At 59.6% G+C, this 230,686-nt stretch carries 184 protein-coding genes, 2 tRNA genes, 5 pseudogenes and 1 riboswitch (2 of these 192 running past the window's edge); of the genes and pseudogenes, 84 read left to right on the top strand and 107 right to left on the bottom strand.

Going from position 1 to position 230,686, the window contains the following annotated elements; translation table 11 throughout:
• The 3 genes in view from ACA069_RS02860 to ACA069_RS02850 are tightly spaced (at most 35 nt apart) and all read left to right on the top strand, a layout consistent with a single transcriptional unit that may run on beyond the window.
• Window positions 1-286 carry the final stretch of a hypothetical protein gene (locus ACA069_RS02860; protein ID WP_497616228.1) on the top strand. 1,970 nt of this gene lie to the left of the window's left edge, so 286 of the gene's 2,256 nt are visible here — the last part of the coding sequence; the start codon falls outside the window, past its left edge; its stop codon occupies window positions 284-286.
• 35 nt (window positions 287-321) lie between these two features.
• Window positions 322-2,916: a hypothetical protein gene (locus ACA069_RS02855; RefSeq protein WP_497616226.1), complete on the top strand. Its 2,595-nt coding sequence runs from the start codon at window positions 322-324 to the stop codon at window positions 2,914-2,916.
• A gap of 17 nt (window positions 2,917-2,933) precedes the next feature.
• Complete coding sequence (locus tag ACA069_RS02850; protein WP_497616224.1) at window positions 2,934-7,403, top strand: NEL-type E3 ubiquitin ligase domain-containing protein; 4,470 nt, start codon at window positions 2,934-2,936, stop codon at window positions 7,401-7,403.
• A gap of 34 nt (window positions 7,404-7,437) precedes the next feature.
• Here ACA069_RS02850 and dnaB read toward each other — a convergent pair whose 3' ends face one another.
• From dnaB to rnr, 7 genes are all read right to left on the bottom strand, one after another.
• Window positions 7,438-8,835: a replicative DNA helicase gene (dnaB, locus tag ACA069_RS02845; RefSeq protein ID WP_187677870.1), complete on the bottom strand. Its 1,398-nt coding sequence runs from the start codon at window positions 8,833-8,835 to the stop codon at window positions 7,438-7,440.
• A 121-nt stretch (window positions 8,836-8,956) separates the two neighbouring features.
• Entirely contained in the window at window positions 8,957-9,403 is a 447-nt protein-coding gene (gene rplI, locus ACA069_RS02840) for a 50S ribosomal protein L9 (RefSeq protein WP_187677871.1), read from the bottom strand.
• A gap of 19 nt (window positions 9,404-9,422) precedes the next feature.
• Complete coding sequence (locus tag ACA069_RS02835) at window positions 9,423-10,316, bottom strand: hypothetical protein (RefSeq protein WP_187677872.1); 894 nt, start codon at window positions 10,314-10,316, stop codon at window positions 9,423-9,425.
• Between the two features lie 36 nt (window positions 10,317-10,352).
• Window positions 10,353-10,583, bottom strand: coding sequence for a 30S ribosomal protein S18 (gene rpsR / locus ACA069_RS02830; protein ID WP_002551829.1), 231 nt, complete (start codon window positions 10,581-10,583; stop codon window positions 10,353-10,355).
• Window positions 10,584-10,611: 28 nt separating this feature from the next.
• Window positions 10,612-11,034: a 30S ribosomal protein S6 gene (rpsF, locus tag ACA069_RS02825; RefSeq protein WP_095187325.1), complete on the bottom strand. Its 423-nt coding sequence runs from the start codon at window positions 11,032-11,034 to the stop codon at window positions 10,612-10,614.
• A 307-nt stretch (window positions 11,035-11,341) separates the two neighbouring features.
• On the bottom strand, window positions 11,342-12,109 hold the full coding sequence (rlmB, locus tag ACA069_RS02820; protein ID WP_042557396.1) for a 23S rRNA (guanosine(2251)-2'-O)-methyltransferase RlmB: 768 nt from the start codon (window positions 12,107-12,109) through the stop codon (window positions 11,342-11,344).
• Complete coding sequence (gene rnr, locus ACA069_RS02815) at window positions 12,106-14,736, bottom strand: ribonuclease R (protein WP_497616220.1); 2,631 nt, start codon at window positions 14,734-14,736, stop codon at window positions 12,106-12,108. Before rnr ends, rlmB begins: the two co-directional genes overlap by 4 nt.
• A 225-nt stretch (window positions 14,737-14,961) precedes the next feature.
• On the opposite strand from rnr, the gene ACA069_RS02810 reads away from it, so the two are divergent.
• From ACA069_RS02810 to ACA069_RS02795, 4 genes are all read left to right on the top strand, one after another.
• Window positions 14,962-15,048 (top strand) — tRNA-Leu (locus ACA069_RS02810).
• 181 nt (window positions 15,049-15,229) lie between these two features.
• Window positions 15,230-15,316 (top strand) — tRNA-Leu (locus tag ACA069_RS02805).
• Between the two features lie 194 nt (window positions 15,317-15,510).
• Entirely contained in the window at window positions 15,511-16,521 is a 1,011-nt protein-coding gene (locus tag ACA069_RS02800; RefSeq protein ID WP_401272077.1) for an iron ABC transporter substrate-binding protein, read from the top strand.
• Window positions 16,521-18,086 (top strand): ABC transporter permease, encoded by a 1,566-nt coding sequence (locus ACA069_RS02795; RefSeq protein ID WP_497616218.1) that lies wholly within the window; start codon window positions 16,521-16,523, stop codon window positions 18,084-18,086. The genes ACA069_RS02800 and ACA069_RS02795 overlap by 1 nt, the downstream gene beginning before the upstream one ends.
• 88 nt (window positions 18,087-18,174) lie before the next feature.
• Here ACA069_RS02795 and ACA069_RS02790 read toward each other — a convergent pair whose 3' ends face one another.
• From ACA069_RS02790 to ACA069_RS02735, 12 genes are all read right to left on the bottom strand, one after another.
• A complete protein-coding gene (locus tag ACA069_RS02790; protein ID WP_497616216.1) occupies window positions 18,175-20,109 on the bottom strand; it encodes a methyl-accepting chemotaxis protein in 1,935 nt (644 codons plus the stop codon).
• A 139-nt stretch (window positions 20,110-20,248) separates the two neighbouring features.
• A complete protein-coding gene (locus ACA069_RS02785; RefSeq protein WP_489880351.1) occupies window positions 20,249-21,538 on the bottom strand; it encodes an adenylosuccinate synthase in 1,290 nt (429 codons plus the stop codon).
• Window positions 21,539-21,592: 54 nt separating this feature from the next.
• Complete coding sequence (locus tag ACA069_RS02780) at window positions 21,593-22,780, bottom strand: ATP phosphoribosyltransferase regulatory subunit (RefSeq protein WP_187677878.1); 1,188 nt, start codon at window positions 22,778-22,780, stop codon at window positions 21,593-21,595.
• Window positions 22,781-23,094: 314 nt separating this feature from the next.
• On the bottom strand, window positions 23,095-23,964 hold the full coding sequence (gene hflC / locus ACA069_RS02775; protein WP_123448397.1) for a protease modulator HflC: 870 nt from the start codon (window positions 23,962-23,964) through the stop codon (window positions 23,095-23,097).
• Window positions 23,964-25,136: an FtsH protease activity modulator HflK gene (gene hflK / locus ACA069_RS02770; protein ID WP_187677879.1), complete on the bottom strand. Its 1,173-nt coding sequence runs from the start codon at window positions 25,134-25,136 to the stop codon at window positions 23,964-23,966. Before hflK ends, hflC begins: the two co-directional genes overlap by 1 nt.
• Window positions 25,137-25,232: 96 nt before the next feature.
• Entirely contained in the window at window positions 25,233-26,534 is a 1,302-nt protein-coding gene (gene hflX / locus ACA069_RS02765; protein WP_095187332.1) for a ribosome rescue GTPase HflX, read from the bottom strand.
• Window positions 26,535-26,546: 12 nt separating this feature from the next.
• Window positions 26,547-26,813 carry an RNA chaperone Hfq gene (gene hfq, locus ACA069_RS02760; protein ID WP_095109354.1) on the bottom strand — a complete coding sequence of 89 codons (267 nt, stop codon included), beginning with the start codon at window positions 26,811-26,813 and terminating at the stop codon, window positions 26,547-26,549.
• 95 nt (window positions 26,814-26,908) lie between these two features.
• Window positions 26,909-27,880, bottom strand: coding sequence for a tRNA (adenosine(37)-N6)-dimethylallyltransferase MiaA (gene miaA / locus ACA069_RS02755; RefSeq protein ID WP_187677880.1), 972 nt, complete (start codon window positions 27,878-27,880; stop codon window positions 26,909-26,911).
• Window positions 27,880-29,781: a DNA mismatch repair endonuclease MutL gene (mutL, locus tag ACA069_RS02750; RefSeq protein WP_187677953.1), complete on the bottom strand. Its 1,902-nt coding sequence runs from the start codon at window positions 29,779-29,781 to the stop codon at window positions 27,880-27,882. Before mutL ends, miaA begins: the two co-directional genes overlap by 1 nt.
• A 5-nt stretch (window positions 29,782-29,786) precedes the next feature.
• Window positions 29,787-31,160, bottom strand: coding sequence for an N-acetylmuramoyl-L-alanine amidase (locus ACA069_RS02745; RefSeq protein ID WP_401271274.1), 1,374 nt, complete (start codon window positions 31,158-31,160; stop codon window positions 29,787-29,789).
• A 57-nt stretch (window positions 31,161-31,217) separates the two neighbouring features.
• Entirely contained in the window at window positions 31,218-31,688 is a 471-nt protein-coding gene (tsaE, locus tag ACA069_RS02740) for a tRNA (adenosine(37)-N6)-threonylcarbamoyltransferase complex ATPase subunit type 1 TsaE (protein WP_016985707.1), read from the bottom strand.
• Complete coding sequence (locus ACA069_RS02735) at window positions 31,676-33,175, bottom strand: NAD(P)H-hydrate dehydratase (RefSeq protein WP_497616214.1); 1,500 nt, start codon at window positions 33,173-33,175, stop codon at window positions 31,676-31,678. Before ACA069_RS02735 ends, tsaE begins: the two co-directional genes overlap by 13 nt.
• 63 nt (window positions 33,176-33,238) lie before the next feature.
• On the opposite strand from ACA069_RS02735, the gene queG reads away from it, so the two are divergent.
• Complete coding sequence (gene queG, locus ACA069_RS02730) at window positions 33,239-34,339, top strand: tRNA epoxyqueuosine(34) reductase QueG (RefSeq protein WP_489880354.1); 1,101 nt, start codon at window positions 33,239-33,241, stop codon at window positions 34,337-34,339.
• A 60-nt stretch (window positions 34,340-34,399) separates the two neighbouring features.
• On the opposite strand, the gene ACA069_RS02725 is transcribed toward queG, so the two are convergent.
• The 6 genes from ACA069_RS02725 to orn form a co-directional block, all read right to left on the bottom strand.
• Window positions 34,400-39,010: an RHS repeat domain-containing protein gene (locus tag ACA069_RS02725; protein WP_497616213.1), complete on the bottom strand. Its 4,611-nt coding sequence runs from the start codon at window positions 39,008-39,010 to the stop codon at window positions 34,400-34,402.
• 190 nt (window positions 39,011-39,200) lie between these two features.
• Window positions 39,201-40,187, bottom strand: coding sequence for a hypothetical protein (locus tag ACA069_RS02720; RefSeq protein WP_401271262.1), 987 nt, complete (start codon window positions 40,185-40,187; stop codon window positions 39,201-39,203).
• Window positions 40,188-40,543: 356 nt separating this feature from the next.
• Window positions 40,544-43,075 (bottom strand): leucine-rich repeat domain-containing protein, encoded by a 2,532-nt coding sequence (locus ACA069_RS02715; protein ID WP_497616212.1) that lies wholly within the window; start codon window positions 43,073-43,075, stop codon window positions 40,544-40,546.
• A gap of 195 nt (window positions 43,076-43,270) precedes the next feature.
• Entirely contained in the window at window positions 43,271-44,299 is a 1,029-nt protein-coding gene (locus ACA069_RS02710) for a hypothetical protein (RefSeq protein WP_497616211.1), read from the bottom strand.
• A 181-nt stretch (window positions 44,300-44,480) separates the two neighbouring features.
• Window positions 44,481-45,092 (bottom strand): trimeric intracellular cation channel family protein, encoded by a 612-nt coding sequence (locus ACA069_RS02705; RefSeq protein WP_137217697.1) that lies wholly within the window; start codon window positions 45,090-45,092, stop codon window positions 44,481-44,483.
• A gap of 96 nt (window positions 45,093-45,188) precedes the next feature.
• On the bottom strand, window positions 45,189-45,731 hold the full coding sequence (gene orn / locus ACA069_RS02700) for an oligoribonuclease (protein ID WP_187677884.1): 543 nt from the start codon (window positions 45,729-45,731) through the stop codon (window positions 45,189-45,191).
• A 107-nt stretch (window positions 45,732-45,838) separates the two neighbouring features.
• Here orn and rsgA point away from each other — a divergent pair, with 107 nt between their 5' ends.
• Window positions 45,839-46,870, top strand: a complete 1,032-nt coding sequence (gene rsgA / locus ACA069_RS02695) for a small ribosomal subunit biogenesis GTPase RsgA (RefSeq protein WP_187677885.1) — start codon at window positions 45,839-45,841, stop codon at window positions 46,868-46,870.
• Between the two features lie 65 nt (window positions 46,871-46,935).
• Here rsgA and ACA069_RS02690 read toward each other — a convergent pair whose 3' ends face one another.
• The 3 genes from ACA069_RS02690 to motA form a co-directional block, all read right to left on the bottom strand.
• Window positions 46,936-48,069 (bottom strand): sterol desaturase family protein, encoded by a 1,134-nt coding sequence (locus ACA069_RS02690; RefSeq protein ID WP_187677893.1) that lies wholly within the window; start codon window positions 48,067-48,069, stop codon window positions 46,936-46,938.
• A gap of 90 nt (window positions 48,070-48,159) precedes the next feature.
• The gene (gene motB, locus ACA069_RS02685; protein ID WP_401271254.1) at window positions 48,160-49,227 is read right to left on the bottom strand and encodes a flagellar motor protein MotB; all 1,068 of its coding nucleotides are present in this window, start codon (window positions 49,225-49,227) and stop codon (window positions 48,160-48,162) included.
• Window positions 49,228-49,230: 3 nt separating this feature from the next.
• The gene (gene motA / locus ACA069_RS02680) at window positions 49,231-50,082 is read right to left on the bottom strand and encodes a flagellar motor stator protein MotA (protein ID WP_497616209.1); all 852 of its coding nucleotides are present in this window, start codon (window positions 50,080-50,082) and stop codon (window positions 49,231-49,233) included.
• Between the two features lie 166 nt (window positions 50,083-50,248).
• Between motA and ACA069_RS02675 the strand changes: the two genes are divergently transcribed.
• The 4 genes from ACA069_RS02675 to ACA069_RS02660 all read left to right on the top strand — a co-directional run bounded on the left by ACA069_RS02675 (window position 50,249) and on the right by ACA069_RS02660 (window position 55,344).
• Complete coding sequence (locus tag ACA069_RS02675) at window positions 50,249-51,787, top strand: HDOD domain-containing protein (RefSeq protein WP_497616207.1); 1,539 nt, start codon at window positions 50,249-50,251, stop codon at window positions 51,785-51,787.
• Window positions 51,788-51,829: 42 nt separating this feature from the next.
• Window positions 51,830-52,645, top strand: a complete 816-nt coding sequence (gene rhdA / locus ACA069_RS02670; protein WP_497616206.1) for a thiosulfate sulfurtransferase — start codon at window positions 51,830-51,832, stop codon at window positions 52,643-52,645.
• Window positions 52,646-52,663: 18 nt separating this feature from the next.
• Window positions 52,664-53,524: an archaetidylserine decarboxylase gene (gene asd / locus ACA069_RS02665; RefSeq protein WP_401271247.1), complete on the top strand. Its 861-nt coding sequence runs from the start codon at window positions 52,664-52,666 to the stop codon at window positions 53,522-53,524.
• A 65-nt stretch (window positions 53,525-53,589) separates the two neighbouring features.
• A complete protein-coding gene (locus tag ACA069_RS02660; protein ID WP_497616203.1) occupies window positions 53,590-55,344 on the top strand; it encodes a cyclic-di-GMP receptor FimW-related protein in 1,755 nt (584 codons plus the stop codon).
• Window positions 55,345-55,448: 104 nt separating this feature from the next.
• On the opposite strand, the gene serB is transcribed toward ACA069_RS02660, so the two are convergent.
• The gene (serB, locus tag ACA069_RS02655) at window positions 55,449-56,663 is read right to left on the bottom strand and encodes a phosphoserine phosphatase SerB (protein ID WP_007967407.1); all 1,215 of its coding nucleotides are present in this window, start codon (window positions 56,661-56,663) and stop codon (window positions 55,449-55,451) included.
• Window positions 56,664-56,797: 134 nt separating this feature from the next.
• On the opposite strand from serB, the gene ACA069_RS02650 reads away from it, so the two are divergent.
• On the top strand, window positions 56,798-58,303 hold the full coding sequence (locus ACA069_RS02650; RefSeq protein ID WP_497616202.1) for an AhpA/YtjB family protein: 1,506 nt from the start codon (window positions 56,798-56,800) through the stop codon (window positions 58,301-58,303).
• Window positions 58,304-58,554: 251 nt separating this feature from the next.
• On the opposite strand, the gene ACA069_RS02645 is transcribed toward ACA069_RS02650, so the two are convergent.
• The 9 genes from ACA069_RS02645 to ACA069_RS02605 all read right to left on the bottom strand — a co-directional run bounded on the left by ACA069_RS02645 (window position 58,555) and on the right by ACA069_RS02605 (window position 68,119).
• Complete coding sequence (locus tag ACA069_RS02645; RefSeq protein ID WP_187677901.1) at window positions 58,555-59,265, bottom strand: PqiC family protein; 711 nt, start codon at window positions 59,263-59,265, stop codon at window positions 58,555-58,557.
• Window positions 59,266-59,451: 186 nt separating this feature from the next.
• The gene (gene parC / locus ACA069_RS02640) at window positions 59,452-61,716 is read right to left on the bottom strand and encodes a DNA topoisomerase IV subunit A (protein WP_187677902.1); all 2,265 of its coding nucleotides are present in this window, start codon (window positions 61,714-61,716) and stop codon (window positions 59,452-59,454) included.
• A gap of 7 nt (window positions 61,717-61,723) precedes the next feature.
• The gene (locus ACA069_RS02635; RefSeq protein ID WP_103304644.1) at window positions 61,724-62,248 is read right to left on the bottom strand and encodes a retropepsin-like aspartic protease family protein; all 525 of its coding nucleotides are present in this window, start codon (window positions 62,246-62,248) and stop codon (window positions 61,724-61,726) included.
• Window positions 62,245-63,234 (bottom strand): esterase-like activity of phytase family protein, encoded by a 990-nt coding sequence (locus ACA069_RS02630; RefSeq protein WP_497616201.1) that lies wholly within the window; start codon window positions 63,232-63,234, stop codon window positions 62,245-62,247. Before ACA069_RS02630 ends, ACA069_RS02635 begins: the two co-directional genes overlap by 4 nt.
• Window positions 63,234-65,141 carry a DNA topoisomerase IV subunit B gene (parE, locus tag ACA069_RS02625; protein ID WP_034151667.1) on the bottom strand — a complete coding sequence of 636 codons (1,908 nt, stop codon included), beginning with the start codon at window positions 65,139-65,141 and terminating at the stop codon, window positions 63,234-63,236. The genes ACA069_RS02630 and parE overlap by 1 nt, the downstream gene beginning before the upstream one ends.
• A 41-nt stretch (window positions 65,142-65,182) precedes the next feature.
• Window positions 65,183-65,791 (bottom strand): YqiA/YcfP family alpha/beta fold hydrolase, encoded by a 609-nt coding sequence (locus tag ACA069_RS02620; protein ID WP_489880364.1) that lies wholly within the window; start codon window positions 65,789-65,791, stop codon window positions 65,183-65,185.
• A gap of 352 nt (window positions 65,792-66,143) precedes the next feature.
• Complete coding sequence (cpdA, locus tag ACA069_RS02615; RefSeq protein ID WP_497616200.1) at window positions 66,144-66,959, bottom strand: 3',5'-cyclic-AMP phosphodiesterase; 816 nt, start codon at window positions 66,957-66,959, stop codon at window positions 66,144-66,146.
• Window positions 66,960-67,058: 99 nt separating this feature from the next.
• The gene (locus tag ACA069_RS02610; RefSeq protein WP_187677907.1) at window positions 67,059-67,511 is read right to left on the bottom strand and encodes a DUF1249 domain-containing protein; all 453 of its coding nucleotides are present in this window, start codon (window positions 67,509-67,511) and stop codon (window positions 67,059-67,061) included.
• Window positions 67,502-68,119: an NUDIX domain-containing protein gene (locus tag ACA069_RS02605; RefSeq protein ID WP_187677908.1), complete on the bottom strand. Its 618-nt coding sequence runs from the start codon at window positions 68,117-68,119 to the stop codon at window positions 67,502-67,504. Before ACA069_RS02605 ends, ACA069_RS02610 begins: the two co-directional genes overlap by 10 nt.
• 227 nt (window positions 68,120-68,346) lie before the next feature.
• Here ACA069_RS02605 and ACA069_RS02600 point away from each other — a divergent pair, with 227 nt between their 5' ends.
• Window positions 68,347-69,093, top strand: coding sequence for an RsiV family protein (locus ACA069_RS02600; RefSeq protein ID WP_401271993.1), 747 nt, complete (start codon window positions 68,347-68,349; stop codon window positions 69,091-69,093).
• On the opposite strand, the gene cytX is transcribed toward ACA069_RS02600, so the two are convergent.
• Together cytX and thiC are read right to left on the bottom strand one after the other, a co-directional pair.
• Complete coding sequence (gene cytX / locus ACA069_RS02595; protein WP_497616199.1) at window positions 69,062-70,354, bottom strand: putative hydroxymethylpyrimidine transporter CytX; 1,293 nt, start codon at window positions 70,352-70,354, stop codon at window positions 69,062-69,064. The genes ACA069_RS02600 and cytX overlap by 32 nt on opposite strands.
• A gap of 199 nt (window positions 70,355-70,553) precedes the next feature.
• Window positions 70,554-72,443, bottom strand: coding sequence for a phosphomethylpyrimidine synthase ThiC (thiC, locus tag ACA069_RS02590; RefSeq protein WP_187677911.1), 1,890 nt, complete (start codon window positions 72,441-72,443; stop codon window positions 70,554-70,556).
• 146 nt (window positions 72,444-72,589) lie between these two features.
• Window positions 72,590-72,695, bottom strand: a riboswitch (TPP riboswitch).
• Between the two features lie 206 nt (window positions 72,696-72,901).
• On the opposite strand from thiC, the gene ACA069_RS02585 reads away from it, so the two are divergent.
• Complete coding sequence (locus tag ACA069_RS02585; RefSeq protein ID WP_187677912.1) at window positions 72,902-74,335, top strand: TolC family outer membrane protein; 1,434 nt, start codon at window positions 72,902-72,904, stop codon at window positions 74,333-74,335.
• A gap of 96 nt (window positions 74,336-74,431) precedes the next feature.
• Here ACA069_RS02585 and ACA069_RS02580 read toward each other — a convergent pair whose 3' ends face one another.
• The 3 genes from ACA069_RS02580 to ACA069_RS02570 all read right to left on the bottom strand — a co-directional run bounded on the left by ACA069_RS02580 (window position 74,432) and on the right by ACA069_RS02570 (window position 79,502).
• Window positions 74,432-77,185 carry an RHS repeat domain-containing protein gene (locus ACA069_RS02580; RefSeq protein ID WP_497616198.1) on the bottom strand — a complete coding sequence of 918 codons (2,754 nt, stop codon included), beginning with the start codon at window positions 77,183-77,185 and terminating at the stop codon, window positions 74,432-74,434.
• A 134-nt stretch (window positions 77,186-77,319) separates the two neighbouring features.
• Window positions 77,320-78,594 carry a lipid IV(A) 3-deoxy-D-manno-octulosonic acid transferase gene (gene waaA, locus ACA069_RS02575; protein ID WP_489880369.1) on the bottom strand — a complete coding sequence of 425 codons (1,275 nt, stop codon included), beginning with the start codon at window positions 78,592-78,594 and terminating at the stop codon, window positions 77,320-77,322.
• Between the two features lie 11 nt (window positions 78,595-78,605).
• Complete coding sequence (locus tag ACA069_RS02570) at window positions 78,606-79,502, bottom strand: LysR family transcriptional regulator (RefSeq protein ID WP_187677914.1); 897 nt, start codon at window positions 79,500-79,502, stop codon at window positions 78,606-78,608.
• A gap of 109 nt (window positions 79,503-79,611) precedes the next feature.
• Between ACA069_RS02570 and ACA069_RS02565 the strand changes: the two genes are divergently transcribed.
• The 4 genes from ACA069_RS02565 to ACA069_RS02550 all read left to right on the top strand — a co-directional run bounded on the left by ACA069_RS02565 (window position 79,612) and on the right by ACA069_RS02550 (window position 83,040).
• Window positions 79,612-79,944, top strand: a complete 333-nt coding sequence (locus ACA069_RS02565) for a DMT family transporter (protein ID WP_187677915.1) — start codon at window positions 79,612-79,614, stop codon at window positions 79,942-79,944.
• 114 nt (window positions 79,945-80,058) lie between these two features.
• On the top strand, window positions 80,059-81,234 hold the full coding sequence (locus ACA069_RS02560) for an NAD(P)/FAD-dependent oxidoreductase (RefSeq protein WP_497616197.1): 1,176 nt from the start codon (window positions 80,059-80,061) through the stop codon (window positions 81,232-81,234).
• Complete coding sequence (locus ACA069_RS02555) at window positions 81,231-82,043, top strand: aldo/keto reductase (protein WP_497616195.1); 813 nt, start codon at window positions 81,231-81,233, stop codon at window positions 82,041-82,043. The genes ACA069_RS02560 and ACA069_RS02555 overlap by 4 nt, the downstream gene beginning before the upstream one ends.
• A gap of 31 nt (window positions 82,044-82,074) precedes the next feature.
• On the top strand, window positions 82,075-83,040 hold the full coding sequence (locus tag ACA069_RS02550; protein WP_497616194.1) for a metal ABC transporter ATPase: 966 nt from the start codon (window positions 82,075-82,077) through the stop codon (window positions 83,038-83,040).
• 4 nt (window positions 83,041-83,044) lie between these two features.
• Here the strand turns inward: ACA069_RS02550 and ACA069_RS02545 are convergent, their stop codons facing one another.
• The 7 genes from ACA069_RS02545 to msbA all read right to left on the bottom strand — a co-directional run bounded on the left by ACA069_RS02545 (window position 83,045) and on the right by msbA (window position 91,253).
• Complete coding sequence (locus ACA069_RS02545) at window positions 83,045-83,845, bottom strand: hypothetical protein (RefSeq protein ID WP_187677919.1); 801 nt, start codon at window positions 83,843-83,845, stop codon at window positions 83,045-83,047.
• 14 nt (window positions 83,846-83,859) lie between these two features.
• A complete protein-coding gene (locus ACA069_RS02540) occupies window positions 83,860-84,546 on the bottom strand; it encodes a hypothetical protein (protein ID WP_497616193.1) in 687 nt (228 codons plus the stop codon).
• On the bottom strand, window positions 84,547-85,521 hold the full coding sequence (locus tag ACA069_RS02535; RefSeq protein WP_489880375.1) for a glycosyltransferase family protein: 975 nt from the start codon (window positions 85,519-85,521) through the stop codon (window positions 84,547-84,549). It abuts the gene before it with no gap.
• A gap of 130 nt (window positions 85,522-85,651) precedes the next feature.
• Window positions 85,652-87,073 (bottom strand): bifunctional D-glycero-beta-D-manno-heptose-7-phosphate kinase/D-glycero-beta-D-manno-heptose 1-phosphate adenylyltransferase HldE, encoded by a 1,422-nt coding sequence (hldE, locus tag ACA069_RS02530; RefSeq protein WP_497616192.1) that lies wholly within the window; start codon window positions 87,071-87,073, stop codon window positions 85,652-85,654.
• A gap of 64 nt (window positions 87,074-87,137) precedes the next feature.
• Entirely contained in the window at window positions 87,138-88,538 is a 1,401-nt protein-coding gene (locus ACA069_RS02525; RefSeq protein ID WP_497616191.1) for a PIG-L deacetylase family protein, read from the bottom strand.
• Window positions 88,539-88,542: 4 nt separating this feature from the next.
• A complete protein-coding gene (locus tag ACA069_RS02520) occupies window positions 88,543-89,439 on the bottom strand; it encodes a GNAT family N-acetyltransferase (RefSeq protein WP_489880378.1) in 897 nt (298 codons plus the stop codon).
• Complete coding sequence (msbA, locus tag ACA069_RS02515; protein WP_489880379.1) at window positions 89,433-91,253, bottom strand: lipid A export permease/ATP-binding protein MsbA; 1,821 nt, start codon at window positions 91,251-91,253, stop codon at window positions 89,433-89,435. Before msbA ends, ACA069_RS02520 begins: the two co-directional genes overlap by 7 nt.
• Window positions 91,254-91,378: 125 nt before the next feature.
• Between msbA and ACA069_RS02510 the strand changes: the two genes are divergently transcribed.
• A complete protein-coding gene (locus ACA069_RS02510; protein ID WP_489880380.1) occupies window positions 91,379-92,032 on the top strand; it encodes a BUD32 family EKC/KEOPS complex subunit in 654 nt (217 codons plus the stop codon).
• 3 nt (window positions 92,033-92,035) lie between these two features.
• On the opposite strand, the gene ACA069_RS02505 is transcribed toward ACA069_RS02510, so the two are convergent.
• From ACA069_RS02505 to glnE, 12 genes are all read right to left on the bottom strand, one after another.
• Window positions 92,036-93,496, bottom strand: a complete 1,461-nt coding sequence (locus ACA069_RS02505) for a hypothetical protein (RefSeq protein WP_497616190.1) — start codon at window positions 93,494-93,496, stop codon at window positions 92,036-92,038.
• 54 nt (window positions 93,497-93,550) lie between these two features.
• Window positions 93,551-94,459: a glycosyltransferase family 2 protein gene (locus tag ACA069_RS02500; RefSeq protein ID WP_497616188.1), complete on the bottom strand. Its 909-nt coding sequence runs from the start codon at window positions 94,457-94,459 to the stop codon at window positions 93,551-93,553.
• Window positions 94,452-96,206 carry a carbamoyltransferase family protein gene (locus ACA069_RS02495; RefSeq protein ID WP_187677929.1) on the bottom strand — a complete coding sequence of 585 codons (1,755 nt, stop codon included), beginning with the start codon at window positions 96,204-96,206 and terminating at the stop codon, window positions 94,452-94,454. Before ACA069_RS02495 ends, ACA069_RS02500 begins: the two co-directional genes overlap by 8 nt.
• Before the next feature lie 172 nt (window positions 96,207-96,378).
• Entirely contained in the window at window positions 96,379-96,714 is a 336-nt protein-coding gene (locus ACA069_RS02490; protein ID WP_497616186.1) for a YceK/YidQ family lipoprotein, read from the bottom strand.
• 143 nt (window positions 96,715-96,857) lie between these two features.
• Complete coding sequence (locus tag ACA069_RS02485; protein WP_497616184.1) at window positions 96,858-98,309, bottom strand: lipopolysaccharide kinase InaA family protein; 1,452 nt, start codon at window positions 98,307-98,309, stop codon at window positions 96,858-96,860.
• Complete coding sequence (locus ACA069_RS02480) at window positions 98,309-99,061, bottom strand: lipopolysaccharide kinase InaA family protein (RefSeq protein ID WP_497616182.1); 753 nt, start codon at window positions 99,059-99,061, stop codon at window positions 98,309-98,311. Before ACA069_RS02480 ends, ACA069_RS02485 begins: the two co-directional genes overlap by 1 nt.
• Window positions 99,058-99,792 (bottom strand): lipopolysaccharide kinase InaA family protein, encoded by a 735-nt coding sequence (locus ACA069_RS02475; RefSeq protein ID WP_497616180.1) that lies wholly within the window; start codon window positions 99,790-99,792, stop codon window positions 99,058-99,060. The genes ACA069_RS02480 and ACA069_RS02475 overlap by 4 nt, the downstream gene beginning before the upstream one ends.
• A complete protein-coding gene (gene rfaP / locus ACA069_RS02470) occupies window positions 99,792-100,598 on the bottom strand; it encodes a lipopolysaccharide core heptose(I) kinase RfaP (protein ID WP_497616179.1) in 807 nt (268 codons plus the stop codon). Before rfaP ends, ACA069_RS02475 begins: the two co-directional genes overlap by 1 nt.
• Window positions 100,599-101,720: a glycosyltransferase family 4 protein gene (locus ACA069_RS02465; RefSeq protein WP_497616176.1), complete on the bottom strand. Its 1,122-nt coding sequence runs from the start codon at window positions 101,718-101,720 to the stop codon at window positions 100,599-100,601. It lies immediately after the preceding gene.
• Window positions 101,720-102,781, bottom strand: a complete 1,062-nt coding sequence (waaC, locus tag ACA069_RS02460) for a lipopolysaccharide heptosyltransferase I (protein WP_187677936.1) — start codon at window positions 102,779-102,781, stop codon at window positions 101,720-101,722. The genes ACA069_RS02465 and waaC overlap by 1 nt, the downstream gene beginning before the upstream one ends.
• A gap of 1 nt (window position 102,782) precedes the next feature.
• A complete protein-coding gene (gene waaF / locus ACA069_RS02455) occupies window positions 102,783-103,817 on the bottom strand; it encodes a lipopolysaccharide heptosyltransferase II (protein ID WP_401271130.1) in 1,035 nt (344 codons plus the stop codon).
• Between the two features lie 171 nt (window positions 103,818-103,988).
• Entirely contained in the window at window positions 103,989-106,928 is a 2,940-nt protein-coding gene (gene glnE / locus ACA069_RS02450) for a bifunctional [glutamate--ammonia ligase]-adenylyl-L-tyrosine phosphorylase/[glutamate--ammonia-ligase] adenylyltransferase (RefSeq protein ID WP_497616175.1), read from the bottom strand.
• 384 nt (window positions 106,929-107,312) lie between these two features.
• Between glnE and aceE the strand changes: the two genes are divergently transcribed.
• The 5 genes from aceE to msrA all read left to right on the top strand — a co-directional run bounded on the left by aceE (window position 107,313) and on the right by msrA (window position 117,334).
• Window positions 107,313-109,958, top strand: coding sequence for a pyruvate dehydrogenase (acetyl-transferring), homodimeric type (gene aceE, locus ACA069_RS02445; RefSeq protein WP_497616173.1), 2,646 nt, complete (start codon window positions 107,313-107,315; stop codon window positions 109,956-109,958).
• Window positions 109,959-109,969: 11 nt separating this feature from the next.
• Window positions 109,970-111,931, top strand: a complete 1,962-nt coding sequence (aceF, locus tag ACA069_RS02440) for a dihydrolipoyllysine-residue acetyltransferase (RefSeq protein ID WP_497616171.1) — start codon at window positions 109,970-109,972, stop codon at window positions 111,929-111,931.
• A 280-nt stretch (window positions 111,932-112,211) separates the two neighbouring features.
• Window positions 112,212-113,609 (top strand): alkaline phosphatase D family protein, encoded by a 1,398-nt coding sequence (locus ACA069_RS02435; RefSeq protein ID WP_497616169.1) that lies wholly within the window; start codon window positions 112,212-112,214, stop codon window positions 113,607-113,609.
• A gap of 253 nt (window positions 113,610-113,862) precedes the next feature.
• A complete protein-coding gene (locus tag ACA069_RS02430; protein ID WP_187677942.1) occupies window positions 113,863-116,559 on the top strand; it encodes a sensor domain-containing phosphodiesterase in 2,697 nt (898 codons plus the stop codon).
• A gap of 109 nt (window positions 116,560-116,668) precedes the next feature.
• Entirely contained in the window at window positions 116,669-117,334 is a 666-nt protein-coding gene (msrA, locus tag ACA069_RS02425) for a peptide-methionine (S)-S-oxide reductase MsrA (protein ID WP_497616168.1), read from the top strand.
• A 51-nt stretch (window positions 117,335-117,385) separates the two neighbouring features.
• On the opposite strand, the gene ACA069_RS02420 is transcribed toward msrA, so the two are convergent.
• Together ACA069_RS02420 and ACA069_RS02415 are read right to left on the bottom strand one after the other, a co-directional pair.
• Window positions 117,386-118,225: a 23S rRNA (adenine(2030)-N(6))-methyltransferase RlmJ gene (locus tag ACA069_RS02420; protein WP_150593982.1), complete on the bottom strand. Its 840-nt coding sequence runs from the start codon at window positions 118,223-118,225 to the stop codon at window positions 117,386-117,388.
• 187 nt (window positions 118,226-118,412) lie between these two features.
• Window positions 118,413-118,637, bottom strand: a pseudogene (locus ACA069_RS02415) (hypothetical protein); the annotation flags it as partial.
• Between the two features lie 128 nt (window positions 118,638-118,765).
• On the opposite strand from ACA069_RS02415, the gene ACA069_RS02410 reads away from it, so the two are divergent.
• Genes ACA069_RS02410 through ACA069_RS02400 form a run of 3 tightly spaced genes read left to right on the top strand, consistent with a single transcriptional unit; the run spans window position 118,766 to window position 120,335 of the window.
• Window positions 118,766-119,350 (top strand): PAAR domain-containing protein, encoded by a 585-nt coding sequence (locus ACA069_RS02410; RefSeq protein ID WP_095138066.1) that lies wholly within the window; start codon window positions 118,766-118,768, stop codon window positions 119,348-119,350.
• Complete coding sequence (locus ACA069_RS02405; protein WP_497616165.1) at window positions 119,350-119,922, top strand: type VI secretion system amidase effector protein Tae4; 573 nt, start codon at window positions 119,350-119,352, stop codon at window positions 119,920-119,922. Before ACA069_RS02410 ends, ACA069_RS02405 begins: the two co-directional genes overlap by 1 nt.
• Window positions 119,919-120,335, top strand: coding sequence for a T6SS amidase immunity protein Tai4 family protein (locus tag ACA069_RS02400; protein WP_095138064.1), 417 nt, complete (start codon window positions 119,919-119,921; stop codon window positions 120,333-120,335). The genes ACA069_RS02405 and ACA069_RS02400 overlap by 4 nt, the downstream gene beginning before the upstream one ends.
• Window positions 120,336-120,450: 115 nt before the next feature.
• On the opposite strand, the gene ACA069_RS02395 is transcribed toward ACA069_RS02400, so the two are convergent.
• The 4 genes from ACA069_RS02395 to putP all read right to left on the bottom strand — a co-directional run bounded on the left by ACA069_RS02395 (window position 120,451) and on the right by putP (window position 125,655).
• Window positions 120,451-120,771, bottom strand: coding sequence for a hypothetical protein (locus ACA069_RS02395; protein WP_497616163.1), 321 nt, complete (start codon window positions 120,769-120,771; stop codon window positions 120,451-120,453).
• Between the two features lie 332 nt (window positions 120,772-121,103).
• The gene (locus tag ACA069_RS02390) at window positions 121,104-121,808 is read right to left on the bottom strand and encodes a DUF4123 domain-containing protein (RefSeq protein WP_497616162.1); all 705 of its coding nucleotides are present in this window, start codon (window positions 121,806-121,808) and stop codon (window positions 121,104-121,106) included.
• The gene (locus ACA069_RS02385) at window positions 121,798-123,813 is read right to left on the bottom strand and encodes a type VI secretion system Vgr family protein (protein WP_497616161.1); all 2,016 of its coding nucleotides are present in this window, start codon (window positions 123,811-123,813) and stop codon (window positions 121,798-121,800) included. The genes ACA069_RS02390 and ACA069_RS02385 overlap by 11 nt, the downstream gene beginning before the upstream one ends.
• Window positions 123,814-124,170: 357 nt before the next feature.
• Window positions 124,171-125,655 (bottom strand): sodium/proline symporter PutP, encoded by a 1,485-nt coding sequence (gene putP / locus ACA069_RS02380; protein ID WP_187679643.1) that lies wholly within the window; start codon window positions 125,653-125,655, stop codon window positions 124,171-124,173.
• Between the two features lie 456 nt (window positions 125,656-126,111).
• On the opposite strand from putP, the gene putA reads away from it, so the two are divergent.
• Together putA and ACA069_RS02370 are read left to right on the top strand one after the other, a co-directional pair.
• Window positions 126,112-130,065 carry a trifunctional transcriptional regulator/proline dehydrogenase/L-glutamate gamma-semialdehyde dehydrogenase gene (gene putA, locus ACA069_RS02375; RefSeq protein ID WP_497616160.1) on the top strand — a complete coding sequence of 1,318 codons (3,954 nt, stop codon included), beginning with the start codon at window positions 126,112-126,114 and terminating at the stop codon, window positions 130,063-130,065.
• A gap of 212 nt (window positions 130,066-130,277) precedes the next feature.
• Window positions 130,278-132,080, top strand: coding sequence for an acyl-CoA dehydrogenase (locus ACA069_RS02370; protein WP_497616158.1), 1,803 nt, complete (start codon window positions 130,278-130,280; stop codon window positions 132,078-132,080).
• A 127-nt stretch (window positions 132,081-132,207) separates the two neighbouring features.
• On the opposite strand, the gene ACA069_RS02365 is transcribed toward ACA069_RS02370, so the two are convergent.
• The 4 genes and pseudogenes from ACA069_RS02365 to ACA069_RS02350 all read right to left on the bottom strand — a co-directional run bounded on the left by ACA069_RS02365 (window position 132,208) and on the right by ACA069_RS02350 (window position 134,789).
• Window positions 132,208-132,939, bottom strand: a complete 732-nt coding sequence (locus ACA069_RS02365) for a methyl-accepting chemotaxis protein (protein WP_404943128.1) — start codon at window positions 132,937-132,939, stop codon at window positions 132,208-132,210.
• Window positions 132,940-133,074: 135 nt separating this feature from the next.
• Window positions 133,075-134,115 (bottom strand): annotated as a pseudogene (locus ACA069_RS02360) (cache domain-containing protein); the annotation flags it as partial.
• Between the two features lie 144 nt (window positions 134,116-134,259).
• The gene (locus ACA069_RS02355) at window positions 134,260-134,562 is read right to left on the bottom strand and encodes a cell division protein ZapA (RefSeq protein WP_016987569.1); all 303 of its coding nucleotides are present in this window, start codon (window positions 134,560-134,562) and stop codon (window positions 134,260-134,262) included.
• Complete coding sequence (locus ACA069_RS02350; protein WP_016987570.1) at window positions 134,559-134,789, bottom strand: hypothetical protein; 231 nt, start codon at window positions 134,787-134,789, stop codon at window positions 134,559-134,561. Before ACA069_RS02350 ends, ACA069_RS02355 begins: the two co-directional genes overlap by 4 nt.
• 171 nt (window positions 134,790-134,960) lie before the next feature.
• Between ACA069_RS02350 and ACA069_RS02345 the strand changes: the two are divergent.
• The 5 genes and pseudogenes from ACA069_RS02345 to selO form a co-directional block, all read left to right on the top strand.
• Window positions 134,961-135,788, top strand: a pseudogene (locus tag ACA069_RS02345) (MCP four helix bundle domain-containing protein); the annotation flags it as partial.
• Between the two features lie 30 nt (window positions 135,789-135,818).
• Window positions 135,819-136,689 (top strand): annotated as a pseudogene (locus ACA069_RS02340) (methyl-accepting chemotaxis protein).
• 325 nt (window positions 136,690-137,014) lie between these two features.
• Window positions 137,015-138,757 carry a potassium/proton antiporter gene (locus ACA069_RS02335; RefSeq protein WP_187679638.1) on the top strand — a complete coding sequence of 581 codons (1,743 nt, stop codon included), beginning with the start codon at window positions 137,015-137,017 and terminating at the stop codon, window positions 138,755-138,757.
• A 34-nt stretch (window positions 138,758-138,791) separates the two neighbouring features.
• Entirely contained in the window at window positions 138,792-142,145 is a 3,354-nt protein-coding gene (gene mscK, locus ACA069_RS02330; protein ID WP_489880397.1) for a mechanosensitive channel MscK, read from the top strand.
• 48 nt (window positions 142,146-142,193) lie between these two features.
• The gene (selO, locus tag ACA069_RS02325; protein ID WP_497616157.1) at window positions 142,194-143,657 is read left to right on the top strand and encodes a protein adenylyltransferase SelO; all 1,464 of its coding nucleotides are present in this window, start codon (window positions 142,194-142,196) and stop codon (window positions 143,655-143,657) included.
• A gap of 7 nt (window positions 143,658-143,664) precedes the next feature.
• Here the strand turns inward: selO and ACA069_RS02320 are convergent, their stop codons facing one another.
• On the bottom strand, window positions 143,665-144,066 hold the full coding sequence (locus ACA069_RS02320; RefSeq protein WP_489880399.1) for a helix-turn-helix domain-containing protein: 402 nt from the start codon (window positions 144,064-144,066) through the stop codon (window positions 143,665-143,667).
• Window positions 144,063-144,359, bottom strand: a complete 297-nt coding sequence (locus ACA069_RS02315; RefSeq protein WP_489880400.1) for a type II toxin-antitoxin system HigB family toxin — start codon at window positions 144,357-144,359, stop codon at window positions 144,063-144,065. The genes ACA069_RS02320 and ACA069_RS02315 overlap by 4 nt, the downstream gene beginning before the upstream one ends.
• Window positions 144,360-144,554: 195 nt before the next feature.
• Between ACA069_RS02315 and trxC the strand changes: the two genes are divergently transcribed.
• Entirely contained in the window at window positions 144,555-144,989 is a 435-nt protein-coding gene (gene trxC / locus ACA069_RS02310) for a thioredoxin TrxC (RefSeq protein ID WP_401269141.1), read from the top strand.
• Window positions 144,990-145,040: 51 nt separating this feature from the next.
• On the opposite strand, the gene ACA069_RS02305 is transcribed toward trxC, so the two are convergent.
• A complete protein-coding gene (locus ACA069_RS02305) occupies window positions 145,041-145,811 on the bottom strand; it encodes a ParA family protein (protein ID WP_102355587.1) in 771 nt (256 codons plus the stop codon).
• A gap of 356 nt (window positions 145,812-146,167) precedes the next feature.
• Here ACA069_RS02305 and ACA069_RS02300 point away from each other — a divergent pair, with 356 nt between their 5' ends.
• The 24 genes from ACA069_RS02300 to ACA069_RS02185 all read left to right on the top strand — a co-directional run bounded on the left by ACA069_RS02300 (window position 146,168) and on the right by ACA069_RS02185 (window position 167,067).
• The gene (locus tag ACA069_RS02300) at window positions 146,168-146,893 is read left to right on the top strand and encodes a beta-ketoacyl synthase chain length factor (protein WP_401269139.1); all 726 of its coding nucleotides are present in this window, start codon (window positions 146,168-146,170) and stop codon (window positions 146,891-146,893) included.
• On the top strand, window positions 146,869-147,678 hold the full coding sequence (locus tag ACA069_RS02295) for a lysophospholipid acyltransferase family protein (RefSeq protein WP_497616154.1): 810 nt from the start codon (window positions 146,869-146,871) through the stop codon (window positions 147,676-147,678). The genes ACA069_RS02300 and ACA069_RS02295 overlap by 25 nt, the downstream gene beginning before the upstream one ends.
• The gene (locus ACA069_RS02290; RefSeq protein WP_201235862.1) at window positions 147,659-147,919 is read left to right on the top strand and encodes a phosphopantetheine-binding protein; all 261 of its coding nucleotides are present in this window, start codon (window positions 147,659-147,661) and stop codon (window positions 147,917-147,919) included. Before ACA069_RS02295 ends, ACA069_RS02290 begins: the two co-directional genes overlap by 20 nt.
• Before the next feature lie 9 nt (window positions 147,920-147,928).
• On the top strand, window positions 147,929-148,183 hold the full coding sequence (locus tag ACA069_RS02285) for an acyl carrier protein (RefSeq protein ID WP_401269136.1): 255 nt from the start codon (window positions 147,929-147,931) through the stop codon (window positions 148,181-148,183).
• Window positions 148,180-148,725: a COG4648 family protein gene (locus ACA069_RS02280; protein ID WP_187679628.1), complete on the top strand. Its 546-nt coding sequence runs from the start codon at window positions 148,180-148,182 to the stop codon at window positions 148,723-148,725. The genes ACA069_RS02285 and ACA069_RS02280 overlap by 4 nt, the downstream gene beginning before the upstream one ends.
• On the top strand, window positions 148,722-150,401 hold the full coding sequence (locus tag ACA069_RS02275; RefSeq protein WP_497616151.1) for an ApeI family dehydratase: 1,680 nt from the start codon (window positions 148,722-148,724) through the stop codon (window positions 150,399-150,401). The genes ACA069_RS02280 and ACA069_RS02275 overlap by 4 nt, the downstream gene beginning before the upstream one ends.
• A complete protein-coding gene (locus ACA069_RS02270) occupies window positions 150,394-151,128 on the top strand; it encodes a glycosyltransferase family 2 protein (RefSeq protein WP_497616149.1) in 735 nt (244 codons plus the stop codon). Before ACA069_RS02275 ends, ACA069_RS02270 begins: the two co-directional genes overlap by 8 nt.
• A complete protein-coding gene (locus tag ACA069_RS02265) occupies window positions 151,125-152,072 on the top strand; it encodes a lysophospholipid acyltransferase family protein (protein ID WP_497616147.1) in 948 nt (315 codons plus the stop codon). The genes ACA069_RS02270 and ACA069_RS02265 overlap by 4 nt, the downstream gene beginning before the upstream one ends.
• Window positions 152,053-153,597: an HAL/PAL/TAL family ammonia-lyase gene (locus ACA069_RS02260; RefSeq protein WP_497616145.1), complete on the top strand. Its 1,545-nt coding sequence runs from the start codon at window positions 152,053-152,055 to the stop codon at window positions 153,595-153,597. The genes ACA069_RS02265 and ACA069_RS02260 overlap by 20 nt, the downstream gene beginning before the upstream one ends.
• The gene (locus tag ACA069_RS02255) at window positions 153,590-154,015 is read left to right on the top strand and encodes an acyl-CoA thioesterase (protein ID WP_095187415.1); all 426 of its coding nucleotides are present in this window, start codon (window positions 153,590-153,592) and stop codon (window positions 154,013-154,015) included. The genes ACA069_RS02260 and ACA069_RS02255 overlap by 8 nt, the downstream gene beginning before the upstream one ends.
• Window positions 154,012-154,614, top strand: coding sequence for an outer membrane lipoprotein carrier protein LolA (locus ACA069_RS02250; protein WP_497616144.1), 603 nt, complete (start codon window positions 154,012-154,014; stop codon window positions 154,612-154,614). The genes ACA069_RS02255 and ACA069_RS02250 overlap by 4 nt, the downstream gene beginning before the upstream one ends.
• On the top strand, window positions 154,598-156,937 hold the full coding sequence (locus ACA069_RS02245) for an MMPL family transporter (RefSeq protein WP_497616143.1): 2,340 nt from the start codon (window positions 154,598-154,600) through the stop codon (window positions 156,935-156,937). Before ACA069_RS02250 ends, ACA069_RS02245 begins: the two co-directional genes overlap by 17 nt.
• Window positions 156,934-158,097 (top strand): cation:proton antiporter, encoded by a 1,164-nt coding sequence (locus ACA069_RS02240; RefSeq protein ID WP_489880409.1) that lies wholly within the window; start codon window positions 156,934-156,936, stop codon window positions 158,095-158,097. The genes ACA069_RS02245 and ACA069_RS02240 overlap by 4 nt, the downstream gene beginning before the upstream one ends.
• Window positions 158,084-159,331 (top strand): NAD(P)/FAD-dependent oxidoreductase, encoded by a 1,248-nt coding sequence (locus ACA069_RS02235; RefSeq protein ID WP_497616142.1) that lies wholly within the window; start codon window positions 158,084-158,086, stop codon window positions 159,329-159,331. Before ACA069_RS02240 ends, ACA069_RS02235 begins: the two co-directional genes overlap by 14 nt.
• Complete coding sequence (locus tag ACA069_RS02230; protein WP_497616141.1) at window positions 159,328-160,053, top strand: class I SAM-dependent methyltransferase; 726 nt, start codon at window positions 159,328-159,330, stop codon at window positions 160,051-160,053. The genes ACA069_RS02235 and ACA069_RS02230 overlap by 4 nt, the downstream gene beginning before the upstream one ends.
• Window positions 160,053-160,643: a hypothetical protein gene (locus ACA069_RS02225; protein WP_497616140.1), complete on the top strand. Its 591-nt coding sequence runs from the start codon at window positions 160,053-160,055 to the stop codon at window positions 160,641-160,643. The genes ACA069_RS02230 and ACA069_RS02225 overlap by 1 nt, the downstream gene beginning before the upstream one ends.
• Window positions 160,640-161,836 (top strand): beta-ketoacyl-[acyl-carrier-protein] synthase family protein, encoded by a 1,197-nt coding sequence (locus tag ACA069_RS02220; protein WP_497616139.1) that lies wholly within the window; start codon window positions 160,640-160,642, stop codon window positions 161,834-161,836. The genes ACA069_RS02225 and ACA069_RS02220 overlap by 4 nt, the downstream gene beginning before the upstream one ends.
• Window positions 161,833-162,297 (top strand): hotdog family protein, encoded by a 465-nt coding sequence (locus ACA069_RS02215; RefSeq protein WP_497616138.1) that lies wholly within the window; start codon window positions 161,833-161,835, stop codon window positions 162,295-162,297. The genes ACA069_RS02220 and ACA069_RS02215 overlap by 4 nt, the downstream gene beginning before the upstream one ends.
• On the top strand, window positions 162,290-163,018 hold the full coding sequence (gene fabG / locus ACA069_RS02210) for a 3-oxoacyl-ACP reductase FabG (RefSeq protein WP_497616137.1): 729 nt from the start codon (window positions 162,290-162,292) through the stop codon (window positions 163,016-163,018). Before ACA069_RS02215 ends, fabG begins: the two co-directional genes overlap by 8 nt.
• Window positions 163,018-164,244 carry a beta-ketoacyl-ACP synthase gene (locus tag ACA069_RS02205; RefSeq protein WP_497616135.1) on the top strand — a complete coding sequence of 409 codons (1,227 nt, stop codon included), beginning with the start codon at window positions 163,018-163,020 and terminating at the stop codon, window positions 164,242-164,244. The genes fabG and ACA069_RS02205 overlap by 1 nt, the downstream gene beginning before the upstream one ends.
• A 25-nt stretch (window positions 164,245-164,269) precedes the next feature.
• Window positions 164,270-165,073, top strand: a complete 804-nt coding sequence (locus tag ACA069_RS02200) for a hypothetical protein (protein ID WP_497616133.1) — start codon at window positions 164,270-164,272, stop codon at window positions 165,071-165,073.
• A gap of 191 nt (window positions 165,074-165,264) precedes the next feature.
• Window positions 165,265-165,417 carry a hypothetical protein gene (locus ACA069_RS02195; protein WP_401269095.1) on the top strand — a complete coding sequence of 51 codons (153 nt, stop codon included), beginning with the start codon at window positions 165,265-165,267 and terminating at the stop codon, window positions 165,415-165,417.
• A 518-nt stretch (window positions 165,418-165,935) separates the two neighbouring features.
• Window positions 165,936-166,313, top strand: coding sequence for a hypothetical protein (locus ACA069_RS02190; RefSeq protein WP_497616132.1), 378 nt, complete (start codon window positions 165,936-165,938; stop codon window positions 166,311-166,313).
• Between the two features lie 316 nt (window positions 166,314-166,629).
• The gene (locus tag ACA069_RS02185) at window positions 166,630-167,067 is read left to right on the top strand and encodes an excinuclease (RefSeq protein ID WP_401269091.1); all 438 of its coding nucleotides are present in this window, start codon (window positions 166,630-166,632) and stop codon (window positions 167,065-167,067) included.
• A 36-nt stretch (window positions 167,068-167,103) separates the two neighbouring features.
• Here the strand turns inward: ACA069_RS02185 and ACA069_RS02180 are convergent, their stop codons facing one another.
• Window positions 167,104-168,000, bottom strand: a complete 897-nt coding sequence (locus ACA069_RS02180; protein ID WP_187679612.1) for a LysR family transcriptional regulator — start codon at window positions 167,998-168,000, stop codon at window positions 167,104-167,106.
• Window positions 168,001-168,119: 119 nt separating this feature from the next.
• Here ACA069_RS02180 and ACA069_RS02175 point away from each other — a divergent pair, with 119 nt between their 5' ends.
• A complete protein-coding gene (locus ACA069_RS02175; RefSeq protein WP_497616129.1) occupies window positions 168,120-169,394 on the top strand; it encodes an MFS transporter in 1,275 nt (424 codons plus the stop codon).
• 79 nt (window positions 169,395-169,473) lie between these two features.
• Here ACA069_RS02175 and hemE read toward each other — a convergent pair whose 3' ends face one another.
• From hemE to ACA069_RS02120, 11 genes are all read right to left on the bottom strand, one after another.
• Window positions 169,474-170,541, bottom strand: coding sequence for a uroporphyrinogen decarboxylase (gene hemE / locus ACA069_RS02170; RefSeq protein WP_110719510.1), 1,068 nt, complete (start codon window positions 170,539-170,541; stop codon window positions 169,474-169,476).
• A 253-nt stretch (window positions 170,542-170,794) separates the two neighbouring features.
• Window positions 170,795-172,213 (bottom strand): FAD-dependent oxidoreductase, encoded by a 1,419-nt coding sequence (locus tag ACA069_RS02165; protein WP_007909438.1) that lies wholly within the window; start codon window positions 172,211-172,213, stop codon window positions 170,795-170,797.
• A 33-nt stretch (window positions 172,214-172,246) separates the two neighbouring features.
• A complete protein-coding gene (gene gltB, locus ACA069_RS02160; RefSeq protein ID WP_489880424.1) occupies window positions 172,247-176,692 on the bottom strand; it encodes a glutamate synthase large subunit in 4,446 nt (1,481 codons plus the stop codon).
• Window positions 176,693-177,042: 350 nt separating this feature from the next.
• Window positions 177,043-178,635 (bottom strand): AAA family ATPase, encoded by a 1,593-nt coding sequence (locus ACA069_RS02155; RefSeq protein ID WP_497616128.1) that lies wholly within the window; start codon window positions 178,633-178,635, stop codon window positions 177,043-177,045.
• A gap of 10 nt (window positions 178,636-178,645) precedes the next feature.
• Window positions 178,646-179,746, bottom strand: coding sequence for a 3-dehydroquinate synthase (aroB, locus tag ACA069_RS02150; protein ID WP_497616127.1), 1,101 nt, complete (start codon window positions 179,744-179,746; stop codon window positions 178,646-178,648).
• A gap of 152 nt (window positions 179,747-179,898) precedes the next feature.
• Window positions 179,899-180,417, bottom strand: a complete 519-nt coding sequence (gene aroK, locus ACA069_RS02145; RefSeq protein WP_187679606.1) for a shikimate kinase AroK — start codon at window positions 180,415-180,417, stop codon at window positions 179,899-179,901.
• 4 nt (window positions 180,418-180,421) lie between these two features.
• Complete coding sequence (locus ACA069_RS02140) at window positions 180,422-182,509, bottom strand: type IV pilus secretin PilQ (protein ID WP_497616125.1); 2,088 nt, start codon at window positions 182,507-182,509, stop codon at window positions 180,422-180,424.
• Window positions 182,510-182,522: 13 nt separating this feature from the next.
• A complete protein-coding gene (locus ACA069_RS02135; RefSeq protein WP_489880427.1) occupies window positions 182,523-183,050 on the bottom strand; it encodes a pilus assembly protein PilP in 528 nt (175 codons plus the stop codon).
• The gene (gene pilO / locus ACA069_RS02130) at window positions 183,047-183,670 is read right to left on the bottom strand and encodes a type 4a pilus biogenesis protein PilO (RefSeq protein WP_497616122.1); all 624 of its coding nucleotides are present in this window, start codon (window positions 183,668-183,670) and stop codon (window positions 183,047-183,049) included. Before pilO ends, ACA069_RS02135 begins: the two co-directional genes overlap by 4 nt.
• Window positions 183,667-184,233 (bottom strand): PilN domain-containing protein, encoded by a 567-nt coding sequence (locus ACA069_RS02125; protein WP_497616121.1) that lies wholly within the window; start codon window positions 184,231-184,233, stop codon window positions 183,667-183,669. The genes pilO and ACA069_RS02125 overlap by 4 nt, the downstream gene beginning before the upstream one ends.
• A complete protein-coding gene (locus ACA069_RS02120) occupies window positions 184,233-185,297 on the bottom strand; it encodes a pilus assembly protein PilM (RefSeq protein WP_401271775.1) in 1,065 nt (354 codons plus the stop codon). The genes ACA069_RS02125 and ACA069_RS02120 overlap by 1 nt, the downstream gene beginning before the upstream one ends.
• 220 nt (window positions 185,298-185,517) lie before the next feature.
• Between ACA069_RS02120 and ACA069_RS02115 the strand changes: the two genes are divergently transcribed.
• Window positions 185,518-187,962 (top strand): penicillin-binding protein 1A, encoded by a 2,445-nt coding sequence (locus tag ACA069_RS02115; protein ID WP_489880433.1) that lies wholly within the window; start codon window positions 185,518-185,520, stop codon window positions 187,960-187,962.
• Between the two features lie 240 nt (window positions 187,963-188,202).
• Here the strand turns inward: ACA069_RS02115 and ACA069_RS02110 are convergent, their stop codons facing one another.
• The 3 genes from ACA069_RS02110 to rpmE form a co-directional block, all read right to left on the bottom strand.
• Window positions 188,203-189,471: a malic enzyme-like NAD(P)-binding protein gene (locus tag ACA069_RS02110; protein WP_489880429.1), complete on the bottom strand. Its 1,269-nt coding sequence runs from the start codon at window positions 189,469-189,471 to the stop codon at window positions 188,203-188,205.
• A 183-nt stretch (window positions 189,472-189,654) separates the two neighbouring features.
• Window positions 189,655-190,455 (bottom strand): thermonuclease family protein, encoded by an 801-nt coding sequence (locus ACA069_RS02105; RefSeq protein WP_401271771.1) that lies wholly within the window; start codon window positions 190,453-190,455, stop codon window positions 189,655-189,657.
• Window positions 190,456-190,469: 14 nt separating this feature from the next.
• On the bottom strand, window positions 190,470-190,697 hold the full coding sequence (gene rpmE / locus ACA069_RS02100; protein WP_123530569.1) for a 50S ribosomal protein L31: 228 nt from the start codon (window positions 190,695-190,697) through the stop codon (window positions 190,470-190,472).
• A 167-nt stretch (window positions 190,698-190,864) separates the two neighbouring features.
• Here rpmE and ACA069_RS02095 point away from each other — a divergent pair, with 167 nt between their 5' ends.
• The 10 genes from ACA069_RS02095 (at window position 190,865) to ACA069_RS02050 (ending at window position 203,895) form a co-directional block, all read left to right on the top strand.
• Window positions 190,865-193,084 carry a primosomal protein N' gene (locus tag ACA069_RS02095; RefSeq protein WP_497616118.1) on the top strand — a complete coding sequence of 740 codons (2,220 nt, stop codon included), beginning with the start codon at window positions 190,865-190,867 and terminating at the stop codon, window positions 193,082-193,084.
• A gap of 213 nt (window positions 193,085-193,297) precedes the next feature.
• On the top strand, window positions 193,298-195,034 hold the full coding sequence (gene argS / locus ACA069_RS02090; protein ID WP_497616117.1) for an arginine--tRNA ligase: 1,737 nt from the start codon (window positions 193,298-193,300) through the stop codon (window positions 195,032-195,034).
• Window position 195,035: 1 nt separating this feature from the next.
• Window positions 195,036-195,746 carry an SPOR domain-containing protein gene (locus ACA069_RS02085; RefSeq protein WP_187679594.1) on the top strand — a complete coding sequence of 237 codons (711 nt, stop codon included), beginning with the start codon at window positions 195,036-195,038 and terminating at the stop codon, window positions 195,744-195,746.
• A gap of 289 nt (window positions 195,747-196,035) precedes the next feature.
• Window positions 196,036-196,566, top strand: coding sequence for an ATP-dependent protease subunit HslV (gene hslV, locus ACA069_RS02080; protein WP_016984593.1), 531 nt, complete (start codon window positions 196,036-196,038; stop codon window positions 196,564-196,566).
• Window positions 196,567-196,620: 54 nt separating this feature from the next.
• Window positions 196,621-197,958 carry an ATP-dependent protease ATPase subunit HslU gene (gene hslU / locus ACA069_RS02075; protein ID WP_401271765.1) on the top strand — a complete coding sequence of 446 codons (1,338 nt, stop codon included), beginning with the start codon at window positions 196,621-196,623 and terminating at the stop codon, window positions 197,956-197,958.
• Window positions 197,959-198,163: 205 nt separating this feature from the next.
• Window positions 198,164-198,544, top strand: coding sequence for a gamma-butyrobetaine hydroxylase family protein (locus ACA069_RS02070; RefSeq protein ID WP_401271763.1), 381 nt, complete (start codon window positions 198,164-198,166; stop codon window positions 198,542-198,544).
• Window positions 198,545-198,802: 258 nt separating this feature from the next.
• Window positions 198,803-200,482: a class II poly(R)-hydroxyalkanoic acid synthase gene (phaC, locus tag ACA069_RS02065; protein WP_187679591.1), complete on the top strand. Its 1,680-nt coding sequence runs from the start codon at window positions 198,803-198,805 to the stop codon at window positions 200,480-200,482.
• Between the two features lie 86 nt (window positions 200,483-200,568).
• The gene (gene phaZ / locus ACA069_RS02060; RefSeq protein ID WP_187679590.1) at window positions 200,569-201,423 is read left to right on the top strand and encodes a poly(3-hydroxyalkanoate) depolymerase; all 855 of its coding nucleotides are present in this window, start codon (window positions 200,569-200,571) and stop codon (window positions 201,421-201,423) included.
• Window positions 201,424-201,561: 138 nt separating this feature from the next.
• Complete coding sequence (gene phaC / locus ACA069_RS02055) at window positions 201,562-203,244, top strand: class II poly(R)-hydroxyalkanoic acid synthase (RefSeq protein WP_497616114.1); 1,683 nt, start codon at window positions 201,562-201,564, stop codon at window positions 203,242-203,244.
• Between the two features lie 30 nt (window positions 203,245-203,274).
• Entirely contained in the window at window positions 203,275-203,895 is a 621-nt protein-coding gene (locus ACA069_RS02050) for a TetR/AcrR family transcriptional regulator (RefSeq protein ID WP_187679588.1), read from the top strand.
• A 257-nt stretch (window positions 203,896-204,152) separates the two neighbouring features.
• Here ACA069_RS02050 and ACA069_RS02045 read toward each other — a convergent pair whose 3' ends face one another.
• The 3 genes from ACA069_RS02045 to ACA069_RS02035 form a co-directional block, all read right to left on the bottom strand.
• A complete protein-coding gene (locus ACA069_RS02045; RefSeq protein ID WP_497616112.1) occupies window positions 204,153-205,067 on the bottom strand; it encodes a phasin family protein in 915 nt (304 codons plus the stop codon).
• Window positions 205,068-205,077: 10 nt separating this feature from the next.
• Window positions 205,078-205,500, bottom strand: a complete 423-nt coding sequence (locus ACA069_RS02040) for a phasin family protein (RefSeq protein ID WP_187679586.1) — start codon at window positions 205,498-205,500, stop codon at window positions 205,078-205,080.
• A 241-nt stretch (window positions 205,501-205,741) separates the two neighbouring features.
• On the bottom strand, window positions 205,742-206,017 hold the full coding sequence (locus tag ACA069_RS02035; RefSeq protein ID WP_187679585.1) for a polyhydroxyalkanoic acid system family protein: 276 nt from the start codon (window positions 206,015-206,017) through the stop codon (window positions 205,742-205,744).
• Window positions 206,018-206,171: 154 nt separating this feature from the next.
• On the opposite strand from ACA069_RS02035, the gene ubiE reads away from it, so the two are divergent.
• From ubiE to ACA069_RS01980, 11 genes and pseudogenes are all read left to right on the top strand, one after another.
• Window positions 206,172-206,942, top strand: coding sequence for a bifunctional demethylmenaquinone methyltransferase/2-methoxy-6-polyprenyl-1,4-benzoquinol methylase UbiE (ubiE, locus tag ACA069_RS02030; RefSeq protein ID WP_187679584.1), 771 nt, complete (start codon window positions 206,172-206,174; stop codon window positions 206,940-206,942).
• Entirely contained in the window at window positions 206,942-207,565 is a 624-nt protein-coding gene (locus ACA069_RS02025) for a ubiquinone biosynthesis accessory factor UbiJ (protein ID WP_187679583.1), read from the top strand. Before ubiE ends, ACA069_RS02025 begins: the two co-directional genes overlap by 1 nt.
• Window positions 207,562-209,166, top strand: a complete 1,605-nt coding sequence (gene ubiB, locus ACA069_RS02020) for a ubiquinone biosynthesis regulatory protein kinase UbiB (RefSeq protein ID WP_497616108.1) — start codon at window positions 207,562-207,564, stop codon at window positions 209,164-209,166. Before ACA069_RS02025 ends, ubiB begins: the two co-directional genes overlap by 4 nt.
• 81 nt (window positions 209,167-209,247) lie before the next feature.
• Window positions 209,248-209,649: a phosphoribosyl-AMP cyclohydrolase gene (hisI, locus tag ACA069_RS02015; protein WP_007909357.1), complete on the top strand. Its 402-nt coding sequence runs from the start codon at window positions 209,248-209,250 to the stop codon at window positions 209,647-209,649.
• Window positions 209,642-209,974: a phosphoribosyl-ATP diphosphatase gene (locus tag ACA069_RS02010; protein WP_007909355.1), complete on the top strand. Its 333-nt coding sequence runs from the start codon at window positions 209,642-209,644 to the stop codon at window positions 209,972-209,974. The genes hisI and ACA069_RS02010 overlap by 8 nt, the downstream gene beginning before the upstream one ends.
• A gap of 25 nt (window positions 209,975-209,999) precedes the next feature.
• Entirely contained in the window at window positions 210,000-210,281 is a 282-nt protein-coding gene (locus ACA069_RS02005) for a twin-arginine translocase TatA/TatE family subunit (RefSeq protein WP_003220847.1), read from the top strand.
• Window positions 210,282-210,291: 10 nt separating this feature from the next.
• On the top strand, window positions 210,292-210,729 hold the full coding sequence (gene tatB, locus ACA069_RS02000) for a Sec-independent protein translocase protein TatB (RefSeq protein ID WP_401270423.1): 438 nt from the start codon (window positions 210,292-210,294) through the stop codon (window positions 210,727-210,729).
• A complete protein-coding gene (tatC, locus tag ACA069_RS01995) occupies window positions 210,726-211,517 on the top strand; it encodes a twin-arginine translocase subunit TatC (protein WP_497616105.1) in 792 nt (263 codons plus the stop codon). The genes tatB and tatC overlap by 4 nt, the downstream gene beginning before the upstream one ends.
• Window positions 211,514-212,221 (top strand): 16S rRNA (uracil(1498)-N(3))-methyltransferase, encoded by a 708-nt coding sequence (locus ACA069_RS01990; protein ID WP_497616103.1) that lies wholly within the window; start codon window positions 211,514-211,516, stop codon window positions 212,219-212,221. The genes tatC and ACA069_RS01990 overlap by 4 nt, the downstream gene beginning before the upstream one ends.
• Before the next feature lie 84 nt (window positions 212,222-212,305).
• Window positions 212,306-213,367, top strand: a pseudogene (locus tag ACA069_RS01985) (methyl-accepting chemotaxis protein); the annotation flags it as partial.
• The gene (locus ACA069_RS01980) at window positions 213,350-214,222 is read left to right on the top strand and encodes a methyl-accepting chemotaxis protein (protein WP_410458010.1); all 873 of its coding nucleotides are present in this window, start codon (window positions 213,350-213,352) and stop codon (window positions 214,220-214,222) included. The pseudogene ACA069_RS01985 and the gene ACA069_RS01980, both read left to right, overlap by 18 nt.
• Before the next feature lie 44 nt (window positions 214,223-214,266).
• On the opposite strand, the gene ACA069_RS01975 is transcribed toward ACA069_RS01980, so the two are convergent.
• From ACA069_RS01975 to ACA069_RS01910, 14 genes are all read right to left on the bottom strand, one after another.
• Window positions 214,267-215,001: an amino acid ABC transporter ATP-binding protein gene (locus ACA069_RS01975; RefSeq protein ID WP_489879718.1), complete on the bottom strand. Its 735-nt coding sequence runs from the start codon at window positions 214,999-215,001 to the stop codon at window positions 214,267-214,269.
• Window positions 214,994-215,953, bottom strand: coding sequence for an amino acid ABC transporter permease (locus ACA069_RS01970; RefSeq protein ID WP_497616101.1), 960 nt, complete (start codon window positions 215,951-215,953; stop codon window positions 214,994-214,996). Before ACA069_RS01970 ends, ACA069_RS01975 begins: the two co-directional genes overlap by 8 nt.
• Before the next feature lie 130 nt (window positions 215,954-216,083).
• Window positions 216,084-216,881 carry a transporter substrate-binding domain-containing protein gene (locus ACA069_RS01965; protein ID WP_187678844.1) on the bottom strand — a complete coding sequence of 266 codons (798 nt, stop codon included), beginning with the start codon at window positions 216,879-216,881 and terminating at the stop codon, window positions 216,084-216,086.
• Between the two features lie 190 nt (window positions 216,882-217,071).
• Complete coding sequence (gene mdoH / locus ACA069_RS01960; protein WP_497616099.1) at window positions 217,072-219,642, bottom strand: glucans biosynthesis glucosyltransferase MdoH; 2,571 nt, start codon at window positions 219,640-219,642, stop codon at window positions 217,072-217,074.
• Window positions 219,635-221,419 (bottom strand): glucan biosynthesis protein G, encoded by a 1,785-nt coding sequence (locus ACA069_RS01955; protein WP_497616097.1) that lies wholly within the window; start codon window positions 221,417-221,419, stop codon window positions 219,635-219,637. Before ACA069_RS01955 ends, mdoH begins: the two co-directional genes overlap by 8 nt.
• A gap of 351 nt (window positions 221,420-221,770) precedes the next feature.
• A complete protein-coding gene (gene dtd / locus ACA069_RS01950; protein ID WP_497616095.1) occupies window positions 221,771-222,208 on the bottom strand; it encodes a D-aminoacyl-tRNA deacylase in 438 nt (145 codons plus the stop codon).
• Window positions 222,205-223,176, bottom strand: coding sequence for a prolyl aminopeptidase (pip, locus tag ACA069_RS01945; RefSeq protein WP_187678848.1), 972 nt, complete (start codon window positions 223,174-223,176; stop codon window positions 222,205-222,207). The genes dtd and pip overlap by 4 nt, the downstream gene beginning before the upstream one ends.
• Window positions 223,177-223,286: 110 nt before the next feature.
• Complete coding sequence (hutG, locus tag ACA069_RS01940; protein WP_497616094.1) at window positions 223,287-224,090, bottom strand: N-formylglutamate deformylase; 804 nt, start codon at window positions 224,088-224,090, stop codon at window positions 223,287-223,289.
• A 10-nt stretch (window positions 224,091-224,100) separates the two neighbouring features.
• The gene (gene hutI / locus ACA069_RS01935; RefSeq protein WP_497616093.1) at window positions 224,101-225,306 is read right to left on the bottom strand and encodes an imidazolonepropionase; all 1,206 of its coding nucleotides are present in this window, start codon (window positions 225,304-225,306) and stop codon (window positions 224,101-224,103) included.
• A 102-nt stretch (window positions 225,307-225,408) separates the two neighbouring features.
• Window positions 225,409-226,941 (bottom strand): histidine ammonia-lyase, encoded by a 1,533-nt coding sequence (gene hutH, locus ACA069_RS01930; RefSeq protein ID WP_497616092.1) that lies wholly within the window; start codon window positions 226,939-226,941, stop codon window positions 225,409-225,411.
• A gap of 117 nt (window positions 226,942-227,058) precedes the next feature.
• Entirely contained in the window at window positions 227,059-228,582 is a 1,524-nt protein-coding gene (hutH, locus tag ACA069_RS01925; RefSeq protein WP_497616091.1) for a histidine ammonia-lyase, read from the bottom strand.
• Window positions 228,583-228,653: 71 nt separating this feature from the next.
• Window positions 228,654-229,484, bottom strand: coding sequence for a quaternary amine ABC transporter ATP-binding protein (locus tag ACA069_RS01920; protein WP_187678853.1), 831 nt, complete (start codon window positions 229,482-229,484; stop codon window positions 228,654-228,656).
• On the bottom strand, window positions 229,481-230,332 hold the full coding sequence (locus tag ACA069_RS01915) for an ABC transporter permease (RefSeq protein WP_042557230.1): 852 nt from the start codon (window positions 230,330-230,332) through the stop codon (window positions 229,481-229,483). Before ACA069_RS01915 ends, ACA069_RS01920 begins: the two co-directional genes overlap by 4 nt.
• 70 nt (window positions 230,333-230,402) lie before the next feature.
• Window positions 230,403-230,686, bottom strand: partial view of an ABC transporter substrate-binding protein gene (locus ACA069_RS01910; RefSeq protein ID WP_187678854.1) — the 3' end only. 685 nt of this gene lie beyond the right edge of the window; only the last 284 of its 969 coding nucleotides appear in the window; its start codon lies beyond the right edge, outside the window — the gene reads right to left on this strand; it ends in the stop codon at window positions 230,403-230,405.

Below are 230,686 nucleotides of genomic sequence, written 5' to 3'. Positions count from 1 at the left end.
GCTGGAACGGGGCAAGGGCCAGGACAAATATTTTCTCGATGTCTATTCGCTGAACGACAAACACACCACCGTGCCTCTGTGGCATGTCCATTTCAAATACGAAAAAAAGGACAGCGCCGCGCTGAACTTCATGGTCAAGGGCGGCCACCTCAAGACCCTTGAGCAAAGCCGGCTGGGCATAACTGCCCAGCGTCGGGACGCGCAGGCCGGACGGGAACATGTCCCCATCTGGCGAGCAACCATTGACGGCAAAACCGCGCAGAAAATATTCGAGCTGGTCGCTTAAGCCAGACAACCCGTTTTTCAAGGATGAAAAAACCCATGGCAGTCAAATTACCGCCCCGGATCAACGCTTCGGTCGATGTTCACATGCCCACCAGGCGACCGAAGAACGAGGACCCTTCCGACACGCTGCACCGTATCAGCACAGATCCGTCGACACACCTTCTAGCAGGGCAGGAGAACAAACCGGTGGGCGTCGAACTTGATGCGATCCTGCCAGCACCCGCTGTAACGGTCAAAATGCACCCCGTCAGTGTTGATCCCCCGGTGTCAGCACAGCCCCTGCTGGAGCATTACTGGATCAGTTCCAATGCGGCGTTACCGAATGCCGACACCGAGGGTTTCAGAATTCATAAGGGGCGACGGTATGTCGACTTGCCCGACGACCACATCACATTGGTCGCGATGGATCCGGACACTGGACTTTACCGGGCAAGACTGGCGAGTGAATTACTTCCCTCCGGACCGGCCTTGTTACGCGACATCGACAGCGGCCTATGGCATCCCCTCAATGATGTCGCCTCCAGCCCACTCCCGTTGACCAACGCAAGCCTGCAAGCCTTTCGCACGGGGCTGGATTTCAGCACTGTCGAACCCGGCAGCGACGGCTTGTTTCGCCACGACGGCAAGCTCTACGTGGTCATCCACGAACACGCCTATCAGGTGATGAGCGATCTTGACGCGTCTACGCCAACGCACAAAGTATGGCGCATCGTTAACCCCAAGGATCCCGTCGCCACCGACGGCGCGAATATCTATCGCGCCAGTCGCAGCGGCGAGACCCGGGCCATCACACGAAACGAGGAGAACACCTGGGTTTCCATTCTCACGGGACTGAGGGGTGGCATGCGTCGCCATGACTCAGCGCAAGCCAACATAGCCCTCTTGATGCAGCGTTATGAACCTTTCCAGAATGCTCACACCGCCCTGATCGAATCAGCCACGCAGTACGACACCCTGTGGAGTCAGGCCAGAGAACAGGCCGATGGCGCCGGCAGGACAGCGGCACTGGTGGCCGTTGAAGTCCATCTGCTCAAGCACATCAGAAAGCAAACAGCCTTTGTGCAGTCGCTCGTCGACAACAGAGACTGGCTGACCACCCTCAAGGCAGGCGGGCTATTCAAGGGGGAACTGCATACCTTCCGGATTGAACGAGTGGAATACCTCAACAGGCTCATGGCCGTCATGGACCTCCGGGCCAGGCCTGCGGTGACGGACGTGAGCGCCGAGAGCTGCAAGAAATGCATCACCCACCTGAACAAGAAGCTGAAGATCCTCGAGGAGCGCCAGGTGGTCATGGAGCAAATCAGAAAAACGTCCCCCGCAGCGATCCCGCAACTCACTGAACTGAGCCAGAAGGTAGCTTCAGCGGATCGCATCAACTTCAACAAACTGGCCCTTTATGTCCACCTGTTTGCGGACACGCCCGAACATGCGCCAGACGCGACCATGCCCTCGCTATCGGCCATCGACCTGATCACCGGCGACCTGAGAAACGTCCCGGAACGAGAGCAGCCCATGGCACTGCTGTTGGCCCTTGATCAGCTCAGGGGAGACCGAACCCGCTTTGAAACGCTGCTGGCCGAGCAAAGCCCCAGAGCCGAATACCTCGAGGAGATCATTGCCCTGATCGATCCCATCGAGAAGAAAATCGACAGCAAACTGACCGAAATCCTCGACGTATCCGAGCGCCGAACCGATCTGCCGAGCCTTGATCAGGACATCGATTTCGACTTCATCCCGTCACAGCCCATCAACGCCGAGACGACCCGTCCCGCGCCCGCCAAAAAAATGTTTCGAACCCGTCAGCACGGCACCTACAGAGTACTGGTCGGTGAAACCGAAGCCGGGGCGGACGGGAGCATTACCATCAAGGTTCCCGACCCATTGCGCCCCGACTCGCCGCCCAGACGCTACAAAAAATTAGACGATGAATGGCTACCTGTACTTCCTCCGATTACCAGAACACCGCGCCCACAACTTATCAGCGAGGCAAACCGGTTACTGGCCAAGGTCGAAGAGCACAGTGCCTACGCGAAGATGCAGGAAGCAAAAAAAATCAACCCGACAAAAATTGTCGAAGATCTGGGCAGGGAAACCCATTTGCTTAACGAACAGGCAAGACAACTGGAAAACCACGAAACAGATGTCGAGGACCGCCTGATCATCAATCTGGCCAGGCGATTGCGAGCCGCAGCTGATTCCATGACGACCCAAGGCCAGAAGATCCTGGTGCGGATGTACAAAAACAAAGACGTGCTGGACATCATGCGCCTGAATTACCTGTTGGATCGGGACGAGCTCAATGTCAATAAAACGGTTAATCGCAAGCAGTTGGGCAAAGGCAAGGACAAGTCATTTCTTGACGTGTATTCGATCAGTGATCGCGCCGACGATGCACCGCTTTGGGAAGCCCACTTTCACTATGAAAGACAAGACAGCCATCCCCTGAACTTCTCGATCAAGGGTGGTCATCTCAAAACGCTTGAACAGAGCAGACGGGGCGCAGAGTCTCAGCGGCGCGATGAACAGGCTGGTTTGCCCCATACCGCGATCTGGCGCGAAACCTTCGACGGCAAGACCGCGAATAAGATATTCGCACTGGCGCAGACCCCTTCTGTGCGAGCCGAGTAAATACCTGCGCCCAAGCCATGGGCCTGGCGGCCATACGACGACAAACCGGCAATGACGCCGAACGCTTTGCAGTGCCCGTCGCGGGCACTGACGGGCAACCTTTCAAGGATGAAAAAATGTCACCAAGACTGCCTCTCAAAGGCACCGTAGAAATCCATACACGACCTACGCAACAAGGGCCGGAAACCGTAAGGCACGAAACGCCACAGCGTGTCGATTTCGGCCCGACGACCGCCCCGGGAGTACTTGGCCCGGAGGGGTTTGGCAGGGTCGCGGGTAACGCCGACCCGGATGCAATCACGCCGTTACCGGCGATAACGATTCATGAGTTACCTGCCACAGTGGCCGTGTTTAATCGTGAACAGCGCCCCTTGGCGCATTACTGGATCACCGTACCGCCTGATCTGCCGGCTCCCAACGCCGATGGGTTCCGGGTGCGCGGGCGGCGGCGTTACGTAGATGTTCCCGATGGCGGTACCGTGCTGGTCGGGGTCGATCCGGATACCGGACAGTATCGGGCCAGGTTATCGACCGAGCGGGATGCCCTCGGCCCGGTGCTGCTGCGCGACACAGAAAGCGGGCTCTGGCGTCCACAGGAAAGCCTCCCCCCCACCTCTACGACGACCGACCCCGGCAATGGTGGATTACTCCGGCCCGATGGTGGGCAAGTGCGCCCTGCTCATCGACGATTGCGCGAGCAGATTGCCGCCATCGTCAATCGACTGCGCAGTCCGCAAACCCGCGCGAAGAGGCTGTTCCGGTCCATGTCTGAGGAACAGATCGCCGCATACCTTCGTTCACTGGGCAGCGACGTCGAAGGCGGGTTGCGCCGCCGCGAAGCCGAATACCAAACCCTCAAGCAGCAATTGACGCTCTGGAGCAATGCGTCGTCTTCGACGCCCGGAACAGCAAAAGGCTGGGCAGAACAGATCGCCAACGAAATAAAGCGCTGCTATCGCCAGGAGACCGGCCCATCGCTGAAACTCGAAGCCGGCAGCGGCACCCTGCCGGCACTGAAAGCAGACTTCAGCCATGTCCGGGAGCTGTCTCTGGAATCCGTTACCTGGTCGCCCGAAGCCGATACGTTCCTCAGCAGTTTTTCACACCTGGAACAGTTGACCGTCACCCGCTCCACGCTGGATAAACTGCCAGCCTCCGTCGCGCGGATGCATGACCTGACCCGTCTGGATCTGAGTGCAAACCGGATTCGGCTGGACACACCAGCAGCGGTGATACTCGGTACTCTCGGCAAACTCGAAAACCTCAACCTCTCAGACAATCCACTGAACATGTCCCCCGACTTCAGTACGATGACCGGGTTGAAAGTGCTGAACCTGAGCAATGCGCATCTGGGTCATTGGCCAACTGGCTTGCAAAACCAGACCGGCCTGCAAATCGTCGATTTGCGTAATAACAGCCTGCAAGAAGTACCACGGACGCTACTCAATCCTCCCGCCGAGCAGCTTGAGGCCAGCGTCAGAACCAACGGTGTCACCCTCATCGAAGGCAATGCCTTTGCTCCCGGCTATTGGAAAACCCTGGAATTGTATTGGCGCCGCCTGGCTGCGGATCATCCAGAGTTGTCCAGCTCGGCCCACACGCAAGGACTGAGACTGAACGTAGATATTCCAGAGCTGGCCAAGGTGCAGCGAATGTACCCGGACAAGGACGCACAAGCGGTCAGGGATTTCGTGTTGCAACTGGGTGATGCAGAGCTGGCCCGACGCCTGCGGGATTTCGACTCGCTTGAAGCACAGCTGGAAGATTATGTGGCCGGCAAGCAATACGATGCTTCCGTTGATGCCGCCACCGTCAGGCTCTGGGCTCCGCAACGTGTCGCCAGAATAATCAAAACCTGCTGGCTTCAGGAATCGGGAGAGATATTAAGGCTACCGACCGGAAGTGGGCCGCTACCCGCCCTGACGGCGGATTTCAGCCATGTGCGCCTGCTTGAACTCCAGGCAATCAATTGGTCGGATGCTGGCGACACATTCCTCAGCAACTTTACCCACCTGGAAAGTCTATCCATCAATCATTCCAGCCTTCGCAAATTGCCGGCCTGCGTCGGTGATATGGACAAACTGATCAGACTGGACCTGAGTTCGAACAGCCTTGAACTGGATGAGCAAAGTGCGGCAAGACTGAGCGGGTTGAGCCGGCTGAAGTTCGTCAATCTGTCAGAAAACCCACTGAAAACAGTGCCCGACTTCAGTGCCATGTCCGAGCTGACAAACCTGGACTTAAACAGCACTGGGATTGATCAGTGGCCGACCGGACTGGTGGGTAAAGCGGCCTTGACGGGGCTCGACTTGCGTAACAACCAATTGACTGAAGTACCGCAGGCAATCATCAACCCCGAGCCCGAGCAACTGGCCTCGATCGCCAGAATCAACGGCGCCACTTTATTGGAGGGCAACGATTTTCCTTCCGACTATTGGAGAACGTTCGATGGCTACTGGCGGCGCCTGCACGCAGCGCATCCTGAACTGATGACCCCGGAACATCCCGCTGCATTTGATAGCGAAAACTCAAGAGCACAGCGATACCGGCGTCTTTATCCGAGCAAAGATATCAAGGTGTGCAGGGAGTACCTCTGGAACCTTGAGCAAGGCACTGCTGGCACAAGGCTCGCCAGCCTTGAACTGGAATTCAACACGTTGAAAACCCAACTGGAGGCCTGGACTTTTTCTGGAGGCGGCAACCGTCAGGGTTATATTCGCGCGAATCAGTTGCAGATCAACGCTGCCGACCGTTTCGACCGTGCCACGGCAAGCAACCGGATCATCAGTTGCTGGAGGCATGAAACACCGCAAAAACTGGCCAATGACAGGACCCCCATCGGCCTGGAGTTGGACCTCAGCGGCCTGAAACTGCCAAGCCTGCCGGACATCGACGTGGATTTCAGTCACGTCGGCTCATTGAAACTGAGCAATATGGATCTGAGCACTTCACCGGAGGGGTTTCTGACCCGATTCCGCCACGTACGCTGGCTGGATACTTCGCACAATCAATTGCGCGAGCTACCACCCGCCATTGGCGAAATGAACGGTCTGACCCGACTGTTTCTGCAGAAAAACCAGATCTCCCTGACAGCCGAAACCGCCCGCGTTCTATCAGAGCGCACCACATTGCGGGCACTGTGGCTGCATGAGAATCCGCAACTGGGTATCACACCGGATTTCAGCCAGATAATCGACATGCGCTCGGTCAATCTGGCCAACACGGGTATCGACACTTTCCCGACCGGTATTGCCGATCAGCCACTGCTGGACACCCTGGATCTGAGCAACAACCGGATCGAGGAAATCCCCGATGCGGTCATTGCGCCAACGACTGAACGACTTGCGCACACGGTTCGCGTCAACAACGTGACCAACATCACCAACAATCCGCTCTCCCCGGCCACCCGCACCCGACTGTCCCTTTACAACGACCGCCTGATAGAAGCCGAAACACCGCTGACCGGCCAGTACAACCTGGTCGACACCGCGCGCGATCACGCGCCTGTCATCATCCGACCTGCGGCGTATGACCCGATGGCACGCTGGACAGCCGGAATGACAAGCGCTCAGGTATCGACCAGAACAGCGCAATGGCAAACACTGCGTGATCAGCAAGGCTCGGAGGGTCTGTTCAATACCCTTAACCTCTTGTTGCCGGATGCCGCTGGTGGCAACGAAACCCAGCGACGGGTCTGGAAGGTGATCGACAGCATTACCGAAAACAGCCCTGAGTCCGAACGCCTGCGCAGGGAACTGTTTGATCGGGCCGGCGAAGCAACCTGCTGCGATCGCGCAGCCTTCACATTCGCCAATCTGGAGGTCAGGACAATGATGCACAACGCTCGCGCCCAGGCTCGCAGCCAGGCAGAAGGCCCGCAGTTGTCGGCGCTGTCCAGAGGATTGTTCCGCTTGCACGAGGTAGACAAAATTGCTTCGGCGGACATTGCGCAGCGTGAGGCAAGAATCATCGGATCCAGAGGGCCTCAGCGACCAGAAGACCTTCCGGCTCCCGCGCCTCATGTGCAGGAGGAAGTCGAGATCAGACTTTTCTATCGCCACCGCCTCAAAGATCGGCTGCAACTGCCGGGCCAGCCCGATCGAATGGTGTTTGATCTCCTGATCAGCGTGTCACAGGCGCAACTGGACGCCGCTTACAAAAAAGTCATCGCTCTGGATAACTCCCCTGAAGAATTTCAGGCGCTGGTGTCGAGGGAGTTCTGGCAGGAATTCGTCACTCACAAGTACCGAACACAGTTCGAATCCCAGCGCCAGCCGTTTCAGGATCGACAGGCCACACTCGACGATACGCACACCGCCGGGACGCTTTCGTTTGACGATTACGACGCGCAGTCCAAAGCATTGCAAGCATCGCTTGCGATCGAAGAAGCCGTATTGATCGAAACCTTGACCCGGCAAGAACTGGCCGAGCACTCAACCCGCCGAACAGCCGAGGAGGTAGCGGGCCAGCGCGAACAACACGATTGAAGAGGAGAGCTGGCCGAATGATTTCGGCCAATTCTTACTCGTCGTCGTCGAAGTTATAGCTGCCCGGGGCGAGGTTCTCGAAACGGGTGTACTTGCCGATGAACGCCAGGCGGATAAAGCCGATCGGGCCGTTCCGCTGTTTGCCGATGATGATTTCGGCAATGCCTTTGTGCTCGGTTTCCGGGTGATACACCTCGTCCCGGTACACGAACATGATGACGTCGGCGTCCTGCTCGATGGCTCCGGATTCCCGGAGGTCGGAGTTGATTGGTCGTTTGTTCGGTCGTTGCTCCAGGGAGCGGTTGAGCTGGGACAGCGCCACCACCGGGCAGTTGAATTCCTTGGCCAGGGCTTTCAAGGAACGCGAGATTTCGGAGATCTCATTCGTCCGGTTGTCGCCGCCCGATCCTGGTATCTGCATCAATTGCAGGTAGTCGATCATGATCAGGCCGATGTCACCGTGTTCCCGCGCCAGACGCCGGGTACGCGCACGCATTTCCGACGGGCTGATGCCGGCGGTATCGTCGATGAACAGTTTGCGATCGTTGAGCAGGTTGACCGCTGAGGTCAGGCGAGGCCAGTCATCATCTTCCAATTGGCCAGAACGCACCTTGGTCTGGTCGATGCGGCCCAACGAGGAAAGCATACGCATGACCAGCGACTCACCTGGCATCTCGAGGGAATACACCAGCACCGCTTTGTCGCTGCGCAGTACGGCGTTCTCCACCAGGTTCATGGCGAAGGTGGTTTTACCCATCGATGGACGGCCAGCGACGATGATCAGGTCGGCCGGTTGCAGCCCGCTGGTTTTCTCGTCGAGGTCGGTGTAACCGGTGGACAGGCCGGTAATGGCGTTGTCGGTGTTGAACAAGGTGTCGATGCGGTCGATGGCCTTGGTCAGCAGATCGTTCACACCTACCGGGCCGCCGGTTTTCGGGCGGGCCTCGGCAATCGCGAAGATCTGGCGCTCGGCTTCGTCGAGGATTTCCTCGGCGGTACGCCCTTCCGGGTTGAAAGCGCTGTCGGCGATCTCACTACTGATACCGATCAGTTGGCGCAACGTCGCTCGCTGGCGGACGATCTGCGCATAGGCCTTGATGTTGGCGACGGACGGCGTGTTTTTCGCCAGTTCGCCGAGGTAACCGAGGCCACCGACTTGCGAAGTCTGACCTTCCTTGTCCAATTGCTCGGCAAGGGTCACAACGTCGATCGGGGAGTTCTGATCGGCCAGTTTGGCGATCGCACGGAAGATCAGGCGGTGGTCATGACGATAGAAGTCGCCGTCGGAGACTTGATCGAGCACGCGTTCCCAGGCGTTGTTGTCCAGCATCAGACCACCGAGTACAGCCTGTTCGGCTTCGATGGAATGCGGCGGCACCTTCAGGGCGGCGGTTTGCAGATCATATTGCTCGGGTGCGGAGATTTCGTTCATGGCCACTTGGAGTCAGGGTTGAAAACGGGAGTACCAGAAAGACAAAGGGCACGACCTGTGAACAGGATCGTGCCCGATGTTAACCGTCTGACGGACAAGCCGCCAGCCGATCAGGTGTTGCTTAAGCTGCTACCACGACAACGCGTACGGTGGCTTCAACTTCGGCGTGCAGGTGCACGGCTACGTCGAATTCGCCTACGTTGCGGATGGTGCCGTTCGGCAGACGAACTTCGCTCTTCTGCACTTCAACGCCGGAGGCGGTCAGTGCGTCAGCGATGTCGTGAGTACCGATCGAACCGAACAGCTTGCCTTCGTCGCCAGCGGTGGCAGTGATGGTCACTTCCAGCTCGGCCAGTTGGGCAGCACGGCTTTCAGCCGATGCTTTACGGTCTTCAGCAGCTTTTTCCAGCTCAGCACGACGCTCTTCGAACGCAGCCAGGTTGGCCGGGGTCGCAGCGGTAGCTTTGCCGTAAGGCAGCAGATAGTTACGACCGTAACCGGCCTTAACGTTCACTTTGTCACCCAGGTTGCCCAGATTGGTGACTTTTTCCAGAAGGATCAGTTGCATGTGAAAATCCTCTTAACTTTTAACCTTCACCGTTCGCGCTATCGATGTCTTTCGACACGTGACGACCGCGAAAATCAATCAGGCTGTCGACAATGGCCAAAACCACGAGCAACGGATAGATCAGCTGCATGAACAGCAACAGCGTTACGTACAACCCCACCAGCCAGAAACCGGCCAGTCGCTTCTGCCCGACCAGCCCATGAATCAGGGCCAGTCCGGCGAACACCAGCGGTACACTGCACAACGGCGTCAACATGGCCATCTGTGCACCGAGATTCGGGCCCAGAAGCATCAACGCCAGCAGTAACATCGCCGGCCCCAGCGGGATCCGGATGGCGCGAAACTCGCGACCAAAACCACCCGGGTTGTACAACAACGCCTGCCAATGACGCCCGACAATCAGGCTCAGCACGCTGACGATCTGCAACAGAGCCGCAATCAGTCCGGTCAGGACTGGTGCAATCAGGGACGCGAAACGCGCTTGCTCATCGACCGACAATTGCTTGTAGGTCTCACCGAGAAGCGCCGGCATGACCTTTATCAAGGCCTGCGCGAGCATCTCGATCTGGGCCGCAAACGCTGCCCCGAGCACCACTGAAAACACCACTCCAACCACTACGCTGACCAGCAGCGTGCGAACCCAGGATTCACTTGCGCGCAAAACCAACGCAAGCCCCGAAGATCCCAGTAGCACCAGAAGTGCCCGTGGATCATCGGCATACAGCCACCAGATCAATGCCGGCAGCAACCCCAGGGACAGAACGCCAAGGGCGTCCGTCAATCCGCGCCGCAGAAGCACAAGGCTCCCGGCGGCAGCACCCAACCAATACAACAACGGCAATGTTGCACATCCGGCCACCACGAGAGTGGCCTGCATACGGCCTCGCATGATGAACTCAGCTAAGGCACGCATGCATTCAATCCTTTGCTACTTGTCGACTGCCCGGTCTCAGCGGCCGTGGCTGTCGGTGTAGGCCAGCAGGGCCAGGAAGCGGGCGCGCTTGATAGCGGTGGCCAGCTGACGCTGATAACGAGCTTTGGTACCGGTGATGCGGCTTGGAACGATTTTGCCGGTCTCGGATACGTAGGCTTTCAGAGTGTTGAGATCTTTGTAATCGATCTCCTTCACGTCTTCAGCGGTGAAGCGGCAGAATTTACGACGACGGAAGAAACGTGCCATTTGATAGGCTCCTTAAAAGGTCCGTGGATTACTCGTCAGCGTTATCGCTGTTGTCGCTGTCATCACTATCAGCGCCTTCAGCGCCTTCGTGCTCAGGACGGTCGCGACGCTCACGGCGCTCACTGCGGTTTTCTTCAGCCTTGAGCATCTCGGATTGGCCGGTAACGGCTTCTTCGCGACGGATGACCAGGTTACGGATCACTGCATCGTTGTAGCGGAAGTTGTCTTCCAGCTCGGCCAGAGCCTTGCCAGTGCACTCAACGTTCAGCATCACGTAGTGAGCCTTGTGAACATTGTTGATTGCGTAGGCCAGTTGACGACGGCCCCAATCTTCCAGACGGTGGATTTTGCCGCCGTCTTCTTCGATCAGCTTGGTGTAACGCTCAACCATGCCGCCGACTTGCTCGCTTTGATCCGGGTGGACCAAAAAGATGATTTCGTAATGACGCATGAATGCTCCTTACGGGTTGTAGCCTGCCGCTCAAAAACGGTCAGACAAGGAGTGAATGACACTTATGGACTTGCCGGCGCGGGGCACATGCGTGCCTGCCGTCACAGCAAGGGGCGCAATTGTAGAGAAGGGACTGAAGAGGTGCAAGGCAATTGGTGATTATTTGAACAATCACCGATTCATGCCACACCACAAAGCACTGTGGGAGCGAGCCTGCTCGCGAATGCGGTCTGTCAGGCAACATTTACGTCGACTGACACTCCCCTTTCGCGAGCAGGCTCGCTCCCACATTTGTACCGTGTTCGACTCAGGACTTCTTCGCGGAAGCCTTGGCTTTTGCACCGCGCTGACGCTGCGCTTCGAACAGGCACACACCTGTCGCAACGGAGACGTTCAGGCTGCTGACGCTACCGGCCATCGGCAGGTTCACCAGATAGTCGCAGTGCTCGCGGGTCAGGCGACGCATGCCTTTGCCTTCAGCACCCATGATCAGGATGGTCGGGCCGGTCAGGTCCTGGTCATAAATGCTGACCTCGGCCTCACCCGCCGTGCCGACAACCCACAGACCGCGCTGCTGGAGCTTTTCCAGGGTGCGCGCAAGGTTGGTCACTGCCACCAACGGAATCACTTCCGCCGCGCCGCAAGCCACTTTACGGACCACTGGTGTCAGGGTCGCCGACTTGTCTTTCGGCACGATCACCGCCAGCGCACCGGCAGCATCCGCCGAACGCAGGCAAGCGCCGAGGTTGTGCGGATCGGTCACGCCGTCGAGCACCAGCAGCAGCGGCGCGCCGTCGGTACGGTCGAGCAGTTCGTCGAGCATCGCCTCGCCCCAGACCTGGCTCGGACTCACGTCCGCGACCACGCCCTGATGCACGCCCTCAACCCAGGCGTCCATTTCACGACGCTCGGCCTGACCGACCTGAACACGATTCTCGTTGGCCAGTTCGATCAGGGTCTGCACGCGCGGATCGTTTCGGCTTTCGGCCAGCCAGATCTGTTTGACGCGCTTAGGGTGATGACGCAGCAACGCTTCTACCGCGTGAACGCCGTAGATTTTTTCCAACTGACTCATGACTTCGCCTTCGGTTTACGTGCCCCGCCACTTTTGGCTGGAGCAGAACCCGCTTTCGGCGGGCCTTTACGGTGTTTGCTCGGTTTGGCTGGCTTGCCGCCGGTCGCATTCTCAGGCGCCGACCGTCCGGTCTTTCCCCCGGACGCCGCTTTACCACCGTTTTTGGCATCGGAAAGCAGCGCTTTCTTCATTTCACGGCTTTTGCGCAGCTCGGCGTTTTTCGCCACGGCGTCGCTCGGGCGATAGGCTTCGGCAGCCTTCTCTTTGGCCGGACGACGACCGGCGTTTTTTGCCGGAGCCTTTTCTTCCGGAGCCTTGGACGCTGGAGCAGCGGTTTCGGCGCCACGTTTTTTGCGACCGATCGGCGCGCTGATGGTTTTTTCCGCCATCTCGAAGTCGATCTTGCGCTCGTCGAGGTCGACGCGCATGACACGCACTTCAACGGTGTCGCCGAGACGGAAGCTACGACCGGTGCGCTCACCCGCGAGGCGGTGATGCACAGGATCGAAGTGGTAGTAATCGCCCGGCAGCGCGGTTACGTGTACCAGGCCTTCGACGTAGATATCGGTCAGTTCGACGAACAGGCCAAAACCGGTCACGGCAGTGATCACGCCCGGGAACGATTCGCCCACGCGATCCTTCATGAACTCGCACTTGAGCCAGTTCACTACGTCGCGAGTCGCTTCGTCAGCACGGCGCTCGCTCATCGAGCACTGCTCGCCGAGTTGCTCAAGTGCCGCTTCGTCGTACGGATAGATGCGTGCCTTCGGAATGGTCATCGCACCGGCACGGCGAACGTGCGGGGTGTCCTGCTTCGAATGGATCACGCTGCGGATCGCGCGGTGCGTGAGCAGGTCCGGGTAACGACGGATCGGCGAAGTGAAGTGGGTATAGGCTTCGTAATTCAGGCCAAAGTGACCGTCGTTTTCAGCGCTGTACACCGCCTGACTCAACGAACGCAGCATCACGGTCTGGATCAGATGGAAATCCGGACGATCCTTGATGCTCGCCAGCAAAGCCTGATAGTCCTTCGGCGATGGACCATCCTTGCCTTTATGCAGGGACAGGCCTAGCTCGCCGAGGAAGGCGCGCAGTTTTTCCAGACGCTCCGGTGGAGGCCCCGCGTGAACGCGGTAAAGCGCAGGAATTTCGTGCTTTTTCAGGAATTCGGCGGTAGCCACGTTGGCCGCCAGCATGCATTCCTCGATCAGCTTGTGCGCATCGTTACGGATGGTCGGACGGATTTCGGCAATCTTGCGCTCGGTACCGAAGATGATCCGGGTTTCCTGCGTTTCGAAATCGATCGCGCCACGCACGTGACGGGCTGCCAGCAACACCTTGTACAGCGCATAAAGCTGTTTAAGGTGTGGCACGACGTCGGTGTATTCGCCACGCAGTTTGCGCGCTTCGGTCGCTTTCGGCGTTTCCAGCATCGCGCTGACCTTGTTGTAGGTCAGACGAGCGTGGGAGTGGATCACCGCTTCATAGAAGCAGTAGTCGGTCATTTCGCCAGACTTGGAGATGGTCATCTCGCAAACCATGGCCAGACGATCGACCTGCGGATTCAGCGAGCACAGGCCGTTGGACAGCTGCTCAGGCAGCATCGGCACAACGCGCTCGGGGAAGTACACCGAGTTGCCACGCACTTGGGCTTCGTTGTCCAGCGCCGAGCCGATTTTCACGTAACTGGAAACGTCGGCAATCGCCACGTACAACTTCCAGCCGCCGGAGAACAAGCGCAGCTTGCCCGGTTTGGCTTCGCAGTAGACCGCATCGTCGAAGTCCCGGGCATCTTCGCCGTCGATGGTGACGAACGGCAGATGGCGCAGGTCGACGCGCTTCTCTTTGTCTTTATCTTCGACTTCCGGCTTGAGCTTGGCCGCTTCTTTCAGAACGGCTTCAGGCCAGACGTGCGGGATGTCGTAGGTACGCAGCGCGACATCGATTTCCATGCCCGGCGCCATGTAGTTGCCGACCACTTCGACCACATCGCCTTGCGGCTGGAAACGCGGCGTTGGCCAGTGGGTGATTTTCACCTCGACGAACTGACCGACCTGGGCGTTGGCATTGCGGCCCGGAGTGACCAGCACTTCTTGCTGGATCTTCGGATTATCCGCAACGACGAAGCCGATACCGCCTTCTTCAAAGTAGCGACCGACGATGCTTTCGTGAGCGCGGGACACCACTTCAACGATCACGCCTTCGCGGCGACCGCGACGGTCGAGTCCGGAAACACGGGCAAGCGCGCGGTCACCGTCGAACACCAGACGCATTTGCGCCGGGCTCATGAACAGGTCATCGCTGCCGTCGTCCGGCACCAGGAAGCCGAAACCGTCACGGTGACCGCTGATGCGGCCGAGGATCAGGTCGAGCTTATCCACTGGCGCATACGTGCCCCGACGGGTGTATATCAGCTGAGCGTCGCGCTCCATGGCGCGCAGGCGGCGGCGCAGGGCTTCGATCTGGTCTTCTGTGGTCAGACCAAACTCTTCGACCAGTTGCTCGCGGGCAGCAGGCGAACCCCGATCGGCGAGATGCGCCAGGATCAGTTCGCGGCTAGGAATAGGGTTTTCATATTTTTCCGCTTCACGAGCGGCCTCGGGATCGAGGGACTGCCAATCGGCCATTAGAGAGTTTTCACCTTGTCTATATACGGGTTAGTTTGGCATAGGCGTCATCAAACGGGAAATTTCAGACTATAAAGGCCCTTCTAAAGCCCTGTATCGACGCTTTGAAGTCGTTTTAAACACCGCCGGTAAAAAAAATCAAAAAAAATCGAAGCAGGGGTTTACAGTTAAAAAGACGCTCCGTATAGTGCGCGCCATTGACGACGCACAAGCGTTTCCGATACTGCCCAGATGGTGAAATTGGTAGACACGCCAGCTTCAGGTGCTGGTGACCTTACGGTCGTGGAAGTTCGAGTCTTCTTCTGGGCACCAATTTCGAGATTGAGAATAGATCAGTTTCAAGGCTCACACAAAAACCCGCGAAAGCGGGTTTTTTGCATTCTAAGGAACGCATTTGTTAAAACCGATTTATTAAAATTAAATCAGGGGTTTACAGATCAAAAAGCGCTCCGTATAGTGCGCCACATCAACAGCGGCAACGCTAGCGATGATTGCCCAGATGGTGAAATTGGTAGACACGCCAGCTTCAGGTGCTGGTGACCTTACGGTCGTGGAAGTTCGAGTCTTCTTCTGGGCACCAATTCAAATCCAAGGTAGTAACCTTGGATTTCACAAAAACCCGCGAAAGCGGGTTTTTGCGTTTCCGGGGTTTGAAAAACCTCTGCCCCCCTCCTCCCTAGCAAACCCTCCAGATCCCCGCAAGGCGCACTTGAGAAACAATATCGTTTATCATTGTTTCAAGTTTTTGCAATGCGACAGTGAGGAACCCTGCGAATGACGTTTCGAAATACCCTGCGCCGAGGCTTTACCTTCACCCTTCTCGGCCTGGCACTCGCCACTCCCCTCGCCCAGGCTGCCGATGCGGTTTCCCTGACTCTCTACAACGGCCAGCACAAGGAAGTCGGCGATGCGATCGCCAAAGCCTTCGAAGCCAAGACAGGCATTCACGTCAATGTTCGCAAGGGCAGCAGTAACCAGCTCGCCAGCCAGATCATCGAGGAAGGCGACCGCTCCCCCGCCGACGTGATCTACACCGAAGAATCTCCACCACTGAACAATCTCGGCGAGCAAGGCCTGCTGGCCAAGGCCGACGACGCCACTTTGGCTGTACTGCCAGAAAAATATGTCGCCGGCAACGGCACTTGGATCGGCGTCACCGCTCGCGTTCGCGTGGTTGCGTTCAACCCGAAGCTGATCGATGAAAAAGACCTGCCGAAATCGGTGATGGAATTTTCCGACCCGCAATGGCAAGGCAAAGTCGGTTTCGTTCCAACCAGCGGCGCCTTCCAGGAACAGGCCGTGGCCATCATCAAGATGCACGGTCGTGACGCCGCCGAAGAATGGCTGACCGGCCTGCGCGCGTTCGGCAAGACCTACAGCAACAACATGGTCGCACTCAAAGCGGTTGAAAACGGCGAAGTCGCCACCGTGCTGGTGAACAACTACTACTGGTTCGCCCTGCAACGCGAGAAAGGCAAACTGGATTCGAAACTGCACTACTTCACCGGCGGCGACGCTGGTGGCTTGATCACCGTATCCAGTGCGGCCGTGCTGAAATCCAGCAAGCACCCAAAAGAAGCCCAGCAATTCCTCGCCTACATGGCCAGCGAAGAAGGTCAGCGCGTGATCACCCAGACAACCGCCGAATACCCGCTGCACAAAGGTATGGAATCGGATCGCGGCCTCAAGCCGTTCAGCGAGCTGGAAGCGCCGAACGTCACCCCGGCCGATCTGGGCAATGCTGAAGAAGCGCTGGATCTGGAACGCGAAGTTGGCTTGAACTGATGGCCGCATCGTTAACCGCCCCCGCCACGCGCGGGGGTTACGTGCCACAGCGCAAGCGGCCGTCGATCTGGCTGGTGCTGCCGGTATTGCTGTTGGTGGTCATGAGCCTGTTGCCGCTGGCCTATGTCGGGCTGAAGGCCTGGCAGGCCGGCTGGGCCGAGGCGCTGCATTTGTTGTGGCGCCCTTATGTGTTCAGCCTGCTGCGCAATACGCTGGCGCTGATGGTCGGCGTGACCATCACCTGCGGCGTGATTGGTTTGTCGCTGGCCTGGCTGCTAGAGCGCACCAATCTGCCCGGGCGACGTCTATGGGGCGTGATTTTGTGCCTGCCCTTCGCGGTGCCGGCATTTGTCAGCAGCTTCACCTGGGTGTCGCTGAGCGCACAGTTCGAAGGCCTCGGCGGGGCGATTCTGGTGATGAGCCTGTCGAAATACCCGCTGATCTTTCTGCCGGTTGCAGCCACTTTGCGCAACCTCGATCCCTCCCTTGAAGAATCTGCGCGCACCCTCGGCCAGAACCGCTGGGGCGTGTTCTTTCGCGTCACGCTACCGCTACTCTGGCCGTCGCTGCTGGCCGGCTCGCTGCTGATTGCCCTGCATATGCTGGTGGAGTTCGGCGCGCTGTCGATCATCGGCCTGCAAACCTTCACCACTGCGATCTATCAACAGTTCGAACTGGAATTCAGTAACGCGAATGCGGCGATGCTATCTGCGGTGTTGCTGGCGCTGTGCCTGGTTCTGCTGTGGCTGGAACTGCGAGTGCGCGGCAAAGGCCGTCATGTGCGCACCGGGCAAGGTGCGGCGCGTCAGGCTGAACAGGTTCGGCTCGGACCGTGGGCCACTGTCGGTCAGTTGTATTGCCTGATGCTGGCGATCATCGGCAGCGGGATTCCACTGGGCATGCTGGCGTACTGGCTGGCGGTGGGCTCTTCGGCAGCCTTCCCGGTCGCGGCGATTACCGAAGCACTGCTGTCGTCGCTGGCACTCTCGCTGGGTGGCGCCGCGCTGTGCCTACTGCTGGCGATACCGGTCGGCCTGTTGGTCGTGCGTTACAAAGGCCAACTGGCGATCTGGGCCGAGCGCCTGCCGCATCTGCTGCATGCGTTGCCAGGACTGGTGATTGCGTTGACGCTGGTGTATTTCGCCCTGCATTACGTACCAGTGCTGTATCAGACGTCTGCGCTGTTGCTGATCGCTTATGCGTTGCTGTTTCTGCCGCTGGCTCAGGCGCCGATTCGCACCGCACTGAACAAGGCGGCACCGCAGCTGGAAGAGGCGGCACGCACGCTGGGTGCATCGTCGTTCACGGCGTTTTGCCGGGTGACGCTGCCGATCATCTTCCCGGCATTGGGCGCAGCGTTTGCACTGGTGTTCCTGGATGCGATGAAGGAGCTGACGGCGACTTTGCTGCTGAGTCCGACTGGGCTCAACACCTTGGCGACCGAGGTCTGGGCGCATACCGCGAATGTCGAGTTTGCGGCGGCGGCGCCTTATGCGGCGTTGTTGATTCTGGTTTCTGGATTGCCTGTGTATCTGCTGACGACGCGGATGTATTTGAGCCGCTGATAAAGCAAAAGATCGCAGCCTGCGACAGCTCCTACAGAGGAATTTGCGTTTCCCTTTAGGAGCTGCCGCAGGCTGCGATCTTTTAATCTTAGGCCCGGAACTGCCCCAGGCTTGCCTTCAACTGCGCAGCCAGACCATCCAGCACCTTGCCACTGGCCGTGGTTTCCACCACCGCCTGCGCCGCTTTCTCGGCCTGAGCATGTATCGTCTCGACCCGCCCACGCACCGCCTGCGCACCTTGCGCCTGATGCGCCGCCGCCTGAGTCGCCAGGCCAATCGCCGCATGCACCTGCTCAACCGAAGCCTGCACCGACTGCTGCAACCGCGCACTGTCACGCAGCACCAGCAAACCTTCGCTGGCCTGACGCCCGGCCTGACCAATCGCCTCCACCGCCTCACGCGCGCCCTGCTGCAAGGCGACGATATGCGCCTGAATGTCACCGGTCGAGCTTTGCGTCTTGCTCGCCAACGCCCGGACCTCATCCGCCACTACGGCGAACCCACGCCCGGTCTCGCCGGCCCGCGCCGCTTCAATCGCCGCGTTCAATGCCAGCAGGTTGGTCTGCTCAGCAATGCCGTGAATCACCGTCAAAACAACTTCAATCTGTTCACTCTGCTGCGCCAGACGCTCAATAACTTTCGCCCCGGTATCGACCTGCCCGGCCAGCGCCTCGATCAAGCTGCCGACCTTGGCCGATGTGCGAGTGTTCTCATCAGTCGCCTGACGAATATCCACAACCTGCTTCAACGCAGCCTGCATGGCATGGCTTTCCGACTGCGCCTCGTCGGCCATTTGCGACAGTGCCCGCAGACTTTCCGCCACTTCGTCACGCTGCATCCCGGCCGCCGCATCGGCGCCGGCATTGCGCAGGGTCATGGCACCGATTTCCACGCCGGTACGCTGCGCCACATCGCCCGCCTCGCGCACGATCGGCTGCAACTTATCGACAAAGCGATTGACCGCCGAGGCCATGTCGCCGATCTCGTCCTTGCTGTTGATCTGCACCCGCTTGGTCAGGTCGCCTTCGCCCGCCGCCAGATCGTCCATGGCGGCATTGAGCATCTTCAAGCGATTGACCACGCGATGGCCGAGCACCACGGCCAGCAACAGCAGCACGCCGCAGCCGACCAGCGCCAGGCCCATGCCGATCCGCCAGCGCAAAGTCGCTGCGGCATCCTGCACGGTGCTGGCGGTGTTAGCTTTCATCTCGGTGGCGGTGGATTGCGCTGATTGCAATCGCGCGCGCATCGCCGTCGCGCTGTCGGCTGCGGCGCCTTTTAGGCTGTCGCCGACCAATTGATCGCTGCTGGCAATCAGCGCGGTGAAACGCTTGTCGAGGGCGGCCAGATCGGTTTCCACCGAAGCCGTGGAAACCCCCATCAGCACCTTGCCGATTTCCACGCCATTCGGATTGATCGAAGCCTCGAGGTAGTAGACCGACGGATCGTTCTTCGCCGCATCCAGCACTTTATCCAGCGCACGCTCGCCCTGGCCCTTTTCCAGCAAGGCCTTGTTAATCGGGTTTTCGCGGTTGAGGTAGCGGGTCAGGTGCTGGCCGGTGGCGTCGTCGTAGACCACGAACAACACGCTGGGATTGCGCTGGGCGCGACGGGCAAATTCCGACAGGGTTGGCACATCGCCGTCCCACATGGCGCGGGGCGCAACGGAGGCGAGCAACTGGGCCATGTCGTTGGCCGAGTCCTTCAGATCCTTTTCCAATGTCGCGCGCAACTGTGCCTGTTCGTCCTTCAGTCGTGTGGACAAACCGGCCGTCAGGCGCTGACGGGTGCTGGCGGACAAGGCGTCGAGGCTCGACGTGACTTCACGCCCGGCCTGCTCCAGTTCACCGGAGAGCTTCTGGCTATCGGCACCGAGGCGCACCGCCAGATCGGCTTCCAGCGCCGTGACCGTGCTCCGCGTCAGGGCAACGGCCACCAGCACCTGCACCAAAAGGGCGATACCAAGGGTAACGAACACGGGCCGCAACAAACGGCTTTGTAACAGTGAGAGAACGGCTGACACTATGAATCCCTCTACTTCTGACGCCATTAATTTGATGGCACTCTTGTAGACAGATTCACAGCAAAGGTCATGCCGTCCAACAGGCATAAACGACAAAGGCCCCGATTAAGGGGCCTTTGTTTTTTACATCAACGACTTATCAAGCAAACGGGTGACGCAGAACGATGGTTTCGTTGCGATCCGGGCCCGTCGAAATAATGTCGATCGGCGCGCCGATCAACTCTTCAACGCGTTTGATGTAGGCACGAGCGTTAGCTGGCAGCTCTTCCAGGGTCTTGGCGCCCACGGTCGATTCAGTCCAGCCCGGCACTTCTTCGTACACAGGCTGAAGGCCCACGTAGCTGTCGGCGTCGGTCGGCGCAACGGCATTGCCTTGCGCGTCTTTGTAGCCGGTGCAGATGTTGATGGTTTCCAGGCCATCGAGGACGTCCAGCTTGGTCAGGCAGATGCCCGAGATGCTGTTCACGTCGATAGCGCGACGCAGGATAACGGCGTCGAACCAGCCGCAACGACGGGCACGGCCGGTGGTTGCGCCGAACTCGTGACCTTGTTTGGCCAGGTGCGCACCCACTTCGTCGAACAGCTCAGTCGGGAATGGACCCGAGCCCACGCGAGTGGTGTAAGCCTTGGTGATGCCCAGGATGTAGTCCAGGAACATCGGGCCAACACCCGAACCGGTCGCTACGCCACCCGCGGTGGTGTTGGAGCTGGTCACGTACGGGTAGGTACCGTGGTCGATGTCGAGCAACGAACCCTGGGCGCCTTCGAACATGATGTCTTTGCCGGCACGACGCAGGTCGTGCAGCTCGGCCGTCACGTCCAGCATCAGCGGCTTGAGCAGCTCAGCGTACTCTTTGCACTCGGCAAGGGTCTTGTCGTAGTCGATGGCAGGCTCTTTGTAGTAACCCACCAGCATGAAGTTGTGGTAGTCCACCAGTTCACGCAGCTTGTCTTCAAAGCGCGGCATGTTGAGCAGATCGCCAACACGCAAGCCACGACGTGCAACCTTGTCTTCATAAGCCGGGCCAATGCCGCGACCGGTAGTACCGATCTTCAGCTCGCCACGGGCCTTTTCACGGGCCTGGTCCAGCGCCACGTGGAAGGACAGGATCAGCGGGCAGGACGGGCTGATACGCAGACGCTCGCGCACCGGTACGCCTTTCTCTTCCAGCTTGGTGATCTCGCGCAGCAGGGCGTCAGGTGCAACCACCACGCCGTTGCCGATCAGGCACTGCACGCCTTCGCGCAGCACGCCCGACGGAATCAGGTGCAAGACGGTTTTCTCGCCGTCGATCACCAGGGTGTGACCAGCGTTGTGGCCACCTTGGTAGCGCACTACGGCGGCAGCATGTTCGGTCAGCAGATCAACGATCTTGCCTTTGCCCTCATCACCCCACTGGGTGCCCAGGACTACGACATTCTTACCCATAACACTTGTCCTCATTCGCGCAAACTTGGTGCCGGCGATGGCCGGCAGGAAAACTCAAGAAGCCAGTGGCGATACTTGCCAAAGCCCGTTCTGCTGAATCAATTGCCGGTCGCAGTCCGCATCACGGGCGGCGGCCAAAGGTTGTCCAGGCAATGCCTGAACGACACGCTGACCCTCACTGCGCAACTGGCAAACCTGCTGCCAGAGTGCCGCATCCGTACTGTCAGGCATCCAGATACCGCCAGACGGTAACTCGATCTCAGCACGCCCCAGGGTCACCAGGGTTTTCAAATCGGTGGAGAAGCCGGTTGCCGGACGGGCGCGACCGAAGTCGGCGCCGATGTCGTCGTAGCGACCGCCCTGAGCGATGGACTGGCCAACGCCCGGCACGAACACCGCGAACACCACACCGGTGTGGTAGTGGTAACCGCGCAACTCGCCCAGATCAAAATACAGCGGCAGCTCCGGGAAGCGCGCCGACAGACGCTCGGCGATCGCCAGCAAATCTTCCAGTGCTGCCAGCACCGGCGCCGGCGCATCGGCCAGACGCTCGCGGGCAGCAGCCAGCACTTCACGGCCGCCACACAGATCGACCAGCGCGCGCAGCATGCCGGACAGATCGGCCGGCAGGCCTTCGGTCAAGGTAATGACCTCGTCGATGGCCTTGCGTTGCAACGCATCGAACAACTGCTGCTCGACTTCACCGGACAGACCGGCAGCGCGCGCCAGACCACGATAGATGCCGACGTGACCGAGATCCATGTGCACATCCGGCACATCGGCCAGTTGCAGCATGGCCAGCATCAGGCTGATGACTTCGACGTCGCTGCTCGGGCTGGCATCGCCGTACAACTCGGCGCCCAATTGAATCGGGCTGCGCGAGGACGACAGTGCACGCGGTTGGGCGTGCAGTACGCTGCCGGCGTAGCAAAGACGGCTCGGTCCTTCGCGACGCAGGGTGTGCGCATCGATGCGTGCCACTTGCGGCGTGATGTCAGCGCGGAAACCCATCTGCCGGCCCGACTGCGGGTCGATGACCTTGAAGGTACGCAGATCCAGGTCCTGGCCCGCGCCGGTCAGCAGGGATTCCAGGTACTCGATATGGGGGGTCACGACAAACTCGTAACCCCAGCTCTGGAACAGATCCAACACCTGACGACGCGCAACTTCAATGCGCGCCGCTTCCGGTGGCAGTACTTCTTCGATGCCATCTGGCAGCAGCCAGCGGTCTACCGTTGCCATTACGCCATTCCCCTTTGATCCGGGCGGCCAGCACTAGGGCGAGCCTTGAGTGAAGCAGAAAATGACCGGTCCGTTCAAAACGCACGCGCATGAACGACGCAGCGAAAGGCCTGATACCGGCTTCGCCCATCACTTTCCTCGAAAAACTGTTCGGGCTGTTCAACCCGATGTTCTGCAGCAAAAACAGCAATCAAACGTGCAGACGCAAAAAAGCCGGGAATTTCCCGGCTGCCGCATCATACACACGTTTTCCCAAAGGATCACCCCGCCCGAGGTTTTAGCCGCCGGGCGGAACGATTCAGGTCAACGTCGTATCAAGGCTTGGACTTTTCCAGATAGCGGAAGAAGTCGCTGCTTGGGTCGAGGACCAGGACGTCGGATTTGTTCGCGAAGCTTTCACGGTAGGCGCGCAGGCTACGGTAGAAACCGTAGAACTCCTGATCCTGGCCGTAGGCCTTGGAGTAGATCGCAGCGGCCTGGGCGTCACCATCACCGCGAATCTCTTCGGATTCACGATAGGCTTCAGCCAGCAGCACACGGCGTTGGCGATCGGCGTCGGCACGGATGCCTTCTGCCAGCTCGTTACCCTTGGCGCGGTGCTCGCGAGCTTCACGCTCACGCTCGGTGCTCATACGTTCGAACACACTGCGGTTCACTTCTTTCGGCAGATCGATGGTCTTGACCCGGACATCGACAACTTCGATACCCAGCTCCTTTTCCGCCATCTTGTTCAGCGAAGCAGTGATGTCAGCCATCAGCGCATCACGCTCACCAGACACAACTTCGTGCAGGGTGCGCTTACCGAACTGGTCACGCAGACCGGATTCCAGACGACGGGACAGGCGCTCGTCGGCGATTTGCTTGAGGCCGGAAGTTGCGGTGTAGAAGCGCTCGGCATCTTTCACGCGCCACTTGGCGTAGGCATCAACCATCACGGCTTTCTTTTCCAGAGTCAGGAAACGCTGCGTCGGTGCATCCAGCGTCATCAGACGTGCGTCGAATTTACGCACCTGGTTAACGTAAGGCACTTTCACATGCAGACCCGGCTGAACATCCGCCTGCACCACACGACCGAATTGCAGCAACACCGCGCGCTCGGTCTGAGCCACGATGTAGAAGCAGTTCCAGCCAACCAGTACCACGACAACGCCAACGATCAGGGCGATCAGCGATTTATTGCTCATCAGCGGGTCTCCCTTGTACGCGACTGCGGCACGTCAGTGACATGCGGCGTGACATCCGTGTTGCTGGCGGCAGCCGAACCGGTGACCGGTGCATTGCTGCCCGAACTGTTCTGAATCATTTTGTCCAACGGCAAGTAAAGCAGGTTGCTCTGGCCGTCTTTATTACCGGTCACGAGTACCTTGCTGGTATTGCTGAAGACTTCCTGCATGGTGTCCAGATACAGACGCTGGCGGGTGACTTCAGGGGCCTTGCGATACTCGGCGACCAGTTTGGTAAAGCGATCTGCCTCACCCTTGGCGCGCGAAACCGTTTCGTCGCGGTAACCGTTGGCATCTTCAAGGATGCGCTGGGCCTGACCACGGGCTTCCGGCACCACGCCGTTGGCGTAGGTTTCAGCCTGGTTGCGCGAACGCTGCTCGTCTTCACGGGCGCGGATCACGTCATCAAAGGCTTCCTGCACTTCACGCGGTGCCGCTGCGCTCTGTACGTTCACCTGAGTAACGGTGATACCGGTGCGATAGGTATCGAGGAAGCGTTGCAGACGCTCCTTGATTTCGCTGGCCATCAATTCACGACCTTCGGTCAGCACCTGGTCCATGGCGGTCGAACCCACCACGTGGCGCAAGGCGCTGTCGGTCGCATGCTGCAGGCTGATTTCCGGCTGATCGACGTTCAGCACGAAATCCTGCAGGTTGCTGATCTTGTACTGCACGGTCAGCGGCACTTCGACGATGTTCTCGTCTTCGGTCAGCATCTGGCCCTGCTTGGTGTAGGCACGCTCACGCGTGACGTTTTCCATGTACTTTTTATCGATCGGCGGGAAGTAGATGTTCAGGCCGGGGCCGACAGTCTCGTAGTACTTGCCGAAGCGCAGCACTACGGCTTGCTCCTGCTCGTCGACCACATAGACCGCGCTGTACAGCCAGACGGCCGCGAGCACAACGAGGCCGATACCGAGCAGAGCGCCGAAGCCGCCACTACTCCTGCCCGAACCACCGCCGTCATCACCACCGCGTTTCTTACCACCACCGAACAACCCGTTCAGGCTTTCCTGCAGCTTTCGGAAGGCCTCGTCGAGATCCGGTGGCCCCTTGCGGTCGCCGTTATTGCGGCGCTTGCCACCCCAAGGATCCTGATTGTTCGAGTTGCCACCCGGCTCATTCCAAGCCATAGCGCTCTCCATCTGATAAAGCAAAGACGCACCCACGGCGCGCCGACCAATGCTACAGAATGCCTGCCGTTGCGGCACAACCGCTTTGTCAGGCTTTTATTGCAAAGTGTGTTGCTCGATGAATTCCATCGGCTGCAATCCTTCGCGGCTTACCAGTCGATTCAACTCGACCCGGGGCAAACGAACGGCCAGCAAGCTGATGCCTTCTTCGTCGTGTTCTTCTTTCTGCACCGCACCGAGTTCGAAGAACTGCGCACGCAGTCGAGCGAATCGTTGCGGCAAACGCAATGTGCCCACAAACAAATCGCTGCCCAGCAACTCGGCAATGGCTTGCTCAAGCAATTCCAGACCACTGCCATCACGCGCGGACAGCCAGACCCGTTGCGGCTTGCCATCGGCATCGCGCTGGATTTGTGGCTCAACGCCTTCAAGCAAATCGAGTTTGTTGTATACCTCGAGGATCGGCAAGTCCTGGGCTCCAATCTCACCCAGCACCACCATCACCTGCTCGATCTGCAACATGCGATCCGGCTCGGCCGCATCGATCACGTGCAACAGCAGATCGGAGTTGCTCGACTCTTCGAGCGTAGACCGAAATGCTTCGACCAGCTTGTGGGGCAAGTGACGGATGAACCCCACGGTGTCGGCCAAAACAATCGGCCCGAGGTCGTCCAGTTCGAGACGGCGCAGGGTCGGGTCCAGCGTGGCGAACAACTGATCCGCCGCGTACACGTCGGATTTCGTCACGTTATTGAAGAGTGTGGATTTACCGGCGTTGGTATACCCCACCAGAGACACGGTAGGAATATCCGCACGCGAGCGGCCGCGTCGCGACTGTTCGCGCTGGCTGCGCACTTTTTCCAGCCGGCCCTTGATCTGACGCAGGCGAACCCGCAACAGACGACGGTCGGTTTCCAGCTGGGTTTCACCCGGACCACGCATACCGATGCCACCACCTTGACGCTCAAGGTGAGTCCAGCCACGAACCAGACGGGTACTCATGTGGTCAAGCTGGGCCAGTTCGACCTGGAGCTTGCCTTCATGGGTGCGGGCGCGCTGGGCGAAAATATCGAGAATCAGACCGGTGCGGTCGATCACGCGACACTCGAAAACACGTTCGAGGTTACGTTCCTGACTGGGCGTGAGGATGTGATTGAAGATAACCAGATCGGCCTTTTCGGCATGAACCAGGTCGCGTAGTTCCTCGACCTTGCCACTGCCAATCAGGAATTTGGCGGTTGGCCGATGACGCGGCACGTTAAAAAACGCAACGGTCTCGGCGCCCGCCGAATTAGCCAGTTCCTGAAACTCCTGCGGATCTTCGCGCGCCTCAGGGTCCTGTCCATCCAAGTGAACGAGGATGACCCGTTCACCACCACCGTGGCGCTCAAAGAACAAAGGAGACTCCTATCAGGCGTTACCCGGAGCTGGATCTGCGTCGCCCTGTTCATTTTCGGTTGCGCTAGGCAGACGAATTGGACGAACTGGCACGACGGTAGAGATAGCGTGTTTGTAAACCATCTGGCTGACGGTGTTTTTCAGCAGGATCACGAACTGGTCGAAGGACTCGATCGTGCCTTGCAGTTTGATACCGTTGACCAGGTAGATGGAAACCCCAACTTTCTCTTTACGTAAAGTATTCAAGTAAGGGTCTTGTAGCGAATGCCCTTTTGACATGTGCCGCACTCCTTTAAGGATTCAATAATAAAAAATAGGTAATTCAGATGGCTTTGGCCGCCACACCCCCAAGGATAGACGGCAATTGCAAGGACTCAGCTCAATATGGAGATGGTCCCAAGGTATTTCAAGGCGCGTGGCAGATTGTCGCAATCAAGACTGTCCAGCCAGTGTAAATCTTCCCAGCTGCGCAGCCAGGTGAACTGGCGTTTGGCCAATTGGCGCGTGGCGATGATTCCGCGCTCCTGCATTTCGGCCAAGCTCAGTTTGCCATCCAGGTAATCCCAGACTTGGCGGTAACCTACTGCACGTATAGACGGCAACCCGGCATGCAGGTCACTTCTTTTACGCAGGGCTACGACCTCGTCGATGAATCCCTGTTCCAACATATTTGTGAATCTTTGTTTAATACGCTCGTGCAATACCTGACGATTCGCCGGGGCAATGGCCAAGTTCGCGACAGTATAGGGCAATTGTTGCAGTCCCGAAGCGGCTGCTTCAGTACTTTGCGCAGATTGTTGCTGGCGCAGGGCAGTCATGCTCTGACCGCTGACCCGATAAACCTCCAGCGCCCGACTCAGACGCTGTGGATCGTTCGGATGTATCCGCGCCGCTGACTCCGGGTCGATGGCTGCCAATTGCTCGTGCAAGGCTTGCCAGCCAAGGCGTGCAGCCTCTTCTTCGATCTGCGCGCGCACCCCGGGGTCGGCTGCCGGCATGTCTGCCAGGCCATCGACCAAAGCCTTGTAATAGAGCATCGTGCCGCCGACCAGCAGCGGGATTTTTCCGCGCGAAGTGATTTCGGCCATCGCTTGCAGGGCATCACGCCGAAAATCAGCAGCCGAATACGCTTCAGCCGGATCAAGAATGTCGATCAAACGGTGCGGATGCTCAGCCAACAGCTCTTTTGAAGGCTTGGCGGTGCCGATGTCCATGCCGCGATAAACCAGCGCAGAATCGACGCTGATCAACTCGCAAGGCAATACCTTGGACAGCTCGATGGCCAGGTCGGTCTTGCCCGCAGCGGTCGGGCCCATAAGAAAAATCGCTGGAGGAAGCTGGCTCATCAACGACCGCGCAAGAACAGTTTGTCCAGATCGTCCAGGCCCAGTTGGGTCCAGGTCGGTCGGCCATGATTGCATTGACCGCTGCGCTCGGTGTTTTCCATGTCACGCAGCAGGCCGTTCATTTCCGGCAGGGCCAGGCGCCGGTTGGCGCGGATCGCGCCGTGGCAGGCCATGGTGCCCAGCAGTTCGTTGAGGTGCGCCTGAATCCGGTCGCTGGTGCCGTATTCCATCAAATCCGACAGCACATCACCCACCAGACGATTAGCCTCAGCCTGCTTAAGCAAAGCCGGAATCTGTCGAATAGCCAATGTTTCCGGGCCAAGGCGTTGCAACTCGAAGCCAAGACGCTGAAACCACGCCGCATGCTCTTCGGCGCAATCGGCCTCGCGCTGACTCACCGCCAGAGACTCAGGCACCAGCAACGGCTGGCCGCTAAGACCTTCGCTGGCCATGGCAATCTTCAGGCGTTCGTACATGATCCGCTCGTGGGCGGCGTGCATGTCCACCAAAACCAGCCCTTGGGCATTCTCGGACAGAATGTAGATGCCCTTGAGCTGCGCCAGCGCGTACCCGAGTGGTGGAATATCTTCCTGACCGGCCGGCAGCGCATTGGCGTTGGCTTCAGGCAACGGCGCGAAAAACTCGCGATACGCAGCCTGAGCCTCAGCGGCAGGCGGCATCGCCGACTGCGGACGCGGCGTGTATTGATACTGATAAGCGCCACCAGCGCTGGCGCCCGCCGATGTATTGAACGCCGGTTGCGCCTGCGGTTGCTCAAGCAACGCATTGGCCGCCAGACGCATTTCACCCTGCGGGCCGAATTCACCGGCATCAAGGCCGGTTGGCCGGACAACGGCGGTGGTGACTGAACCGGCAAGCTGATCTTCCGGACGCACATCGCCCAGCGCGCGGTGCAGCGTGCCGTAAAGGAAGTCATGCACCATGCGCCCATCGCGAAAGCGCACTTCGTGCTTGGTCGGGTGCACGTTGACGTCCACCGCCGCCGGGTCGACCTCGAAAAACAGCGCAAACGTCGGGTGCCGACCGTTGAACAAGACGTCGCGATAGGCCTGACGCACCGCATGGGCCACGAGCTTGTCGCGCACCGCCCGGCCATTGACAAAGAAGTACTGCAAGTCCGCCTGGCTGCGGTTGAAGGTCGGCAAACCGACCCAGCCCCACAGGTGCAAGCCGTTACGCTCGATCTCGATCGGCAAGGCTTGCTCCAGGAAACCCGAACCACAGATCGCCGCCACACGCCGCGCACGCGCCGCGTCATCGTGGGCTTCGTGCAGGCTGAGAATGGTCTTGCCGTTGTGGCGCAGATGAAACGCCACGTCGAAACGCGCCAGTGCAAGACGCTTGATCACTTCTTGCAGGTGATCGAATTCGGTTTTTTCGGTCTTGAGGAATTTGCGCCGCGCCGGGGTGTTGAAGAACAGGTCGCGGACTTCAACCGAGGTGCCGACCGGGTGCGCGGCCGGTTGCACGCGAGGCGCCATGTCGCGACCTTCGGTTTCGACCTGCCAGGCCTGATCGGCGTCACGGGTGCGTGAGGTCAGGGTCAGGCGCGCGACGGAACTGATCGACGCCAGTGCCTCACCGCGAAAGCCCAGGCTCATCACCTGTTCGAGGTCTTCCAGATTACGAATCTTGCTGGTGGCGTGACGGGCCAGCGCCAGCGGCAGGTCGTCGGCGGAGATGCCGCTGCCGTCGTCGCGGACTCGCAACAGCTTGACGCCGCCCTGCTCGACATCGACATCAATGCGCTTGGCGCCGGAGTCGAGGCTGTTTTCCAGCAGCTCCTTGATCACCGACGCCGGGCGCTCGACCACCTCACCGGCGGCGATCTGGTTCGCCAGCCGGGGGCTGAGCAGTTCGATGCGGGCTGCGTTCAGCACTTCGTTCATTCTTTGGACGCCAGTTCGGTGCCAGGAATGGTCAGGTGTTGGCCGACTTTCAGCTCATCGCTTTTCAGGTTGTTCGCGCTGCGCAATGTGGCCGGCGATACCTGATAGCGCACGCCGATCATTGCCAGCGTTTCACCCGGGCCGACACGGTGGTCACGCGGGCCCTGGGCGATCTTGCCGGAATCACGCAGCCAGGCAATGTAGGTGCCCGGTGGCGGGTTCTGCTGGAAGAACTGGCGCACGCCGCTGCTGATCGAACGTGCCAGCGCTTGCTGGTGGCTCGACGCCGAGAGTTTGTTCGCTTCGTTGGCATTGGAGATGAAGCCGGTTTCAACCAGGATCGACGGAATATCCGGCGACTTCAACACCATGAACCCGGCCTGTTCAACGCGCTGTTTGTGCAGCGGTGTGACGCGACCGATGTTGGTCAGAACTTTCTGACCGACGTTGAGGCTGGAGGTCAGCGAAGCCGTCATCGACAGGTCGAGCAACACGCCGGCGAGCATGCGGTCCTTGTCATCGAGGCTGACGTTGCCGGCACCACCGATCAAGTCGGAACGGTTTTCGCTGTCGGCCAGCCAACGCGCAGTTTCAGATGTGGCGCCGCGATCAGACAGGGCAAACACCGACGCACCAAAGGCCGCCGCAGAAGGCGCGGCGTCGGCGTGGATCGACACGAACAGGTCGGCGCCCTTTTTGCGGGCAATTTCGGTACGCCCGCGCAACGGAATGAAGTAGTCGCCGGTGCGAGTCAATTCGGCGCGGAAGCCTTTCATGCCGTTGACCTGACGTTGCAGTTCGCGAGCGATCTGCAGCACCACGTCTTTTTCACGCTGACCACGCGAACCGGACGCACCCGGGTCTTCGCCACCGTGGCCGGCGTCAATCACCACAATAATGTCGCGCTTGCCGGCCGGGGCCGGCGGCAGCTTGATTGTCGGCTCGGTCGGGGTGACCGGCACGGCCGGTACAGTCGCAACCCGCGGCGTTGGAGCAGGCGGCGGCGCCGCGTCGGCCGCGTTGTCGAACAGATCGACCACCAGACGGTTGCCATACTGTGCGTTAGGCGCCAGCGAGAAGCTTTTCGGGGTGACGGCTTTTTTCAGATCGATGACCACCCGCAGGTCGGTCGGCGTGCGCTGGGCCGAGCGCATCGCGGTGATCGGCGTGTTGGCGGTCTGCACATTCAGCGGCGCGCCAAGGGTGGCGCCGTTGATGTCGATCACCAGCCGATCCGGTGAGGTCAGGGTGAAAACACTGTGTTGCACCGGGCCGCTCAGGTCGAAGACCAGTCGCGTGTTGTCCGGCGCCCGCCACAGGCGCACGCTGTTGACCTTTGAGTCGGCCACAGCGTTGACGGTTACTGCCATCAATATCAGTCCAGCGGCAGCCACCAACGCGCGAAAGCGCATACCTAACCCCATCATCTAATTGGATTCCAACGCCAAAGCGGCACACCAGGCCTCGCCACGCGAGCCCTGGGATAAAATTTTCAGCGAACGCCCGCTGTCTTGCGGGCTAATGGTAATGGTCAGGTCCGGCTTTGGCAAAAAGCCTGCACCTTTATCGGGCCATTCGATCAGGCACAGTGCGTCGTCTTCGAAATAGTCGCGGATGCCGAGAAACTCCAGCTCTTCCGGATCGACCAGGCGATACAGGTCAAAGTGGAAGGCGCGGATATCGCCAATCTCGTAGGGTTCGACCAAGGTGAAGGTCGGACTTTTCACCGCCCCGACGTGCCCCAACCCACGAATGATCCCTCGGGACAGCGTGGTTTTGCCCATCCCCAGGTTGCCCTCGAGGAAAATAAGGCCGTGGCCCTGGGTCACCCGGGCGATCCGTGCGCCAAAGTCGCTCATGGCCTGTTCATCGGCCAGGTACAGGGTTACTTCAGACACGGTGCATGCTCCTCCAACAACTGACGAATGACTGGAATCAAATCACTGGCCGCCAGCCCACGGCCGAATTTCCCTTGTTGCATCCCGGCATTGGCGTGCAGCCAGACCGCCAGACAGGCGGCATCGAAACCGTCCATGCCTTGCGCCAACAGTGCGCCGGTCAAGCCTGCCAGTACATCGCCGAGCCCAGCGGTGGCCATGGCCGGATGGCCCTGGTGACACAACGCCAGACGCCCATCGGGATGCGCGATCAAACTGCCGGCGCCTTTCAGCACCACCACTGCTGTATGTTTTTTGCTCAAAGCCAAAGCGGCCGCCGGGCGATCCGCCTGTACTTCAGCAGTACTGATCCCCAGCAAACGCGCCGCTTCGCCCGGATGCGGAGTGATCACGCAATCCTTGGGCAGGCTGACGAATCCGCTGGCCAGCAGATTCAATGCATCGGCGTCCCACACTTGTGGCAACGGCGCGTTGACGGCGGCAGACAACAGCGCCCGCCCCCAACTCGCCTGTCCAAGCCCCGGCCCGACGAGCAGCAGTGACACTTTTTCGAGCAGACTCATCAATTGATTGGCCGATGAAACCCCTAGCGCCATCACTTCCGGAACCCGCGTCAGCGCCGCCGACACGTGCTCCGGTCGCGTTGCCAGCGAAACCATGCCCGCCCCACTGCGCAGTGCGCTTTCGGTGCTGAGCAGAATCGCCCCGCCGAAACCGTGATCGCCACCGATCAACAACAAATGCCCGAATCGCCCTTTGTGCGCGGCCTGCGCACGTGCGGCCAGACGCGGCAGATTAGCCGCATTGAGGCGTCGAGCGCTGACAGGAATGTCACGATAGATTTCGGTCGTGGCCTGCAAATCATTAAATGCCAGATAGCCGATGTGATCCGCAGCATCGCCGGTGAACAGGCCGATTTTCAGCCCAATGAAGGTGACGGTGAGGTCGGCGCGAACCGCAGCACCGAGCACATGCCCGGTATCAGCGGACAGTCCGGAAGGAATATCCACCGCCGTTACCGGCAAACCGCTGGCATTGATCGTCCTGATGGCACTGGCATATGGCTCGCGAACCTCACCGGTGAGGCCGGTGCCAAGCAAGGCATCGACGATGATGCCGCGTAATGGGCTCAGGGGGTTCCAGCCCTGTACCGCCACGCCTTCGGTCACCGCCTCGGCATGGGCCAATGCTGCGTCGCCCTGCAAGCGCTGCGGATCACCGACAGCCAACACCTGAACTTGCCAGCCTGCGCGTTGAGCGAGAACCGCTACCAGATAACCGTCACCGGCATTGTTGCCATGGCCGGCGAGCACCGTCAGTACGGTCGCTGAAGGCCATTGTCGGACCAGCGCCCGCCAGGTCGCATGTGCGGCGCGCTGCATCAATTCGAAGCCCGGCGTGCCGGCAGCAATCAGCCGTGCGTCGAGTTCGCGCACCTGAGCGGCGCAGTACAGCGCGTCGGGTAATTCATCTTTCGTGTGCGGCATGCGTATTCGGGCTCCGATGTCTGGCAGAATTATACGCACCTCAGCTCCGGTTTCTCTCGCCTCATGTCCGCCATCACTACAGACCTGCCCGCCCTCGCCCAATCAATCAAGGATTGGGGCCGCGAGCTGGGCTTTCAGCAAGTCGGCATCAGTGGCCTGGATCTGGCAGAGCATGAGCAGCACCTGGCGCGCTGGCTCGAAGCTGGCTACCACGGCGAAATGGACTACATGGGTGCCCACGGCAGCAAACGTTCGCATCCGGAAGAGCTGGTGCCCGGTACTTTGCGCGTGGTTTCCCTGCGCATGGACTACCTGCCGGGCGACACCGAGATGGCCAAACGTCTGGCCCAACCGGAAAAAGCGTACGTGTCGCGTTATGCCTTGGGCCGCGATTACCACAAATTGATCCGTAAACGCGTTCAACAATTAGCGGACAAGATTCAAGCCGAGATTGGCCCATTTGGCTTCCGCGCCTTCGTCGACAGCGCTCCGGTGCTGGAAAAAGCCATCGCCGAGCAGGCCGGGCTGGGCTGGATCGGCAAAAACACCCTGGTGTTGAACCGCAAAGCCGGCAGTTACTTCTTTCTGAGCGAACTGTTCGTCGACCTGCCGCTGCCGGTGGATGAACCGCACAGCACCGAACATTGCGGTCGCTGTACGGCGTGCCTGGATATCTGCCCGACCAACGCCTTCGTCGGCCCTTATGTGCTCGACGCCCGGCGCTGCATTTCCTATCTGACCATCGAGCTCAAAAATGCCATCCCTGAAGACCTGCGTCCGCTGATCGGCAATCGAGTCTTCGGCTGCGATGACTGCCAGATAGTCTGCCCGTGGAACCGCTTCGCGCGGCCGTCTGGCGAAACCGACTTCAAGCCACGGCACAACCTCGACAACGCCGAACTGGCCGAGCTGTTTTTGTGGGATGAAGAGAAATTCTTGAGCAGCACCGAAGGTTCACCGTTGCGGCGAGCGGGGTATGAGCGCTGGTTGAGGAATCTGGCGGTGGGGCTGGGCAATGCGCCTTCAACGATCCCGGTGCTGGAAGCGTTGAAGGCGCGACGGGATTATCCGTCAGCGTTGGTTAGAGAGCATGTGGAGTGGGCGCTGGAACAGCACTCCCGACCTGCGCACGCGAAACTGGCCAGCAAAGAGCTCAAATCATGATCTTGCCCTTGAGTACTCTTGGTTCTGGCTTGGTGCTGCCTGGTCGTGTGTTTATACCTGTCACTTGGATTTTTTAAGGTGGCCGCCCAACTGGATGATGTCTGCAATCCTGTCCTTGGAGTTCTCCACCAGATACACGCGATCTCCCCCGCCCAAGTAAAAATGCATTCCCTTCATCGTCGAGCTGGATGAACCGTGCATTGGCTCGTAACGGCCTTCCGCTAGCTGGGCGGCCATGCTCGGAGGTTTTCCCTCTGAAATTTCCTTCATGAAGAACTCAGCTTTTTTCTTCAAGTCTTCTTTACCCGCTACCTCGATGTAGTTCCGACCATTTTTTTCGTAGGTCTTGACGAGTGTCCATTTCGTATCGATCTGCTCCTGAACCGGCGCGCTGGCTTTTTTGGCCGCAGCCTTGGCTCCTCGTCCTTTGGCAAAAGCTTTGCCCGCCCCCCGTCCACTGAGCCCTGGTTGAAAGGCTGAAGCCAGCTTTCTGGCTCCATTCACAGCAGCTTTGGCGCCGGCCGCCAGACCTGTACCGAGCGAAGCCAGGCCAAGACCGACACTGATCCACCCCAATAGCTCTCCTGCAGAAGAATCCGGTGCATAGTGACTGACCAATTCGCTGGCGATTCCCGTCAAACCTGAAGCAACGGTCAGGCCCAACGCCGCCACCGCCCATGGCGTTGTGGCGCCCGCCGAGAGCACGCTGGCAACAATCCCCAGGACACTGAGTCCGACTCCCAGGATCAATTGCCAGGATATATGCCCCGTAGGGTCAACACGATTGACAGGATCGCCCAGGCAATAAGCGTAGGCATTCAATCCGCCCCCACCAAATGGACTCATGCTATCGGGGCTGAGAAAACGCATCAGTGTCGGGCTATAGGCTCGGTAACCGTTGCCCAGCAGATAAAGGCCGGTCGCCCGGTCCAGTTGCTCGCCGTTGAACCCCGCCAGACTGAACAAACCACCCTCGGCAGGACGATGCCCGTAAGGGCTGTAAGCGCAATCGGTCAGCTGCCCCTCACCCAGCTCTGCCAATACACTTTGCTGCTGATCGGTGCCGAACAGTTGCGCGCCGGCGTTCAATCCGAGCTGCTGCTGCCCCACAAGCAATCCACCGTGCCGCACGACGCTGGATGAATCTTTACCACGAACCTCATTGGTGACCCGGCCTTCGTAGTAATAACGCTGCGCCGTTGCCGTATCCGGTTGCGACAGTTCAACCAGGTGATCGAAACCGTCGTAATGGTAGCCGCGGATGACTGAACCTCCTGCGCCAGCCAGTTGCTCGAGACGTCCGAACGCGTCATAGGTCAGGGTTCGCGCCTGATCATCCTTGATCATCCTGCCGTTGGCGTCGTATTCCAGGGTCACTGCCGGTGGATAGTCGACATGGGAATGCTTGACTGCGCTGAGCTGCGCGGGGTCCGGATTTTCATAACTGAAGGTGGTCAGATTCACACCCAGCGGGAACCGGGTTTGTACGGTGAGAAGGTTGTCCAGTGCATCGAATGTAAACGTCTGCTGGACTATCTCTTTGCCGTAAGGATCCAAGGGTTTTTGGGTTCCGGCACAGTCGTACTGGATCAGACGCCCACGCACGTCGTAAACAAATTGTTCATCGCGCAACACTTGTGTGCCGCGCATGGACACTTTGCGCGACAGTTTGCCAGCGAGCGTATAAGTCGACGCCAGCGTCTGGTCGGGCTGGCCCTTGACCTCGAAAGTACGGAGGGTTTCACGACCGATATCATCATAGGCAAACCGAGTGATCATTTGACGCTTGATCGAAGTCTCTTCGGTCTTCGTCCATTCCAGCATCCCTGTTTGGATGTTGTAGTGGAATTCGGTTTTCAGCGAACCCTGCAAAGTCGATAACAAGCGGCCGTGGTCATCGTATTCGGATCTATGCTCGGATCCGAGTACATCGACATAGATGAGCGGTCGCCCCTCTAAAGAATAGGTAAAAGAAGTTGCTTTGCTGACATCGCCGTAGGTAGTCGTTTCGGATTTGATGCGCCCGGAAGGGTAATACGTAAAACGACGCTCTCTGCTGTTTTCGGTGCAGGTCAAGGGATGCCCGTTGACGGGGTCGTAAGTCATGGTCGTGAGCAATGCCCCCACCTTGCGTTCAGTCAGTAAACCGCCCAGAGCTCGTACATAAGTAAATTCGGTTTTCTTGCCATCGGCGCTCTTGTACCACTGCGGCTGACTGAACCCCGCTTCATATCCGGCCTCGGACTTGCGTCCGCCCACGGTACTTTTCGTCAGGCGATTCAAACCGTCATACACCTGCCGGCCCAACACTCTGCCATTAACCCGGATGCAGACCGGCAGCGCTTCATCACTGTGATCGGCGTAGTCGGTTACCACTTCGCTGGTGCCGGGCAGGACACTACGGATCATCCGGTCAAAAACGTCGTACCCATATCGAGTGGTATTGCCGACCGGATCGGTCTGGCTGGTTGTGCGCCCCAATCCGTCATAGGTGTAAACGGTTTTGCCGAGGCTCTTATTCTTCAGATTGAAGCTCTCGACACTCAGTGGTTTACCAAACTCGTTGGCGAGGGTAACTGTCTTGCCCATTCCCTGAAGCCAACTCGTTTGCTGGCGAGCGACCGGATCGGCCTCGCTGTGTTCGATACGCCCATCGGCATGGAGCGTCTTGCTGACCTGCCCCCAGTTATCGAATTCGTAGCGAGTGATGACCGGATAAGGCTTGCCATCGCGCCAATCGGTCAGCGTCACGTTTACCTTGTGACCCGCCGAATCATGAATGGCGGAATAGAGCGTGCGAAACTGAATGAGCCCATCCTCATCCGGATAGTCACAGTCCTGTTCCTGAACGGTAACCACCCGTTCCAGGCCGTCATAGGTCACTCTTTGTTCACAGCCGGCAGGGTCAATGGTCACCATCGTGGCCGGCTGCTGAATGGTGGCTGCGATATAGGCCCACCTGGTAGAGGCTGCGTAAGGAGTACCGCGGGCAACCGTTTTGCACACTGCCCGGCCGATCGCGTCGTATTCATATTCGATCTGCTCGCCATCGACACCGACTTCTGACAACGGTAATCCGCTCAGCGTCGAGAGCACTTTCTCGCTGGTCTGCAACGAGCCATCAAACCCGCGTGTGCTGGACTTCACTCGCAGCCCGACGTCCTCAAGCTCATAGGAAAATTCCGTACAAGTCTTTTTATCGTTACGGGTGATGCTTTGCTCTTTCATGGCCCCGTGCTTGAGCGGGTCCATTGGCGTATTCAGGTAATGCCTTGCGGTTCTCGAGCGCAGGACCTCAACCCCCTCCACGAGCTCGAAATAACGCTCCTCAACCGGTAACACGGATGCCAGTTCCGCACCTTTCAACGCGGGATGCAGCGCATAGTCGTAATACGTGACAGTCGAGTTTCCACCTGCTGCAGCAGCGGTAACAGTCCTCTTTTTCTGGAACCTGATAAAACCCAGCGGATCCTTTGGGCAGTTGTCCCCACCGCTTGCCGGATAAAATTCCGACACGGTCGTCACCCCACTCGGCTCGACATACTTGAGCAAGTTGCCTTCGCCGTCGAACTCAGTGACGGTGGTTTCCTCGCGCGACTTTTGGGTGCCCCGATCGAGATACGTCACCTTCTGAACCTTGGGCATGCGGAACTGAGCCGGCTGTTCATTGAATGGCCTTACGACGGAACAATGATATTCGGTGGTGGTTGTGGTCTGGGCATCGCCGCATGTTGTAACTTCTGCGACCAGCAAATGGAATTTGTTGTAGGTGCGATTAATCCGGGTGTGAACCTTACCGTTGACCACCAATTTCTCGTCCGAGGTATAGACGTAGTGACTGGGCGCCAGGTAAAGAGGATCTCCGTCTTCGTCCTTGGCCGGGATGAGACCCTGCCCGAGAAAGTTATGGTCGGAATACGTGTATATCTTGCAGAGCCTGGCCTGGCGACGCCCCGGGTAAACATCGTGAGCGATGACAAACGGCAGCGTCTGTTCCACGCCGTTTACGAAGCGGTGACCTTGCCGCTTGTAGCGAATGATTTCTACGCCGCGCAAGGGGTTGACGACGCGGCGCAAATAGCTGGCCTCATCAATGACTTCATATTCCAGCTCCCAGCCTTTGCCGAGCGGAAGCTCGATTGCCGTCACCCGACTGTTTTTCAAGATCAACTTGTAGTCGGAACTGGACGGCGTATCGGGATGCCGGGTCAATGTCACTTGACCTGCATTGCGTGTAATTTTCAACAGGCAGCTCTTGGCGTCAGAGACTTCCGTCAACATGGGAAACTGATTGAACAATTTATGCTTCAGCGTGATGCTCACACCGTTCGCCGCGAAAATTGTTTCCGCCACGGCAATCTGAGTGCCCGCCTGAACTTTCAGTAACTCACGGCGCCCATCCTTGTATTGGACCTCATAGCGGCCTGTCCCGATCACCAATACCTTGGCGGTTTGCAGTTTCATTTCCTTGAACTTCAGGCCGGCAGACGTCTCGACAGCCTTGTATCGCTCACCGTTGGACAGCGTCATGACTTTGCTGCGCAAGTTGTAATGCGTCATGGTCAAAGACCACCCAAGGCCGAAACCGGCATCCACCTGATTGAGCGGATTAAACCCCATTGAGAGTGCAAATTCAGGACCATTGAGATCCGCCGAGTACAACTTCCCCAACGAAAAGGCACATGTATATATGCCCGTGCGAGGATCAACGCCTCCGGAAACGAACTCACCGAAGTTGAAAGCATTTGAATGAACAGCGGAAGATGAATTACTTACCATTGAAAAGCGTCCTTTATTTCCAAATTCAGATATTGGCCGATCAGGCTGGCGAGCAAAAAAAACCGCTAACCACATGTCAAAATCAGATAAGTTTTTTCATTGATCGCCTGGATTCATCCAGAATAAACGTGCGCTGTTCTTTATCACCATCGATACAAAGCCTGTGCTCCGAACCGAATTCATCAATCACTGCAAACTCGAATGCGCTTTCATTGGCCGGCGCCACTTGCAGATCAGCGGAAATATACTGCACAAGTGTCAACTGCCCAGGCACTTTATTAATAGGTACGGTTATGTAGCCGAGAGGGCTGCGAAAGGTTGTTTTCAGCCCATAAATCGGCGCCATATACCCATAAAAATTTCTGCGACCATCCCGTGTGCCAGGGATATTTCCGGACACATACACCTGCACCGAATTTTCCGAATCATAAGGGTCAAGTTTTACTTCACTGCTGTACCAGTCGAGGAGGTGAATCTGCCGGCCCTCTGCGTGTAGACCAATATGATAATGCTGGACCCAGTCATACGTGGCTCTCTGCTGTTTCTCATCGTACTTGCTCAACGAGAAACTGCTCAGCGGATACTCTCTCGGTGGAATCGCTTCTAGCGTAACACTGCTGTCAAAGCCAACTCCGTTACTTCGCAATACCTCCTCGGCCATGATGATTTCGGCAGCCACTTCCATGACTCCAGGCCTGGAGGCGGAAACCCAAAACTCAAAAACCTGCACCGGATCAGCATCGTCACTTATCCGATTGTCCTTAACACGCGATATTTCTGTAACCCGCGGCGCCCCACCCGACATTTCGTGGGCATACCGATTTTCATGCACCGATACACCCCAGTCTCCTTCCAGAGGCCGAGCGCCGTTATAGGCAATCAACCGCAGTGACTGCAAGGCGGGATGTCCATACAGTGACGCGCCGTCTCCACTGTTATCGACTCCGTGCAAAAGCACCAACACGCGCACTTGCATTCTACCGTTGGCGTAAAGAACCTTATGTTGACCAGACCTTGCAGAGTCGAGTTTAACCTCGATACGGGACACACTAAGCTGCTCATCAAACATAAAATAACCCCTGACCAATTAATAATTCTCGCCCCTCTCAGGGCACGTCGAAGTATTGACGCACGACTAAAAAAACAATAAAAGTCGGGACATTCGACAAATTATTAAGAGGCAAAGCCGAGGAAATACTTGAACATCAAAACCGACAACCTACACAAATCATCAAACAATCAAAAACTGCTGAATTCATGTTACAAAACGCAAAACCGCTCGCTTTGGGCCTTTGATTCCGGCATCACATGATGCTCCTCCCCTCCTGATCGCCATGGAGCGGAAAGCAGAAGGGGAGCCGCCGCGTTATTTATACTTATCAATTTATGTTAGACAAACAATAAACCCGTTACGTCCATCAACATTCAGTCACTGTCTGAACCTGTGGAGAAACCGCTTTCCGAGGATTCACTCTCGTACTCTACGTCTGAAACTGGCTCATCCATTTGAATTTCTATTTTCCGATCCATGCTGGAATACTCCAGATACTCGGTAATCCGCTGCCTCGACGCGTTACTCAAGGGATTATTCACCAGACCAACGAACAGATCCTGTGTATCCGGGATATCGAACAACTCATCCCCCACATCTTTAATATCATTGTTCTGTAACGCCAACACCTGTAGCTCTTTCAGCATATCTATTCCTGAAGGAACGCTGGACAGATTGGCGTCATAGAGCATCAATTCCGTTAAATCCGGCATGAAGCCTACATGCGGAGAAACTGTCAGAGGATTGTGTGCCAGGTTCAACAATGTAAGGGTTTCCATTCTTGACAGCCCTTCAGCCGTTATCTCAGAAAGTCTGAGCGAGCACTTATCCAGCGTGAGTTGACGCAACTCGCGCATTTGAAAGACCCCTAACGGGAACTCCTCCATTTTTAAACCGGTCACCATCAAATATTGAACATTGGGAAAACTGTCAAGGAACGCGCCTATCCGTGTGCCCGGTTTCTGTGCGGTTAGTATTAACTCTGTCACATACTCGAATCTGGCGGATAGCCTTGGTAACTCACCAGAAAAATCGACGTCGTAAGAAAAATGATAGTCACCGTACCCCCATCTCGAAACCGACTTGCGCTGCCAGATATCTTGCAGCTTTGCGCTGAATTGCTCGCGAGCCTGGCGTCGCTCGGCGGGTGTTGGCGCACTGCCCTGTCCCGACGATTCCGAACGAGATGACGGTTCATCGGCACTCCATATCGCCAATTCATTACGCAACGTCGCGAACTCTTTTTCCAAGCGAGTCATTACACCGGATGGATCACCTTTCAAACGCTCGTTGATAAACGTCGATACCTCCTCACCCGAAAGCTGCGGATAAAGATCACCTACGCGGTCAACAACGGACTTGGCCGATGTCGGGTTGTTATCGGCTCCGCCTCGCAACTGTCCCGCTTGTCTGTATTGAGCGGCGACAGGATCGACAGTAACCGGAAGCGGCACCAACCCCAGCATTTCGCTCACGACCTGGCGCGACGGTAACGGCTGTGCACGAATCAATTGCCGGAGTGCTTGCCCTCCTCCTTCCGATATACCGAGCGTCTGACGCTGTACGGGCAGCAACAGGAACCAGACCGCCGAATAAAGATCGCTCATACCTTTATACGATGAACCTTCGGGGCTGCTGATGACGTAGCCTGCGTCCTGCCGTACCAGTATGTGATGGAACGGAGTCCGAACATCGCCTATAGCGGTCACGACCTCCCCGTCCGCCCCGCCCTGACGAATCTCGATATGAACTTTTGGCGACCACCCTGCAAGGCGCCCGATCATATGCAACGCCAGTCGGTCACTGTCCGGGCTGGAGATCGAATCCAGATATATCCCTTCGCAAGCTCTCGCCAGACGAACATCGCGCAGAGACAGCAGCGCCTCTTCTGCCATTCGCCGTGGCATTCCCGGTTGATTGTGCATATGCAGACGATCAGCGGCGCTTGCATCGCGCCACAACGCCTGGGCCACCATTTTGGGCAGGTCAGGAAAGATCCGCCGCATCTGCAACGTGTATGCATCACAGTCGAGTTCGAACGCGCGCTCATGATTCTGAAAGAGTACGGTGCGAGCCCGTTGAACACGGCGTCCCGCAGGATCGCCTTCGCGCAACTGCAGCAGAGCCTGCAAATCGGGATCGACCTGGGCGCGCACCAACGGGTCGGGATGTTGCAGTTGTGTGATGGACGTCTGGATTTTCTGATCGAGGCTGAAGCGCCTGAGGGCGTCCTGCAGCAAGGCGAGGGATCGCGAGCTAATAGGGGAATCGCTCGCCAGCATTTCATCCATGCCACTCACCGCAAGAATGCGGGTAATCGTTACTTCGGGAAAAACATCCACCGAATGCCCCATGCGGTGAAACAGTTCTGCCGTTCGTCCCCGTAGCGAACTGAATATTGCAAGGTGATCACGTGAATAGTTGCTGTGCAGCGGGAGCCAGAACCCGCTCCCGATGTCCTGCTTCAGTAGCGGGCCAGAAGGCTTCAGCTCTCTGGCCAGCGTGGCGCGAAACAGACCACTCTCGGCGTCCAGAACCACTTGCACGAAATGCTCGTCGGATACGGCCACATACTGACGGTGCTTGAACATCTGGATGCCCTGCGCATCAGCCTCGCCGAGGCTTTTGGGTGTGGGTATCCAGTAATCTTCCAGCGAGGAGGCCGCGGCAAGCATCGCAAGTTTATCGCTCGCGGAAGACATCGGGCTCGCGCTCACACTGACCGGAGGCCTCTCTGCGACCAAATCTGGCCGATAGGAAGAGGGCAACGATTCCAGGCGTTGCAGTGGCAGTAGATGCGGTATTTCTGGAAAAGAGGACAGTGGCCGATGTGAGCCATCCGCGCTGAAATCGGGGGTTTTGTTTGGGGCAGGAACAGGTTTGACCTTTGGCGGCTTGCCAGCCATATATTCTCATCCTTGAGTGTGAGCTGATGCTGGCCCCGCAGCACCCAAGGGCCAGCCAACGTGTTAAACAGGTGTAACGGCAGGAACAGCGATAACATCATCGCTTGATGAAGTTACAGCTTACAGCGCTGTGTTTTACATGAGGATATATATAGCTACCACATTACATTGCGCACACGCAGAGAGACCGCGCATTCAACCTCGCTCCACGGTAAGGGTAAGCCTGGAAAAATCCGTGTGAATAGCCAGCTTATGTTCAGTGCCATATTGATCAATGGCGCGAAAATGAAAAACACCGCCCTGCCTTGAAGCTGGCGAAAGAGTCGAATACTCAGACATCGCTTGCACCACGGTCAGCTCTCCGTCCCGATCATTGACCCTTACCTTGTAATACTTTGAGTCGGATGTTATCGCATCAGCATAATGGCGATAAGCAAGAACGCTGCCGTTGTATGGCAAAGATACGGCGACCTCGCTTTTTTCGGGGCGAATCAAAATACCTTCAAGATAATTGGTTTGTTTTTCTCGGAGCTTGTTGCCTGAGACAAAGTAACCGTCATCTGCAACACCATCGGCAATCCAGTCGACCAGCCTGGTTTGCTGCCCTTGCGGATACAAGCCCAAGTAATGGTTCCAAATGCGATTCCCCGGCTCTTCATTGCCTCGCCTGACCGGGACCCATCGGAATTGCTCAATGGAGTAAGCCAGTGGCTGCTGCGCTTCCAGGGTCACGCTGCTGTCATGAACACTGGAAAGACTGCTCCCGTTGCTGCGAATCGTAATCCCGCCCAGCGTAAGGCGTGCAGCGATCTGAGTAGTTCCTGGGGTGGCCGACGAAACCCAGAAGGAACGCACCTGAGGATGAACGGCATCCTCGTCTAAGTCATCGTCGGAGGCCACCATCGGGGCGAATGACGTTTGCGCCTCAAGCGTAAATCGCCCTTGTTCAGTATTTGCGCTCCAACCATCGCGCAGGCGCTTGCCAGTACCGTAATGAATAAGCTCAATACTGTTCATTACTTCAGACGGCACGTGCACGGCATTACCATTTATATCCGCCCCGGAGACCACCACTTGGACCTTGACCTGCATCCGGCCATTGCCGTATAGCACTTTACTTCGTGAGGTGTCGCCAGCATCAAACTTCACATTGAAACGGGTCACACTATCGAATGTTTGTGAATGATTAGACTGGCCCTGTGCATCGCCCATGTTTTCACTCATGAATCAACTCCTTTGATTTCGTGATAATTCAGAAGACCAGCATTAAACCAAATGCCGAAAAAATAAATAACACGCCAATCAAATCAGCAGCAAAGCGAAAAATGTAAGAAACATGCACATATAAGTCGTTGGCGACACGCAAGCCAACTTCGCACAGCGACCATACTGTGCGAATTAAATTTCAATGCTCGTCGTTATAAACAAACTTGGGCATTTCCCAATGGAAACGGATTGCCAATAAACGTAACAAGAAGCCGCCAAACAGCGTAATCAGAATCGCCTGTTCGCCCGGCACGTTCAGATACAGGCACAGCATGTAGCACCATGCGGCGGCGAACGAAACGCTCGCGTACAGTTCACGACGGAAGATCAGCGGGATGTCGTTGCAGAAGATGTCGCGAAGGATGCCGCCAAACACCCCGGTGATCACGCCACTGACAGACGCCACCAACATGCCGTGGCCCATTTCCAGGGCAGTCATGCAGCCGATCAGGGTAAACGCTACCAGACCTACGGCGTCGAGCACCAGGAACAGCGAGCGCAGATGCCGCATCCAGCGTGCGGTGAATACCGTGAACATCGCCGCGACGGAAGTCAGCACCAGGTATTCCGGGTGTTTGACCCAGGTCAGCGGGTAATGCCCGAGCAGCACGTCACGCACCGAACCGCCGCCCAGTGCCGTGACGCAGGCAATCAGCACCACCCCGAACCAGTCCATGCCGCGCCGGCCTGCGGACAGGGCGCCAGTCATGGCTTCAGCGGTAATGGCGATCAGATAGAGCATCAGCAGCATGGTGGCGATCCTGGCAGGAAGGCGCGCAGTCTAGCCATTTCGGTACGGCACCAAAAGAGGGCGAGAAAACGCGCTACAAAAACCCGCCAAGCGAAATCAGAACTTGATGAAGTGCTTACGGTAGTGCTGCAACTCGGCGATGGACTCGCGAATGTCGTCCAGCGCCAGATGCGTGCTGCCCTTCTTGAAGCTGTCGCGTACGTCCGGTGCCCAGCGTGCGGCCAACTCTTTAAGCGTCGACACATCGAGGTTGCGGTAGTGGAAGTAGCTTTCCAGCGCCTTCATATGGGTATAGAGGAAGCGGCGATCCTGGCAGATGCTGTTGCCACAGATCGGCGACTTGCCCTTCGGCACCCACTTTTCCAGAAACGCGATGGTTTCGGCTTCGGCTTCGGCCATTGTGATGCGGCTGTCGCGCACGCGCTGGGTCAGGCCGGAGTTGCCGTGGGTGCGAGTGTTCCACTCATCCATGCGCGCAAGCACTTCGTCGCTGTGATGAATGGCGATCACCGGGCCTTCGGCCAGGGTATTGAGATCACTGTCGGTGACAATGGTGGCCATTTCGATGATGACGTCGTTATCCGGATCAAGACCGGTCATTTCCAGGTCGATCCAGATCAAGTTCTGCGGGTTTTGCATATTTCGGCTCCTAGGCAATGCTGCGCAGTTTAGCCTAGGCCGGTGGCCGGGCGTGCTAAACTCGCGGCCGTTTTACCTAATCGCTGCATTCTTCAGACGGAACACCCATGGCCAAACGCCAACTCAATCGTCGTCAAAACTGGCGCATCGAAAAGATTCAAGGCGAGCGCGCCGCACGCGCCGCCAAACGCGAGTCCTCTGCTGTCGAAGCATTGGAGGGCGGCGACCTTGGCCCTGAGCAACACGGCCTGGTGATCGCCCACTTCGGTGTGCAGGTCGAGGTCGAGGCCAAGGACGGCGAACTCGCCGGCCAAGTGTTCCGTTGCCACTTGCGCGCCAACCTGCCAGCGCTGGTGACCGGCGACCAGGTGGTCTGGCGTGCCGGCAACCAGGGTATCGGTGTGATCGTCGCGCAATTGCCGCGCACCACCGAACTGTGCCGCCCGGACAGTCGTGGTCAGCTCAAGCCAGTGGCCGCTAACGTCGACATGATCGTCATCGTCTTCGCCCCGCTGCCAGAGCCGCACGCCAACCTGATCGACCGCTACCTCGTAGCCGCCGAACACGCAGGCATCCGTCCGCTGTTGCTGCTGAACAAATTCGATCTGATCGACGAGCAGAACGCCCCGGCACTCAACGCCCTGCTGGCCGTTTACCGCACGCTGGGTTATCCGGTGCTGGAAGTCTCGGCGCACCACGGCAATGGCATGGAACAGCTGCAACAGCAGCTCGACGGACGCATCAGCGTGTTCGTTGGCCAGTCCGGTGTCGGCAAGTCGTCGCTGGTCAACAGCCTGCTGCCTGAGGTGGAAACCCGCGTCGGGCCGTTGTCCGAACTGTCCGGTCAGGGCACGCACACGACGACCACCGCACGGCTGTTCCACTTCCCGGGCGGCGGCGAACTGATCGACTCCCCGGGCATCCGCGAGTTCGGCCTCGGCCACGTCAGCCGCGCCGACGTCGAAGCTGGTTTCATCGAGTTCAATGACCTGCTCGGCACCTGCCGCTTCCGCGACTGCAAGCATGATCGCGAACCGGGTTGCGCACTGCTCAAGGCCCTTGAAGATGGCCGCGTGCAGCAGCAACGAATGAACAGCTACCGCTCGATCATCGCCAGCTTGCCGGAAAACGGTTACTGACCACCCGGCAAACCAAAGACGAAAAAAAGCCCCGACGATTCGGGGCTTTTCATATCCGCCAGGCCTTACTTCGGCTCAGGCTTCTTAAACGCATAAAGATGCTGCTGCACAATCCCGCCCGGCAATTCCTTGCCAAACACGCCATAACGCACCGGCCACTCTTTCGGCGGCAGCTTGAAGGTGCCGAACAGCATGTCCACCAACGGCGTGTGAATCGCGTAGTTCTTGTAGATGTAGTCCTTGTGCCGCGCGTGGTGCCAATGGTGGTAACGCGGCAGGACGATCAGGTAATTCAGCCAGCCGCCATTGATTCGCACGTTGGCGTGAGCCAGTACGGCCTGGACACCGACCAGAATCACATAGGCATTCAACGCCTGCGGCGCGAAGCCCAGCAGCATCAGCGGTACCAGTACGCCGGTGCGGGTCAGCAGGATTTCGATGAAGTGCACGCGCGAACCGGCGAGCCAGTCCATGTGTGTGCTGGAGTGATGCACGGCGTGAAGGCGCCAGAGAAAAGGCACCACGTGGTACAGCCGATGCAGCCAATACTGACCGAGATCCGCCACCAGCACCGCGAGCAGGAACTGCACCACCAGCGGCAGGCTTTGCACGCTGGCCTGAAAGCCCGGCGACACTGCCCAACCGGCGATGTAACTCGACGAGGCGGTGATGAAGATCAGGATGAACTGCACCAGCATGTGGCTGACGAAAAAGTAGGTCAGGTCGGTGCGCCAGTGAGGCCGCAGGATGTTTTGCTCGGGGTCTTTGGAGTAGAGCTTTTCCAGCGGAATAAACACGATGGCCGACACCAGCAGCGCCAGGACAAACCAGTCCAACCCCAGCGAGTATGGGGTCTGCCCGATTTCGCTGACTTGCACATTGGTGCCACCGAGAAATACCGCCAGGCCTGAAGCGACCAGCCCGGTGATCCCCAGACGTTTGCGTTTGTTGAGCAGGATATTCAGGGTGCCGAGGCTGAACGACAGCACCAGCCCGAGCAACAGTGTGGTGCGGGCGAATTGCTCGTCGTAGACCTTGCGCAGTTCAGCGGTGGTCAGCCATTCAGGGAACAGGAAGCAGAACACCGCCAGCAGGCTCAACAGCCCGAGCGTGGCCGAGATATAGCCACTGACCCGCCCTTCACCAAACTTGAAAGGTGCGTTGCCGTGCCGCTGAAAATAGGCTTTGAGTCTTTCCATAACTGATCTTCCGTGATTGCGAAAACTGCGACTGGTCAATGCGACGCAGGCAGATACAAAAAAGCCACGGTAACCGTGGCTTTTTGTAGGTCACTGCTTCGGCGCGGGGGCCGGTGCAGTGGCCGGTGGCGCTGGCGGCGCACTTCCCGGCTGGGCCGGTTTGGGTGCCGCGTCGTCGAACAGGTTCAGGCGCTCGCGCAACTCGTGCGCAGGCACCGGTTGCTGATCTGCCGGCAGCGCGTTCGGATCGACCGGTGTTGCCGGAGCAGCACCGCTCGGTCCTTGCTCAGCCGGTTTCGCCGGATCGGCGCCCTGCGCGCCTTCGATGGCGGCCTGGGCCTTCTTGGTCAGCACCACGATGTCGATGCGACGGTTGACCGGGTTGAACGGGTTTTCCCGGTCGAACAGTGCCGACGAGGCGTAACCCACAACCCGCGCCACTTGCGCATCCGGATAGCTACCGGCAATCAATGCACGGCGGGCGGCGTTGGCACGGTTGGCCGAAAGCTCCCAGTTGCCGTAATCGCCGCTGCCGATATAAGGCTTGGCATCGGTGTGACCGCTGATGCTGATCTTGTTCGGCACCGCTTTGATGGTGTCGGCCATGGCCAGCAGGATGTCTTCGAAGTACGGCTTCAAACGTGCAGAACCCGAGTCGAACATCGGCCGGTTCTCAGCGTCCATGATCTGGATGCGCAAGCCGTTCGGCGTAATCTCGAAGAGGATCTGGTCCTTGAACTTCTGCAGTTGCGGGTTCTCGTCGACCTTGTTCTGCAATTCTTGCAGGAGCAGTTCCAGGCGTTCCTTCTCGACCATCTCGGCCATGCCTTCGACTTGCTCGGCATCGACCGTGACTTTGTCCGGTTGCGGCTGGGATTTCACTTCAGGGTTAAGAGTGTTTTCCGGCGCCAGGGTAGGCGTACCGCCCAGATCGATGATGTACGGCGTGCCGCTTTCGGAGAAGCCGACCGGGTCTTTGAAATAGCCGGCGATGGCGATCTTCTGCTCAGGCGTTGCGGTGGACAGCAGCCACAACACCAGGAAGAACGCCATCATCGCCGTGGCGAAGTCGGCGAAGGCGATTTTCCACGCCCCGCCGTGATGCCCGCCGGCTATGCGCTTGACGCGCTTGATGATAATCGGCTGATTATTTTCCATGACTTAGCGACCGCGAACGGCTTGTTCCAGCTCGGCAAAGCTTGGACGGTGGGCCGGGTACAGAACCTTGCGACCAAACTCCACCGCCAGCGATGGCGGCATGCCGGAAGCCGAAGCCACCAGCGAGGCTTTGATGGCTTCGTAGACGTTCAGCTCTTCTTTGGCATCGTGGGCCAAAGAGGTTGCCAGCGGACCGAAGAAACCATAGGCCGCGAGAATACCGAAGAAGGTACCCACCAGTGCCGCACCTACGTGCAGACCGATGGACTTCTGATCGCCTTCACCCAAGGACGCCATGGTCACCACGATACCCAGTACTGCCGCGACGATACCGAAACCCGGCATGGCGTCGGCAATACCGTTCACCGCGTGGGATGGGTGCTCAAGGTCTTCTTTAAGGCTGTACAGCTCCATGTCGAACAGGCCTTCCAGCTCGTGCGGAGCCATGTTGCCGGAGGACATGATGCGCAGGTAATCACAGATGAACGCGGTCATGCGCTCGTCTTTAAGTACCGCCGGGTACTTGGCGAAGATCGGGCTCGCGGCGGCGTCTTCGATGTCGCCTTCGATGGCCATCATGCCTTCGCGGCGGCTCTTGTTGAGGATCTCGTAGATCAGGCCGAGCACTTCCAGATAAAAAGTGTGGCTGAAACGCGAACCGAACATGCTCAGGGATTTCTTGAGCACGTGCATCGTCATGTAGCCGGGGTTGGCCTGGAGGAATGCACCCAGCGCCGCACCACCGATGATCAACACCTCGAAGGGCTGGACCAGGGCGGCAATCTTGCCGTGGGAGAGCACGTATCCGCCGAGCACGCTCGCGAATACGACGATGATGCCGATAATTTTAGCCATAGGTAGAAAGTACTTATTTAAGTCGGGTTCAAGGTCATATTCGGAAGTTAAAAAATCTCTTCTTCTACTTATCGGCAAAACTGCGCCAGACTATAGCCAGTTCAGGCGAAAAGCCAATTTAGCCCATGCCGGGCGCGTCTACAGTCAGTGAAGATCTCGTCCAGACATGGCTAATGAAACGAACGTCCCACACGCAAAACCGACCACCCTCGACGGCTGGGTCAAGCTGCTCGATAGCGTGCGCCTGCCCGTGCCGCAAGAGGCTCACGACAAGGTTTGCGGGGCGATCCGTGACAATCGCAGCTCGCTGCGCGACATCGCCGACCTGATGCAGGACAGCCCTGCGCTGGCCTTGAGCATCATCCGTGAGGCAAATCGTCACACCCACGGGACCATGGCCACGCCGGCCGAAAATCTTGAAGTTGCGATCAACCGTCTGGGTCTGGCCCGCACCGAAGAACTGCTGGCGCGCCTGCCTGCTCAACCGCAGATGCAAATCCCCAAGGCCTTGCGCCAACTGCAAATGATCAGCCAGCACGCCACGCAACAGGCCAACGGTTTTTTTGCCAGTCGCCTGGCGCGGCTGTGGCAAGACATTCATTGGGGCAGCCTGCTGTTTCTGTCGCCGCTGTGGCCGCTGGCACTGACCTATCCACAATTGCTTGAAGAGTGGGAACTGCGGGTTATCCACAAGGGCGAATCGGCGCGCACCGTCGAGCAGCAATTGTTTGGCGTGCGCCTGCTTAAAATCGCCGAGGCGCTGGTGCAAGCCTGGCACCTGCCGATCTGGGTGCAGCAGGGCTATAAGTTGCTGCTCAGCGAGCAACGCGAATTGGTCAAAGTGTTGCGCATTGCCCGTGACAGCGAACATCCGTTGCGTCAGCAAAATCGTCTCGATGACGACCCAACACTGCGGCGCTGGCTCAATCAACCCGCCAATACCGTACTGCTGGCCAACGGTCTGGCGCTGTCGGCCCAACAGGCATGGGACAGTCCGCACAGTGAGCGCTGGCAGTATCTGACCAGCCTTTATCTACAGATTTCGATGGACGAGGTGCAGCAACAGTTGCACCAGCAAGCCGCCAACAGTGCGCGCCAGCATGCGATGCGTGACTTGTGGCACCCGGCGGTTTCGCTGCTGTGGCCGTGGGGCACCCTTCGCCTGCCGGCCGGGATGTTGCCTGCTGCCGCACCGAATGCCGAAGATCTGACTCAATGGCGCCGGCAGTGCGCCGAATTGCTGGCCGAGCCGAGCCGTTTCACCAATGCCATGAGCCTGACCGTCGCCGCCCGCGACGCGCTGGTCGCCAGTGGCATGCGCCGGGTGATGATTCTGATGGCCGATCGCACGCAATCCAATCTGCGCGTGAATCAAATTTTCGGCCTGCCCAAAGAAGCCTCTGCGCTGAACTTTGTTGTCAGCCAGAGCAAAGTTCTGCAACGGCTGCTCGCACAACAAGCTCAGGTGCGGATCAACCCGGAGAACAACACGCAATTCTCCGCGCTGCTGCCGCCGGGCCTGCGCACGCTGTTCCGTGGCGAGCATCTGTTCCTGCGATCACTGGTCAACAATGGCCGGGTGATCATGATCGTTGTGGCTGATCAGGGCGGCGGGCCATTCGCCGACATCACCGTGCAAGCCTTCGGTAAAACCGCGCAGTGCATCGAAAAAGCCCTGCACAGCTTTAGCAGCCGTGGCCGATGAGGCTGCGCTACAATCCCCCCCTTTGTGCTCTGGAGACCTCACATGTCTGACTTCTCTGGCTTGCCGCTCGTTATCGAACCGAGCGACCTGCTCCCTCGGCTCGAGTCCAGCGAACTGATTCTGGTGGACCTGACCAGCCCCGCCCGCTATGCCGAAGGTCATCTTCCCGGCGCGCGGTTTGTCGACCCCAAACGCACCCAGCTCGGCCAACCGCCGGCACCGGGACTGCTGCCGGCGAAGGCCGATCTGGAAGCGTTGTTCGGTGAACTCGGCCATCGCAAAGACACGGTCTACGTGGTTTACGACGACGAGGGCGGCGGCTGGGCCGGGCGGTTCATCTGGTTGCTCGACGTGATCGGTCACGACAAATATCACTACGTCGACGGCGGTCTACCAGCATGGCTGGCGGATGGCATGCCGATGTCGATCCAGGTGCCACGGGCTGTTGGTGGCCCGGTATCGCTGACCCTGCATGATGAACCGACCGCTACGCGCGAATACCTGCAAAGCCGTCTCGGCGCCGCCGATCTGGCGATCTGGGATGCCCGCGGGCCGCTGGAATATTCCGGCGAGAAAGTGCTGGCGGCCAAGGGCGGCCATATTCCCGGCGCGGTCAATTTCGAATGGACCGCGGGCATGGACAAGGCGCGTAACCTGCGCATCCGCACGGACATGCCACAGATCCTCGAAGACCTGGGGATCACCAAGGACAAAGAAATCATTACCCACTGCCAGACCCATCACCGGTCGGGCTTCACTTATCTGGTGGCCAAATCCCTCGGTTATCCGCGGGTCAAGGGCTACGCCGGTTCCTGGGGCGAATGGGGCAACCACCCTGACACGCCCGTCGAGATTTAAGGTTTTTAAGGACAACCCATGAAAGAGCGTCTGTTTATCCTCAGCCAGTACCTGCTGCCTCACCACCTGCTGTCGCGCCTGGCCGGCTGCATTGCCGAGTGCCGCGTGCGCTGGTTCAAGAATGCCTTCACCACCTGGTTCGCCAAGCGCTATCAAGTCGACATGTCGCAAGCGCTGGTTGAAGACGTGACCGCTTACGAGCACTTCAACGCCTTCTTCACCCGCGCCCTGAAAGATGGCGCGCGCCCGCTGGACGAGACCCCGGGCGCGATCCTCAGCCCGGCCGACGGCGCGGTCAGCCAACTCGGCCCGATCGAACACGGTCGCGTGTTCCAGGCCAAGGGTCACAGCTTCAGCGTGCTGGAACTGCTTGGCGGTGATGCAGCCAATGCTGCGCCGTTCATGGGCGGCGACTTTGCGACTATTTACCTGTCGCCGAAGGACTACCACCGCGTACACATGCCACTGGCCGGCACCCTGCGTGAAATGGTCTACATCCCTGGCCGGATCTTCTCGGTCAACCAGACCACTGCCGAAAACGTCCCGGAGCTGTTCGCCCGCAACGAGCGTGTGGCATGCATCTTCGACACCGAGCGTGGGCCGATGGCCGTTGTTCTCGTGGGCGCAATGATCGTTGCTTCGATCGAAACCGTGTGGGCCGGTCTGGTCACGCCGCCGAAGCGTGAGCTGAAAACCTTCCGCTACGACGAAGCCGCTCGCGCGCCGATCCATCTGGAAAAAGGCGCCGAACTGGGCCGTTTCAAGCTGGGTTCCACCGCGATCGTGCTGTTTGGCCCGGATCAAGTGAAGTGGGCTGAAGAACTGGTGGCGGGTTCGCCAGTGCAGATGGGCCAGGGTCTGGCACTGCCAAAAGCCTGATGTCCGTGCTGCGGGAGCCAGTTCGGCTCCCGCAGATTGCAGCATTTGCTGCTATGGTTTTTGGCATGAGCCAGACCATCGCCCCTCCGCAGCTACGCGCTCCCACTCCAACGCAAACGCGTCTGTCGTTCTGCGAAGCCACCCCGCGTGACCTCAAACGCTGGATCGCCGGCCTGCCCAAGGCGAACATCGGCGAAACCGCCCGCCAGTTGTACCAAGGCCTGGGCGAACTCAACCAGTTGCTCACCCCCAGCGATAATCGCCTGCAACTCTTGGAGCTGATGCGGCCAGAGGTGTATTTCGTCTGCCAGCATCTGGAGCGGCACTTTTTGCATCAGGCGATCATGCTCGACGAGCGTTCGCGCAAGGTCAGCAACCTGTGCCAGGCGCTGCAAAGTCATCTGGCCATCGGCTACAAACAGATCGTGTTGCGTATCGCACCCAAGTACAGCAAGGATCGCGCGGCGCTGGTCAGCCAGGCCCTGCAACGGACGGCACACGCACTCAAGGGCCTGTTGTTGCGCGCCACGCAGTTGTACAGTTCACCGCCGGAACACCTGTGGTTCGAACTGCATCAGCTGTATCGCATCGGCTGTGAATTGCAGCTGCAACAACGTCGGGTACGTGACGATCTCGCCAGCCTGACTACCGAGCTGAGCCTGGAACAGACGTACATCGCCACCCTGTTATTGGGCGGCGCACGTTGCAATCAACTGCGGCAGAACCAGATCGCTCGACTCGCGGAAGTCCTTGAACCGTGGAGTACCTTGCTCAAACTGCATCCCGGCAGTCCGGACGATGGCTTGTTTGCGATCAGCGCCGAAATCGACGCCGGCCCGCGTTATCGCAACATGTTCCGCAGCGAGCAAAAAGCCGGATTGCTCGGATTCGATCCGCAGCCACTGGTCAATGCCATCGAAGCGCATCTGCAGCGTCAGGACACTTCGACGCCGCTGCCTGTCCCGGCGGGGCTCAGCTTCGACACTCTGCAACACTTGCACGCGACCTGGGGTCAGGCCGCCGAACGCAGCTTTCAGCGCACCGTTGGCCAAGGCAGCCTGACCGTGTGCGTGGGCATGAGCGCCCTGCACTTTTACCTCGGCGGCGAACGCAGTTTCAGCGAACTGCTCAAGCACCCCGGCGCGCCCGCGGCGAACTTCAGCAGCGTCGTCGCCAAGGGCGAAAAAGACAGTTGGAGCCAGGCATTCGACGCCGCGCCGCAGAGCAAGGCGGATGAGTTTCTGCCATACGAAGAAATCCAGTACGACCATCTGATCGAAGACGAAAGCAGCACCGACAACACACCGCACTACCCCACTTACGCGCTGCCGGTGATCAATCACAGTCCCGGCGGTTATTGCCTGGGCTGGCCTGCAGAGGTGCCCGCCGAATTACAGGCTGGGGAAATGCTCGGGATTCAGGACAGCGAAAGTCTGGGCTGGAGCATTGCGGTGATTCGCTGGATTCGTCAGGTGCGTGGCGGTGGTACACAGATGGGCATTGAGCTGGTGGCACCGCATGCGCAGCCGTGCGGCCTGCAGCTGGTGCGCTCGCGGGATGATCACAGTCACTATCTGCGCGGATTGCTGTTGCCGCAGATCAGCGCGATCGACTTGCCGGCAACCTTGCTGGCGCCACGATTGCCTTTTCAGGAAGGCAGTAAAGTGCTGATCAATACCCATGGAGACGAGCACCGCGCCGGACTGGATCGGCGGGTGGCGAGTACGCATAGTTTCAATCAGTTTGCCTATCGCTCGCTGGAGGCCGCGCAGAATGGCGGCAGCGAGGAGGATTTTGATTCGTTGTGGAAGTCGCTTTAGACCCAGTTGCGCCCTTCGCGAGCAAGCTCGCTCCCACATTGGAATGCATTTCAAATGTGGGAGCGAGCTTGCTCGCGAAGAGGCCAGATCAGCTTATCGAGATCTTAGAGCTGCCCGTCGCGATCGCGGAAACCCAGCAGATACAGCACGCCATCCAGACCCAAAGTCGAGATCGCCTGCTTCGCCGACTGCTTGACCAATGGCTTGGCGCGGAACGCCACACCCAAACCGGCAATCGCCAGCATCGGCAGGTCATTCGCACCGTCGCCGACCGCGATGGTCTGCTCCAGACGCAAACCTTCCTTGTGTGCCAACTCTTTCAACAGGTCAGCCTTGCGCTGCGCATCGACGATCGGCTCGATCGCCACGCCGGTGCACTTGCCGTCGACGACTTCAAGCTCGTTGGCGAACACGTAGTCAATGCCGAGTTTGGCCTGCAATTGCTTGGCGAAATAGGTGAAGCCGCCGGACAGGATCGCGGTCTTGTAGCCCAGACGCTTGAGTTCGGCGAACAGGGTTTCTGCACCCTCCGTCAGGCGCAGCGAAGCGCCTATCGAGTCCAGCACGCTGACGTCCAGGCCTTTAAGCAACGCCAGGCGCTCTTTGAAGCTGGCGCGAAAATCCAGTTCGCCGGCCATCGCCCGCTCGGTGATCGCCGACACTTGCTCGCCAACACCGGCAGCCTTCGCCAGTTCGTCGATGACTTCGGCTTCGATCAGCGTGGAGTCCATGTCAAACACCGCCAGACGACGGTTGCGGCGGAAAAGTGAATCTTCCTGGAACGCGATGTCGACGTTCAGCTCCTGCGCCACGCTCAGGAATTCTGCACGCAGCGCCTGCGGATCAGCCGCTTCGCCACGCACGGAGAACTCGATACAGCCCTTGCCCTTGTCCGCCGGGGTGTCCAGCGGCATACGACCCGACAGACGGTCGATATGGTCGATGTTCAGACCATATTTGGCAGTAATCGAACTGACAGCCTGCAATTGCCCGGCGGTCACTTTGCGAGTCAACAGGGTGACGATATGGCGCTTCTTGCCCTGATTGCCCACCCATTGCTGGTAATCCTCTTCGGAGACCGGGGTGAAGCGCACCTGTTGGTCGAGCTCGTAGCCCTTGAACAGGATGTCCTTGAGCACGGCTTTGCCTTGCTCGGAATCGGGAATTTCAACAAGGATGCCGAACGACAGGGTGTCGTGGATCACCGCTTGCCCGATGTCGAGAATGTTCACACCACCTTGTGCCAGAACGCCGGTAATGGCCGCAGTCAGACCCGGACGGTCGACTCCCGTGATGTTAATCAGGACGATTTCGCGCAACGCGCACCCCCGCAACTGGAAAAAAACCGCATTCTACCCACTTTCAGTGACCATCGGGCACCGCGAGCGCTTTGCCGGTCTAGGGCCTGTCGCTATACTGCGCGTCAACTTCACGGACAAAAGAGCCGAGCTCAGTGAACCGGCCCACGCCAGTTAAAACCGATAACTTCTTCCTGCTGATCTTCCGTGCACTGCGCCACCGCCGTGTACCGATTGCATTGCGCATTGCCAGCCATAACGTGATCCTCGTCGCTCTGGCGCTGGTGATTTATGCCTGCGTGATGGGCTTGCAGTTCAAGCAGGCCATGCACGAGCAGGCCGATGCGCTGGGCGAAAGCCTGACCACGCAAACGGCCACTTCCGCCACGGAGCTGTTGGTGTCCAACGACATCCTCAGCCTCAACGTGCTGCTCAATAACCTGACCAAGAACAAACTGGTGGCCCACGCGGCAATCTATAGCGTGGATAACCGCATCCTCGCCGAATCCGGTCAGCGCCCCAAGCACAGCCTGTTGGGCGAAGCCGAGGGCATGTACGAGAGCAAGATCACTTTCCAGGACGTGACCGCCGGGCAACTGCGTATCAGTCTGGACATGGATCAGTTCCAGCAGCCGATGACCATCAGCCTGCAAAGCATGGGCATTTTGAGTGCGATTCTGTTGGCGCTGTCGCTGGCCTTGAGCTTGCGCATGGGCCGCTACCTGTCGACCCCGCTGCTGCAATTGCGTGTATGGCTGCGCCGGATTGACGAGCACACGCCGGGCATGGAGCGTCAGGACGAAATCGGCGATCTCGCCCGTCAGTTGCACGCCAACTATGCGCCGGAGCCCGCGCCTGAGCCGGAACCCGAGTTCGAAGACGAGGAAGACGAGACCGAGTTCGAGGTGCGCAATCTGCGTGACCCGAGCTTTGACGAAACCCGTCCGATGGCCGCGCAGAAGCCTGCACCACGCCACTTGGTCAGCACCGTCGAAGACGATGATGACGATGACGCGTTCGCCGATCTGCGCGACGAGTCCTTGAACGGTGCCGCACAACCGCAGATTCGCAAAGCCACCCCGAGCGTGCCGCAACACACGGCGGTGCTGGCGGTTCAACTGGGTTCTCAGGAGCAACTGCGTCGTCTGCCACGTGCGCGTCTGGAAGAATTGCAGGAGCGCTATCGCGACTGCCTCGATCAGGCCGCCTCGCTGTATCAGGGCGAAATCGAAACCCTGAACGATGGCAGCACGCTGATGCTGTTCCACACCGAAGACAGTGGCGACGACTACCTGACCAACGCGATTTGCTGCGGCGAGTTGTTGCGGGCGCTGGGCCATCAGTTGCAGATCGAAGTCGCCGACAGCGGCATCACCCTGCAATTGCAGCTGGGCCTGACCCTTGGCGATGAGTTGTTCGGTCTGAGCCAGATTGATCTGCTGCTGACCGATTCGGCCCAGGATGCACTGGCCCTGTCGCAGCACAGTCGCAACCTGCTGCTGGTGGAGCGCAAGATCAGCGATGATGCGCTGATCCGTCAGCGTGCGCGTATCCGGCCGATTGCCAGCCCTGAGGGGGCGTGCTGCGTGGAGCGGTTGATGGAGCCTTATCCGTCGATGCTGGAACGGCAACTGGCGCGGATGCATGAGCGTCGGGCGTAAGCCTTAGCCCAGATGCACAGAAGCCCGCAGACAAGCGATTGTCTGCGGGCTTTTTTGTTGCCTGTACCGGCCCTTTGGCGAGCAAGCTCGCTCCCACAGTGGACGGTGGCTGCCACAGATCTTGTGAACACCTGCAATACCTGTGGTAGCGAGCTTGCTCGCGAAGAGGCCCGCACTGACGGTAAGGATTTCCAGCCCCCAGACACAACAAAGCCCGCACAAGGCGGGCTCTGTCCTGACTCAAACCAGACTCAGAAGCGGAACACTTCCATATCAGTCCGAATCGGTGATGCCATCGGAATCTTCGGCTGCTTCTCGGCTTCCGCCGCCGGCGCTGCCGGTTTCGGCGCTGCTTTGCGCGGAGCTTCAGCCACTGGTGGCTGATTAGCCAACGGCTTGAGCGCCACCGACAGCTGCTCGGACAGACGCTGCAACAGAATCCCCTGCGCCTGCACCTGCGAAGCCGTACTGCCGGCGTGCAGCTCTTGCAGGTGGATAATGCGGTTATCGCGCACCTGGCCACGACGGTCGATCAGGCGCCATTGCGCATCGAGAATCGCCGGTTGCTTCTCGCCGGAGTCCAGACGCGTGATGGTCATCAATACCTGCACGTCCGGGGTGAAGCCCTGAGTGGCCGGTGCCAGCACGACACGCTGGCTATCCAGATGACCGGCAACCTGACGCAGCAACAACTGATCGATATCCGACGAAAGGCTGCCAGCCCAACGACCATCGGTCGCCGCCTGCAGGCTGCCATCCGGTTGACGTTGCAGCAGAGTTTCACGTTGCAGGTAATCGGCCAGCACAACCGGGCCCAACAAAACCGCCATGCCCGCGCTTTGCGCTGGCTGAACCGGACTTCCGCTGTCCAGTTGATACAGCGACACCGGCTGGTGAACGCTGCAACCCGCCAGGCCCAAAACGCCGGCGAGCAGGAAAATAAGGGGGCGCAGAGCAGTCATCATCCCGTCCAGGTGGCCGCCACAAGGCTGACCACAGTGAAAATACTCAATAAATATGAAGAACGCTCAGCCACGCCGGCGCTTGAAAGGCCATATCATCCGTGAATATGCGTTCCGACTCCAGCGCCAAAGCGTCGATCTACGCGTTAAATCGTAGATCGAGCGCTCTAGGGGGCGTGTTATCACCTAATTGAGGTTTTCGACGAGCAGCGCATCCACTCGCTGGAAGCCCCTTGGCAGTTTATTGCCGCGACGTCCACGCTCACCTTTGTAGTGTTCGAGGTCGTCGGCTTTCAGCGACAGAGTCCGTTTTCCGGCCTGCAACACCAAGGTCGCGCCTTCCGGAAGCACAGCGATGTCCGTGACATATTCTTCGCGACTGGCCACACGTTCACCGGAAATACCGATGATCTTGTTGCCTTTGCCCTTACCTAATTGTGGCAGATCGCTGATTTTGAAGATCAGCAGGCGACCTTCGGTCGTGACCGAGGCCAGCCAGTTCTGCTCACGATCGGCCACCGGACGCGGCGCGATCACCTTGGCGTTGTTTGGCAGGCTCAACAGGGCTTTACCGGCCTTGTTCTTGGCTTGCAGGTCCTCACCCTTGACCACGAAACCGTAACCGGCGTCAGAGGCGATCACGTAAAGCGCGTCGTCTTCCGGCATCAGCACGCATTCGAACGATGCGCCCGGTGGCGGCGTCAGACGGCCAGTCAACGGCTCACCTTGGCCACGGGCCGATGGCAAGGTGTGCGCGGCCACCGAATAGCTGCGACCGGTGGAGTCGATAAACACCGCAAACTGGTTCGAGCGCCCCGCTGCAGAGGTCTTGAAACCGTCGCCGGCCTTGTACGACAGGCCGGTGGCGTCGATATCGTGGCCCTTGGCCGAACGGATCCAGCCTTTTTCCGACAGTACGACAGTCACTTTCTCGTTTGGCAGCAGATCGTGCTCGGTCAACGCTTTGGCTTCGGCGCGCTCGACGATTGGCGAGCGACGGTCGTCGCCATAGGTTTCGGCGTCCTTGATCAACTCGGTGCGCACCAGTTTCTTCAGCTTGGCTTCGCTGCCCAGCAGGGCTTGCAGCTTGGCTTGTTCCTTGAGCAGTTCGTCCTGCTCGTCGCGCAGCTTCATTTCTTCCAGTCGCGCCAATTGACGCAGACGGGTGTCGAGAATGTAGTCGGCCTGGATCTCGCTGAGAGCGAAACGCTCGATCAGTTTGGCTTTCGGGTGTTCCTCGGTACGGATGATGTGGATCACTTCATCCAGGTTGAGGTAGGCGATCAACAAACCGTCCAACAGGTGCAGGCGACGCTCGACCTTGTCGAGGCGGAATTGCAGGCGGCGACGCACGGTCAGCACCCGGAATTCCAGCCATTCGACGAGCAACGCGCGCAGGTTTTTCAACTGCGGTTTGCCGTCCAGCCCGATGATGTTGACGTTGACCCGGTAGGTCGACTCCAGCTCGGTACTGGCGAACAGGTGCTGCATCAGCGCTTCGTGATCGACGCGGCTGTTGACCGGGATGATAACGATGCGGCACGGGTTTTCGTGGTCGGATTCGTCACGCAGGTCAGCGATCTGCGGGGCTTTCGACGGTTTTGCCTGCATCAGCGCGGCAATCTGCTCCAGCACTTTGGCTCCGGAGACCTGATGCGGCAGCGCGGTGACGATGATGTCGCCGTCCTCGACGTGGTACACGGCGCGCATGCGCACCGAGCCCTTGCCGGTTTCGTACATTTTCAGCAGGTCGGCGCGCGGCGTGATGATTTCCGCTTCGGTCGGGTAGTCCGGGCCCTGAATGTGTTCGCAGAGTTGCTCGACCGTGGCTTTCGGCTCATCGAGCAGGCGCACGCACGCAGTCGCGACTTCGCGCAGGTTGTGCGGCGGTACGTCGGTGGCCATGCCCACGGCGATACCGGTGGTGCCGTTGAGCAGGATGTTCGGCAAGCGCGCAGGCAATACCAGCGGCTCCTGCAGGGTGCCGTCGAAGTTAGGGCCCCAATCTGCAGTGCCCTGGCCCAGTTCACTGAGCAGCACTTCGGAATAACGCGACAGCCGCGCTTCGGTGTAACGCATGGCGGCGAAGGACTTGGGATCATCCGGCGCACCCCAGTTACCCTGGCCGTCGACCAGCGTGTAGCGATAGCTGAATGGCTGGGCCATCAGCACCATCGCTTCGTAGCACGCCGAGTCGCCGTGCGGGTGGAACTTGCCGAGCACGTCACCGACGGTACGCGCCGATTTCTTGTGCTTGGAATCAGCGTCCAGCCCCAGCTCGCTCATGGCGTAGACGATACGCCGCTGTACCGGTTTCAGGCCGTCGCCGATATGCGGCAGAGCACGGTCCATGATCACGTACATGGAGTAGTTGAGGTAGGCACTTTCGGTGAAGTCGGCCAACGATCGGCGTTCTACACCGTCCAGGCTGAGATCAAGGGGGTTGCTCATGCAGGCCTCATCGGTTCGTTGTCTGGCGCAGCAGCATGGTGCCACCGCGCTGAGTAAATTCAAGTTTGTTCAGGGCGCTCATGCCGAGCAGCACCTGATCACCATGCAGCCCCGGCGCCACCAGTGCGCGAACATCCCGCAGCACGATGTCGCCCAGTTGCAGGCGGGCAATTTTTGTCCGATAGCCCTGGCTCAGGCCATTGGCCGTGCTCAGGGTCACACCGAAACCTTCTTCCAGCTTCAAGCGTTTGGCCAGATCCGCCGGGATCGCCACATCGGTCGCGCCGGTGTCGAGCATGAACTCCACCGGCTCACCGTTGATCTGGCCGCTGGCGACAAAATGCCCTTGGGCATTGCTCGCCAGCTTCACTTCAATAAAGCCTTCGCCCTGCTCCGAACTCACGACGACGTTCGGATTCTGCTGGCGTTGTTCCCACTGGCCGAAAAACCGTGTGGCCAGAAAAAGTGCAGCACACCACGCCAGAATCATCAGCACCCGACCGGCGCGTTTACCCGGTGGTTGCTGGCTCATGGCTTGGCGCTCCAGCCACCTTCAGGGGCAGCGAAGCGCCAGATGACCGGCCGGACTTCACCGTCGGCACGCGGACCAAAATTGTTGTCGACGCCGATCCACGCACCTTCAGCGTCAACGATCAGCGCCTCTTCCAGCCCGTAGTTCTGCGTGTAACGGCGGTTTGCCTGCAACAGTTCGGCGGCATACGACCAGCAACGCTCGACCTTGGCTGTCTGCGCATCACGGCGACAAATCTGGAAAGCGTTGCGTTCCAGGGTAAACAGTTTGCCGTTGAACAACGAAAGGTCGGAAAAGTCCCGATGAACCGCTTTGGCCTTGGGGAACTGCGACGGCTGCATCTCCTTGCCGCCCTCACTGAGCAGCACGCAGCGACCGTCGCAATCCCACACCGTCTGCTGGCGCTTGATCTTCAGCAGGCCACGGCTTTGCCGTTCGGCGGCCAGCCACATCTGATCGCCTGCCGGGTTGATCGCCAAGCCTTCCAAAATCGCGTTGAAATGCAGGAGCATGCCGCTGGCCCGCGCTTCGCGAACCAACATCGGCGAGATCTTCAGCCAGTTGGCCGGGCCGCTGACCGGCACCTGCAAAACGGCTGCATGGGCTTCGCTGACGATATAGCGATTGCCAGCGCTGTCGCAGCTGATGCCTTCGAAATCCAGATCGCCGCCACGGATGAACGATGCCGCCCATGTGCGCGAACTCAGGCCCCAGGGCAAGCCGCTGTCGGGTACTTTCGGCACATCAATGTGCACGGTTTCGGCCTGCCAGACCTGATCAGCAGTGTTGAGCCGGTAGATCTGATCGTCATCGCGATCCGACACCGTCCACAGTTCGGTGCCGCACAAGGCCAGCCCCGACAGGTTGCCGCCGCGCATGCCGTCGACCGGATGCTCGGACAGCACCCGCAGTTCCGGTGCAGGCTCTGCCAACACGGTCATCGAACTCAGCAGCAACACACCCGCCATGGCCCAGCCAAACCGCATCAGGCCAGCACCTCGGCGAGGTTGCCTTTGGATTCGAGCCAGGTCTTGCGGTCACCGGCGCGTTTCTTCGCCAGCAGCATGTCCATCATTTCCGAGGTTTCGGCGAAATCTTCACCCAGCGTCAGTTGCACCAGACGCCGGGTGTTCGGGTCCATGGTGGTTTCACGCAGCTGCGGCGGGTTCATTTCCCCCAGACCTTTGAATCGGGTGACCTGCGGCTTGCCGCGCTTCTTCTCGGCCACCAGACGGTCGAGGATGCCGTCGCGCTCGGCTTCGTCAAGGGCGTAGTAGATCTCTTTGCCAAGGTCGATGCGGTACAGCGGCGGCATTGCGACATAAACGTGGCCGGCATCCACCAGCGGGCGGAAATGCTGGACGAACAAAGCGCAGAGCAGCGTGGCGATGTGCAGACCGTCGGAGTCGGCGTCGGCGAGGATGCAGATCTTGCCGTAGCGCAGCTGGCTCATGTCTGCCGCGCCCGGATCGACACCGATAGCCACGGCAATGTTGTGCACTTCCTGGCTGGCGAGCACTTCGCTGCCGTCGACTTCCCAGGTATTGAGGATCTTGCCGCGCAACGGCAGGATCGCCTGGAACTCTTTGTCCCGCGCTTGCTTGGCGGAACCGCCGGCGGAATCACCTTCGACCAGGAAGAGCTCGGAGCGCATCGGGTCCTGCCCGGCGCAGTCGGCCAGTTTGCCCGGCAGTGCCGGCCCCTGGGTGACACGCTTGCGCTCGACTTTCTTGCTCGCCTTGAGACGACGGCCGGCGTTGTTGATCGCCAGTTCCGCCAGCGCCAGACCGGTTTCCGGGTTGGCGTTGAGCCACAGGCTGAACGCGTCCTTGACCACGCCGGAAACGAACGCCGCCGCTTCGCGGGACGACAAGCGCTCTTTGGTCTGGCCGGAGAATTGCGGCTCCTGCATCTTCATCGACAGGACGAAGGCGATGCGCTCCCAGACGTCTTCCGGCGCCAGCTTCACGCCGCGCGGCAGCAGGCTGCGGAATTCGCAGAACTCGCGCATCGCATCCAGCAAACCCTGACGCAAGCCGTTGACGTGGGTACCACCCTGAGCCGTCGGAATCAGGTTGACGTAGCTTTCCTGCACCGCGTCGCCACCTTCCGGCAGCCACAGCAGCGCCCAGTCGACCGCTTCTTTGTTGCCGGCGAAAGCGCCGCAGAACGGTTCATCTGGCAGACGTTCGAACTCACTGACTGCGTCGACCAGATAGGAACGCAAGCCGTCTTCGTAATGCCACTCGACTTTCTCGCCAGTGCCTTTGTCTTCGAAGCTGACCAGCAGCCCCGGGCACAGCACAGCCTTGGCCTTGAGCACGTGCTTGAGGCGGCTGATGGAGAATTTCGGTGAATCGAAATACTTCGGATCCGGCGCGAAGTACACGCTGGTGCCAGTGTTGCGCTTGCCGACCGTGCCGACGATTTCCAGCTCCGAGGCCTTGAAGCCGTCGTTGAAGGTCATCTGGTATTCATTGCCGTCACGTTTTACACGCACCCGGACTTCGGTCGACAAGGCATTGACCACGGAAATACCTACCCCGTGCAGACCGCCGGAGAACTGGTAGTTCTTGTTGGAAAACTTGCCACCCGCATGGAGCTTGGTGAGGATCAGTTCGACGCCCGACACGCCCTCTTCCGGGTGGATGTCGACCGGCATGCCACGGCCGTCGTCGCTGACTTCCAGCGAGTGGTCGGCGTGCAGGATGACCTGCACCGATCTGGCGTGGCCGGCCAGGGCTTCGTCGACGCTGTTGTCGATGACTTCCTGGGCGAGGTGGTTTGGCCGACTGGTGTCGGTGTACATGCCGGGGCGTTTGCGCACCGGGTCGAGGCCCGAGAGGACTTCGATGGCGTCGGCGTTATAAGAGCTAGCGCTGGGAGTGGCCATAGGGTCTCGTCGTCAGTCATTCATGAAATAGGGGCAAGACATCACAGTGCGGTGAAATCGATTGCCTGATACACATCGGCGCCAATGCCGGCAAAACTCAGCAACGCCGGCAATTGCCCGGCAAAACCTTGAAAACTGTGATCACCGCCAGCCTGAATGCGCAAGGCACAGGCGCGGTAATACTGCTGGGCGAGGCGATAATCCAGTGTTTCATCGCCAGTCTGCAACCATACCTGATAGCGCAGCGCATCCTGGGGCGCCGGCACTTCCAGTTCGGCCAGGGCCGTTACGTGGTCGTGGGTCAATTCCCAGGTTTCATCGGTGTACAGGTTTTTCTGCGTCCCCAGGTAACCGTCGAACATCCGGTGCGGACTGACGGCCGGGTTGACCAGCAGGGCTTTGAGGCCATGGCGCTCGGCCAAGTGAGTCGCATAGTAGCCGCCGAGTGAGCTTCCCACCAGCAGCGGCCGACCCAGTTCGGCAATCGCTTGCTCCAACTGACCGATGGCTTCGCGCGGATGGTGATGCAGGGCGGGAACACGCAGTTGATCGCTCAAGCCCAGCCGCTCCATCACCGCGACCAGCTGACAGGCCTTTTTCGAGGCCGGGGCGCTGTTGAAACCGTGGATATAGAGGATCGAACCAGACATTTGAGCTCCCTGAGTGTCGGCGAAAGATAGCGGAGTTTACAGGGAGAAAGCCCCTCACCCTAGCCCTCTCCCGGAGGGAGAGGGGACCGAATGGGGGATATTTCAGAAGTACGCCGACCTGAAAGAGCTTCGCCGAATCCACAATCGACACAATCGCTCAGGTCGATGGATAACGCCAGACACCTCGGTCAGTCCCTCTCTTTCTGAGAGCGAGGGGCTGAATGAGGGATATTCAAGCTTCAGCGAATTCATAATCGACTCGGTATTTCACGTCGGCGTATGACGCCAGACACCTCGGTCGGCCCCCTCTCCCTCCGGGAGAGGGCTGGGGTGAGGGGCTTTTGATTGGCAATCAGTAACCGTCAGACCCGTAATCAACGGTAAAAGCAAAACCGGTAACGCGCTCAACCCCAGTTTCCAGCCGCCCATCCGGCAACAGCCGCAACCAGCGATACCCCGGCGCCTGCTCACCGACCTTGAAGTCTTCACTGCCCGGTTCGAACTGAATGCAGGTCGACGGCGATGCCAACAACCGCACGCCATTGCGCTCGCGGTCGATCTCCTGATGCACATGCCCCCACAACACCGCCCGCGCCTGTGGAAAACGATCCAGCACTTCGAAAAACGCCTCGGGATTGCGCAGGCCAATCGGCTCCATCCACGGGCAACCAATCGACACCGGATGATGATGGAAGCACACCAGATGATGGCGCTCGGGCGCTTCGCTCAACGAGCGGGCCAGCAACTGCAATTGATCGTCTTGAAGATATCCCGGCACTGAACCTGGCACAGCCGAGTCGAGCAAGGTCACGCGCCAGTTGCCGACATCGACCACCGACTCCAGCAGCGCACTCTGCACTGCCGCCACCGCCATGATCTGCGGCTCATCGTGATTGCCGGGAATCCAGCGCGCCGGCGCATCGATCTGCCCGCTCATTTCACGAAACTGCTGATACGACTCGAGGGTGCCGTCCTGCGAGATATCACCGGTGGCCAGAATCAGGTCGATCTGCGGCTGTTGCCCCAGCACCAACTCGATGACCTTTTGCAGGCTCTCCCGAGTATTCATACCCAGCAACGTGCCGTCCGCTTCAGCGAACAGATGGCTGTCGGACAACTGCACCAGCAGCGCCGGATCGGCGGTGGTCAACGTGGATACGCTCGGCAAGGCGTTCTCCCAAGGCAAAAGCACGGAATCGGTCAAGTGCCGCAATTATGCTGGGGGATCACTGAAAGGGGAAACCGAGGAACCGGACGCAGTTCACAACTAGCGTACGACTTCGTACTCGTGCCCCAACGCCAGACAATGACTCAGCCATTCCCCCAGGAACAGATTGAGCTGAGCTTTTTCATCGGGCTGATGCATCGCGGCGTTCGGGTAAGGATAGATGCCGCGAAAGCGTCGTGCATGCTCGGCGCTGATCACCTCAGCCATGCGCGCGTCGTGATAGACCTGCACCTCCAGTTGCGGCACCGGCAGCCATGGCAGGCTGTGTTCCTGACGCACTTGCAGCGTGGTGGTGTACGGGCAGGTTTGCAGCACTTCGAGGGCCAGCACGCCGAGCATCTGCTCGCCCTGGGTCACGGCGATGCGCCGCGCCTCGGGTTCGTTGCGCATGTCCGGCAACAGTCGCATCAGGCGCGCGTAGTTGGCCTCGCAGGCGGCTTGCAGCCCCGCGAGGTCGACTCGATAACGATCGCGCAACTTGTTTACGACCATAACCCCCTCACTTCGGCGCGGTTCAGCGCCAGCCACTGCAAAGCGATGATGCTCGCCGCGTTGGCAATACGTCCGTCACGTACGGCTTGCAGGGCATCTTCGAACGCCCAGACCGTGACGCGGATGTCTTCGGCCTCTTCCTCTAACCCATGCAGGCCGCCGACGCCATCCGTGCTGCAACGCCCCAGATACAAATGCACGAACTCGTTGCTGCCGCCCGGCGACGGGAAATATTTGGTCATCGGCCACAGGGCCTTGATGTCCAGCCCAGCTTCCTCCTGCGCCTCGCGGTGAGCAACTTCTTCCGGTTCTTCGTCCTTGTCGATCAGACCGGCGACCAGTTCGACCAACCAGGGATTGTCAGCCTTGCCCATGGCGCCGACGCGAAACTGCTCGATCAGTACCACTTCGTCACGCTGCGGATCGTAAGGCAACATGCACACGGCATCGTGGCGCACGAACACTTCGCGGTTGATTTCGCGGCTCATGCCGCCAGCAAACAACTCATGGCGCAGGTGCACGCGGTCGAGTTTGTAAAAACCCTCGTAGCATTTTTCACGCCGCACGATATCGACGGCGGTCGGAATGGCGTTGGCAAAGTCAGTCATGAGCATCCTCTTTACTGCAAATCCGTTACGAGGTTCCTATTTGTTACTTGCAACCTCGACTTCGCGCCATCCTAACGCGCCCGCACCGATTGATGCAGCCCCTTTACCGTCAGCGGGATGGACGGTGGAGGCGAAACCCACTCTAATTAGCTTAGTGGCGAACTGACTGCTTCGTTGAGAGTCGAAGCGGTAACTTTTTGCCTTCCCCTGTTTCAGAAAGGACGCCCATGTCGCTTTTCAAAATTGCCTCCGTGGCCGCCATCGCCCTGACCCTGGGCGCGTGTGCGAGCCTGTTCCAGCCCAACTACCGTACGCCGCTGGAAACCACCCGCGATGCGTCGGAGCAGCTGAAAACCGGCTGCTCCAACCCTGACTGCCCACTGGTGAATATCGACACCCTGCGCTTCCCGGCAGAACCTGCTCTGGATGGCATCATCGAAAAACGCCTGCTGCAAATGACCCGCACCGAGGCGAACGCACCGGTGGCGCCGACGCTGGCGGCCTATCGCGAGCAGTTTCTGGCCAATGCCGGTCCGCGCAACAGCAGCTATCTGCAAGCGAAAGTACGCGAGCAGCATGACGGCTTGGTGATCATCGAATTGTCGAGCTACCTCGACACCGGCGGCGCCCACGGCACACCGGGTCGCGGCTTCATCAACTATTCGCGCCAGCAGCACAAAGTGCTGAACCTGTCCGACATGTTGATGCCGGGTCAGGAAGACGCATTCTGGAAGGCTGCGCAGGTTGCGCATAACAGCTGGTTGATCAGCACCAAGCTCGATCAGGAAGCGGAGTTCGTTTCGAGCTGGCCGTTCAAGAAAACCCCGAACGTGGCACTGACCTACGGCGCGGTGATCCTCAAGTACGAAGTGAGCACCATCGCGCCTTACGCGCTGGGCCACGTCGAACTGAAGATTCCTTACCCGCGCCTGAACGGCATTCTCAAGCCCGAGCTGTTTCCCGGCCGTAACTGAAGGCACGACCGAGCACAAACTGCAGCAGCCCTGCCAGCACCAGCGCCGGCAGGGTTGCGCCGATGTCCGGATACAGATTCGCCAGCAAGTGGTAGGTGCTGACGCCACCCAGCCACGCCAACAGTGCCGGCCAGCGCAATGCGGCTGATGCGACCTGACCGCTGCGTTTACGCAGAATGAAGTGATCCACCAGCACCACGCCGAACAGCGGCGCAAACACCGAACCGATCAGCAGCAGGAAGTTCTGGTACTGCGCCAACGGCGCCAGCAGTGCGATCAGCGTGCAGATCACGCCGATGGCCAAGGCCAGATGCTCGACTTTCAGGCGCAACAGAATCCCGCTGGACACCGCCGCCGAGTGAATATCGGCAAAAGCGTTTTCCGACTCGTCGAGCAGAATCAGCAGCAGCGGAATACCCAGACCGGCACCGGCCAGGGCCAGCAGCAGCGCATTGACCTCACCGCTCGGCGCAAACGCCAGGGTGTACGCCACGCCAAGGCTCATCAGCCAGAAGTTGCCGATAAAGAAACCGACCGCAGTACCACCGAACACATTCTTCGCCCGTTTGCCGAATCGCGAATAGTCGGCGATCAGCGGCAGCCACGACAGCGGCATCGCGATAGCAATGTCGAAGCCCACGGCAAATGGCATCGAACCATCACCGGCACGCGCCCACAGAGCAGCCAGATCAGCCTTGGCGAACAGGTTCCAGGTCAGCCAGAGGCATGCCGCCAACAGCAACCAGATGCCCCATTTGCGCAGGATCTGCCGGACGAACGTCAGCGGGCCGCTTACAGCGAGCAAAGTGGCCAGCGCGCCGAAGAACAGCGTCCACAACACCGGGTTCGACCACAGCGAACCTTCGCTGAACGCGCGCGTGCCAAGCAGGCTGGCGGCATCGCGCATGACGATGATTTCGAAGGAGCCCCAACCGATCAGTTGCAGCAGATTGAGCAGCGCCGGCAGGCTTGCGCCTCTGCTGCCGAGGCTGAGTTTGAGCGCGGCCATCGACGACAGGCCGGTGTCGCTGCCGATCACGCCGACGGCGGCCAGCAGTAAAACGCCGACCAGCGTGCCGAGGAAAATCGCCAGCAGCGAACCGGACAGGCCCAGACCCGGCGCCAACAGCGCACCGGTCTGTAGCACCATCAGGCCGATACCGAGAGAGAACCACAGGGAAAACAGATCACGACCGCCGAACACACGCCTGTCGGCGGGTATGGCGAGGTCGGGGGAATACGTGCTGGGTTGAATGCTCAAGGGTGTTATCTCAGGGGGACATTTGTTGTTGTGTTGATCAAGCTGCCCTCTTGTGGCGAGGGGATTTATCCCCGATCGACTGCGCAGCAGTCGCAACTTTGAGAACCGGGTCTTTCAGACGTACCGCATTCTCAGATTTTGGGGCTGCTTCGCAACCCATCGGGGATAAATCCCCTCACCACAAAAGACCAGCTAGGGATCAGACTTTTTTGTACAGCTGACTGCCTTCCTTCTTGAACCGCTCGGCCTGTTCCGCCAGGCCTTGGGCGACGTCCACGTCGACCGCGTCGATCCGCTGGTTGGCCGCGTATTCGCGGACTTCCTGAGTGATCTTCATCGAGCAGAATTTAGGCCCGCACATCGAACAGAAATGCGCGACCTTGGCCGAGTCCTTCGGCAGGGTTTCATCGTGATACGAACGGGCGGTGTCCGGGTCCAGACCGAGGTTGAACTGGTCTTCCCAGCGGAACTCGAAACGCGCCTTGCTCAAGGCGTTGTCGCGGATCTGCGCGCCCGGGTGACCTTTGGCCAAATCCGCTGCGTGAGCGGCGATCTTGTAGGTGATGATCCCGGTCTTAACGTCATCCTTGTTCGGCAGACCCAAGTGTTCCTTCGGCGTCACGTAGCAGAGCATGGCGCAACCGAACCAGCCGATCATCGCCGCACCGATGCCCGAGGTGATGTGGTCATAGCCCGGCGCGATGTCAGTGGTCAGCGGGCCGAGGGTGTAGAACGGCGCCTCGTCGCAGCACTCCAGCTGCTTGTCCATGTTCTCTTTGATCAACTGCATCGGCACGTGGCCCGGGCCTTCGATCATGCACTGCACGTCGTGCTTCCAGGCGATTTTGGTCAGCTCGCCGAGGGTTTCCAGTTCGCCGAACTGCGCTTCGTCGTTGGCGTCGGCAATCGACCCCGGACGCAGACCATCGCCCAGCGAGAAGCTGACGTCGTAGGCCTTCATGATTTCGCAGATTTCATCGAAGTGGGTGTAGAGGAAGTTTTCTTTGTGGTGCGCCAGGCACCACTTGGCCATGATCGAGCCGCCACGGGAAACAATGCCGGTCACGCGTTTGGCGGTCAGCGGCACGTAGCGCAACAACACGCCAGCGTGGATGGTGAAGTAGTCGACGCCCTGCTCCGCCTGCTCGATCAGCGTGTCGCGGAACAGCTCCCAGGTCAGGTCTTCAGCAGCGCCGCCGACTTTTTCCAGAGCTTGGTAAATCGGCACGGTACCGATCGGCACTGGCGAGTTGCGGATGATCCACTCGCGGGTTTCGTGAATGTGTTTGCCGGTGGACAAGTCCATGACCGTGTCCGAACCCCAGCGAATGCCCCAGGTCAGTTTCGCCACTTCTTCTTCGATGGACGAACCCAGTGCGCTGTTGCCGATGTTGCCGTTGATCTTCACCAGGAAGTTACGGCCGATGATCATCGGTTCCAGTTCGGTGTGGTTGATGTTGGCCGGAATGATCGCGCGGCCACGGGCAATTTCTTCACGGACGAATTCAGGGGTGATGATTTTCGGCACGCTGGCGCCGAAGCTATGCCCGGCGTGTTGCTGGTCCAGCAGCCCGGCGGCGCGAGCCACTTCGAGCTTCATGTTTTCGCGGATGGCGACGTATTCCATCTCGGCGGTAATGATGCCCTTGCGTGCATAGTGCATTTGGCTGACGTTGGCCCCTGCCTTGGCGCGGCGCGGGTTGTTGACGTGGGCGAAACGCAGCTTGGTCAGCTCGGCGTCAGCCAGGCGTTCCTGGCCAAAATTGGAACTCAAGCCAGGCAGGCGCTCGGTATCACCACGGGATTCGATCCACGCCGAGCGCACATCGCCCAAGCCTTTGCGCACGTCGATGATGACGTTGGGATCGGTGTACGGGCCTGAGGTGTCGTACACGACGACCGGCGCGTTGATCTCGCCGCCGAAGTCGGTCGGGGTCACGTCGAGGCTGATTTCGCGCATCGGCACGAGGATGTCCGGGCGAGAACCCTGAACGTAGACTTTTTGCGAACGGGTGAACGGCTTGACCGATTGTTCGTCGACCTTGGCCGAATCGCTCAGGTTGATCGCGTTTTTAGATTTTGTAGTCATCACGGGCTCTCCAGACAGCATCCAGGCAGTGGATTGTCGGAGCAGAACCTGAAAGGCACGGACGCACCAGGACTGGTGCTGTGCATCGTCGTCGAGCGTTCGATTGTCGAACAATTTCCCGGACGAAGCACAAGAGGACTCGCCGGGTGACGAGAAATCTTGTTCCCTACGCAGGCGCTAACCTGATCAGGTTCAACGGGATCCGAAATTATTCGATCTCAGCCTCATAGCAAGGCACCCCGACAAGAACCCGGCCAGTCTAGACACAACCGGCAAAGAACGCCAACACCGCGGCAAACACCATGATGAATGGCGCAATTGGCAGGACGTGCAGGATTGTTGCCGCTTCAATGCGCAACTACACTCGCCTTGCCCCGCTGCGCCTTGACGCTGCAGGGGCTGCGCCGTAGCCTTGGCGCGCACATTATTTCCATAATATTCATGCTAGGGATCGCCTCATGCTGCGCAAACTTTCACTGGCTCTTGCCGTGTCTTGTGCGTCCAACGCAATGGCCTGGGCAGCAGAAGCGCCCTTGTCGAGCAAAACCGATCTGGTCAGCGTCTATCAGGAAGCGGTCGACAACAACGCCGATCTGGCCGCCGCCCGCGCCCAGTATGGCGCGCAGAAAGAAGTGGTGCCGCAGGCCCGCGCCGGCTTGCTGCCGAACCTGTCCGGCGGCGCCGAAGTCGCCGACGTACGCACCTCGATCGACCAGCCTTCGGCCATTGCCAACCGCAGTGCGCATTCCTATCAGGCAACCCTTGCCCAACCGCTGTTCCGCGCCGATCGCTGGTTCCAGTTCCAGGCCGCCAAAGACGTCAATGAGCAAGCCGCGTTGCAACTGTCGGCTACCGAGCAGAACCTGATCCTGCAATCGGCCGAAAGCTACTTCAACGTGCTGCGCAGCCAGGACAATCTAGCCTCGACCAAAGCTGAAGAAGCGGCGTTCAAGCGTCAGCTCGACCAGTCCAACGAGCGCTTTGACGTCGGCCTGTCGGACAAGACCGATGTGCTGCAATCGCAAGCCAGTTACGACACCGCGCGGGCCAACCGGATCGTCGCGCAGCGTCAGGTTGATGATGCGTTCGAAGCGCTGATCACCCTGACCAACCGTCAGTACAACGCGATTCAGGGCATCGTGCACACGCTGCCGATCCTGCCGCCCGCACCGAACGACGCCAAGGCCTGGGTCGACACCGCAGCAAAACAGAACCTCAATCTGCTGGCTAGCAACTATGCCGTCAGCTCGGCCGAACAGACATTGAAGCAGCGCAAAGCCGGCCACTTGCCGACCCTCGACGCCGTGGCCAAATACGAAAAGGGTGACAACGACGCCCTCGGTTTCGCCAACCCGAACGCCTTCGGCACGCCCTACCGTGGCAACGTCGAACAGAGCACGCTGGGACTGCAACTGAACATCCCGATCTACAGCGGCGGGCTGACCAGCTCGCAGGTGCGCGAGTCCTACTCGCGCCTCGATCAAACCGAACAGCAGCGCGAAGGCCTGCGTCGGCAAGTGGTGGAAAACACCCGCAACCTGCACCGCGCGGTGAACACCGACGTCGAACAGGTGCAGGCGCGCCGCCAGTCGATCATCTCCAACCAGAGCGCGGTGGAAGCCACGGAAATCGGCTATCAGGTGGGTACCCGCAACATCGTCGACGTGCTCGATGCGCAGCGTCAGCTGTACTCTTCGGTGCGCAATTACAACAATACCCGCTACGACTACATCCTCGACAACCTGCGCTTGAAGCAAGCCGCCGGCACGTTGAACCCGGGCGACTTGCAGGATCTGGCGCGTTATCTGAAAGCCGATTACAACCCGGACAAAGACTTCTTGCCGCCGGATCTGGCCAAGGCTGCCGAGGCGCAGCTCAGGGCGCGGCCTTAAGCTAAAGCAAAAGATCGCAGTCTGCGGTTGTTCCTACAGGATTTACCTGTAGGAACAACCGCAGACTTGAGATCACACCGAGCGAAGGACGAGTGATCAGTTGTTATTGCTTTTGGACAACGTAGAGGCAGACCAAATCGACTTCACCAAAAGTGCATAAGAGTCAGCATTAAACAGCAGAGTCTTTTGCAAGAAACCGGGATCGGTATTCAGTTTGCTTGTAACAGCACTCACTTGCATGTCACCAAAAAAATCTTTCCGTGCGTCATCAGTCAGCTTTTCCATCGCCACTGAAGCCAGATATTCATTCGCCTTCCCGCTGGAAATCCGATCAACCATAGAGTTCGAAGGGCCAGCATGCTCATCGCTTAAATCTGACTCCAGCGCGTAGTACATGAAATCATGAGTCGGATTTTCAAGGCGATGCGATGCCTCATGAACGATCATCGTCATCATGTTTATCGGAGATGAATCGAACGCCTCAGAGCTTAAAAATATTCGTTTTGCAGGGTCTTCAGGATGTGTATTTGCTTCACTTGGCAAGATTTGACTCTTTGTCGACCACACCAATCGTTCAGACCGCCTTCCAGCATATTTGTCTACCGTTTCCTTGAGTGGAACAAGCACTTCCAATAGTTTCTGCCGTAGCGCCTGCGGACTGGTGTGAGTACCAAAAATTCTCGACGTGAAGTTTTTGTATACCTCGTCGACATCGCCATCCTTTAATACTCGGATCGTCTCTGCGGTCGCCTTGGGAATCATTTCTAACGCTTTCTCCAAACGTTGACCTTTGTCCGGCGCCTGTTTCTTGATTTCCTTTAAGCCTCTGGCAACGATGTCGCTTCCCCATGCAGCTCTCTGCTTTTCTATGGCATCGCCCTTGCCCTTGTATTTCGCCAGTCCTGACGCATCTTGATAAGTGGCGGGATTATTAGCGCAAAACAGGTAGACATTCAGCCCATCTATGTCTTTCGCGGGATCTGCTGCTATCCAGCGCTGTAACCACGGTGCGTAATAACGATAACCGGAGTAATAGAGTCCCGTCGCATCCCGTTCCTTTCCTGAATAGCGAATGGTTTTGTACTGCGCCACCAATGCGCTTCGTCCCGCCCAGCACGCCGTTCCGCCAAAGGCGTAATAGTGCTCCTGCGTCAGCACAGAGGCAGTGTGGTCCAGCTCCAGAGAGCTGGAGCCAAGATGATCGTTGAGGCTGTAGCGCAATTGATCGCTTTCAGCGCCGAGAGGCCAGTGCAGCGCGCGTACCTGGCTTCGTCCAGCCTCGACGCTAACGACATGGCGTTCTACGCCATCTCTCTCACGGTGGATTTCCACTCCCGGGAGGTAACGGACTTCAGGGCGCAGCGTGCGGCCGTTGCTTCGGATGATTCTTGTTTTACGTATCCGGTGACCGGGGTGATCGTAGACATAGCACTCATCATCGTCAGGCTCGCCTTCGCGGTTGACCAACGTCACCTTGCGCAAAAGATTGCGACAGTCCCAGCTCATGACTTGGCCACGCAGCAGTTCCCGCTGGTTGCCGCAGGCATCGAAGCCCGAAGCAATGTCGGATTCTCCGGGCAAAGATCCATCATCGCGTTGAGCGAGGCTGCGATTACTGCGGGACGAGGTAAACATCGAAAAACCGGGCCTGCCACTGTGGTGGCGAGCAAGCATGTTACCGGCCCGATCATAATCAAAACGCCGGGTGTAGTTACGTCGCTGGTTGGGGTCCAGAGGCAGCGGCAATAACCCCGGCAAACCCGGACCATGGTTTGGCTGACTGACTTCCCAGCCTCGGACTTCAACCAATTGATTGAGACTGTCGTAACGGTAGCGGGTAATCGGCTCAATGCGTTGATTGTTGAAATGGCTGACGGTCTGGGACTTGTCTTCCATCTCGATGACATTACCCATCGCGTCGTAAACGTAGTTCAGGTCCTGCAAGGGTTTGTGGTTGCCAACTGTGGCAACCAGCCTGATCAGGCTACCGTCATCGGCTGCGTACTCGGCTCGGCTTATCACGCCATTGCCAGCAGTTTCACTTTCAATCTGGCCCTGTGCGTTATAGCGGACGTCGCCGACCAATTGCTGTGGTTGCCGGTTTTCACCTGCCCGTAGCAGCCAGGTTTCAAGTAACTGGCCTGAGACGTCGTAACCAGAGGTTCGAACATTACCCATGGCATCAGTTTGGCGATGTATTTCGCCCGCTGGGCTGAGTGTGTGGCGTGTGACGAACGCCTGAGTCTCCAGCCACTCCTCTTTGGCGTTTGTTTCAAGTGGCCAGTCGGGCGTTTCGAGATTGATGAGAAAACGCCTGCTTTCAACTAGCACACCACCGGCAAGACCATACTCATCGACAGTTAGAGAGCCAGCGGGATCATCATGGCGAATCAAACGGCCGCATCGATTGTGCTCATCAGCAGAAACACCGTAGATCAGCCGCTCAACCACTTTCGGCGACTCATCAATCGCCTGTTCCGTAATCGCAACCGTGCGCTGCTGATTGTCATACTCGAATTGGCGCTGACTGCCCCGGCCATCCCAAAGTAAATGCGGCGAGCCGGCGTGATTCAACAGACTCAATTGCCAACCCGCATCGACACTGTCAGCCAATAAAACCTGAGCGCTCAAGCCATAAGCTGTCGCCATGTTTGACTTCGGTGCTGTTCCCCACAATCGCGGATCCCACGCGGCCACCTGCCGTCCCGCCCCATCGAACACTTGCCGGGTAATGCGCGGCTCAATGTCCGGCGTATCGGGATGCAGGTAATAACCCACGCTGCGGATCACCAGTTTGCGGGGGTCCAGGACAGACAGCGTCGGTGTGGTGGTTGAATACTGTACGTTCATGACTACGACGGTCCCTCTCACTTGAGGGAAAGACTGAACGCTTTCTTGCAGGTCCGATACTGTAAGAACTAACAGGTGCACTACGGGCAGCACCGTGTTGCGCTCTACCTGATTTTGCCCCTTTCTGCGCGGGGCTAAGGGATCAACCTGCCCAACCCATCCAGCAATCGCTGCAAAGCGCCCTGATTGCGGCGCATCACCGCCAGCCCAGCCTCAGCCATGCGCTGCGCATCACGTGGCAGTTCGAACAAGCGCTGCACTTCCACCGCCAGCCCTTCAGCATCATCCACCTCGACCAACGCCCCGGCTTCGCGCAATTGCGCGGCGATGTCGAGGAAGTTAAACAGGTGCGGGCCGCTGAGCACCGGTTTCGCCAGGGCTGCCGGCTCCAGCAGGTTGTGCCCGCCGTTCGGCACCAGGCTGCCACCGACAAAAGCGCTGTCCGCCAAGGCATACAGAAACAGCAATTCGCCCATGGTGTCGCCGAGCAGAACAGATGTTTCGGCCGCAACGTTAGCGCCGGTCGAACGGCGCACGGTGGCAAACCCTTCGCGCTGACACAGTTCGAACACCGAGTTGAACCGCTCCGGATGACGCGGCACCAGAATCAACAGCGCATTCGGGTAGTTGGTCAGCAGTCGACGATGGGCATTCAGCACCACTTCGTCCTCACCTTCGTGGGTGCTCGCGGCGATCCATACCGGACGCTCCTGCGCCTGCCATTGGCCACGCAGTTCAGCGGCGCGTTGCAGCAGTTGCGGGTCGATGGTCAGGTCGAACTTGATCGAGCCGGTGACTTCGACAGTCTCAGAACGTGCGCCGAGATCGCGGAAACGCTGCGCTTCGGTTTCGGTCTGCACGGCGAAAAAACTCATCTCGGCAAGCATCGGCGCGGTCAGTTTGCTGAAGCGGCCGTAGCCCTTGGCTGAGCGTTCGGACAATCGGCCGTTGGCCAGCGCCACCGGAATGCCGCGCTTGGCACATTGGTGAATGTGGTTGGGCCAGAGCTCGGTTTCCATGATCACCGCGAGCTTCGGCTGCACGCGATCAAGAAACCGCGCCGCCGCGCACGGCAAGTCGTACGGCAGGTAGCAATGCTGGATGCGCGGCTCGTTGGCGAACAGTGCGTGAATGCGTTCCGAGCCGGTTGGGGTCATGCAGGTCACGGTGATCGGCAGCTGTGGATAACGTTGCAGCAAGGCGCGAATCATCGGCGCCGCGGCAATGCTTTCGCCCACCGATACCGCATGTACCCAGATGCCGCCGGGTTGCAGTGTCGGCATGCCATAAGTGAAACGTTCGCCAATCCGTTTGGCATACGCCGGCGCCTTGCGCGCCCGCAGCCACAGCCGAATCGCCACCAATGGCAGCCCCAGGTAAAACAGCGCGGTGTAGAGAGTTCTATTCATGGCGCCGGAGTTTATCGACTTTTGTCGCCGATCGCCTGCAAGTGCACGGCAAAACGTTCTGCCAGCCAGCGGGCGGCCGGGCCGAGCGGCTCGTCGCGGCGCCAGACCAGTTCCACCACCAGCGCCGGCGGCGTCCATTCGCTGTCGAGCTCGACCATCAAGCCCTGATACGCCGAATACTGCACCACATGCCGAGGCAGCCACGCCCAGCCAAGATCCCGCACCAGCCATTCGGCCATCACGTAGAAACTGTCGGCGCGCCACACCTGCGGGCTGGCCGGCTCGTTGCCGGGATAAACGCTGGTTTGCGTGGACATCAGCAATTGCCGGTGTTGCGCCAGTTGCTGGCAGGTGACGTAGGGCTGAGTCGCCAACGGATGATTGATGCCGCAGACGGTGACCATTTCCACGCTGCCCAGCACCCGCCGCTCCAGCGCCTCGGGGATTTCATCGTGATAGAACAGCAGCCCGAGATCGGCGCGACGTTCGACCAGTTTGCGTGAAACTTCACCTTGGGCAGCGCTGGTCAGTTGCAACTCCAGACTGGGAAATTGCTCGGCCAGCGCGCCAAAACTTTCCACCAGCGCCTGATAGGGCATGGCTTCATCCTGCGCCACACGCAATTGCGCTTCCTGGCCGCGCATCATCGCCATCGCCCGACCGTTCAGGCGCTCGCATTGGCGCAAGACTTCGCGGGCCTCTTCCAGCAACGCATCGCCCGCTTCGGTGAGGCTCGGCTGGCGGCCGCTGCTACGCTCGAACAGGCTCACGCCCAGATCGTCTTCGAGCATGGCGATGGCGCTGCTGATCGCCGACTGTGCCTTGCGTTGCTGGCGTGCGACGGCGGAGAACGAACGCTGTTCGGCGACATCGACAAATACCCGTAGCTGATCAAGATTCCACTGCATGCTGGCTCACCAACCCATCTTCAAAACAGATAGGTAATGACTTTACCCCATCTGATGAATCTCTAAAATGCCGGCTCAGAAAGCAACGTTTTACATGAGGATTTGAACCATGAACGCCTACGCCTACCTGGCTATCGCCATTTGCGCCGAAGTGATCGCCACCGTTTCGATGAAAGCCGTCAAAGGTTTCAGCACACCGCTGCCACTGCTGCTAGTGATCGTCGGCTACGGGATCGCCTTCTGGATGCTGACGCTGGTGGTGCGCACGGTGCCAGTGGGCGTCGCTTACGCGGTGTGGGCCGGGATGGGCATCGTGATGGTCAGCGTTGCGGCGCTGTTTATCTATGGGCAGAAGCTGGATATCCCGGCGATGCTGGGGATGGCGTTGATTGTTCTGGGTGTTGTAGTTATCCAGCTGTTCTCGAAAACCGCCGGGCACTAACGGGCAAGCTCGCTCCCACATTTGGTTTTGCGTCAGCTCTGTTGATCATCGACAAATCCGCCTCTTTCCCGAGTCTGTATACTGCGCCCTCGTCTTGAACACTGAGGTCGTTGCATGCCATCCGTTATTTCCACCGACGTTCTGATTGTCGGCGCTGGTGTTGCCGGCCTCTGGCTGAACGCGCGCCTGCGCCGCCAGGGTTTTTCGACCGTGCTGGTGGAAAGCGCCAGCCTCGGCGGCGGGCAGAGTGTGAAATCACAAGGCATCATCCACGGCGGCGCCAAGTACGCGTTGCACGGTGCGCTGACCGGCGCCTCGGAAGCCATCGCCGACATGCCGCGCCGCTGGCGTGAAGCACTGGCCGGCGACGGTGAACTGGATCTTTCCGGCGTTCGTCTGCTCTCCGAAGCGCATTACCTGTGGTCGCCGGGCACCCTCGCCGGCAACCTCACCAGTTTCTTCGCCAGCAAAGCAGTGCGTGGCCGTGTCGATCAGGTCAAGGGCGAGCAATTGCCGCCGGCGCTGCAAGACAAGCGCTTCAAGGGCAAGGTCTATCGTCTCGCCGAACTGGTGATCGACGTTCCGAGCCTGATCCAGCGTCTGGCCGATCTGGCCGGTGATGGATTGCTCGCCGGGCAAACCATCGAGCCGCTGCTGGAAGCTGGCGTGCTGGTCGGCCTGAAAGTCGACGGTCGCGAGATCCGCGCCCAGCGCATCGTCCTCAGCGCCGGCGCCGGCACTGCCGATCTGCTCACCGCTCTGGGCCTGAGTCACCCGGCCATGCAACGCCGCCCATTGCACATGATCATCGCCAAGGGCCCGGGCCTGAAACCGCTGTACGCCCACTGTCTGGGCGGCGGCACCAAGCCGCGCATCACCGTCACCACCCACCCGGCCGCTGATGGCCAGTGGGTCTGGTACATGGGCGGTGACATTGCCGAGAGCGAAGGCGTGAACCGCGAGCCAGCCGAACAGATCGCCACCGCGCAAAAAGAAATCTCGCAGTTGCTGCCATGGATCGACCTCAGCACCACGCAATGGGCAACCCTGCGTGTCGACCGTGCCGAGCCGCTGCAAACCGGCCTGACGCGCCCGGACAACGCCTTCCTCGCTGAAGAGGGGCGCTTGCTGGTTGGCTGGCCAACCAAACTGGCACTGGCACCAGACTTCGCTGATCGGGTGATCGCCTCCTTGCAACGCGACGGCATCCAGCCGCAAGCCACTGAACCACTGCCACCTCTGCCAAAACCGCCGATGGGCGTGCCTGCCTGGGAGCAACTGCTGCCATGACGATAGCGACCCTGCACGACTTGCACCGACCGCTGGGCAGCACCGGGCTGTTGGTTTCGCCACTGGGCCTGGGCACGGTCAAACTTGGCCGCGACCAAGGCGTGAAATACCCCAACGGCTTTCAGATTCCCGATGACGATGACGCGCGCCGGCTACTCAAGCTCAGCCGCGATATGGGCATCAACCTGATCGACACCGCGCCGGCCTACGGTCGCAGCGAAGAGCGCCTCGGCCCGCTGTTGCGCGGCCAGCGCAATGACTGGGTGATCGTCAGCAAGGTCGGCGAAGAGTTTGCCGACGGCCTTTCGCGCCATGACTTCAGCGCAGCGCACACGCGAATGTCGGTGGAGCGCAGCCTGCAACGTCTGGAAACGGATTTCATCGACCTGATGCTGGTCCATTCCGACGGCAACGACATGGCCATCCTTGAGCACGAGGAGGTTTACGCCACACTTGCGACGCTCAAGGCTGAGGGCAAGATTCGCGGCTTCGGCTTTTCCGGCAAAACCGTCGAAGGCGGCTTGAAAGCACTGGAGCAAGGCGACTGTGCGATGGTCACCTACAATCTGAACGAACAAAACGAGAAAGCTGTCATTGACTATGCTGCTGCCCACGGCAAAGCCATTCTGGTGAAAAAAGCCCTGGCCAGTGGTCACGTTTGCCTGAGCCCAGGCGTCGACCCGGTGCGCGCCAGCTTCGAGTTGCTGTTTGCCCAGCCTGGCGTGGCCAGTGCTATTGTCGGAACGATCAATCCGCTGCACCTCGCCCACAACGTTGCGACCGTTGCCCAGGTCCTTCGTGGTCACTGACGCCGCCCCGCGGCCTTAAGCAGGAGCCGATATGCCGCGCACGCTCATCAGAAAGAACCCGAGCAACTTCAAGACCCTGCCCCTGTACGTAGAAGCTACGCCCGAAGGCCTGACCTATCAGAGCGTCGGCATGCCGCTGAACTTCGCGCAGACCTTGCAACGACGCAAACCGGTCAGCGTGGCGGACGCCGAGCGCTTCTCGCTGGAGCTGGCCAATCTCGGGGTTTCGGTGCGCCTGACCCTGCATTGGCAAAATCGCGATTACTGGGTGTTGGTGCGTCAGCGGCGGCAGGATCGCGGCGATGTGGTGCTCAAGCTGATTTCCGGTTACGTGCCGGCTCACGAACTGAATATTCCGCTGCACACGGCCATTCAAGAGATCGCCGAAGAGTGTTTGCTGGAAACCCCGGAGGGCTGGCTCGGCGGGCGCTTCAACGACACCTGGCTGCCGGCGCCCTACTCGACCGCGCTGCATTATCGCGAAGCCCTGCCGTTTCGCCTGACGCCACTGTCCGGCGCAGCACGACCGGTGCGGTGCGCCACTCTGCAATTGCAGGAGCGGCCGCAGGCCTATGTCCATTTACCGACCGCTTCATTGCAATTGATCTACGACCTGCGCCTGGACGTGCCCAAAGAAGCCAAATCCCTGAGCCTGTTCCACGTCGATGAGCGTCTGGAAGGTGATCAACTGGTGGCGCGGCTCGACCGCAAACGCCCCGACCTGTACTTGATGCCGCTCAAGGACGGCGCGCCACTGGCCGAGCTGTACACCCTCAAACGCGACAAACTCCTGCCGGCCAGCACCCGTGGACTTTACCTGGCCGAGAGCTTTGCGACCCAGCAAGGCTGGGTCGTGCGCGACGAGCGGATTCGCTGGAAAGACTGGCTCGTGCAACAGGGCCTGCAACCGGCGAAGCCGCCTCGCGCGGGACTCAAGCAATTGAGTCTGAAGGCGCTGAGCCTGGTTGGAATCGGCAAGAAACGCGCGAGCAAATAGCCGATTAGCGCCGACGATCCATCCAGGTACGCAACGTGGCGAAGAAATGGAAATAGCGGTTTTCGCGCTTGCCCATGCCGCGCTTGGGCGAAAACGATTCTTCGGCAAAAACGCCGGTGATTCGCACCCGAGAGGCTTGGGTCGGCAGCGTGCAGACTTTGGCGCCCGCCTCCAGTAATGCGTACTTGAGCAAACGCTCGGAATGCAGCTTGCGTCCAGTTGCCTTGCAAAAATCAAAGATGCGCTCGATCCGCTTGCCGTACGCGAGATAGGTATCGCGCCCACAAATGGCAAAGCGATCATTCAAGCCGCCCCACCACTGCCAGTCCGGAATGTAGGCATTGTGCCGCCGGGCCTCTGCATGATTGAACACATAGCCGGGAAGCGGGTTATGGAAGAAATTGTCCGGGCGCACGAACACGACGAAATCCGGATTGAAGGTTTCGATCATGGTGGTGACGGTGTGCAATGAGTTGAGCTGATAGATCAGGTTGCGCAGCGACGCATAGTCATCGGCCCAGGTATCGCCCTGTGCTTTGACCTGTTCGAAGTCCCAGCGATCCAGCACGCCTTCGGTCGAAGTCAGCGCGCCGGTCATCGACTCGAACGGCTGATAGTTGTCAGCCGCCAGCTCGCCCTTCTCTCCCGATCGCACATTCTGCACTTCATCGATTTTATACAGGTGATAGAAGCACTTAACGTCGCTGCCCGCAGGCAACTGCGCCAGTACGTTCTGTTCGATGGAGGGGAAGCATATCTGCGAGTTTCTCGGGATCCCGAAAAAAGCTACGGCAATTTTCAACACTCAACGGCACCTTTTTATTTTTGGCGAAACAGCTTTTGCCACCAGCGTCGGGGTTGCAAAGGCACCACAATGACGTCGGACTTCTGCAGCCAGTCCCGCTCATAATCCCACGCGTGACCACCCCACAGTTTTCCCGCTTCGTTGGAAAATCCCAGGGTCATGAGCTGATAGGTATAACCGGCGTGTCCGCGCAACCAGTCAAACAACACCAGCGTGTTGAAACCGGTGGACGGCCCGACGTATCGCTTGCCGCCCGGCCGATCGACCGGGTAGTTCCACAGCGGCGGCAACGGGATGCGATCCCAATACATGGCCACTCGTGGCAACGGACACATCGGTGCGGCGCAGCCGACCAGCATGGTGAAACAACGCTCACCCGCGTGCTCGAACAACCGTTGCACGTCCGGGCCGTAAGGCAGACCAAAAAAATAGGCGTCCGGTGCGTTATAGCCATGCACAAAGACATTCACGCATCGCGAGTTGAGCAGCGGCGCCTTGATGCAGGTATTGAAGCTGACGACAACGTCATTGGCGCTGATATTCAGCGCCTGAAAATCTGCCGCCGTGATGGCCGGATTGTTGGCAATCAGTACGACCCGAGCCGCTCGGCTCAGGCAATCGCGCAATGGCTCGGGCAACGCGTCCAGAACGGACTGGTCACCGCCGGGTAGCGCATCCAGCGCCATGTGTTCGTCGATCATTCAGACCGGCACCTTCATGCCGTAACGCAGTTTGACCCAGAACCGTGTGAAGGCCGAAGGCGACTGCCAGGGGCGCATCTCGCGCTGGATTTCAGTAGCGAGGGCCTGACCGACACGAGCGAAGGAATAGCGACTTTGCGCGAACGCCTGACCGTTGCTGGCGATAAGCTGCGACAGCTCCGGATCGCCCTGCAGCAGTTTGATCTTTTCCACCGCCTCGTCTTCGCTGCGATAAAACACGGTGTTGTGCATGTCTTCGAAACCGAGCAACTGATCTTCTTCGCCCTGGCTCCAGGCCAGCAGCACGCAACCGCAGGCCATGGCTTCGTAGTTCTTGATCATGAACTCGTTCATGCCGATGTCGGCACTGACGAAGATCTTGATGCGATTGAGCGTTTCCAGATATTCCTCGCCCGATTTGGTGCGCGTCACCAGCATACCGGTGCGCTGCGCGAGCGATTCGAGCAGTGCCTTGCGCTGGGCGTACTCGGTACTTTTCAGGCTGCCGAGAAAACCGATGGGAATGTCGCGCTCGGCACCCGTGTTGCGCAGCATCTGCTCGTCGTAACCCTTGGAGACGAACACCGTGTCGATGCCCTCAGCCAGCATCTTGCGCGCGACTACTGCTCCAGAAACCAGCGCCCGACAGCTCGGAAGACGACTGTAGAGACGCGAATACACGCCACGGTATTTACTCGCCGGCATGTAGTTCTGGTAGGCATCGTGTTCGAGAAAAACCAGCCCGGGAATACACTTGAGCACCCGCAGTTGCGGGGCCAGGCGCTTGACCCGGGAGAAGATCACCACACGGTCGAAAGTCTGGTAATCGACCGACGCCAGAAACGGTCCCAGGTTCATCTGTTGCTGCTTGCTCAAGCGGTAGATGACACATTCATCACAGTTCTGCTGCACGATGTCGTATAGCCGATCAAGAATGACCCGCTGCTCGTCCATCACCAAGAGCATGACTTTCATAAATTAAATGACCACGCGACGTAAGCAGGCAAGCGCATCGGATTCAACCCTGCCAACATCAACGGAAACGGTTAGATCCCCAAGGCAAAATCCGTTCACACGCAGTACACAACGGTAAAAATCCATCTGATCAGCGACTGCGGATTTTTTCGACAATCGCAGTTGTCGAGCTGTTTTCCACCAGTCCCAGCACTTTCACGGTGCCGCCATAAGCGGTCACGATGTCAGCGCCGACCACTTGCTCGATCCCGTAATCGCCGCCCTTGACCAGTACGTCCGGTTTGACCTCGCGCAACAGATTTTCCGGGGTGCCTTCAGGGAAGCTGATAACCCAGTCCACCGCCCCAAGCCCGGCCAGCACAGCCATGCGCCGGTCGACGCTGTTGATCGGGCGCCCCGGCCCTTTCAGACGGCTGACCGACGCATCGTCGTTGACTGCGACAATCAGGCGATCGCCCTGGGCCCGCGCCTGTTCCAGATAGGTCACATGGCCGGCATGCAGGATGTCGAAGCAGCCATTGGTGAACACGATTTTTTCGTTGTGCGCGCGGGCATCGGCCACCGCGAGCAGCAACTGCTCCAGGCCCAGCACACCGCGCTCGGAACCTTCTTCACGCTGAATGGCGCGACGCAGTTCCGGGGCGCTGATGGCCGCCGTACCGAGCTTGCCGACCACGATGCCTGCCGCCAGGTTGGCCAACGCCACCGCATGAGGCAGATCCTCGCCCGCCGCAATGGCCGCCGCCAGGGTGGAAATCACTGTGTCACCGGCACCGGTCACGTCGAACACTTCACGGGCCCGGGCCGGCAGGTGCAGCGCAGGCTGGTCAGGACGCAGCAGGGTCATGCCGTGCTCACCGCGAGTCACCAGCAAAGCGCCGAGCTCGAGGTCGTGCATCAGCGTCGCACCCTTGCTGACGAGTTCGTGCTCATCGGCGCAGCCGCCGACGATGGCTTCGAATTCGCTGAGGTTCGGGGTGATCAGGCTGGCGCCACGGTAGATCGAGAAATCCTTGCCTTTCGGGTCGGCCAGCACCGGAATATTCTTCGCGCGTGCCGCCTGGATCAATGCCTGGTGGTTTTTCAGCGCGCCTTTGCCGTAATCGGACAACACCAGCACCTTGATGCCTTCGAGCAAGTCATCGACCTGCGAGCCAAGGGCCAGGGCGTCGGTGGCGAACGGTTCTTCGAAGTCGATACGCAGCAATTGCTGGTGCCGGCTCATGACCCGCAGCTTGACGATGGTTGGCTGATGCGCAATGCGCTGGAACAAAGCTCGTACGCCCGCGCCCTTGAGGCTGTTGCTCAGGCTGTCGGCGGCTTCGTCGTCACCGGTCACACCGACCAGGGACGCCGGCGCACCCAGCGCGGCAATGTTCAAGGCAACGTTCGCGGCACCGCCCGGACGATCTTCGATTTGCTCGACTTTAACGACCGGCACCGGGGCCTCAGGGGAAATCCGTGAGGTTCCGCCATGCCAGTAACGGTCGAGCATGACATCGCCGACTACCAAGACCGGGGCTTGATCGAAACGCGGCATGGACAACTTCATGGAGCAACCCACATACAAAATGAACAGGGGCGCGATATTAACACAGGGTAAAGCGCCGTCCGCCTCAATCTGAAAGGTCGCGCACCCAGAACAACTCATGACGCCGGACAGCCTTGCGGAAAAACTCGTTACTGCCCGTGACAGGCCAGCGACGACCCGCCAAAGCGTGCTGGATCCAGCGTCGCAGTTGGCGCTTGAACACTTGCCCACCCTGCAAGTCGTGCTCCATGGCCAGCGCCATGGCCTTGTCCAGTTGCACGTCCGCTGAAAGCAGCGGGCTCCACAAGCGGTCGGCCGGCAATGGTTCGATGGCCGGCGGCAACGCGACACCGGCACCGGCAGGCCCCATCGGCCAGCGGTCGTTGTCATGCAGGTGGTTGGCGTACATGAGCAAGGTTTTGGGTTTCCAGTCGCTCAGGGCAATCGCCGCAAGCAGTGCCTGGGTGGAGGCAACGTGGTCGCTATGCGGATCCAGCTCAGGATGCGGCGTGACCACTACCTCTGGACGATAGTGTTCCAGCAGCGCGGTCACGTCTGCGACCAGATTCTGCCAGGTCGGCTGCCCATCGGCGTCGGCAGGCAAGGTCAGCGGATTGTGTCGGCGCACACTGCGTACATCGCTTTCCTGCGACTCACGGGAACCGAACGCCGTGGCCGGTTCTGCGGCCATCGCTGGCAATTGCAGGCAGTAATAACCCAATTGCACGCAACGCTCGGCCGGTACGCCGCCCCATAAAGGAATAACGAGACTGTCCCAACTGCGTAAACGACCCTTCAGCCGGGCAGCGGCGGATTGATCGAGGCCCAGTGACTGGAAGTTTTCAGCCTCGATTTCGCCTTGGGTCAGGGTGACGATGCTAACGTCTTCGCTGCGGCTGTAGAGGCCGAAGGCAGCCAGTTCCGCATCATCGGCATGGGGCGCAATGACCATCACGCGCTGACGGGTGTAATCGGGATTGGCCATGACCCACAGCGTGCCCGTGGCACCCAGCGCGCAATATCGGCCGCACAGCGTCAGCGCGCCTTGACTTAGCGTATCCGCCTGCCCGGAAAGATTCAGGAAACGCCGCCCCTTGACCCCACGTTCGAAGTCCTGGCGATCATCACCCACCTGAACGTAAGGATCGAGCCAGCGCCCCAGCCAGCCGGACTTCAATTCAAGCTCGAGAATGAGCGTTTCGCCCGGCGCCAACGAGCCGCTCAGGCGCACCACGCCGCCGTCCAGGCTTACCTGCTGACGCGCAGCATTCGCTGGAAAGTCGTATCGATAATCGTCGGATGGCCGGTAAAACAAGTGATCGGCAAACCATGCCTCGTGGGCAACCCAGGCCAGCACCAGCAACAGCGGCACCAGCCACCAGCCGATCAGGAATCCGATCACCAGCAGCGCAACCAGGAACGCGACAAGGAACATCCGCTTGTTGCGCCGGTGGGCCTTAAGTAGCTGTTGCTTGCGAGCGCTCATCAATTCAGACCTTGTAGACCGGCACCGTGTGGCACCAGCGATCCTTGTACTCACGGTCGGCACGACCGAATGAATAACGCAAAGGCTTGCCCAGCGCCTGCGCGTCTGCCCAGGCCTGCTGAGTGTTGACGAAACTCAGTACGCTACCGGGGCTGAACTCACGACTCTGCGGGTCGACACCACCATTGATGTATTCCAGCGAAACCCATTGCGGCGCCTCGACGCGGTACAGCACCTGAATGGCCACCGGCGCCGATTCGAGCATGGCGACGGAACCCGTCATGAATTCGCGCAACAGTGTAAAGACTTCTACGAGCCCGGCCTTGCCCGGCACTTCAAAGCCCCAGCGACGCTGAAACAGATCAGCGTATGCCTGCGCCTGCTCTTGGGCAGAAAACTCGGACATCGGCACCAGCGAACCACCCGCCTCTTCAAGCAAGCGCTGCTCGCGACGCTGGTTGTAGCGGAACTTCTTCGAATACTCTTCCGGCAATCGGGCCAGGGCCAGGCCCTCCGGCTGCACTTTCAAGGTACTGATCTGCTCGGCATTGAGCTGGGAGACATAAGCCATGCGCTGGCGAACCGGCACGACGACATCGGGCGCGATCGGCAGAATGATTTCCGCATTGCCCATGTCCAGCAACCCGCGCTTGCCTTCGCGCTTGAGCACTTCCTTGGACAAAGCTACATGCCGACCCCAGCAGGGAATGGCGGCGACAACATCGCCGCCAACGATCCAGCCCAGATAGCGCAGTTCGATACCCACGAACGTCGACAGACGCTCGACCACCTCGGGATGCGTCGCGAAGCTGCCGCCGAAACGCTGCCATGCCCGGGCGTAGGCGTCCCGGTCGATCTCCGTCCAGCCACGTTCACGAAAGCTGCGAAACATCGTCAGCATACGTTGGTCGCGTGGGCCGGCTGAATTTCATCACCCTCTTCAAACTCTTTGGCGTGCAGACGGGAGTAATAGCCGTTCTGCTCCAGCAGTTGTGCGTGGGTGCCGCGTTCAACGATCCGGCCTTCATCCATGACCAGAATCAGGTCAGCCTTCTCGATGGTGCTCAAGCGGTGCGCAATCACCAGGGTCGTGCGGTTCTGCACCACATGATCCAACGCTGCCTGAATATGCCGCTCCGACTCGGTATCGAGGGCTGAAGTGGCTTCATCGAGTATCAACAGCGGCGCGTCTTTGAGAAGCGCCCGAGCGATGGCGATACGCTGACGCTGGCCGCCGGAAAGCAGCACACCGTTCTCGCCAACCATGGTTTCGTAGCCCTGCGGCATCTTGACGATGAACTCGTCGGCATAGGCCTCGGAAGCGGCACGCTTGACCTCTTCGAAGGGCGCGCCCGCCAGATCGCCGTACGCGATGTTGTTGGTCACCGTATCGTTGAACAGCGTGACCGCCTGGGTTACCAGAGCGATCTGACGACGAAGACTGCGCAAGGTGAAATCCTGCACTTGGACGCCATCGAGCAGAATCTGCCCCTGTTCGTGCTGGTAAAAACGCGGAATCAGCCCGGCAAGGGTGGACTTGCCGCTGCCCGAACGGCCAACCAATGCGACCATTTGCCCTGGCTCCACGACAAAGCTGATGTCGTTGAGCACCTGCTTGTCGGTGTCCGGGTACTGGAAGCTGAGATTGCGCACTTCCAGTCGGCCTTCAAGACGATCGCGCTCGACCGTGCCCTGATCCACTTCAGCCGGCTCATCCAACTGTTCGAAGATACTCTCGGCACCGGCCACACCTTTCTGGATGGTCGAGCTGACTTCGGACAACTGACGGATAGGCTTGGGCAACAGACCGGCCATGGTGATGTAAGCCACCAGATCACCCGGTGATGCGTCACCACGAAGGTACAGCACAAGGAACATGACCACGGCCATGGCGCTGTAAGTCACCAGTTGCAGCATCGGCGTGTAAACCGCGCCGGTCTTGGTCATCGTCAGTTGCTTGTCGGTGTTGCTCTGGCTGGCGTCGCGAAAGCGGTTTTTCTCGTAGACTTCACCGCCGAAGCTGCGCACGACGCGATAACCATGGATCGTCTCGGAAGCGACGTGCGTAACGTTGCCCATCGACACCTGGATCTTTTTGCTTTGCTTGCGGAATTTCTTGCTGGTGCTGTTCACCATGATGCCGATCACCGGCAGGATGGCCACCATCACCAGGGTGAGTTTCCAGTTCATCCACAACAGGGTGCAGAACAGGAAAATCACGGTCATGCCTTCACGGATGACCACTTTGATCGCATCCGTCGCCGCACCGGTGACCATCGTCACGTTAAAGGTGATCCGGGAAATCAGATGGCCGGAGTTGTTCTTGTCGAAGAAGCGGTTAGGCAACTCCAGCAATTTGTTGAACAGCACGACCCGCAGGTCATGCACCAGGCCCAGTGAAACCCGCGCCAGGAAGAAGTTGCCCAGATACGACCCGACGCCCTGCAACAGAGCAATGAAGACGATCATCAGCGGCACGGTTTGGAGCAACTGCAATTTGCCCAGATAGGGGTTGCCCGGAAACAGACTGGCTTCAGGATTGGCCAGCCCATCGACAAAGTACTTGAGGATGTAAGCGAGCATCGGCTGAGTCGATGCGAAGATCAGAAACCCGACGATGCTGAGAAGGAAGAGACCGGCATAAGGCCGCACGTAAGCCAATAGGCGGAAGTAGATCGCCAGCGTTGACTGGGCTTTCGGTTCAGGACTGCTCATGGTGATCCGCACAATTCAGTGAGGCTGGGATGATATCACACGCGTTTTTCCCTCGATAAACATGACTTCACGCCAGCCCTTGACCAAGTCGGTTAAGATACGCCGCTAATGATGGGGAGCCGGACATGCAATCGATTGATCACAGCACTTACGAGGCACTGCGCGAAGGTGCACACGTACTGGAAGCCGACGGTTCCGGCGACAAAGTGCTCAGATTGGCCGATGGTCGCATGCTCAAGCTGTTCCGCCGCAAACGGCTGCTCAGTTCGGCGCTGCTCTATCCATACGCGCAACGCTTTGCCGACAACACCCGGGCACTTGAGGAGCGCGGCATCCTCTGCCCGAAAGTCATCGCGGTCTATCGCATCCCGAGCATCGAACGTGACTGCGTGTATTACACCCCGCTCGCGGGCGAAACGGTGCGCCAGTTACAAGGCACCCGCGAAGGCAATGATTCTCTGAGATTCCAACTGGGCGGGTTCTTTGCGCAATTGCACGAGAAAGGTGTGTACTTTCGATCGCTGCACTTTGGCAACGTCGTACTGACTCCCGACAACCACCTGGGCCTGATCGATATCGCCGACCTGCGCTGCCAGAAGCGCGCACTCAGCGACAGCAAACGCCTGCGCAATTTCGCCCACTTGCTGCGTTACAAGGAAGACCGGCAATGGCTGCTGGGGCAGGACGCCGGCAACAGCTTTATTGAAGGTTACCGCCAAGCCCTGCCGAGCAACCGGCAGGCGCCATTGATCTCGCGCCTGCGGCCGCTGCTGAGTTAAACCTTAGCGGCCAATGACTACGACCGTTGCACCTTTTCGATTGGCGAAGTGCTCGATGATGCGCAGCTTGTGCGCTTGCAGCCACTCCTTCAGCCAAGGCTCGTCACCCTTCGCCTCGATCACAAAATACCGATAGTCGCCGGCATGCGCTGGCGACAGTGCCTCTTCCTGGGTCAAAGCTGGCAGCACATAGCCGCGACCGGCGTAGTAACTGATCCGCCCATCCTCGAACCAGATCGGCGCACCCGGTTCAACGTGGGAAGACACCCAGCGGCCCGCGTCGACATAGTGAGTTTTACCGGCCCCGGTGGAAATGACGTTCGACAGCATCACCAAAAGCGCCAAAACAACCAACCACTTGCCCCAACGCGGGAACTCGCGCACAAACGCCGCCAACCCCATCGCCAGTACCGGCACGAACAGCAGATTCAGAAAACTCAGGTAGCGCGTATTCATGAACTGCTGCTTGATGAAAAACAGCACCAGCACCACCAGGTACAGCAACGCCGCCCATGCGAAGGGGCGATATTCGCGCCAGTAGATGCTTAGCGCACCCCAGTTGCGACGCAAAATGAAAGGAACGGCGAAAGGCCCCATCAATTTCACGAAACTGATGGTCATTGTCGCCAGGATGCCGAAGAAAATGATTCGGCCAGCTTCATCCTGGGAGTACTTGTTGATCAGCGAGTTGGCAAATTGATCGCATAGCATCTGAAACGATGACAGCACGCCGTGGGGGGCAATCATGTCCAGATAAAGCATCACACGCGCCGACAGGAGCACGCCCGATACCGAGATGACCAGCAACCCCAAAACCGGCAGCAGCGAGAACTGAAGAAATTGCAGGCGTCGAGTCGACGACCATAGACTGGGCAACTGCCACAGCGCCAACGCCGGAATCAGCAACAAGGCTTCCAGCCGGAACAAGGCGGCCGCGACTATGGCCAGATGGATGAATGCCGCACGAAACCAGCCACCACGGGCCTGCCAGCGCAACGCAAGCCAGAGCGTCAGCGTACAGAAAAACCAGAAACCGCATTCACGAATGATGTCATTTCGGAAGGCATTGACTGCCGGCATCGCCAGCACCACCAGGCAAGCCCAGCGGGTGATGTCAGGTGAACGCTGACGTATGCAGTCCACCATCAACGCACTGGTACCGGCAAAGAAAAGCCCGCACCAGAGATAGGCGCTCAGTTCCAGCGGTAAACGCAGGACGATATGCGTGCCAGCCAGCAGAAAGGAAAACCAGGGCCAGTCGAAAGTTGCCCAGGCTACATTGGGGCCGTGTTCAGTTACCTGTTGCGCAATATCAATGTACAGCGCGGCATCTCGCCCTACTGTCGCGGTGCCCATGACCGCAATCAGCGAGAGCAGCAAACTGCCACAAAATGCCAGCCATACCGGGTATTCGTCGACGATCCTGGAGACTTTAACTCCCAACTTGCTGCCCGTACCTTTCACCCAGCCACCTCATCGACACCCATTACCAGGTACGCGCATGCACTGCGCGAACCATTACCGAAACAGCAGCCGCAAAGCCTTGCGAGTGTATGACCAACGCGAAACCGTACGCCAGTCTGCACGCAACGCCTGAAAATAGAAGGACTTGGCCAAGTCGTACTTGCCATGGGAATAACAATCGCGGAACAGCGACAGGCAACGCTGCGCCAGAAATGCCTGCCGCAGGTCGTGCATCCCTTCCGGCATCCGTCGCTTGGAGAACACTTCGCTGACAACCTGCTCGGTACCGGCTGCAAGACTTTGGCGCAAATCATGGCGCATGCTGTCGGCATGCTTGTAGATAAGTGCCAGAGGCTTGTCCAGAACGCTGCAAGGAAAACGCGCCAGCACTTGAGCAAACACTGGCAGGTCCTCGACGTTGCGCAAATGCTCCGGGTAATTACCCGGAACGAATACATCACGATGCATTGCACAGGCGCCGTTGGAAATCGACACGGTCTTGTCCAGCAGGTAGCCCTGCAATCGCTGCCGGGGGGTCAAAGGCAAGGGTTTGGCTGACTGCAAGCTGCGCCTGCCGTCAGCAAACACCGACCAGTGCGCGCCAATGACCATCCGACTTTCAGGGTTGCTGGCGATATGTTCTGAAAGCGCAGCCAGTGCGCCGGGCGCCATTTCGTCGTCGGAATCAAGAAAGACCAGATACTGCCCGGTCGTCTCTTCGAGACCCCGATTGCGCACTGTCGACAAGCCGCCATTGCTTTTGCGCAGCGCGCGAAAACGCCCGCCATGCTTGAGCAGAAGTCTCTCCACTACCTCAGGCGTCTCGTCCGTCGACCCATCGTCGATGATCAACAGATCTGCCGTCGCTTCATCCAGTTGCGCCAACACCGATTCCACTGCACGGGGCAGGGTTCTCGCGTAGTTGTAAACGGGAATCACAACGCTGATCAGTGTCTCAGTCAAGACCGTATCCTTTCACACCCTCTTTAACGACCAGAATATCTTCCATGATCAGGTATTCCAGATCCGAGCCGAAAAACATGTTCAGCGCGTCGGTCGGCGAGCAGATCATCGGTTCACCTCGACGGTTGAGCGAGGTGTTCAGCGACACGCCATTGCCGGTCAGATTTTCCAATGCCTTCATCATGTCGTAGTAGCGCGGATTGTACTCGCGCTTGAGCACCTGGGCACGGGACGTACCGTCTTCGTGGACGACTTCCGGCACGCGGGTCTTCCACTCTTCGGCCACTTCAAAGGTGAAGGTCATGAACGGCGCCGGGTGATCAATCTTGATCATCTGTGGGGCGACGGTGTCGAGCATCGACGGGCAGAAAGGCCTCCAGCGCTCGCGGAACTTGATCTGGTGGTTGATGCGGTCAGCCACGCCAGCCACGCTTGGGCAGCCAATGATCGAACGGCCACCCAACGCACGCGGACCAAACTCCATGCGACCCTGGAACCAGGCAACAGGATTGCCTTCAACCATGATTTTGGCGATCTGCTCCGGCATGTTGTCGAGTTTGCGCCAGGCCGGCTTGCTCTCGTGACGGGCGCACGCGGCGATCACGTCTTCGTTGCTGTAGGACGGGCCGAGGTAGACGTGCTCCATCTTCTCGACCGGTACGCCACGGGCGTGGGACACATAGGCTGCTGCGCCAACTGCGGTGCCAGCATCGCCGGAAGCCGGTTGTACGAACAATTCCTTGATGTCATCACGGGCGATGATTTTCTGGTTGAGCTTGACGTTCAACGCACAGCCACCGGCGAATGCCAGTTTGCCGGTTTCCTTGAGCACATCGCCCAGGTAGTAGTCGATCATCTGCAACGCCAGTTTCTCGAACAGCGCTTGCATGCTCGCGGCGTAGTGGATGTAAGGTTCGTCAGCGATATCGCCTTCACGTTTCGGGCCAAGCCATTCGATCAGCTTCGGCGAGAAGTAGAAACCCTTGCCCTTCTCTTTGTAACGACGCAGGCCGATCACGTTGGCGTAGTCGGTATTGATCACCAGTTCGCCGTTCTCAAACGAAGCCAGACGCGAGAAGTCGTATTTGCTGGCGTCACCGTATGGCGCCATGCCCATGACCTTGAACTCGCCGTCGAGCATCTCGAAACCGAGGAATTCGGTGATCGCACCGTACAGGCCGCCGAGGGAGTCCGGATCAAAGAATTCCTTGATCTTGTGGATCTTGCCGTTTTCGCCGTAACCGAAGAAGGTCGTGGCGTACTCGCCCTTGCCGTCGATACCGAGGATCGCGGTTTTCTCTTTGAAACCGGAGCAGTGGTATGCGCTGGAAGCGTGAGCCAAATGATGCTCGACGGGCTCGATCTTGATTTTTTTCGGATCAAAGCCCAGTTGCTCGAGGCACCAGACAATCTTGTTGCGATAGCGCTTGTAGCGACGGTTACCCATCAGGATCGCGTCGAGGGCACGGTCCGGGGCGTACCAGTACCGCTTGGCATAGTGCCAGCGGGCCTTGCCGAACAGGCTGATCGGGGCGAACGGGATCGCAACCACGTCAACGTCGGACGGCTTGATGCCGGCCTGTTCAAGACAGAACTTCGCCGATTCGTAGGGCATGCGGTTCTTTGCATGCTTATCGCGTACGAAGCGCTCTTCTTCAGCCGCCGCCACCAGCTTGCCGTCGATGTACAAGGCTGCTGAAGGGTCATGGCTAAGGGCGCCGGACAGGCCAAGAATCGTCAATGCCACAGGGGTCTAGCCTCTTTAGTCTGCATGCAGGCGCGATGCGCCTTGAAAATTGATGTGCCCTCGCGCGAGGCGAGAGACAGCTAAAGGGCGGGATTATAGCGTAAACAAGACGGGAATTACCCTGTGCGAATTGCCCCGGAGCGAATGGTTCAGATATACCTTGTCGTTTGGCTCAATAACCGCCCCTGCGCCAATAAATGCTGAGGTGGCCCTCAGTGACCTGCCGATAAATCGTATAGGGCAGCACAACCGTGTCGAATGCACCGGATAGCGGCAAATCCAGCAACACGAAAGGTACGAGGTAGCCGCTTGGATCTGGCGGTGCGTTCAATACGCAGAAGTCGTAGGCCAGGCCGCTGTAAATGCGCGAAATGGATTGGCAGTAGGTTTTTTGCTTGCGCATGTCGCGAGCAACGTCGGCATCGTCTTGCAATACCGTCAGGGCGCTGCCGCAGCCTGAAAAAACCCATGAAAAAGCGCCCAGCGTCACAGCCTTTTTGATCGTCAAGAGTTGCCCTCCGAAGTCGTCAGGCAAACTAGCATCGAGGCCGCAGCGGGCACAGTTCATCGCTTCTGATGAGGCTGTAGGACAAGTCGCTGGATCTTGTCCCCCATTGCCGAGCGCGCGATTGGCTGCGCTCAACAAACCTCTCAGGTCGCGCTGGAGATATCTTTGGGCAAACGCTGATCAATCACCTGATAGAGCGCGCTACTCTCCGGCCAGTTACGCATGAACCGCGCGCGATCCCGCGCATAGGCCCCCACGAAGGTGCCCATCGAGCCATGCTGGCACATCGAATCCAGATCGATCAGAGCCCAGCGATCGTCCTGCCAGAACAGATTATGGCCTTTGAAATCACCATGACTGATGCGTTCGGCAATCAATTGCGCAAACAGCACATCCAGCGCCTGCAATTCCGATTCCGGCGCCTCGCCATTTTCAACGTAAGGCGCGAAGCGCTCGATGATGTCTGGCCCCGGCAGGAACTCGGTCACCAGATACGCGCGACTGCGCAACCACAAAAAACGCTTTTCCAGCACTGCCAGCGGCTTGGGCGTGGCAATACCAAGAAACGCCAGGCGATTGCCCTCGCGCCATGAGTGCCAGGCACGACTCGGACGCCAGAAACGCTTGAGCCAATGGGCAAAGCCCTTGATGTTATAGCGCTTGATCACCAGTGTGCGTGCGCCCACTTCGACCTTGCCGACGCTCGCGGCCCCGCCGGTTTTATAGAGATGGCCCTGATCAAGGAGCGCATCGGCCTGCTCAAGCACCGGCACCATGGCCGTTTCTTCCTCGCGCCGGATCGCCCGCAAACCAAACGCCCCACGCTGGACGCTGAACAGCGTGCATTCGCGGCCGACCTTGATCAGGTAATCCTTCAAACGCCAGCGGCGCACCTTGTCGATCTGTTTCTGCAAGGCTTCCAGCGGCAACGCGTGCTCGCTGTTGCTCAGCAGGTAATAAACCAGCAACTCTTCGGTGTACTGCTCGAGCGCCTTGGGCAACTGAGCAAAAAACACACCGAGGTTTTCCAGAACCTTCTGCCGTGACAGCGGTTGACCGGCGGTTTCCACACAGATGCCGGCACCGTCGATCAAGTACAACTGACCGCCATGTCGCAGCAGGTTGTCCAGATGCAGGTCTTCCTGCCAAAGCCCCTTGCCGTGCAACTCACCGATGGCGCCGAGCGCCTCGGCCAACACGGCGGATTGCTCATCCGCCAGCACCGGCAGCGCCTCGACTTTGCTCCAGGCCTCACCAAGGCTTTCGGCACCCTCAAGGAAATCGAACAGCAGCCAGCCACCCTCACCGTTCACCAGACCATCGGCCAGCAGCAGCGGAGTCGTCAGACCTTGAGCTGCCAGCAAGCGCACGCCTTCCAGCTCACGCTGAAAGTGCCGGGCAGCCTTGCTGCCGACCAGCAACTTGGCCAGCACCGGCCGGCCGCGCCAGACGCCGGCACCAACGTAACGCTGCCCCGGCAACACCCGCAGCAGACTCAACAACTGCAGATCCGCAGCGCCGGCCGCATCGGAAAGTGTCACCGTCAGCGGCAGTTCTGGGGCTCGCCCGACAGCGGCCAGCGCGGACAATTGCATCAGCGAGTCTCCTTGTGACTACGTCGCGCCGTCAGCCGGGCAAGCCAGTTGTCGAGCAGCGAACTGTCGGTCGACTGATCGAGATAAGCCGCGAGCAATTCACGCAATTGCGCCTCGCGCCACTCCGGCGCACGACGCTGCAGCGGCTCCAGATCCTTGATCCGGTCACGCATGCCGAACAATAACGGTCGGGTTTTTTCCAGGTCGATCAGTTGCGCCTGATACCCGTCGCCGTTGGCCCGCAGAAAAATGTGTTTGGGATAGAAGCAGCCATGCACCTGGCGTACGCCGTGCAGATGCCGAGCCAGCAACCCGCAGGCCTTGAGGATCGCCGATTGCTGCACGGCGCTCAGCTGCGACCAGCCCGCCAGCAGCGACTCAAGGTCGCTCCAGCCGTCCAGCGCGCGCGTCAGAAGGATTGCGCGAACTTCGCCATCGACTTTGCGCTCACCGAAAAATGCCGCTTGCAGCGCCGGAATGCCGAGCTTGCGATAACGGCTGATGTTGCGAAATTCACGAGCAAAGCTTGGCTCGCCGAAAGGCGCATGCAAGGTACGGGTCAGGTAATTGCTCTGGCGCTTGAGGTAGTAACCCTGACCTTCCAGATCCAGACGAAACACGCTGCTCCAGCCGCCACGAGCGGTATTAGGCTCGTCCACCGCTTCTAGCTGCTTGGCCCACAGGGCGTCAAAAGTGCCTAGACCGTGGCGCTCAAGCAGCGCCCGGTCTTCTTCGGCCAGAAAATCAGTCATTCACGTCCCTCGAAAAATCTCACCACGTGCCGAATCCGTTTCTTGTCGGCAACATTCAGCCGATCGCACTGGCGGTATTGCATATAGAAGCGCAGGCGTTGGGTATTGGACAGGTGGTATTTGGCGAGCTTGTCGAGACAGGCCAGATCCTTGGTGATCCGATACTTGAGCCAGAACCCGCGCCAGAACCCGCCATTGGGGCAATCGATGAGAAATATGCGCGCCTGATCATCGATCAACAGGTTGCGCCATTTCAGATCGTTATGGGTAAAACGCTGATCGTGCATTGTCCGTGTATAGCCGGCCAATTGCCGGCTGACGCCGTCGACCCAGGCGCGATCCTTGAGCTTCGGGTCCTTGCGCTCGGCGAGCGCCGAGAGGTCTTCGGTGTTGGGCAGTTCGCGGGTGATCATCGCGCCACGATCATACGCCGCGCCACGGCGCTCCAGGCCCCACGCCACCACTTCGGCGGTGGGAATGCCCCACTTGGCGAAGCGTTTTAGGTTCTGCCATTCCATTTTCACCCGTGGCTTGCCGAGGTAACGGCGCAGGCCTTTTCCGGCACCGACGTAGCGCTTGACGTAATAGTTGACGCCATTGCGTTGCACGCGAATGACCTCGGACAACGGGTCACGGGTCAGGCGCTCGCCTTGCAGGGCAAATACGGCGTCGAGGCTGCCAAAGTCTTCGGCGAGATCGCTGTATTGCGGCTCAAGAGTCCAGCCCGCCATCAGAGCGCATCCCCGTATCGCTGTTTACGCGCATAGAGCTTGTTGGCCTTGCCTTCCAGCCAGTTCAGCAGCGGCGCTTCTTCAACCAGGATCTGGCGCAGCGGCTGCTGGAAATAGCTTTTGAGGAAACGCAGTTTGTCGCGACGGGTCAGGCCGATGTCCAGCGCGGAAAAGTACAGCGCCGCCAGATCCTTGTTGCGCCAGCGTTGGGTAATCTTCGCACGGGTCTGGGCACGGTGCAGGTCAATCACCGACAGCTTGAAATCCTCCGCCATCACCGGTTTGTCGGTGTGCAGCAGGAAATGGCAGATGTAGCAGTCGCGGTGGTTGACGCCGGCGCGATGCATCATGCCGGTCATACGCGCCACTTCGGCGATCAGCGCACGCTTGAGTTTTGGCTCGGGCGGCTGTTTGATCCAGTCGATACTGAAGTCTTCGAGGCTGATGGTCGGCGCCAGCTCTTCAGTGACGATGAACGAATGCTGATCCGCCGGGTTACTACCCTTCTCGCCATAGGCGACGGCAGTCATGGTCGGCACGCCGACTTCCTGCAAACGCTGGATTGCCTGCCACTCCTGACCCGCGCCGAGCACCGGCAGCTTGGCGGTCAGCAGGTTCTTGAAGATTTCGCCCCAGCCGATACCACGGTGGATCTTGACGAAAAATCCGTTGCCATCGACTTCCGTGCGCAATGTCCGGCGGGCTTCCAGCTCGCGATAAACCTCGCCCTGCAAGCCCTCGACTTCGGCGAACGGGTCGCGTCCGGCCCAGAGGCTCTTGAACGGTTCAGCCAGCATCAACTTCATTTAAGCGTGCTCCGCCAGAATCACATCGGCCGCGTGCTGCGGCATGCTGTAGAGGTCGGCCGTCTCGGCGAAGGCCAGCCCATTGCGGCTCCAGGCCGCGCGTGCAGCGTCGTCTTTCAACATTTCGGTCAGATACTGCGTCAGTTGCGCCTGATCGAACGGTTCGTCCAGCACTCGCCCGGCATCCGCCTCGGCAATGTAATGGGCGTAACCGCAGACAGCGCTGACCAGCACCGGTAGACCGGCGACCAGCGCTTCGAGCAGCACTGTACCGGTGTTTTCGTTGTACGCCGGGTGGATCAACAAATCGGCGCCGAGCAGAAAACGCGGGATATCGCTGCGCCCCTTGAGGAACGTCACGTTATCGCCCAGGCCCAAAGTTGCACTCTGCATCTGGAACAATTTGGGGTCATCCTGGCCGATTACAAACAGCCGGGTGCGCTTCTTCAGTTCGGCCGGCAATGCGGCCAGCGTCTTGAGGCTGCGATCTACGCCTTTGGTCTTGAACCCGGAGCCGATCTGCACCAGCAGCAGGTCGTCGTCCTTGAGGTTGAATTCGGCGCGGAAGCCGGCGCGAATTTCGTCAGCATCCGCAGGGCGGCGACGATCCTGAGCGATGCCCGGCGGCAGCAGATGGAAGCGCTCCAGCGGGGTGTCGTAATGTTTGATGAACAGCGGCTGCTGCACTTCGGAAATCATCAGCACTTCGGTTTTCGCGTCTTTGGCGAATACCGCGCGCTCGTACTCGGCGAAGTGGCGATAGCGGCCCCAGCGGCGGTACAGCGAGTTGCGCAGGTTCTGCGCCTTGTCTTCAAAGCAGCCGTCGGCGGCGTAGTAGACGTCCAGCCCCGGCATCTTGTTGAAACCGATCAGGCGATCCACCGGACGCTTGGCCAGATCCGCTTCCATCCATGCGCTGAGTTTTTCGTTGCGACGGTGATTGAAAAACGCCTTGACCGGCGCCACCAGCACTTCGAAACCCGGCGGCACGTCGCCTTCCCAGATCAGCGTGTAGACGCGGATCTGGTGGCCGCGCTTCTGGCATTCGAGGGCGATGCGCATGAAGTCGCGCTGCAAACCACCAAACGGGAAATATTTGTACAGGACAAAAGCCAATTGCATCAGCGCAGCTCCTCAGCCATTAACAACGTGCTCAGTCGGCTGGCGACACGCTCGGGATTCAGACGCGTGAAGCACAGAGGCTGCTCGCGTTTCAGGTCAAACTGACGGGCATCCTGCGCGGTCGGTTGATAGGTACATTTCTTTTGCAGGCACGGCGCGCACGGGAAATCGCTGGCCAAGTGAATCTGCAGTTTGCCGTAGGCGCCGGTCAGGCCCGGGTTGGTCGGGCCGAACAGCGAAATCGTCGGTACATCCAGCGCTGCCGCAAGGTGACCGAGACCGGTATCCACCGCCACGCAGGCCTGAGCCCCGGCCAGCACCTTGCCGACGCCGGCCAGATTCAGTTTCGGCAACACTTCAGCGTGTTTGAAACCGGCGGCGATGCGCTCGGCGCGGGCTTTCTCCAGCGGGTTGCCCCATGGCAGTTTGACGCCAACGCCAAGGTAACCAACACGCTCGGTCAGCTCGCGCCAGTAGGCTTCCGGCCAGTGCTTGGTGTCCCAAGTGGTGCCGTGGAGGAACACCACGAAAGCGTTTTTGCGCGGCAGTTCGACCAGACGCTCGACGTTCAGGCCGTAATCGCCCAAACCTTTGGGGAGGTCGTAACCCAAGGCAATCGCGAACAACTGACGCACGCGTTCGACGGCGTGCTGACCACGGGCCACGGCCAATTTGCGGTCATAGAAACGCGACGCCATCGGCTCGCGTGCCGAGCCTTTATCGAGGCCGGCCACCGGGGCTTTGACATAACGGGTCAGCCAGGCGCTTTTCAGCAGGCCCTGCGCGTCGATCACCAAGTCATATTTGCTCGCGCGAACGCTTTGCTTGAAGCGCTTCCACTCGCCACTCTTGATGGTCTGCCAGAGGTTTTTGCGCCAGCGGCGAATCGCCACCGGAATCACTTTGCCTACGGCCGGGTGCCAGGTCGGGATTTCGGCAAAGCCTTCTTCCACAACCCAATCGAACTGGATCCCGGGAATCGCCCGAGCCGCGTCGGTCAGCGCCGGCAACGCGTGAATCACGTCGCCCAGCGATGAAGTCTTGATCAGCAATACCCGCAACTTAATGAACCTCGACCACAGAGCCCTGCAATTTCTGCAAGGCATCGTTGACCGCTTCCGGCATCAATTGGCGCAGGCAGTTGTAATGGCCGAAACGGCAAGTACGGTCGAAGCACGGACTGCAATCGAGGCCCAGGCGGACGATTTCGACGTGCTCGGCCAGCGGTGGGGTGAAGCCCGGCGAGGTCGAACCGTAAACCGCCACCAACGGGCGGTTCAGCGCTGCCGCAACATGCATCAGGCCGGAGTCGTTGGACACCACCGAATCAGCACAGGACAGCAGGTCAATCGCCTCGGCCAAAGAAGTGTCGCCGCTGAGGTTCACCGATTCTTCTCGCAGGCCCGGGATCAATCGTGCGCGGATGTCTTCACCCACCGCATGATCATTTTTCGAACCGAACAGCCACACCTGCCAGCCTTCGCGAATCCGCGCTTCGGCGACTTTGGCGTAATGCTCGGACGGCCAGCGCTTGGATTCGCCGAACTCGGCGCCAGGGCACAGGGCCAAAACCGGGCGGTCGAGGGTCAGGCCAAATTTGGCCAGTGCCGCTTCGCGGGTCACCGGGTCGATTTGCAGGCTTGGACGCGGATACGGTTTCGGCAACTCGGCATTCGGCTCATAGGCCAACGCCATGAAGCGCTCGATCATCAGCGGATAGCGTTCTTTATCGAGCGTACGCACGTCATTGAGCAGGCCGTAGCGGAACTCGCCGCGCCAGCCGGTGCGCTTCTTGATACCGGCGAAAAAAGGTACCAGCGCCGACTTTAGCGAGTTGGGCAACAGGATAGCCTGATCGTACTGGCCGGCCAGAGATTTGCCGATGCGCCGACGCGTCGCCAACTCCAGCGCGCCGTGACCGAGCGGAAAGCTCAAGGCCTTGCGCACTTCAGGCATGCGCTCAAGGATCGGCCGGCTCCACTCGGGAGCCAGCACGTCGATTTCGCACTGCGGGTGGCGCTGCTTGAGGCACTGAAACAGTGTCTGCGCCATCACCATGTCACCGACCCAACTGGGCCCAACGATCAGAATATTCATGTGGTTTCCATAAACGAACCGGGGAGGCTTTACGCCTCCCCGCCTCGAGAATCATTGTGGGAGCCATGCAGCTTGCGATGGGTCATTACCTTCAACATAACTGTCGACTGTCACTCCGCTATCGCGAGCAGGCTCGCTCCCACAGGGTATCGGGTGCTGCTCGAACCGTGTTCAGCTTAGCCCCAACTCACGCCAGATCCGCAATACCTGCCGACGTTCGTCGACAAACTGGTCACCTGTTATCACCCCGGCATCCTTCTGCAAGGCCTGCCGGTGGGCGGCGGAGCGGTAGGCTTTATAGGCCTCGCGCAACAGACTGGCATCTTCGGCAGGCATCAGCCCTTCGTGCTCCAGCTCTTCCAGAATGCGGATGTTATCGGTCCAGCGCAGCAGTGGCGGGTGGCTGTGCGACCACGCCAGAGCCGCGTATTGCACCATAAATTCAATATCGACGATACCTCCGGCGTCCTGCTTGAGGTCGAACGGCGCCGAGGCCTCGAAGGCATTCGCCGCCGTACCGGCCGCGGTGCTCTTGCTGCCCAGGTTGTCGCGCATCTTCGCGCGCATCTCGCTGACTTCCTGTTGCAACTTGGGCAGATCCCGCGCCTTGCCCAGCACTTGCGCGCGGACTTTCTCGAATGCCTGCCCGACATCCTGGCTGCCGACCAGCACCCGCGCGCGCACCAGAGCCTGATGTTCCCAGGTCCAGGCTTCGTTTTCCTGATAGCGCTCAAAAGCCCCCAGCGAACTCACCAACAGCCCGGATGCGCCGGACGGGCGCAGACGCATATCCACTTCATAGAGCTGGCCAGAGTTGGTCTGCGCCGTCAGCAAGTGAATGATCCGCTGCCCGAGACGCGTGAAGAACTGCGCACCATCAATCGGCTTAGGCCCATCGGTTTCCGCCTGCGGATCACCGTCGTGGATGAACACCAGATCCAGATCCGAACCGTGCCCCAACTCGATACCACCGACCTTGCCGTAACCGACAATGATGAAGCCGGGATCGCACAAGCTGCCGTCAGTGCGCAGCGGCGTGCCGTACTTGGCCACGGTCTGGCGCCAGGCCAGGGCCAACACTTGCTCGAGGATAGCCTCGGCCAGCCACGTCAGGTAATCACTGACCTTCATCAGCGGCAGGCTACCGGCGATTTCCGAGGCGGCGACGCGCAAGCGATGCGCCAGTTTGAAATGGCGCAGGGCTTCCATCTGTTGTTCGAGGTCGTCTTCAGGAATCCGCGTAAGGCGTTCGCGCAATTCGGCGGCCAGTTCTGGCGCCAATGGCGGCTTGAACAGTCGGCCCTCGTTGAGCAACTCATCGAGCAGCAGCGGGAAACGAGTGATCTGCTCGGCAATCCAAGGGCTCGCCGCACACAACGTCAGCAAACGCCGTAATGCACCGGGATTCTCCGTCAGCAAGACTAAATAAGCCGAACGCCGGGCGACCGCTTCAACCAGCGGCAGCACTCGCTCAAGGACCAGATCCGGGTTGTCATGCTCCACAGCCTGGGCGATCAGACGCGGAATAAAGGCATCGAGACGCTCGCGCCCCAAACGCTGCATCGCACGCAGTTGCGGACTGCCGCGCAGACCGGCCAGTGCCTTTAAAGCTTTGGTCGCATCGGCAAAACCGCCCTCTTCCAACTGACGGCAAGCGGCTTCTTCATCCTGCGCCTCTTCCCACAGCGGCAGCCATTCACCGCCCACAACCACTTCGCTTTCGGCGCCTTCTTCCTCATCGGGATCGGCGATCACTTGTGCGAAGTGCCACGCTACGCGGCCGCGCCAGAACATCAGTTTTTCGTGGAAGGCGTCCCAGTCGGCGAAACCGAGCATGAAGGCAATGCGCGCCTGATCCTGCGCGCCGTCCGGCAGCATCTGGGTCTGGCGGTCGGCAATCGCTTGAATCGCGTGCTCGGTGTAACGCAGAAACTCGTAGCCTTCGCGCAACTCGCTGATCACCGCTGGCGGCAGATAACCTTGCCCTTCCAGCGTGCTCAACACCTTTAATAGAGGACGCTGTTGCAGGCTCAGGTCGCGCCCGCCGTGAATCAACTGAAACGCCTGGGCGATGAACTCGACTTCGCGGATACCGCCCGAACCCAGCTTGATGTTGTCGGCCATGCCTTTGCGCCGCACTTCCTGCTGGATCAACTGCTTCATGGTGCGCAGCGCTTCGATCGCCGAGAAATCCAGATAACGCCGGTAAACGAACGGCCGCAGCATGTCGAGCAACTGCGCGCCAGCCACTTGATCGCCAGCCACCACCCGCGCCTTGATCATCGCGTAGCGTTCCCAGTCACGGCCCTGATCCTGGTAATACTGCTCCAGTGCATTGAAGCTCAGCACCAGCGCGCCGGAAGAACCGTATGGACGCAGGCGCATGTCGACGCGAAAGACAAAACCGTCGACGGTCATCGGGTCCAGCGCCTTGATCAGGCGCTGGCCGAGGCGGATGAAGAATTCCTGATTATCCAGCGCGCGTTTCACTCCAACGGTTTCGCCGCCTTCGGGGTAAGCGAATATCAGGTCGATGTCCGAGGACAGGTTCAGCTCGACCGCGCCGAGCTTGCCCATGCCGAGGATGACCATTTGCTGCGGCAACCCACTGCGGCGGCCGGTCGGCGTGCCGAATTGCTGGCAGTGGCGGCTGTACAACCATTGATAGGCCTGGTCGATGCTGGCGTCAGCCATATCCGAGAGGTCGCGACAGGTCTGCACCAGATCGGCCTGGCGAGTCAGGTCACGCCAGATGATTCGCACCTGATGGCGGGCGCGTTGGCGGCGCAACGCGCGACCGAGTTCATCTTCGGTCTGCGCGGCATTCGCGGCGGCGGCAATTTGTGCGCACAGTTCACCGGGGGCAAAGGCGCGGTCGAGTTCGCCGGACTGCACCAGCGACAGCAACATCAAAGGGTCACGAACGCTCTGTTCAATGACAAACTCGCTGGCGGCGGTGACCCGGGCAAATTGCGCCCAGCGCTCAGGTGTCCAGGTCGCGAAGCCGTGATCGTCATCAAGCGAGGCGACGGCCGTACGGAACGACTGCTCGGATCGGCTGACCAACGGCAGGAGAATGGCAGGCAGTTCGGCAAGCACGGGCAGGGTCATGGTCTATCCTTGATCGGCGTGTAAACGGCCGCTTGTAGTGAATGATGAAAACCCGCTACCCGATGGACTGTCGAACAAAAGTTATAAATAGCTGAAATTTCTTCTTCTTTGGCACCCAGCATCAAACTTTCACCTTTTTCAGATGGCAATCGACCAACCTTAACGATTATTCTCACAACGCAGTCAGAGGCCACAAGCCTTTCATCTGTAGTTTTACTACTCGTCTATACATTCGAAAGGCTGAAATGCCGGAAGATTTGTAGTAAAACTACACGCCGCCGGAACAACCTGTCGGCAATCCAAGAATTTTAAATCGTCTGCCCACAAGGCCAGTCGCAAACTCAGGCAACCGATTCTGGAAGCCTTTCCGCCCTGGAGCAAGCCATGCAAGACCTCGATCCCGTCGAAACCCAGGAATGGCTGGACGCCCTGGAATCGGTTCTCGACAAAGAAGGCGAAGACCGTGCTCACTATCTGATGACCCGTATGGGTGAACTCGCGACCCGCAGCGGCTCGCAACTCCCTTACGCCATCACCACGCCTTACCGCAACACCATCCCTGTTACCCACGAAGCACGCATGCCTGGCGACCTGTTCATGGAACGCCGCATTCGCTCGTTGGTACGCTGGAACGCGATGGCCATGGTAATGCGTACGAACCTGAAAGATTCTGACCTGGGTGGTCACATCTCCAGCTTCGCTTCCAGTGCGACCCTGTATGACATCGGCTTCAACTACTTCTTCCAGGCCCCGACCGACGAACACGGCGGCGACCTGATCTACTTCCAGGGCCACACCTCGCCAGGCGTTTACGCCCGTGCGTTCATGGAAGGCCGCATCACCGAAGACCAGATGAACAACTTCCGCCAGGAAGTCGACGGTCAGGGCCTGTCGTCCTACCCGCACCCTTGGCTGATGCCCGACTTCTGGCAGTTCCCGACCGTATCCATGGGTCTGGGCCCGATCCAGGCGATCTACCAGGCACGCTTCATGAAGTACCTGGAACACCGCGGCTTCATCCAGCCGGGCAAACAGAAAGTCTGGTGCTTCCTTGGCGACGGCGAGTGCGACGAGCCGGAATCCCTGGGCGCAATCTCCCTGGCCGGCCGCGAGAAGCTGGACAACCTGATCTTCGTCATCAACTGCAACCTGCAGCGCCTCGACGGCCCGGTTCGCGGTAACGGCAAGATCATCCAGGAACTCGAAGGCGTGTTCCGCGGCGCTCAGTGGAACGTGACCAAAGTCATCTGGGGCCGTTTCTGGGACCCACTGCTGGCCAAAGACGTCGACGGCATCCTGCAACGCCGCATGGACGAAGTCATCGACGGCGAGTACCAGAACTACAAAGCCAAAGACGGCGCGTTCGTTCGCGAGCACTTCTTCAACACGCCTGAACTCAAGGCAATGGTTGCAGACCTGTCCGACGACGAGATCTGGAAACTCAACCGTGGCGGCCACGACCCGTACAAGGTCTATGCGGCGTACCACGAAGCGGTCAACCACAAAGAACAACCAACCGTCATCCTCGCCAAGACCATCAAGGGTTATGGCACCGGTGCCGGCGAAGCGAAGAACACCGCGCACAACACCAAGAAAGTCGATGTCGACAGCCTGAAGTTGTTCCGCGACCGCTTCGACATTCCGGTAAAAGACGAAGAGCTGGAGAACCTGCCGTTCTTCAAGCCAGAGCCAAACAGCGCCGAAGCCCGCTACCTGAGCGAGCGCCGCACTGCACTGGGCGGTTTCGTACCTCAGCGCCGCGCGCAGAGCTTCAGCGTGCCGACGCCGGATCTGGACACCCTCAAAGCCATCCTCGATGGTTCGGGCGACCGTGAAATTTCCACCACCATGGCCTTCGTGCGGATCCTCGCGCAACTGGTCAAGGACAAGGAAATCGGCCCGCGCATCGTTCCGATCATCCCGGACGAAGCCCGTACCTTCGGTATGGAAGGCATGTTCCGTCAGTTGGGCATCTACTCGTCCGTCGGCCAACTCTACGAGCCAGTCGATAAAGACCAGGTGATGTTCTACAAGGAAGACCAGAAAGGTCAGATCCTTGAAGAAGGCATCAACGAAGCGGGCGCCATGAGTTCCTTCATCGCTGCCGGTACTGCGTATTCCAGCCACAACCAGCCGATGCTGCCGTTCTACATCTTCTACTCGATGTTCGGTTTCCAGCGTATTGGCGACCTGGCATGGGCCGCTGGCGACAGCCGCACCCGTGGTTTCCTGATCGGCGGCACCGCCGGCCGTACCACCCTGAACGGTGAAGGCCTGCAGCACGAAGACGGTCACAGCCACCTGCTGGCTGCCACCATCCCGAACTGCCGCACCTACGATCCAACCTACGGCTACGAGCTGGCGGTGATCATTCAGGACGGCATGAAGAAGATGACCGAAGAGCAACAGGACATCTTCTACTACATCACCGTGATGAACGAGTCGTACCAGCAGCCAGCCATGCCGGCCGGTGCCGAAGAAGGCATCAAGAAAGGCATGTACCTGCTCGAAGAAGACACCCGCGATGCGGCACACCACGTACAGCTGATGGGCTCCGGCACCATCCTGCGCGAAGTGCGTGAAGCGGCGAAGATCCTGCGTGAAGAGTTCAACGTTGGCGCCGACGTGTGGAGCGTCACCAGCTTCAACGAACTGCGTCGCGACGGCCTGGCCGTAGAGCGCAGCAACCGTCTGAAACCAGGCCAGAAGCCTAAGCAGAGCTACGTCGAAGAATGCCTGAGCGGCCGTAAAGGTCCGGTCATCGCGTCCACCGACTACATGAAGCTGTTCGCTGAGCAGATCCGCCAGTGGGTACCGTCCAAGGAATTCAAAGTCCTGGGTACCGACGGTTTCGGCCGTAGCGACAGCCGCAAGAAACTGCGTCATTTCTTCGAAGTCGACCGTCATTTCGTGGTGTTGGCAGCCCTGGAAGCACTGGCTGACCGTGGTGATATCGAACCTAAGGTCGTGGCTGAAGCCATCACCAAGTTCGGCATCGACCCGGAAAAACGCAACCCACTGGACTGCTGAGGAGAAACCCTGTGAGCGAACTCATTCGCGTACCTGACATCGGCAGCGGTGAAGGTGAAGTAATTGAACTGTTTGTGAAGGTCGGCGACCGTATCGAAGCCGACCAGAGCATCCTGACCCTGGAATCGGACAAGGCCAGCATGGAAGTGCCGGCCCCGAAAGCCGGCGTCATCAAAAGCCTGAAAGTGAAGCTGGGCGATCGTCTGAAAGAAGGCGACGAACTGCTGGAACTGGAAGTCGAGGGTGCTGCTGAAGCAGCCCCTGCGGCTGCCGCTGCACCTGCTGCAAAAGCTGAGGCCAAACCGGCTGCCGCTCCTGCTGCTGCCGCTCCTGCCGCTGCACCTGCTGCCGCTTCGGTTCAGCAAGTGCACGTGCCGGACATCGGCTCGTCGGGCAAGGCTCAGATCATCGAGATCCAGGTCAAGGTCGGCGACACCGTCGAGGCTGATCAATCGCTGATCACCCTGGAATCCGACAAGGCCAGCATGGAAATCCCGTCGCCTGCCGCTGGCGTGGTCAAAGCCATCAGCGTCAAGCTCAACGACGAAGTCGGCACTGGCGACCTGATTCTGGATCTGGAAGTGGCGGGTGCTGCGGCCCCTGCTGCGGCCGCTCCGGCTCAGGCTGCTGCGCCAGCCGCTGCTGCTGCGCCTGCTCCTGCAGCAGCCCCGGCTGCACCGGTGGCTGACAGCGTTCAGGACATCCACGTTCCGGACATCGGTTCGGCCGGCAAGGCCAAGATCATCGAAGTGCTGGTCAAGGCTGGCGACACCGTCGAAGCCGACCAGTCGCTGATCACCCTGGAATCCGACAAGGCCAGCATGGAAATTCCATCGCCTGCCGCTGGCGTGGTGGAAAGCGTTTCCATCAAGCTGGACGACGAAGTCGGCACCGGCGACCTGATCCTCAAGCTGAAAGTCAAAGGCGCGGCGCCTGCTGCTGCCCCGGCTCCAGCTGCCGCTGCGCCAAGTGCTCCAGCGCCAGCCGCTGCTGCTCCGGCTGCCGCTGCACCTGCTGCTGCCGCTCCGGCCGCCGCTCCAGCCAAACCTGGCGCGAAAGTTCACGCCGGCCCTGCCGTGCGCCAACTGGCCCGTGAGTTCGGCGTTGAGCTGAACGCTGTCGGCGCTAGCGGTCCACACGGTCGCATTCTGAAAGAAGACGTGCAGGTTTACGTCAAAGCGATGATGCAGAAGGCCAAGGAAGCACCGGCCGCTGCTGCTGGCGCAACCGGTGGCGCGGGCATCCCGCCGATTCCGGTCGTCGACTTCAGCCGTTTCGGCGAAATCGAAGAAGTGCCGATGACTCGCCTGATGCAGATCGGCGCGTCGAGCCTGCACCGCAGCTGGCTGAACATCCCGCACGTGACTCAGTTCGATTCGGCTGATATCACCGAGCTGGAAGCGTTCCGTGTTGCGCAGAAAGCCGTTGCAGAGAAGGCCGGCGTCAAGCTGACCATCCTGCCGCTGCTGCTCAAGTCCTGCGCACACATGCTCAAGGAGCTGCCGGACTTCAACAGTTCGCTGGCGCCAAGCGGCAAAGCAATCATCCGCAAGAAATACGTCAACATCGGCTTCGCCGTCGACACCCCGGATGGCCTGCTGGTACCGGTCATCAAGAACGTCGACCAGAAGAGCCTGTTGCAACTGGCAGCCGAAGCCGCTGCGCTGGCTGCTAAAGCCCGCGACAAGAAGCTCACCGCTGACGACATGCAAGGCGCCTGCTTCACCATTTCCAGCCTCGGCCACATTGGCGGCACCGGCTTCACGCCGATCGTCAACGCGCCGGAAGTGGCGATCCTTGGTGTTTCCAAGGCAACCATCCAGCCAGTCTGGGACGGCAAAGCCTTCCAGCCGAAACTGATGCTGCCGCTGTCGCTGTCCTACGATCACCGTGTGATCAACGGCGCTGCTGCCGCACGCTTCACCCAGCGTCTGGGCAGCCTGCTGGCGGACATCCGCACCATCCTGCTGTAATCCCAAGCGGCCCTCCGGTAACGGAGGGTCGCTTGTGCTCCACGTTTTCGAGCGCCACACGCTCGTACCTCAACCCCGTCAATTGACGGGGTTTTTTTTGCCTGAAAAAAACCACGCTTGGTTTTTTTCCTACAGGTTTTGCTGATATCAGCCACAACCCAAGTCGGCTTCACACCGATCTTTTTTATCTCCCGCGCAACTAACCTTGGCACGCAATAGTTGTACAACTGCAACTTGTACACATTCATATTTATTCAGCAACCATTCGAATGGATTCGACATGTTAAGACCTACTATCGGCCCTATTATTGGCCATACCACAACTAACCACGCACGCATATTCATTCGCGGCGACCGACAAAACAACGCCACTGTGTTTGGCGCAATACGTTATCGCGCCTCCGGAGCGCAACAATGGTCACCCGCACTCTTTACCAAACTTAGCGAACTTCGTGACATATCAGAAGTTTTCGCACTCAACAACTTGAGCGGCGATACCGAATACGAGTATCAGGCAGGCTGGTTCAGCCCGATGAGTCCGGTTCACACCCAGGACAGTGTCGCGGAGCTACCGCTGCAGTGGCCCAGGGAGATCTACCGGTTCCGCACCCGCTCCAGCAAAGCCTTGCAGGCGCGGGCCTACATCGTCGGCTCTTGCCGCTACTTGCGCATGACCGCAGGCATTGCTTCGCTGCCGCAACTCGGCGACCGGATCTTCGCCTCCATCAATCAATTGATTGAAGGTGCGCAACCGCCGATCAGTGCAACGTTAATGACCGGCGATCAAATCTATGCCGATGACATGAATCTGATTGCACCGGATCGCGAATATAAAGACATACTTGAAAAATACCGAGCAGCCTTCTCCCAGCCCAACATTAAACGACTGATGTCCGGCACCTCTACTTACATGATTCTTGATGATCATGAAATCGAAGATAACTGGCCTGCCAATGCCAGCAAGTCCGACGACAACCTTTACCGCAATGCCATGGCCGCCTATGAGTTGTATCAAGCCAGTCACAGCCCGGTACATCCACTCACAACTAACGGTCAGATTGATCGCTCGGTACTTGAGCATTACTGGTATCAGTTCAGCGACGGCGATATCGAATGGTTCGTAACCGACAGTCGCACCCGCCGTAACTTGTCGGCCGATGATCGACGCATCCTCGATGAGGCTCAGGAACACGCGCTGCTCAAATGGCTGATCAACAGCCCCGCGCGGGTCAAGTTCGTGGTCACCAGCGTGATGTTCTACCCGGATCGCAAACTGCATGGCGATGACGCCTGGAAAGCCTTCCCGGAACAACGGCTGCGCCTGCTGGAAACCATCCGCGCTCGGCAGATCAAAAATGTCGTGTTCATCTCCGGCGACGTACACGGCTCGCTGACCGCGCGCCTGACCCACAGCGAAGACCCGGACTTCGAAGTCCACACCATCGTTTCTTCGCCGCTGTGCAACAGCAAACTATTGCCGTATGCCAAGGCCTCCACGTTCATTCTCGATCAGCCACTGGTGCACACGGCTGCGGGCGATTACCGACATGAGCTGACCAGCCAAGTGGTGAGTGAGGACAATTTTGCCCACGTGGTGGTCGAGGCTGATCAGATTTTGGTCAATTACCATGATCGCAATGGCAAAAACCTGCAGTCGATCGTCATAAAACTACGTTAAACCTTAAAAGATCGCAGCCTGCGGCAGCGCTTACACGGAACGCATTCCACTCCAGGCGCTGCCGCAGGCTGCGATCTTTTGCTCTTTTCCATCAGGCGCTGGAGAAATACCCGATGCAGCCGACACATTCTTATAGCACTTGGCCTTCATCACTCTTGTCAGTCAGTGCCGCAATGATGCAACCTTGCCGCAGGCAACAGTAAAGAGGGCGAGAGCCCGGCGCGTTCAGCATATTTCCAAGCGAGTTCCCTTCATGAAGAGCCAGCCCGATGCCGCCAGCCGTATGGTGGCCGAGGTAGTGACGCAGTTGCCTGTGCCCTCGCGGCTCGGCATGCTGCGTTTCGAGCGCTTGAATGAAGCCAGTTGGGCAATGCTGTTTCTTGATCCCAATTGCGAACGCCAGTTCGGCCAACCCGCCGTTGAGCTGTGTGCGCTGGTCGGCTCACCTTATGCCAGCCTGATGGAGCCGGAAGCACGCTATCAGCAGCATGATGCGATCCAGCAGCAACTCGCCAAAAGTCCGCATTACCTGGTGCGCTACACCCTGCACACCGCTGCGGGTGCGCTGAGCATCCTTGAACTGGGCGAAGCCTATAAACAGCACAATCGTCATCTGCTGCGTGGTTATCTGCTGGCGGTCGATGACGTATTCGACGAAGCGCCGCTGCTGCCCTCCGTCGACCTCGAAACCCAGAACTCCCGCCTGCAAATCGCCCTTGAACTGAACCAGCGCGCCCAGCAGGAACAACTGCAGCACCTCGAACGCGTGCGCGCCCAGCAAGATCTGATTCTGCTGCTCGCCCGCCAGCGCTACAGCACCCAAAACTCGTTGCAAGAAGCCGCCGAACTGATCACCCGCTGCGCCTGCGATATCTACGAAATCGACTGCGCCAGCCTGTGGAACCTTGAAGGTCAGCAACTGCTGCCAATCTCGGCTTACCACCGCGCCACTCAGGAATACATCCTGCCGGACGTGATCGACATCAGCAGCTTCCCCGATTACATGGAAGCCCTGCACAGCAGCCGCGCCATCGACGCGCACAACGCGATGCGTGACCCGCGCACCCGGGAGATGGCCGAAGCCCTGCGCCCGCGCGACGTCAATGCCATGCTCGACGCCAGTATTCGCGTCGATGGCCAAGTGGTCGGCGTGTTGTGCCTGGAACAGACCGGTGTGACCCGCGCCTGGCAGTCCGATGAAATCGCCTTTGCCGGTGAACTGGCCGACCAGTTCGCCCAGGTCATCAACAACCACAATCGCCGCACCGCCACCAGCGCCCTGCACCTGTTCCAGCGGGCGGTCGAGCAAAGCGCCAACGCCTTTTTGCTGGTCAACTGCGATGGCGTGGTCGAATACGTCAACCCAAGCTTCACCGCGATTACCCAGTACACCACCGAAGAAGTCCACGGCCAGCGCCTGTCGGAACTGCCGGCCCTGGAAAACCTCAGCGAACTGCTGTTCGACGCGCCCTCGGCGCTGGCCAAGAGCAACAGTTGGCAGGGCGAATTCAAGAGCCGCCGCAAGAACCTCGAACCGTACTGGGGCCAGTTATCGATCTCCAAGGTTTACGGCGACAACCGCGAGCTGACGCATTACATCGGCATCTACGAAGACATCACCCAGACCAAACTGGCGCAGCAGCGCATCGAGCGCCTGGCCTACACCGACAACCTGACCAACCTCGGCAACCGCCCGGCGTTTATCCGCAATCTGGACGAACGCTTTGCCCGGGATAGCGATACGCCGATCAGCCTGTTGCTGGTCGACATCGACAATTTCAAGCGGATCAACGACAGTCTCGGCCACCAGACCGGCGACAAACTGCTGATCAGCCTCGCCCGGCGCTTGCGCAACAGCCTGAGCCCGAGCGGCAGTCTCGCCCGCTTCGCCAGTAACGAATTCGCCGTGTTGCTCGACAACACCGACCTTGAAGCCGGCCAGCAGATCGCCAGCCAATTGCTGATGACCCTCGACAAGCCGATGTTCGTCGACAACCAGTTGATCAGCGTCACCGGCTCCGTAGGCCTGGCCTGTGCGCCGCTGCACGGTCGCGATCCGCAGACCCTGATGCGTAACGCCGGTTTGGCGCTGCACAAGGCCAAAGCCAACGGCAAACATCAGGTGCAAGTCTTCACCGAGGCGCTGAACGCCGAGGCCAGTTACAAACTGTTCGTCGAGAACAACCTGCGCCGTGCCCTGACCCAGAACGAACTGGACGTGTTCTACCAGCCCAAGCTGTGCCTGCGCAGCGGTCGTCTGCTGGGCATGGAAGCGCTGCTGCGCTGGAACCACCCGGAACGCGGCATGATCCGCCCGGATCAGTTCATCAGCGTTGCTGAAGAGACCGGCCTGATCATCCCGATCGGCAAGTGGATAGCCCGCCAGGCCTGCCGCATGAGCAAGGCGTTGACCGCCGCCGGCCTGGGCAACCTGCAAGTGGCGATCAACCTCTCGCCGAAACAGTTTTCCGACCCGGATCTGGTCGCCTCCATCGCCAACATCCTCAAGGAAGAAGCGCTGCCGGCCAATCTGCTGGAGCTTGAGCTGACCGAAGGCCTGCTGCTGGAAGCCACCGAAGACACGCACTTGCAACTCGACCAGCTCAAGCGTCTGGGCCTGACCCTGGCCATGGACGACTTCGGCACCGGTTACTCGTCGCTCAGCTACCTGAAGAAATTCCCGATCGACATCATCAAGATCGATCGCAGCTTCATCCACGAAATCCCCGACAACCAGGACGACATGGAAATCACCTCCGCCGTGATCGCCATGGCCCACAACCTGAAACTCAAAGTTGTGGCAGAAGGTATCGAGACCGCCGAGCAACTGGCGTTCCTGCGTCGCCACCGCTGCGACGTCGGCCAGGGCTACCTGTTCGACCGGCCGATCCCGGGTGCCGAACTGATCCAGGCACTCAAGCGCTATCCGCGCGGCCCGCTCTGCCTGTAACCCCTCCCCCGTAAGAAACCCGCACATTTTGACTAGTGATTAACTGGGCATCATTGGGCACACTGGCGGTCTGACTTTTTACATCCCATCCTGACTGAGAGGAACGATCATGGTTCTGCGCTCGGAAATTCTGGTGAACAAAAACGTGCTCCCGACTAAAGAACAAGCTCTGCCCGGCCGCGAAACCGCGATGACCCTGCCTGAAAAGCACTTCGTCTTCGAAGAAACCCCGCTGCTTGGCCCGTTTTTCCAGGACGTCGATTTTGCGATTTTCGGTCTGGGTTGCTTCTGGGGCGCAGAACGTCGCTTCTGGCAACGTGAAGGCGTGGTCAGCACCGTGGTCGGTTACGCCGGCGGGTTCACACCGAACCCGACCTACGAAGAAGTCTGCTCGGGCCTGACCGGCCACGCTGAAGTGGTGCTGGTGGTGTATGACAAGGCGCAAGTCAGCTACGAAGAGCTGCTGGCGATGTTCTGGGAACTGCACAACCCGACGCAGGGCATGCGGCAGGGCAACGATATCGGCACGCAGTACCGCTCGGTGATCTATGCGACCAGCCCGGAACACCTGGACGCAGCGCTGAAGAGCAAGGCGACCTATCAGGCTGAACTATCGAAGGCGGGCCTGGGTGAAATCAGCACCGAGATCGAACAGGCGCCAACCGTGTACTTCGCCGAGGCGTATCACCAGCAATACCTGGCGAAAAACCCTGAAGGCTACTGCGGGATCGGCGGCACCGGCGTGTGCATGCCACCGAGCCTGGCGGGTAATTAAACCCCTTTGCTGATCGTTCCCACGCGGAGCGTGGGAACGATCACTCAGTGATCAACTCTCGGCAATCAACCAATCCATCTGCCACCCACCCTGAGTCTGCCCAAGCTTCTTGGACAACCACGGCAGCAGCTCACGCAATTCTTCCTCCAGCCCCCACGGCGGATTGGCAATCGCCATCCCCGAACCGTTCAAGCTGTTCGGCGTATCCAGCGGATGCACCAGCAACTCCACGCGCAACAACTTCGGCGCACCGGTACCGGCCAGATCCTGATAGAAACGACGCAGCGCACGCTGATCCTTCACCGGATACCAGATCGCCGCCACGGTTTGACGCATCCGGCCAATGGCCTCTTTCATCGACGCCGCACACCGCTGCATCTCATCGAGCTGTTCGAACGGCGGATCAATCAACATCACCGCACGCTTCTCCTGCACCGGCAGCATCGCCCGCGCCACATGCCAGCCCTCGCCGAGATGAACCTTCACCCGACGATCGCCAGCCATGTTGTCCTTGAGCAGCACGCCGTCTTCCGGGTGCTTCTCGTTGAGCATCACCCGATCCTGCGGCCGGGTCAGACGCCGCGCCAGCTCCGGCGAGCCCGGGTAATAGCGCAACTGGCCATCCGGGTTCATCTCGTGCAGCACTTTCATGTAGTCGGCGGTCAGCGCCGGCAGGTCCGGCTGATCCCACAAGCGCGCGATGCCTTCCAGGTACTCGCCGGTACGGTTGGCCTGATCGCCCTGCAAGTCATACAGACCGATGCCGGCGTGGCTGTCGAGATAGGCAAACGGCTGCTCCTTGCGCGACATCAGGGCGATGAGGCGGGTCAAGGTCAGGTGTTTGAACACATCGGCGTGATTGCCGGCATGGAAGGCGTGACGATAATTCATGATTGCTCCTGCGAAGGCCGCGAAGTTTACCTTTTACCGGGCGGCAAGTCAGGGGGTGGCGGCCGAGCGGCCTCTTACACGTCAAGAATCTGGCCCAATACCCGTGGCGAGGGGATTTATCCCCGATGGGCTGCGCAGCGGCCCCAATTCTGCCGACGTGGTGTGTCTGGCGCATCGCGATGACAGGTCATAGGGCCGCTTCGCTGCCCATCGGGGATAAATCCCCTCGCCACAGGTCATTTATCTCGCTTAACTGACAGGTAATAGCCGACAGGAAGTCAAACCCATCACGTAACGGAATCACGCAGAGCTGGGCGAAGTCGCTGAGGATCATCGAGTCGCACTCGATCGAGCCGCGCATGCACAGGTTTTCCAGCACTTGGACGACGGTGCGGATGCGGTGGTTGGCAGCGACCGTCCACTCCTCATCGCGACAAAAGCAACATAAAGAAACATCTTCCTACTGAATTCACGTCGTTCCAATCGCAGAGGGAATGCGAAGATCCGTCTCACTTAAAACCTGTAAAGAGGGAAATTTACATGGGTAGAAAGGTGATCGGAATCGGTGCTCCAACTTCAACAGGAGGCTCGGTACTGGAAGGAAACGTCGGAATTAACATTGATTACGCCGTGAGCACTTCGTCCATCGGACACATAGCCAGTTGCCCTGTATGCCCTCCTGGCAAAGGCCCCATCGTCGCTGTCGGACCAAGAACAGTCACTCTACCTGCAGGGCCGGTTGCGCTAGAGGGCGATTATGTAGCGTGTGGTTGTCCACCGAAATCCAACACTGTTCTCTCTGGTCAATCATCCGTTTTTGGCGGCGGCGAACACAGCGCTGCGAGCTTCTCAGCCATCATCCCTTTGATCCCCAAACCAAAGAGTATTCAACGTATTACGTTTTCATATGGGGAGAGCCAGATTCCGGTCGACTCGGTTTCTCGCTTCTACACCGACCTGAATATTCATGTAAAAACTTCGGGTTACTCACCCGGCGAGATCGTTAGTGTGACGATCACGGGTGCAGCAGAAAAAACTCTGTCCGGCCTCGTGGGGGCGAAAGGTATAGCGATTATTCCAAACGCTTTTCAAGGTGAAGTCTTCGACATGGAAGGTGAAGTCTAATGGCTCAGCTCAATATCAGCTCAGGTGGCGTAACCACTAACATCGTCGTAAAGCGTCCAAAATTCAGCACTCTGTGGACTGCTTACGCGGAAGTTGGCCTGAAAAGCTCAATTGATGTTTATGCGCTTGTTGGGGGTAACGTTGAGGCAGCCCGAGCAGAAAAGCCTGACGCTTACGCGAACGCTTGCGCACTGAGGATAAGCAGGGGATTTAATTATGGTGGATACAAAATTCCGAAAGGAACGATCATTCCGAGCAAGTCCATTTATCGTCTGGCCGGTGCAGACCAACTCCCCTACATCATGAAAGTCGCAGATTTTCTGACGTTCCTGAAACACAACTGGGGCGCTCCGGATCGCGAGCTAAAAATGAGTGAGGCAGATTTCATCAATGGCAAGAAAGGCGTGATTATCATGGAGATCACGGGATGGCTCGATGCTACGGGTCATGCGACTTTATGGAATGGCAGCACCACCGGAGACAACAGCGACTACCATCGTCCGGATAGCGACACTTACGACCGGCCAGGCGTAAAGCTGGAAAAGATCAACTTTTGGGAGTTAAAGGGATGAAATTCCAACTAATCATCGCATTGAGCGTTTTGGGCCTTTCTGGCAATGCCCTAGCGAGCGAAGTTGACGTGAACAGTGCGAGGACTTCATTGAAGAATTACGGACTCGCCAACTGTATTTCAAGTCAATTCAAAAATCAGTCCGATATTAAGTCGGATATCGGACTTGCTATCGGCGCTTACTCCGCCATGGGGAAAGGGCAACACGCAATATCGCAGAATGAAGATACGCTTGAAGTCATCCATGACCCTTATGCGGAAACCGAAAAATTCATGACTGACGCATATGCGAAGGCTTCTTCTACCAGCAAGCAGTCGGGCAAAAATGTTGTGTTTTATTCTTGCCTCGAAATTTACAACTCACCTGCCTTCGAAGCATTTATCAAGTCGCAGGATGCGTATATCTCAGACTGATTACGCGCTCAACGTTGCCTCAACGTCAAAAGATCGCAGCCTTCGGCAGCTCCTACAGATGATCCCGGGTAGGCGCTGCCGAAGGCTGCGATCTTTTGATTTTGCTTCTGGAAACTCAGGAAGGCATCGCGCGCAACCGCTTGCCGATGACATCGAGTACATCACAGCCGTCGCGCAACGGGATCACGCAGAGCTGGGCGAAATCGCTGAGGATGACGGAGTCGCATTCGACCGAGCCGCGCATGCACATGTTTTCCAGCACTTGGATCACGGCGCGCAGACGGTGGTTGGCGGCGTCCATGAGGATGTCGAGGGGGACGTGGGTATCGATGAACAGGGTGGGCATGTCGCTGCAGTTGCCGGTGAGGGCCATGAAGCGGTTGTCGGGATGGGGGATGATTTTTTCGTAGGGTGGATCGGGATGCAAAGTCGTCATTTTGTTATCTCCATGATTGATAAACGTAAGTCGCCAACGCACCTTCCTACAGGTTTGGGTGGCAGCTGTGCGCAAGAGTAGGAACCGAGCAATCATGGACCTCGGTCACGCCGAAGCGTGTCCCACGCACAGCCGCCGCGAACGATCTTACGGACTTGAATCAAGTGCCGCAAAAATCCAACGAACTGTAACGTCATGAAAGCGAGGGTTCCTACACCCTGCCACCGCTATCGCAGTGACAACGAAAAGACTATCCCTGCAACCCTTCGCCCACCAGTTCATGAAAACCGCCGCAACTCGAAGGAAACGTCCGAGGCCTTCGCCCGGAAATGTCACTCCAACTCTGCCAGCAAATACGCCAACAACGCCGATTGCGACGATTCTTCCGACGTTGAACGCTGAAAAAACTGCCCGATCTTGCAGCGCAAAACCGCCTCGGGAAACGCCTCGAACAATGCCGGATGCTCCTCGCTCAGCCACTGCACAACGTTACCGACTCGGACGTCATCCCCCGCCGAAGCCAACACCGAATCAGGCACCGCCCACCAAGGAAACACCCGCCTCGAAACGGGCGACCGTCCGCCGATTTCCAAGGCCTGACCATTGATCAGTCCGCGTGAAATTACTGGCAAAAGCTGCGCCGCTTCCACCGCATCGGACTGCAAAATCGGCAACAAAAACCGCCCATCCCAAAACCGGAAAAACACCGCTTTCCCGTCCGGCATCAGCACCTGCGTCAGGCTGCGAAAGTGCTCGACCACCACTTCCAGGCTCGCCGAAGACACCGCCAACCAGCCCCAGTCACGGAACTCGGTAGCCGCCACCCAATCCAGAAACTCACTGTCCGCCGCGACAATTCCCACATAGGGCATCACCGCGTCCCACTCGGCGTAAATCGTGTCCGCCCAGATCGGATTCGACGTCATCAGGGGCGGTTTGGCATCGCTGGCGTTACTGAAGATCGCGAACAACTGCTCCGACGGCTTCAACGGCTGACGCGCCAGCCATGCGCGGGGCTCAACAAAGTCAGGTTGCACAGACACCGTCCTTGCAACGCTCACATTCTTCGCAGAATGGCGCATCACCTTTGAAACTCATGATTTGCGCGGCCGTCAGCATCGCCGCCGGCGCTGCCGCCAATGTATCCGGCAACCCCGGCACACTCGGCGCGGCACTCATCGCTGCCATCGGCGCGCCACCCACAACAATCGGTACGCTGCTGAAAATCCCGCCGGGGCCGATGTTGATCCACTGCCCGCCGGCCTGAATCGTCGCGCTGGCGCCGCCATCGATCACCACTTGCTGGCCGGCGCTGACGTGGAATTGCGCACTGGCACTGGTCGCCTGGTTGCTCACGCGGATATGCCGATCGCCCGCCACCGTCAGATGATCGTTCTGTTTGATTTCGGTCTGGCGCTGGCCGTGGGTGATGCGTTGTTCATCAGCCTTCAATTCATGCTTGGCCATGCCCGTGACGACGATGCTGCGCTGGTTATCGACCTGTACCTGCTGATCGTGCAGCACATGCTGGGTCCAGTTGCGTTGGGCGCGCAGGTAGATTTCCTCGGCGCCCTTTTTGTCCTCGATGCGCAGTTCGTTATAGCCACCGCCACCGGGGCTGCTCTGACTGCGGAAGATACTGCGGGTCTTGTCGGCGGGGAGATCCAGCGGCACCGGGGTGGCGGCATTGGGCAAGCAGCCCATGACCAGCGGTTTGTCGGCATCGGCATCGATGAAACCGACCAGCACTTCCATGCCGACCCTCGGGATCAGCACGCTGCCGTAACGGTCATGCGCCCAACCGGTGGCGACGCGCAGCCAGCAACTGGAATGCTCGTTGAGTTCGCCGTCGCGATCCCAGGCCAGTTGCACCTTGACCCGGCCAAACTCGTCGCAGTGGATTTCGCTGTCCCGCGGCCCGGTGACCACTGCGGGCTGATAGCCGAGCATGCGCGGCTTTTCCGGCCCCAGGGCTGGCCGGAAGAACGCGTTCCACGGCGTCGCGAGAAAGGTATTACGGTAACCCTGGAATGCTTCCCCATCGCTGGTCACCGACTCTTCCAGCACTTGCGGCTGTCGACCACGGTGTTCGATGGCAGTCAGTAACCAGAGATCGTTCCAGTCGTTACGCGGATGCTCGGTCAGTTGCAGGAAATGTCCGCAAACCAGCGCGGATTCGTCGCTGATGCCCTCGGCCTGACGGTAATCGGCGACATGCCTTTCAAGCGCTCGTTGGGCCAGGTGTTTGCCGGTGTCACGATCATTGAATTGGCCGGGAAAGTGGTAGTCCTCCAGCACCGGGCGCAGCTCGCCATCGATGCGGCTTTCAAGTTGCAGGCGCGGTTTTTCGAAGTTGTAGTCGCGCCGGGTGACCACGCTGGTGCGGGTTTCCACGCGCACATTGAAGCGCTTGATTGCCGGCGCCCCGGCCGACATGCCGCTACCGGGCAGATAAAGCGTTGGCTCTGCCAATCGCGGGAACACGGTTTGATCGTCGCCAAACACCAGCAGATGTCCGTCGGGGCTGTGCTGAAAGTGGTAGTGAATGCCGACTTCGGCACACAGGCGCTGGATAAACGCCAGATCGCTCTCGGCGTACTGCACGCAATACTCACGCTCCGGGTAGTCGCTGCCGAGGCGGAATTCGAAGGCGTCGCGCAGGATCGCGTGATCCTTGAGGATCTGCGCCACGATCTGCGGCACGCTTTGGTGCTGGAATATCCGCTGATTGATCCGGTGTCCGAGGTAAGTCAGACGCGGGACAAGGCTGACGTGATAGCGCGTCAGACGTTTCCCGGAGTCGCCCTGCCCGACCTGATAAATCTGACCGTGAACACCGGAACCGTCGGCATCAAAACTAAGAAACGCCTGACAGTGCAGCAGGCTTTCGAGATCCAGGTCCGGCCGTTCGCTGACCAGTTCCAGTTCGAAACGAAAGGGTTGGCTGATGGCTTCCTTGCCCGTGAACTCAAGGACTTTGAGGTCATGCTGGGCGCCTTCGAGGGTCAACGTGAAACGCGGTTGATTGGCAGGCGCGAACATCCGATGTCTCTCTGCAGAATGAGGGCGGGCGATTCTGCATGAGGGGCGAGGGGTGTTGAGCGGGTGACGGGAAAATCAGATTTGCCCTACTTTTACTGTCGAATAGTCCTCCGAAAATCGGCGCATCCGACTACAGACACAAGCCCTAAAAACAACATCGCCCAACTGTGGGAGCGAGCCTGCTCGCGAAGGCGGCGTGTCAGTCGCCGAATTTATTGAATGATCAATTGCATTCGCGAGCAGGCTCGCTCCCACAGGGTGATCTGCGGTGAGTCAGACAAATATCACAGACACAAAAAAACGGCCCGCCTCCTTGTAGGAGACGGGCCGTTTGTTTGTGAGCCTAAGCTCAATGCATCACTTGTTCAGGTGGAAATCTTTTTCCGCCGCTTCGAAGCGCTGCACCATGCCTTTGGATGGCTCGCCCATCTTGCTGACGATGAAGATGGCCAAACTGGCGAAGATGAAGCCCGGGATGATTTCGTACAGACCCATCACTTCCCAGTGTTTCCACGCCACCACGGTGATCGCGCCGACCAGGATACCGGCCAGTGCGCCGTCGCGGGTCATGCCTTTCCAGATTACCGAGATCAGCACAACCGGGCCGAACGCAGCACCGAAACCGGCCCAGGCGTAAGACACCAGACCCAGCACACGGTTATCCGGGTTGGCAGCCATTGCGATGGCGATCAGTGCAACCAGCAACACCATGGCGCGGCCGACCCAGACCAGTTCGGTCTGCGAAGCGGATTTACGCAGGAAGGTCTTGTAGAAGTCTTCGGTCAGGGCGCTCGAGCACACCAGCAACTGGCAGCTCAGGGTGCTCATGACGGCAGCCAGAATGGCCGACAGCAGCACGCCGGCAATCCATGGGTTGAACAGCAGTTTGGCCAGCTCGATAAACACGCGCTCGTGGTTCTCGGTCACGGGACCGGCAACTTCCGGGTGGGCCGAGAAGTAAGCGATACCGAAGAAGCCCACGGCTACAGTGCCGCCCAGGCACAGGATCATCCAGGTCATGGAGATGCGACGGGCGTTGGCAATCGACTTCACCGAGTCAGCGGCCATGAAACGCGCAAGGATGTGCGGTTGACCGAAGTAGCCCAGACCCCAGCCCAGCAGCGAGATGATGCCGATGAAGGTGGTGCCCTTGAGCATGTCGAAGTTGCTTGGGTCGTTGGCTTCGATCGCCAGGAACGTGGTGTCGACGCCGCCGGTAGCCAGCAGGACGATGATCGGCGTCAGGATCAGCGCAAAGATCATCAGCGTGGCTTGTACGGTGTCAGTCCAGCTCACCGCGAGGAAACCGCCCACGAAGGTGTAGGCAATGGTCGCTGCAGCACCGGCCCACAACGCCGTCTCGTAGGACATGCCGAAGGTGCTTTCGAACAAGCGAGCGCCAGCGACGATGCCGGAAGCGCAGTAGATGGTGAAGAACACCAGAATCACGATCGCCGAGATGATCCGCAGCAGGCCGCTTTTATCTTCGAAACGGCTGGCGAAGTAGTCTGGCAGGGTCAGTGCATCACCGTTGTGCTCGGTCTGCACACGCAGACGGCCGGCGACAAACAGCCAGTTCAGGTAGGCACCGACGATGAGGCCGATGGCGATCCAGCTTTCGGACAGACCGGACATGTAGATGGCGCCCGGCAGGCCCATCAGCAACCAGCCGCTCATGTCGGAAGCACCGGCAGACAAAGCCGTGACGACGCTGCCCAAGCTACGGCCGCCAAGAATATAGTCAGAAAGGTTGTTGGTGGAGCGATAGGCCATGAGGCCGATCAGCACCATTGCTGCGATGTAGATCACGAACGTGATCAGTGTTGGATTGCTTACGCTCATTGAGTTACGCCCTGGCTTTGTTTTTATGTAGCAGCGGTGGTGAATCGCGCACAAACGAGGATGTTTGGCAGACGATTCCGGATCCCGCGCATTTAGGACTGATGTTTCCCCAGGAAAGCCACCAGCCGGTACACCGGATTTCCCGGTTGCACCTTGGGCGCGAATGCTATGCAACAAATCAAATAAGGTGCAACCAGTTTCGAGCGAATAAGTTGCACCTAGTCGGATTTCCTCCTGAAAGCGTCGTTCTTGCTCCCTTTTAGCGCAGTCATGCCGGTTTCTCAGAAGCAAATGCACCTAGTAAGAGCAGCACTTTCGTACCAGAAAATAATTCCTGACGAGCTGCTTATTATTCCGACAAAAAAAGGGTTGCACCCGGTTGCACCTCTTTCAGCGCACGGCTAATCTTGCGGCCAGCTGATGCCACGCAACTGTGGCAACCATGAGGATAAAAATATGGCTACCACCACCCTTGGGGTCAAACTCGATGACCCGACCCGCGAGCGCCTTAAAGCTGCCGCGACCTCGATTGATCGCACACCGCACTGGCTGATCAAGCAGGCAATTTTCAATTACCTGGAAAAACTCGAGGGTGGTGCAACCCTGACCGAGCTGAACGGCTTGTCCGCCAAGGACGCCGACGACGCGGGCGAAGTCCACACCGATCACGCTCACCAGTGCTTCCTCGAATTCGCCGAAAGCATCCTGCCGCAGTCGGTACTGCGCGCGTCGATCACCGCCGCGTACCGTCGCCCTGAGCCGGAAGTCGTGCCGATGCTGATCGAGCAGGCTCGCCTGCCGGCACCGATGGCCGAAGCCACCAACAAACTCGCCGCCTCTATCGCAGAAAAACTGCGTAACCAGAAAAGTGCCGGCGGTCGTGCAGGCATTGTTCAGGGTCTGCTGCAGGAATTCTCCCTGTCGTCCCAGGAAGGCGTGGCGCTGATGTGCCTGGCCGAAGCGCTGCTGCGTATCCCGGACAAAGGCACTCGCGATGCGCTGATCCGCGACAAGATCAGCACTGGCAACTGGCATCCGCATTTGGGCAACAGCCCTTCGCTGTTCGTCAACGCCGCCACCTGGGGTCTGCTGCTGACCGGCAAACTGGTGTCGACTCACAATGAAGCTGGCCTGACCTCGTCGCTGAGCCGCATCATCGGCAAGAGCGGCGAGCCGATGATCCGCAAGGGCGTCGACATGGCCATGCGCCTGATGGGCGAGCAGTTCGTCACCGGCGAAACCATCGCTGAAGCACTGGCCAACGCGAGCAAGTTCGAAGCCAAGGGCTTCCGCTACTCCTACGACATGCTCGGCGAAGCGGCACTGACCGAACACGACGCGCAGAAGTACCTCGCCTCGTACGAACAAGCCATCCACTCGATCGGCAAAGCCTCCCACGGCCGTGGGATTTATGAAGGCCCGGGCATTTCCATCAAGCTCTCGGCACTGCACCCGCGTTACAGCCGTGCGCAGTACGAGCGTGTGATGGACGAGCTATACCCACGCCTGTTGTCGCTGACCCTGCTGGCCAAGCAATACGACATCGGCCTGAACATCGACGCCGAAGAAGCCGATCGCCTGGAGCTGTCGCTGGATCTGCTCGAGCGCCTGTGCTTTGAGCCGCAACTGACGGGCTGGAACGGCATCGGTTTCGTGATTCAGGCTTACCAGAAGCGTTGCCCGTACGTGATCGACTACGTGATCGATCTGGCACGCCGCAGCCGTCATCGTCTGATGATCCGCCTGGTGAAAGGCGCGTACTGGGACAGCGAAATCAAGCGCGCCCAGGTCGAAGGTCTGGAAGGCTATCCGGTCTACACCCGCAAGGTGTACACCGACGTTTCCTACATCGCTTGCGCACGCAAACTGCTGTCGGTGCCGGAAGTCATCTACCCGCAGTTCGCCACGCACAACGCCCACACCCTGTCGGCCATTTACCACATCGCCGGTCAGAACTATTACCCGGGCCAGTACGAATTCCAGTGCCTGCACGGCATGGGCGAACCGCTTTACGAGCAGGTTGTAGGCAAAGTTTCCGAAGGCAAGCTGAACCGTCCGTGCCGCGTGTACGCTCCGGTCGGTACGCACGAAACCCTGCTGGCCTATCTGGTTCGTCGCCTGCTGGAAAACGGCGCCAACACTTCGTTCGTCAATCGCATCGCCGACCAGTCGATTTCGATTCAGGAGCTGGTGGCCGATCCGGTTGCTCAGATCGAGCAGATGGCGACCGTGGAAGGTGGTTTCGGCCTGCCGCACCCGCGTATTCCGCTGCCGCGTGACCTGTATGGCTCCGAGCGCGCCAACTCCAGCGGTATCGACATGGCCAACGAACATCGTCTGGCGTCCTTGTCTTGCGCGTTGCTCGCCACCGCGCACAACAACTGGAAAGCCGCGCCGATGCTCGGTAGCGCTTCCAGCACCGAAGCCCCGGCACCGGTGCTGAACCCGGCGGATCACCGCGATGTGGTCGGCCACGTTCAAGAAGCCACTGTCGAAGACGTCGACAACGCCATTCAATGCGCCCTGAATGCTGCGCCGATCTGGCAGGCCACCCCGCCGGCCGAACGCGCCGCGATTCTGGAGCGTGCCGCTGATTTGATGGAAGGCGAGATCCAGCCGCTGATGGGCCTGCTGGCCCGTGAAGCCGGCAAGACCTTCGCCAACGCCATCGCTGAAGTCCGCGAAGCCGTCGACTTCCTGCGTTATTACGCAGTGCAGGCGCGCAACGATTTCAGCAACGACGCCCACCGCCCACTGGGTCCGGTGGTGTGCATCAGCCCGTGGAACTTCCCGCTGGCGATTTTCAGCGGTCAAGTAGCTGCGGCACTGGCTGCCGGGAACCCGGTATTGGCCAAACCGGCCGAACAGACTCCGCTGGTCGCTGCACAAGCCGTGCGTTTGCTGCTCGAAGCCGGGATTCCGGAAGGCGTGCTGCAATTGCTGCCGGGTCGCGGTGAAACCGTCGGCGCCGGTCTGGTGGGTGATGAGCGCGTCAAAGGCGTGATGTTCACCGGCTCCACCGAAGTCGCTCGTTTGCTGCAACGCAACATTGCCGGTCGCCTCGACAACCAGGGCCGTCCGATTCCGCTGATCGCCGAAACCGGTGGCCAGAACGCGATGATCGTCGACTCGTCGGCCCTCACCGAACAAGTCGTGATCGACGTGGTGTCCTCGGCGTTCGACAGCGCCGGTCAGCGTTGCTCGGCACTGCGCGTGCTGTGCTTGCAGGAAGATTCCGCAGATCGCGTCATCGAAATGCTCAAAGGTGCGATGGCTGAAAGCCGTCTCGGCAACCCTGAGCGTCTGTCCGTGGACATTGGCCCGGTGATCGACGCCGAAGCCAAGGCTGGCATCGACAAGCACATCCAGGGCATGCGCGATAAAGGTCGCAACGTGTACCAGGTGGCCATTGCCGACAGCGAAGAAGTCAAACGCGGCACCTTCGTCATGCCGACCCTGATCGAACTGGAAAGCTTCGACGAACTGCAACGCGAAATCTTCGGCCCGGTGCTGCACGTGGTGCGCTACAAGCGCAAAGAGATCGACCAGTTGATCGGTCAGATCAATGCGTCCGGTTACGGCCTGACCCTCGGCGTGCATACCCGTATCGACGAGACCATCGCCAAGGTGATCGACAACGTCAACGCCGGTAACGTCTACGTCAACCGCAACATCGTCGGTGCCGTGGTCGGCGTGCAGCCGTTCGGCGGCGAAGGCCTGTCGGGCACTGGCCCGAAAGCCGGTGGTCCGCTGTATCTGTACCGTTTGCTGTCGACTCGTCCTACCGACGCTATCGAACAATCCTTCGCTCGCGGTGATGCTGCCGTGGCACCGGACGTTCGCCTGCGCGACGCCATGAGCAAGCCACTGAACGCCCTGAAAGCCTGGGCCGACAGCAACAAGTTTGCCGACCTGAGCACCCTGTGCGTGCAGTACGCCGCACAATCGCAGAGCGGCATCACTCGTGTGCTGGCCGGCCCGACCGGTGAGAAGAACAGCTATGCGATTCTGCCGCGCGAGCACGTGCTGTGCCTGGCGGACGTCGAAGGCGATCTGCTGACCCAACTGGCGGCGGTATTGGCGGTAGGCGGTTCGGCGGTATGGCCGGAGTCCGACATCAGCAAGGCATTGTTCGCACGCCTGCCGAAGGACATTCAGGCGCGGATCAAGCTGACTTCCGACTGGAACAAGGACGAAGTGGTGTTTGATGCGGTTCTGCATCACGGCCATTCCGACCAGTTGCGCGGGGTCTGCCAGCAGATCGCCAAGCGTGCCGGCGCAATTGTTGGCGTTCAGGGCTTGTCCCAGGGCGAGACCAACATTGCCCTGGAGCGTCTGGTGATCGAGCGGGCGTTGAGTGTTAACACCGCTGCGGCGGGTGGTAATGCCAGTTTGATGACGATCGGTTAAACCTCTGCAAATCCAGGCGACCGCAATGGTCGCCTGGAATCACTCCTACAGAAGATCAAAAGATCGCAGCCTTCGGCAGCTCCTACACCGTCCCATGTAGGAGCTGCCGAAGGCTGCGATCTTTTGCCTCTGTATCACGCCCATCAATCATCCTGTTCAGCCTTTATCCGCACGCCTAGACTCGGCCCAACCCCAATTTCAGGTAGGCCGCCATGTCCGAGACGCTGCTCAGTTCCCGCAATCTGGCTTTTGAGCTGTACGAAGTCCTCGATGCCGAGGGCCTGACCCGGCGTGAGCGCTTTGCCGAACACAACCGCGAGACTTTCGACGCTGCCATCGGCACCGCCCGCAGCATCGCCGAGAAGTATTTCGCGCCGCACAACCGCAAGGGCGACGAGAACGAGCCGCGCTACGAGGACGGCAAGGCGATTCTGATTCCCGAGGTGAAGCCGGCGGTGGATGCCTTCCTTGAGGCTGGCTTCCTCAACGCCGCGCGAAGTTTCGACGCCGGCGGCATGCAACTTCCTACACTGCTGTCGCAAGCCTGCTTCGCGCATTTCCAGTCGGCCAACGCCGCTTCGACTTCGTACCCGTTCCTGACCATGGGTGCGGCCAACCTGATCGAGAGCTTCGGCACTGACGAGCAAAAACAGCGCTTCCTGCAACCGATGATCGACGGGCGTTTCTTCGGCACCATGGCCCTGACCGAGCCGCACGCTGGCTCATCGCTGTCGGATATTCGTACCCGCGCCGAGCCAGCGTCCGACGGCACTTATCGCCTCAAGGGCAACAAAATCTTTATTTCCGGCGGCGACCACCCGCTCTCGGAAAACATCGTGCACATGGTCCTGGCCAAGCTGCCGGACGCTCCGCCGGGAGTGAAAGGCATTTCGCTGTTTATCGTGCCGAAGTTTCTGGTCAACGAAGACGGCAGCCTCGGCGAGCGCAACGATGTGTTGCTGGCCGGGCTGTTCCACAAGATGGGCTGGCGTGGCACCACGTCAACCGCGCTGAACTTCGGCGATAACGGTCAGTGTGTCGGCTATCTGGTGGGCAAGCCGCACCATGGCTTGAGCTACATGTTCCAGATGATGAACGAGGCGCGGATCGGCGTCGGCATGGGTGCGGTGATGCTCGGTTATGCCGGCTACCTGTATTCACTGGAGTACGCCCGTGAACGCCCACAAGGGCGAGTACCGGACAGCAAGGACCCGAGCACCGCGCCGGTGGCGATCATTCAGCATGCGGATGTCAGACGCATGCTGCTGACGCAAAAGTCCTACGTCGAAGGGGCGTTTGACCTCGGTCTGTACGCCGCGCGGTTGTTCGATGACACCACCACGCTTGAGGGTGAAGCTGAGCGCAAACAGGCGCATGAGCTGCTGGATTTGCTGACGCCGATCGTCAAATCCTGGCCATCGGAGTTTTGCCTCAAAGCCAACGAACTGGCGATCCAGATCCTCGGCGGTCACGGTTACACCCGCGAGTATCCGGTGGAGCAGTATTACCGCGACAACCGTTTGAACCCGATCCACGAAGGCACCCACGGCATTCAGTCGCTGGACTTGCTCGGGCGCAAACTGGCGCAGAACGGCGGTGCCGGGCTCAAGCAATTGGTTCGCCTGATTGCCGACTCCGCTGAACGCGCTACGGCGTACGAATCGCTGACTGCATTGCGCGAGCCGCTGGAGAAACTGGTCGCGCGCCTGCAAGTGGTGACCCTCGGTTTGCTCACCGATCTGGCGCAAGGCAAGGTCAACAGCAGCCTGGCGAACTCGGCGTTGTACCTGAAAGTGTTCGGGCACACGGTGATTGGCTGGCGCTGGCTGGAGCAGGCGATTCGCGCCGAGGAAGGCTTGGCAAAGGGCAATGCCGCGGATGCTGACTTCTACAAAGGCAAGTTGCAGGCGGCGCGGTATTTCCTGACGTGGGAAGTGCCGGGTTGCCACCATGAGCTGGCGTTGCTGGAGGCGCGGGATGATACGTGCCTCAACATGCGGGATGAGTGGTTCTGATCCGGGTTTTATTAAGCGGCTGAAATCCATTCGCGAGCAGGCTCGCTCCCACAGGGTTTTGTGTTGTTCACAGCCCAATGTGGGAGCGAGCCTGCTCGCGAAGGCGTCAGTTCAAACAACATACCTTTCAGGACAGTTTGAACCCACCCATCTGCCGCGCCAGATCATCCGCCAACCGCTGCAACATCTGACAATCCTCGCGACACGCCCGAACCTCACCCGCCGTCGCCCGGGCCAGATCGGAAATCCCCTGCACGTTTCGGTTGATCTCCTCGGTCACGGCCGACTGCTCTTCCGTCGCCGTTGCCACCTGGTGGTTCATGTCACTGATGCGCTCGACCTGCCCGGTAATCGCGGTCAACGACGCGCCGGTACGCTGGCTCGACTCAACCCCGGTGCCGGTTGCCGCCTGACCGGTGCGCATCGACGATACGGCGTTTTCCGCACCTTGCTTGAGGCTGCCGATCATCTGCTGAATCTCATCGGTAGACGCCTGAGTCCGTCGCGCCAAAGTACGCACTTCGTCCGCCACCACTGCAAAACCACGGCCCATGTCGCCGGCACGCGCCGCTTCGATGGCGGCGTTCAGCGCCAATAAGTTGGTCTGTTCAGAAACCCCACGAATCACCGCCAACACCGAATCAATGGACGCCACTTGATTGGCCAGTTCACCCACAGCACCGGCCGCCACGCCGATTTCGTCGGACATGCTTTCTATATGTCGAATCGAACCACCCACCACTTCCCGCGCCTGCATCGCTTCATCCCGAGCAGTTTGCGAGGCGAGCGCTGCGTTGCCGGCGTTCTGGGCGATTTCCTGCACGGTCAGGCCCATTTCGTGGACGGCGGTGGCAACCATGTCGGTCATTTCCTGTTGGCGGCCGGAACGCTCGGCGGTGTTTTCCACCACTTTCGCCACTTGGCTGACGGCCGTGCGCAGACGCTCGCTGGTGGTCAGCACTTCGCCGATCATCCCGCGCTGGCTGTCGAGGAAGCGATTGAAGCCCCTTGCCAAGTCGCCGAGTTCATCGGCGCGGCTGGAATCTAACCGGTGGGTCAAATCTCCCCCACCGCTACCGATTGCTACCAGTGCCGCTGTTACCTGACGAATCGGCCGCACCAGCCCCTGAGCCAGCCAAACCACCAGCGCCAGGCATACCAGCGCCACCGCCAGACCAATGCCGCCGCTCAGCCACATCGCCTTGCGGGCTTCCGCGTAGATCTGCGACTGCGGCACTTCGGCCACCAGCGTCCAGCCGAGGTCGCGCAACGGCAGGCTGAAGGCGAGGAAGTCTTCGCCTTCGCGCTGGAAGCTGCTGGTCACGGCAGCTGCCTTTGAGGTAGAGAGCTGACCGAGGACTGATTGCGCCGCCGAAGCACCGATCTGCTCGCTCAAGGTGCGTTTGCCACTGAACTGCGCCTCAGGATGCACCTGAATCAAACCGTCGGAACGCACGAGATAGACCTTGCCGCGCTCGCCAAAGCTGAAGTTGTGGATCAGCTCCGACAGCTCTTTCATGCTCAGCCCCAGCCCTGCGACACCGACCACTTTGCCGGCCTGCTCGACCTTCAAATCGATGAACAGCGCCAATTCGCCGGTGGCGCCATCGTTGTCAATATTGAGGGTGCGCGGCTGATTGCTATCGAGGAAGGAATAAAACCAGGCATCGGCCGGCTTGGCCCGACTCAGGGTGCGATCCAGGCCTTTTTCGGTGATGTAGTGATTGGATTCGGTACCGATGATCAAAGCCGTAAATGCTTTGTGTTCGGCGCGGATGCCTTCCAGATACTGCGCGAAGGCCGCCGTTTTGCTGCTGTCTTCACCCGCTGCCAACCAGTCGCGCACCATGGAGTTGCTGGCGATATCTTTCGCGGCGGTCAGGGGTTGGACGAGGATGCGTTCGATGTCGTTGCGCGTCGCTTCGATGCTCGACGGCAGCGCTTGTTCGACCAGATAGCTCTGGGCGAGGCGGTTGACCACCAGGGTATAAATGCCAACCACAATCAGGATGCTGACCAGCAGGGCGGTGCCCATGCTGAGAATCAGCTGCCATTGAATACTGCGTCGCCACAACTGCATGGAGCACCCCCAAAGAATAAGAGGCGGAAGCAATGCAACAGCCGTGCCGATTGTATACAACCCAATCGACAATCTATTCTTTGGTTGTGCGCAACCCCATCAACCCTGATTGATGGTCTTGGCGATGGTGTCGACCGTGGCGCTGACTTGCTCTTGGTAACGGTCGAGTTCTTCCTGATGCTGCTTCTTCATTTCAATCTGCTGCGAGCACAGATTCATCGCCGCCAGCACCAGCAGGCGGTCGCCGATCAGCGTCGGGTATTTGCGTTTGGTGTCATCCAGCGCGGCCTTGAGCATCATTGCCGCGTCCAGCAGGGTCTGTTCTTCCCCGGCCGGTGCCTTGATCGAATAGTCCTCCCCGAGAATGGAGACGACTTTTACCCCTGCTGTGTGGTGGTTCATGCGCTGACAGGACCTGCGTTGACGCGATCAACCAGGGCTTGAATGCGTGCGGCGGTGGCGCCGTGCTTTTCTTCCTGTTCCATCAGGTTCAGTTGCAGGCTTTCGTTCTCATCCTTGGCCTGGGCCAGTTCCGTAGACAAGGTCTGGTTGGTTTGCGCAAGGCTCTGGTTCTGTTGCACCAGGTCGCTGACGAGCTGTTCCAATTGGCTGAGGGATGCTTCCAACATTTTGATCTTCCAAGCGTTTTTCAAAGGGCGCGTACGATAAAGAAAAGTCACCACGGATGCCAGGGTTAAACCGGTGCAAAGCCTTGATTTTCCTGGCGGGAGACCGTTCTCGCGAGTTTAAAAGACTGTGATCTGCCGATCTGGTTCCTGCACTTCGTCGCTCAAACCCGGATGCGACAAATACGCACATGGACTAAAGAGTTCATCCGCCTGACCGATAAGTCACTCAACAGCAGTCTCAGCCCGCATGGATGCGGCCCTCCTCGGTATCCGCACATGTCCCTTCGTAATATGAATATCGCCCCCCGGGCGTTCACCGGTTTTGCCCTGATCGGCGGCCTGATGCTGATTCTCGGCGTGTTCGCCTTGAATCAAATGAGCAAAATCCGTGAGGCAGGCGAGGATATCGCAACCGCCAGCGTGCCCTCCATCAAGACCCTCGACGAGTTCACCCAACTGACTCTGCGCCTGCGGGTACTTTCCTATCGGTTGCTGATAAACCGTGAACCGGACGTGCAGCAGAAAACCTTTGAGCTGTTCGAGCTGCGTAACAAGCAGATTGCCGACGCCCAGCGCGCTTACGAACCGTTGATCGACGGCCCGCAGGAACGTGCGGCTTACGATCAGTACGTGCAGTTACTGGCTCAGTACCGTCAACTCGAAGACCGAATGAAAACCCTGTCGCGCAACAACCAGATCGATGAACTGCGGCAGATGCTCAACAGTGATCTGCTGAGCAATTCGGAAGCGGTGAATACGGCATTGGCGCGCTTGCTGGAGATCAACACCCAGCAAATCGCCGAAACGGATAAGGGTGCGGCTGATCAGTATTCAATGTCATTCAATCTGGTGGTCACGCTGCTGATCATTGCCAGCGGTCTGACCCTGCTGTTCGCCTGGCTGCTGACCGTCAGCATCACCAAGCCGATCTCCAAGGCACTGGACGCAGCGGAAACCATCGCCGAAGGCAACCTGACCCAGCCGATCCATGTCGACGGCTCCGATGAAGCCGGACGTCTGCTGGCCGCCATGGCCAAGATGCAATCGAAACTGCGCGACACCTTGCAGCGGATTTCCGGTTCGGCCACGCAGTTGGCCTCGGCCGCTGAAGAGCTGAACAGTGTCACCGACGAAAGCGCTCGCGGCCTGACTCAGCAGAACAACGAAATCGAACAGGCTGCTACCGCCGTCAACGAGATGACCAGTGCGGTAGAAGAAGTCGCGCGCAATGCGGTCAGCACCTCGGAAGCCTCGAAGAACGCCACCACCTCTGCCGGTGACGGCCGTGATCTGGTGCAGGAAACCGTCAGCGCCATCGAACGCATGAGCGCCGACGTGCAGAGCACGGCGAGCCTGATCGGTGATCTGGCCAATGAATCCCGCGACATCGGCAAAGTGCTGGACGTGATCCGTGGCCTGGCTGACCAGACCAACCTGCTGGCCCTGAACGCAGCGATTGAAGCGGCGCGCCGGTGAGGCCGGTCGTGGTTTTGCGGTGGTGGCTGATGAAGTTCGTGCCCTGGCGCATCGCACCCAGCAGTCGACCAGCGAAATCGAACGCATGATCGGCAGCATTCAGAGTGGCACCGAACACGCTGTGGATTCGATGCGTAACAGCACTGAGCGCGCCGAGTCGACGCTGAACATTGCCCGTGGTGCCGGGATGTCGCTGGACACCATCAACACCGCCATCGTCGAGATCAACGAGCGCAACCTGGTGATCGCCAGCGCCGCCGAAGAACAGGCGCAAGTGGCGCGGGAAGTGGATCGCAACCTGGTGAACATCCGTGATCTGTCGGTGCAATCGGCGACCGGGGCGAATCAGACCAGTGCGGCGAGCAATGAGCTGTCGCGCCTGGCGCTGGACCTGAACAATATGGTTGGGCGGTTCAGCCTCTAAGATCAAAAGCAGGATCAAAAGCTCCCCCCTCACCCCAGCCCTCTCCCCCAAGGGGGCGAGGGGAAAGGGAGCAGTTCTTCTTACTTTTCAAAGTCTGAGTTCGACTAGGGCTTTCAGGTCGGCGTACCACGCACAAACACATCGATCAGTCCCCTCTCCCCCGGGAGAGGGCTAGGGTGAGGGCAGCAATAGCCCGCCGAACACAAAACCTGATGCCACACTGAAAAAGCTTTTTGACAGCATCACATTTCAACAGGTTAGAATCGCTGGCACGCAGACTGCATGGTCAGTTTGTGCCCGTCTTTACGCTTGTGGAGTACTGCCTTTGAATGCGACGACCATCAACAGCCTGTTCTTGATCGGCGCGTTGCTGGTAGGCGCAAGCATTCTTGTCAGCTCTCTTTCTTCCCGTCTCGGCATTCCGATTCTGGTCATCATTCTCGCGGTCGGCATGGCGGCCGGGGTCGATGGCGGTGGGATCATTTTCGATAACTACCCCACGGCCTATCTGGTCGGCAACCTCGCACTGGCAGTGATCCTCCTCGACGGCGGCTTGCGCACGCGGGTTTCAAGTTTTCGCGTGGCGTTATGGCCGGCGCTGTCGCTGGCCACGGTCGGGGTGTTGATCACCACCGGGCTGACCGGCATGGCGGCTGCGTGGCTGTTCGATTTGAACATGATTCAGGGCCTCCTGATCGGCGCCATCGTCGGCTCGACCGACGCCGCAGCGGTGTTTTCGCTGCTCGGCGGCAAAGGTCTGAACGAACGGGTGACCGCCACCCTGGAAATCGAATCCGGCAGCAACGATCCGATGGCGGTTTTTCTCACCGTGACCCTGATCGATATGCTCGCCAGCGGCCAGACCGGGTTGCACTGGAGCCTGCTGACGCACCTGATCCGCGAGTTCGGCATCGGTGGCGTGATCGGTCTGGGCGGTGGCTGGCTGATGCTGCAACTGGTCAACCGGATCAACCTCGCCGCTGGCCTGTATCCGATTCTGATGATCGCCGGCGGTCTGGTGGTGTTCGCCCTGACCAACGCCTTGCATGGCAGTGGTTTCCTCGCGGTTTACCTGTGCGGCCTGGTGATCGGTAACCGTCCGGTGCGCAGTCGCCACGGCATTCTGCATATGCTCGACGGCATGGCGTGGCTGGCGCAGATCGGCATGTTCCTCGTGCTGGGCTTGCTGGTTACCCCGCATGATTTGCTGCCCATCGCCCTGCCCGCCCTCGGTCTGGCGCTGTGGATGATTCTGTTCGCGCGGCCGCTGTCGGTGGTGGTGGGCCTGCTGCCGTTCAAGGCGTTCCATGGCCGCGAAAAAGCCTTTATTTCCTGGGTCGGCTTGCGCGGCGCGGTACCGATCATTCTCGCGGTGTTCCCGCTGATGGCCGGGCTGCCGAATGCGCAGCTGTACTTCAACCTCGCGTTCTTTATCGTGCTGGTGTCGCTGTTGGTGCAGGGCACGAGCCTGCCGTGGGTGGCCAAACTACTGAAGGTGACGGTACCGCCCGAGCCCGCACCGATTTCCCGATCCGCACTGGAAGTGCACGTCACCAGCGAGTGGGAGCTGTTCGTTTATAAGCTCGGCGCGGAGAAATGGTGCATCGGTTCGCCCCTGCGTGAGCTGAAAATGCCCGAGGGAACACGTATTGCCGCGCTGTTTCGTGGCCAGCAACTGCTCCATCCGTCGGGTAGTACGGTGCTGGAAGTCGATGATTTGCTGTGTGTTATCGGCCACGAACACAACTTGCCAGCCCTCGGAAAACTGTTCAGCCAGGCGCCACAACGCGGCCTCGATCTGCGCTTCTTCGGTGATTTCGTGCTCGAAGGAGACGCCCAGCTTAAAGCCGTTGCAGCGCTTTATGGCTTGCCGGCCGAAGGCATCGACCCAGACATGACCCTCGGCACCTTCATTGCCCATAAAGTCGGCGGTGCTCCTATCGTCGGTGACCAGGTGGAGTGGAACAACACCCACTGGACCGTCGCGGTCATGGACGGGAACAAGATTGGCAAAGTGGGCGTCAGATTCCCCGAAGGAAGTCGCCCGGGCCCCGGGCTCTTCCTCTAAACTGCGTCCACTATCACTTGCTTGACCGGTCTCTATGCCTAACCTGCGCTCCTTTTTCGCCGCGGCCCTGCTGGGCCTGAGTCTTACTGTCGGCCCGCTTTATGCCGCCGAACCACCGTCCAGCGAAGCCGTGCAGGCCAGTCTGGACAAGCTCGCCGACAGCAAACTGCCGGAGGCCGATAAAAAGTCCCTGCAGTCCGTCCTGCAGAGCACGCTCAATCAGCTGAACAATCAGCGTGATTACGCACAGAAGCTGATCGACCTCAAGCAGCAGTTGGCCACGGCGCCGAAGCAGACGATCGAGAATGCCCGCGAACTGACGCGCCTCAAGGCCACTGCGGTGGTGCCGGTCGCACAGCGTTTTCCCAAGGAGTCGATCCCGCAGCTGGAGCAGATCCTCACCGACCGCTCGACTCAGCAAAGTGATCTGCAAAAGGCCTTGGCCGACGCCAACAGCCTGATCATCACAGCCCAGACCCGCCCCGAACGCGCCCAGGCAGAAATTTCCGCCAGCCAGACGCGCATCCAGCAGATAAACAACATCCTCAAGTCCGGCAAAGACGCCGGCAAGACTGTCAGCAACGAGCAACGCGACCAGTTGAACGCCGAGCTGGCGGCACTGAATGCGCTGATCCCGCTGCGCCGTCAGGAACTGGCCGGTAACAGCCAGTTGCAAGACCTGGGCAACGCTCAACATGACTTGCTCTCGGAAAAATCCGACCGCCTCGACCGCGAGATTCAGGAACTGCAAACCCTGATCAACCAGAAGCGTCTGGCGCAATCTCAGGAAACCGTCACCCAACAGTCAATCGAGGCGCAAAAGGCCGGCAGCAGCAGCCTGCTTGCCACAGAAAGCGCAGCCAACCTCAAGCTCTCGGACTACCTGCTCAAAAGCACCGACCGCCTCAACGAAGTCACCCAGCAAAACCTGCAAACCAAACAGCAACTCGACGCCCTGACCCAGAGCGATTCGGCCCTCGACGAGCAGATCAACGTGCTCAAGGGCAGCCTGTTGCTGTCGAAGATTCTCTACAAACAGAAGCAGGCCTTGCCACGGCTCAAGGTAGACCGTGATCTGGCCGATCAAATCGCCGACATTCGCCTGTATCAGTTTGATGTCAGCCAGCAGCGTGAACTGCTGAGCAATCCGGCGGCCTATGTCGACAATCTGCTGGCCACCCAGTCGCCAGAGCTCGTCACCCCGCAGTTGCGCAAAAGCCTGCTGGATCTGGCCAACACTCGCGTCGACCTGCTGGAGCGTCTGAACCGCGAACTGAGTGCGATGCTCAATGAATCGATCACTCTGCAACTCAACCAGAAGCAACTGCTGAGCACGGCCCAGAGCCTGCGCGCGACCCTCGATGAGCAAATGTTCTGGATTCCCAGCAACAAGCCGCTGGACCTGGAGTGGATGCGTGGCGTGCCGGAGCGGCTGAAACGTCAGGTCGACACGCTGCCATGGGCATCCAGCCTGAGCGAACTGACCGACGGTCTGACCCAGCGCCCCTTGCTGTTCCTGCCGCTGGCGTTGCTGATCGGCGCACTGCTGTGGCGGCGCAAAAGTCTCTACGGTCGGCTGAACAAGGTTCACCAGGACATCGGCCATTTCAAACGCGACAGTCAGTGGCACACCCCGCAGGCGATTCTGATCAACATTCTGCTGGCGATGCCAGTGGCGCTCGGTCTGGGACTGTGCGGTCTAGCCTTGCAGATCGACGCCCGCGGCCAGAACGCCAACATGGGCGCGGCGCTGCTGCAAATGGGCCAGGCGTGGCTGGTGTTCTACACCGCCTACCGGATTCTCGCGCCGGGCGGCGTGGCTGAGTTGCATTTCCGCTGGGAAAAACCCCAGGTCGAATTCCTTCAAGGCTGGGTACGCCGACTCGGGCTGGTGGTCATGGCGCTGGTCGCCGTGGTGGCCGTCGCCGAGTTGCAACCGGCGGCGCTCGCCGACGATGTGCTTGGCATGCCGGTGGTGCTGACCTGCTACGCGTTGATGGCGTGGTTGCTCAGTCGCTTGCTGATCAGCAGCCCGGCCCACGAAAACGCCTCGCTGTTCCGCAAGGCTGTCGGGGTGATGTTCACCCTGCTGCCAATCGCCCTGTTCGTCGCGGTGTGCTTCGGCTACTACTACACCGCGCTGAAACTCAGCGACCGCTTGATCAATACCCTCTACTTGCTGATGTTCTGGTTGGTGATCGAAGCCACTTTCGTCCGTGGTCTGAGTGTCGCGGCGCGACGTCTCGCCTATCAGCGCGCCTTGGCCAAACGCCAAGCGGCGAAAGAGGCCGGCGACGGCGAAGCGGTGATCGAAGAGCCGACCCTGGATATCGAAAAGGTCAACGAGCAGTCTCTACGCCTGATTCGTCTGGCCCTGCTCGGCGGCTTTATCGCGGCGCTGTACTGGGTCTGGTCGGACCTGATTTCGGTGTTCTCGTACCTCGACAACATCACCCTCTACGAATACACCAGCGGCACCGGCGCCAACATGAGCATGGTGCCGATCAGTATCGGCGACATGCTGGGTGCGCTGATCATCATCGGCATCACCTTCGCTCTGGCGCGCAACTTGCCGGGCCTGCTTGAAGTGTTCGTGCTGTCGAAACTCAATCTGGCCCAAGGCAGTGCCTACGCGACGACGACGCTGCTGTCGTATGTGATCGCCGGCGTCGGTTTTGTCTCGACCCTGTCGACCCTCGGCGTGAGTTGGGACAAGTTGCAATGGCTGGTGGCGGCGCTGTCGGTCGGCCTCGGTTTCGGCATGCAGGAGATTTTTGCGAACTTCATCTCCGGCATCATGATCCTGTTCGAACGTCCGGTGCGGATCGGTGACACCATCACCATCGGCAACCTGTCAGGCACGGTGAGCAAGATCCGTATTCGTGCCACGACCATCACCGACTTCGACCGCAAGGACATCATTGTCCCGAACAAGACGTTCATCACCGGGCAACTGATCAACTGGTCGCTGACCGACACCATCACTCGAGTGACGCTGAAACTGGGTGTCGACTACGGTTCGGATCTGGATCTGGTCAAGGAACTGCTGCTCAAGGCTGCCCGGGAAAACCCGCGCGTGCTCAAGGAACCCGAGCCGCACGTGTACTTCCTCAACTTCGGCGAAAGCACCCTCGACCACGAACTGCGCATGCACGTGCGTGACCTGGGTGACCGCAACCCGGTACTCGATGAGGTCAACCGCTTCATCAACCGCGAGTTCAAGAAACAGCAAATCAACATCTCGTTCCGCCAGATGGAGGTTTACCTGAAGAACCTCCACGGTCAGGAATACAAGATGGTGCCAATCGAGCCGGAAACCAAAACCATCGTGCCGGTCGCCGACGAGCAGAAACCGCTGCAAGAGCCACCGCCGGCCAAACTCGACTAACCGGTCTAATCCCAGCAGAATGCTCGGACACTCTGCTGGAGCCGGCCCTTGAAAGCCCTCGACGAACTGACCTTCGACAATCGCTTCGCCCGTCTGGGCGAGGCGTTCTCCGCCCACGTGCTGCCCGAGCCGATCGACAATCCGCGTCTGGTGGTGTCGAGTGCTGCGGCCCTCGCGCTACTCGACCTCGACCCGGCAACAGCCGACACCCAGGAATTCGCCGAACTGTTTGGCGGCCACAAACTGTGGGCCGATGCCGAGCCACGGGCGATGGTCTATTCCGGGCATCAGTTCGGCGGCTACACCCCGCAACTGGGCGATGGTCGCGGTTTGCTGTTGGGCGAGGTCTACAACGAAGCCGGCGAACACTGGGATCTGCACCTCAAGGGCGCCGGGCAAACACCCTTTTCGCGTATGGGCGATGGCCGCGCGGTGCTGCGTTCGTCGATACGTGAATTCCTGGCTTCCGAAGCCCTGAATGCGCTGAACATTCCGTCCTCACGCGCAGCCTGTGTGATCGGCTCCGACACCCCGGTCTGGCGCGAAAAGCAGGAACGCGCGGCGATGGTGCTGCGTCTGGCGCCGAGCCATATCCGCTTCGGCCACTTCGAATATTTCTACTACACCAAGCGTCCCGAGCAGCAGAAGCAGCTCGGCGAACACGTGCTGGCGATGCACTTCCCGGAATGCCTGGAACAACCTGAGCCGTATCTGGCGATGTTCCGCGAGATCGTCGAACGCAACGCCGAACTGATCGCCAAATGGCAGGCCTACGGCTTCTGCCACGGCGTTATGAACACCGACAACATGTCGATCCTGGGCATCACCTTCGACTTCGGCCCATTCGCCTTCCTCGACGACTTCGACGCCAACTTCATCTGCAACCACTCCGATGATCAGGGCCGCTACTCGTTCAGCAATCAGGTACCCATCGGCCAATGGAACCTCAGCGCACTTGCCCAAGCGTTGACGCCGTTCATCAGCGTCGAAGCGTTGCGCGAAACGCTGGGTCTGTATTTGCCGCTGTTTCAGGCGCATTACCTCGACCTGATGCGCCGCCGCTTCGGTTTCACCACGGCTGAAAATGACGATCAATTGCTGCTGGAAAACCTGCTGCAACTGATGCAGAACAGCGGCGTTGATTACACGCTGTTCTTCCGCCGGCTCGGTGATCAATCCGCAGAACTGGCCGTTGCTCAATTGCGTGACGACTTCGTCGATATCAAAGGCTTCGATGCCTGGGGCGAACGTTACGTCGCCCGTGTTACGCGCGATGGCGCGCTCGATCAGGAACAGCGCCGCGCGCGGATGCACGCGGTGAATCCGCTGTACATCCTGCGTAATTATCTGGCGCAGAAAGCGATCGATGCCGCCGAACAAGGGGATTACTCAGAGGTGCGCCGGCTGCATGCGGTGCTGAGCAAGCCGTTCGAGGAGCAGCCGGGGATGGAGAGCTACGCCGAGCGTCCGCCGGAGTGGGGCAAGCATCTGGAAATCAGTTGTTCTTCCTGAACCAAAATCAGGTAAACACATCGATCGGCACATTGAAGCGCTCTGCCAACCAACGAATCTGGCGTAGGTTGAGCTTGCGCTTGCCACTCAGAATTTCCGAAACGACAGATTGCGTACCGACACCCGGCAGGTCGCTCTGGGTCAGGCCGTGTTCGCGCATCATGTAACCGAGAACCTCTTCGCCACTCGCTTGGGCCATGGGGTGATGGGTGTGATCCCATTCTTCGATCCAGTCACCGATGATATCGACCAGGCTCATCAACGGATGTGATGCATCATCGCCCGTAATCTCGAGTAACTCGTCGACAGCTTGCACCAAGGAGTCGTAATCGTCCTCGTTCTTTGGTTTTCGAACCAACGGAGAAACAAACTCCCAATGCTCGGCAACCGTTTTGATCAAAACACTCATGCCCTTCCCTCCTTCCACTTGCCGCGATCATATTCGCGGTGATCCATTACGTACTTTATGTAGAGCCGCTGAGATCGATAACTGACAAAAGCTATCAACCTGAGTTTGTTGCCACCGATATCGAAAACATGGAATTCACCAACCTTGTCGGCCGCGGGAAATATCGACTTCATCGCCGAGAAATCCTTTGGATAACTCCTGCTTGCCAGACGAAACCACTGCGCCAGAGCACTTGCTGCCTGAGGCCATTGTTCTTTGGCCTCCCGAATGGGTTTTTCACTAAACACATGCATGCAACATCCTTATCGCATTCTGCTATGGGGAGTTAATCACAAACCAGAAATATCGCAAGTTGCGATACTGGAAGGCAGACCAACGGACTCGCCTGCTTCGTCCTCAGCCTAGGCATAACGCGAAGAGGTGCACGATTGAAAATATGAGCAAACGTCTCCAACTAGCTGTTATCAGCTCTCCCTTGGATCTCGCTTATGACCAACCCACTGCTAATCCCCTGCCCATCCTGCAACGGACTCAACCGCATCCCCGCCGAGCGCCTCGCCGACCAGCCGAAGTGCGGGCGCTGCAAATCTGCGGTTCTGTCAAGCAAACCGTTCGAACTCAAGCAAAGTGATTACGCCAGCCAGATCAAGGGCGATCTGCCGCTATTGGTGGACGTGTGGGCGGACTGGTGCGGGCCGTGCAAGTCGTTTGCACCGGTGTTTGAGCAGGCGGCGGCACAATTGGCGGGCAAGTGCCGGTTGGCCAAGCTCGATAGCGAAGCCAATCAGCAGTTGTCGGCGCAGTTGGGGATTCGCTCGATTCCGAGTTTGATTCTGTTCAAGAACGGCCGGGAAGTGGCACGGCAGAGTGGCGCGTTTCCGTTGCCGCAGTTGATGAGCTGGCTGCGTAGCCAGGGGATCTGATACCCCGCGCATCCCCTGTGGGAGCTAGCCTGCTAGCTCCCACATTGGTTTTCAGGCATCTTCGAGCAGATTGTGCAGTTCGACAAATTGCTGGGTCAGCTTGTGTCGCGGATCGAGGTGGATCAGCGGCGTATTGGCCTGATGCGACTCGCGCATCCGCACTGAACTGGTCAGATACACCGGCAACACCGGCAGACCTTCGGCGATCAACTCATCGAGAATCTGCTGCGGCAGGCTTGCCCGGGCCTGGAACTGGTTCACCACGATGCCTTCGACTTCCAGCCCTTCGTTGTGGTCTTCCTTCAATTCTTCGATTTCCGCCAGCAAGCCATACAAGGCTTGGCGCGAGAAACTGTCGCAATCGAAAGGAATCAACACGCGATCAGCAGCAATCAGCGCCGATACCGCGTAGAAATTCAGCGCTGGAGGCGTATCGAGGTAGATCCGGTCGTAATCTTCCGATAGCTCATCTAGCAACTTACGCAGCTTGTTGATCTTGTGCTTGGCCTCAAGCTTGGGCTGCAGGTCGGCCAGCTCGGCCGTGGCGGTGATGATGTGCAGGTTGTCGAACGGGGTTTCGTAAATATCGGCCTGGTTCTTTTTCGAAAAAGGTCCGGAAGACAGGGTCTGCTTGAAGAAGTCGGCAATGCCCATCGGGATGTCGTCGCCGGTAAGCCCGGTCAGATACTGAGTGGAGTTGGCCTGGGCATCGAGATCCACTAACAGCGTGCGATACCCCTCGCTCGCGCTGACCGCCGCCAGATTGCAGGCAATGCTGGATTTGCCCACGCCACCTTTCTGATTGAACACCACGCGCCGCATGACCAAACCTCCGTGTATCAAAGAATGACCGAGTGTAGATGCGCGCGGCCTCGCTTCGCTACCTTCACAGCGGTGGACTACAAGGTCAGGTGCAAATATCCGCATGCAGACCGACTAAAAACCGCCATCAATTGCCGAGATGCCCGACAGACAAGCCTCTGCCAATCTGGATAATGGCCAATTGACAGTTTTTCAGCGAACCATTCGGTACATTTCGTTGCGCAAAATGTAACCAGCATTTGCTACACACTCGTCGCACCGGGATAATGCGCGCCACCCGGTGCCTAGCGCCACGTCAAGCCTGCTGCGGCTTTGGCGACTCAACGCGTCAACAAATGCCCGCAGGGGCGGGATGAATGTCCGTGATCAACTTCAACATCGCCCAATGGCGCGCATGGGCCCCGGGGCTCGACAGCGTGGACGCCTGGCAGGCCTGGAGCCGACAACCGGTCGTGCTCCAGAGCAGCGATGCCGCGCCCGATGTGTCGTTTTTGCCGGCCATGCAGCGCCGCCGTCTCAGTCGGTTGGCGCGAATGGCCTTCAGTGTTGGCTGGCCGTTGGCCGACGGACGGGACAACCTGCCATTGGTGTTTGTCTCGCGACACGGCGAAACTCCGCGTACTTACGAGATTCTCAGTGATCTGGCCAAGGACGAACCGCTGTCGCCGACCCAGTTCAGCCTGTCGGTGCACAACGCGATCATCGGTCTGTGGTCGATCATGCGCGGCGAAACCAGCGAAATGACCGCCCTCGCCGCCGCGGGTGACGGTCTCGAACACGGCATGCTCGAAGCCGCGGCGCTGCTCAATGAAGGCGCTCCGGCGGTATTGCTGGTAATCACCGAAGAACAACCGCCCGAAGCCTATTCGCGGTGGATCGACGACGTGCCGTTTCCTTACGCGGTAGGCCTTTTGCTCACCCCGGGTACCGACTGGCGGCTGACCCTGAACAGCACCTCAGAAGCACTGTCCAAGGCGCACTGGCCACACGCGTTGAATCTGCTGCGTACCCTGCTCGGCCAGCAAACCCTTTGCCAACATGCCTGGAAAAATCGTGTATGGACCTGGCAACGCAAACCGTGACCGAAAAACACCGCGACGCCTATTACTGGCGCCTGCTGGCCACCGCCGCAAGCTTCGCTCTATTCGGGCTGGGCGGGCTGTGCCTGCGGATACTGGTGTTTCCGCTGCTCGGCTGCCTGCCGGGCGATGCCCTGAAACACCGCCGACGCGCGCGGCAGACCGTCAGTCGACTGTTCTGGTTTTTTGTCCGGTTCATGGCCCGCACCGGCGTGCTCACTTACGACATTCAAGGCGCTGAACGTCTCGGCCGTCCCGGGCAGATGATCATCGCCAATCACCCGTCGCTGATCGACGTGGTGTTCCTGATCGGCCTGGTACGTCAGGCCAATTGCGTGGTGAAGAAAAGCCTGTGGGAAAACCCTTTCACCCGTGGCCCGCTGCGCAGCACCGAATACATCAGCAATGACGGCAGCATGGACATGCTCGATGCCGCCGCCGAGTCCCTGCAAAACGGTCAGACCCTGATCATTTTCCCCGAAGGCACCCGCACTCAACCGGGGCAGGCACCGTCCTTTCATCGGGGCGCGGCGGCGATTGCCCTGCGCGGTGCGAAAATTCTTACCCCGGTGATCATCAAGGTCAGCCCGACCACGCTGACCAAAGCCGAGCCCTGGTATCGGATCCCCAGCCGCCGCGTGCATTTCAGTTTTCGCGTCGGGGCCGATATAGATCCACAGACATTCGCAGCGCTTGGCCCGGCACCGCAGGCTTCGCGCAAGCTCAACGATTATTTGCACTCTTACTTCATCAAGGAGCTCGCCGAAGATGAGCGATCTGCACCGTGACATCAAACTGCTGATCATCGACGCCCTAGGTCTCGAAGACATCAGCGTCGACGACATCGGCGACGACCAGACGCTGTTTGGCGAAGGCCTGGGCCTGGATTCGGTCGACGCGCTGGAACTGGGTCTGGCGATCCAGAAAAAGTACGGCATCAAGATCGACGCCGACGCCAAAGACACCCGTAACCACTTCACCAACGTGGCGAGCCTTGCGGCCTTCGTCACGGCAAAACAGGCAGCTTGAGACCGGACCATGCAAACTCGTGACGACATTTTCAACACCCTGCGCGATGCCCTGGTCGAGCTGTTCGAACTGGATCCGGCCCGTGTGAGCCTGGAATCCAACCTGTATCAGGATCTGGAAATCGACAGCATCGACGCGGTCGATCTGATCGATCACATCAAGCGTCAGACCGGCAAGAAAATCGCCGCCGAAGAATTCAAATCGGTGCGTACCGTGCGTGACGTGGTCGAGGCGGTGTACCGCTTGGTTCAACCGGCCGCATGAGCCGATTGATCGGCCTCGGCCTGCTGCTGGCCGGCCTGCTGTACCCCTTTGCGGTGTATTTCGGCATGGAGCACTTCGCCCCGTGGCAGTTCGGTCTGCTGCTGGGCAGCCTGTGGCTGGCGCGCGCGCTGACCGGCGAGCGCAAACCCGGCAGCCTGTGGATGGCCGGCGTTGCGATCGGGTTCTGCCTGCTGCTGGCAGTGTTCGACAGCCCTTTGCTGCTGCGCTGGTATCCGGTGCTGATCAGCGGCTTCATGCTGGTGCTGTTCAGCCTGAGCCTGAAATTCGGCCCGCCGATGGTCGAGCGTCTGGCGCGGCTACGTGAACCGCAACTGCCGCCCGAGGCGATCCGCTACACCCGTCAGGTCACGGTGGCCTGGAGCGTGTTTTTCTTCTGCAACGGTTTGTGCGCCGCCCTGCTCACCCTGTGGGCGCCGCTGAATTGGTGGATGTTGTACACCGGCCTGATCTCCTACGGATTGATCGGCCTGATGTTTGCCATTGAATGGCTGATACGACAACGGGTAAGAGGCCGTACATGAACTGGATAAAACTTGAGCAGCTGTTGCTCAAGGCCCTGCCGGCGCGGGCGATCAGCCACGCACCGGCACTCGATCACGCGCAACTGTGCGAACAGGCGTTGCGCCTTGCCGCCGGCCTGCAAGCCAAAGGCGTGCAGCGTCTGGCCGTGCATCTGGAAGATGCCGCCGAACTGGCCATCGCCCTGCTTGGCGCGTGGCGTGCTGGCGTCAGTGTCTTGCTGCCCTCGGATCTGCAAGCGCAGACCCGTCAGCGCTGGTCGGGTGAAGTCGATCTGTGGCTGACCGATCAAACCGGTGACAGTCGCTTGGCTGACTTGCATGAACCTGCAATGCCAGGCGCTGAACTGGATCTCGATGAGTGCCGCTTGAGCCTGTGTACTTCCGGCTCCAGCGGTGAACCCAAGCGCATCGACAAGACCCTGCGTCAATTGGCCAATGAGGTCGAAGCGCTGGAACAGCTGTGGGGCGCGGATCTCGGCGAAGCCTGCATGATCGGCAGCGTTGCCACCCAACACATCTACGGTTTGCTGTTCCGCGTGCTATGGCCGCTGTGCGCCGGGCGGACGTTTGTGCGCAAGCAACTGGCCTTCCCCGAGGATTTGCAGCGCGCCAGTCGCGAGCATTCGGCTTTCGCCTGGGTCGCCAGTCCGGCGCTGCTCAAGCGCATGGGCGATAACCTCGACTGGCCGGCGCTGAGCGCGGTGCGTCAGGTGTTTTCCTCCGGCGGTGCGTTACCGGCCGAAGCGGCGCAGAGCCTGCATCAGCGTCTGCAGCAATGGCCGACGGAAATCCTCGGCAGCTCGGAAACCGGCGGTATCGCCTGGCGCCAGGGCGAAACCCTGTGGCAGCCGTTCGCCGCTGTCGAACTGAGTCAGGACGCCGACGGCGCCCTGCTGATCGCCTCACCGTATCTGCCTGCCGGGCATGTTGAACACACCGCCGATGCCGCGCGCATTGCAGCCGACGGTCGTTTCCAATTGCTGGGGCGACTGGACCGGATCGTCAAACTCGAAGAAAAACGCATTTCCCTGCCGATGCTGGAGCAAGCGCTGGTCGCCCACGACTGGGTCGCCGAAGCGCGGCTGGGTGTGGTGCAGGAAAATCGTGCCGTCCTCGGCGCATTGCTGGTGCTCAGTGAAGACGGTTTGTTTGCGTTACGCGAACATGGCCGCCGCAGCCTGACCGAAACCTTGCGCAAGCACCTGAGCCAGCATTGCGAAGCCCTGGCCCTGCCGCGTCGCTGGCGTCTGGTGCGGCAACTGCCGCTGAACAGCCAAGGCAAACTGCCGCAAGCCGATGTCGAAGCGCTGCTGCTGGCGTCTCGACCGAAAGCCCCCGAAGTGCTGGAGCAAGTCGAAACCGACGGCGAATGGAGCCTGCAACTCAGTGTGCCGCCGGACCTGGCCTACTTCAGCGGCCACTTCCCCAAAGCCCCGGTGCTGCCCGGCGTGGTGCAGGTGGAATGGGCACTGAACCTCGCTCGCCAACTGCTGAACCTGTCCGGCACGTTCGCCGGCATGGAAGTGCTGAAATTCCAGCAACTGGTGCGCCCCGGCGATGAAATCCAGCTGCACCTGCGCTTCGATCCCGAGCGGGGCAAACTGTATTTCGCCTACCGCAACGACAGCGCCACGTGCTCCAGCGGGCGGATTTTGCTGGAGGCCGATCATGCATAACCCCTGTGCCGTCATCCCGGTCTACAACCACGAAACCGCAATCGGCACCGTGGTCGACGCCCTGCTCGCCCAGGGCCTGCCGTGCATTCTGGTGGACGACGCCAGCACACAATCCTGCGCACGCGTGCTCGATGCTCTGGCCGAGCGCGACAACATGTTTCTGGTGCGGCTGACCGCCAATCAGGGCAAGGGCGGCGCGGTGATGACTGGTCTGCGCGAAGCGTCGCGACTGGGCTTCAGCCATGCCTTGCAGGTCGACGCCGACGGCCAGCACGACCTGCACGATGTCGCCCGTTTCGTCGAGGAATCCCGCGCCTGTCCTGAAGCAATGATCTGCGGTTTTCCGCTGTTCGATGAGAGCGTGCCCAAGGGCCGTTTGTACGCGCGTTACCTGACCCACGTGATGGTGTGGATCAATACGCTGTCGCTGCAAATCCGCGATTCGATGTGTGGCTTCCGCGTTTATCCGCTGGCGCCGACGCTGGCCGTGATCGACTCGGCCAAAGTCGGCAAACGCATGGATTTCGATTCGGACATTCTGGTGCGCCTGTCGTGGCGCAATCAGCCGATGCGCTGGCTGCAAACCAGCGTGCATTACCCGCTCGATGGCGTGTCGCACTTCCGGCTGTTCCACGACAACGCGCTGATTTCCAGCATGCACACCCGGCTGTTCTTCGGCATGTTGCTGCGCCTGCCCGTCATCCTCTGGCGACGGTGGCGCACATGAGCGTCGAGACCGACAAGAAGCACTGGGCCGACCGCGAAGAACGCGGCAGTTTCCTGCTGATGAAATTCACCGCGTTCGCCGCCAAAGTCCTTGGCCGACGCCTGCTGAGCCCATTGCTGTACGGCATCGTTCTGTACTTTTTCCTGTTTGGCCGCACCGCGCGGCGCAGTGCCTGGCAGTACCAGCAGCGACTGGCAGAATGGAGCAAACGCGAAGACTTGCGTCCGAGCCATTGGCGGGTGTTCGGCCAGTTCATGGCGTTCGCCGATTCGATGCTCGACAAGCTTGATGTGTGGAACGGCAAGCTGCGTATCGAGCAGATCGAAATCATCGATCCGGCGCTGCTGCGCAATCAGTTGCGCGGCAGTCGCGGGCAACTGCTGGTCGGCGCACACCTGGGCAATCTTGAAGTGTGCCGGGCGCTGGCCGAGATCGGCGAGAAGGTCACGATGAATGTGCTGGTGCACACCAAGCACGCCGAGCAATTCAACCGCCTGCTCGGCGAGGCCGGGGCGACCAATCTGCGCCTGATACAGGTCAGCGAACTCGATCCGGTGATCATGCTGCAACTGCACGAACGCCTTGAGCGCGGCGAGTGGCTGGCGATTGCCGGCGACCGTGTACCGCTGCACGGCGGGCGCAGCGTCAGCGTGGACTTTCTCGGCCACCCGGCGCCCTTTCCACAAGGCCCGTGGTTGCTGGCCGGCCTGCTGAAGTGCCCGGTCAATCTGCTGATGTGCCTCAAGCAACCCGACGGCCACTATCGCCTGACCCTCGAACCCTTCGCCGATGCTGTGGTGTGGACACGCCGCGAGCGCGATCAGGTCATTCATCAGTGGGCCACTCGCTATGCGCAGCGCCTGAGTCACTATTGCCTTGAAGCGCCGCAGCAATGGTTCAACTTTTACCCTTTCTGGAAGACCGATGACGACGCCAACCCATGAGCCGGTAACCTTCGGCGAACGCCCTTTGCGCATCGAAGACGTGCTGGCCCTGGCCAACCGTCAGGCGCCCGTGCAGTTGCAGAGCGACGCGGCTTACCGCGAGCGCATCGCCAAGGGCGCGCGGTTCCTTGATTCGTTGCTGGACAAGGAAGGCGTGATCTACGGCGTGACCACCGGTTACGGCGATTCCTGCGTGGTCGCGGTGCCGCTGCATCACGTCGAAGCGCTGCCGCGTCATCTCTACACTTTTCACGGTTGCGGGCTGGGCAAACTGCTCGACGCGCAAGCCACCCGCGCCGTACTGGCGGCGCGTTTGCAGTCGCTGTGCCACGGCGTGTCCGGGGTGCGTGTGGAACTGCTGGAGCGTCTGCACGCCTTCCTCGAATACGACATCCTGCCGCTGATCCCGGAAGAAGGTTCGGTCGGCGCCAGCGGCGATCTGACGCCGTTGTCCTACGTTGCCGCAACCCTGTCCGGCGAGCGTGAAGTGATGTTCCGTGGCGAGCGTCGTCAGGCTGCCGATGTGCATCGCGAATTGGGCTGGACGCCGTTGGTGCTGCGCCCGAAAGAGGCGCTGGCATTGATGAACGGCACCGCCGTGATGACCGGCCTCGCCTGCCTCGCCTACGCCCGCGCCGATTACCTGCTGCAACTGGCCACGCGCATCACCGCGCTCAACGTGGTGGCGCTGCAAGGCAACCCGGAACACTTCGACGAACGCCTGTTCGCCGCCAAACCGCATCCGGGGCAGATGCAAGTCGCCGCGTGGCTGCGCAAGGATCTGGCGATCGACGCGCCGACCGCGCCGCTGCATCGCTTGCAGGATCGCTACTCGCTGCGTTGCGCCCCGCATGTATTGGGCGTGCTGGCCGACAGCCTGAACTGGCTGCGTTCGTTCATCGAGATCGAACTCAACAGCGCCAACGACAACCCGATCATCGACGCCGAAGCCGAGCGCGTTTTGCACGGTGGGCACTTCTACGGCGGGCACATCGCGTTTGCCATGGACAGCCTGAAAAACCTCGTGGCCAACGTCGCCGACCTGCTTGACCGTCAACTCGCGTTGCTCGTGGACGAACGCTACAACCACGGTTTGCCGAGCAACCTGTCCGGCGCCAGCGCCGATCGAGCGATGCTCAACCACGGCTTCAAGGCTGTACAGATCGGCACCAGCGCGTGGACCGCCGAGGCGTTGAAAAACACCATGCCGGCCAGCGTGTTCTCGCGCTCCACCGAGTGCCACAACCAGGACAAGGTGAGCATGGGCACCATCGCTGCCCGCGATGCGATCCGCGTGCTGGAGCTGACCGAACAAGTCGCCGCGGCCACGCTGCTCGCTGCTAACCAAGGGGTGTGGCTGCGGGGTCGCGATCAAGACGCCCGACCACTGCCGCCAGCGCTGGCCGCCATGCACGAAGAACTGGCCAAGGACTTCCCGCCGGTCATCGAAGACCGTGCACTGGAGAGCGAGCTGCGCCTGTGCCTGCAACGCATCGCCGCACAACACTGGAGGCTGCATGCGTAGTGCCGGAGTGCTTCACGCCGATACGGAAATCCTCGTGCCGTTCTTTGACGTCGACACGATGCACGTGGTCTGGCACGGCCATTACGTCAAATACCTGGAAGTGGCGCGTTGCGCGCTGCTCGACAAGATCGGCCACAACTACACGCACATGGTCGAGTCCGGTTACGCCTGGCCAATTATCGACCTGCAATTGCGCTACGTGCGTGGCGCGGTGTTCGGCCAGAAGCTGAACGTGCGCGCCAGTCTGGTCGAGTGGGAAAACCGCCTGAAGATCAATTATCTGATCACCGACCTGCAAAGCGGCGAACGCCTGACCCGCGCCAGCTCGGTGCAAGTGGCGGTCGAAGTGAGCAGCCGCGAGATGCAACTGGCTTCGCCAAAAGTCTTCACCGATGCCGTGGAAAGGATGCTGCGATGAATGTTTTTGTTAAAGGCTTGAGCGTACTGGCGCTGCTGGCGGTGTCGTCTCTGGCTAACGCCTTCGATCTGCAACAGCTCAGTGAACAACTGGCGAAACCGGACGTGATCCACGGCCAGTTCATCCAGGAAAAACACCTGCGCGCCCTGCCCCAACCGCTGATCAGCAAGGGCAGCTTCGTCCTCGCGAAAAATCACGGCCTGCTCTGGCTGCTGAAAGCCCCGTTGCAACAGGATTACCGCATCAGTGCCAAAGGCATTGCCCGGCGTGACGGCAACGGCTGGCAATTGCTGCCGAACAAGAGCGCCGGGGCCGAGCAAAACCGCTTGTTCCTCGCCGTGTTGCAGGGCGACAGCAGTGGCCTGCAACGGGATTTCGAACTGGCCCTGAGCGGCGATGCGCAGAAATGGAAACTGACTCTGACCCCGCGCTCGATGCTGCTCAAGCAAGTGTTCAACCAGATCAACATCGACGGCGGCGAGTTGGTGCAAACCATCGAACTGCTGGAAACCCAGGGCGACAGCACCGTGCTGCGCATGCAGGACAGCACGGCCGGCCAACCGTTGAGCGACGCGGAGCAACATGACTTTGCCGAGTGAACGCAAGCTGCCCTGGCTGTTCCTGATTCTGCTGCTGGCGGTTGTCGCCCTAGCCGGTTGGCAGTGGCGCGACGGTGCGCCGCTGTCGGCGAATCTCATGGAGTTGGTGCCGGGCACAAGTCCTGACGCTCTCGAACTGCGCGCCGAACAACGCATGCAGGAACCGCTCAACCGCGAAATGCTGGTGCTGGTCGGCCACACCGATCGCCAGCAAGCGGTGGCCATGGCGCAGACGCTGGGCGAGCAATGGCAGGCCAGCGGCTTGTTCGAGAAAGTGCAGTGGAACCTGGAAGCCGACCTGCCAGCCCTGCGCACGCAATTGCTGCAAGGGCGGCTGGCGATGCTCTCGGCGGATGATCGGCAACTGCTGATCGAACATCCCGACGCCTTTATTCAGCAACGGGTGCAGGCGCTGTTCGACCCCTTCACCGGTTTCAGTCTGGTGCCGAACCAGAATGACTGGCTGGGCCTCACCGGGCGCATCCAGAACAGCCAGCCGCAACACGGCGCGGTGCAACTGGACATCGGCAGCGGTGCATTGGTCGCCGACGCCGACGGCAAGAGCTGGGTGCTGCTGCGTGCGCGCACCACCGGCAACGCTTTCGATATGAACCTGCCGCTGCAAGTGGCGGATCTGCTCCAGCACAGTCGCGAGCAGGCGGCGAAATCCGATGTGCAATTACTGGCCGCCAGCGGATTGCTCTACGCCGCCAACGGTCAGCAGCAAGCCACTCGCGAGATGACTTGGGTCGGTGGTGGTGCCACCCTCGGCATCCTGCTGCTTTTGCTATTGGCGTTCCGCCGCTGGCGGGTGTTGCTGGCGTTTGTACCGGTGCTGGTTGGCATGCTGTTCGGGGCGGTGGCGTGTGTAGCGCTGTTCGGCCGTATGCATGTGATGACCCTGGTACTGGGTTCCAGCCTGATCGGCGTGGCAGTGGATTACCCGCTGCACTATCTGTCGAAGAGCTGGAGCCTCAAACCATGGCGCAGTTGGCCGGCCCTGCGCCTGACCCTGTCCGGGCTGACGCTGAGTCTGATCACCAGTGCCATCGGTTATCTGGCGCTGGCGTGGACACCGTTCCCGGCGCTGACACAAATTGCCGTGTTCTCCGCCGCCGGGTTGCTCGGCGCCTATCTGTCGGCGGTGTGCCTGCTGCCGGCGCTGCTGAACAATGTCGAACTGCGCCCGGCGCAATGGCCGCTGCATCTGGCCGAACGCCTGATTAGTCTGCGGGAAAAATTGCTCGAGCGTGTCCATACACCGGTGCTGCTCGCACTGCTGATCGCCTTCTGCATCGGCGGTCTGTTGCAACTGCAAAGCAAAAACGACATCCGCCAATGGGTCGGCGCACCGCAACAGCTGACCGATGAAGCGCAGACCATTGCGCGCATCACTGGCTATCAGCCGACCAGTCAATTCTTCCTCGTTCGCGCGGCCAACCAGCAAGAATTGCTCGAACGTCAGGCCGCGCTGAGCGATCGGCTGCAGCAACTGGTCAACCTCGACAAACTGCAAGGCTATCTGGCGCTGGATCAACTGGTCAGCCCGCCGAGTCAGCAACAGCAAGTGCGCGACGCGCTGAACAAACTGCCACAGGTCTGGCAGCCATTGCTTGATCTCGGCGTCCCCCTCGCCGCCCTGCAAACCGAGCTGCAACAGTTGCAGACGCTACCGCTTGAAGACATCGACGCCGCGCTGGCTGGCCCGCTCGGCGAGCCCTATCGCACGCTGTGGCTTGGCCCGACCGAGGATGGCGTGGCAGCGATGACCAGCCTGCAAGGCCTGAACAACCCTTCACTGCTGCGGGTGCAGGCGCTGGATCTGCCGGGCGTGGTGCTGGTGGATCGCCTCGGTGAGCTCAACAACGTTTTCGCGGCCACGCAGATCAGCGCCGCCGAACTGAAACTCGCTTCCTGCGTGTTGATCGTGCTGGTATTGATCCTGCCATTCGGTTTCGGCGGCGCGTTGCGCATCGTCGCCCTGCCGTTGCTGGCGGCGCTGTGCAGTCTGGCCAGCCTTGGCTGGCTCGGCCAGCCGCTGACCCTGTTCAGCCTGTTCGGCCTGTTGCTGGTGACAGCGATCAGCGTCGACTACGCGATTCTCATGCGTGAGCAGGTGGGCGGTGCGGCGGTAAGCCTGCTCGGCACCTTGCTGGCGGCCGTGACCACATGGCTGTCGTTTGGCTTGTTGGCGGTTTCCAGCACACCGGCAGTGAGCAATTTCGGCCTGTCGGTGAGTCTCGGTCTGGCGTTCAGTTTCATGCTCGCGCCGTGGGCCGGGCGTCATGAACACACGGCCACCGTTACGGAGCATGCCGCATGATGGTCATCGGTTTCTGGCTGCTGGCCCTGGCGTTGTTCGCCGTGGCCACGCGCATCGGTCGCCACTTCGGCCTGATCCCGATTGTCAGCCAGTTGCTGCTGGCGAGTTTCGGCTTGCCGCTGCTGATGTATTTCTGGATCGAACCGGGCTGGCAACTCAGCGGCGCTGAACTGATCGCGCCGGTGTGGCTGAAAAACCTCTACAGCCTGAGTTTCGCGCTGTTGCTCGGGCATATCCTCAGCGATGTGATCGACCTGCGCCTGGATCGCCAGAGCGTGAAAATCGCCGTGCCGAGTTTCGCCGTGCCGTTCACCTGTGGTCTGGCGGCTGCGTACTGGTTGCTACCCGCGCAACCGTGGCTGAACTCACTGGCCATCGGACTGGTGTTCGCGATTACCGCGATCCCGGTGCTGTACCTGTATCTGCGTCACATCGATTACCCGCCCGCTGCCACCCGGCGTCTGGTGCAAACCGCGATCCTGATCGACCTGACCTGCTGGACGTTGTTCGGTCTCGCTCAGGGCAGTCTGCATTTGAGCAGTCTGTTGCTGCCGCTAGGGCTGGCTTGCGTGCCCTTGCTGCTGCGTCTGTTCGGTGTTCGTCGGCCGCTGACCTACAGCCTCGGTTTCTTTGCGCTGCTGGTCATGGCCGAGCACTACAAACTCAACGCGCTGATCTTCGGCATCGGTTATCTGCTGTGTATGGCGGCGCTGAAAGTGCCGCTGGTCTTGCCGCTGCCGGCGCGCTGGATGAGCCGTTTGCAAACGTGGATCGCGATCCCGCTGATCCTCACGTTCGGCATCGTCCAGATCGACGTACACGCCGCCCTCGCCAGCCTCGGCGCCGTGCAATGGGCGGCACTGCTGCTGTTGCCGATTGCCAGTAAACTGCTCGGCAACTGGCTCGGACTCGGCTGGGCCGGTGCCTCGTTTGAGGGCGCCAGCCGCTGGCGCGAAAGTGTTTTGTTGAACATTCGCGGCCTGAGCGAAATCGTCTTTCTCAACTTGCTGTTGCAACAACAACTCATCACCCCCGCGCTGTACTTCGCGCTGATGGTGATGGGCCTGATCGCGACGCTGTTGCCGGCCCTGATCGGCCTGCACCGCACGCCCCTCAAACACACTGCCATCGCGCCCGGGAGTTCACGTGCCAACCGTTGAAATGCAACGTCGTCAGGTAGTGATCATTGGCGCCGGCCCGTCCGGCGCCATCGCCGCCGCGCTGCTCAAGCGCAAGGGCCACGACGTGCTGGTGATCGAGCGCCAACACTTCCCACGGTTTTCCATCGGCGAAAGCCTGCTCAGCCACTGCCTGGACTTCGTCGAAGAAGCGGGCATGCTCGACGCCGTCAACGCCGCCGGATTCCAGCGCAAAACCGGCGCCGCGTTTGCCTGGAGCGAGCGCTACAGCGCGTTCGATTTCGGCGACACCTTCACCAACGGCAAGCCGACCACGTTCCAGGTGCAGCGCGCCGATTTCGACAAGCTGCTGGCCGATCAAGCGGCGCTGCAAGGTGCCGAGATCCGCTATGGCGATGCCATCGTCAGCGTCGATTTCGAGCGGGCAAAACCACAACTTGATGTGCGACGTGAAGACGGCAGCGAATACCGCGTCGAGGCCGATTTCGTCCTCGATGCCAGCGGTTACGGTCGCGTGCTCTCGCGCTTGCTGGATCTGGAAGCGCCGTCGAATTTCCCGGTGCGTCAGGCCGTGTTCACCCACGTCGAAGATCACATCGACAACCCGGCCTTCGACCGCGAAAAAATCCTCGTCACCACCCACCCGCAGCATCGCGATATCTGGTTCTGGACGATCCCGTTCAGCAACGGTCGCTGCTCGGTGGGCGTGGTCGCCGCCGCCGAACACTTCAACGGTCGCGACGCTGACCTTGATGCCTGCCTGCGCGGTTTCATTGCCGAGACGCCAAGCCTCGCCGGCGTGCTGAACAACGCCGTGTGGGACACCCCGGCGCGCACCCTCGGCGGCTACGCGGCCAACGTCAAAACCCTGCACGGCCCGGGCTTCGCGCTGCTGGGCAACGCGGCGGAATTTCTCGACCCGGTGTTCTCCTCCGGCGTGACCATCGCCATGCGTTCGGCGAGCATGGCGGCGGCGGTGCTGCATCGTCAGTTGCAAGGCGAAACCGTCGACTGGCAAAGCGAATTTGCCGAGCCGCTGAAGCGCGGCGTCGACACCTTCCGCTGCTACGTCGAGGGCTGGTACGCCGGCACCTTTCAGGACGTGATTTTCTATGAAGACAGCCAGGCGGAAATTCGCCGGATGATCTGCTCGATCCTCGCCGGTTACGCCTGGGACGAACGCAACCCGTTCGTCAGCGAAGCGCGCCGCCGGTTGAAGATGATTTCCGAACTTTGTGCAAAGGACGCCCCATGAGTTACCTGAGCGACAGCTACGTCGAGGAAACCCGCTTCGGTTTCTGGTTCCTGCGCAGCCATACCTGGCAGCACCATGTGTTGCGTGTGGCGATCAACGATCTGCGTGGGTTGTTCAGCGAGTCGCTGCCGGCGAACCCGGTGCTGCTGGATGCCGGTTGCGGTCAGGGCAAGTCGTTCCGCCACCTGCGCCAGACCTTCGCGCCACAGCGTTTGATCGGCGTTGACGCCGATCCGCACAGCCTTGAGTTGAGCGGCGAAGAAGCGGCGCGCCAGGGCCTGGACGTCGAGTTGATCGGCAGCGATTGCGCGACTCTCAACGTGCCGGACGCCAGCGTCGACCTGCTGTTCTGTCATCAGACCTTTCATCATCTGGTCGAGCAGGAAAAAGCCCTCGCCGAGTTCTATCGCGTACTCAAACCGGGCGGTTATCTGCTGTTCGCCGAGTCCACCGAGGCTTACATTGATACCTGGGTGATTCGCTGGCTGTTCCGCCATCCGATGCATGTGCAGAAGAGTGCGGCGCAGTATCTGCAGATGATTCGCGAGCTGGGTTTCGAGTTTGGTGAGCGCAATGTCTCGTACCCGTATCTGTGGTGGAGCCGTTCGAAAGATTTCGGTTTGCTGGAGCGCTCCGGATTGCGCAAACCGAAGCCGTTTGGGCAGCGGGAAGAGACGTTGGTGAATGTCGTCGCCCGCAAGCCATTGCAAGGTGATATCTGATGCACCACATAACCTGTGGGAGCGAGCCTGCTCGCGAAAGCGGTGGGTCAGCCAGCCTCTATGTTGAATGTGCTGGCGTCTTCGCGAGCAGGCTCGCTCCCACAGGGTATGTGGTGTGGCTGATGTTAGTGCTATTTGCTTCGCTAAGTGGCTGCGCCAGCCAGGCGCCGCTGCCAACCGGCAACCCGACGTTGCCGCTGCCCTTGCAACTGCACATCGAGCGCACACAAGCCGAACAACGCCAGGACTGGCTGCTCGTCATCCAGCGCGAAGGCCCGGGCATCCGCTGGTCGATGATGGACCCGCTGGGCATTCCCCAGGCGCGTCAGCAACTGATCGACGGCCACTGGCAGGCTGACGGCCTGCTGCCGCCCAATCCGGAAGCCCGGGAGCTCTTCGCCGCGCTGCTGTTCGCCCTGACACCACCGGGCGAGCTGCTGCGCAATTACCCCACCGCGCAGCAACAGGACGGGCAACGTTCGCTGCCGACGCGCTGGGACATCCGTTATGCACAACCGTTGAGCTTCGAATTGAACCTGCCCCAAGGCCCGCACTATCGCGTCTCCCCACTCGGTGAACCGACGCCATGACTGCCTACCTGAATGCCCTCGGCGTGATCTGCGCCCTGGGCCGCGACAAGCAAGAAATCGCGCGCAATCTGTTCGCCGGCGACTGCTCGGGCATGCGCCCCGAGGCGGGCTGGGTGGCGGAGCGTGAGTTGCCGGTGGCCGCCGTACACGGTGAACTGGTGCCGATCCCGGCAGCGCTGGCCGACCAGAGCAGTCGCAACAATCAGTTGCTGCTGGAAGCCGCGCTGCAGATTCGCGCCGACATTGATCACGCGATCCAGACCTACGGCCGCGACCGCATCGGCGTAGTGCTCGGCACCAGCACCTCGGGTATCGACGAAGCCAGCCGTGGCCTGGCGCATTTCCTCCGTGAGCAGCATTTCCCGGCGGAATACGACTACGGACAACAGGAACTCGGCGCCCCGGCGAATTTCCTCGCCGACTGGCTGCAACTGAGCGGCCCGGCCTATGTGATTTCCACCGCGTGCACCTCCAGTGCCCGCGCACTGATGAGCGCGCAACGCCTGCTCGATCTCGGTCTGTGCGACGCGGTGTTGTGCGGTGGCGTCGACAGTCTGTGCAAGCTGACCCTTAACGGCTTTTCGTCGCTGGAAGCGGTGTCCGACGAGCGCTGCAATCCGTTCTCGGCCAACCGCAACGGCATCAACATCGGCGAAGCGGCGGTGCTGTTCGTGATGAGCAAGCAGCGTGGCGACGGCCCGGCCATCGCCTTGCTCGGTGCCGGTGCCAGCTCCGACGCGCACCATATCTCCGCGCCTGAGCCGAGCGGACGCGGCGCCTTGCAAGCGATGCAGAAAGCCTTGAGCCGCGCCCACCTGCAAGCCGCGCAGATCAACTATCTGAACCTGCACGGCACCGCGACCCAACACAACGACGCCATGGAAAGTATGGCAGTCGCCTCGCTATTCCCCGAGGGCGTTGCCTGCTCTTCGACCAAACCGATGACCGGCCACACTCTCGGCGCAGCCGGCGCATTGGAAGCGGCGTTCTGCTGGCTGAGCCTCAGCGCCGACAACCCGCAACACGCGCTGCCGCCGCACGTCTGGGATGGCCAGGCCGATCCCGAGCTGCCGCCGCTGAAGTGGGTGACCGCCAGCGAACGCCTGTCGTCCACTGCACCTCGCTACCTGATGAGCAATTCGTTTGCCTTCGGCGGCAATAACGTCAGCCTGATTATCGGAGACGCCCCATGACCGACTGGCCGCTCGCCGAACTGTTGCCCCACGCTGGCGACATGATCCTGATCGACAAGATCCTCAGCTTCGATGATGAGCAGATCTACACCCGCCTCACGGTCAAGTCCGAGGGTTTGTTCAACCTGCCCGACGGCAGCCTGCCGGCGTGGGTCGGCATCGAATTGATGGCGCAAAGCGTCGCCGCGTTCGCCGGATGCCACGCGCGACAGAAAGGCAATCCGGTGGAGCTGGGCTTTCTGCTCGGTACGCGCAAGTTCGAGTGCAACGTCGACGCGTTTCCTGCGGGCAGCGAGTTGACCATCCATGGCATCCGCTCGCTGGAAGACGACAATGGCATGGGCGTGTTCGAGTGTCATATCAACGCGCCCGGCATCGAGGTCAGTGCTCGACTGAATGTGTTCCGCCCGCCACAGCCAACCCAATATCTGCAACAAGCACAGGAGTCGAACGATGACTGAATCCGTACTGGTCACCGGCTCCAGCCGTGGCATCGGCCGCGCCATTGCCTTGCGTCTGGCGCAGGCCGGGCATGACATCGTCCTGCATTGCCGTAGCGGCGTTGCCGACGCACAAGCCGTGCAGGTCGAAATCGAAGCGCTGGGCCGCAGCGCGCGCATCCTGCAATTCGACGTCGCCGACCGTGAAGCCTGCAAAAGCATTCTTGAAGCCGACGTCGAAACCCATGGTGCCTATTACGGCGTGGTGCTCAACGCCGGTCTGACCCGCGACGGCGCTTTCCCGGCCCTGAGCGATGACGATTGGGACGTAGTACTGCGCACCAACCTCGACGGTTTCTACAACGTCCTGCACCCGGTGATGATGCCGATGATCCGCCGCCGTGCCGCTGGCCGCATTGTTTGCATCACCTCGGTATCGGGATTGATCGGCAACCGTGGCCAGGTCAACTACAGCGCCTCCAAGGCCGGCGTGATCGGCGCGGCGAAGGCATTGGCGATCGAACTGGGCAAGCGCAAAATCACCGTTAACTGCGTCGCGCCGGGCCTGATCGACACGGCGATGCTCGACGAAAACGTGCCGGTGGAAGAACTGATGAAAATGATCCCCGCGCAACGCATGGGCACCCCGGAAGAGGTGGCCAGTGCGGTGAATTTCCTGATGTCGGCGGAAGCCTCGTACATCACCCGCCAAGTGCTGGCGGTCAACGGAGGCCTGTGCTGATGAAGCGCGTCGTCGTCACCGGCATGGCCGGCATCACCTCGCTGGGCAGCGACTGGGAGACCATCGCCGGCAACTTCGCGGCCAACCGCAGCGGCATCCGCCGGATGGACGAGTGGGATCGCTTCAGCGAACTCAACACGCGCCTGGCCGGCCCTATCGATGATTTTGTGGTGCCCGCACACTGGACCCGCAAGCAATTGCGCAGCATGGGCCGGGTGTCGCGGCTGGCAGTCGGTGCGGCGGAACAAGCCTTGGCCGATGCCGGTTTGCTCGGCGACGAATCGATCAAGGACGGACGCATGGGCGTGGCCTGTGGTTCGTCCACCGGCAGCACCGACGAGATCAAAGCGTTCGGCAACATGCTGCTCAACTCGGTGGCCGAAGGCCTGAACGCCAACTCCTACGTGCGGATGATGCCGCACACCACCGCCGCGAATATCAGCATCTTCTTCGGCCTCACCGGACGCCTGATCCCGACGTCCAGCGCCTGCACCAGCGGCAGCCAGGGCATCGGCTATGCGTATGAAGCGATCAAGTTCGGTCGGCTGCCGTTGATGCTCGCGGGCGGCGCCGAAGAACTCTGCCCGACCGAAGCGATGGTCTTCGACGCGCTCTACGCCACCAGCCTGAAAAACGATGCGCCACAAACCAGCCCGCGCCCGTACGACAAAGGCCGCGACGGTCTGGTGATCGGCGAAGGTGGCGGCATGTTGGTGCTTGAGGAGCTGGAGCACGCCCTCGCTCGCGGCGCACACATCCACGCCGAGATCGTCGGTTTCGGCAGCAACGCCGACGGCCAGCACACCACCCGCCCGGAACAAACCACCATGCGCCGTGCGATGGAACTGGCGCTGGAAGACGCCGGCCTCACGCCCGATGCCATCGGTTACGTAAATGGTCACGGCACGGCTACAGAACAGGGCGACATTGCCGAAACACTGGCAACCAGCAGTTTGTTCGGCGAGCGCATGCCGATCAGTTCGCAGAAGAGTTTCCTCGGCCACACGCTCGGGGCCTGCGGGGCGCTGGAGTCGTGGTTCAGCATCGAAATGCTCAACCGTGACCTGTACGTGCACACGTTCAACCTCGACGAGGTCGATCCGCATTGCGGCAAGCTCGATTACCTGCGCGGCGAATTCCGCCAGATGCATCACGAGTACGTGATGAACAACAATTTCGCTTTTGGTGGCGTCAACACCTCGTTGATTTTCCGCCGCTGGCACTGACCGCAACACGTTTGGAGTGAAGGGAATGACTCAGTTTTACCGCATCGCCGCCCTGTTGGCCCTGGCCTTCGTCCTCGGCGGTTGCACCAGCAAACCGGTGTACAACGCCAAGGAAGAGTTCTCGCCGAACCTCGGCTTTACCCAGTCACAAATGAGCCGCGCCATCGTCACCGCGCTCAACGACCGTCAATGGGTCGTGCAATCGGTACGCCCAGGCATGATCAAAGCTGCGATCACCGTACGCGGTCGCCATCATGCCGAAGTCGACATCCCGTTCACGCCAACCTCGTTCGAAATCGACTATCGCAGCAGCTACGGCCTCGACGCCAAGGACGGCAAGATCCACGGCAACTACAACCGTTGGGTCAACCGCCTGCGCGACAACGTGCTCAAAGAGCTGTCGATCAACCCGGACATCGAAGCCGTCAACAGTCTTGGCATCATCAAACAAGGCGCCGACGAGCCGACCTACCTGAGCTTTCGCGAAGGCGTCAAACGCGCCACCGACGCCGGCCTGCTCGACGGCAGCGTGAAGTTCTACCTGGCCGGCGAAACCCTGCCCAAACAAGTGCGCAAACTCGACACCGTGAGCAGCAGCCGCAAAACCAACGGCTCGAACAAATCCGACGAAGACGCCTGCTTCTGGGCCCTGCAGTCGGCCCTCGCGACCCTGCAAAACGCCGCGAAAAAAGCCGACGCCAACGCCGTGATCAACATCGCCAGCGTCGACCAGCGCGACCTGTACAAAGACACCGAAAAATTCCAGTGCCGCGCGGGGATGGTGGTGTCGAGCGTGGCGTTGCGTGGAGATTTGGCGCACGTGGATTGATGGAACTGTAGAAACGACAAAGGGCGCCTTTCGGCGCCCTCTGTCATTCAGAAAGTTTCATTCTTTATTATTTAATGAATAACGATTATCGTAAAATCGTCTAAAAAACTGTTACTTCTTACAGTGTCGCAATGCGCTTGGCTGTCACAGGATGCTCACGTAGCTTATCCCAAACGACCAAGGTGATCAAAATGCCAACCCTATCTGACAAAGAACTTCTCAATCTAAATCAGGAGCAAATTAAAGATCTTGACGCAGAGAACGCCGCTCGGCGAGCAGAGTTATTAAAACAAAAACAACAACAAGAACAAATACAGAGTTCGATGCAAGGCAATGGGCATTGAAGCTAGCCCAGCAAGTTAAATTAACTGACATAGATTAATACGCAGCGTTACCCAACGGCCAGCCCCGACCGCTACGACCTGTAAAAAATGGTGTCGAGCGTAGCGTTGCGTGGGGATTTTTCACAAACAGATTGGTTGAGTTGTAGGAACGACAAAGGGCGCCATTCGGCGCCCTTTTTCATTCTGGAAGTTTATTTGCTAAAAAGTTCAGTGTAGCCATTGTGTTTTTCGTCTAAAAGCTGCTCCCAACTGGAGCATAGGAATGCGTTTGACTGCCACAGAACAGACAAAATTGTTATTAAACACCTAGATGCCTTTAGCTCAAAAAGCATCAAGCGCCATAAAACAAAAACATTTAAAAAAATACGAAAATATAGCGAATCAGTCTCTGCGCCTGTCATTAGTGACAGGTGTAGAGACTGCAGAGATCAACTAAATTACTCCAGTGACATAAACGCAATGGAGAATGGATTAACACACCATTCCTTCACAAATTTATTTATCAAAAGGGAATACCCATGAACGATATAGTCGGCGCACAAAAACTTGAAAAAACAATTCAGCAACTGATGATAGATGTCACAGCGGATGACAAGAACACCATTCGAACAAAGGAAGGAGATTTTATTTACACTGAATCAAACAAACGTATTTTCACGCCTATCAACCTTTTGGTTGAGGCGCATGGATCTGAAACTCAATTATCCATCCAGGATTTCGTATCCAGGATTAACGAGTATCTGAATCCCGCCTACGATTTTTTAAACTCGAACGAGCAAGACATTGAAAACATAAGGCGCTTCACTCAAGGATATGCGCCCTACAGACAAGAGATCAGAGACACACACAACCGCAACACCATGTTTTGCGTGGTCACGATCAACATTATTCGTTGATTGTTAAGTACCGCTCGATGCATTGAACCCTTCGGGTTGAGGCGCATGGACCTGAAACAAAACTATCTATCCAAGACTTCATTTCGATAGCTGACGACGAGTAGGCATACATTGATACATCAAGTTATGAGTGTCGGCTTAATTTCCATCGGCTACTCTTAATTGTTTTAAGGGTATCCGGTGTACTTCCGTCCGAGCCCTCTTCATTTACACGATCTACACTCATTCAAGCAGACCATCACACAACGCCTGCCAGAACAGCGAGCCCCAATCCGCCGAGTACTCGCGGTTCACTTTCACCGTCAAGGAGATGACCATGCAAGTGAAAGCCCTGATCGCCGCCACGCTCTTCGGACTGCTCCCCAGTGCCAGCCATGCCACCAATCTGATGTACATGCCCTTCGAGACGGTGTTGTCGGACGCGCTCCGTGCCGGGCGGCTGGATGGCAGTGTGAAGTTTTATCTGGCCGGGAATGGGCCGCAGGGCACTCAGCGGTTGTTGCAGCGCGATGTGATCAGTGATCTGAAGACCAATGGTTTTAACAAGAGCGATCACGATTCATGCGAGTGGGTGTTGCAGTCGAACCTGATCAAGTTGCAGGCCGAGGCCAAACGGGTCGGGGCGAATGCGGTGGTCAATATCGTCAGTTATTACGACCAGCATGTGCGCAAGGATCTGAATACCTATGAGTGCCGGGCGGGGATTTTTGTCACGCGGGTGGCGTTGAAGGGGGATTTGGTGCGGTTGCCTTAACGGCAAGATCAAAAGATCGCAGCCTTCGGCGGTTAATCAATCACCTTCAACCTTGCGCGTGAGCAATTCGACAAAGGCCTTGGCCATCGGTGACTTCTGATCCTTGCGCTGCACCAGCCACACCGCTGAAATCGCTTCAGGATCCAGCAGCGGCCGGTAGACCACGCCGTCGATGCGCATCCGCTGATAGGACGCAGGCAATACCGACACACCCAACCCCGCCGCCACCAGCCCGATGATGGTCATCGCCTCCCCGGCCTCTTGGGCAAAATGCGGACTGAATCCGGCATCGCGAGCCAGACTGAGCAGTTGTGCGTAAAGACCGCTACCGTAACTGCGCGGGAAAAACACGAACGGCTCCAGCGCCAGCGCCGAGAGAAACAGACCTTCTTCGCTGCCTTGGGCCAACGGATGCTTGGCACTGAGCACCGCCACCAAAGGCTCGCGCATCAGCTCCACCACGCTCAACGAATCGGGCAGACCCAGCGGGCGCATGATGCCAACTTCAATCGACTCGTCCACCAAGGCGTCGGCAACCATGGTGCTGCTCATCTCCCGCAGGTTCAGGTGCACCGCCGGAAAACGCTGACGAAAGGAAAAAATCGCCTGGGGAATGGTCGAGTTGAACGGCGCCGACGAGGTGAAGCCGATCTTCAATTCACCGAGTTCGCCGAGTTGCGCACGCCGGGCGACATCCGCCGCTTTGTCGACCTGCGCCAGCACCAGCCGCGCTTCCTCGAGAAATAATCTGCCGGCCTCGCTCAGCTCGACCCGACGATTGGTGCGTTCAAACAACCGCGCACCGACCTCTTGCTCCAGCGCCTGAATCTGCTGGCTCAGCGGCGGCTGGGAAATGCCCAGCACTTGTGCAGCACGGCCGAAATGCAGTTCTTCGGCGACGGCGATGAAGTAGCGCAGGTGACGCAATTCCATGAAAACCCCATTAGGTCGTTAAAGCTATCAAACAGGTCGAACAATATATTGGATAGAAACATTAGCCAGCTATATGATTTTTTCCATTGCCTGCCTGGCCGTGCTCTCCGAGGTCTGATGTGAAAACCGCCGCTGCCCCTCTTGCCCATGAAGTCCCGCCCGCTGCGGCCGACGATGTCGTCGCCGAGCTGCAAGAGATCTACATCGAAAAAGGCACGCCGATGTTCATGCGCACGGTGCTGGCGTTGTTCAGCGGCGGGTTTGCGACGTTTGCCCTGCTGTATTGCGTGCAGCCGATGATGCCGCTGCTATCTCACGAATATTCGATCAACGCGGCGCAGAGCAGCCTGATCCTCTCGGTCGCCACCGGCATGCTCGCCATTGGCCTGCTGATTACCGGGCCGATTTCCGATCGGGTCGGACGCAAACCGGTGATGGTCACTGCACTGTTTGCGGCGGCGCTGTGCACCATCGCCAGTTCGATGATGCCGAGCTGGCAAGGCGTGCTGATCATGCGCGCGCTGATCGGGCTGTCGTTGAGCGGGCTGGCGGCGGTGGCAATGACTTACTTGAGCGAAGAGATTCACCCGCAACACATCGGCCTGGCGATGGGTCTGTACATCGGCGGCAACGCGATTGGCGGGATGAGCGGACGCTTGATCACCGGGGTGCTGATCGACTTCGTCAGTTGGCACACGGCGATGCTGGTGATCGGTGGCCTGGCGCTGATGGCGGCGGCAGTGTTCTGGAAGATTCTTCCGGAGTCACGCAATTTCCGCTCGCGTTCGTTGCATCCGCGCAGTCTGCTCGACGGTTTCACCATGCACTTTCGCGATGCCGGTTTGCCGCTGCTGTTTCTCGAAGCTTTCGTGTTGATGGGCGCGTTTGTCACGTTGTTCAACTACATCGGTTATCGCTTGCTGGCTCAGCCATACAACCTCGATCAGGTGTTTGTCGGCTTGCTCTCGGTGGTGTACCTGTCGGGTATCTACAGCTCGGCGAAGATCGGTTCGCTGGCGGACAAGCTGGGACGGCGCAAAGTGTTGTGGGCGACGATTGCCCTGATGTTCGTCGGCCTCGCCCTGACGATGTTCACGCCGTTGCCGCTGGTAATCATCGGCATGCTGATCTTCACCTTCGGCTTCTTCGCCGCTCACTCGGTAGCGAGCAGCTGGATCGGCCGGCGCGCAATCAAGGCCAGGGGCCAGGCGTCGTCGTTGTATCTGTTCAGCTATTACGCAGGCTCGAGCATTGCCGGGACGGCAGGCGGAGTGTTCTGGCACTTGGGCGGATGGAACGGGATTGGCTTGTTCATCGGCGCGTTGTTGCTGGTGGCGCTGTTGGTGGCGTTGAAGCTGGCGAAATTACCGCCGCTCGGCGGAGTCAAAGCCTGACGCAAAACCCATTGCAAAACAAAAACGCCCGGCATAAGCCGGGCGTTTTTGTTTTCCAGAATTTAGAGCTGAGCGTCGATCACTCGTGATACTGCGCCGACAGCTCATGCACTGCGCGCAGGAAGGCGCCGGCGTGTTCCGGATCAACCTCAGGGGTGATGCCGTGACCGAGGTTGAACACATGGCCGCTGCCCTTGCCGTAGCTGGCGAGGATGCGCCCGACTTCGGTGCGGATGGCTTCCGGCTTCGCGTAAAGCACGGTCGGGTCCATGTTGCCTTGCAGCGACACCTTGTCGCCGACGCGGGCGCGGGCGTTGCCGATGTCGCAGGTCCAGTCCAGACCCAGTGCGTCGGCGCCGGCGTCAGCGATGCTTTCCAGCCACAGGCCGCCGTTTTTGGTGAACAGGATCACCGGAACCTTGCGACCGTCGTGCTCGCGGATCAGGCCGCTGACGATTTTCTTCATGTAGGCCAGCGAGAACTCCTGGTACGCCGCCGCCGACAGGTTGCCGCCCCAGGTGTCGAAGATCTGCACCGCTTGCGCACCGGCCATGATCTGGCCGTTGAGGTACGAGGTCACCGACTGCGCGAGTTTATCCAACAGCAGGTGCATGGCTTGCGGGTTGTCGTAGAGCATGGCTTTGGTCTTGCGGAAGTCTTTCGACGAGCCGCCTTCGACCATGTAGGTGGCCAGCGTCCAAGGGCTACCGGAGAAACCGATCAGCGGCACGCGACCGTTGAGTTCGCGGCGGATGGTGCTGACCGCGTCCATCACGTAGCCGAGGTCTTTGTGCGGATCAGGGATCGGCAGGGCTTCGATGTCGGCCAGGGTGCTGACGACTTTCTTGAAGCGCGGACCTTCACCGGTCTCGAAGTACAGGCCCTGGCCCATGGCATCGGGAATGGTGAGGATGTCGGAAAACAGGATCGCCGCGTCCAGTTGTGGATAACGGTCGAGCGGTTGCATCGTGACTTCGCAAGCGAACTCCGGATTCATGCACAGGCTCATGAAGTCACCGGCGTGGGCACGGCTGGCGCGGTATTCCGGCAGGTAGCGACCGGCCTGACGCATCATCCACACGGGGGTGACGTCTACGGGTTGCTTGAGCAGGGCGCGGAGGAAACGGTCGTTCTTCAGGGCAGTCATGTCGGCATCCGGAAAAAAAGTGCGGGCATTTTCTCAGAGCGCGACGCAAAAGGCACGGATGCAGGTCAGCCTTTTGTCTATCGGGTCAATTTGTCGCGCTGGAAACGCGCTATCAGCAACACCGAGAAACAACTGTGGGAGCGAGCCTGCTCGCGAAGAGGCCGGTACATCCAACATTGAAGTTGGCTGACAGACCGCTCTCGCGAGCAGGCTCGCTCCCACAGGGTTATTGCATTTGGCTCAGGGCCCGGGGTTAGACGCCCAGGTAATCCAGAATCCCTTCAGCCGCATTACGGCCTTCGAAGATTGCCGTCACCACAAGATCCGAACCGCGCACCATGTCGCCACCGGCGAAGATTTTCGGGTTGCTGGTCTGGTGCTTGTACTGACCTTGCTCCGGGGCCACCACGCGGCCCTGGCTGTCGGTCTGGATCTCGAACTGTTCGAACCACGGCGCCGGGCTCGGGCGGAAACCGAAGGCGATGACCACGGCGTCGGCCGGGATGATCTCTTCGGAGCCCGGAATCGGCTCAGGGCTGCGGCGGCCACGGGCGTCCGGTTCGCCGAGACGGGTCTCGACCACTTTGACGCCTTCGACCTTGTCTTCACCAACGATGGCGATCGGCTGGCGGTTGTAGAGGAATTTCACGCCTTCTTCCTTGGCGTTCTTCACCTCTTTGCGCGAGCCGGGCATGTTCGCTTCGTCACGACGATAGGCACAGGTCACCGACTTGGCGCCCTGACGGATCGACGTACGGTTACAGTCCATGGCCGTGTCGCCGCCGCCGAGTACCACGACCTTCTTGCCTTTCATGTCGACGAAATCTTCCGGCGACTTTTCAAAGCCCAGGTTGCGGTTGACGTTGGCGATCAGGAAGTCCAGCGCGTCATAAACGCCCGGCAGATCCTCACCGGCAAAACCGCCCTTCATGTAGGTGTAGGTGCCCATGCCCATGAACACGGCATCGTATTCGGCGAGCAGTTGCTCCATGGTCACGTCCTTGCCGACCTCGGTGTTGAGGCGGAACTCGATGCCCATGCCGGTGAAGACTTCGCGGCGATTGCTCAGCACAGTCTTTTCCAGTTTGAACTCCGGGATACCGAAGGTGAGCAGACCGCCGATTTCCGGGTTCTTGTCGAACACCACCGGGGTCACGCCGCCGCGCACCAGCACGTCGGCACAACCCAGGCCCGCCGGGCCTGCACCGATGATCGCGACACGCTTGCCGGTCGGTTTGACCTTGGACATGTCCGGACGCCAGCCCATGGCGAACGCGGTGTCGGTGATGTACTTCTCGACCGAACCGATGGTCACCGCGCCGAAACCGTCGTTAAGGGTGCAGGCACCCTCGCACAGACGATCCTGCGGGCACACCCGGCCGCAGACTTCCGGCAGGGTATTGGTCTGGTGCGACAGCTCGGCGGCCTGGAGGATGTTGCCCTCGGCCACCAGCTTCAACCAGTTGGGAATGAAGTTGTGCACCGGGCACTTCCATTCGCAATACGGGTTACCGCAACCCAGGCAGCGGTGGGCCTGATCGGCCGACTGCTGGGGTTTGAACGGTTCGTAGATCTCGACGAACTCTTTCTTGCGTTGACGCAACAGTTTCTTCTTCGGATCTTTGCGCCCGACATCGATGAACTGGAAGTCGTTATTCAGACGTTCAGCCATTGTTAAAACCTCATCAAACTCTTCAGGCGCATATCACTGCGGGTTGGCACGAGTGCTGGAAAGCAACGACTTCAGGTTGGCAGCCTTCGGCTTGACCAGCCAGAAACGGCGCAAGTAGTCATCGAGGTTTTCGGCGAGTTCACGACCCCACTCGCTGTCGGTTTCGGCGACGTACTCGTTCAGCACGTTTTGCAGATGGCTGCGATAAGCCTCCATCGCTTCGCCGCTGATCCGCTGGATTTCCACCAGTTCGTGGTTGACCCGGTCAACGAAAGTGTTGTCCTGGTCGAGCACGTAGGCGAAACCACCGGTCATGCCAGAGCCGAAGTTGTAACCGGTCTTGCCCAGAACGGCGACAAAACCACCGGTCATGTACTCGCAGCAGTGATCGCCAGTGCCTTCAACAACCGTGTGGGCACCGGAGTTACGCACGGCGAAACGCTCGCCTGCGGTGCCGGCGGCGAACAGCTTGCCGCCCGTGGCGCCGTACAGACAGGTGTTGCCGATGATGGCGCTTTCCTGAGTCTTATAAACGCTGCCCTTCGGCGGCACGATGGTCAGCTTGCCACCGGTCATGCCTTTGCCGACGTAGTCGTTGGCATCGCCTTCCAGATACATGTTCAGACCGCCGGCGTTCCACACCCCGAAGCTCTGCCCGGCAGTGCCTTTGAAGCGGAAGGTGATCGGCGCCTTGGCCATGCCCTGGTTGCCGTGCTTGCGCGCGATTTCGCCGGAGATCCGTGCACCGATCGAACGGTCGCAGTTGCAGATGTCCAGTTCGAACTCGGCGCCGCTCATGTCGTTGATTGCCGACGTCGCCATCTCAACCATTTTCTCGGCCAGCAGGCCTTGGTCGAATGGTGGGTTGCGCTCAACGCCGCAGAACTGAGGCTTGTCCGCCGGGATGTGATCGCTGCCCAGCAGCGGAGTCAGATCCAGGTGGTTTTGCTTGGCGGTCTGGCCTTCGAGGATTTCCAGCAGATCGGTGCGACCGATCAGCTCTTCGAGGGAGCGCACGCCGAGCTTGGCCAGCCACTCACGGGTTTCTTCGGCGACATAGGTGAAGAAGTTCACCACCATGTCGACGGTGCCGATGTAGTGATCCTTGCGCAGCTTCTCGTTCTGAGTCGCAACGCCGGTGGCGCAGTTGTTCAGGTGGCAGATACGCAGGTATTTGCAGCCCAGCGCGATCATTGGCGCGGTGCCGAAGCCGAAGCTTTCGGCGCCGAGGATCGCAGCCTTGATCACGTCGAGGCCGGTTTTCAGGCCGCCATCGGTCTGCACCCGGACTTTGCCGCGCAGGTCGTTGCCGCGCAGCGTCTGATGGGTTTCGGCGAGGCCGAGTTCCCACGGCGCACCAGCGTACTTGATCGAGGTCAGCGGCGAGGCACCGGTGCCACCGTCGTAGCCGGAGATGGTGATCAAGTCCGCGTAGGCCTTGGCCACACCGGCAGCGATGGTGCCGACGCCTGCTTCTGCTACCAGTTTCACCGAGACCAGCGCCTTCGGGTTGACCTGCTTGAGGTCAAAGATCAGCTGCGACAAGTCTTCGATCGAATAGATGTCGTGGTGCGGCGGCGGCGAAATCAGGGTTACGCCCGGCACTGCATAACGCAGCTTGGCGATCAGCCCGTTGACTTTACCGCCCGGCAGTTGCCCGCCCTCGCCCGGCTTGGCGCCCTGGGCAACCTTGATCTGCAGCACTTCGGCGTTGACCAGGTATTCCGGGGTTACCCCGAAACGACCAGTCGCGACTTGCTTGATTTTCGAGCTCTTGATGGTGCCGTAACGCGCCGGGTCTTCGCCGCCTTCGCCGGAGTTGGAGCGCGCGCCGAGGCGGTTCATGGCTTCGGCCAGGGCTTCGTGAGCTTCCGGCGACAGGGCGCCCAGCGAGATACCTGCGGAGTCGAAGCGCTTGAGCACCGATTCCAGCGGTTCGATTTCACTGATGTCCAGCGGCGTGTCGAGGGTCTTGACCTTGAGCAGGTCGCGAATCATCGACACCGGACGGTTGTCCACCAGCGAGGTGTATTCCTTGAACTTGGCGTAGTCGCCCTGCTGCACGGCGGCTTGCAGGGTGTTGACCACGTCCGGGTTGTAGGCGTGATATTCGCCGCCGTGGACGAACTTCAGCAGACCGCCCTGCTGGATCGGCTTGCGCGGACTCCAGGCTTCGGTGGCCAGCGCTTTCTGCTCGGCTTCGATGTCGACGAAACGCGCACCCTTGATGCGGCTCGGCACGCCACGGAAGCTCAGCTCGCACACTTCTTCAGACAGACCGATGGCTTCGAACAACTGAGCGCCACGGTACGAAGCGATGGTCGAGATGCCCATCTTCGAGAGGATCTTCAGCAGACCTTTGGTGATGCCTTTGCGGTAGTTCTTGAACACCTCGTAGAGGTCGCCCAGCACTTCACCGGTACGGATCAGGTCGCCCAGCACTTCGTAAGCCAGGAACGGATAGACCGCCGAGGCACCAAAACCGATCAGCACCGCGAAGTGATGCGGATCGCGTGCAGTAGCGGTTTCAACAAGGATGTTGGAGTCGCAGCGCAGGCCTTTTTCGGTCAGGCGGTGGTGTACCGCGCCGGTGGCCAGCGAAGCGTGGATCGGCAGTTTGCCCGGAGCGATATGGCGGTCGCTCAGAACGATCTGGGTACGACCAGCACGCACGGCTTCTTCAGCCTGATCGGCAACATTGCGGATGGCCGCTTCGAGACCGACGCTTTCGTCGTAGTTGAGGTCGATGATCTGCCGCTCGAAACCCGGGCGGTCGAGGTTCATCAGCGAGCGCCACTTGGCCGGGGAAATGACCGGCGAGCTGAGGATCACGCGCGAGGCGTGTTCCGGCGACTCCTGGAAGATGTTGCGCTCGGCACCGAGGCAGATTTCCAGCGACATCACGATCGCTTCACGCAGCGGGTCGATCGGCGGGTTGGTCACCTGCGCAAACTGCTGACGGAAATAATCGTACGGCGTGCGCACACGCTGGGACAGCACGGCCATCGGCGTGTCATCGCCCATCGAACCCACGGCTTCATAGCCTTGCTCACCGAGCGGACGCAGTACCTGATCGCGCTCCTCGAACGTGACCTGATACATCTTCATGTATTGCTTGAGCTGATCAACGTCGTAGAAGGCCGAACCGTGATCGTTGTCTTCCATGGTCGCCTGAATGCGCAGGGCGTTCTTGCGCAGCCATTGCTTGTACGGATGACGGGATTTCAGACGGTTGTCGATCGCATCGGTGTCGAGGATCTGCCCGGTTTCGGTGTCCACGGCAAGGATCTGGCCCGGGCCTACGCGGCCCTTGGCGATCACGTCTTCGGGCTGGTAGTTCCAGACGCCGATTTCCGAGGCAACGGTGATGAAACCGTTGGTGGTGGTGACCCAGCGCGCCGGGCGCAGACCGTTACGGTCGAGCAGGCACACCGCGTAGCGACCGTCGGTCATGACCACGCCGGCCGGGCCGTCCCACGGTTCCATGTGCATCGAGTTGTACTCGTAGAACGCACGCAGATCCGGATCCATGGTTTCGACGTTCTGCCACGCAGGCGGAATGATCATCCGCACGCCACGGAACAGGTCGATGCCGCCGGTGACCATCAGCTCAAGCATGTTGTCCATGCTCGAGGAGTCGGAGCCGACACGGTTGACCAGCGGGCCGAGTTCTTCCAGATCCATCAGATCATTGGTGAACTTGGTCCGACGGGCCTGTGCCCAGTTGCGGTTACCGGTGATGGTGTTGATCTCGCCGTTGTGGGCGAGGAAGCGGAATGGCTGAGCCAGCGGCCATTTCGGCAGGGTGTTGGTGGAGAAGCGCTGGTGGAACACGCAGATCGCGGTTTGCAGGCGCTCGTCACTCAGGTCCGGATAAAACGCGGCCAGGTCGGCCGGCATCATCAGGCCTTTATAGATGATGGTCTTGTGCGAAAAGCTGCAGATGTAGTGGTCGGAGTCGACGGCGTTAGACACCGACGAACGACGACGGGCGCTGAACAGCTTTACCGCCATGTCCTGATCGCTCAGGCCTTCACCGCCGATGTACACCTGCTCGATCTGCGGCAGGCGCTCCAGGGCCAGGCGGCCGAGGACGCTGGTGTCGATGGGCACTTTGCGCCAGCCGATCAGTTGCAGGCCTTCAGCAAGGATCTCGCGGTTCATGTTCTCGCGAGCGGCTTCGGCCTTGGCCGGATCCTGATTGAAGAAGACCATGCCCACGGCATATTGCTTGGGCAGTTCGACGCTGAAGGATTCCTGGGCAATGGCACGCAGGAACGCGTCAGGCTTTTGAATCAGCAGACCGCAACCGTCACCGGTCTTGCCGTCGGCATTAATCCCACCGCGGTGGGTCATGCAGGTCAGGGCCTCAATGGCCGTTTGCAAAAGGGTATGACTGGGCTCGCCCTGCATGTGGGCTATCAGGCCGAAACCGCAGTTATCCTTGAATTCATCTGGTTGGTACAGACCTGCTTTCATAGACACTTTCTCACCAGGCTGCCTCTTTTCGAGGCAAATTTCTTTTCAATTCAACCACTTGCGATCCACGCCGAACGTACGCCGGCTTAGCGGGGGCAAAAGGGTGGTCATTGTACACAGCGACACAGACGCTCACAAATTTGACGACGAAATGTCGCAAATCTATGTCGCATTTGTGAAAGGTTTAAAGCGATCTGCTGTGCTAATCAAAACTTTTTTAATTTTGACTGCAACGACTCAAAGACTACTGTGACGCAGACACCACAAGGCACGCGGCCTGTAGAGGCGGCGCGCACTTGCGGAAATTTTGAGGTGCCTGGAGTGGCGGCCTGGGTAAGGCCGCCGAATCTTCAGCGAGTTGTTGCCAGTTCCTGTTGGACGCTGGCGACAGTGCGAGGCCAAGGTTTACCAGCCTGAACCTTCGCTGGCAAGGCCTTGATGGCAGAAACAGCCGCATCACGATTGGCGAAGTTGCCGTAGGTGATCACGTAGAGAGGCTTGCCGTTGAGGACTTTCTTGAAATAACGGTACTCGCCGCCCTGCTCCTTGACGAAGCTTTGCGCGGCTGCTTCGGAGCTGGTGCCGAGAATCTGCACCACGTAGTTGCTCGTCGGCTGACCGGCGTACCAGCTGCCACCGGCGGCTTTGGCCAAGGTAACCGGCTTCTCGGCCGGTTTGGCGGCGGCGACTGGCTTGGCTGGCGCTGGCGCCGGCTTCGCCGCTGGTGCTGCCGGAACCGGCTTGGCGGTAGCGATTTGCGTCGGAGCAGGCACAGGTTTGGCCGCAGGCACTGGAACCGGCGTCGGTGCAGGCCCGGCTGGAACGCCCGCTGGTGGCGCCGAAGTGGTCACGGTTGGCGGCGTATCGCTGGAGCCTTCCAGTGGCACGCCGTCATCGCCTTCGGTGATTCCGCCAGCGGCTTCAGCCAACGGGCCGCGCATCACCGGTTGCGAATTGCCGACCAGCGGCAATGGCATCGGCTGCGTGTTGCCGGCGAACTCGACGTTCGGTGCAGCGCCATTGGCAGCGCCCTGGCCCAATGGCAGTTGTGCCTGTTCGTTGGCGGGTGCGCCGGTGGTTGGCGCCTTGTTGCGACCCGGCATCAACCAGGCGGCGGCGACCGCGACCACAACGACGGCGGAAATCGCCAATACGTGTTTCTTCGGCATGTTGAACCCCATACTTGGACGCTTGACCGCAGAGCGGCTGGCAATCATGACTTCTATCAGAGCATCGCGAGCGACCTGGTTGATGTTGCCCGGCCAACCCTCGGAGCTTTCGTGAATATCAGAGATCTGATCCGCGGTGAAAAGTTCGACACCCCGGCCGGCACCTTCCAGCCGTTGGTCGAGATACTCGCGGGTCTCTTCTTCGGTGTACGGCTGCAGTTCGATGACGTGGAAGCGCTCTTCCTCGAGGTGCAAAGCCTCGAGCTGAGCGATCAGCGACGACTCACCGAACAGGAACACATGCGGACGACCTTCCGGAGCGCCGGCACCCAGCGCCATCAGCGCTTCGAGAGCGGACTCGTCGAGTTGCTCGGCGTCATCCACCAGCAAATAGACTTCCTGGCCAGTCAGCGCGAGTTGCACCACCTGATCCAGAATCGCGCCGACTTCGGCCTGGGCCACGTTCAGCGCCTGAGCGACCTGACGCAGCACGCCCGCCGCATCGCCGGCACCGCGTGCGGAGACAACAACGCTCTGCACCGATTGCTTGTTGGTGCTGGCCACCAGTGCCTGACGCAGCAGCGTCTTGCCGCTGCCCTGCGGGCCGGTGACTACCAACAGCAACTGGCTGTAACGCGCCAGGTGATGCAGTTGACCCAGCACCGGTTTGCGTTGGGCCGGGAAGAACTTGAAGCCCGGCACCCGCGGAGCGAAGGGGTCGTGACTTAACTGGAAATGGCCGAGGAACGCCTCGTCGGCATGCAAACTAGTCATCGGAATCTTATTAACCTTTAAGCTGAGCCAGGGCGCGGTAATCCGCTCCCAGCGTGGCCTGTAGAACTTCTTTCGGATAATCGTCGGTCACTACCGCTTCACCCATCCGGCGCAGCAGCACCAGGCGCAGACGACCGTCGATCACTTTTTTATCAATAGCCATGTGTTCGAGAAAATCAGCTTCGCTCATCTCTATAGGCGGAACCACCGGCAGACCGGCGCGCTGGAACAGACGAATGCCGCGATCGCGCTCCTGTTCGCTGATCCAGCCCAGACGCGCAGACATCTCCAGCGCCATCACGGTGCCAGTCGCCACCGCTTCACCATGCAGCCAGACACCATAGCCCATGTGGGTCTCGATGGCGTGGCCGAAGGTGTGGCCGAGATTGAGCGTGGCACGTACGCCGGTTTCCTTCTCATCGGCGCCGACCACCGCAGCCTTGGCTGCACAGGAGCGCTCGATGGCATACGTCAGGGCTTTCTGGTCCAGCGCGCGCAGGGCGTCAACGTTGTCCTCCAGCCAGGTCAGGAACGGCTCGTCGCAGATCAGACCGTACTTGATGACTTCCGCCAAACCCGCCGACAGCTCACGCGGTGGCAGGGTCTTCAGGGACGCGGTGTCGATCAGCACCAAGTTCGGCTGATAGAACGCGCCGACCATGTTTTTGCCCAGCGGATGGTTGATCCCGGTCTTGCCGCCCACCGACGAATCGACCTGGGACAGCAATGTAGTGGGGATCTGAATGAAATCGACGCCACGCTGGTAGCAGGCAGCAGCAAAACCGGCCATATCGCCGATCACGCCGCCGCCGAGGGCGATCACGGTAGTGCGGCGGTCATGACGAGCGGTCAGCAGACCGTCGAAGATCAGTTGCAGGGTTTCCCAGTTCTTGAAGGCTTCACCGTCCGGCAGCACCACGGAAATCACTGAGAACTGCGCAAGGCTGCGAGTCAGACGCTCGAGATAGAGCGGCGCAACAGTCTCGTTGGAGATGATTGCCACTTGCCGCCCATGGATATGCGGAGCCAGCAGCTCGGGCTGATCCAACAAACCTTCGCCAATATGAATCGGGTAGCTGCGCTCGCCTAGATCGACCTTGAGTGTCTGCATGTGTCCCCACAGTGAAGATGGAAGCAGGCGTCCTGCCCTGAATTATTGGTTATCTGCGGCCTATAGCGGGTATGACGCCGCTCGCACGCCATCCGCCACAACCTCGCCGGGCTGTGACAGGACGCCGAGGATAGCGCATTTCGGGCGATGCTTTAACGGGGTGGAAGCTGCGCGAGGCGGTCGAGAATGTCGAGCACTACCATGCGCGGTGGCCGTTCATCGGTTTCCACTACCAGATCGGCGATTTCCCGATAGAGCGGATCACGTATTGCGAGGAGGTCGCGCAGGGTTTTCTCGGGATTGGCGGTGCGCAGCAGCGGCCGATTGCGATCACGCGCCGTGCGGCCGACCTGCTGTTCGACGGAGGCGTGCAGATACACCACACGGCCGCCTTCATGCAGGGCCTTGCGGTTGGCGTCACGCATTACCGCGCCACCGCCGGTCGCCAGCACCACGCCGTCGAATCCGCACAGTTCGGCGATCATCGCCTGCTCACGGTCACGAAAGCCGGGCTCGCCTTCCTTGTCGAAGATCCACGGGATATTGGCGCCCGTGCGCAGTTCAATTTCCTTGTCGGAATCTTTGAACGGCAGGCGCAGCTCTTTGGCCAGCAACCGGCCGATGGTGCTTTTTCCAGCGCCCATCGGTCCTACAAGAATCAAATTTCGCACAGAATCAACGACTCACAGCAATCGCCTGGTTATTCATGATACGCGGAGTGAGAAATACCAGCAGCTCGGATTTTTTCTCCGAAACCACATCACGCCGGAAAAGGCGGCCAAGATACGGCACATCGCCAAGAAATGGCACCTTATCTACAACCTTGCTTTGAGTATTTGAGAAAACGCCGCCAATCACGATGGTTTCACCGTCATTGACCAGCACCTTCGCGTTGACCTCGTTCTTCTTGATCGGCGGTACATCCTGCACTTTGTTCAAGTAGTCCGGTTCGTCCTTGGTGACCTTGACCTCCATGATGATGCGGTTGTCCGGAGTAATCTGCGGCGTCACTTCCAGCGACAGAGAAGCCTCCTTGAACGACACCGACGTAGCGCCGCTGGAGCTGGCTTCCTGATAGGGAATCTCGGTGCCTTTGAGGATTTTCGCGGTTTCCTTGTCGGAGGTGACCACCTTCGGTTGCGAGACGATTTCGCCGTTACCTGTCTTCTCCATGGCCGTCAGCTCAAGATCGAGCAGAACATTGTCAGTGATGAAGGCAATACCAATCCCGGACGTGTTGTTGACGGTGCCCATGTCGACGAATGGCGAGTTGGTGCTGGTGCTGCCCGGCGTGCCGATGGTGGTCGATGAGCCGTTACTGACCCCGGAGGTGTTCCAGTTGCCCTTGTTCTGGATCGACCCACCCCAGCGCACACCCAGGCTCTTGTCGTAATCCACGTTGGCTTCAACGATCCGCGCCTCGATCATCACCTGACGCACTGGAATATCCAGTTGCGCCACGATGCGCCGCAGTTCATCGAGACGATCCTGAGTCTGGTAGGCGATGATGTTGTTGGTGCGCTCATCGACGGTAATCGAACCACGCTCGTCGATTTTGGCCTCGGCACTGGTCACCGACTGGAACAGCTTGGCGATGTCCGCTGCCTTGGCGTAGTTCACTTGCAACAGCTCACGGCGCAGCGGCGCCAGTTCGGCGATCTGTTTCTGGGATTCGAGCTCCTGGCGTTCGCGGGCGGCGATTTCATCGGCCGGAGCGACCAGCAACACGTTGCCGATCTTGCGCTTGTCCAGCCCCTTGGTTTTCAACACCAGATCCAGCGCCTGATCCCACGGCACATTTTGCAGACGCAACGTGATGCCGCCCTGAATCGTGTCACTCGCCACCAGATTGAGGTTGGTGAAATCGGCGATCAGTTGCAGCACCGAACGCACGTCGATGTCCTGGAAGTTCAGCGACAGCTTCTCACCGACGTAGGCCTGCCGGTCGGCATTACGCTTTTGCAGATCGTCGACGGTCATCGGCCGAATGCTGACGGTCAGTTTGTTATCGGTCTGGTAGGTGGAATAGTCGAAGGTGCCGCTGGGCTCTACGGTAATAATCGCGCGATCACCGGTCGCGGCAGCGTTGATGAACTGCACCGGCGTGGCGAAATCCTTCACGTCGAGGCGCACCCGCAGCTTGTCGGGCAATTGCGTGCGGGCGAAGCTGAGGATGATCTTGCCGTCATGTTCCTGGATATCCGGGGCGATGGTCGGATCGGACAGGTCGATGACCACGTTACCCTCGCCCGTCGTACCGCGTTGAAAATCCACGCCGCGAATGGCTTTGGTTTTCGGCACGAACGCCTTGGCGGGTGCGGGAGTCGCTGCCGCGGTCGCACGGGACGCCGCCACAGCAACCGGGCGCGCAGCGGTTGTCGGCGCACCCTGACCTACCACCACAAAAAGATTGTTGCCCTCGACCCGCGTGTCATATGGCGCCAATTGCGTGAGATTGACGATCAGGCGCGTCCGATCCTTGGCTTCAACCACCGTGGCCGTGCGTGCATTGCCCCTACCCAGATCGACATGCTTGCTGGCCAACTGGCTGGCGACACCGGGCAAATCCAGCGCGATCCGCGCCGGCGAATCGGTGGTGTAGCCCTTGGGCTGCGGCGGCGGCCCGTCGAATGACAGCTTCAACTCGACACGGTCACCCGGCAACGCTGCCACATCCAGCGTCTTCAGATTAGCCGCCTGAACCATCGGTGACATCAGCGCTATCCATAGCGAAAAACCGAGGGTGGAGAAAATCCTGTTCATTATTCGACTTCCACTATGAGTGCTCTTTCAAAGGAATGGTGCGCGGACGCTCCAGCCAGGCGCCGTCGCCATCAGGCACGATTTCGACTACATCGACCTGGGTGGCGCTGATGGCAACGATGCGGCCATCGTTGCGCCCCAGGTAATCGCCAACCTTCAGGCGATGCACGCCACCCGCTCCGCGCAACAGAGCGAAAGAACCGGCGGCATTGCCGATCGTACCGACCATCTCGAACTGCTCGATGTTGAAACCTTCGAGGTATTGCTTGATCCGGTTGGGATCAGGTTTTACGTTGCGCGAGCCGTGTTTCTGCCCGGCCAGATCGACGCGCACCTGGCGCGAGAACGGGCTACGCAGGTTGGCGGCGCTGTAAGTGAATGTCGGGTAAGACCGAAATGTCGGGGTTGGTTCAATCTTGCCTGCCGGGCGCAGGCGTACTTCATTCATGTAGGCGTCGAGGTCGCTGACGTCATCGCTGCCACCACACCCGCTTAATGCCAGCAGCACCATCGACAAGGCCGAATAACGAATCAGGGTCATTTTTGCAGCCCTTTGTCGTTATAGCGGTACGTCTTGGCAAGGATGCTCATGCGCAGTTTCGGCCCGCCCTCCTTATTGGTGGGGGCCAGTTCGAAGTCATGCAGGGTGACGATGCGCGGCAACCCGGCCACTCCGCTGACGAAGGTAGCGAGGTCGTGATAGGCGCCAGTGACGGTGATCTGAATCGGCAGTTCGATGTAGAACTGCTGGGCGACCTCCGGCAACAGTTTGATCTCTTCAAATTCCAGGCCGCTGCCCAAACCTGTACGCGTGATGTCTTCCAGCAGGCCTGGAACCTCCGTGTCGCTGGGCAGTTGCCGCAGTAACACGCCAAAGGTGTTTTCCATCTCTTTCATCTGCTGGGTGTACAGCTCCAGATTGGCCGACAGTCGCGCCTTGCTGGCGAATTGCTCCTTGAGCGTGGTCTCCTCCTCGCGCTTGGCATCGAGCTGGTTTTCCATGTCACTGATGAAAAAGTTGTAACCAAGCGCCAACACCAACACCATCAACAGCGCCCCGGCGATGGCCTTCACTGCCGCCGGCCAGGAGCCGATATTGCTGGTATCCAGATCGTTGAAGTCGATGCTGCGCAGGCTGTCCAGCCATTCGGACGGCTTCATGGCTCGTCCTCCACGGTTTTGGGCTGGGTCTGACGAACAGTCAACTGAAAGAGATTGGCCTGCTCCTGCTGATCGGCGGAGGTTGATTTCACTTCGTTCAGGCTAGGGGCGTCGAACCAGTCGGACGCATCCAGATTGCGCATCAACTCGGAGACACGATTGTTCGACTCCGCCGCTCCGCTGATCGACAGGGTTTTGCCGGCCATTTTCACGTCGGTGAAATACACGCCGTCAGGCAACGTGCGCGCCAGTTGATCGAAGATCCGCCCGCTGACCTGCCGATTGCCTTGCAAGTCCTGAATGATGCGCATGCGTTCGACCAGTTGCTGGCGATGAGCCTTGAGCTCGCTGATCTGCTTGATCCGCTCGTCGACCACAGCAATCTGCTTGCCGATGTAGTCGTTACGCGCCACTTGCCGGGCGGTGGCGTTGCTGATGATCTGATCGGCAATGAATACGGCGCCAACCGAACCGACCACCACGCCGATCAAAGTCAGCAGGAAGCGTTTGCGCCGCTCTTCGCGGCGCTCTTCACGCCACGGTAACAGGTTGATCCGCGCCATCAGTCGAAACTCCTGAGCGCGAGCCCGCAGGCAATCATCAGGGCCGGCGCATCACTGGCCAGAGCCCCTGCGTTGACCTTGCTGCTCAAGGCCATGTTGGAAAACGGATTGGCCACCTGGGTCGGGGTATTCAGACGCTGCTCGATCAGCCGGTCCAGCCCTGGCACCGACGCCGTGCCGCCGGCCAGCAGAATGTGGTCGACCGCGTTGTATTGCCCGGAGGCGAAGAAGAACTGCAAAGAGCGCGACACCTGCTGCACCAGCGCCTCGCGAAACGGCTGCAGCACCTCGCTGACGTAGTCGTCGGGCAGGCCGCCCTGTTTTTTCGCAAGGCCCGCCTGCTCGATGGTCAGGCCATAGCGACGCTGGATTTCCTCGGTCAGTTGCCGGCCTCCGAACAGTTGCTCGCGGGTATAGATGATCTTGCCGTTGTGCAGGACGCTGAGGGTGGTCATGGTCGCACCGATGTCGACGACCGCCACGGTCAGGCGCTCCTGGGAAGCGGCCAACTGCGTCGCGAGCAAGCCGAACGAGCGCTCCAGCGCGTACGCCTCGACGTCGACCACACGAGCGGTAAGCCCGGCCAGCGCGAGCGCGGCTTCGCGGACTTCGACGTTTTCCTTGCGACAGGCGGCGAGCAGCACGTTGACCCGTTCCGGGTTGCGCGGCGACACGCCCTGGACTTCGAAGTCGATGGCGACCTCGTCCAGCGGATAGGGAATGTATTGGTCGGCTTCAATCTTGAGCTGGTTCTCCAGCTCGTCGTCGGTCAGGCCCGCATCCATTTCGATGATCTTGGTGATCACCGCCGAACCGGCCACCGCCACCGCCACGTTCTTGTTACCGGTGCGTGCCTTGACCAGCACCCGGCTCAGGGCCTGGCCCACACCTTCTAGCTCGGCGATGTTTTTTTCGACCACGGCGTTCGCCGGCAACGGCTCCACCGCGTATGCCTCGACCCGGTAGCGGTCGCCCTGACGGCTCAATTCCAGCAGCTTCACTGACGTGGAGCTGATGTCGATCCCCAGTAACGTATTGGTCTTTTTATTGAAGAGTCCCAGCACTACCAATTCCCTATGACTTTCCGTGAGTTACGGACTCTGTAATACGCATTGCGTTCCTTCACCCCGTCTTGACAGAAGCGCAAATGACGCCTCCAGCAGAAAAGTGCTTATAATGCCCAGCGATTTTTTCCGCTTTTTACTGCCAGCGCGGGTCGTTCTGTGTGTCGCCACAACCCCCGTTGCCAAATTCATTCTTTGCCCTGGATGTCCAAACGCCTTGATTCGTTTGCTGAAATTTTTCGGTTGGTCCATCGTCGCCGTTTTCTGCGGACTGCTTTTAGGTCTCAGTGGCGCGTATCTTTACCTTAGTCCGGGTTTGCCATCCGTGGAGGCTCTGAGAAGCATTCAGTTGCAGATTCCACTGCGGGTCTACAGCAGCGATAACAAGTTGATCGCAGAATTCGGCGAAATGCGCCGGACTCCGATCCGTTTCGCCGACATTCCCCCCAATTTCATTAATGCGTTACTAAGTGCTGAAGACGACAATTTCGCCAATCACTACGGTGTCGATCCAAGCAGCCTGATGCGCGCCGCGACCCAACTGGTCAAGAGTGGACACATTCAATCCGGCGGCAGCACCATCACCATGCAGGTGGCGAAGAACTTCTTCCTGACCAGCGAACGCAGTTTCTCGCGCAAAACCACCGAAATCCTCCTGGCTCTGCAAATCGAACGTCAGCTGACCAAGGACGAGATCCTCGAGCTGTATGTGAACAAGATCTATCTGGGCAACCGCGCCTACGGCATCGAGGCGGCGGCGCAGGTTTATTACGGCAAGTCGATCCGTGACGTCAGCCTCGCGCAGATGGCGATGATCGCAGGCCTGCCGAAAGCTCCGTCGCGTTTTAATCCGCTGGCCAACCCGGCGCGTAGTAAAGAACGTCGCGACTGGATCCTCGGGCGCATGTACAAGCTTGGCAAGATCAACGAAACGGACTACACCGCTGCGATCAACGAGCCACTGAACGCCAGCTATCACGTGCCGACCCCGGAGGTGAACGCACCGTACATCGCCGAAATGGCCCGTGCCGAAATGGTGGGCCGCTATGGCAGCGACGCCTACACCGAAGGTTTCCGCGTCACCACCACGGTGCCAAGCAATTTGCAGGAAATGGCCAACACCGCGCTGCACGAAGGTTTGATGACCTACGACCAGCGTCACGGCTACCGAGGCCCCGAGTCGCGCCTGCCGGGCAAGACCCGTGAAGCGTGGGCAACCGAACTGACCAAACAGCGCACTATCAGCAGCCTGGAACCGGCGATCGTCACCCAGATCGACAAGAACGGTCTGCAAGTGCTGACCCGCACCGGCGAAGAGCACGTTGCCTGGGACACCATGAAATGGGCACGGCCGTTCCTCAACACCAACAGCATGGGCGCCAACCCGCGCCAGCCCTCGGATGTGGCGCAGGTCGGCGATCTGGTTCGCGTGCAACGCCAGAAAGACAATTCGTTGAAGTTCAGCCAGATTCCGCAGGCGCAAGGGGCGCTGGTATCGCTGGATCCGCAGAACGGCGCGATTCGCTCGCTGGTTGGCGGTTTCGCTTTCGAGCAGAGCAACTACAACCGCGCCATGCAGGCCAAGCGTCAGCCGGGTTCGAGCTTCAAGCCGTTCGTCTACAGCGCGGCACTGGATAACGGCTACACCGCCGCCACACTGGTCAACGATGCGCCGATCGTGTTCGTCGACGAGTACCTGGACAAGGTCTGGCGTCCGAAGAACGACACCAATACCTTCCTCGGCCCGATCCGTCTGCGCGAGGCGTTGTACAAGTCGCGCAACCTGGTGTCGATCCGCTTGCTGCAGGCGATGGGCGTGGGCAAGACCATCGACTACATCACCCGCTTCGGCTTCAACAAGCAAGACTTGCCGCCGAACCTGTCGCTGGCGCTGGGCACCGCGACCTTGACGCCAATGGAGATCGCTACCGGTTGGAGCACCTTCGCCAACGGCGGCTACAAGATCACCCCATACATCATCGACAAGATCGAAAGCCGTAACGGCGACTCGCTGTTCGTCGCCAACCCGCCGACCGTACCGCAGGGCGGCTCGGCCACCGACGGTATCGCGGTACCTGCCGAGCAGTCGTTCACCGTCAACGCGGCGCCGGTTCCGGGTGAAGCCCCGGGCGCCGCAGCGGCACCACAAGCGCCGGCCGTGGCGGAGCGGATCGTCGATGGTCGCACTACTTATATCCTCAACAGCATGTTGCAGGACGTGATCAAGCTCGGCACCGGTCGTCGCGCACTGGCTCTTGGCCGTAGCGACATCGCCGGTAAAACCGGTACCACCAACGAATCGAAAGATGCCTGGTTCTCCGGTTACAACGCCGACTACGTGACCACCGTGTGGACGGGCTTCGACCAGCCGGAAAGCCTTGGTCGCCGCGAGTTCGGTGGCACCGTGGCGCTACCGATCTGGATGAACTACATGGCCGCCGCGCTGAAGGACAAGCCGCCTCACGTCCAGCCTGAGCCGGAAGGCTTGCTCAGTCTGCGGGTAGATCCGGTCAGCGGCCGTGCGGCGACGCCGAGCACGCCTGGGGCGTACTTCGAGCTGTTCAAGGCTGAAGACACGCCACCGTCGGTGAACGAGCTGGGTAATGGCTCGGCACCGGGTAGCCCGCTGCCGGCGGATGAGCAGGCGCCGATCGATTTGTTCTGATCCACTTCTATTGAAAAGCCCCGCCTTCAATTGAAGTGCGGGGCTTTTTATTGCCTGCCCTCTGAGGTGTTGGCCGAGCTGACGACTTCGCGAGCAGGCTCGCTCCCACAGGGGAATGTGTTTCAAGGTGGGAGAGAGCCTGCTCGCGAAGAGGCACTGAACCACACCGCAAAACCCTCGGACATAAAAAAGCCCCGACTCATAACGAGCTGGGGCTTTCGGTTGAAGCACTACAACGACTTAGCCGTTGAACACGTCATCCACGCTTTTCAGCGGGTAGTTCTTCGGATACGGCAGGGTGGCCACACCAGTCTCGATCGCGGCTTTGGCCACAGCGTCGGAGATCAGGGTGATCAGGCGCTTGTCCATTGGCTTCGGAATGATGTACTCACGGCCGAATTCCAGCGGGGCACCGCCGTAGGCGTCGCACACGTCCTGTGGCACCGGCAGTTTGGCCAGTTCACGCAGAGCGTTGGCTGCAGCCACTTTCATTTCTTCGTTGATGCGCTTGGCGCGAACGTCCAGGGCACCACGGAAGATGAACGGGAAGCCCAGTACGTTGTTGACCTGGTTCGGGTAGTCCGAACGGCCGGTGGCCATGATCACGTCGCTACGGGTGGCGTGCGCCAGTTCCGGGGAGATTTCCGGATCCGGGTTCGAGCAGGCGAACACGATCGGGTTCGGCGCCATCGACAGCAGGCCTTCAGCGCTCAGCAGGTTCGGGCCGGACAGACCGACGAACACGTCAGCGCCTTTCAGAGCGTCAGCCAGGCTGCGCTTGTCGGTGGCGTGAGCGAACACGGCTTTGTACTGGTTCAGGTCGTCACGGCCGGAGTGGATCACACCGGTACGGTCAACCATGAAGATGTTTTCAATGCGTGCGCCCATGCTCACCAGCAATTTCATGCAGGAGATGGCGGCAGCGCCGGCGCCCAGGCAGACGATCTTGGCTTCCGGCAGGGTTTTGCCAGCGATTTCCAGGGCGTTGATCATGCCGGCAGCGGTCACGATAGCGGTGCCGTGCTGGTCATCGTGGAACACCGGAATGTCGCACTGCTCGATCAGAGCGCGTTCGATCTCAAAGCACTCAGGTGCCTTGATGTCTTCCAGGTTGATGCCACCGAAGGTGATGGAGATGCGTTTTACGGTGTCGATGAAGGCTTGCGGGCTTTCGGAGTCGACTTCGATGTCGAAAACATCGATGCCGGCGAAGCGCTTGAACAGTACGCCTTTACCTTCCATGACTGGCTTGGAAGCCAGTGGGCCGAGGTTACCCAGCCCCAGAATCGCGGTGCCATCGGAAATGACTGCAACCAGGTTGCCCTTGCCGGTGTATTTGTAGGCCAGTTCAGGATCGCGAGCGATCTCACGCACTGGTTCAGCTACGCCGGGGCTGTAGGCCAGCGACAGGTCGCGGGCGGTAGCAGTGGCCTTGGTGAGCTCGACACTCAGCTTCCCTGGACGAGGATGGGCATGATATTCGAGAGCGGCAGTTTTCAGATCAGACATTTTGGCATTCCGCTTTTTACTGTTGGACAGACTGGTCAGCGAGGATACGCGCCTCGCAAAGTCCCCACAAGACTGAGCGGTCACCACTGTCAAGCGCCCTGCCCTACGACTTTGGGCCAAGAGCCACGGCGCACAAGGGCTTGACTGTTCACAATCGACAGAAAAAATGTCTACAATTTTTCTTCAGCGGGAAGTTTGCAGCATCGAAGGATCAGTCAGCGGCAACAGCCAACGCGCTTGACCCGATTGCAGTCCACCGCGTCGCGAGCGATCGACCACCCAGCCGCGCGCCTCGATCTGCTTGCCCTTCAGCGCTTGCAAGCGAGCATTGTCGAATTGTCCGACCAGATTGGGTGCAACACGCAATACAAGCGAGTCTTGCAACTCGATCCAGATTCCGCCGCGATTGCGTTGCACCTTGCTCACACGACCGCTGACCACAGCAAAACCCGAGCGCTGGATCTGCTCCGCTTTCAGTACAGGTGATTGCCGCCAGAGACCTCGCCCAGCCTGTCGTGCGTTACGCTCGGCGGCTTGCTGACAGGCGACCAGATCGACATTCGGCGCCACGGCGACTTGAAAGCCGAGGCCATCGGCGAGCATCTGAGCTTCGAGATTGGCGCCGCTGACGCTATAGAGGTGGGCGAGCGTACGTCCGTAATGATCTTTCGCTTGCTTGCCGGGGAGCAAACCGACGCGTCCGCCGCTGTCAGCCACCAATGATTCCAGGCGTTTGCGCGCCGCCACGGCGAAAGGTTCGTCACTGCGGCCCTGCTTGCCCAGTTCAGGCGTGTTGAGGCCGATCATGCGAACACTGCGGCCGTCGCTCAGGCGCAAGGTGTCGCCATCGACCACGCGCTGCACCGCGACGGTGGCAAGTCCCGAAGGCGCCGGACAGAAGGCTTGCGCGGCGGACAGCCAAATCGCGGACACAAAAAAGGCGCCCGCGAGGGACGCCTTTTTCAGCAGTGAGGAACAGCCCACCGGGCTCTTCAACCTTACTCTGCAGCAGCAGGTTTCTTGCCGAAAGCACCGAAACGGTCGGCGAAGCGCTGAACGCGGCCGCCAGTGTCCAGAGTCTTTTGCTTACCGGTGTAGAACGGGTGGCATTCGTTGCAAACGTCGATCGACAGGGCTTTGCCGAAGGTCGAACGAGTTTCGAATTTGTTACCGCAGCTGCAGGTAACAGCGATTTCTGGGTAGTTCGGGTGGATATCAGCTTTCATGGTGTCTTCCTCAGCTAGCGTGCCGCCATCCAACACTATTGTTGAATACCGCACGTAATTAGGCCGCGGATTCTACCAGACAATGTCAATCGCGCAAGCTGTCCCTTAGACCGACCGTCTGCTAGGCTCCCGGCCTTGTTCACCGCCCGACATCGAGATCCCCCCGCGTGCCCGACGCCATTCTGCGCCTCGCCCTGCCTTCGCCCTTGCGCCGCCTGTTCGACTATCGAGCCCCGGCGGGCGTGCTGCGCGCCCAGTTGCAGCCGGGCATGCGCCTGCGGGTGCCGTTTGGCCGGCGGGAGATGATCGGGATTCTGGTCGAAGTGACCGATACCAGCGAAGTACCGGTGGAAAAACTCAAACCGGCGCTGGCCTTGCTCGATGCCACGCCACCGCTGCCCCCGGCGCTGTTCAAGCTGTGCCTGTGGACGTCGCAATATTATCAGCACAGCCTCGGCGATACCTTGAGTTGGGCGCTGCCGGTGCTGTTGCGTCAGGGCGAACTGGCGGAGGCCCGCCAGGAACGCTTCTGGTCAATCGTTCCCGGCGCCAGTGTGGATGATCCGCGCATCGCCCGGGCACCGCGCCAGCGTGAGGCGCTGACAACGCTCGCCCAACACCCGCACGGCGTCGCCCATCAGTTGCTGAGCAAACTGATGCTGAGCAAGGACAGCCTCGACCTGCTGCTGGCGAAGAATCTGGTGCAGGTGGAAATCCGTCGACACGCACCCGGCGCACGCCATGAACATTGGCTCGCGCAGCCGGAACTGCCGCTCAACGCCGAGCAGCGCGCCGCCTATGAAGCCATTCGCGCCGGCTTCGACTGTTATCACGCGTTCCTGCTGGCCGGCGTCACCGGCAGCGGCAAGACCGAAGTCTATTTGCAGTTGATCCGCGAAACCCTTGAGGCCGGCAAACAGGCGCTAGTGCTGATTCCGGAGATCAACCTCGGCCCCCAGACGCTGGCACGGTTCGAGCAGCGCTTCAATGCACGCATAGCCCTGATCCACTCGGCAGTCAACGATCGCGAGCGCCTCGAAGCCTGGCTCGCTGCCCGCGATGGCGAGGCCGACATTATTATCGGCACCCGCTCGGCGCTGTTCACCCCGATGAAAAATCCCGGGCTGATCATCATCGACGAAGAGCACGACGGCTCTTATAAACAGCAGGAAGGTTTGCGTTACCACGCCCGTGATCTGGCACTGGTGCGCGCGCGACAGGAAAACATCCCGATCGTCCTCGGCTCCGCCACGCCTTCACTGGAAAGCCTGCACAACGCCTACACCGGGCGGTATGGCCTGCTGCGTCTGAACGAACGCGCTGGCGGCGCCAAACAACCGCGCTTCCTGCGCCTGGACGTGAAGAGCCGTCCACTGGACAGCGGCATCTCCGGGCCGATGCAGCAAGCCATCGGCCAGACGCTGGCGAACGGGCAACAGGTGTTGGTGTTCCTCAACCGCCGCGGCTTTGCCCCGACGCTGCTTTGTCACGATTGTGGCTGGATGTCCGAGTGCTCGCGCTGCGATGCGCGGATGACTGTGCACCAGCGCCACGGTGAACTGCGCTGCCATCACTGCGGGTACGTCGAACGCACACCGCGCCAGTGTCCGAAGTGCAACAAGGTCGACTTGCGGCCCGTCGGCGCCGGCACCGAGCGTGCTGAAGAACGGCTGGCGATTCTGTTCCCCGATTACCCGGTGCTGCGCGTTGACCGCGACAGCACTTCGCGCAAGGACGCGATGAATCAGCTGTTCGCAACGATTCAGAAGGGCCAGCCGTGCATTCTGGTCGGCACGCAGATGTTGGCCAAGGGGCACCACTTTCCGCGAGTGACGCTGGTGTCGATCCTTGATGCCGACGGCGGGCTGTTCTCCGGCGACTTCCGCGCCAGTGAGCGCATGGCGCAGTTGATCGTACAGGTTGCCGGGCGTGCCGGGCGCGCGGAGGAGCCGGGCAAAGTGATCATCCAGACCCACCTCGCCGACCATCCTTTATTGGTGCAACTGACCGAACAGGGTTACTTCGCCTTTGCCGAACAGGCCTTGAGCGAGCGCCGCGCTGCCGGGCTACCGCCCTTTGCACATTTGGCGTTGTTGCGTGCCGAAGCGCACAAACCGGGGCAGGCTGAAGGCTTTCTCGATGAAGCGTGCAGCGAGGCTGAGCGCTTGCTGACCGAGCAGAATCTGAGCGGGATTGAATTGCTCGGACCGGTGCCGGCGCCTATGGAACGTCGTGCCGGGCGTTATCGCGCTCAGCTACTGTTGCAAGCGACAGCGCGAGCGCCATTGCATCGGCTGCTGACCAGTTGGTTGCTGGTGCTGGAGCAGATGCCAAGCGGGCGGGCGGTGCGCTGGTCGCTGGATGTCGATCCCGTCGATTTGTACTGAAAATCAAAAGATCGCAGCCTGCGGCAGCTCCTACAGAGGGATTCGCATTTATCTGTAGGAGTTGCCGCAGGCTGCGATCTTTCGCTCTTAATGTCACCACATATCCATAAGCTGCCTGCTAAGGTTGGCAAGCCCGTCTTCGCAACGGATAATGCCCAGTTTTTCCACCCGCGCATCGATGCGCCGCCGCGCTTGCGGTCGAAAGAGAAGACCATGAAAGACACCATTCGCCAGCTGATCCAACAAGCCCTCACCCAACTCGTCAACGAAGGTGTGTTGCCTGAAGGCCTGTCGCCGGCGATCCAGGTGGAGAACGCCCGTGACAAGACTCACGGCGACTTCGCCAGCAACATCGCGATGATGCTGGCCAAGCCTGCGGGCATGAAGCCACGCGATCTGGCGGAAAAAATCATCGCCGCGCTGCCGGCCGACGAGAACGTCACCAAGGCCGAAATCGCCGGCCCGGGCTTCATCAACTTCTTCCAGAACACCCAGGCCTTGGCCAATCGCCTCGACGCCGCGCTGGCTGACGCGCATGTTGGCGTGCGCAAGGCCGGCCCGGCGCAGCGCACCGTGGTCGACCTGTCGGCACCGAACCTGGCCAAAGAGATGCACGTCGGCCACTTGCGTTCGACCATCATTGGCGACGGCGTGGCGCGCGTTCTCGAATTCCTCGGCGACGAAGTGATCCGCCAGAACCACGTGGGCGACTGGGGCACCCAGTTCGGCATGCTGATGGCTTACCTGCAAGAAAACCCGATCACCAGCGACGAGCTGTCCGATCTGGAAAACTTCTACCGTGCCGCCAAGCAGCGTTTCGACGAGTCCGCAGAGTTCGCCGACCGCGCCCGTGGTCTGGTGGTCAAGTTGCAGGCCGGCGATGCCGAGTGCCTGGCGCTGTGGACCAAGTTCAAGGACATCTCGCTGTCGCACTGCCAGAAGATCTACGAACTGCTCAACGTCAAACTGACCATGGCCGATGTGATGGGCGAAAGTGCCTACAACGACGACCTGATCAACGTGGTCAACGACCTCAAGGCCGCTGGCATGCTGGTCGAGAGCAACGGCGCTCAGTGCGTGTTCCTCGACGAGTTCAAGAACGCCGATGGCGACCCGCTGCCGGTGATCATCGTCAAGGCTGACGGCGGTTACCTGTACGCCACCACCGACCTGGCGGCCGTGCGCTACCGCAGTGGCAAACTGAAAGCCGATCGCGCGCTGTACTTCGTCGACCAGCGTCAGGCCCTGCACTTCCAGCAAGTGTTCGCCGTGGCGCGCAAGGCCGGTTTCGTGACCCATCCGATGGAGATGGAGCACATGGGCTTCGGCACCATGAACGGCGCAGACGGCCGTCCGTTCAAGACCCGTGACGGCGGCACCGTGAAGCTGATCGATCTGCTGACCGAAGCGCAGGAACGCGCCTACAACCTGGTGAAAGAGAAGAACCCGGAACTGGCCGAAGACGAACTGCGCAACATCGCCAAGGTCGTTGGCATCGGCGCAGTGAAATACGCCGACCTGTCGAAACATCGCACCAGCGACTACAGCTTCAACTTCGACCTGATGCTGAACTTCGAAGGCAACACCGCGCCATACCTGCTGTACGCCTACACCCGCGTGGCCGGCGTGTTCCGTAAACTGGGCAAGGACTTCAGCGAAGTCGACGGCCAAATTGTCCTCGAAGCGGCGCACGAACAAGAGCTGGCAGCGAAGCTGGCGCAGTTCGGCGAAGTGCTGAACAACGTGTCCGACAAAGGCACCCCGCACATCCTTTGCACCTACCTGTACGACGTTGCCGGTCTGTTCTCCAGCTTCTATGAGAACTGCCCGATCCTCGCCGCCGAGACCCCGGCACAGATGCAGAGCCGTCTGCGCCTGACCGCGCTGACCGGTCGCACCCTCAAGCAAGGCCTGGAGCTGTTGGGTCTGGAAACTCTGGAGCGTATGTAAGTTGGCTGCCAAGAAAAAACCTGCACCCAAGCGTGGCGCCAGCCGTTACCAAGCTCCTGCGAAGCAACCGATCCCGGGTTGGCTGTGGATGGCCATCGGCCTGACGGTCGGTGCTTTCATCGTGTTCCTGATGAAGCTGGAACCGGGCAAGGGCAGTGACACGGTCAAGCGTGAGAAGGTCGAACAACAGCAGAAAGCGTCGAAGATCGCCGAGGCCAACAAGACCCCGCCGAGCCCGACGCAACCGGTGAAGCCGAAGTACGACTTCTACACCCTGCTGCCGGAATCGGAAGTGATCGTGCCGCCGGACGCCGTGCCGGAGAAAACCCTGCCGACGCCGCAAGTGCCGAACATCCCGACCACGCCGGTGACCCCGGCGGAAGCGGCAAAGATCGACACCGCGCGCGCTCAGGCGGCACTGGCCGGGATTACCCCGCCGCCAGCGCCTCCTGTCAGCAAAGCGGCACCCGTGACCAAGTTCTTCCTCCAGGCCGGCTCTTTCCGCAAAGAGGCGGATGCAGATAAGGTCCGCGCGCAGATCATTCTGCTTGGCCAAGCCGTTTCGGTTGAGTCGGGCACGGTGAAGGACGAAACCTGGTACCGCGTACTGGTCGGCCCGTTCAGCAACCGCGAACAACTGACCACGGCGCAGAAACAACTGGCCGGCAGCGGTTTCAGCAACCTGTTGTTACAACAACGCCAGAGCCGCTGATTCCCGCACCGTGGGCGCCTCATTCCGAGGCTGCCCACAATCCCTGTGGTGAGGGGATTCATCCCCCGACCGGCTGCGCAGCAGTCGTAAATCCAGCCTTCGCGGTGTGTCAGTCCTACTGCAATTGCTGGATTCAGGGCCGCTTCGCGCGCCATCGAGGATAAATCCCCTCGCCACAGTCATCACACACCATTCGTCTCCCATTGCCCCTGCCGGTTGAAATCCTCTCCACCACCCCCATATGAATGGGCATAAGGCATTTTCGCCCCGCAGTGTGGAGACTCTTCCCTTGACCACCATCGTTTCAGTCCGCCGCCACGGCAAAGTCGTCATGGGCGGCGACGGCCAGGTTTCTCTTGGCAACACCGTGATGAAAGGCAACGCGAAAAAAGTCCGTCGCCTGTACCACGGTCAGGTCATCGCCGGTTTTGCCGGTGCCACCGCCGACGCCTTCACCCTGTTCGAACGTTTCGAAGGCCAGCTTGAGAAACATCAGGGCCATCTGGTGCGCGCTGCCGTCGAACTCGCCAAAGAATGGCGCACCGACCGCTCGTTGAGCCGCCTCGAAGCCATGCTCGCAGTCGCCAACAAAGACGCCTCTTTGATCATTACCGGCAACGGTGACGTGGTCGAACCTGAAGATGGCCTGATCGCCATGGGTTCCGGCGGCGGCTACGCACAGGCAGCGGCCAGCGCACTGCTGAAGAAGACCGACCTGTCGGCCCGCGAAATCGTCGAAACCGCGCTCGGTATCGCCGGCGACATCTGTGTATTCACCAACCACACCCAGACCATTGAGGAGCAGGATCTCGCTGAATAAGCCTGACGCGGCCCTGTGCCACGGCTTGTTTCTGCTTGAGGACCGTCAACTACTATGTCCATGACTCCCCGCGAAATCGTCCACGAACTCAACCGCCATATCATCGGCCAGGACGATGCCAAACGCGCCGTCGCGATTGCCCTGCGCAACCGCTGGCGCCGGATGCAGCTGCCTGAAGAGCTGCGCGTTGAAGTGACCCCGAAAAACATCTTGATGATCGGCCCGACCGGTGTCGGTAAAACCGAGATCGCCCGTCGCCTGGCGAAACTGGCCAACGCACCGTTCATCAAGGTCGAAGCGACCAAGTTCACCGAAGTCGGCTATGTCGGACGTGATGTCGAATCGATCATCCGTGATCTGGCCGATGCCGCGATCAAGATGCTGCGCGAGCAGGAAATGACCAAGGTTCGCCACCGCGCCGAAGACGCTGCCGAAGACCGCATCCTCGACGCACTGCTGCCGCCGGCACGCATGGGCTTCAGCAACGAAGAAGCGCCAAGCTCGGATTCCAACACTCGCCAGCTGTTCCGCAAGCGCCTGCGCGAAGGTCAGCTGGATGACAAGGAAATCGAAATCGAAGTCGCCGAAATGGCCGGCATCGAGATCGCCACGCCGCCGGGCATGGAAGAGATGACCAACCAGCTGCAGAGCCTGTTTGCCAACATGGGCAAGGGCAAGAAGAAAGCTCGCAAGCTCAAGGTCAAAGAAGCGCTGAAGATGGTGCGCGACGAAGAAGCCGGGCGTCTGGTCAACGAAGAAGAGTTGAAGGCCAAGGCCCTGGAAGCCGTCGAGCAGCACGGTATCGTGTTCATCGACGAAATCGACAAGGTGGCCAAGCGTGGCAACGTCGGCGGCGCCGATGTGTCCCGTGAAGGCGTACAGCGCGACCTGCTGCCGCTGATCGAAGGCTGCACCGTCAACACCAAACTGGGCATGGTCAAAACCGACCACATTCTGTTCATCGCTTCCGGTGCGTTCCACCTGAGCAAGCCGAGCGATCTGGTGCCGGAGCTGCAAGGCCGTCTGCCGATCCGCGTCGAACTCAAGGCTCTGAGCCCGGAAGACTTCGAACGCATCCTCAGCGAACCGCACGCCTCGCTTACGGAGCAGTACTGCGCGCTGCTGAAAACCGAAGGCCTGAACATCCAGTTCCAGCCCGAAGGTATCAAGCGCCTGGCGGAGATCGCCTGGCAGGTCAACGAGAAGACCGAGAACATCGGTGCCCGTCGCCTGCACACGCTGCTTGAGCGTCTGCTCGAAGAGGTGTCGTTCAGTGCCGGCGATCTGGCCAGTGCTCATGACGACAAGGCAATCCTGATCGACGCCGAGTACGTCAACAGCCACCTCGGCGAATTGGCGCAGAACGAAGACCTGTCCCGTTATATCCTGTAGGTCACCTTCTGTGTGAGCGGGCTTCTGTGGTGAGGGGATTTATCCCCGATGGGGCGCGAAGCGCGCCCTTATCCCGTTGAATACGGTGTCTCAGACACACCGCATTCAACGGGTTTACGACTGCTTCGCAGCCGATCGGGGATAAATCCCCTCGCCACAAGGGTCCGCTGACACAGGGCCTCTTTTCAGACGGATGACTGGCCCCATGACCAACACAATCCCCACCGACATCAAACTGCACAAAGCCTCGAAGACCCTGACGCTCACCTACGCGTCCGGCGAGGAATTCACCCTGCCCGCCGAATTCCTGCGCGTGCATTCCCCCTCCGCCGAGGTCCAGGGCCACGGCAAGCCGATCCTGCAGTTCGGCAAGCTCAACGTCGGCTTGACCAAACTGGAACCGGCCGGTCACTACGCACTGAAACTGACCTTCGACGATGGCCACGACAGCGGCCTGTTCACCTGGGACTATCTCTACGAACTGGGGCGACGTCATGACGCACTCTGGGCCGATTATTTGGCCGAGCTCAAAGCCGCCGGCAAAACTCGCGACCCGGACCAGTCGATCGTCAAGCTGATGCTCTAGCCCAAGTGTCTTGCTCTTTAGAGGGCATTTTCTAAATTCATCTGTTTGAATGCTCTGCTGCGTGGTCGAGGATCGGCCTGCTTGCGAAAAAAATTAAACTCGGGTAACCAATGGAGCTGGCAAGTTCCCTGCAGTGCTCTACGACTGTAAAGCAGCTATGCAGAATTAACGGTCACCCGAGCAGTAGTACCTGGCATTGGCTGTGGAACTGCACAGCAGAAAACCGGGTACTCGTCTCAGGACAATGGAGCGTCGTAGATGAGTAACAAGAATAACGATGACCTGAAGTACCAAGCCTCGGAAAACACCCTGGGGCTTAATCCCGTCGTTGGGCTGCGCGGAAAGGATCTGCTGGCCTCTGCTCGTATGGTGCTGAAACAGGCCATCAGACAACCTATTCATAGTGTCAAACACGTCACCCATTTCGGCCTTGAACTGAAGAACGTGCTGTTAGGCAAATCCGAACTGCAACCGGCCGGCGATGACCGTCGCTTCGCCGATCCCGCGTGGAGTCAGAACCCGCTCTACAAACGTTACCTGCAAACTTACCTGGCGTGGCGCAAGGAACTCCATTCCTGGATCGACGACAGCAGCCTTTCACCCAAAGACATCGCCCGCGGCCACTTCGTGATCAACCTGATGACCGAAGCCATGGCCCCGACCAACACGGCGGCCAACCCGGCGGCGGTCAAACGCTTCTTCGAGACCGGCGGCAAGAGCCTGCTCGACGGGCTCTCGCATCTGGCCAAGGATCTGGTGCACAACGGCGGCATGCCGAGCCAGGTCAACATGGGCGCGTTCGAGGTCGGCAAGAGCCTGGGCGTGACCGAAGGCGCGGTGGTGTTTCGCAACGATGTGCTGGAGCTGATCCAATACAAGCCGATCACCGAGCAAGTCCACGAGCGCCCTCTGCTGGTGGTGCCGCCACAGATCAACAAGTTCTACGTATTCGACTTGAGCCCGGACAAGAGTCTGGCGCGTTTCTGCCTGCGCAATAACGTACAGACGTTCATCGTCAGCTGGCGCAATCCGACAAAGGCGCAGCGCGAGTGGGGCCTGTCGACGTACATCGATGCGCTCAAAGAGGCGGTCGATGTGGTCACCGCGATCACCGGAAGTAAAGACATCAACATGCTCGGCGCCTGCTCCGGCGGCATCACCTGCACCGCCCTGCTCGGCCATTACGCAGCGCTTGGCCAGAAGAAGGTCAATGCCCTCACGTTGCTGGTCAGCGTGCTCGACACCACGCTCGATAGCGACGTCGCGCTGTTCGTCGATGAACAGACCCTTGAGACCGCCAAGCGCCACTCGTATCAGGCTGGTGTGCTCGAAGGCAAAGACATGGCCAAGGTCTTCGCGTGGATGCGCCCCAATGACCTGATCTGGAACTACTGGGTCAACAACTACCTGCTCGGCAACGAGCCGCCGGTGTTCGACATCCTGTTCTGGAACAACGACACCACAAGGTTGCCGGCCGCATTCCACGGCGACCTGATCGAGATGTTCAAAAACAACCCACTGATCCGCCCCAATGCACTGGAAGTGTGCGGCACACCGATCGACCTCAAGCAGGTCACGGCGGACATCTTCTCGCTGGCCGGGACCAACGACCACATCACCCCGTGGAAGTCCTGCTACAAGTCGGCGCAGTTGTTCGGTGGCAAGGTGGAATTCGTGTTGTCGAGCAGCGGACATATCCAGAGCATTCTGAACCCGCCGGGCAACCCGAAATCGCGTTACATGACTGGCGAAGAAATGGCTGCCAATGCCAATGACTGGCAAGAGAACTCGACCAAGCACACCGATTCCTGGTGGCTGTACTGGCAGGCGTGGCAGGCCGAGCGTTCGGGCAACTTGAAAAAAGCCCCGACCAAACTGGGCAACAAGGCGTATGCGCCAGGTGAAGCATCGCCGGGCACTTATGTACATGAGCGGTAACTGACACATCTCGCTCTCAATGTAGGAGCTGCCGAAGGCAGCGCCTACATGAGGCGCGGTGAATTTAAATTCACAGGGCCTGAAGCATGCCGCAACCGTTCATCTTTCGCACCGTCGACCTGGATGGCCAGACCCTCCGCACGGCGGTACGCCCCGGCAAGCCTCACTTGACGCCCTTGCTGATTTTCAACGGCATCGGCGCCAACCTGGAGCTGGTGTTTCCGTTTGTCGCAGCGCTGGACCCGGATCTGGAAGTGATCGCCTTCGACGTGCCCGGTGTCGGTGGTTCGTCGACGCCGAACCGGCCGTATCGCTTTCCCGGCCTCGCCAAACTGACTGCGCGGATGCTCGATTACCTCGACTACGGCCAGGTCAATGTGATTGGAGTGTCGTGGGGCGGCGCACTCGCGCAACAATTCGCCTACGACTACCCCGAGCGCTGCAAGAAACTGGTGCTGGCCGCGACCGCAGCCGGTGCAGTGATGGTGCCGGGCAAGCCGAAAGTTCTGTGGATGATGGCCAGCCCCCGGCGCTACATTCAGCCGTCCCACGTGATCCGCATCGCGCCGTTGATCTACGGCGGTTCGTTCCGCCGCGACCCGACCCTGGCCGCCAGCCATGCAGCGAAAGTGCGTTCGGCGGGCAAGCTCGGTTACTACTGGCAACTGTTCGCCGGCCTTGGCTGGACCAGCATTCACTGGCTGCACAAGATCAATCAACCGACGTTGGTGCTGGCCGGCGATGACGATCCGCTGATCCCGTTGATCAACATGCGCATGCTCGCCTGGCGGATTCCCAATGCTCAGTTGCACATCATCGACGACGGTCATCTGTTCCTGATTACCCGCGCCGAAGCGGTGGCGCCGATCATCATGAAATTCCTCGAAGAGGAGCGGCAGCGGGCGGTGATGCACCCGCACCCGTCACCGCTGGGCGGTTAACCGCCGCGGCAGGCTTTATGCAGGGCTTTGAACAACATGCGCGGCAGGACGCCGCGCAGGCAACAAGCCACAACAGCGTCTATGGTGTTCTGGTTCGGTGAGTTTGTTTTTGGCCTGAAGACGAAGGAGTGTTGAGTCATGCGCGAAAAACCAGCGACGGGCGTGGTCCCCAGCCCCGCCGTGTTCATCAACGCACAAAGTGCGATCACCGGCTTGCGTGGTCGGGACCTGCTCTCGACCCTGCGCAGCGTCGCAGCCCATGGCCTGCGCAATCCGATCCACAGTGCCAGGCACGCCCTGAAACTTGGCGGCCAGCTCGGCCGAGTGCTGCTTGGCGAAACCCTGCACCCGACCAATCCACAGGACACTCGTTTTGCCGACCCGGCGTGGAGCCTGAATCCGTTTTACCGGCGCAGCCTGCAGGCCTATCTGGCCTGGCAGAAACAGGTCAAAAGCTGGATCGACGACAGCGACATGAGCCCGGATGACCGCGCCCGGGCGCAGTTTGCCTTCACGCTGCTCAACGACGCCGTGGCGCCGTCCAACACCCTGCTCAACCCGCTGGCGATCAAGGAGTTGTTCAACTCCGGTGGCAACAGTCTGGTGCGCGGTCTTAGTCATTTGTTCGATGATTTGCTGCACAACGACGGTCTGCCACGGCAAGTCACCCGGCAGGCTTTCGAGGTCGGCAAGACCGTCGCTACCACCACCGGCTCGGTGGTGTTTCGCAACGAAATGCTGGAACTGATCCAGTACCGACCGATGAGCGAAAAGCAATACGCCAAGCCGCTGCTGGTGGTGCCACCGCAAATCAACAAGTACTACATTTTCGACCTCAGCCCGCAAAACAGCTTCGTCCAGTACGCCCTGAAGAACGGCTTGCAGACGTTCATGATCAGTTGGCGCAACCCTGATGTGCGCCATCGCGAATGGGGCCTGTCGACCTACGTCGAAGCGGTGGAAGAAGCGATGAACGTGTGCAGGGCGATTACCGGCGCCCGTGAGATCAACCTGATGGGCGCCTGCGCCGGCGGCCTGACCATCGCCGCCCTGCAAGGGCATTTGCAGGCCAAGCGGCAGCTGCGGCGCATATCCAGTGCAACCTATCTGGTCAGCCTGCTCGACAGCGAGATCGACACCCCGGCCACACTGTTCGCCGATGAACAGACCCTGGAAGCCGCCAAGCGTCGTTCCTATCAGAAAGGCGTGCTGGATGGTCGCGACATGGCCAGGATCTTCGCCTGGATGCGCCCCAACGACTTGATCTGGAGCTACTTCGTCAACAACTACCTGTTGGGCAAAGAGCCGCCGGCCTTCGACATCCTTTACTGGAACAATGACAACACCCGGCTGCCCGCCGCGTTTCATGGCGACTTGCTGGACTTCTTCAAACATAACCCGCTGACCCATCCGGGCGGCCTCGAAGTTTGCGGCACGCCGATCGATCTGCAGAAAGTCACCGTCGACAGTTTCAGCGTCGCCGGCATGAACGACCACATCACGCCGTGGGACGCGGTGTATCGCTCGACCCTGCTGCTGGGTGGTGACAAGCGCTTCGTGCTGTCCAACAGCGGCCACGTGCAAAGCATCCTCAACCCGCCAAGCAACCCGAAAGCCGCTTACGTCGAGAACGGCAAGATGAGCAGCGACCCGCGCGCCTGGTACTACGACGGCAAACACGTCGACGGCAGTTGGTGGCCGCAGTGGCTGGAATGGATTCAGCAGCGCTCGGGCGCCCAGCACGAAACCCAGATGACCCTCGGCAACCCGAACTATCCACCGATGGAGGCAGCACCCGGTACTTACGTGCGTGTGCGCTGACGCTTAACCGAACTTTTCTAAGAAGACTGGATGAAAACCCGCGACCGGATTCTCGAATGTGCTCTGCAACTGTTCAATGAAAAGGGCGAACCGAACGTCTCCACCATGGAGGTTGCCAACGAAATGGGGATCAGCCCCGGCAACCTCTACTACCACTTCCACGGCAAGGAGCCGCTGATACTCGGGTTGTTCGAACGCTTCCAGAATGAACTCGCGCCGCTGCTCGATCCACCGCCGGATGTGGAATTGGCGCCGGAGGATTACTGGCTGTTTTTGCACCTGATCGTCGAGCGCCTCGCGCAGTACCGGTTCCTGTTTCAGGACTTGTCGAACCTGGCCGGACGCCTGCCGAAACTGGCGAAGGGGATTCGTCATCTGCTCAATGCATTGAAGCGCACGCTGGCGTCGTTGCTGGCGCGTTTGAAAGCGTCGGGGCAGTTGGTCAGCGATACCCAGGCACTGGGGCAACTGGTGGAGCAGATCACCATGACGCTGCTGTTTTCGCTGGACTATCAGCGCATTCTTGATCGGGAGGGCGAGGTCAGATTGGTGGTTTATCAGATCATGATGCTGGTGGCGCCGCATTTGTTGCCGCCGGTGAAGGTGGCGACGGAGCGGATGGCCCTGCAATACCTCGAAGATCACGAATGAAATCAAGAGCCCCTCACCCTAACCCTCTCCCAGAGGGAGAGGGGACTGACCTTATTGTCTTACGCGATACGGCGACCTGAAAAATCCAGTCGATTATGAATTCAATACGACACTTTCAGGTCGGTGTAAGGCTGAAGCATCCCCGAATCGGCCCCCTCTCCCTCGGGGAGAGGGCTGGGGTGAGGGTAAGCTTTTAAAAAGCACAAACAAAAACGCCCGACCTTTACAGGCCGGGCGTTTTGTTTTGCCCTGAAAAATCAGGACTGACTGGTTGGCGTCGACGGGGTCGATGCAGCAGTCGGAGTGGCCACCGGAGTCGGTGCCGCGGCGGAGTTTGACGCGCTCACCGGAGCTGCCGGGGTAGCAGGCTTGGCCGCGGGAGCTGCCGGTTTCGGCGCTGCGGCTTTCGGTGCGGCCGGTTTTTTCACTGCCGGTTTCTTCGCCGCAGCCGGTTTGGCCGCTGGCTTGGCAGCAGGTTTGGCGGCAGCGGTTTTCGCTGCTGGCTTGGCTGCTGGCTTCGCCGCGGTTTTAGCGGCGGGCTTCGCGGCTGCCTTGGCGGCTCCAACCGGCTTGGCCGCTGCTTTCGCAGCAGGTTTGGCGGCAGCAGTTTTTGCTACGGATTTAACTGCTGCTTTAGCCTTCGCCACCGGTTTGGCAGCCGCTTTGGCCAGTGGCTTGGCGGCTGTTTTGGCTGCCGGTTTTGCCGCCGCAGTTTTAGCTGCTGGCTTGGCCGTAGCGGTTTTCGCGACAGGACGGGCCTTCTCGCCAGTCAGTTTTTCGATCTGCTTGGTCAAGGTTTCCACCTTGCTGTGCAGCGCTTTGACTTCATTGCGGCTCGGTACGCCCAAGCGCGAAATCGCGCTGTTCAGACGCTTGTCGAAAGCCCCTTCCAGCTCATCCCACTTGCCCAGCGCGCGATCTTTCACACCGCTGATGCGCGACTTGGCCGAGGAAGCGGAATCCTTGGCGGCATCGACTTTTTTGCCGACTGCCGACTTGGTGAGCTTCTCGGCTTTCTCGCCGTCTTTGACCAATGTATCGAAGAGCTTGCTGCCGTCAGTGTCGATCTTCGAGTACACGCCTAAACCAGCCAGCCAGATTTTGCGGGAGTAGTCTTCGACTTTCCCAATCCACGAGCTGCCTTCTTTATCGGTGTTCTTTTTACCAGCCATCCCGTTCTCCTTAAGATTTACGCGCGACGCGTTCGAGCAATGCCGTCAGCTCATCGAGCTTAGCAGAGAGTGTCTCAACGTCATGTTTAGACGGAATGCCGATACGATTCAAGGCGCTTGCTACGCGGCTGTCGAACGCCTTCTCGACCTTGTCGAGCTGAACTTCGACACGGCCTTTGAAAGAACTGACTTCGTCACGGGCTTCATCGATCTCGGCGTTGGCCGCTTCGAGTTTTTCGGTGACGACTTTTTTGCCTTTCTTTTCAACAGTTTGACCAGCCTTGATCAACTCTTGAAAGTAGTCACTACCCTCTTGGCCGACCTTGGCGTAGGCACCCAGGCCTGCCAGCCAGATCTTGCGGGCATAGGATTTGACGTCGCTCAGAGCGGTTGTCGAAGCGTCGATTTTTTTCTTCAAAATAACTTTGGCCATGGTGCACCTCACGCGCAGAAGGTTTGAGGAACTGCCCGCGAAAGTGTCGGGCTCTGGCACAAAGTAGGTAGAAAAATTAGAAACGGCACCCTAACAACTGACATAAACCTCTGGCTTCACACGAAACGAATGTGGGAGCGAGCCTGCTCGCGAAAGCGTTTTATCAGTCGGATTTTCTGTGACTGACACACCGCATTCGCGAGCAGGCTCGCTCCCACACGGGATTCGTTTCAGGCAGAAATCAAACCAGCGCCTTGTCCAACGCCTTCTCGATCTCGGCTTTGATCATGCCGCTCATGGCCGACATCATCAGGCCCAGTTCCACGTCGACCTTGATCGAATCGTCAGCCACATGCACCGCGCCTTTAACGCCCGAACGCTTGAGGTTCAGGGTATCGCCCGACCACTGCGGCTCCAGGCCGTATTGCTCGGACAGTTTCTGCGCCAGCTTGTCGGCCTTCTCGCGGGCAGCTTCCTTGCCCAGGCTATGGGCACGTTCAACACTAATACGGGCCATCGAATGACTCCTGACTTATGAATGTTCATCGGTAAATCTTGACCGCGTCTGCGGCAAATCGTCCCGAAGGTTGTCCATCTTACCTTTAGCCATTCCAAGACAAAGCATGGCTTGGGGATTAGAATGTCGCGCATTCTCTTTTGGTGACAGCGATATGACTGATCAGCGCAAAGGCAGCGATGCCGAACCCACCACTCACTTCGGCTTCAAAGACGTTCCGGAAAGCCAGAAAGCGGAAAAAGTCGCTGAGGTGTTCCACTCCGTAGCCGCCAAGTACGACCTGATGAACGACCTTCTGTCGGGCGGCATGCACCGCTTGTGGAAGCGTTTCGCGATCGAACTGTCGGGCGTGCGCAGCGGCAATCGCGTTCTGGACATTGCCGGCGGCACTGGTGACCTGACCAAAAAATTCTCCCATCTGGTAGGCCCTACCGGTCAGGTGGTATTGGCCGACATCAACGAATCCATGCTCAAGGTCGGCCGCGACCGCCTGCTGGATCTGGGTGTGGCCGGCAACGTCGAATTCGTTCAGGCAGACGCTGAAAAACTGCCGTTCCCGGACAACCATTTCGACTGCGTGACCATCGCTTTCGGCCTGCGCAACGTGACGCACAAGGAAGACGCCCTGCGCTCGATGCTGCGCGTGCTCAAGCCCGGCGGTCGCTTGCTGGTGCTGGAATTCTCCAAGCCAACCAACGCGCTGATGTCCAAAGCCTACGACGCCTACTCGTTCGCCTTCATGCCGCTGATGGGCAAGCTGATCACCAACGACTCGGAAAGCTATCGCTACCTGGCCGAATCGATCCGCATGCACCCGAATCAGGAAACCCTGAAGTCGATGATGGTCGACGCCGGTTTCGACCGCGTGACCTATCACAACATGACCGCAGGCATCGTCGCCCTGCACCGCGGCATCAAGCCCTGATGCTGCTCACCGGGCTGCTTGCCAGCGTCGAACTCGGCCTCAACCGGGTGCTGCGTCTCGACAGCACGGCGCTGCCGCGGCTGGCGCATCTGACCGGCAAGGTGATTGCCATCGACTGCCGTAGCCCGGCGCTGCAACTGTTCATTCTGCCGAGCGATGAAGGTTTGATGCTCGCGTCCCACTGGGAAACCGGTGTCGACTGCACCCTGCGCGCCCCGGCTTCGAGCCTGTTGAAACTGGCCCTGAGCAAAGACAAGACAGCGGTGCTGCACGCCCCGGAAGTCGAACTCGACGGCGACAGCGGCGTGCTGCTGGAACTGGCCGGTGTGCTGCAGGATCTGGAGCTGGACTGGGAGTACGAACTCTCGCGCTGGCTGGGACCTGTGGCCACGCAACTGGTTGGCGGTCATTTGCGCAGCCGCGCACGCTGGTATCAACAAGGATTTGCCAGCCTCAACCAGAATCTTGCCGAATACCTCGCCGAAGAATCGCGCACCCTCGTCGGGCAGCGCGAAGCCGAAGCGCGGTTCAGCGAACTGGACCGGATCAAACTTGATCTGGAACGTCTCGAGGCGCGTTTCGAGCGCCTTTCCCGATCCCTCGACCCAAGCGATAACGCATGAAGCTGCTTGCCGTCCGCCGTCTGTTGCGCATCCAGCGCGTCGTGATCCGCTACCGTCTCGATGACCTGCTGTTCGATCTGCCGCTGCCCTGGTTCCTGCTGGCGCTGCGTTATGTGCTGCCGTGGCGCTGGTTCCCGCGCAAGCCGCTGGACCTGAGCCGTGGCGCGCGCCTGCGCCTGGCATTACAGGATCTGGGGCCGATCTTCATCAAGTTCGGGCAGATTCTCTCGACCCGCCGCGACTTGCTGCCGGAAGACATCGCCGATGAGCTGATGCTGTTGCAGGATCGTGTACCGCCGTTCGATTCGCAGCTGTCGATCAAGCTGATCGAAGAGCAGCTGGGCAAGAAAATCAGCGAAGTGTTCAGCCGATTCGATGTTCAACCGCTGGCCTCGGCCTCGGTGGCGCAGGTGCACGCCGCGCAGTTGAAAACCGGCGAAGAAGTGGTGGTGAAGGTGATCCGCCCGGGTCTGAAGCCAATCATCGCTCAGGATCTGGCGTGGCTGTTCATCCTCGCCCGCGCTGCCGAAAAGGTCTCGGCCGATGCACGCTTGCTGCACCCGGTGGACGTGGTGCAGGACTACGAAAAAACCATTTACGACGAGCTCGATTTGCTGCGCGAGGCGGCCAACGCCAGCCAGTTGAAGCGCAACTTCGAAGGCTCACCGCTGCTCTATGTGCCGCAAGTCTATTGGGACTGGTGCCGGCCGAAAGTGCTGGTGATGGAGCGCATCTACGGCATTCAGGTGACCGATCTGGCGACCCTCGCCGACCAGCGCACCGATATGAAAATGCTCGCCGAACGCGGCGTGGAGATCTTCTTCACCCAGGTATTCCGCGACAGTTTCTTCCACGCCGACATGCACCCGGGCAACATCTTCGTCAGCACCGTCAACCCGTGGAGCCCGCAGTACATCGCGATCGACTGCGGGATCGTCGGCAGCCTGACCCCGGAAGATCAGGATTATCTGGCGCGCAACCTGTTCGCCTTCTTCAAGCGTGACTACCGCCGTGTCGCGCAATTGCACATCGATTCGGGCTGGGTGCCGGCGGAAACCAAACTCAACGAATTCGAAGCGGCGATCCGTACCGTGTGCGAGCCGATCTTCGAAAAACCGTTAAAAGATATTTCATTTGGCCAGGTGCTGATGCGCCTGTTCCAGACTGCACGCCGCTTCAATATGGAAGTGCAGCCGCAACTCGTACTGCTGCAAAAGACCTTGCTGAACATCGAAGGCCTCGGTCGTCAGCTCTATCCGGATCTGGACCTGTGGAACACCGCACAGCCGTTCCTTGAACGCTGGATGCGCGAACGTGTCAGCCCGAAAGCCTTGCTCGGCAACGTGCAGAGCCAGTTCGAACAGATTCCACATCTGGCCAACATGGCCCGCGATCTGCTTGAGCGCATGTCCCAGCCTCACGCCAAAGACCCACCGCCGCCGTGGCACAAACGCAAGGACGACTGGTTCCTGCGCCTGCTCGGCAGCGCCCATCTGGCAGGCGGTGCGATCCTCGCCGCCGGTGGCCCGCTGAACGAATTGGGGCATTGGCCCGCCGGGATCATGGTAGCCGTAGGCTTGTATCTGGTCGTTCGCCGATAGCCAGTTCCGTGATCGGCTGGCACACTGTTTCAACGCCTGAACCCGACTATTTGAAGTGTGGGTTCGCTGTCGGAGTCGAAGATGAAAAACTGGCTGGACGAGATCAAGTGGGACGCTGACGGCCTGGTGCCCGCGATTGCCCAGGATCACAAGACCGGACGTGTACTGATGATGGCCTGGATGAACCGCGAAGCGCTCGAACTGACCGCCGCGGAAAACCGTGCAATCTACTGGTCACGTTCCCGTGGCAAGCTGTGGCGCAAGGGCGAAGAGTCCGGCCACGTACAGACCTTGCATGAGATGCGTCTGGACTGTGACGCCGACGTGATCATCCTGATGGTTGAACAGATCGGCGACATCGCTTGCCATACCGGCCGTCAAAGCTGCTTTTACCGCGTCTTCGAAAACGGCGACTGGAAAACGGTCGACCCGGTGCTGAAAGACCCGCACGCAATCTATTCCGCAGGACACAAACATGAGTGACACCCTGACCCGCCTGGCCGAAGTGCTCGAAGAGCGCAAAGGCGCAGCGGCCGACAGCTCGTATGTCGCCAGCCTGTATCACAAGGGTCTGAACAAGATTCTGGAGAAAGTCGGCGAAGAGTCGGTCGAAACCATTATTGCCGCCAAGGACGCCGCCATCAGCGGCGACTGCAGCGACGTGATCTACGAGACCGCCGACCTGTGGTTCCACAGCATGGTCATGCTCGCTCAACTGGGGCAGCATCCACAGGCTGTACTCGATGAACTGGATCGTCGCTTCGGCCTGTCCGGACACGTCGAGAAAGCCTCGCGCCCGTCCGCCTGAACAACTATTAGAGAGGAACAGCAACATGGGCATTTTTGACTGGAAACACTGGATCGTCATTCTGGTAGTCGTGGTGCTGGTGTTCGGCACCAAGAAACTGAAAAACCTCGGCACCGACGTGGGTGAGTCGATCAAGGGCTTCCGCAAAGCCATGAACGACGACGAGAAGCCAGCTGCCGATCCTACCGTGACGCCTGCGCAGCCAGTGCCACCGGTACAGCCGCAAGCCACCGCTCAGGCCAACCCGCCGCACACCATCGACGTGCAGGCGCAGAAAGTCGAAGAGCCGATCCGCAAAGACGTGTGAGCACTGACTAATGTTTGGTATCAGCTTCTCTGAACTGCTGCTCGTCGGCCTCGTTGCCCTGCTGGTGCTGGGCCCCGAGCGTCTGCCGGGCGCTGCACGCACCGCCGGCCTGTGGGTCGGACGGCTGAAGCGCAGCTTCAACGCGATCAAACAGGAAGTTGAACGTGAAATCGGTGCCGACGAGATTCGTCGGCAACTGCACAACGAGCACATTCTGTCGCTGGAGCAGGAGGCGCGGAAGATTTTCAATCCGGTTCAGCAAGAGCCGACTCCGGTTGAACATGTGGGTGAGCAGACGATTCATGCGCCTGCCGCAGTTGCCCCGGTTGTAGCTGCCACCGAGCCGGCACCGGCCGTGACACCTACTTCGGTTGAACACATTGCTCCTACCGTCGCGCCGACCGCGCCGGCCCCTCACGACCCTACACTGCCGCCGCGAGCCCCATGAGCGATCTCCCAGAAAACGACCAGCACATGCCGCTGGTTTCGCACCTCACCGAGTTGCGCACCCGCCTGCTGCGTTGTGTGGCGGCGATCTTCATCATCTTCGCCGGGCTGTTCGCCTTCACCCAGCAGATCTACACCTTCGTCTCGACGCCGCTGCGTCAGTACCTGCCGGTCGGCGCGACGATGATCGCCACCGACGTGTCGTCGCCGTTCCTGACGCCACTGAAGCTGACGATGATGGTCTCGCTGTTCCTCGCGATTCCGGTGATCCTGCATCAGATCTGGGGCTTCATCGCGCCGGGCCTGTACAAGCATGAGAAGCGCATCGCCGTGCCGTTGCTGGTCTCCAGCATCCTGCTGTTCTACACCGGCATGGCTTTCGCCTATTACTTCGTATTCCCGCTGATCTTCAAGTTCTTCGCCGCTGCCACCCCGGCCGGCGTGGAAATGATGACCGACATTGCCAGCTACCTCGATTTCGTCATGACGCTGTTTTTCGCCTTCGGCGTGGCGTTCGAGATCCCGGTGGCCGTTGTGCTGCTGGTGTGGATCGGCGTGGTCGATGTCCAATACCTGAGAAAGATCCGTCCGTACGTGATCATTGGCTGCTTCGTGGTCGGCATGATCCTCACGCCGCCGGACATTTTCTCGCAGACCCTGTTGGCCGTGCCGATGTGGATGCTGTTTGAAATCGGCATTCTGTTCGGTGGTCTGGTCAGCAAGCGCGAACGTCCGGATGAAAATCCGGCCGACGATCACAACGACCAGCCGCCAGCGACCCAGGCATGAACCTGCTGCTGCTCGAAGAGGCCGACTTCATTGCGGCCGACCGTGTGGTGCTGCGTGATCGACGCCTGACGCACATGCAGGAAGTTCATCGCTCGCAAGTGGGTGACAGCCTGCGGGTCGGGCGCATCAATGGGCTGATGGGTTCGGCTGAGCTTTTGCGGCTGGAGGCTGGTGAAGCTGAACTACGCGTCAGCGTCGATCAGCCGCCACCGGCAAAACTGCCGCTGACCTTGGTACTGGCCCTGCCGCGTCCAAAAATGCTGCGTCGGGTGTTCCAGACCGTGGCGACCATGGGTGTGTCAAAGATCATTCTGGTCAACAGCTATCGGGTCGAGAAGAGTTTCTGGCAGACACCGTTTCTCGAACCTGACGCAATCCGCGAACAGCTGATCCTCGGCCTCGAACAGGCGCGGGATACGGTGCTGCCGCAAATCATCATCGAGAAACGCTTCAAGCCGTTTGTCGAAGATCGCCTGCCAGCGATTACTGAAGGCACACTCGGTCTGGTCGGCCATCCCGGTAACTATCCGCCCTGCCCGCGCGCATTGAGCGAACCGGTGACTTTGGCCATCGGCCCCGAAGGTGGCTGGATTCCTTACGAAATCGATCTGCTGGCCAAATCCGGCCTGCAACCGGTGCAACTGGGCGAACGCATCCTGCGCGTCGAAACCGCCGTCACCGCCCTCCTCGCCCGCCTCTTCTAGCCAGGACAGATGGCATTACAGAATGCCATCACGCAGCCGATACAGTTCCCATAAGTCCAATGAGTGGTCTGAGGGAGTCGTCGCATGTACCGTTGGTTAGCCGAGAGTCTTGGAAACGTCAGCGTCAAACGCAAACTGGGAATCGGTTTCGGCCTGGTGCTGGTGCTGACGCTGTTGATCACCTTTACCGGCTGGACCGGCATGAGCGGCATCATCAGCCGTGGGGACAAGCTCGGTTTCATATCCAGCCTCAACGAGCTGACCAAAGACCTGCGCCTGGCGCGCGTGGACTATGACGCACGCCGTGGCGAACAAGGCCCGGGCGCGGTCAACGAGTTGCTGAACAAACTCGACAGCGGCCTGCAAACCGCACGCGGCCTGATTGAACAACCATCCGACGCCGCCATGGTCGATCAGCAATTGGCCGCCGTTGCCGAATACAAACGTGCTTTTGCCGACATGACTCAAGCCACCGTCCAGCGCGAAGACGCCCGCAGCAAGCTGGGCGCCAGCGCCGACAACGCCGTGGCAAAGGTATCGGAAGTTGAAAAATCCTTGCTGCAAGGTGACAGCGTCGCGCAGTTCAACAGCGTGATCGAACTGAGCAAACTGCTCCAGCAGGCGCGTTATCAAGTGCGCGGCTACACCTACAGCGGCAAGGCTGAAGCAGAGCAACCGGCACTGAATGCCATCGACAATGCCCTCAAAAACCTTGAAAGCCTGTCGTCGAAACTGCCGGAACAACACATCGCCAACCTGCAACAGGCCACCGATTCGATCAAAGCCTATCGCGCGGCGGTCGCTCAGTTCCGCGACTCGCAGGTCACCAATGCCAAGTCACTCGCGCGCATGTCCGCTCAGGGCGACATCTTGATCGACCTCAGCAAGAAGCTGACGGCTTCGCAAACTATCGTGCGCGACACCGATGCCGCCCACGCCAAGAACATGCTGTTGATCGCCACCCTGCTGGCCTTGGCCTTCGGCCTGCTGGCGGCTTGGGCGATCACGCGGCAAATCATCATTCCGCTGAACCAGACCCTGAAAGTCGCCGAGCGCGTCGCAGCCGGCGACCTGACCCACAACCTGGTCTCGTTGCGCCGCGACGAACTTGGCCAGTTGCAGCGTTCGATGCAGAGCATGACCCAAGGCCTGCGCGAGTTGATCGGCGGGATCAGCGATGGCGTCACACAGATCGCCAGTGCCGCCGAAGAGCTGTCCGCCGTGACCGAGCAAACCAGCGCCGGGGTCAACAATCAGAAAATCGAGACCGATCAGGTCGCCACCGCCATGAACGAAATGGCTGCCACCGTGCAGGAAGTTGCGCGCAACGCTGAAGAGGCTTCCGAAGCCGCTGTCGCTGCGGACCAACAGGCCCGCGAAGGCGACAAAGTCGTCGGCGAAGCCATTGCGCAGATCGAGCGTCTGGCCGTTGAAGTCGGTCACTCCACCGAAGCCATGGGCGAACTCAAGCGCGAAAGCGACAAGATCGGCAGCGTCCTCGACGTAATCAAATCCGTGGCCCAGCAAACCAACCTGCTGGCGCTCAACGCAGCCATCGAGGCGGCGCGTGCCGGTGAGGCCGGTCGTGGTTTCGCCGTGGTTGCCGATGAAGTACGCAGCCTCGCCCAGCGCACGCAGAAGTCCACCGAAGAGATCGAAGAGCTGATCGTCGGCCTGCAAAACGGCACCCAGCAAGTGGCGACGATCATGGACAACAGCCGCACCCTGACCGACAGCAGCGTTGAGCTGACCCGTCGGGCCGGTGGCTCGCTGGCAAGCATCACCCGCACTGTTTCGGCGATTCAGGCGATGAACCAGCAGATCGCTGCGGCGGCAGAGCAGCAGAGCGCGGTGGCGGAAGAGATCAACCGTAGCGTGCTGAATGTGCGCGATGTGTCGGATCAGACATCGGCGGCGAGTGAAGAGACGGCAGCGTCCAGCGTTGAGCTGGCGCGGCTGGGGACGCATCTGCAGACGCTGGTTGGTAAGTTCAAGGTCTAAGTAGTCGGACTGATCGTTCCCACGCAGAGCGTGGGAACGATCAGTTAGAGAACCTGACGCAGGAATGCCTGAGCGCGCGGATCCTTCGGCGCATCAAAGAACTGCGCCGGCGACGCATCTTCCAGCAACTTGCCGTGATCGAAGAACAGCACCCGATCTGCCACTTCCCGGGCGAAGCCCATTTCGTGGGTGACGCAGACCATGGTCATGCCTTCCACGGCCAGGTTCTTCATCACATCCAGTACTTCGCCGACCATTTCCGGGTCGAGGGCCGAGGTCGGCTCATCAAACAGCATCACCTTCGGCTCCATCGCCAGCGCCCGGGCAATCGCCACGCGCTGCTGCTGACCGCCGGACAGGCGTGACGGAAACTCGTTGGCTTTCTGGGCGATACCGACCTTTTTCAGCAATTCCATGGCCTTCGCCTCGCGCTCTTTCTTGCCGCGCTTGCGCACGACTTTTTGCGCCAGACAAAGGTTTTCCAGCACGGTCATGTGCGGGAACAGGTTGAAATGCTGGAACACCATGCCGACTTCGCGGCGGTAGGCATTCACGTCGGTTTTCGGGTCGGCCAGTTGCAGGCCATCGATGCTCACCGAACCCGAATCGAACTCTTCCAGGCCATTGAGGCAACGCAGGAACGTCGACTTGCCGGAACCGGACGGGCCGATCACCACCAGTACTTCGCCCTTGGCCACCTTGGTGCTGACGTTATCCACCGCGCGCACTACCTGGCCACGGGTGTCGAAGACTTTTACCAGATCGCGGACTTCAATCACTTTGCGCGAGCCTCCGCTCAAGCCGGCTGGCGATTTTCGACAGCGGCAGGTTGATCAACAGGTACAGACCGGCCACGCAGAACAGAATCTCGAACGGCGAGAACGAAGTGGTGATGACTTCACGGCCGCTTTTCAGCAGCTCGGTGATGGCGATCACCGACACCAGCGAGGTGTCCTTGACCAGACTGATGAACTGCCCCGCCAGTGGCGGCAGCACGCGTTTGAACGCTTGTGGCAGCACCACATGACGCATCGACTGGCCAGCGCTCAGACCGAGCGATCGCGCGGCTTCGTTCTGGCCACGGGCAATTGACTGCACGCCGGAACGGATGATCTCGGCAACGTAGGCGCCGGTGAACAGCGACAATGCGGCGATCCCGGCGAACTCCCGGGACAGGTTCATCACCGTGCCGATGAAGAAGTAGAAAATGAAAATCTGCACCAGCAGCGGCGTGCCGCGTACCAGTTCGACGTAGATGCTCGAAAGGTCGCGCAGAGTCGGGTTGCTCGACAAGCGGCACAGCCCGGTGACCAGACCGATCAACAAACCGAGAATGCCGGAGACCACCGACAGCCAAAGCGTCGTCCACAGCCCCCACAACAGCGGCCCTGCCGCCCAATGCCGAGTGACACCCACGACGTCGCCTTCGGCCACATCGTCGCCCTGAGCGAATTGCAGGCTGTTCTCGTCGACGGTCAGGTGCTGCTCGTCACCGGCATCGTTGCGCAGAGTGACTTGCGCGCTACCGCCCTTGCGCACCAGTTCGGTGACGGTGGAAATGTCGGCGGCACGCTGGGTTTCTTCGGCCTGATAGGCGAAGTACTGCGGCACGCGATTCCAGCGCCATTCGTAGGACATCAGCGACGTGGCGTAATACAACGCACCGGCCAGGCCGATCAGCACCAGCACGGTGAGGACGTGCCAGGGCCATTGGGCTTTTTTATGTTTCATTGCAGGTTCCGGGATTGGTGTTGCTTACAAGGTCCTCTTCGCGAGCAGGCTCGCTCCCACATTTGAAATGCATTCCAATGTGGGAGCGAGCCTGCTCGCGAAAGGGGTAACGCGGTCTTGCAGACCGGCGTTATTCCATGTCCTTGAGCCACTCGGTGCTCTTGAACCACTTGTCATGGATGCGATCGTAGGTGCCGTCTTCGTGGATCTGGTGCAGGAAGTTGTTGATGAAATTGAGGCTGTCGTAGTCACCCTTCTTCAGACCGAAGGCCAGTGGCTCGTAGGTGAAGGGCTTGTCGAGGAACACCAGTTTGCCGGCGCCGACCTTGTTTACCGCGACAACGTTGTATGGCGCGTCGTAGATGAAGGCGTCGGCCTTGCCGTTTACCACGTCGAGCACGGCTTCCTGCTCGTTGTCGTAGCCGTGGTACTTGGCTTTGGAGATCAGCTTCTTGGCGACCATTTCACCGGTGGTGCCGAGCTTTGAGGTAATGCGGTAGTCGGCGGTGTTCAGGTCTTTATACGACTTGATGGTGCCTTCCAGTTCCTTGCGGATCAGCAGGGTCTGGCCGACGACGATGAACGGCTCGCTGAAGTTCAGGCGCAGGTTGCGTTCCTGAGTCAGGGTCATGCCGCTGCCGATCATGTCGAATTTGTCGGTCATAAGCGCCGGGATAATCCCGTCGTAACCGGTCGAAACCAGCTCCAGCTTGACGCCCATGGCTTTGGTCATGGCTTTGAGGATGTCGACTTCGAAGCCGATGATCTCGCCGCGCTTGTTGGTCATCTCGAACGGCATGTAGGTCGGATCCATACCGACTTTCAACGTGCCGCGCTTGACCGCTTCATCAATTGCGCCAGCCTGCGCCGCAGTGACTGCAACCAGTGCCGTGACGCCGACCAGCAGCATCGACAGATACTTCTTCATCTTCAAGTCCCCAAAACCATTGCGTTTGCGGCGCGAAAACCAACAGAGACGGGCAAAAATGCCCGGGTGCGCCAATTCGGGGACGGATGCTAACGCACTCGTTCGTTTGCACAAGGTTTTTTGATCGATTGCAGATCAGCGCCCGCTGTCGTCAGGGCAAAAAAAAACCCCGCTTTCGCGGGGCTTCTTATCAGGCCGGTTGAGCTTGCATGCTCACCGGTCGCAGCGGCAGCAGCGGCGCATGCGGATCGGCTTTCACCGAAGCCCGCCATGCGTCCAGCCACTCGGCGTGACCTTCGCCCCAGACCTGCTCATGCAAGCGCGCCAGCGCAACCGGGTCGCTCAGCAGTTGCAGACGATCATGGTTATTCAACCCGGCAGGGCCAACCTTGATCGCGTGACGAACACGCTCCTGACGCAGCCATTCGATCGGCTCGGCCTGACCGTGACGGGACGTCGCCAGCGAGCACGCCAAGGCGTTCTGCTGCGGATCGACCACTGCACGGATAAAGCCGTCATTCAGCGCATGCCAACGGTTCTCGTGGGTGTACTGGTCAGTCGCCAGCAGCGCCTGTGGCGGATTGTATTCCTCAGGGATGAGGAACAGGCTCTCGTCACGGGATTTGAGGCCCAGACCGACACGGCTGGAAATCACCGACACCGGGATCGACAGCATCAGCGAACCGACAATCGGTACCAGCCACCACAGGAAGCTCGGGTTCAGCCAGATCACCAACAGCGCCCAGCAGAAGCCCAGCAGGGTCTGCGGGCCGTGGCGCTTGACCGCCTCGCTCCACGGTGTGGAGTCGTCGTCACGCTGTGGCGAGTTCCAGGTCGCGGCCCAGCCGAGGAACGCGGCCAGTACGAAACGGGTGTGGAAAATCATCCGCACCGGCGCCAGCAGCATGGAGAACAGCATCTCCAGCAGCATCGACAGCGTTACCTTGAACTTGCCGCCGAACTCTTTCGCGCCCTTGGCCCAGATCAGGATGATGCTCAACAGTTTCGGCAGGAACAACAGCACGATAGTCGTCGAGAACAGCGCGATCGCCTTGTCCGGGTGCCATTGTGGCCACAGCGGATAGAGCTGACGCGGCTCAAGGAAGTACTGCGGCTCCATCAGCGTGTTCACCGCCAGCAGCGCAGTCGACAACACCAGGAAGAAGAACCACAACGGCGCCGACAGGTACGACATCACGCCGGTGAGGAACACCGCGCGGTGTACCGGGTGCATGCCTTTGACCAGGAACAGACGGAAGTTCATCAAGTTGCCGTGGCACCAGCGACGGTCACGCTTGAGTTCGTCGAGCAGGTTCGGCGGCAGTTCTTCGTAGCTGCCTGGCAGGTCGTAGGCAATCCACACGCCCCAACCGGCACGACGCATCAGCGCGGCTTCAACGAAGTCGTGAGACAGAATCGCACCTGAAAACGCGCCCTTGCCCGGCAACGGCGCCAAGGCGCAGTGGTCGATGAACGGCTTCATGCGGATGATCGCGTTGTGACCCCAGTAGTGGGATTCGCCCAACTGCCAGAAGTGCAGACCGGCGGTGAACAGCGGCCCATAAACGCGAGTGGCGAACTGCTGCATGCGCGCATACAGAGTGTCCATGCCCGACGCACGCGGCGCGGTCTGGATGATCCCGGCGTCCGGCGTAGCTTCCATCAGGCGCACCAGACTGGTCAGACACTCACCGCTCATCACGGAGTCAGCGTCGAGGACGACCATGTACTTGTAATCACCACCCCAACGACGGCAGAAGTCGTCGAGGTTGCCGCTCTTGCGCTTAACGCGACGGCGACGGCGGCGATAGAAGATCTTGCCGAAGCCCTTGGCTTCGCGGCAGACGTCCAGCCAGGCCTGTTGCTCGGCCACGCAGATGTCGGTGTCGTTACTGTCGCTGAGCACGAAGAAATCGAAGCGATCCAGATCACCGGTAGCAGCGACCGACTCAAACGTCGCACGTAGACCGGCAAATACCCGTGGCACGTCTTCGTTGCAGATCGGCATGACCAGCGCGGTACGAGCGTCTTTTGCAATCGGCTCGTTGCCGGCACTTTTGCCGGAAATGCGGTATTTATCGTGACCGGTGAGCAACTCGAGGAAGCCCATCAGTGCCGTCCAGAAACCGGCCGACACCCAGCAGAACAGAATCCCGAACAGAATCAGGATGCTGGTTTGCAGCGCATACGGCAGCACTTGCGTGGCGGTTTGCAGCAGCGGCTGGTGCAGGACTTCGTCCAGATCGACGAACGACCAGCCCTGGTAAGGCATGATGCCTTTCATGTACCAGCCGGCAACGATGGTCTGGCCGAGCATCAACACCAACAGAATGTAGCGGCGGATCGAACCGACGGTGCGCCAGCGCGCGGCCGGCAGGACGTTCTCGTCCTTCGGCGGTTGCGGTGGATTGGTACGGCCGGTCATACGACGCCAGCCACGCACCAGAATATTGGTGCGCCATGGCTCCGGAACGACTTTGGTCCGACGAATCGGCGGCGTGGCCTTGAGGCTGACTCGACCGCTGGCGTCGAGCACCAGCATTTCCGCCTCTTCAAGCTCTTCGGCGGTGCTCAGGGTCAGGCGCTTGCCCACCGAAGCCTGGGCGGCTTCGGTGGGGGCGTCGAACGTCGAGGACGACAGGCGTTGATGCAGCTCGCTGAACGACTGGCAACCCGCGAGTTCCGCGCGCTGCTGGTCGGTCATCGGCAGATGCGCCAGATACTCGGACAGAGTCTCTGGCTGTACTTGAGAGTTACTCATCGGCAGGCAACTGATAGCTCCAGGTCTCGGTCAGGACTTCTTCAGTCGGCGCCGATTCCGGTGTGGCTGGGGCCGCGTCCGCAGCGACTGGCTGCTTGGCGTCTTTGTTGGCCTTGTCCTTGGCATCTGCAACTGGCTTGGCGTCGGCCTGTTTGGCCTCGGCGGCCTTGGCTTCCTTGTCGAGCTTCTCTTGCTGCTTGGCGGCAACCTTGTCGGCCTTGGCGACGGACGAGTTGGACGCCGGCACCGAAGATTTGGCCAGATCAGCGGTCACGATTGGCTGCACCAGGGCGGCTCGCATCTCGGTCGACTTGCTCGCGTCCTTGATCTTCATCCGCAGGGTCAAGCGCCAGCCCTTGGTTTCCGGGTTGTAGCGCACGCTGTTCTCGACCAGTTCAGCGTTGTCGCCGACGCTGACCTGACTGCGCACGTCGGCATCCGGGGCCAGAGCGGCCAGCGATGGGCCTTCGAAGTCGACCAGATAGGCAACGCTGCCGTCCGGCTGACGGATCAGGTTCGATTGTTTGACGTCACCGGTGGAACGCAGAGTCTGCGCAACCCAGGCGCTGTCCGGCGCGTGAATCGCCGCTTCGTCCATGGTCCAGTGCATGCGGTAAGCGAAGTCCAGCGGCTGGCCTGGCTCCGGCATTTTTTCCGGGCTCCAGAACGCAACGATGTTGTCGTTGGTTTCGTCGGCAGTCGGAATTTCGACCAGATCGACGGTGCCTTTACCCCAGTCGCCCTTCGGCTCGATCCAGGCGCTTGGGCGCTTGTCGTAGCGGTCGTCGAGGTCTTCGTAGTGGCTGAAGTCACGGCCACGTTGCAGCAGACCGAAACCACGCAGGTTCTCGACGCTGAAGTTGCTCACGGCCAGGTGTTTCGGGTTGTTCAGTGGGCGCCAGATCCACTCGCCGTTGCCGGCATGGATCGACAGACCGCTGGAGTCGTGCAACTCACGACGATAGTTGAGAACTTTCGACGGCTGGTTGGCGCCGAACAGGAACATGCTGGTCAGTGGCGCGATGCCCAGTTTGCCGACCCTGTCACGCAGGAACATCTGCGCCTTGACGTCGACAATGGTGTCGCTGCCCGGACGCAGGATCAAACGGTAGGCGCCGGTGGCACGCGGCGAATCCAGCAGAGCGAAGATCACCAGGTGCTTGTCGCCCGGCTTCGGCTGTTGAATCCAGAATTCGCGAAAACGCGGGAATTCTTCACCCGACGGCAGCGCGGTATCGACCGCCAGACCACGGGCCGACAGACCGTAGGTGTGACCCTTGCCGACGACGCGGAAGTAGCTCGCGCCGAGCATGGTCATGATTTCGTCTTGCTTGTCGGCTTTGTTGATCGGGTACAGCACACGGAAACCGGCATAACCCAGTTGTTCGGTGGCTTTAGGATCGAATTTCAAATCGCCGAAATCGAAACGCGTCGGATCGTATTTGATCTCTTCGACGGTGTTCGCCGTGATTTCGTTGATTTTCACCGGTGTATCGAAGTGCATACCCTGGTGATAGAAGGACAGTTTGAACGGCGTCTTCTGATCAGCCCACTCAGCCTTTTCGGTGAGGAAACGGATTTTCTGATAATCCGCGAACTTCATGTCGCGGAACTCGTTCGGCAGGTTGCTGCGCGGGGCTTCGAACTTCTGCCCGGCCAGCTCTTTAGCCTTGGCGGATACATCGTCAAGATTGAACGCCCAAAGCTGACCGGCGCTGAGCAGGCACAGGAGCGCCGAACCCGCTACCAGGGCACTTCGCATGCGTTTGGCAGACATTTTTGCTGCATTACAGGGACTAACGATCACGAGCAACCCTCGCCGAAAACAGATCAAAAAACCAACGGCCAGATGAAGTGTCTTTAAAGGTATCGGCATTGAAAAGCCGACCTACCAGAGCACCCTTGCCAAGTTGGCGAGCATTGTTCCGACTCCGCTAGGGCAAAATGATTCCCCAATCGGATCCAGACAAGTCTCTACCTAAGTCAAAAATGGACCAACGAACGCTGATCCCCATAGCGCGCGATTATCTAGTAGCCCGCGTGACAACGCATCAGGGGTAACAAAGTATTTATCGCGAAAACACCCTAAAAACAGTCGAAATTTCCTAAAAAGGTGTTTCAGGTGCTTTCAGGTCTGTAACAAAAAGGTAACAGGGCCATCGTTGACCAAATGCACCTGCATATCGGCGCCGAATTTACCTGATGCCACAGTGCCATGCACCTGTTTCGCTTTGCTCAATAGATAGTCGAACAATTCCTCGCCCAGCGCCGGAGGGGCGGCGGTTGAAAAGCTCGGCCGCAACCCGCTTTTGGTGTCGGCCGCGAGGGTGAACTGAGAGACCAGCAACAGCCCGCCGCCAACGTCCGCGAGGGACAAGTTCATCTTGCCCTCGGCGTCACTGAATACCCGATAGTTAAGCAGCTTATGCAGAAGTTTGTCGGCGCTGGCACGCGTGTCGTCGGGTTCGACCGCCACCAGCACCAGCAAACCGTGATCTACCGCGCCAACCACCTCTCCCGCCACTTCGACTCGCGCGCCACGCACGCGTTGTAAAAGCCCCTTCATGCTTCTTCGGGCGGCAGGTCGAGCAGGCGTCGGGCCATTTGACCGGCGGCACGCACCAATGCGTCGGTGATACCCGGTTCGGACGCAGCGTGGCCGGCATCGCGGATCACTTGCAGCTCACTGTTCGGCCAGGCCTGGTGCAATTCCCAAGCGTTATCGAGCGGGCAGATCACGTCGTAACGGCCGTGGATGATCACGCCAGGCAAGTGAGCAATCTTGCCCATATCGCGAATCAGTTGGTTCGGTTCAAGGAAGGCGTTATTGGTGAAGTAGTGGCATTCGATCCGCGCAATCGACAAGGCGCGCTGCGGTTCGGAGAAACGATCGACCACCAGCGGGTTCGGCCGCAGGGTCGCGGTGCGCCCTTCCCAGGTCGACCAGGCTTTGGCCGCGTGCATCTGGGCGATCTGATCATTGCCGGTCAGGCGCTTGTGGAAAGCGTTGAGCAGGTCGTCGCGCTCGTCCACTGGGATCGGCGCAATGTAGTCCTGCCAGTAATCGGGGAACAGACGGCTGGCACCGGCCTGGTAGAACCACTCGATTTCCTGCGGACGGCAGAGAAAGATCCCGCGCAGGATCAGACCGTGAACGCGCTCCGGATGGGTTTGCGCGTAGGCCAGTGCCAGGGTCGAACCCCACGAGCCGCCGAACAGCACCCATTTGTCGATGCCCAGGTGTTTGCGGATTCGCTCAAGGTCGGCGACCAGATCCCAGGTGGTGTTGTTTTCCAGGCTGGCGTGCGGGGTGGAGCGTCCGCAGCCGCGCTGGTCGAAGGTGACAATGCGGTACAGGTTCGGATCGAAATAACGGCGGCTCTGTGCATCACACCCGGCACCGGGGCCGCCGTGGATGAACACGACCGGCAAGCCTTCCGGCGAACCGCTTTCGTCGACGTACAGCGTATGTGTGTCATCGACAGCCAGATCGTGCCGGGCGTGTGGTTTGATCTGCGGAAACAAAGTCTGCATTGCGCGCTCCGTAAGGGGTCGAGGTCATCCCTGGGGGGACTTCTATTATTCTGCCGTTGGGCATCATAAACCCGATTTACGTCAATGAGCATGCTCCCACAGAAAGAGGTTTATGCGCTGTAGCGGGATTTGCCCCAGGCGATGAAGCCTTGCAGCAACTCCTTGAGCACCACCCGTGTCGGCTCGGCCAGATCGGCGCGATAGCGGAACGGTTCGAACTCTTCCATGTACGTGCATTGGCCCAGTTCCAGTTGCACGGCGTGGATGTTCTCGGCCGGGTTGCCGTAATGGCGGGTGATGTGGCCGCCCTTGAAGCGACCGTTGAGCACATGGCTGTAATCGCCGTGGCGCGCGCATATCGCTTCCAGTTGCGCGGCCAGTTGCGGATCGCAGCTGGCGCCGTTGAAGGTGCCGAGGTTGAAGTCGGGCAATTTGCCGTCGAACAGGTGCGGGATGATCGAACGGATCGAGTGTGCGTCGAACAGCAACGCGTAACCGAACTCGGCCTTCAGCCGTGCCAGCTCCTCTTGCAAGGTGCGGTGATACGGCGTCCAGATCTGCTCCAGATATGTCGCGCGTTCTTCTTTCGACGGCTCCAGCCCTTCCTTGAACAACGGGATGCCATCAAACAGCGTCGCCGGGTACAGCCCGGTGGTGGCGCCGGCGTACAGCGGCTTGTCGTCGGACGGCCGGTTGAGGTCGATGACGAAACGCGAGTACTCGGCCGCCAGCGTGCTGGCGCCGAGTTCTTCGGCAAAGTCGTAGAGCTGCGGAATATGCCAGTCGGTGTCCGGCAGGCTTTTCGCGTCGCCAATCAGGCCGGCCTCGACCACCGGGGTCAGACGTACACCGGCATGGGGCATGCTGATCAGCAGCGGCACGCGACCTTGTTTGAAGTTCAGAACCTTATCCACAACCGCTCTCCTACAGACTTGATTCAACGCCGTGACGCACGACGCGTTTGTCCAGATCACCACCGAGCCAATAGGCCAGATCCGCCGGACGATCGATGTGCCAGGCGACGAAATCCGCGACCTTGCCGACTTCCAGTGAGCCGTGAGTGTCGGCCATGCCCAACGCATGCGCGGCATGAATCGTCGCGCCGGCCAAGGCTTCTTCCGGGGTCATACGGAAGCAGGTGCAAGCCATGTTCAGCATCAGGCGCAACGACAGCGCCGGCGAGGTACCGGGGTTGAGATCGCTGGCGATGGCGATCTTCACCTTGTGCTTGCGCAGGGCGTCCATCGGCGGCAACTGGGTTTCACGCAGGAAGTAGAACGCGCCCGGCAGCAGCACCGCGACGGTGTCGGATGCGGCCATGGCGATGGCGTCGGCTTCGTCCATGAACTCCAGGTGATCGGCGGACAACGCGTGGTAGCGCGCGGCCAGGCTGGAGCCGTGCAGCGACGACAATTGCTCGGCGTGCAGTTTCACCGGCAGACCGAGTTTTTGCGCGCTGATGAACACGCTCTCGACTTGCTCCGGCGAGAACGCCAGGTATTCGCAGAAGGCATCCACGGCATCTACCAGGCCTTCGGCAGCCAGCGCGGGCAGCATTTCGGCGCAGATGTGATCGATGTAGTCGTCGGCGCGATCCTTGTATTCCGGTGGCAACGCGTGGGCGGCCAGGCAGGTGCTGCGCACGCTGATCGGCAGCTCTTTTGCCAGGCGACGGATGACCCGAAGGATTTTGCGCTCACTGGCCAGATCGAGACCGTAGCCGGACTTCATTTCCACCGTGGTCACGCCGTCGCGCATCAGGCTTTTCAGGCGTTTGGCGGCGCTGGCGAACAGTTCGTCTTCGGTTGCTTCACGAGTGGCGCGTACGGTACTGGCAATGCCACCACCCTGCGCCGCGATCTCGGCGTAGCTGACACCTTGCAGGCGCTTTTCGAATTCGCCGCTGCGGTTGCCGCCGAACACGGTGTGGGTGTGGCAGTCGATCAGGCCCGGAGTGACCCACGCGCCTTGCAGATCGTTGACCGCCGGGTATTCGCCGGACGGTAATTGATGACGCGGGCCGATCCACTCGATATGCGCACCGGACGTCACGATGGCCGCGTCCTCGATGATCGAGTAGACGCCTTGCGCCATGGTTGCGACGTGGCAGTGTTGCCAGAGGGTTTTCATCCCTTAGTCTCCACACTATTCAAAATCGATTTCGCGAGCAGGCTCGCTCCCACAGGGATACGCATTCCAACTGTGGGAGCGAGCCTGCTCGCGAAGAGGTCCTTACAGGCTAGGCAGCAATTTCGCCGGCACCAGCTCAGTCAAACACCGCGAAGCCAACAACTCGGTCGCTGCATTGATGTCCGGCGCAAAAAACCGGTCCTTCTCATAGAACGGCACTTCCTTACGCAGAATCGCCCGAGCCTTTTCCAGCTTCGCCGAAGTCTTCAGGCCGTTACGCAGATCCAGCCCCTGTACCGCCGCGAGCCATTCCACCGCGAGAATCCCGCGAGTGTTCTCGGCCATTTCCCACAAGCGCTTGCCGGCCGCCGGGGCCATCGACACGTGGTCTTCCTGGTTGGCCGAGGTCGGCAGGCTGTCCACCGAATGCGGATGGGACAGCGCCTTGTTTTCGCTGGCCAGTGCCGCGGCTGTCACCTGAGCGATCATGAAACCGGAGTTGACCCCGCCATTGGCCACCAGGAACGGCGGCAGTTGCGACATGTGCTTGTCCATCATCAGAGAGATGCGGCGTTCGCTCAGCGAGCCGATTTCAGCGATGGCCAGGGCCATGTTGTCAGCGGCCATGGCCACCGGTTCGGCGTGGAAGTTACCGCCGGAAATCACATCGCCTTCAGCGGCGAACACCAACGGGTTATCCGACACGGCGTTGGCTTCGACCGCCAGCACCTCAGCCGCTTGACGGAATTGGGTCAGGCACGCGCCCATGACTTGCGGCTGGCAACGCAGCGAGTACGGGTCTTGAACCTTCTCGCAGTTCTGGTGCGAGTCGGAAACTTCGCTGCGCTCACCCAGCAAATCACGGTAAGCGGCGGCGGCATCGATCTGGCCTTTCTGGCCACGGGCGGCGTGGATACGCGCGTCAAACGGCGAGCGCGAGCCCAATACCGCTTCAACCGTCAGACCACCCAGTGCAATGGCGCCGGCGAACAGATCTTCGCCTTCGAACAGGCCACGCAGCGCGAACGCAGTAGAAACCTGAGTGCCGTTGAGCAGCGCCAGACCTTCTTTCGCCGCCAGCGTCAGTGGTGTCAGACCGGCGACTTTCAGCGCTTCAGTCGCTTCCATCCACTCGCCCTTGTAACGCGCCTTGCCCTCGCCCAGCAGCACCAGCGACATATGCGCCAGTGGCGCGAGGTCACCGGAAGCCCCCACCGAACCTTTCAGCGGAATGTGCGGATAGACCTCGGCATTGATCAGCGCAATCAGCGCATCGATCACCTGCCGACGAATCCCGGAGAAACCACGGCTGAGGCTGTTGACCTTGAGCACCATGATCAGACGCACCAAGTCATCACTGATCGGCTGACCGACGCCGGCGGCGTGGGACAACACCAGCGAGCGCTGGAGGTTTTCCAGGTCTTCGCTGGCAATACGAGTCGAGGCCAGCAGGCCGAACCCGGTGTTGATGCCGTAGGCGGTGCGGTTCTCGGCGAGGATCTGTTCGACGCAGGCAACACTGGCTTCGATCTGCTGCGATGCGCTGTTGTCGAGGGTCAGCTTGACCGGGTTTTGAAAAACGTCACGCAGTTGAGCCAGGCTCAGTTGGCCGGGGATCAGGTTTAGCGCAGTCATTTAAATGCTCCTTTTGAGAGATTGTTATTGGCTCGCCAGTCGCTCCGGAGCATTCCGTTATCCGTCGCATTTCGCTTTTTGGGCGATCCGCGCCTTGGCACGCTGGCGTTTAAGAAATCAGTGCAAATTCGGTAATACGTTGTGCAGCAAATTCGGGTCTTTCAAAACGCTCGCAGCGGCGGCGATATCCGGCGCCAGCCAGCGGTCCTGATCGTAGGCCGGGACTTTCTCACGCAGCAGGCGCCACGCGATATCGGTGCCCGCGCCAAAGCGCTGCGCTTTCAAGAATTCAAACGCCTGGGCCGCCAGCAGATATTCGATGGCGAGGATCTGCGTGCAGTTTTCCAGCGCGCGATGCAGCTTCAGCGCGGCGCTGGTGCCCATGCTCAGATGGTCTTCCTGCAAACCGGAGGTGACGTAGTTGTCGAGCACCGCCGGTTGCGCCAATTGGCGGTTTTCCGCACACAGCGACGCGGCGACGTATTGCACGATCATCATCCCCGAGTTCACCCCCGGATTGGCCACCAGAAACGCCGGCAAACCGCTGACATGTGGATTCACCAGACGATCGAGACGGCGCTCGGCAATCGAGCCGATTTCCGCCACGGCGATCGCCAGCAGATCAGCGGCCATCGCTACCGATTGGCCGTGCGGATTGGCTTGCGACATGACGCGGAAATCGTCCGGTGTCCCCAACAGCAACGGGTTGTCGGTGCAGCCGTTGAGTTCGACTTCGACCTGTTTGATTGCGTGCTCGAGTTGATCGCGCGCGGCGCCATGCACCTGCGGGATCGAACGAATGCTCAAGGCATCTTGAGTGCGAATGCCTTTGCTCGACGCGATCACTTCACTGCCATCAAGCAACGCGCGCAGATTGACGCCAACCTGCTGCATGCCCGGGTGCGGTTTGAGCGCAATGATCTCGGCATCGAACGCATCGATCTGACCACGCTGAGCTTCGAAACTCATGGCGCTGATGACGTCGGCCCATTGCAGCAGACGCATAGCATCGGCGATGGCCAGACAGCTGAGGCCAGTCATGCACGGCGTACCGTTGACCAGACACAAACCGTCTTTCGCGCCAAGTTGCACCGGTTGCAGGCCCTCTTCTGCCAAGGCCTGTTGTGCAGAAATAATCTGCCCGCGATAGCTGACATTGCCCACGCCCAGCAGCGCAATGCCGATGTGCGCCATGTGGGTCAGGTAGCCGACCGAGCCTTGCGACGGAACCTGCGGGGTGATGCCGCGATTGAGCAGGGCCAACAGTGCTTCGACGACCCGGCGGTGCAGGCCGGATTTGCCTTGGCTGAAGTTGCGGATCGCCGCGCAGAGGATGGCGCGGGTCTGTTCGTCAGGCAGTACCGGGCCGACGCCGCAGGCGTGGCTGAGCAAGGTGTTGCGCGACAACTGGCTGAGTTGTTCGTCTTTCAGCGAGACATTGGACAACCCGCCCAGACCGGTGTTGACGCCATAAGCGCGCTCGCCGCTGACGACAATGCGCTGAACGATGGCCTGAGCGTTTTCGATGCGCGCCCAGGCCTCGCCCGACAGCTCAAGTTGCGCGCCGTGCCGCGCGACGGCGACCACGTCCTGCCAACGCAGATGGTCGCCGGTGATCACGATTTTTTCAGCCTGGGACATCTAAAACCTCATGCCAATTCTGTTGATGCGGAAATCCCCTCACCACAAAAGCTGTCTCACCACAAAATCTGTCAAACCACCGCCGCACGCCGCTGCACGAACCGGTCGACATACTCATCCGCCGGCGAATGCAGGATCTCGCGCGGCGTACCGACCTGAATCAGCTTGCCGTCCTTGAGGATCGCAATGCGGTTGCCGATGCGCACGGCCTCGTCGAGGTCGTGGGTGATGAAGACGATGGTCTTGTGCAGGGTCTTTTGCAGTTCCAGCAACTGGTCCTGCATCTCGGCGCGGATCAGCGGATCCAGCGCGCTGAACGCCTCGTCCATCAGGATGATGTCAGTGTCCGCCGCCAAGGCACGGGCCAGGCCGACACGCTGACGCATGCCGCCGGAAAGCTGATGCGGGTATTTGTTTTCGTAGCCCTTGAGGCCCACGGTGTTGATCCAGTGCAGCGCCCGCTCGGCGCACAGTTGCTTGCTCTCGCCGCGCACTTTCAGGCCGTAGGCGACGTTGTCGAGCACGGTCTTGTGCGGCAGCAGGCCGAAGCTCTGGAAGACCATGCTGATCTTGTGCCGGCGAAATTCGCGCAGGGCTTCCATGTCGTATTGCAGGATGTCCACGCCGTCGACCAGGATCGCGCCGCTGGTCGGGTCGATCAGGCGATTGAAATGGCGCACCAGCGTCGACTTGCCGGAGCCGGACAGGCCCATGATCACGAAGATCTCGCCGGTGCCGATGCTCAGCGACAGGTCGTTGACCCCGACCACGCAACCGGTTTCGTTCAGCACCTGATCCTTGGTCTTGCCCTGGCCAACCATGGCCAGGGCGTCCTTGGCGCGGTTGCCGAAAATCTTGAAGACGTTTTTGACTTCGATCTTGCTCACGGTTGCGTTGCTCATTTGCTCACCTCATGCCGTGGCCGACCATATGCCTGAGTAATGCGGTCGATGACCACTGCGAGAATCACGATCGCCAGACCGGCCTCAAGACCCCGTCCGACGTTGAGGGTCTGAATCCCCACCAACACATCTTCACCCAAGCCACGGGCGCCGATCATCGAGGCGATCACCACCATCGACAGGGCCATCATGGTGGTCTGATTGATCCCGGCCATGATGCTCGGCAGGGCCAGCGGCAGTTGCACGCCGAACAGTTGCTGCCAGCGGTTGGCGCCGAAGGCGTTGATCGCTTCCATGACTTCGCCGTCGACCTGGCGGATGCCCAGATCGGTCAGGCGAATCAGCGGTGGCGCGGCGTAGATCACGGTCGCGAAAATCGCCGGCACCTTGCCCAGACCGAACAGCATCAGCACCGGGATCAGGTACACGAAACTCGGCATGGTCTGCATGATGTCGAGCAGCGGCATCAGCACCGAACGCAGGCGATTGCTGCGCGCCGAGAGAATCCCCAACGGTATGCCGATCAGCACCGAAATGATCGTCGCGACCATCATCAGCGCCAGGGTTTGCATGAGTTTGTCCCACAGGCCGACAGCGCCAACGAGGAACAGCAGACCGACGATCACCGCCGTGGTCACCACTTTGCGCGTTGCGTGCCAGGCGACGACACCGACAATTGCCAGCATCAACCACCACGGCGCTGCACGCAGCAGACCTTCAAGATTGACGATGGCCCACAGCAGGGTGTCCGAGATCTGGCGGAACACATCACCATAGTTGGTGACCAGGGAATCGACCCAACCGTTGACCCAGTCGGCGATGGAAAAGGTAAAGCTTTCGGGAAACATAAGAGACTCTCAATCAAGGGGTTGCGATCAAGCATCCGACTGCCGTGGCCGGCAGCCGGAGAAGCTGGACCTACAAGGCCGCGTCGATCTTTTTGGCTGCGTCTTCGCTCACCCATGCGTGCCAGACTTCAGGATGTTCCTTGAGGAAGATTTTCGCCAGTTTTGGCGACTCGATACGTTCCTTCGCCATGCGGCCGAGGTTCTGGTTGAGCAGGTCGATTGGCAGGTTGACCTTCTCCAGCACGGCCACCAGCTCCGGGGCTTGCTCGTGGAAGGTCTTGGACAGGCCGACCTTGATCGTCACGCGCTTGTCGACGCCCGGTTTTTCTTCCAGTTTGACCAGATCGACCTGGC

The sequence above is a fragment of the Pseudomonas sp. LBUM1652 genome, assembly GCF_059716105.1.
Note: the sequence above shows the minus strand (reverse complement) of the source record. Positions and strands in the feature narration are given on the sequence as shown.

What these genes read in the sequence shown, in the direction of transcription:
- ACA069_RS02295 (WP_497616154.1), top strand. Translation starts at nt 146,869, where the DNA reads ATGGACCTGGCAACGCAAACCGTGACCGAAAAACACCGCGACGCCTAT.
- pip (WP_187678848.1), bottom strand. Translation starts at nt 223,176, where the DNA reads ATGCAGACTTTGTTTCCGCAGATCAAACCACACGCCCGGCACGATCTG.
- ACA069_RS02785 (WP_489880351.1), bottom strand. Translation starts at nt 21,538, where the DNA reads ATGGGTAAGAATGTCGTAGTCCTGGGCACCCAGTGGGGTGATGAGGGC.
- ACA069_RS02580 (WP_497616198.1), bottom strand. Translation starts at nt 77,185, where the DNA reads ATGAACGTACAGTATTCAACCACCACACCGACGCTGTCTGTCCTGGAC.
- ACA069_RS01990 (WP_497616103.1), top strand. Translation starts at nt 211,514, where the DNA reads ATGAACCTGCTGCTGCTCGAAGAGGCCGACTTCATTGCGGCCGACCGT.
- ACA069_RS02240 (WP_489880409.1), top strand. Translation starts at nt 156,934, where the DNA reads ATGATGGTCATCGGTTTCTGGCTGCTGGCCCTGGCGTTGTTCGCCGTG.
- ACA069_RS02010 (WP_007909355.1), top strand. Translation starts at nt 209,642, where the DNA reads ATGAGTGACACCCTGACCCGCCTGGCCGAAGTGCTCGAAGAGCGCAAA.
- ACA069_RS02435 (WP_497616169.1), top strand. Translation starts at nt 112,212, where the DNA reads ATGTTAAGACCTACTATCGGCCCTATTATTGGCCATACCACAACTAAC.
- rsgA (WP_187677885.1), top strand. Translation starts at nt 45,839, where the DNA reads ATGGCCAAACGCCAACTCAATCGTCGTCAAAACTGGCGCATCGAAAAG.
- ACA069_RS02140 (WP_497616125.1), bottom strand. Translation starts at nt 182,509, where the DNA reads ATGAACAGGATTTTCTCCACCCTCGGTTTTTCGCTATGGATAGCGCTG.
- ACA069_RS01955 (WP_497616097.1), bottom strand. Translation starts at nt 221,419, where the DNA reads ATGTCTGCCAAACGCATGCGAAGTGCCCTGGTAGCGGGTTCGGCGCTC.
- tatC (WP_497616105.1), top strand. Translation starts at nt 210,726, where the DNA reads ATGAGCGATCTCCCAGAAAACGACCAGCACATGCCGCTGGTTTCGCAC.
- parC (WP_187677902.1), bottom strand. Translation starts at nt 61,716, where the DNA reads ATGAGCAACCCCCTTGATCTCAGCCTGGACGGTGTAGAACGCCGATCG.
- ACA069_RS02555 (WP_497616195.1), top strand. Translation starts at nt 81,231, where the DNA reads ATGACGATAGCGACCCTGCACGACTTGCACCGACCGCTGGGCAGCACC.
- ACA069_RS02385 (WP_497616161.1), bottom strand. Translation starts at nt 123,813, where the DNA reads ATGTTCGCGCCTGCCAATCAACCGCGTTTCACGTTGACCCTCGAAGGC.
- hfq (WP_095109354.1), bottom strand. Translation starts at nt 26,813, where the DNA reads ATGTCAAAAGGGCATTCGCTACAAGACCCTTACTTGAATACTTTACGT.
- ACA069_RS02180 (WP_187679612.1), bottom strand. Translation starts at nt 168,000, where the DNA reads ATGGAATTGCGTCACCTGCGCTACTTCATCGCCGTCGCCGAAGAACTG.
- ACA069_RS02250 (WP_497616144.1), top strand. Translation starts at nt 154,012, where the DNA reads ATGAATGTTTTTGTTAAAGGCTTGAGCGTACTGGCGCTGCTGGCGGTG.
- ACA069_RS01980 (WP_410458010.1), top strand. Translation starts at nt 213,350, where the DNA reads ATGCAGAGCATGACCCAAGGCCTGCGCGAGTTGATCGGCGGGATCAGC.
- ACA069_RS02550 (WP_497616194.1), top strand. Translation starts at nt 82,075, where the DNA reads ATGCCGCGCACGCTCATCAGAAAGAACCCGAGCAACTTCAAGACCCTG.
- ACA069_RS02195 (WP_401269095.1), top strand. Translation starts at nt 165,265, where the DNA reads ATGCCAACCCTATCTGACAAAGAACTTCTCAATCTAAATCAGGAGCAA.
- ACA069_RS02855 (WP_497616226.1), top strand. Translation starts at nt 322, where the DNA reads ATGGCAGTCAAATTACCGCCCCGGATCAACGCTTCGGTCGATGTTCAC.
- ACA069_RS02155 (WP_497616128.1), bottom strand. Translation starts at nt 178,635, where the DNA reads ATGACTAGTTTGCATGCCGACGAGGCGTTCCTCGGCCATTTCCAGTTA.
- phaZ (WP_187679590.1), top strand. Translation starts at nt 200,569, where the DNA reads ATGCCGCAACCGTTCATCTTTCGCACCGTCGACCTGGATGGCCAGACC.
- ACA069_RS02255 (WP_095187415.1), top strand. Translation starts at nt 153,590, where the DNA reads ATGCGTAGTGCCGGAGTGCTTCACGCCGATACGGAAATCCTCGTGCCG.
- ACA069_RS02135 (WP_489880427.1), bottom strand. Translation starts at nt 183,050, where the DNA reads ATGACCCTGATTCGTTATTCGGCCTTGTCGATGGTGCTGCTGGCATTA.
- ACA069_RS02110 (WP_489880429.1), bottom strand. Translation starts at nt 189,471, where the DNA reads ATGTCTGATCTGAAAACTGCCGCTCTCGAATATCATGCCCATCCTCGT.
- rlmB (WP_042557396.1), bottom strand. Translation starts at nt 12,109, where the DNA reads ATGAGTCAGTTGGAAAAAATCTACGGCGTTCACGCGGTAGAAGCGTTG.
- ACA069_RS01965 (WP_187678844.1), bottom strand. Translation starts at nt 216,881, where the DNA reads ATGAAGAAGTATCTGTCGATGCTGCTGGTCGGCGTCACGGCACTGGTT.
- ACA069_RS02035 (WP_187679585.1), bottom strand. Translation starts at nt 206,017, where the DNA reads ATGGCCCGTATTAGTGTTGAACGTGCCCATAGCCTGGGCAAGGAAGCT.
- ACA069_RS02585 (WP_187677912.1), top strand. Translation starts at nt 72,902, where the DNA reads ATGCTGCGCAAACTTTCACTGGCTCTTGCCGTGTCTTGTGCGTCCAAC.
- waaF (WP_401271130.1), bottom strand. Translation starts at nt 103,817, where the DNA reads ATGAATATTCTGATCGTTGGGCCCAGTTGGGTCGGTGACATGGTGATG.
- ACA069_RS02465 (WP_497616176.1), bottom strand. Translation starts at nt 101,720, where the DNA reads ATGCAATTGGCTTTTGTCCTGTACAAATATTTCCCGTTTGGTGGTTTG.
- gltB (WP_489880424.1), bottom strand. Translation starts at nt 176,692, where the DNA reads ATGAAAGCAGGTCTGTACCAACCAGATGAATTCAAGGATAACTGCGGT.
- ubiB (WP_497616108.1), top strand. Translation starts at nt 207,562, where the DNA reads ATGAAGCTGCTTGCCGTCCGCCGTCTGTTGCGCATCCAGCGCGTCGTG.
- ACA069_RS02125 (WP_497616121.1), bottom strand. Translation starts at nt 184,233, where the DNA reads ATGGCGCGGATCAACCTGTTACCGTGGCGTGAAGAGCGCCGCGAAGAG.
- phaC (WP_497616114.1), top strand. Translation starts at nt 201,562, where the DNA reads ATGCGCGAAAAACCAGCGACGGGCGTGGTCCCCAGCCCCGCCGTGTTC.
- fabG (WP_497616137.1), top strand. Translation starts at nt 162,290, where the DNA reads ATGACTGAATCCGTACTGGTCACCGGCTCCAGCCGTGGCATCGGCCGC.
- asd (WP_401271247.1), top strand. Translation starts at nt 52,664, where the DNA reads ATGAAAGAGCGTCTGTTTATCCTCAGCCAGTACCTGCTGCCTCACCAC.
- ACA069_RS02270 (WP_497616149.1), top strand. Translation starts at nt 150,394, where the DNA reads ATGCATAACCCCTGTGCCGTCATCCCGGTCTACAACCACGAAACCGCA.
- ACA069_RS02525 (WP_497616191.1), bottom strand. Translation starts at nt 88,538, where the DNA reads ATGAGCGCTCGCAAGCAACAGCTACTTAAGGCCCACCGGCGCAACAAG.
- ACA069_RS01970 (WP_497616101.1), bottom strand. Translation starts at nt 215,953, where the DNA reads ATGAAACATAAAAAAGCCCAATGGCCCTGGCACGTCCTCACCGTGCTG.
- hemE (WP_110719510.1), bottom strand. Translation starts at nt 170,541, where the DNA reads ATGACTGCCCTGAAGAACGACCGTTTCCTCCGCGCCCTGCTCAAGCAA.
- thiC (WP_187677911.1), bottom strand. Translation starts at nt 72,443, where the DNA reads ATGACTACAAAATCTAAAAACGCGATCAACCTGAGCGATTCGGCCAAG.
- orn (WP_187677884.1), bottom strand. Translation starts at nt 45,731, where the DNA reads ATGCAAAACCCGCAGAACTTGATCTGGATCGACCTGGAAATGACCGGT.
- ACA069_RS02605 (WP_187677908.1), bottom strand. Translation starts at nt 68,119, where the DNA reads ATGACTGACTTTGCCAACGCCATTCCGACCGCCGTCGATATCGTGCGG.
- ACA069_RS02280 (WP_187679628.1), top strand. Translation starts at nt 148,180, where the DNA reads ATGAGCCGATTGATCGGCCTCGGCCTGCTGCTGGCCGGCCTGCTGTAC.
- ACA069_RS02070 (WP_401271763.1), top strand. Translation starts at nt 198,164, where the DNA reads ATGACCAACACAATCCCCACCGACATCAAACTGCACAAAGCCTCGAAG.
- ACA069_RS02630 (WP_497616201.1), bottom strand. Translation starts at nt 63,234, where the DNA reads ATGCGGTTTGGCTGGGCCATGGCGGGTGTGTTGCTGCTGAGTTCGATG.
- ACA069_RS02600 (WP_401271993.1), top strand. Translation starts at nt 68,347, where the DNA reads ATGTCGCTTTTCAAAATTGCCTCCGTGGCCGCCATCGCCCTGACCCTG.
- ACA069_RS02610 (WP_187677907.1), bottom strand. Translation starts at nt 67,511, where the DNA reads ATGGTCGTAAACAAGTTGCGCGATCGTTATCGAGTCGACCTCGCGGGG.
- ubiE (WP_187679584.1), top strand. Translation starts at nt 206,172, where the DNA reads ATGACTGATCAGCGCAAAGGCAGCGATGCCGAACCCACCACTCACTTC.
- hutH (WP_497616092.1), bottom strand. Translation starts at nt 226,941, where the DNA reads ATGACTGCGCTAAACCTGATCCCCGGCCAACTGAGCCTGGCTCAACTG.
- dnaB (WP_187677870.1), bottom strand. Translation starts at nt 8,835, where the DNA reads ATGAACGAAATCTCCGCACCCGAGCAATATGATCTGCAAACCGCCGCC.
- ACA069_RS02850 (WP_497616224.1), top strand. Translation starts at nt 2,934, where the DNA reads ATGGGCCTGGCGGCCATACGACGACAAACCGGCAATGACGCCGAACGC.
- ACA069_RS02395 (WP_497616163.1), bottom strand. Translation starts at nt 120,771, where the DNA reads ATGACGACTTTGCATCCCGATCCACCCTACGAAAAAATCATCCCCCAT.
- ACA069_RS02350 (WP_016987570.1), bottom strand. Translation starts at nt 134,789, where the DNA reads ATGTTGGAAGCATCCCTCAGCCAATTGGAACAGCTCGTCAGCGACCTG.
- ACA069_RS02485 (WP_497616184.1), bottom strand. Translation starts at nt 98,309, where the DNA reads ATGCAATTGTCCGCGCTGGCCGCTGTCGGGCGAGCCCCAGAACTGCCG.
- glnE (WP_497616175.1), bottom strand. Translation starts at nt 106,928, where the DNA reads ATGACCCTGCCCGTGCTTGCCGAACTGCCTGCCATTCTCCTGCCGTTG.
- mscK (WP_489880397.1), top strand. Translation starts at nt 138,792, where the DNA reads ATGCCTAACCTGCGCTCCTTTTTCGCCGCGGCCCTGCTGGGCCTGAGT.
- ACA069_RS02025 (WP_187679583.1), top strand. Translation starts at nt 206,942, where the DNA reads ATGCTGCTCACCGGGCTGCTTGCCAGCGTCGAACTCGGCCTCAACCGG.
- ACA069_RS02190 (WP_497616132.1), top strand. Translation starts at nt 165,936, where the DNA reads ATGAACGATATAGTCGGCGCACAAAAACTTGAAAAAACAATTCAGCAA.
- ACA069_RS02535 (WP_489880375.1), bottom strand. Translation starts at nt 85,521, where the DNA reads ATGAAAGTCATGCTCTTGGTGATGGACGAGCAGCGGGTCATTCTTGAT.
- ACA069_RS02225 (WP_497616140.1), top strand. Translation starts at nt 160,053, where the DNA reads ATGCACCACATAACCTGTGGGAGCGAGCCTGCTCGCGAAAGCGGTGGG.
- ACA069_RS02710 (WP_497616211.1), bottom strand. Translation starts at nt 44,299, where the DNA reads ATGAGTGAAAACATGGGCGATGCACAGGGCCAGTCTAATCATTCACAA.
- mdoH (WP_497616099.1), bottom strand. Translation starts at nt 219,642, where the DNA reads ATGAGTAACTCTCAAGTACAGCCAGAGACTCTGTCCGAGTATCTGGCG.
- ACA069_RS02320 (WP_489880399.1), bottom strand. Translation starts at nt 144,066, where the DNA reads ATGAGTGTTTTGATCAAAACGGTTGCCGAGCATTGGGAGTTTGTTTCT.
- rfaP (WP_497616179.1), bottom strand. Translation starts at nt 100,598, where the DNA reads ATGAAGTTGATGCTGGCTGAACCGTTCAAGAGCCTCTGGGCCGGACGC.
- aroB (WP_497616127.1), bottom strand. Translation starts at nt 179,746, where the DNA reads ATGCAGACACTCAAGGTCGATCTAGGCGAGCGCAGCTACCCGATTCAT.
- hisI (WP_007909357.1), top strand. Translation starts at nt 209,248, where the DNA reads ATGAAAAACTGGCTGGACGAGATCAAGTGGGACGCTGACGGCCTGGTG.
- ACA069_RS02520 (WP_489880378.1), bottom strand. Translation starts at nt 89,439, where the DNA reads ATGCTGACGATGTTTCGCAGCTTTCGTGAACGTGGCTGGACGGAGATC.
- ACA069_RS02715 (WP_497616212.1), bottom strand. Translation starts at nt 43,075, where the DNA reads ATGGCTGGCAAGCCGCCAAAGGTCAAACCTGTTCCTGCCCCAAACAAA.
- ACA069_RS02315 (WP_489880400.1), bottom strand. Translation starts at nt 144,359, where the DNA reads ATGCATGTGTTTAGTGAAAAACCCATTCGGGAGGCCAAAGAACAATGG.
- ACA069_RS02560 (WP_497616197.1), top strand. Translation starts at nt 80,059, where the DNA reads ATGCCATCCGTTATTTCCACCGACGTTCTGATTGTCGGCGCTGGTGTT.
- ACA069_RS02430 (WP_187677942.1), top strand. Translation starts at nt 113,863, where the DNA reads ATGAAGAGCCAGCCCGATGCCGCCAGCCGTATGGTGGCCGAGGTAGTG.
- hslU (WP_401271765.1), top strand. Translation starts at nt 196,621, where the DNA reads ATGTCCATGACTCCCCGCGAAATCGTCCACGAACTCAACCGCCATATC.
- ACA069_RS02230 (WP_497616141.1), top strand. Translation starts at nt 159,328, where the DNA reads ATGAGTTACCTGAGCGACAGCTACGTCGAGGAAACCCGCTTCGGTTTC.
- rpsR (WP_002551829.1), bottom strand. Translation starts at nt 10,583, where the DNA reads ATGGCACGTTTCTTCCGTCGTCGTAAATTCTGCCGCTTCACCGCTGAA.
- ACA069_RS02540 (WP_497616193.1), bottom strand. Translation starts at nt 84,546, where the DNA reads ATGATCGACGAACACATGGCGCTGGATGCGCTACCCGGCGGTGACCAG.
- msrA (WP_497616168.1), top strand. Translation starts at nt 116,669, where the DNA reads ATGGTTCTGCGCTCGGAAATTCTGGTGAACAAAAACGTGCTCCCGACT.
- ACA069_RS01915 (WP_042557230.1), bottom strand. Translation starts at nt 230,332, where the DNA reads ATGTTTCCCGAAAGCTTTACCTTTTCCATCGCCGACTGGGTCAACGGT.
- ACA069_RS02265 (WP_497616147.1), top strand. Translation starts at nt 151,125, where the DNA reads ATGAGCGTCGAGACCGACAAGAAGCACTGGGCCGACCGCGAAGAACGC.
- rnr (WP_497616220.1), bottom strand. Translation starts at nt 14,736, where the DNA reads ATGGCCGATTGGCAGTCCCTCGATCCCGAGGCCGCTCGTGAAGCGGAA.
- hflK (WP_187677879.1), bottom strand. Translation starts at nt 25,136, where the DNA reads ATGGCTTGGAATGAGCCGGGTGGCAACTCGAACAATCAGGATCCTTGG.
- msbA (WP_489880379.1), bottom strand. Translation starts at nt 91,253, where the DNA reads ATGAGCAGTCCTGAACCGAAAGCCCAGTCAACGCTGGCGATCTACTTC.
- ACA069_RS02570 (WP_187677914.1), bottom strand. Translation starts at nt 79,502, where the DNA reads ATGCAGTGGAATCTTGATCAGCTACGGGTATTTGTCGATGTCGCCGAA.
- hflC (WP_123448397.1), bottom strand. Translation starts at nt 23,964, where the DNA reads ATGAGCAATAAATCGCTGATCGCCCTGATCGTTGGCGTTGTCGTGGTA.
- ACA069_RS02355 (WP_016987569.1), bottom strand. Translation starts at nt 134,562, where the DNA reads ATGAACCACCACACAGCAGGGGTAAAAGTCGTCTCCATTCTCGGGGAG.
- ACA069_RS02705 (WP_137217697.1), bottom strand. Translation starts at nt 45,092, where the DNA reads ATGCTGCTGATGCTCTATCTGATCGCCATTACCGCTGAAGCCATGACT.
- ACA069_RS02185 (WP_401269091.1), top strand. Translation starts at nt 166,630, where the DNA reads ATGCAAGTGAAAGCCCTGATCGCCGCCACGCTCTTCGGACTGCTCCCC.
- tatB (WP_401270423.1), top strand. Translation starts at nt 210,292, where the DNA reads ATGTTTGGTATCAGCTTCTCTGAACTGCTGCTCGTCGGCCTCGTTGCC.
- queG (WP_489880354.1), top strand. Translation starts at nt 33,239, where the DNA reads ATGTCCGCCATCACTACAGACCTGCCCGCCCTCGCCCAATCAATCAAG.
- ACA069_RS02205 (WP_497616135.1), top strand. Translation starts at nt 163,018, where the DNA reads ATGAAGCGCGTCGTCGTCACCGGCATGGCCGGCATCACCTCGCTGGGC.
- motB (WP_401271254.1), bottom strand. Translation starts at nt 49,227, where the DNA reads ATGGAAAATAATCAGCCGATTATCATCAAGCGCGTCAAGCGCATAGCC.
- ACA069_RS02050 (WP_187679588.1), top strand. Translation starts at nt 203,275, where the DNA reads ATGAAAACCCGCGACCGGATTCTCGAATGTGCTCTGCAACTGTTCAAT.
- ACA069_RS02040 (WP_187679586.1), bottom strand. Translation starts at nt 205,500, where the DNA reads ATGGCCAAAGTTATTTTGAAGAAAAAAATCGACGCTTCGACAACCGCT.
- rpsF (WP_095187325.1), bottom strand. Translation starts at nt 11,034, where the DNA reads ATGCGTCATTACGAAATCATCTTTTTGGTCCACCCGGATCAAAGCGAG.
- phaC (WP_187679591.1), top strand. Translation starts at nt 198,803, where the DNA reads ATGAGTAACAAGAATAACGATGACCTGAAGTACCAAGCCTCGGAAAAC.
- ACA069_RS02690 (WP_187677893.1), bottom strand. Translation starts at nt 48,069, where the DNA reads ATGGAAAGACTCAAAGCCTATTTTCAGCGGCACGGCAACGCACCTTTC.
- ACA069_RS02480 (WP_497616182.1), bottom strand. Translation starts at nt 99,061, where the DNA reads ATGACTGATTTTCTGGCCGAAGAAGACCGGGCGCTGCTTGAGCGCCAC.
- ACA069_RS02370 (WP_497616158.1), top strand. Translation starts at nt 130,278, where the DNA reads ATGTCCGAGACGCTGCTCAGTTCCCGCAATCTGGCTTTTGAGCTGTAC.
- ACA069_RS02365 (WP_404943128.1), bottom strand. Translation starts at nt 132,939, where the DNA reads ATGGTTGCCACCGCCGTCCACGAAATGGGCCTGACCGTGCAGGAAATC.
- trxC (WP_401269141.1), top strand. Translation starts at nt 144,555, where the DNA reads ATGACCAACCCACTGCTAATCCCCTGCCCATCCTGCAACGGACTCAAC.
- ACA069_RS02215 (WP_497616138.1), top strand. Translation starts at nt 161,833, where the DNA reads ATGACCGACTGGCCGCTCGCCGAACTGTTGCCCCACGCTGGCGACATG.
- ACA069_RS02645 (WP_187677901.1), bottom strand. Translation starts at nt 59,265, where the DNA reads ATGACTGCTCTGCGCCCCCTTATTTTCCTGCTCGCCGGCGTTTTGGGC.
- ACA069_RS02780 (WP_187677878.1), bottom strand. Translation starts at nt 22,780, where the DNA reads ATGGCAACGGTAGACCGCTGGCTGCTGCCAGATGGCATCGAAGAAGTA.
- ACA069_RS02220 (WP_497616139.1), top strand. Translation starts at nt 160,640, where the DNA reads ATGACTGCCTACCTGAATGCCCTCGGCGTGATCTGCGCCCTGGGCCGC.
- miaA (WP_187677880.1), bottom strand. Translation starts at nt 27,880, where the DNA reads ATGAGCCAGCTTCCTCCAGCGATTTTTCTTATGGGCCCGACCGCTGCG.
- rhdA (WP_497616206.1), top strand. Translation starts at nt 51,830, where the DNA reads ATGTCTGACTTCTCTGGCTTGCCGCTCGTTATCGAACCGAGCGACCTG.
- hutI (WP_497616093.1), bottom strand. Translation starts at nt 225,306, where the DNA reads ATGAAAACCCTCTGGCAACACTGCCACGTCGCAACCATGGCGCAAGGC.
- ACA069_RS02200 (WP_497616133.1), top strand. Translation starts at nt 164,270, where the DNA reads ATGACTCAGTTTTACCGCATCGCCGCCCTGTTGGCCCTGGCCTTCGTC.
- parE (WP_034151667.1), bottom strand. Translation starts at nt 65,141, where the DNA reads ATGGCCACTCCCAGCGCTAGCTCTTATAACGCCGACGCCATCGAAGTC.
- hutH (WP_497616091.1), bottom strand. Translation starts at nt 228,582, where the DNA reads ATGTCCCAGGCTGAAAAAATCGTGATCACCGGCGACCATCTGCGTTGG.
- ACA069_RS02400 (WP_095138064.1), top strand. Translation starts at nt 119,919, where the DNA reads ATGAAATTCCAACTAATCATCGCATTGAGCGTTTTGGGCCTTTCTGGC.
- ACA069_RS02675 (WP_497616207.1), top strand. Translation starts at nt 50,249, where the DNA reads ATGGCTAATGAAACGAACGTCCCACACGCAAAACCGACCACCCTCGAC.
- ACA069_RS02260 (WP_497616145.1), top strand. Translation starts at nt 152,053, where the DNA reads ATGACGACGCCAACCCATGAGCCGGTAACCTTCGGCGAACGCCCTTTG.
- ACA069_RS02620 (WP_489880364.1), bottom strand. Translation starts at nt 65,791, where the DNA reads ATGTCTGGTTCGATCCTCTATATCCACGGTTTCAACAGCGCCCCGGCC.
- putA (WP_497616160.1), top strand. Translation starts at nt 126,112, where the DNA reads ATGGCTACCACCACCCTTGGGGTCAAACTCGATGACCCGACCCGCGAG.
- dtd (WP_497616095.1), bottom strand. Translation starts at nt 222,208, where the DNA reads ATGAAGGGGCTTTTACAACGCGTGCGTGGCGCGCGAGTCGAAGTGGCG.
- aceE (WP_497616173.1), top strand. Translation starts at nt 107,313, where the DNA reads ATGCAAGACCTCGATCCCGTCGAAACCCAGGAATGGCTGGACGCCCTG.
- ACA069_RS02410 (WP_095138066.1), top strand. Translation starts at nt 118,766, where the DNA reads ATGGGTAGAAAGGTGATCGGAATCGGTGCTCCAACTTCAACAGGAGGC.
- ACA069_RS02285 (WP_401269136.1), top strand. Translation starts at nt 147,929, where the DNA reads ATGCAAACTCGTGACGACATTTTCAACACCCTGCGCGATGCCCTGGTC.
- ACA069_RS02660 (WP_497616203.1), top strand. Translation starts at nt 53,590, where the DNA reads ATGAGCCAGACCATCGCCCCTCCGCAGCTACGCGCTCCCACTCCAACG.
- ACA069_RS02005 (WP_003220847.1), top strand. Translation starts at nt 210,000, where the DNA reads ATGGGCATTTTTGACTGGAAACACTGGATCGTCATTCTGGTAGTCGTG.
- rpmE (WP_123530569.1), bottom strand. Translation starts at nt 190,697, where the DNA reads ATGAAAGCTGATATCCACCCGAACTACCCAGAAATCGCTGTTACCTGC.
- ACA069_RS02275 (WP_497616151.1), top strand. Translation starts at nt 148,722, where the DNA reads ATGAACTGGATAAAACTTGAGCAGCTGTTGCTCAAGGCCCTGCCGGCG.
- motA (WP_497616209.1), bottom strand. Translation starts at nt 50,082, where the DNA reads ATGGCTAAAATTATCGGCATCATCGTCGTATTCGCGAGCGTGCTCGGC.
- ACA069_RS02245 (WP_497616143.1), top strand. Translation starts at nt 154,598, where the DNA reads ATGACTTTGCCGAGTGAACGCAAGCTGCCCTGGCTGTTCCTGATTCTG.
- ACA069_RS02800 (WP_401272077.1), top strand. Translation starts at nt 15,511, where the DNA reads ATGACGTTTCGAAATACCCTGCGCCGAGGCTTTACCTTCACCCTTCTC.
- ACA069_RS02635 (WP_103304644.1), bottom strand. Translation starts at nt 62,248, where the DNA reads ATGAGCCAGCAACCACCGGGTAAACGCGCCGGTCGGGTGCTGATGATT.
- ACA069_RS02420 (WP_150593982.1), bottom strand. Translation starts at nt 118,225, where the DNA reads ATGAATTATCGTCACGCCTTCCATGCCGGCAATCACGCCGATGTGTTC.
- ACA069_RS02305 (WP_102355587.1), bottom strand. Translation starts at nt 145,811, where the DNA reads ATGCGGCGCGTGGTGTTCAATCAGAAAGGTGGCGTGGGCAAATCCAGC.
- hldE (WP_497616192.1), bottom strand. Translation starts at nt 87,073, where the DNA reads ATGAAGTTGTCCATGCCGCGTTTCGATCAAGCCCCGGTCTTGGTAGTC.
- rplI (WP_187677871.1), bottom strand. Translation starts at nt 9,403, where the DNA reads ATGCAACTGATCCTTCTGGAAAAAGTCACCAATCTGGGCAACCTGGGT.
- ACA069_RS02165 (WP_007909438.1), bottom strand. Translation starts at nt 172,213, where the DNA reads ATGGCTGAACGTCTGAATAACGACTTCCAGTTCATCGATGTCGGGCGC.
- ACA069_RS02045 (WP_497616112.1), bottom strand. Translation starts at nt 205,067, where the DNA reads ATGGCTGGTAAAAAGAACACCGATAAAGAAGGCAGCTCGTGGATTGGG.
- ACA069_RS02835 (WP_187677872.1), bottom strand. Translation starts at nt 10,316, where the DNA reads ATGCGTGCCTTAGCTGAGTTCATCATGCGAGGCCGTATGCAGGCCACT.
- ACA069_RS01920 (WP_187678853.1), bottom strand. Translation starts at nt 229,484, where the DNA reads ATGAGCAACGCAACCGTGAGCAAGATCGAAGTCAAAAACGTCTTCAAG.
- argS (WP_497616117.1), top strand. Translation starts at nt 193,298, where the DNA reads ATGAAAGACACCATTCGCCAGCTGATCCAACAAGCCCTCACCCAACTC.
- ACA069_RS02405 (WP_497616165.1), top strand. Translation starts at nt 119,350, where the DNA reads ATGGCTCAGCTCAATATCAGCTCAGGTGGCGTAACCACTAACATCGTC.
- ACA069_RS02745 (WP_401271274.1), bottom strand. Translation starts at nt 31,160, where the DNA reads ATGGCAGTAACCGTCAACGCTGTGGCCGACTCAAAGGTCAACAGCGTG.
- putP (WP_187679643.1), bottom strand. Translation starts at nt 125,655, where the DNA reads ATGAGCGTAAGCAATCCAACACTGATCACGTTCGTGATCTACATCGCA.
- pilO (WP_497616122.1), bottom strand. Translation starts at nt 183,670, where the DNA reads ATGAAGCCGTCCGAATGGCTGGACAGCCTGCGCAGCATCGACTTCAAC.
- ACA069_RS02290 (WP_201235862.1), top strand. Translation starts at nt 147,659, where the DNA reads ATGAGCGATCTGCACCGTGACATCAAACTGCTGATCATCGACGCCCTA.
- ACA069_RS02300 (WP_401269139.1), top strand. Translation starts at nt 146,168, where the DNA reads ATGTCCGTGATCAACTTCAACATCGCCCAATGGCGCGCATGGGCCCCG.
- waaA (WP_489880369.1), bottom strand. Translation starts at nt 78,594, where the DNA reads ATGAATAGAACTCTCTACACCGCGCTGTTTTACCTGGGGCTGCCATTG.
- ACA069_RS02720 (WP_401271262.1), bottom strand. Translation starts at nt 40,187, where the DNA reads ATGTTTGATGAGCAGCTTAGTGTGTCCCGTATCGAGGTTAAACTCGAC.
- ACA069_RS02795 (WP_497616218.1), top strand. Translation starts at nt 16,521, where the DNA reads ATGGCCGCATCGTTAACCGCCCCCGCCACGCGCGGGGGTTACGTGCCA.
- ACA069_RS02510 (WP_489880380.1), top strand. Translation starts at nt 91,379, where the DNA reads ATGCAATCGATTGATCACAGCACTTACGAGGCACTGCGCGAAGGTGCA.
- ACA069_RS02735 (WP_497616214.1), bottom strand. Translation starts at nt 33,175, where the DNA reads ATGCCGCACACGAAAGATGAATTACCCGACGCGCTGTACTGCGCCGCT.
- ACA069_RS02565 (WP_187677915.1), top strand. Translation starts at nt 79,612, where the DNA reads ATGAACGCCTACGCCTACCTGGCTATCGCCATTTGCGCCGAAGTGATC.
- ACA069_RS02475 (WP_497616180.1), bottom strand. Translation starts at nt 99,792, where the DNA reads ATGGCGGGCTGGACTCTTGAGCCGCAATACAGCGATCTCGCCGAAGAC.